The 196,162-nt window shown below is 68.9% G+C and carries 197 protein-coding genes, 1 tRNA gene, 1 other RNA gene and 10 pseudogenes (1 of these 209 only partly in view); 93 read left to right on the top strand and 116 right to left on the bottom strand.

Annotated elements, in window-relative coordinates; translation table 11 throughout:
• From V9G19_RS04510 to V9G19_RS04450, 13 genes are all read right to left on the bottom strand, one after another.
• Window positions 1-1,752 (bottom strand): recombinase family protein (locus tag V9G19_RS04510; protein WP_462284279.1); only part of this gene is annotated, 1,752 nt, incomplete at its 3' end.
• On the bottom strand, window positions 1,749-2,183 hold the full coding sequence (locus V9G19_RS04505; RefSeq protein ID WP_462284278.1) for an ImmA/IrrE family metallo-endopeptidase: 435 nt from the start codon (window positions 2,181-2,183) through the stop codon (window positions 1,749-1,751). The genes V9G19_RS04510 and V9G19_RS04505, both read right to left, overlap by 4 nt.
• Window positions 2,184-2,464: 281 nt before the next feature.
• On the bottom strand, window positions 2,465-2,845 hold the full coding sequence (locus tag V9G19_RS04500; protein ID WP_462284277.1) for a helix-turn-helix domain-containing protein: 381 nt from the start codon (window positions 2,843-2,845) through the stop codon (window positions 2,465-2,467).
• Between the two features lie 103 nt (window positions 2,846-2,948).
• Complete coding sequence (locus tag V9G19_RS04495; protein ID WP_462284276.1) at window positions 2,949-3,629, bottom strand: antirestriction protein ArdA; 681 nt, start codon at window positions 3,627-3,629, stop codon at window positions 2,949-2,951.
• Window positions 3,626-4,033, bottom strand: coding sequence for a hypothetical protein (locus V9G19_RS04490; protein WP_462284275.1), 408 nt, complete (start codon window positions 4,031-4,033; stop codon window positions 3,626-3,628). The genes V9G19_RS04495 and V9G19_RS04490 overlap by 4 nt, the downstream gene beginning before the upstream one ends.
• A 92-nt stretch (window positions 4,034-4,125) precedes the next feature.
• Window positions 4,126-5,217, bottom strand: coding sequence for a DNA-methyltransferase (locus V9G19_RS04485; protein WP_462284274.1), 1,092 nt, complete (start codon window positions 5,215-5,217; stop codon window positions 4,126-4,128).
• On the bottom strand, window positions 5,214-5,933 hold the full coding sequence (locus V9G19_RS04480; protein ID WP_462284273.1) for a replication-relaxation family protein: 720 nt from the start codon (window positions 5,931-5,933) through the stop codon (window positions 5,214-5,216). The genes V9G19_RS04485 and V9G19_RS04480 overlap by 4 nt, the downstream gene beginning before the upstream one ends.
• Before the next feature lie 245 nt (window positions 5,934-6,178).
• Window positions 6,179-8,383, bottom strand: a complete 2,205-nt coding sequence (locus V9G19_RS04475) for a type IV secretory system conjugative DNA transfer family protein (RefSeq protein WP_462284272.1) — start codon at window positions 8,381-8,383, stop codon at window positions 6,179-6,181.
• Window positions 8,383-8,637 (bottom strand): hypothetical protein, encoded by a 255-nt coding sequence (locus V9G19_RS04470; RefSeq protein WP_462284271.1) that lies wholly within the window; start codon window positions 8,635-8,637, stop codon window positions 8,383-8,385. The genes V9G19_RS04475 and V9G19_RS04470 overlap by 1 nt, the downstream gene beginning before the upstream one ends.
• Window positions 8,638-8,867: 230 nt before the next feature.
• The gene (locus V9G19_RS04465) at window positions 8,868-9,065 is read right to left on the bottom strand and encodes a hypothetical protein (protein ID WP_462284270.1); all 198 of its coding nucleotides are present in this window, start codon (window positions 9,063-9,065) and stop codon (window positions 8,868-8,870) included.
• Window positions 9,052-9,603, bottom strand: a complete 552-nt coding sequence (locus tag V9G19_RS04460; RefSeq protein WP_462284269.1) for an MT-A70 family methyltransferase — start codon at window positions 9,601-9,603, stop codon at window positions 9,052-9,054. Before V9G19_RS04460 ends, V9G19_RS04465 begins: the two co-directional genes overlap by 14 nt.
• The gene (locus V9G19_RS04455; RefSeq protein ID WP_462284268.1) at window positions 9,600-9,803 is read right to left on the bottom strand and encodes a hypothetical protein; all 204 of its coding nucleotides are present in this window, start codon (window positions 9,801-9,803) and stop codon (window positions 9,600-9,602) included. The genes V9G19_RS04460 and V9G19_RS04455 overlap by 4 nt, the downstream gene beginning before the upstream one ends.
• Window positions 9,800-10,114, bottom strand: a complete 315-nt coding sequence (locus V9G19_RS04450) for a hypothetical protein (protein WP_462284267.1) — start codon at window positions 10,112-10,114, stop codon at window positions 9,800-9,802. Before V9G19_RS04450 ends, V9G19_RS04455 begins: the two co-directional genes overlap by 4 nt.
• Window positions 10,115-10,331: 217 nt before the next feature.
• On the opposite strand from V9G19_RS04450, the gene V9G19_RS04445 reads away from it, so the two are divergent.
• Window positions 10,332-11,309 (top strand): hypothetical protein, encoded by a 978-nt coding sequence (locus V9G19_RS04445; RefSeq protein ID WP_462284266.1) that lies wholly within the window; start codon window positions 10,332-10,334, stop codon window positions 11,307-11,309.
• A 683-nt stretch (window positions 11,310-11,992) separates the two neighbouring features.
• Here V9G19_RS04445 and V9G19_RS04440 read toward each other — a convergent pair.
• Entirely contained in the window at window positions 11,993-13,633 is a 1,641-nt protein-coding gene (locus tag V9G19_RS04440; RefSeq protein WP_462284265.1) for an SIR2 family protein, read from the bottom strand.
• Window positions 13,634-13,778: 145 nt separating this feature from the next.
• On the opposite strand from V9G19_RS04440, the gene V9G19_RS04435 reads away from it, so the two are divergent.
• Both V9G19_RS04435 and V9G19_RS04430 read left to right on the top strand, forming a co-directional pair.
• Window positions 13,779-14,720: a NaeI family type II restriction endonuclease gene (locus tag V9G19_RS04435; protein ID WP_462284264.1), complete on the top strand. Its 942-nt coding sequence runs from the start codon at window positions 13,779-13,781 to the stop codon at window positions 14,718-14,720.
• A gap of 25 nt (window positions 14,721-14,745) precedes the next feature.
• A complete protein-coding gene (locus V9G19_RS04430; protein WP_462284263.1) occupies window positions 14,746-15,570 on the top strand; it encodes an HNH endonuclease in 825 nt (274 codons plus the stop codon).
• 7 nt (window positions 15,571-15,577) lie between these two features.
• On the opposite strand, the gene V9G19_RS04425 is transcribed toward V9G19_RS04430, so the two are convergent.
• Complete coding sequence (locus V9G19_RS04425; RefSeq protein ID WP_462284297.1) at window positions 15,578-16,549, bottom strand: DNA cytosine methyltransferase; 972 nt, start codon at window positions 16,547-16,549, stop codon at window positions 15,578-15,580.
• Window positions 16,550-16,695: 146 nt separating this feature from the next.
• A complete protein-coding gene (locus V9G19_RS04420; RefSeq protein WP_462284262.1) occupies window positions 16,696-17,199 on the bottom strand; it encodes a very short patch repair endonuclease in 504 nt (167 codons plus the stop codon).
• Between the two features lie 238 nt (window positions 17,200-17,437).
• On the opposite strand from V9G19_RS04420, the gene V9G19_RS04415 reads away from it, so the two are divergent.
• Window positions 17,438-17,620 carry a hypothetical protein gene (locus V9G19_RS04415; RefSeq protein ID WP_462284261.1) on the top strand — a complete coding sequence of 61 codons (183 nt, stop codon included), beginning with the start codon at window positions 17,438-17,440 and terminating at the stop codon, window positions 17,618-17,620.
• A gap of 1,128 nt (window positions 17,621-18,748) precedes the next feature.
• Here V9G19_RS04415 and V9G19_RS04410 read toward each other — a convergent pair.
• The 10 genes from V9G19_RS04410 to V9G19_RS04365 all read right to left on the bottom strand — a co-directional run bounded on the left by V9G19_RS04410 (window position 18,749) and on the right by V9G19_RS04365 (window position 27,000).
• Window positions 18,749-19,231, bottom strand: coding sequence for a hypothetical protein (locus V9G19_RS04410; protein WP_462284260.1), 483 nt, complete (start codon window positions 19,229-19,231; stop codon window positions 18,749-18,751).
• An 80-nt stretch (window positions 19,232-19,311) separates the two neighbouring features.
• Entirely contained in the window at window positions 19,312-19,584 is a 273-nt protein-coding gene (locus V9G19_RS04405) for a helix-turn-helix domain-containing protein (protein ID WP_462284259.1), read from the bottom strand.
• A gap of 166 nt (window positions 19,585-19,750) precedes the next feature.
• The gene (locus V9G19_RS04400) at window positions 19,751-20,227 is read right to left on the bottom strand and encodes a hypothetical protein (protein WP_462284258.1); all 477 of its coding nucleotides are present in this window, start codon (window positions 20,225-20,227) and stop codon (window positions 19,751-19,753) included.
• 124 nt (window positions 20,228-20,351) lie between these two features.
• A complete protein-coding gene (locus V9G19_RS04395) occupies window positions 20,352-20,885 on the bottom strand; it encodes a hypothetical protein (protein WP_462284257.1) in 534 nt (177 codons plus the stop codon).
• Between the two features lie 426 nt (window positions 20,886-21,311).
• Window positions 21,312-22,232 carry a serine hydrolase gene (locus tag V9G19_RS04390; RefSeq protein WP_462284256.1) on the bottom strand — a complete coding sequence of 307 codons (921 nt, stop codon included), beginning with the start codon at window positions 22,230-22,232 and terminating at the stop codon, window positions 21,312-21,314.
• A 2-nt stretch (window positions 22,233-22,234) separates the two neighbouring features.
• The gene (locus tag V9G19_RS04385; RefSeq protein ID WP_462284255.1) at window positions 22,235-22,645 is read right to left on the bottom strand and encodes a DUF2500 domain-containing protein; all 411 of its coding nucleotides are present in this window, start codon (window positions 22,643-22,645) and stop codon (window positions 22,235-22,237) included.
• 37 nt (window positions 22,646-22,682) lie between these two features.
• Window positions 22,683-22,892 carry a hypothetical protein gene (locus V9G19_RS04380; RefSeq protein ID WP_462284254.1) on the bottom strand — a complete coding sequence of 70 codons (210 nt, stop codon included), beginning with the start codon at window positions 22,890-22,892 and terminating at the stop codon, window positions 22,683-22,685.
• A complete protein-coding gene (locus V9G19_RS04375; RefSeq protein ID WP_462284253.1) occupies window positions 22,889-23,479 on the bottom strand; it encodes a hypothetical protein in 591 nt (196 codons plus the stop codon). Before V9G19_RS04375 ends, V9G19_RS04380 begins: the two co-directional genes overlap by 4 nt.
• A 61-nt stretch (window positions 23,480-23,540) precedes the next feature.
• Window positions 23,541-26,354 (bottom strand): glycosyltransferase, encoded by a 2,814-nt coding sequence (locus V9G19_RS04370; RefSeq protein ID WP_462284252.1) that lies wholly within the window; start codon window positions 26,352-26,354, stop codon window positions 23,541-23,543.
• 7 nt (window positions 26,355-26,361) lie between these two features.
• On the bottom strand, window positions 26,362-27,000 hold the full coding sequence (locus V9G19_RS04365; RefSeq protein WP_462284251.1) for a hypothetical protein: 639 nt from the start codon (window positions 26,998-27,000) through the stop codon (window positions 26,362-26,364).
• A gap of 96 nt (window positions 27,001-27,096) precedes the next feature.
• On the opposite strand from V9G19_RS04365, the gene V9G19_RS04360 reads away from it, so the two are divergent.
• The 4 genes from V9G19_RS04360 (at window position 27,097) to V9G19_RS04345 (ending at window position 31,924) form a co-directional block, all read left to right on the top strand.
• On the top strand, window positions 27,097-29,124 hold the full coding sequence (locus V9G19_RS04360; RefSeq protein ID WP_462284250.1) for a glycosyltransferase family 2 protein: 2,028 nt from the start codon (window positions 27,097-27,099) through the stop codon (window positions 29,122-29,124).
• On the top strand, window positions 29,121-31,163 hold the full coding sequence (locus tag V9G19_RS04355) for a glycosyltransferase family 4 protein (protein WP_462284249.1): 2,043 nt from the start codon (window positions 29,121-29,123) through the stop codon (window positions 31,161-31,163). The genes V9G19_RS04360 and V9G19_RS04355 overlap by 4 nt, the downstream gene beginning before the upstream one ends.
• A 177-nt stretch (window positions 31,164-31,340) precedes the next feature.
• Window positions 31,341-31,619, top strand: a complete 279-nt coding sequence (locus V9G19_RS04350) for a type II toxin-antitoxin system RelE/ParE family toxin (protein WP_462284248.1) — start codon at window positions 31,341-31,343, stop codon at window positions 31,617-31,619.
• A 23-nt stretch (window positions 31,620-31,642) separates the two neighbouring features.
• Window positions 31,643-31,924 (top strand): HigA family addiction module antitoxin, encoded by a 282-nt coding sequence (locus tag V9G19_RS04345; protein ID WP_462284247.1) that lies wholly within the window; start codon window positions 31,643-31,645, stop codon window positions 31,922-31,924.
• A 205-nt stretch (window positions 31,925-32,129) separates the two neighbouring features.
• On the opposite strand, the gene V9G19_RS04340 is transcribed toward V9G19_RS04345, so the two are convergent.
• Complete coding sequence (locus tag V9G19_RS04340; protein WP_462284246.1) at window positions 32,130-33,329, bottom strand: hypothetical protein; 1,200 nt, start codon at window positions 33,327-33,329, stop codon at window positions 32,130-32,132.
• Between the two features lie 158 nt (window positions 33,330-33,487).
• Between V9G19_RS04340 and V9G19_RS04335 the strand changes: the two genes are divergently transcribed.
• Together V9G19_RS04335 and V9G19_RS04330 are read left to right on the top strand one after the other, a co-directional pair.
• Complete coding sequence (locus tag V9G19_RS04335; protein WP_462284245.1) at window positions 33,488-34,108, top strand: TetR/AcrR family transcriptional regulator; 621 nt, start codon at window positions 33,488-33,490, stop codon at window positions 34,106-34,108.
• Between the two features lie 65 nt (window positions 34,109-34,173).
• The gene (locus V9G19_RS04330; RefSeq protein WP_462284244.1) at window positions 34,174-36,375 is read left to right on the top strand and encodes an NHL repeat-containing protein; all 2,202 of its coding nucleotides are present in this window, start codon (window positions 34,174-34,176) and stop codon (window positions 36,373-36,375) included.
• Between the two features lie 30 nt (window positions 36,376-36,405).
• On the opposite strand, the gene V9G19_RS04325 is transcribed toward V9G19_RS04330, so the two are convergent.
• The 6 genes from V9G19_RS04325 to V9G19_RS04300 form a co-directional block, all read right to left on the bottom strand.
• Window positions 36,406-36,831: a TA system VapC family ribonuclease toxin gene (locus V9G19_RS04325; protein WP_462284243.1), complete on the bottom strand. Its 426-nt coding sequence runs from the start codon at window positions 36,829-36,831 to the stop codon at window positions 36,406-36,408.
• A 28-nt stretch (window positions 36,832-36,859) separates the two neighbouring features.
• Complete coding sequence (locus tag V9G19_RS04320; protein WP_462284242.1) at window positions 36,860-37,078, bottom strand: hypothetical protein; 219 nt, start codon at window positions 37,076-37,078, stop codon at window positions 36,860-36,862.
• Between the two features lie 23 nt (window positions 37,079-37,101).
• Window positions 37,102-37,839, bottom strand: coding sequence for a hypothetical protein (locus V9G19_RS04315; RefSeq protein ID WP_462284241.1), 738 nt, complete (start codon window positions 37,837-37,839; stop codon window positions 37,102-37,104).
• Window positions 37,840-38,078: 239 nt separating this feature from the next.
• The gene (locus V9G19_RS04310; protein WP_462284240.1) at window positions 38,079-39,332 is read right to left on the bottom strand and encodes an IS256 family transposase; all 1,254 of its coding nucleotides are present in this window, start codon (window positions 39,330-39,332) and stop codon (window positions 38,079-38,081) included.
• 108 nt (window positions 39,333-39,440) lie between these two features.
• A complete protein-coding gene (locus tag V9G19_RS04305; RefSeq protein WP_462284296.1) occupies window positions 39,441-39,809 on the bottom strand; it encodes a GNAT family N-acetyltransferase in 369 nt (122 codons plus the stop codon).
• Window positions 39,810-39,918: 109 nt separating this feature from the next.
• A complete protein-coding gene (locus V9G19_RS04300; RefSeq protein ID WP_462284239.1) occupies window positions 39,919-41,391 on the bottom strand; it encodes an IS1380 family transposase in 1,473 nt (490 codons plus the stop codon).
• A 298-nt stretch (window positions 41,392-41,689) separates the two neighbouring features.
• On the opposite strand from V9G19_RS04300, the gene V9G19_RS04295 reads away from it, so the two are divergent.
• From V9G19_RS04295 to istB, 10 genes are all read left to right on the top strand, one after another.
• Window positions 41,690-41,920 carry a hypothetical protein gene (locus V9G19_RS04295; protein WP_462284238.1) on the top strand — a complete coding sequence of 77 codons (231 nt, stop codon included), beginning with the start codon at window positions 41,690-41,692 and terminating at the stop codon, window positions 41,918-41,920.
• A 4-nt stretch (window positions 41,921-41,924) separates the two neighbouring features.
• On the top strand, window positions 41,925-42,152 hold the full coding sequence (locus tag V9G19_RS04290) for a hypothetical protein (protein ID WP_462284237.1): 228 nt from the start codon (window positions 41,925-41,927) through the stop codon (window positions 42,150-42,152).
• A 64-nt stretch (window positions 42,153-42,216) separates the two neighbouring features.
• Window positions 42,217-42,702, top strand: coding sequence for an MT-A70 family methyltransferase (locus tag V9G19_RS04285; RefSeq protein ID WP_462284295.1), 486 nt, complete (start codon window positions 42,217-42,219; stop codon window positions 42,700-42,702).
• Window positions 42,689-42,886 carry a hypothetical protein gene (locus V9G19_RS04280; RefSeq protein ID WP_462284236.1) on the top strand — a complete coding sequence of 66 codons (198 nt, stop codon included), beginning with the start codon at window positions 42,689-42,691 and terminating at the stop codon, window positions 42,884-42,886. Before V9G19_RS04285 ends, V9G19_RS04280 begins: the two co-directional genes overlap by 14 nt.
• 33 nt (window positions 42,887-42,919) lie before the next feature.
• Window positions 42,920-43,369: a hypothetical protein gene (locus V9G19_RS04275; protein WP_462284235.1), complete on the top strand. Its 450-nt coding sequence runs from the start codon at window positions 42,920-42,922 to the stop codon at window positions 43,367-43,369.
• Window positions 43,366-45,513 (top strand): type IV secretory system conjugative DNA transfer family protein, encoded by a 2,148-nt coding sequence (locus V9G19_RS04270; RefSeq protein WP_462284234.1) that lies wholly within the window; start codon window positions 43,366-43,368, stop codon window positions 45,511-45,513. Before V9G19_RS04275 ends, V9G19_RS04270 begins: the two co-directional genes overlap by 4 nt.
• Before the next feature lie 31 nt (window positions 45,514-45,544).
• A complete protein-coding gene (locus tag V9G19_RS04265) occupies window positions 45,545-46,123 on the top strand; it encodes an ISAs1 family transposase (RefSeq protein WP_462284233.1) in 579 nt (192 codons plus the stop codon).
• Window positions 46,105-46,473 (top strand): hypothetical protein, encoded by a 369-nt coding sequence (locus V9G19_RS04260; protein WP_462284232.1) that lies wholly within the window; start codon window positions 46,105-46,107, stop codon window positions 46,471-46,473. The genes V9G19_RS04265 and V9G19_RS04260 overlap by 19 nt, the downstream gene beginning before the upstream one ends.
• A 74-nt stretch (window positions 46,474-46,547) precedes the next feature.
• Window positions 46,548-48,122, top strand: coding sequence for an IS21 family transposase (istA, locus tag V9G19_RS04255; protein ID WP_462284231.1), 1,575 nt, complete (start codon window positions 46,548-46,550; stop codon window positions 48,120-48,122).
• Window positions 48,123-48,141: 19 nt separating this feature from the next.
• Window positions 48,142-48,939, top strand: a complete 798-nt coding sequence (istB, locus tag V9G19_RS04250) for an IS21-like element helper ATPase IstB (protein WP_462283542.1) — start codon at window positions 48,142-48,144, stop codon at window positions 48,937-48,939.
• Window positions 48,940-49,003: 64 nt separating this feature from the next.
• On the opposite strand, the gene V9G19_RS04245 is transcribed toward istB, so the two are convergent.
• Window positions 49,004-49,402 (bottom strand): transposase family protein, encoded by a 399-nt coding sequence (locus V9G19_RS04245; protein ID WP_462284230.1) that lies wholly within the window; start codon window positions 49,400-49,402, stop codon window positions 49,004-49,006.
• Between the two features lie 76 nt (window positions 49,403-49,478).
• On the opposite strand from V9G19_RS04245, the gene V9G19_RS04240 reads away from it, so the two are divergent.
• Window positions 49,479-49,742: an integrase core domain-containing protein gene (locus tag V9G19_RS04240; RefSeq protein WP_462284229.1), complete on the top strand. Its 264-nt coding sequence runs from the start codon at window positions 49,479-49,481 to the stop codon at window positions 49,740-49,742.
• 9 nt (window positions 49,743-49,751) lie between these two features.
• Here the strand turns inward: V9G19_RS04240 and V9G19_RS04235 are convergent, their stop codons facing one another.
• Complete coding sequence (locus V9G19_RS04235; protein ID WP_462284228.1) at window positions 49,752-50,015, bottom strand: hypothetical protein; 264 nt, start codon at window positions 50,013-50,015, stop codon at window positions 49,752-49,754.
• 827 nt (window positions 50,016-50,842) lie between these two features.
• Here V9G19_RS04235 and V9G19_RS04230 point away from each other — a divergent pair.
• Together V9G19_RS04230 and V9G19_RS04225 are read left to right on the top strand one after the other, a co-directional pair.
• Window positions 50,843-51,001: pseudogene (locus tag V9G19_RS04230) on the top strand (type II toxin-antitoxin system Phd/YefM family antitoxin); the annotation flags it as partial.
• Window position 51,002: 1 nt separating this feature from the next.
• A pseudogene (locus V9G19_RS04225) lies at window positions 51,003-51,315 on the top strand (Txe/YoeB family addiction module toxin).
• Between the two features lie 20 nt (window positions 51,316-51,335).
• Here V9G19_RS04225 and V9G19_RS04220 read toward each other — a convergent pair.
• Window positions 51,336-51,845, bottom strand: coding sequence for a LytR C-terminal domain-containing protein (locus tag V9G19_RS04220; RefSeq protein ID WP_462284227.1), 510 nt, complete (start codon window positions 51,843-51,845; stop codon window positions 51,336-51,338).
• 126 nt (window positions 51,846-51,971) lie between these two features.
• Between V9G19_RS04220 and V9G19_RS04215 the strand changes: the two genes are divergently transcribed.
• From V9G19_RS04215 to V9G19_RS04205, 3 genes are all read left to right on the top strand, one after another.
• Window positions 51,972-53,663, top strand: a complete 1,692-nt coding sequence (locus tag V9G19_RS04215) for a helicase HerA-like domain-containing protein (protein ID WP_462284226.1) — start codon at window positions 51,972-51,974, stop codon at window positions 53,661-53,663.
• A gap of 100 nt (window positions 53,664-53,763) precedes the next feature.
• Complete coding sequence (locus V9G19_RS04210; RefSeq protein WP_462284225.1) at window positions 53,764-54,132, top strand: YciI family protein; 369 nt, start codon at window positions 53,764-53,766, stop codon at window positions 54,130-54,132.
• Between the two features lie 13 nt (window positions 54,133-54,145).
• Entirely contained in the window at window positions 54,146-55,384 is a 1,239-nt protein-coding gene (locus V9G19_RS04205; RefSeq protein WP_462284224.1) for an RNA polymerase sigma factor, read from the top strand.
• Between the two features lie 11 nt (window positions 55,385-55,395).
• Here V9G19_RS04205 and V9G19_RS04200 read toward each other — a convergent pair whose 3' ends face one another.
• Complete coding sequence (locus tag V9G19_RS04200; protein ID WP_462284223.1) at window positions 55,396-56,316, bottom strand: AEC family transporter; 921 nt, start codon at window positions 56,314-56,316, stop codon at window positions 55,396-55,398.
• 45 nt (window positions 56,317-56,361) lie between these two features.
• On the opposite strand from V9G19_RS04200, the gene V9G19_RS04195 reads away from it, so the two are divergent.
• The gene (locus V9G19_RS04195; RefSeq protein ID WP_462284222.1) at window positions 56,362-58,488 is read left to right on the top strand and encodes an SMP-30/gluconolactonase/LRE family protein; all 2,127 of its coding nucleotides are present in this window, start codon (window positions 56,362-56,364) and stop codon (window positions 58,486-58,488) included.
• 45 nt (window positions 58,489-58,533) lie between these two features.
• On the opposite strand, the gene V9G19_RS04190 is transcribed toward V9G19_RS04195, so the two are convergent.
• From V9G19_RS04190 to V9G19_RS04150, 9 genes and pseudogenes are all read right to left on the bottom strand, one after another.
• Window positions 58,534-58,698, bottom strand: a complete 165-nt coding sequence (locus tag V9G19_RS04190; protein ID WP_462284221.1) for a hypothetical protein — start codon at window positions 58,696-58,698, stop codon at window positions 58,534-58,536.
• 155 nt (window positions 58,699-58,853) lie between these two features.
• Complete coding sequence (locus V9G19_RS04185; RefSeq protein WP_462284220.1) at window positions 58,854-59,267, bottom strand: hypothetical protein; 414 nt, start codon at window positions 59,265-59,267, stop codon at window positions 58,854-58,856.
• A 98-nt stretch (window positions 59,268-59,365) separates the two neighbouring features.
• A complete protein-coding gene (locus V9G19_RS04180; RefSeq protein WP_462284219.1) occupies window positions 59,366-61,276 on the bottom strand; it encodes a propionyl-CoA synthetase in 1,911 nt (636 codons plus the stop codon).
• A 33-nt stretch (window positions 61,277-61,309) separates the two neighbouring features.
• On the bottom strand, window positions 61,310-62,014 hold the full coding sequence (locus V9G19_RS04175; RefSeq protein ID WP_462284218.1) for a response regulator transcription factor: 705 nt from the start codon (window positions 62,012-62,014) through the stop codon (window positions 61,310-61,312).
• On the bottom strand, window positions 61,941-63,152 hold the full coding sequence (locus V9G19_RS04170) for a sensor histidine kinase (RefSeq protein WP_462284217.1): 1,212 nt from the start codon (window positions 63,150-63,152) through the stop codon (window positions 61,941-61,943). The genes V9G19_RS04175 and V9G19_RS04170 overlap by 74 nt, the downstream gene beginning before the upstream one ends.
• Before the next feature lie 6 nt (window positions 63,153-63,158).
• On the bottom strand, window positions 63,159-63,536 hold the full coding sequence (locus V9G19_RS04165; RefSeq protein ID WP_462284216.1) for a hypothetical protein: 378 nt from the start codon (window positions 63,534-63,536) through the stop codon (window positions 63,159-63,161).
• A 317-nt stretch (window positions 63,537-63,853) separates the two neighbouring features.
• Window positions 63,854-64,201: a transposase gene (locus tag V9G19_RS04160; RefSeq protein WP_462284294.1), complete on the bottom strand. Its 348-nt coding sequence runs from the start codon at window positions 64,199-64,201 to the stop codon at window positions 63,854-63,856.
• 22 nt (window positions 64,202-64,223) lie between these two features.
• Window positions 64,224-64,532 (bottom strand): hypothetical protein, encoded by a 309-nt coding sequence (locus tag V9G19_RS04155; RefSeq protein ID WP_462284300.1) that lies wholly within the window; start codon window positions 64,530-64,532, stop codon window positions 64,224-64,226.
• 31 nt (window positions 64,533-64,563) lie between these two features.
• Window positions 64,564-65,277, bottom strand: a pseudogene (locus V9G19_RS04150) (transposase); the annotation flags it as partial.
• Here V9G19_RS04150 and V9G19_RS04145 point away from each other — a divergent pair.
• The 5 genes from V9G19_RS04145 (at window position 65,255) to V9G19_RS04125 (ending at window position 69,528) form a co-directional block, all read left to right on the top strand.
• Window positions 65,255-65,404 (top strand): hypothetical protein, encoded by a 150-nt coding sequence (locus V9G19_RS04145; RefSeq protein ID WP_462284299.1) that lies wholly within the window; start codon window positions 65,255-65,257, stop codon window positions 65,402-65,404. The pseudogene V9G19_RS04150 and the gene V9G19_RS04145 overlap by 23 nt on opposite strands.
• Before the next feature lie 156 nt (window positions 65,405-65,560).
• A complete protein-coding gene (locus tag V9G19_RS04140; protein ID WP_462284215.1) occupies window positions 65,561-65,695 on the top strand; it encodes a hypothetical protein in 135 nt (44 codons plus the stop codon).
• Window positions 65,696-65,787: 92 nt separating this feature from the next.
• The gene (locus tag V9G19_RS04135; protein WP_462284214.1) at window positions 65,788-66,975 is read left to right on the top strand and encodes a hypothetical protein; all 1,188 of its coding nucleotides are present in this window, start codon (window positions 65,788-65,790) and stop codon (window positions 66,973-66,975) included.
• Window positions 66,972-68,879 (top strand): tetratricopeptide repeat protein, encoded by a 1,908-nt coding sequence (locus tag V9G19_RS04130; protein WP_462284213.1) that lies wholly within the window; start codon window positions 66,972-66,974, stop codon window positions 68,877-68,879. The genes V9G19_RS04135 and V9G19_RS04130 overlap by 4 nt, the downstream gene beginning before the upstream one ends.
• Window positions 68,880-69,204: 325 nt before the next feature.
• Window positions 69,205-69,528, top strand: a complete 324-nt coding sequence (locus V9G19_RS04125) for a flavin reductase family protein (RefSeq protein ID WP_462284212.1) — start codon at window positions 69,205-69,207, stop codon at window positions 69,526-69,528.
• Between the two features lie 107 nt (window positions 69,529-69,635).
• Here the strand turns inward: V9G19_RS04125 and V9G19_RS04120 are convergent.
• Window positions 69,636-69,725, bottom strand: a tRNA-Ser gene (locus V9G19_RS04120).
• 81 nt (window positions 69,726-69,806) lie between these two features.
• Here V9G19_RS04120 and ffs point away from each other — a divergent pair.
• Window positions 69,807-69,903: signal recognition particle sRNA small type (gene ffs, locus V9G19_RS04115), an RNA gene on the top strand.
• 89 nt (window positions 69,904-69,992) lie between these two features.
• Here the strand turns inward: ffs and V9G19_RS04110 are convergent.
• Window positions 69,993-70,769 carry a DsbA family oxidoreductase gene (locus V9G19_RS04110; protein ID WP_462284211.1) on the bottom strand — a complete coding sequence of 259 codons (777 nt, stop codon included), beginning with the start codon at window positions 70,767-70,769 and terminating at the stop codon, window positions 69,993-69,995.
• A gap of 64 nt (window positions 70,770-70,833) precedes the next feature.
• On the opposite strand from V9G19_RS04110, the gene V9G19_RS04105 reads away from it, so the two are divergent.
• Complete coding sequence (locus V9G19_RS04105) at window positions 70,834-73,833, top strand: DNA polymerase III subunit gamma and tau (protein ID WP_462284210.1); 3,000 nt, start codon at window positions 70,834-70,836, stop codon at window positions 73,831-73,833.
• Between the two features lie 196 nt (window positions 73,834-74,029).
• Here the strand turns inward: V9G19_RS04105 and V9G19_RS04100 are convergent, their stop codons facing one another.
• The 4 genes and pseudogenes from V9G19_RS04100 to V9G19_RS04085 all read right to left on the bottom strand — a co-directional run bounded on the left by V9G19_RS04100 (window position 74,030) and on the right by V9G19_RS04085 (window position 75,738).
• Entirely contained in the window at window positions 74,030-74,317 is a 288-nt protein-coding gene (locus V9G19_RS04100) for a CoA-binding protein (protein WP_462284209.1), read from the bottom strand.
• 68 nt (window positions 74,318-74,385) lie between these two features.
• Window positions 74,386-74,505 (bottom strand): annotated as a pseudogene (locus tag V9G19_RS04095) (CoA-binding protein); the annotation flags it as partial.
• Entirely contained in the window at window positions 74,502-75,029 is a 528-nt protein-coding gene (locus V9G19_RS04090; RefSeq protein WP_462284208.1) for a hypothetical protein, read from the bottom strand. The pseudogene V9G19_RS04095 and the gene V9G19_RS04090, both read right to left, overlap by 4 nt.
• Window positions 75,030-75,069: 40 nt before the next feature.
• Window positions 75,070-75,738, bottom strand: a complete 669-nt coding sequence (locus tag V9G19_RS04085) for a hypothetical protein (RefSeq protein WP_462284207.1) — start codon at window positions 75,736-75,738, stop codon at window positions 75,070-75,072.
• On the opposite strand from V9G19_RS04085, the gene V9G19_RS04080 reads away from it, so the two are divergent.
• From V9G19_RS04080 to V9G19_RS04050, 7 genes and pseudogenes are all read left to right on the top strand, one after another.
• Window positions 75,688-76,161 (top strand): TetR/AcrR family transcriptional regulator, encoded by a 474-nt coding sequence (locus V9G19_RS04080; RefSeq protein WP_462284206.1) that lies wholly within the window; start codon window positions 75,688-75,690, stop codon window positions 76,159-76,161. The two genes, V9G19_RS04085 and V9G19_RS04080, sit on opposite strands and share 51 nt — an antisense overlap.
• 71 nt (window positions 76,162-76,232) lie before the next feature.
• Complete coding sequence (locus V9G19_RS04075) at window positions 76,233-77,057, top strand: hypothetical protein (RefSeq protein WP_462284205.1); 825 nt, start codon at window positions 76,233-76,235, stop codon at window positions 77,055-77,057.
• Between the two features lie 589 nt (window positions 77,058-77,646).
• Window positions 77,647-78,233: pseudogene (recR, locus tag V9G19_RS04070) on the top strand (recombination mediator RecR).
• Between the two features lie 134 nt (window positions 78,234-78,367).
• Window positions 78,368-78,709, top strand: a complete 342-nt coding sequence (locus tag V9G19_RS04065) for a hypothetical protein (RefSeq protein ID WP_462284204.1) — start codon at window positions 78,368-78,370, stop codon at window positions 78,707-78,709.
• 32 nt (window positions 78,710-78,741) lie between these two features.
• Window positions 78,742-79,356 (top strand): ABC transporter ATP-binding protein, encoded by a 615-nt coding sequence (locus V9G19_RS04060; protein ID WP_462284203.1) that lies wholly within the window; start codon window positions 78,742-78,744, stop codon window positions 79,354-79,356.
• A gap of 515 nt (window positions 79,357-79,871) precedes the next feature.
• Window positions 79,872-81,467 (top strand): hypothetical protein, encoded by a 1,596-nt coding sequence (locus V9G19_RS04055; protein ID WP_462284202.1) that lies wholly within the window; start codon window positions 79,872-79,874, stop codon window positions 81,465-81,467.
• A 186-nt stretch (window positions 81,468-81,653) separates the two neighbouring features.
• Window positions 81,654-82,924 (top strand): annotated as a pseudogene (locus tag V9G19_RS04050) (aspartate kinase).
• Window positions 82,925-82,936: 12 nt separating this feature from the next.
• On the opposite strand, the gene V9G19_RS04045 reads toward V9G19_RS04050, so the two are convergent.
• On the bottom strand, window positions 82,937-83,221 hold the full coding sequence (locus V9G19_RS04045; RefSeq protein ID WP_462284201.1) for an Rrf2 family transcriptional regulator: 285 nt from the start codon (window positions 83,219-83,221) through the stop codon (window positions 82,937-82,939).
• A gap of 640 nt (window positions 83,222-83,861) precedes the next feature.
• Between V9G19_RS04045 and V9G19_RS04040 the strand changes: the two genes are divergently transcribed.
• The 6 genes from V9G19_RS04040 (at window position 83,862) to V9G19_RS04015 (ending at window position 88,493) form a co-directional block, all read left to right on the top strand.
• On the top strand, window positions 83,862-84,056 hold the full coding sequence (locus tag V9G19_RS04040; RefSeq protein WP_462284200.1) for a hypothetical protein: 195 nt from the start codon (window positions 83,862-83,864) through the stop codon (window positions 84,054-84,056).
• A 63-nt stretch (window positions 84,057-84,119) separates the two neighbouring features.
• A complete protein-coding gene (gene recR, locus V9G19_RS04035) occupies window positions 84,120-84,719 on the top strand; it encodes a recombination mediator RecR (RefSeq protein WP_462284199.1) in 600 nt (199 codons plus the stop codon).
• Window positions 84,712-85,296: a DUF5063 domain-containing protein gene (locus V9G19_RS04030; protein WP_462284198.1), complete on the top strand. Its 585-nt coding sequence runs from the start codon at window positions 84,712-84,714 to the stop codon at window positions 85,294-85,296. The genes recR (V9G19_RS04035) and V9G19_RS04030 overlap by 8 nt, the downstream gene beginning before the upstream one ends.
• Window positions 85,297-85,313: 17 nt before the next feature.
• Window positions 85,314-86,129: a 1-acyl-sn-glycerol-3-phosphate acyltransferase gene (locus V9G19_RS04025; protein WP_462284197.1), complete on the top strand. Its 816-nt coding sequence runs from the start codon at window positions 85,314-85,316 to the stop codon at window positions 86,127-86,129.
• Between the two features lie 87 nt (window positions 86,130-86,216).
• Window positions 86,217-87,488, top strand: a complete 1,272-nt coding sequence (locus V9G19_RS04020; protein ID WP_462284196.1) for an aspartate kinase — start codon at window positions 86,217-86,219, stop codon at window positions 87,486-87,488.
• 132 nt (window positions 87,489-87,620) lie between these two features.
• Entirely contained in the window at window positions 87,621-88,493 is an 873-nt protein-coding gene (locus tag V9G19_RS04015; protein ID WP_462284195.1) for a LytR C-terminal domain-containing protein, read from the top strand.
• A 53-nt stretch (window positions 88,494-88,546) separates the two neighbouring features.
• Here the strand turns inward: V9G19_RS04015 and V9G19_RS04010 are convergent, their stop codons facing one another.
• From V9G19_RS04010 to V9G19_RS04000, 3 genes are read right to left on the bottom strand one after another with little or no spacing between them, the layout of a single operon-like run.
• Entirely contained in the window at window positions 88,547-89,641 is a 1,095-nt protein-coding gene (locus V9G19_RS04010; protein WP_462284194.1) for an ABC transporter permease, read from the bottom strand.
• Window positions 89,638-89,802 (bottom strand): hypothetical protein, encoded by a 165-nt coding sequence (locus V9G19_RS04005; protein WP_462284193.1) that lies wholly within the window; start codon window positions 89,800-89,802, stop codon window positions 89,638-89,640. Before V9G19_RS04005 ends, V9G19_RS04010 begins: the two co-directional genes overlap by 4 nt.
• A 32-nt stretch (window positions 89,803-89,834) precedes the next feature.
• Complete coding sequence (locus tag V9G19_RS04000; protein ID WP_462284192.1) at window positions 89,835-90,551, bottom strand: ABC transporter ATP-binding protein; 717 nt, start codon at window positions 90,549-90,551, stop codon at window positions 89,835-89,837.
• 79 nt (window positions 90,552-90,630) lie between these two features.
• Between V9G19_RS04000 and V9G19_RS03995 the strand changes: the two genes are divergently transcribed.
• The 6 genes from V9G19_RS03995 (at window position 90,631) to V9G19_RS03970 (ending at window position 98,844) form a co-directional block, all read left to right on the top strand.
• Complete coding sequence (locus V9G19_RS03995) at window positions 90,631-91,830, top strand: pyrophosphate--fructose-6-phosphate 1-phosphotransferase (protein WP_462284191.1); 1,200 nt, start codon at window positions 90,631-90,633, stop codon at window positions 91,828-91,830.
• Window positions 91,831-91,909: 79 nt separating this feature from the next.
• Window positions 91,910-92,290: a RidA family protein gene (locus V9G19_RS03990; RefSeq protein ID WP_462284190.1), complete on the top strand. Its 381-nt coding sequence runs from the start codon at window positions 91,910-91,912 to the stop codon at window positions 92,288-92,290.
• Window positions 92,291-92,418: 128 nt separating this feature from the next.
• Window positions 92,419-93,453 carry a glucose-6-phosphate dehydrogenase (coenzyme-F420) gene (gene fgd / locus V9G19_RS03985; protein ID WP_462284189.1) on the top strand — a complete coding sequence of 345 codons (1,035 nt, stop codon included), beginning with the start codon at window positions 92,419-92,421 and terminating at the stop codon, window positions 93,451-93,453.
• 42 nt (window positions 93,454-93,495) lie between these two features.
• Window positions 93,496-94,989, top strand: a complete 1,494-nt coding sequence (locus V9G19_RS03980) for a wax ester/triacylglycerol synthase domain-containing protein (RefSeq protein WP_462284188.1) — start codon at window positions 93,496-93,498, stop codon at window positions 94,987-94,989.
• Window positions 94,986-96,467, top strand: a complete 1,482-nt coding sequence (locus tag V9G19_RS03975; RefSeq protein WP_462284187.1) for an HAD-IB family hydrolase — start codon at window positions 94,986-94,988, stop codon at window positions 96,465-96,467. The genes V9G19_RS03980 and V9G19_RS03975 overlap by 4 nt, the downstream gene beginning before the upstream one ends.
• A complete protein-coding gene (locus tag V9G19_RS03970; protein WP_462284186.1) occupies window positions 96,460-98,844 on the top strand; it encodes a glycerol-3-phosphate 1-O-acyltransferase in 2,385 nt (794 codons plus the stop codon). The genes V9G19_RS03975 and V9G19_RS03970 overlap by 8 nt, the downstream gene beginning before the upstream one ends.
• 119 nt (window positions 98,845-98,963) lie before the next feature.
• Here the strand turns inward: V9G19_RS03970 and V9G19_RS03965 are convergent, their stop codons facing one another.
• The 3 genes from V9G19_RS03965 to V9G19_RS03955 form a co-directional block, all read right to left on the bottom strand.
• Window positions 98,964-99,620, bottom strand: a complete 657-nt coding sequence (locus V9G19_RS03965) for a DUF1345 domain-containing protein (protein WP_462284185.1) — start codon at window positions 99,618-99,620, stop codon at window positions 98,964-98,966.
• Window positions 99,617-100,810 (bottom strand): pyridoxal phosphate-dependent aminotransferase, encoded by a 1,194-nt coding sequence (locus V9G19_RS03960; protein ID WP_462284184.1) that lies wholly within the window; start codon window positions 100,808-100,810, stop codon window positions 99,617-99,619. Before V9G19_RS03960 ends, V9G19_RS03965 begins: the two co-directional genes overlap by 4 nt.
• Before the next feature lie 72 nt (window positions 100,811-100,882).
• The gene (locus tag V9G19_RS03955) at window positions 100,883-101,395 is read right to left on the bottom strand and encodes a DUF917 domain-containing protein (RefSeq protein ID WP_462284183.1); all 513 of its coding nucleotides are present in this window, start codon (window positions 101,393-101,395) and stop codon (window positions 100,883-100,885) included.
• A 7-nt stretch (window positions 101,396-101,402) separates the two neighbouring features.
• Between V9G19_RS03955 and V9G19_RS03950 the strand changes: the two genes are divergently transcribed.
• Window positions 101,403-101,732 carry a DUF1684 domain-containing protein gene (locus V9G19_RS03950; RefSeq protein WP_462284182.1) on the top strand — a complete coding sequence of 110 codons (330 nt, stop codon included), beginning with the start codon at window positions 101,403-101,405 and terminating at the stop codon, window positions 101,730-101,732.
• On the opposite strand, the gene V9G19_RS03945 is transcribed toward V9G19_RS03950, so the two are convergent.
• The 3 genes from V9G19_RS03945 to V9G19_RS03935 all read right to left on the bottom strand — a co-directional run bounded on the left by V9G19_RS03945 (window position 101,662) and on the right by V9G19_RS03935 (window position 104,435).
• The gene (locus V9G19_RS03945; protein ID WP_462284181.1) at window positions 101,662-103,464 is read right to left on the bottom strand and encodes an aminotransferase class V-fold PLP-dependent enzyme; all 1,803 of its coding nucleotides are present in this window, start codon (window positions 103,462-103,464) and stop codon (window positions 101,662-101,664) included. The genes V9G19_RS03950 and V9G19_RS03945 overlap by 71 nt on opposite strands.
• A gap of 135 nt (window positions 103,465-103,599) precedes the next feature.
• Window positions 103,600-103,818 (bottom strand): helix-turn-helix domain-containing protein, encoded by a 219-nt coding sequence (locus V9G19_RS03940; RefSeq protein WP_462284180.1) that lies wholly within the window; start codon window positions 103,816-103,818, stop codon window positions 103,600-103,602.
• Window positions 103,818-104,435 (bottom strand): DUF2975 domain-containing protein, encoded by a 618-nt coding sequence (locus V9G19_RS03935; protein ID WP_462284179.1) that lies wholly within the window; start codon window positions 104,433-104,435, stop codon window positions 103,818-103,820. Before V9G19_RS03935 ends, V9G19_RS03940 begins: the two co-directional genes overlap by 1 nt.
• Window positions 104,436-104,642: 207 nt before the next feature.
• On the opposite strand from V9G19_RS03935, the gene V9G19_RS03930 reads away from it, so the two are divergent.
• Complete coding sequence (locus V9G19_RS03930) at window positions 104,643-105,224, top strand: N-acetyltransferase family protein (protein ID WP_462284178.1); 582 nt, start codon at window positions 104,643-104,645, stop codon at window positions 105,222-105,224.
• A 76-nt stretch (window positions 105,225-105,300) separates the two neighbouring features.
• Here the strand turns inward: V9G19_RS03930 and V9G19_RS03925 are convergent, their stop codons facing one another.
• From V9G19_RS03925 to V9G19_RS03905, 5 genes are all read right to left on the bottom strand, one after another.
• Window positions 105,301-105,867 (bottom strand): NUDIX hydrolase, encoded by a 567-nt coding sequence (locus V9G19_RS03925; protein WP_462284177.1) that lies wholly within the window; start codon window positions 105,865-105,867, stop codon window positions 105,301-105,303.
• A gap of 55 nt (window positions 105,868-105,922) precedes the next feature.
• Window positions 105,923-106,882 carry a hypothetical protein gene (locus V9G19_RS03920; RefSeq protein WP_462284176.1) on the bottom strand — a complete coding sequence of 320 codons (960 nt, stop codon included), beginning with the start codon at window positions 106,880-106,882 and terminating at the stop codon, window positions 105,923-105,925.
• Window positions 106,883-107,007: 125 nt separating this feature from the next.
• The gene (locus V9G19_RS03915; RefSeq protein ID WP_462284175.1) at window positions 107,008-108,273 is read right to left on the bottom strand and encodes an APC family permease; all 1,266 of its coding nucleotides are present in this window, start codon (window positions 108,271-108,273) and stop codon (window positions 107,008-107,010) included.
• A 22-nt stretch (window positions 108,274-108,295) separates the two neighbouring features.
• Window positions 108,296-108,739, bottom strand: coding sequence for a hypothetical protein (locus V9G19_RS03910; protein WP_462284174.1), 444 nt, complete (start codon window positions 108,737-108,739; stop codon window positions 108,296-108,298).
• 65 nt (window positions 108,740-108,804) lie between these two features.
• Entirely contained in the window at window positions 108,805-109,707 is a 903-nt protein-coding gene (locus tag V9G19_RS03905; protein ID WP_462284173.1) for a helix-turn-helix domain-containing protein, read from the bottom strand.
• A 40-nt stretch (window positions 109,708-109,747) separates the two neighbouring features.
• Between V9G19_RS03905 and V9G19_RS03900 the strand changes: the two genes are divergently transcribed.
• Together V9G19_RS03900 and V9G19_RS03895 are read left to right on the top strand one after the other, a co-directional pair.
• Window positions 109,748-110,581, top strand: coding sequence for a hydroxypyruvate isomerase family protein (locus V9G19_RS03900; RefSeq protein WP_462284172.1), 834 nt, complete (start codon window positions 109,748-109,750; stop codon window positions 110,579-110,581).
• The gene (locus tag V9G19_RS03895; protein ID WP_462284293.1) at window positions 110,565-111,491 is read left to right on the top strand and encodes a 2-hydroxy-3-oxopropionate reductase; all 927 of its coding nucleotides are present in this window, start codon (window positions 110,565-110,567) and stop codon (window positions 111,489-111,491) included. The genes V9G19_RS03900 and V9G19_RS03895 overlap by 17 nt, the downstream gene beginning before the upstream one ends.
• Before the next feature lie 77 nt (window positions 111,492-111,568).
• Here the strand turns inward: V9G19_RS03895 and V9G19_RS03890 are convergent, their stop codons facing one another.
• Window positions 111,569-112,387 carry an acyl-CoA thioesterase gene (locus tag V9G19_RS03890; RefSeq protein WP_462284171.1) on the bottom strand — a complete coding sequence of 273 codons (819 nt, stop codon included), beginning with the start codon at window positions 112,385-112,387 and terminating at the stop codon, window positions 111,569-111,571.
• Between the two features lie 72 nt (window positions 112,388-112,459).
• Between V9G19_RS03890 and V9G19_RS03885 the strand changes: the two genes are divergently transcribed.
• Window positions 112,460-113,602: a TIGR04053 family radical SAM/SPASM domain-containing protein gene (locus tag V9G19_RS03885; RefSeq protein ID WP_462284170.1), complete on the top strand. Its 1,143-nt coding sequence runs from the start codon at window positions 112,460-112,462 to the stop codon at window positions 113,600-113,602.
• 77 nt (window positions 113,603-113,679) lie between these two features.
• Here the strand turns inward: V9G19_RS03885 and V9G19_RS03880 are convergent, their stop codons facing one another.
• The 4 genes from V9G19_RS03880 to V9G19_RS03865 form a co-directional block, all read right to left on the bottom strand.
• Window positions 113,680-113,925 (bottom strand): hypothetical protein, encoded by a 246-nt coding sequence (locus tag V9G19_RS03880; RefSeq protein ID WP_462284169.1) that lies wholly within the window; start codon window positions 113,923-113,925, stop codon window positions 113,680-113,682.
• Between the two features lie 5 nt (window positions 113,926-113,930).
• Window positions 113,931-114,434, bottom strand: coding sequence for an HNH endonuclease (locus tag V9G19_RS03875; protein ID WP_462284168.1), 504 nt, complete (start codon window positions 114,432-114,434; stop codon window positions 113,931-113,933).
• 157 nt (window positions 114,435-114,591) lie between these two features.
• Entirely contained in the window at window positions 114,592-115,773 is a 1,182-nt protein-coding gene (locus V9G19_RS03870) for a cytochrome P450 (RefSeq protein WP_462284167.1), read from the bottom strand.
• Between the two features lie 94 nt (window positions 115,774-115,867).
• Complete coding sequence (locus tag V9G19_RS03865; protein WP_462284166.1) at window positions 115,868-117,052, bottom strand: NAD(P)/FAD-dependent oxidoreductase; 1,185 nt, start codon at window positions 117,050-117,052, stop codon at window positions 115,868-115,870.
• Window positions 117,053-117,196: 144 nt separating this feature from the next.
• Here V9G19_RS03865 and V9G19_RS03860 point away from each other — a divergent pair, with 144 nt between their 5' ends.
• The 8 genes and pseudogenes from V9G19_RS03860 (at window position 117,197) to V9G19_RS03825 (ending at window position 124,585) form a co-directional block, all read left to right on the top strand.
• Window positions 117,197-117,379: a hypothetical protein gene (locus tag V9G19_RS03860; protein WP_462284165.1), complete on the top strand. Its 183-nt coding sequence runs from the start codon at window positions 117,197-117,199 to the stop codon at window positions 117,377-117,379.
• A 16-nt stretch (window positions 117,380-117,395) separates the two neighbouring features.
• The gene (locus tag V9G19_RS03855; protein ID WP_462284292.1) at window positions 117,396-118,055 is read left to right on the top strand and encodes a GlxA family transcriptional regulator; all 660 of its coding nucleotides are present in this window, start codon (window positions 117,396-117,398) and stop codon (window positions 118,053-118,055) included.
• Window positions 118,056-118,313: 258 nt separating this feature from the next.
• Window positions 118,314-120,107 (top strand): IS1634 family transposase, encoded by a 1,794-nt coding sequence (locus V9G19_RS03850; RefSeq protein ID WP_462284164.1) that lies wholly within the window; start codon window positions 118,314-118,316, stop codon window positions 120,105-120,107.
• A 635-nt stretch (window positions 120,108-120,742) separates the two neighbouring features.
• Window positions 120,743-121,963: an ATP-binding protein gene (locus V9G19_RS03845; protein WP_462284163.1), complete on the top strand. Its 1,221-nt coding sequence runs from the start codon at window positions 120,743-120,745 to the stop codon at window positions 121,961-121,963.
• A 34-nt stretch (window positions 121,964-121,997) separates the two neighbouring features.
• Window positions 121,998-122,489: a type I restriction-modification system subunit M N-terminal domain-containing protein gene (locus tag V9G19_RS03840; protein WP_462284162.1), complete on the top strand. Its 492-nt coding sequence runs from the start codon at window positions 121,998-122,000 to the stop codon at window positions 122,487-122,489.
• Window positions 122,425-122,973: pseudogene (locus V9G19_RS03835) on the top strand (HsdM family class I SAM-dependent methyltransferase). Before V9G19_RS03840 ends, V9G19_RS03835 begins: the two are co-directional and overlap by 65 nt.
• Window positions 122,970-123,902 carry an HsdM family class I SAM-dependent methyltransferase gene (locus V9G19_RS03830; protein WP_462284161.1) on the top strand — a complete coding sequence of 311 codons (933 nt, stop codon included), beginning with the start codon at window positions 122,970-122,972 and terminating at the stop codon, window positions 123,900-123,902. The pseudogene V9G19_RS03835 and the gene V9G19_RS03830 overlap by 4 nt, the downstream one beginning before the upstream one ends.
• A gap of 5 nt (window positions 123,903-123,907) precedes the next feature.
• Window positions 123,908-124,585 carry a restriction endonuclease subunit S gene (locus V9G19_RS03825; protein ID WP_462284160.1) on the top strand — a complete coding sequence of 226 codons (678 nt, stop codon included), beginning with the start codon at window positions 123,908-123,910 and terminating at the stop codon, window positions 124,583-124,585.
• Between the two features lie 337 nt (window positions 124,586-124,922).
• On the opposite strand, the gene V9G19_RS03820 is transcribed toward V9G19_RS03825, so the two are convergent.
• Entirely contained in the window at window positions 124,923-125,072 is a 150-nt protein-coding gene (locus tag V9G19_RS03820; RefSeq protein WP_462284159.1) for a hypothetical protein, read from the bottom strand.
• Between the two features lie 155 nt (window positions 125,073-125,227).
• Here V9G19_RS03820 and V9G19_RS03815 point away from each other — a divergent pair, with 155 nt between their 5' ends.
• From V9G19_RS03815 to V9G19_RS03795, 5 genes are all read left to right on the top strand, one after another.
• Entirely contained in the window at window positions 125,228-126,319 is a 1,092-nt protein-coding gene (locus V9G19_RS03815) for a transposase (RefSeq protein ID WP_462284158.1), read from the top strand.
• A gap of 366 nt (window positions 126,320-126,685) precedes the next feature.
• A complete protein-coding gene (locus V9G19_RS03810; protein ID WP_462284157.1) occupies window positions 126,686-126,982 on the top strand; it encodes a restriction endonuclease subunit S in 297 nt (98 codons plus the stop codon).
• Window positions 126,983-127,131: 149 nt separating this feature from the next.
• Window positions 127,132-127,779 (top strand): nucleotidyltransferase domain-containing protein, encoded by a 648-nt coding sequence (locus V9G19_RS03805; protein WP_462284156.1) that lies wholly within the window; start codon window positions 127,132-127,134, stop codon window positions 127,777-127,779.
• Window positions 127,776-128,201, top strand: coding sequence for a hypothetical protein (locus V9G19_RS03800; protein ID WP_462284155.1), 426 nt, complete (start codon window positions 127,776-127,778; stop codon window positions 128,199-128,201). The genes V9G19_RS03805 and V9G19_RS03800 overlap by 4 nt, the downstream gene beginning before the upstream one ends.
• Window positions 128,201-128,953, top strand: coding sequence for a type I restriction endonuclease (locus tag V9G19_RS03795; RefSeq protein WP_462284154.1), 753 nt, complete (start codon window positions 128,201-128,203; stop codon window positions 128,951-128,953). The genes V9G19_RS03800 and V9G19_RS03795 overlap by 1 nt, the downstream gene beginning before the upstream one ends.
• On the opposite strand, the gene V9G19_RS03790 is transcribed toward V9G19_RS03795, so the two are convergent.
• Complete coding sequence (locus V9G19_RS03790) at window positions 128,887-130,197, bottom strand: ISL3 family transposase (protein WP_462283955.1); 1,311 nt, start codon at window positions 130,195-130,197, stop codon at window positions 128,887-128,889. The two genes, V9G19_RS03795 and V9G19_RS03790, sit on opposite strands and share 67 nt — an antisense overlap.
• Window positions 130,198-130,400: 203 nt before the next feature.
• On the opposite strand from V9G19_RS03790, the gene V9G19_RS03785 reads away from it, so the two are divergent.
• Window positions 130,401-130,682, top strand: coding sequence for a hypothetical protein (locus tag V9G19_RS03785; protein WP_462284153.1), 282 nt, complete (start codon window positions 130,401-130,403; stop codon window positions 130,680-130,682).
• A gap of 20 nt (window positions 130,683-130,702) precedes the next feature.
• On the opposite strand, the gene V9G19_RS03780 is transcribed toward V9G19_RS03785, so the two are convergent.
• From V9G19_RS03780 to dnaB, 3 genes are all read right to left on the bottom strand, one after another.
• Window positions 130,703-131,818, bottom strand: coding sequence for an XRE family transcriptional regulator (locus V9G19_RS03780; protein ID WP_462284152.1), 1,116 nt, complete (start codon window positions 131,816-131,818; stop codon window positions 130,703-130,705).
• Window positions 131,811-132,506, bottom strand: coding sequence for a hypothetical protein (locus V9G19_RS03775; RefSeq protein ID WP_462284151.1), 696 nt, complete (start codon window positions 132,504-132,506; stop codon window positions 131,811-131,813). The genes V9G19_RS03780 and V9G19_RS03775 overlap by 8 nt, the downstream gene beginning before the upstream one ends.
• Before the next feature lie 249 nt (window positions 132,507-132,755).
• On the bottom strand, window positions 132,756-134,114 hold the full coding sequence (dnaB, locus tag V9G19_RS03770) for a replicative DNA helicase (RefSeq protein WP_462284150.1): 1,359 nt from the start codon (window positions 134,112-134,114) through the stop codon (window positions 132,756-132,758).
• A gap of 377 nt (window positions 134,115-134,491) precedes the next feature.
• Between dnaB and V9G19_RS03765 the strand changes: the two genes are divergently transcribed.
• Window positions 134,492-135,721 (top strand): acetyl-CoA hydrolase/transferase family protein, encoded by a 1,230-nt coding sequence (locus V9G19_RS03765; protein WP_462284149.1) that lies wholly within the window; start codon window positions 134,492-134,494, stop codon window positions 135,719-135,721.
• A 41-nt stretch (window positions 135,722-135,762) separates the two neighbouring features.
• The gene (locus tag V9G19_RS03760) at window positions 135,763-137,130 is read left to right on the top strand and encodes an Ig-like domain-containing protein (protein ID WP_462284148.1); all 1,368 of its coding nucleotides are present in this window, start codon (window positions 135,763-135,765) and stop codon (window positions 137,128-137,130) included.
• Window positions 137,131-137,166: 36 nt separating this feature from the next.
• Here the strand turns inward: V9G19_RS03760 and V9G19_RS03755 are convergent, their stop codons facing one another.
• Entirely contained in the window at window positions 137,167-137,442 is a 276-nt protein-coding gene (locus tag V9G19_RS03755; protein WP_462284147.1) for a DUF2277 domain-containing protein, read from the bottom strand.
• A 49-nt stretch (window positions 137,443-137,491) separates the two neighbouring features.
• Here V9G19_RS03755 and V9G19_RS03750 point away from each other — a divergent pair, with 49 nt between their 5' ends.
• Window positions 137,492-138,190 (top strand): DNA alkylation repair protein, encoded by a 699-nt coding sequence (locus tag V9G19_RS03750; protein ID WP_462284146.1) that lies wholly within the window; start codon window positions 137,492-137,494, stop codon window positions 138,188-138,190.
• Here the strand turns inward: V9G19_RS03750 and V9G19_RS03745 are convergent.
• Window positions 138,174-138,566 carry a thioesterase family protein gene (locus V9G19_RS03745; protein WP_462284145.1) on the bottom strand — a complete coding sequence of 131 codons (393 nt, stop codon included), beginning with the start codon at window positions 138,564-138,566 and terminating at the stop codon, window positions 138,174-138,176. The two genes, V9G19_RS03750 and V9G19_RS03745, sit on opposite strands and share 17 nt — an antisense overlap.
• Window positions 138,567-138,758: 192 nt before the next feature.
• Between V9G19_RS03745 and V9G19_RS03740 the strand changes: the two genes are divergently transcribed.
• From V9G19_RS03740 to V9G19_RS03730, 3 genes and pseudogenes are all read left to right on the top strand, one after another.
• A complete protein-coding gene (locus V9G19_RS03740) occupies window positions 138,759-140,084 on the top strand; it encodes an MATE family efflux transporter (RefSeq protein WP_462284144.1) in 1,326 nt (441 codons plus the stop codon).
• Window positions 140,085-140,194: 110 nt separating this feature from the next.
• Window positions 140,195-140,266, top strand: a pseudogene (locus V9G19_RS03735) (zinc-ribbon domain-containing protein); the annotation flags it as partial.
• A gap of 69 nt (window positions 140,267-140,335) precedes the next feature.
• A complete protein-coding gene (locus V9G19_RS03730; RefSeq protein WP_462284298.1) occupies window positions 140,336-140,989 on the top strand; it encodes a hypothetical protein in 654 nt (217 codons plus the stop codon).
• A 289-nt stretch (window positions 140,990-141,278) separates the two neighbouring features.
• Here the strand turns inward: V9G19_RS03730 and V9G19_RS03725 are convergent, their stop codons facing one another.
• Together V9G19_RS03725 and thpR are read right to left on the bottom strand one after the other, a co-directional pair.
• A complete protein-coding gene (locus tag V9G19_RS03725; RefSeq protein WP_462284143.1) occupies window positions 141,279-142,805 on the bottom strand; it encodes a gamma-glutamyltransferase in 1,527 nt (508 codons plus the stop codon).
• 59 nt (window positions 142,806-142,864) lie between these two features.
• Window positions 142,865-143,428: an RNA 2',3'-cyclic phosphodiesterase gene (gene thpR / locus V9G19_RS03720; protein ID WP_462284142.1), complete on the bottom strand. Its 564-nt coding sequence runs from the start codon at window positions 143,426-143,428 to the stop codon at window positions 142,865-142,867.
• Window positions 143,429-143,498: 70 nt separating this feature from the next.
• On the opposite strand from thpR, the gene V9G19_RS03715 reads away from it, so the two are divergent.
• Window positions 143,499-144,437, top strand: a complete 939-nt coding sequence (locus tag V9G19_RS03715) for a hypothetical protein (protein WP_462284141.1) — start codon at window positions 143,499-143,501, stop codon at window positions 144,435-144,437.
• Window positions 144,438-144,491: 54 nt separating this feature from the next.
• Here V9G19_RS03715 and V9G19_RS03710 read toward each other — a convergent pair whose 3' ends face one another.
• The 12 genes from V9G19_RS03710 to rpsF form a co-directional block, all read right to left on the bottom strand.
• The gene (locus V9G19_RS03710) at window positions 144,492-145,373 is read right to left on the bottom strand and encodes a hypothetical protein (RefSeq protein WP_462284140.1); all 882 of its coding nucleotides are present in this window, start codon (window positions 145,371-145,373) and stop codon (window positions 144,492-144,494) included.
• Window positions 145,374-145,783: 410 nt separating this feature from the next.
• Window positions 145,784-148,081, bottom strand: coding sequence for a transglutaminaseTgpA domain-containing protein (locus V9G19_RS03705; RefSeq protein WP_462284139.1), 2,298 nt, complete (start codon window positions 148,079-148,081; stop codon window positions 145,784-145,786).
• The gene (locus V9G19_RS03700; RefSeq protein ID WP_462284138.1) at window positions 148,078-149,232 is read right to left on the bottom strand and encodes a DUF58 domain-containing protein; all 1,155 of its coding nucleotides are present in this window, start codon (window positions 149,230-149,232) and stop codon (window positions 148,078-148,080) included. Before V9G19_RS03700 ends, V9G19_RS03705 begins: the two co-directional genes overlap by 4 nt.
• A complete protein-coding gene (locus tag V9G19_RS03695; RefSeq protein ID WP_462284137.1) occupies window positions 149,229-150,200 on the bottom strand; it encodes an AAA family ATPase in 972 nt (323 codons plus the stop codon). The genes V9G19_RS03700 and V9G19_RS03695 overlap by 4 nt, the downstream gene beginning before the upstream one ends.
• Window positions 150,201-150,230: 30 nt before the next feature.
• On the bottom strand, window positions 150,231-156,272 hold the full coding sequence (locus V9G19_RS03690; RefSeq protein WP_462284136.1) for an Ig-like domain-containing protein: 6,042 nt from the start codon (window positions 156,270-156,272) through the stop codon (window positions 150,231-150,233).
• Between the two features lie 57 nt (window positions 156,273-156,329).
• Window positions 156,330-157,073 carry a hypothetical protein gene (locus V9G19_RS03685; protein WP_462284135.1) on the bottom strand — a complete coding sequence of 248 codons (744 nt, stop codon included), beginning with the start codon at window positions 157,071-157,073 and terminating at the stop codon, window positions 156,330-156,332.
• A gap of 4 nt (window positions 157,074-157,077) precedes the next feature.
• The gene (locus V9G19_RS03680; RefSeq protein WP_462284134.1) at window positions 157,078-158,667 is read right to left on the bottom strand and encodes a serine/threonine-protein kinase; all 1,590 of its coding nucleotides are present in this window, start codon (window positions 158,665-158,667) and stop codon (window positions 157,078-157,080) included.
• A complete protein-coding gene (locus V9G19_RS03675) occupies window positions 158,664-160,175 on the bottom strand; it encodes an FHA domain-containing protein (RefSeq protein ID WP_462284133.1) in 1,512 nt (503 codons plus the stop codon). The genes V9G19_RS03680 and V9G19_RS03675 overlap by 4 nt, the downstream gene beginning before the upstream one ends.
• A 136-nt stretch (window positions 160,176-160,311) precedes the next feature.
• On the bottom strand, window positions 160,312-160,758 hold the full coding sequence (gene rplI, locus V9G19_RS03670) for a 50S ribosomal protein L9 (RefSeq protein WP_462284132.1): 447 nt from the start codon (window positions 160,756-160,758) through the stop codon (window positions 160,312-160,314).
• Between the two features lie 21 nt (window positions 160,759-160,779).
• Complete coding sequence (gene rpsR, locus V9G19_RS03665; protein ID WP_462284131.1) at window positions 160,780-161,016, bottom strand: 30S ribosomal protein S18; 237 nt, start codon at window positions 161,014-161,016, stop codon at window positions 160,780-160,782.
• Window positions 161,017-161,478: 462 nt separating this feature from the next.
• Window positions 161,479-162,132, bottom strand: coding sequence for a single-stranded DNA-binding protein (locus V9G19_RS03660; RefSeq protein ID WP_462284130.1), 654 nt, complete (start codon window positions 162,130-162,132; stop codon window positions 161,479-161,481).
• 18 nt (window positions 162,133-162,150) lie between these two features.
• Window positions 162,151-162,438: a 30S ribosomal protein S6 gene (gene rpsF / locus V9G19_RS03655; protein ID WP_462284291.1), complete on the bottom strand. Its 288-nt coding sequence runs from the start codon at window positions 162,436-162,438 to the stop codon at window positions 162,151-162,153.
• Between the two features lie 374 nt (window positions 162,439-162,812).
• Here rpsF and V9G19_RS03650 point away from each other — a divergent pair, with 374 nt between their 5' ends.
• Window positions 162,813-163,121, top strand: coding sequence for a phosphotransferase (locus tag V9G19_RS03650; protein ID WP_462284129.1), 309 nt, complete (start codon window positions 162,813-162,815; stop codon window positions 163,119-163,121).
• 217 nt (window positions 163,122-163,338) lie between these two features.
• Here V9G19_RS03650 and V9G19_RS03645 read toward each other — a convergent pair whose 3' ends face one another.
• The 9 genes from V9G19_RS03645 to V9G19_RS03605 form a co-directional block, all read right to left on the bottom strand.
• Entirely contained in the window at window positions 163,339-163,614 is a 276-nt protein-coding gene (locus V9G19_RS03645) for a DUF167 domain-containing protein (protein ID WP_462284128.1), read from the bottom strand.
• Window positions 163,615-163,712: 98 nt separating this feature from the next.
• Window positions 163,713-165,074, bottom strand: coding sequence for a glycosyltransferase 87 family protein (locus V9G19_RS03640; RefSeq protein ID WP_462284127.1), 1,362 nt, complete (start codon window positions 165,072-165,074; stop codon window positions 163,713-163,715).
• Window positions 165,075-165,086: 12 nt separating this feature from the next.
• The gene (locus V9G19_RS03635; RefSeq protein WP_462284126.1) at window positions 165,087-167,402 is read right to left on the bottom strand and encodes a transglycosylase domain-containing protein; all 2,316 of its coding nucleotides are present in this window, start codon (window positions 167,400-167,402) and stop codon (window positions 165,087-165,089) included.
• Window positions 167,403-167,507: 105 nt separating this feature from the next.
• Complete coding sequence (locus V9G19_RS03630) at window positions 167,508-169,313, bottom strand: hypothetical protein (protein ID WP_462284125.1); 1,806 nt, start codon at window positions 169,311-169,313, stop codon at window positions 167,508-167,510.
• Window positions 169,310-169,834, bottom strand: coding sequence for a SigE family RNA polymerase sigma factor (locus tag V9G19_RS03625; protein ID WP_462284124.1), 525 nt, complete (start codon window positions 169,832-169,834; stop codon window positions 169,310-169,312). The genes V9G19_RS03630 and V9G19_RS03625 overlap by 4 nt, the downstream gene beginning before the upstream one ends.
• Window positions 169,835-169,946: 112 nt before the next feature.
• Window positions 169,947-170,183 carry a FitA-like ribbon-helix-helix domain-containing protein gene (locus V9G19_RS03620; RefSeq protein WP_462284290.1) on the bottom strand — a complete coding sequence of 79 codons (237 nt, stop codon included), beginning with the start codon at window positions 170,181-170,183 and terminating at the stop codon, window positions 169,947-169,949.
• 538 nt (window positions 170,184-170,721) lie between these two features.
• Window positions 170,722-171,732: a Gfo/Idh/MocA family protein gene (locus V9G19_RS03615; protein WP_462284123.1), complete on the bottom strand. Its 1,011-nt coding sequence runs from the start codon at window positions 171,730-171,732 to the stop codon at window positions 170,722-170,724.
• Window positions 171,733-171,828: 96 nt separating this feature from the next.
• On the bottom strand, window positions 171,829-172,029 hold the full coding sequence (locus tag V9G19_RS03610) for a hypothetical protein (protein WP_462284122.1): 201 nt from the start codon (window positions 172,027-172,029) through the stop codon (window positions 171,829-171,831).
• Window positions 172,029-172,487: a TetR family transcriptional regulator gene (locus V9G19_RS03605; protein ID WP_462284121.1), complete on the bottom strand. Its 459-nt coding sequence runs from the start codon at window positions 172,485-172,487 to the stop codon at window positions 172,029-172,031. Before V9G19_RS03605 ends, V9G19_RS03610 begins: the two co-directional genes overlap by 1 nt.
• A 51-nt stretch (window positions 172,488-172,538) precedes the next feature.
• Here V9G19_RS03605 and V9G19_RS03600 point away from each other — a divergent pair, with 51 nt between their 5' ends.
• The 3 genes from V9G19_RS03600 (at window position 172,539) to V9G19_RS03590 (ending at window position 174,061) form a co-directional block, all read left to right on the top strand.
• Window positions 172,539-173,018, top strand: a complete 480-nt coding sequence (locus V9G19_RS03600) for a hypothetical protein (protein WP_462284120.1) — start codon at window positions 172,539-172,541, stop codon at window positions 173,016-173,018.
• 71 nt (window positions 173,019-173,089) lie between these two features.
• Window positions 173,090-173,344: a hypothetical protein gene (locus V9G19_RS03595; RefSeq protein WP_462284119.1), complete on the top strand. Its 255-nt coding sequence runs from the start codon at window positions 173,090-173,092 to the stop codon at window positions 173,342-173,344.
• 48 nt (window positions 173,345-173,392) lie between these two features.
• Complete coding sequence (locus V9G19_RS03590) at window positions 173,393-174,061, top strand: hypothetical protein (RefSeq protein ID WP_462284118.1); 669 nt, start codon at window positions 173,393-173,395, stop codon at window positions 174,059-174,061.
• Window positions 174,062-174,147: 86 nt separating this feature from the next.
• On the opposite strand, the gene V9G19_RS03585 is transcribed toward V9G19_RS03590, so the two are convergent.
• The 4 genes from V9G19_RS03585 to V9G19_RS03570 all read right to left on the bottom strand — a co-directional run bounded on the left by V9G19_RS03585 (window position 174,148) and on the right by V9G19_RS03570 (window position 179,395).
• Window positions 174,148-174,765 (bottom strand): response regulator, encoded by a 618-nt coding sequence (locus tag V9G19_RS03585; protein WP_462284117.1) that lies wholly within the window; start codon window positions 174,763-174,765, stop codon window positions 174,148-174,150.
• Window positions 174,762-176,102 carry a sensor histidine kinase gene (locus tag V9G19_RS03580; RefSeq protein WP_462284116.1) on the bottom strand — a complete coding sequence of 447 codons (1,341 nt, stop codon included), beginning with the start codon at window positions 176,100-176,102 and terminating at the stop codon, window positions 174,762-174,764. Before V9G19_RS03580 ends, V9G19_RS03585 begins: the two co-directional genes overlap by 4 nt.
• On the bottom strand, window positions 176,099-178,243 hold the full coding sequence (locus tag V9G19_RS03575; RefSeq protein ID WP_462284115.1) for an MMPL family transporter: 2,145 nt from the start codon (window positions 178,241-178,243) through the stop codon (window positions 176,099-176,101). Before V9G19_RS03575 ends, V9G19_RS03580 begins: the two co-directional genes overlap by 4 nt.
• 99 nt (window positions 178,244-178,342) lie before the next feature.
• The gene (locus V9G19_RS03570) at window positions 178,343-179,395 is read right to left on the bottom strand and encodes a LacI family DNA-binding transcriptional regulator (protein WP_462284114.1); all 1,053 of its coding nucleotides are present in this window, start codon (window positions 179,393-179,395) and stop codon (window positions 178,343-178,345) included.
• Between the two features lie 136 nt (window positions 179,396-179,531).
• Between V9G19_RS03570 and V9G19_RS03565 the strand changes: the two genes are divergently transcribed.
• Entirely contained in the window at window positions 179,532-180,731 is a 1,200-nt protein-coding gene (locus V9G19_RS03565) for a phytanoyl-CoA dioxygenase family protein (RefSeq protein ID WP_462284113.1), read from the top strand.
• Between the two features lie 157 nt (window positions 180,732-180,888).
• Here V9G19_RS03565 and V9G19_RS03560 read toward each other — a convergent pair whose 3' ends face one another.
• Window positions 180,889-181,167, bottom strand: a complete 279-nt coding sequence (locus V9G19_RS03560) for an ROK family protein (protein WP_462284289.1) — start codon at window positions 181,165-181,167, stop codon at window positions 180,889-180,891.
• Between the two features lie 35 nt (window positions 181,168-181,202).
• Entirely contained in the window at window positions 181,203-181,802 is a 600-nt protein-coding gene (locus V9G19_RS03555) for an ROK family protein (RefSeq protein ID WP_462284112.1), read from the bottom strand.
• A gap of 231 nt (window positions 181,803-182,033) precedes the next feature.
• On the opposite strand from V9G19_RS03555, the gene V9G19_RS03550 reads away from it, so the two are divergent.
• The 5 genes from V9G19_RS03550 to V9G19_RS03530 all read left to right on the top strand — a co-directional run bounded on the left by V9G19_RS03550 (window position 182,034) and on the right by V9G19_RS03530 (window position 186,178).
• Window positions 182,034-182,999: a TolB family protein gene (locus V9G19_RS03550; protein ID WP_462284111.1), complete on the top strand. Its 966-nt coding sequence runs from the start codon at window positions 182,034-182,036 to the stop codon at window positions 182,997-182,999.
• Window positions 183,000-184,045: 1,046 nt separating this feature from the next.
• Window positions 184,046-184,297, top strand: a complete 252-nt coding sequence (locus V9G19_RS03545) for a phytanoyl-CoA dioxygenase family protein (RefSeq protein ID WP_462284110.1) — start codon at window positions 184,046-184,048, stop codon at window positions 184,295-184,297.
• The gene (locus V9G19_RS03540) at window positions 184,258-184,566 is read left to right on the top strand and encodes a phytanoyl-CoA dioxygenase family protein (RefSeq protein WP_462284288.1); all 309 of its coding nucleotides are present in this window, start codon (window positions 184,258-184,260) and stop codon (window positions 184,564-184,566) included. Before V9G19_RS03545 ends, V9G19_RS03540 begins: the two co-directional genes overlap by 40 nt.
• A 478-nt stretch (window positions 184,567-185,044) precedes the next feature.
• Window positions 185,045-185,404: a TolB-like translocation protein gene (locus V9G19_RS03535; protein ID WP_462284109.1), complete on the top strand. Its 360-nt coding sequence runs from the start codon at window positions 185,045-185,047 to the stop codon at window positions 185,402-185,404.
• Between the two features lie 81 nt (window positions 185,405-185,485).
• Entirely contained in the window at window positions 185,486-186,178 is a 693-nt protein-coding gene (locus V9G19_RS03530) for an aldose epimerase family protein (RefSeq protein ID WP_462284108.1), read from the top strand.
• Between the two features lie 79 nt (window positions 186,179-186,257).
• Here the strand turns inward: V9G19_RS03530 and V9G19_RS03525 are convergent.
• From V9G19_RS03525 to V9G19_RS03505, 5 genes and pseudogenes are all read right to left on the bottom strand, one after another.
• Window positions 186,258-187,036, bottom strand: a pseudogene (locus tag V9G19_RS03525) (SDR family oxidoreductase).
• 89 nt (window positions 187,037-187,125) lie between these two features.
• Window positions 187,126-188,112 carry an ABC transporter substrate-binding protein gene (locus V9G19_RS03520; protein ID WP_462284107.1) on the bottom strand — a complete coding sequence of 329 codons (987 nt, stop codon included), beginning with the start codon at window positions 188,110-188,112 and terminating at the stop codon, window positions 187,126-187,128.
• 91 nt (window positions 188,113-188,203) lie between these two features.
• The gene (locus V9G19_RS03515; protein WP_462284106.1) at window positions 188,204-189,334 is read right to left on the bottom strand and encodes an ABC transporter permease; all 1,131 of its coding nucleotides are present in this window, start codon (window positions 189,332-189,334) and stop codon (window positions 188,204-188,206) included.
• Window positions 189,331-190,095, bottom strand: coding sequence for an ATP-binding cassette domain-containing protein (locus tag V9G19_RS03510; protein ID WP_462284105.1), 765 nt, complete (start codon window positions 190,093-190,095; stop codon window positions 189,331-189,333). Before V9G19_RS03510 ends, V9G19_RS03515 begins: the two co-directional genes overlap by 4 nt.
• Before the next feature lie 46 nt (window positions 190,096-190,141).
• Complete coding sequence (locus V9G19_RS03505) at window positions 190,142-191,221, bottom strand: LacI family DNA-binding transcriptional regulator (protein WP_462284104.1); 1,080 nt, start codon at window positions 191,219-191,221, stop codon at window positions 190,142-190,144.
• Window positions 191,222-191,242: 21 nt separating this feature from the next.
• Between V9G19_RS03505 and V9G19_RS03500 the strand changes: the two genes are divergently transcribed.
• The 3 genes from V9G19_RS03500 to V9G19_RS03490 are packed head-to-tail and all read left to right on the top strand — an operon-like array spanning window position 191,243 to window position 194,386.
• Window positions 191,243-192,121: an SDR family oxidoreductase gene (locus V9G19_RS03500; protein ID WP_462284103.1), complete on the top strand. Its 879-nt coding sequence runs from the start codon at window positions 191,243-191,245 to the stop codon at window positions 192,119-192,121.
• Complete coding sequence (locus V9G19_RS03495) at window positions 192,118-193,485, top strand: FGGY family carbohydrate kinase (protein WP_462284102.1); 1,368 nt, start codon at window positions 192,118-192,120, stop codon at window positions 193,483-193,485. Before V9G19_RS03500 ends, V9G19_RS03495 begins: the two co-directional genes overlap by 4 nt.
• A gap of 10 nt (window positions 193,486-193,495) precedes the next feature.
• Window positions 193,496-194,386, top strand: coding sequence for a hypothetical protein (locus tag V9G19_RS03490; RefSeq protein WP_462284101.1), 891 nt, complete (start codon window positions 193,496-193,498; stop codon window positions 194,384-194,386).
• 155 nt (window positions 194,387-194,541) lie between these two features.
• Here the strand turns inward: V9G19_RS03490 and V9G19_RS03485 are convergent, their stop codons facing one another.
• Entirely contained in the window at window positions 194,542-194,838 is a 297-nt protein-coding gene (locus tag V9G19_RS03485) for a YbiU family protein (protein ID WP_462284287.1), read from the bottom strand.
• Window position 194,839: 1 nt separating this feature from the next.
• Window positions 194,840-195,475: pseudogene (locus V9G19_RS03480) on the bottom strand (YbiU family protein); the annotation flags it as partial.
• Between V9G19_RS03480 and V9G19_RS03475 the strand changes: the two are divergent.
• Window positions 195,468-195,599, top strand: coding sequence for a hypothetical protein (locus V9G19_RS03475; RefSeq protein WP_462284100.1), 132 nt, complete (start codon window positions 195,468-195,470; stop codon window positions 195,597-195,599). The pseudogene V9G19_RS03480 and the gene V9G19_RS03475 overlap by 8 nt on opposite strands.
• Window positions 195,600-195,666: 67 nt before the next feature.
• Here V9G19_RS03475 and V9G19_RS03470 read toward each other — a convergent pair whose 3' ends face one another.
• A protein-coding gene (locus V9G19_RS03470) for a zinc-binding dehydrogenase (protein WP_462284099.1) crosses the window boundary here: on the bottom strand, window positions 195,667-196,162 show its 3' portion. The gene runs 500 nt beyond the window's last position; only the last 496 of its 996 coding nucleotides appear in the window; its start codon lies beyond the right edge, outside the window — the gene reads right to left on this strand; it ends in the stop codon at window positions 195,667-195,669.

The raw sequence follows: 196,162 nt of genomic DNA, 5'->3' as shown, positions 1-196,162 counted from the left end.
CGCCAGTTGCGTCTCTTTCACACCCCCGGCACGCCGGGCGGCGATGAGGAAGGGATGCATTTGGCCCAATGATGCATCGGGCGTTCCGTTCTGGGACGCCCGTTTGCGCGTTCTGGGACGTGTCTGGACGTCACGGTACGTCCGGGATGACCCGGGTACCGTTCGGGCGTAGAACCGGCTGGCCGTCCGGATTTCCGGTGCCCTGAGGGCCGCGTAGAGGGGCTGGGGCTGCCCGGCGGCGTCGTCATCGCCGATGGCGACATGTTCCCAGTAGGCCTGGTTGAGTTGGCGCTTGGTGCGTTCGTCTGCCGCCTCGTAGGTCTCGTGCAGGTTGGTGAGGAAGCTGAGGGCCCGGTCCAGGTTGACGCTGAGGGTGCTGAGCTGGTTCTCGTTTCTGGTGAGTCGTCGCTCAATGGCCGAGAGCTGGTTGCTGATCCGGGTCTGTTCCTTCTTGAGTAGGTCCAAGGGGATGGCATCGGCGTAGTGCGACTGGAGCAGCTTGAGCTGCTCGTGTTCGAGGCGCTGCTTGTCCCTCGCCAGTTGGTCGGTCTCGGCCTGTCGGGTGGAGAGGATCAGGGCGAACTCGTCGTGCAGGTAACGTCGGAGGTCCTCGGCCTCTTGGGACGTGATCGGCTGCTCGGCGTACTGTTCCTCAACCTGTACCTCCACCTTCTCGATGCGGATGGCCTTCTGGGTGCAGGTGGTTCGCTTCTGGTGGCGTCCCAGGCAAACGAAGTACGGGTAGCTCTGCCCGTACCGATTTGTATTGATACTCACAATGAGCCGGCTGCCGCAGCCCAGGCAGACGACCGTGGATTTCAGGTAGTGGTTGTGGCGGCGCTGTTTCTCTCCCTCGCGGTTACGGCTGTCCATGATGTCTTGGACGCGCTGCCAGACGGCCTCCGGGACAAGGGCTTCATGCTGTCCGTCGTAGAGAACGCCGCCGTAGAGAACTTTGCCCGTGTAGTAGGGATGACGTAGGAAGCGGTGGAGCTGGCTGACGCTCAGAGACTTGGAGGGTGTCTTTGGCCCCGGCACGGTGGTAAGGCCGCGCTCGGTCAGTTCACGGTTGAGCGAGATGAGTGTCCACTCGCCGCTGGCATACGCGCTGAACGCCCAGCGCATCAGCTCTGCCCGGTCTGGGTCGAACTGAACCGTACGCTTCTCGACGCCGTTCTCGTAGGTCCGGATGTTCAGGTAGCCAATTGGGGCCTTGCCAATGGTGCCGCCGCCCCTCGCCTTCTGGTGCAGCCCTTTCATGACTTCGTGAGCGAGATTGGCCGAGTAGAACTCGGCAATGTCGCTCATGATGCCGTGAAGCAACCGGCCGCTCGGTGTCTGGTCGATATTCTCCGTCACCGAAACCAAGGTCGCGCCAGACCGTTGGATCGCCATGTTGATCGCCACGTCATCAGCCCGGTTGCGAGCCAGGCGGTCGATCTTGTGCACGATGACGAACTGGGCCGGGTTGTCTTCCAGGTACCGGAGCATGGCCTGCAGCTGCGGCCGACGCGATGAGCGCGCCGATTCGCCAGCATCAGTGAACTCACCGACCACGATGACGCCCAGGCTTTGGGCCTTGCGCAGGCAAGCTTCGCGCTGAGCAGGGATGGAGAAGCCTTCGGCCTCACCGCCTCGCTCGGCTTGTTCGCGGGTGGAGACGCGCAGATAGAGCACGGCCGTGCCCATCTGTGGGGTCGATTGCGAGGTCAGGCTGAGCAGCTTGCTCGGCTTGCCGGTACTTGGGCTCATGTGGCGCTCCACTCCGGTCGAGGCACAGATGCCGTTCGGAAGTAGCGCCGAGGCGTGCCACGTCCCCAGGTGCGGCTCGGGGCTGGTTGGCAGCGCGGCGCAGGGTCTGTCAGCCCAAGCTGCGCCACCCGCACCTCAGCCGCACGAGGTGAGACCTCAAAGATGTCCGCGAGCGATTCGGGCGTCTGCTTTCCGCTCACCCAGGCCCGCTTGACGAGCACCCGGGGCATGAGGACACAGCCAGCGAAGTAGTCGGCCGCTTGCTCGGCTTGCTTGTCCGCGCTGGTCTTCTGGGTTCCGGTGTAAAGCCGGTCAGTCCGGCCGTGGTCGACGATGTGCTTGTACTCGTGGAGCAGCGTGAAGCGTTGGCGGGCTTCGGGTTCCCGGGAGTTCAGGGCGATGATCCACTCTTGTCCGTCCCAGTAGCTCATGCCAGAGGTGGGGATAGGGCGCCGAACGATCCGGATGCGCGGCAAGCCAGCGACTGCATCCTCGGCAAAGGCGTCGTCTGTGGCGCCCGTGAGTTCCCGCAGTCTGGTGGTCTGCAGGTCGGCGATACGGAGCGCTTCGGCAAAGGTGAGCGCTCGTTGTGGCACGAGAGAGCGAAGCCCCGCGAGCACCGAACCGGTATTTGTTCTGGTTGTTTTCGGTTTGGTTGTCATGTATGCCCCCCCTTTCTTTAGGTGTCGCTAGGTAGGTAGTTAGTTCATCTTTATGTTTCGTCTTCGCCGTCTTCGGGACCGGAGTGTCCACCGTGTTTGGCTTGCAGCCTGGCGATGAAGGATTCGACTTCATCGACGGCGTCGGGTGGCAAGTCCTTGTATTTAGCCCGCATGTAGGGGCGGAGTCCGGGAAGGCCCTTGGCCACCGGGTATCCAGCCAGGGTCATTAGGTCGACTGTCGGAACACCAAGAGCCTGAGCTGCTCGTTCGATGGCCTCAGGGTGTGGTGCGGTGATCTGGCCCTGCTCCCAGCGGACGATCTGGGACATGTTCATCCCTACATCTGCGGCGAGGCCTCGGGTCGTAAGTCCCACAGCCTGACGATGCTTACGTACGTAACGTCCAAACTCTTGTGCTTGCTGCTCGTCCATTGATTACAACATCCCTTCTATTTTCTATCTCTATTGTACAGAATTCGATGTGTCAATGCATCACGATTGCAAGATTCCACAACATAGGACAGCCTTTCCTTTGTCACGGATTCGTCCGGAAAACCCAGACCCCGCCGCTGTCTTTGTGCAGAATGGAGATATCTCCGGACAGGTAGGCGTCCTGGACCCAAGCCCCGGTGTCGATCCGGACGTAGGGAGCCAAGTCGCCGACCTTCTCTTCGAGCAGCTGGTCAAGCTCCTCCCGGCTGCCGGTCTCCTCCAACCAGGACTTCGCCCAGGCTTCAGGAGAGTCGTACTCCCCGAGGTAGCAGTCCTTGAAGCTCATGAGCATGTCGGGATCTGCATCGTGCAGATCTGCCCAGGCGGCGAAGGCCGGGCCGTGCTCCGAGATGCCCCGGGCAACGGCCGCGACGATGGTCAGATCCTCGTACTCCCCAGGTCTCCAGTCCCCGAAGTCTTCGTAGTCGAAGATGCCCCACTCCTCGGCGATGTCTCCCGTTTCCTGAGCAGTTGGTGAGCGGCCTAGGATGGCCCGGACGTCCGATTGCACGTCTTCATCGTTCCGGGCGGCATCCATCCAGTCGCCGTGGAGAATCCCGTTGTTGTAGTCGAGCAGTGAGCCGATCCAGATGGCCGGATGGAGCCGCTCCAGGTCCTGCTCGGTAGATGAGCCGGTCCGGGCCTCTGCTTGTGTTCCAGCTTCGTTCCCGGAAGCGGCCAACGCCTCCGGGTTCGTCTCCCCGCCCGGGAAGTTTTCGCTCACAAGCGCCTCCGAGTGGTGGACTTGGCTGGCTCAGGGCTCGCTGGTGTCGCTACGCCGTCAGTCGCGGCGACGCTGCCGAGGAAGCCCGCGATAGCCACCCTTCGGGCCTCAGCCTCGCGTTCGATCTCCCGGTTGACCTCAGCGGCTCTGGCAATAAGGTCGGGGTCGTTCTGGGCTGTTTGCACTCGCTCCTCGATAGACCTGCGGATCTCATCGGCGATGGTGTTGCCGCCGAGCTGAGCAACGAAGGTCAGCTGGGCGTGCAGGCTCTCCTCGATACGGATGCCGAGCGTCTTGACGCGCTGCTGTTCCTGGCTTCGTTCCAGGGCGGCAGCGGTCGCTGTGCCCTCCGCCAGTTGGTCCTGGTGTTCTTGTTGGTGCGGTGGTTGTTGTTCTCTTTCCATAGTTGTTCCTCCTCTCATTGACTTCGTTGTTGGTGACGTCCGAGGCTTCACCTCGGGCCGCGTGGGTCCGCGCAAAGCTTGGCTGGTCAAGTTCACGGCCCGGCCCTGGCTGAGTGCGTGCGCTGCCGGTCCCGCACCGGGACGTACGCCGCGATGCGCGCCCGGGCTTCCTCGGCGAAGTGCTTGGACAGCTCAATCCCCGCCCAGTCCCGTCCGTTCTCTATAGCCCCGAGCGCCGTCGTGCCGGCGCCCATGAAGGGGTCGAGCACGAGGCCTGGTTCACTTGCGCTTCCACATTCACAGGTCGGGTGCAGCGGCCCACGATGCGCTGTCAGATGCCCGCCCATTTCCTCCCGGACGACGTCCCGGACGTATGGCCGCCGGCAGCCGCTGCAGCGGGCTTCCGGACAGCCGGCCCGGGTAGCCATCTCCGCGAGAGCAACGGGAAACGTGGCGTGGTGGCTGCCGCGGTAGTTGCTGGCCGGGATGGTCCAGACGTCGCCCGGATTCTTACCGAGCGGATGACCAACCCGACCCTGCGCGTGCAGCCGGGCAAGGCCGCTTGCGTCGTCGGTGTTCGGGCCGCGCCACTGCTCGCGCTTGGTGCGAATAGCCTGGGCGCTTCCAGCGGGCCTTGTCTTTGACGGCGGTGTCCGGTGCGGCAGGCGCAGGGCTTCGAGATCGAAGAAGTAGCGATCGCTGGCCGCAAAGATGTAGAGCGCCTCCCAGGTTGCTGTCAGACGGTCGCGCACGGAGTGCGGCATCGGGTTGGCTTTCTGCCAGACGATCTTGTTGCGCAGCCGCCAGCCGTCCTCCACGAGGGCGAGGGCCAGCCGCTCCGGTCCAAGTAGCAAGCTCTTGCGGTTTGCTCCTTGGGCAACGTGCGTGCTGTAGGTGTCGGCCACGTTCAGCCAGAACGTGCCGGTCGGCACGAGCACCCGGCGAACCTCAGCGGCTACTTCCTGGAGTTGGTCCACCCAGGCGTTGACGTGAACTTCGAGGCCCAGCTGCCCGGGCGTGTCGTAGTCGCGCAGCCGGAAGTACGGCGGGCTGGTCAGGACCATGTCGACTGAACCACTCGGCAGCGTGCGCAGCTGCGTCAGGGCGTCACCGACGATGATCTTGCCGCGCGGCACGATGCGGAGCGGTGTCTGAGTGGCGGTGGTTGTGGTCGGCGCGGTCATGCGCCACCTCCCGCCATGATCCCCGCCAGGCCGTCCAGGGTGGTGACACGGAAAAGCTCGCGATTGTGACTCAGGTCGCTGTCAATGGCCGCGCGCAGCCGGGCGGCGGCGCCGTCACCCTTCATCACCCAGACGACGAACGGAAAGCCGCCGGATTGCTGTTCAAAGCCGGTGGCCGCGTAGTCCAGGTAACGGCGGCACTTGTTGAGCAGGCGTTTCGTGTTCTCGGTGCCGCAGTCGATCTCAAGGAACCACCGCAGTTCGTACTCCGTGTCACTCGTGTCCACGCTGACGGTGTAGAGGTCGGGTTTCAGTACCTCCCGGCTACCGCCGATACCCGAGTAGTGCCGCCAGCAGTTCGGCTCGGTCTCGATGCGGTCGAGTGTCAGCAGCTTGCGGCGGTCAGCCAGCACGAGCGCGAGATGTGCCTCGGCAACCGCGAGGCCATGACTGAGAAACAAGGCGGAGGGTTCGAAGGAGCGTTTCCGGTTGCCGCTGCTCAGCAGTCGGTGACCGACCGGGCCGAGCTGCCAGACGAACGAAGCCGAGCCGGCCCGGACGCCGCCGATGCGGCGTTCCAGTGGTTCTATGACCCGTTGTTCTTTCAGGCGTTTCAGGACACGGCGGCACACACGAGCAGCAGTCAGCTCACTGGTATGGCCGACGAAGCAGAAGCCCTCAACCTGCCGGGTGGTCAGGTAGCGGTGAGCGGACACCAGCCGGACAACCTGCCAGTCCCGGTCAGTGAGTCCCTCCCGGATCCGCTCAAGTCTTACCGATCCTGTCCGCTTTCCCGTCCGGCCCGTGCGCTCGGGAGAAACCATGCGGGAAACCGCAGGAGTCGTCTCCCTTGGGTGGCCGTATCCGGCCTCTGACGTCGGGGTTCTTCCGGCCCTCGACCACGCGACCGGCAGCCCGGCCGGTACACCCGCCGCTGGGGTGGCTGATGGAGTCTCGGCACTCATGAGGCGCTCCGATCGGTTCCGCTGGTGCCGTCAGCAACCGAGGTGCTTGTGCGCTTGGCCCGTCCCGGACGGGTGCCCGATGCACTGGCGACGTTCGGCTTTCCAATGCTCGCCAGCGCAGCGAACTCGGCCTCGATGTCACTGAGAGATTGGCCGTAGCGGGCCCGGGAAGAGGCCCGAACCTCGCTCGGCCGGGAGATGGCCTTCGGGCTGGGGAGCGTGCGGGCAGAAGCGAAGGGTGTGGTCTTATCCCGCGCAAAGACTGAGGCGTAGACCTGGAACGCGCCGAGACTGGCGAAGTCCACCAGTTCCAGCTCGGGAGCACTCCGGGCGATGATCGTCGCGTCATCAGTGGAGAGCTGGAAGCAGATCCGGGAGCGGGTGTTGGCGAGTACGGCGGTGCGCATGCACGGCGTGAGCTGCCCCAGGAACTGGTGCGCGAGGGTGTAGCTGACGCCCATGCCCCGGGAACGCGCCAAGGCGTCAGCCAGGTCGGTGGGCAGGTGCATGAAAGCGGCGAACTCGTCGAGGTAGACCATGACGGGTGACCGCCGGGACTTCGGTAGGTTGGCTCTCGCCGTGGTGGCCTGCCAGAGTTCGGCAACCACCAGCGCACCGAGCAGGCTGGCGCCTTCCGGGCCAAGCTGGCCTTGAGCGAGCGAGACGAGCAAGATCTTGTTCTGCTCGAAGACGTTCTGCATGGTGACGCGTGGGGCGCGCTGCCCGAGGACGTTCCGAAGACTTGGCCGGAGCAGCCACGGGCGGAGCTTGTTGTGCAGCGGTGCGGTGGCGGCCTGGCGCTCTCCCTCGCTGATCGACTCGAACCACTGCCAGAACGGACCCAGGGCGATCGGGTCATTGACGCTTGCCGTAAGCGACCTCCGGAAGCCCTGGTTGGTGAGGAGCAGCGGCAGCATGACGAGCGAAGCGTCCGGGTGCCGAGTCAGTGTCAGCAGGGAGGCATGCAGGATGTCCTGGCTCCGGGGTCCGAGACCGTCACCGTAGAGGCCTTTGAATATGGCGAGCAGGCCGTCGGCGACCACTTCCGGGTCACGGCCTGCGCCGTGCAGCGGGTTTAAGCCCACCGGACGGTTCCGGTCGGCCGGGTCGAGAACGACCACGTCCGAGACCCTCTCAGCCGGGATGTGCGTCAAGGTCGAGGCGACAAGGTCACCCTGCGGGTCGACCACGACGACGGCGCGGCCGTCCGCGATGTCCTGGGCGATGAGGTGTTCGAGCAAGGTCGACTTGCCCGTGCCGGTCGGCCCGAGCACGTGGGTGTGCCGGAGCGCAGATGAGACGGGCTGCGCCAGATGGACACCGCTGAAGCCCGGTGCACTCGCCTCCCCGATAACCCGCACCGTCCCGGTGGTGCCGGGTGCCGGCGGCAAGAGCCGTGGGTGGCGGGCCGGTTGCCCAGGCAGCGGCTCGTCGCCAATAGGCCAGGCCGAGAGTCTAAGCACCTCGCCGGCGTTCAAACGGAGCGGCCAGAAGAGCGGCCGGCCGCCCCCGTTGAACCGCGCGGCACTGTCCCGGCGTAGCCGCATGACGACACCGGGCGCCTGCGCGGTGCGCAGAGCCCCGAAGAGGCCGCGCAGGAGATCCCGTCGCCTGTTGGGCGACTCGGCGGTGACACCGAGCCGTACGGTGCAGGCGAAACCGTGATCGGCAACCTTGTTTCTGAGCGCGGTTCGTTTCTCGCCGTCGATGACGCCGCCGTTGCCGTACCAGGCGACTTGCCAGAGAGGGGCGACCGTGCTGCTCGGCGACTGGTTCGGCACTGACAGCGGGATGCGCCTCGGGCCGAGGACGACTTGCAGGACAAGCGTTTCAGCGTCGCGAACGCGAGACAGCGCTCCGAGAATCCCACGCGCAGTTGCTTCCGGATCGTCAGTCCTGAGCGGCCGGTGGCGGGTGGAGAGACGGAGCGAGGCGGCCGCCGTGACCAACGTGCGTTTGGTCTCCGGTTCGGTGATCTGGACGCCGAGAGCGTGAACCCGGAGCTGCCGGGCCAGGTCAAGCACGGCGGGCAGTGACCCGCCGATGAGGTAGCTGACACCAGTGCGGGTGGCCCGAGCTTCCAGGATTACGCGAGGCGAGGTCGGATCAACGGCGAGCGAGCGGAGCACGGCAAGTGCTGCGTCGGGGCTGAGGGGCGGTGGCCAGTGGACCTGACGCCAGTGAGTGGGAGCGGACGGCATCAGGCGGCTTCCTCCGGGGAGGGTCCGCTGCCCGGGACGTTGGTCTGTTCCGGGGGCTTTTGCGTAATGGTCGCTTGGTTGGTGGCATCCTTCTCGGCGTCTTTCTCGGCTTGAGCTGACGAGACTTCGGCCAGTTCCAAGAGGGCCCGGCTGAGCTTGCGGTAGTCAATTGGGCGGCGCTTGACACCGCGGGCAGTGATCCGACGAGGTTCCTTCGAGCTCTTCCCCCGGGAGTCTTTGAATGTTCTGGACATAGTTTCCCTCCTTTCGGTTTAGTTGCTTAATAGCGGCATGATGATGCGCCTACGCATCACTCAAGTGTTCTTTGAGTATGTGATGCATGGATGCATCGGTCAATGGTTTTCGTGCATTCCACAACAGCGATCGGAACAGTTGCGTCAGAGGCCAATTAGCGAGGGTTTAAGTTTCCTCGAAACGGCACTGATGTGGTCACTTCGACAACGCCAAAGCCTTTCCGGTTGCCCTACCAGCCGCCCTGACGGGACCGCAGCCACATGGTGAGACTGGCGGTGACGAGCACGGCAATGGCGATACCGACCAGCCAGGGCCAGTCCTCCTCGATGAGGCCGACTGCCCAGTGCAATACCAGAGCGGCGAGGAGCAACGTCACGCAGGCAGCGAGGACCTTGTCCAGCAGTGAGCGCGGGTCATAGCTGGACATCGGAGTTCACCTCGTTGCCCCAGGAAGACCAGCCGGGGCGAGGGCGCCGGGCGAACAACTCCAGGTAGGGCCCGGGTGAACAGCGTTCGATAATGGCGTACTGCTCTTCCGGCTTGTGACTGTGCTCTTGAATAGGGGCGTAGAACCAGGAGCCCTGGCTGCGGAAGCGCATGGGAGCCTTTCCCCGAGTGCCGAGCAAGAGGTGCTCGGTCTGGTTCCGGAGGTACCAGCCGAGGCCAAACCGGGGCTTGATCCAGGTCAGTGTCGAGCGGTAGGTGAAGCCCCAGGCCTCCATGACCGAGCGGCCAGCGAAGAGGCTGGCGTTAGTCACCCACAGCCACAAATGGCAGGCCGGGAGAGCCAGCCGGGAGACCGGCAGGTTCCGGATGGCCTCCAGGTCCATGAGGGGATAGTGCTCACTCGCGCCCCAGCTGCCGACCTGCTGCATGTCCCACGGGGGATCGGCCAGGATCGTGCTGAACCGGGACGACTGTGACGGAGAGCCGGATGAGGGCTGGGGGATGAGTTCGGCGCTCACGGCCTCCGCCCTTCCCGGAGCAGACGCAGCATCGCCTCACTGGTGATGCGCTGCAGCTGCACCTCCGCCAGGCGGCGCTCCAGGTCCACCCGGAGACGGGCGCGGACCGTGGCCACCAGCGGCAAGGCGAAGACAACCGTTCCAGCAACAACACAGGTCGTGATGATGAGAGTGAGGATTAGCACCATGACGGTGGTCACCGGCCAATCCGACGGGCGGCGTCGGCGACAACACCGGCGATGGAGAGAGCGGCGAGATCGGCAACCGTGGCCAGCCGGCCTGAAGCATGCGGAACTGCTTGAGCCAGCGACTGCTCAATTTGACTGAGGAGCGCGACATCCTGCATGGCCTTGGCGGCCACGGAGGAGACGCCGTCAACCCGGGCCGCTTCGACCTCAGCCTTGGCCTGGATGACGGCTGTGCTGATGGTGGTGTCGGTGGAGAGACGAGTCAGGGTGCGGGTGACGCGGGTGGTCGGGAGGATGTTGGTGTAGGGCTGGAGCTGGGACATTGGTGGTTCCTTTCCGAAAGACATGCCCTCGGTGTTCCGGGGACATCTGCGACGGTAGGAACCACGCCAGCGAGCGGCACAGCGAGCGGTAGAGAGTTGGAGGCAATGACGTGCAAAGTTGGAGATCCGACTGCCCGGGGAGGGTCACGAAAGCGTGAAGCAAGCACCGCACCGGGCGCCGGTTGCACCTCGCTCCCCGGGCCATGACCCCGAGGACGTGCGGCGGGAGCTGCTGTATCTGCGCAAGGGCGCGGGATACGCCGACAAGCGCTTGAGCGGATGCGTGGCGCTGGTGGGCGTGCTCGGTGGCGAGACGGAGCCGACGGAGGTGCTGCGGGAGCGTCTGGAGTCGGCGATCGATTCGCTGCACGACGCCGATGGCGAGCTACTGCGCATTGTGTTCGGACTGGACGATGACGTCCGGGGCGTAGCTACGCTCTCGGCTCGCCGGGACCACGCTGGGGCGAGGCTGGGGCTGGGGCGAGAGGCAGTGGCTGACCGGGACGCGCGGGCGGTCGAGCGGCTGCTGCATCAGCTTGTGACCGGGTGGTACCCGAAGTCGCCGGTGGCGATCCGGATTCCGGAGTCACACAACGGGATTGTGAACCACGTGGTGCACATCGGGACGGTCGTGGACAACATGAGGCATGAGCTGACACACCACCAGTACCGGTTCATGGTGACCTTCGACGGTGCGGAGTTCGTGGCGGTGGCGGCAACGCACGGCGGCGCGGTCGCGGTGACCCGCGGGGAGTGGGCGCTGCGGACGCTGACGACGCCAGGCGGTGTCGTGCACCAGTTTTGGCACGTCTCGCCGCTGAGACGCGGCGTGACGTACGAACTAGGGTTCATTGTGCGGAACCCCGACATGGCCAGCGATCCCTACTGGCTGAGCGAGGAGTCACTAGCATTCCACGAGCCGACACGGCACGTGGTGTTTGAGGTGCAGTTCAAAGGAACTGTGCCAGAGCAGATCTGGACGTTCAGCGGGCTGACGGCGGCGGAGAGACCGGGGAGACCGAGCCAGGGCGTGCCGCTCACGCCCGAGTCAGGAACAGTGAGAGCGCAGTTCAGGGATCTGTACGGGGGGCTGTATGCGGGGGTAGCGTGGGACGGTCAACTCCGCGCAAGCCCAGCTACGATGCCCACTTACGAGGCGGGATTGTGCGGCATCACCCCAGTCGGTCGAGCGTGACTTGACCGCCTCAAGGAGGCCACTATGTTGCCTGAAGTTTGCATACGACACGCGGCCCACGCATGCTGGCCAATGCGCCCGTGCTCAACTAGCCACGGCTACTCTTCCGTCATGGGTTCGATATGGCCACGGGATCGGCTGGAGGGGGCAATCCACTTGAATTTCCTTGAGGCGGCCCCCATTGACTTGTCGGCTAACACCGTCTATAATCCCCCCCATGCTGTCGGACTAGTAGCCGACTCTCAGCCAGAGGGGAAGGTGACTGAGCAAACCGGAAACACCTCACGGGGGGAAGATGCAAGAGCAGTCTCATGCGGAAGCGCATACGCCGATTGTGGGCTTGATCGGCGAAGAAACCTCAAAGTGCCGCGTGCCCGAAATTGCCGCGAAGATCGGCCTGGAAACCACCAGGTGCGTCGTGTCTCTAGGACAGGCACCCTCTTTTCAGTCGGCGCCTGGACTGGAAACAGAAACGAACGAGAATACATTGGCTCGCAACGCCCCGCCGACGAGTGTGAATTTGGGGGCTCCTGTGAGTGAGACTGTACTTGAACCGAAGAGCCGCCGTTCTCGCCCAAAGCTGCTTAGTGAGTCCGCACCTCGGACAAAGACTGCGATGCGCAACTATCATATTCAGGCAAGAAGACAAAGAATAATTCAAGACCTACTTGCTGTTAAGCATGTTAAGCCCTCCAAGAGCTAGGCTCCGTAAGAAAATTCCCGACTTGCTGGAGGAAGCGCGTGCAATCAGCAAGCGATGCGCGGTTCCCCCTCTCATCTAGAGCGCTTGTCTCAGACGGGGACTGGGAGGCCAGTATTATGACAGATGTAACGAACTCCGTTTGATGTGATTCAGACCAAACAGGCACAGCTAGCACCGTTGGCCACCGGCCTCCGTAGGAAGCATCAGATCTAAGCTGAGGTCTACCTTCGCGAAAGGTATCAACGATAATACTTTCCGTCCCAAGGGAGATCTCCTCGCTCCGCATTGCGTTTTGATCAACCCACACACCAACGGTTGAGCCGAAGAGTCGGAACACTCGCTCGCTTGATGGATTCCAACGAATCCAAACCTCCACTTTGAGTCGCTCGTCCCTTGCTTCAAGGATCGTCCGACACTCAGGAAGCACGAATTCGGATAAGAAGTCGTGAACCTCGAACTGCATTTCCTCAGTCCGCACCCTTGAGGAATCCAGGCGCAGTTTTTTCCACCAGGAGCCTAGTCGAGCGTAATAGTGCAGTTGCGCCCTCGGGGAGTTGTACTTGCTTCGAGGTGCGGTTATCTTACTGGCTGCTATAAGCTCTCGGAAGAACTGAGCCTGTTGAACATGGAAGTCAACAAATATGGGCGCAACACGGAGCGCGCTCAGTCGAGACTTAACCATCCGCCGTTGATCCGCCCCGGTCGGGTCGCCCTTCGTCCCCCGCTCCATACCAATGAGGGCCCAACGCTTATGGGAGCTTTCTCTCGTAGCTTCAAGAGCACGAAGGAGAGGAGGGTCTGTCAAACTAGCGCCAACCATGATCGCGTTCGAAGTGGTCATGAGCGCCGTGAGGGTCTTTTCGGAGTACTCAGCTGTCCTGTAGTAGTCATGCTCACTAACGACGGGGAACCGATGCTCCGAGCCTCGGCGATGAGAACTGGGTAAATAGCCGTGAAGGTGGATGCATGAGACCTCTGACGCCAGGGGGAGGTCCTGGCTCAGCCAATCTGCGAACTCGGGCCTCTGCTCAACTAGAGGATCAGTTTGGGTAGGGAATCGCACTTTGGGCATGACCGTTTTTCCAGGAATCTGTGAACCAGCCTGACTCCGGGCAATTTCGTGGGCACTTAAGAGGGCGGCAAAAAGGTAGTCGTCGTAATTTGTAGTAACGAGAGCCGCGTTGTGAATGGTACCACTCGCTCCCGCGCTTTCAGAATTGTGCCAAATATATATGAAGTCCGCAATTGCATTTGCAAGCTCACCGCCTCGCCAGAGGCTCGGTCCATAAAGCAGCGGCCGTAGTGCGTCCACCATTCTCTGGCGAGCGTCTATTCCGCGCTTATCTACCGGCTCGGGACTTGTGTCTATGTAGAACTGGTGCGCCGCCGATGCCGCAAAGAGTGGACCAGAACGCTCGACGAAATCGCGGCGAGCTTTAGCCTTGGGGACATGGGGTGCGAGCAGGTTCTCAACCAGTTTACCCCAGGAGAGTCCGGACCGGTCGATTGAGACGCCCGCCCCAGCATAGACAACCAAATTGTGGCTGCGTCTGATTTCCTCTATGGCTTCGACTACCTCGGAACGTCGAAAGAACGCTGTACCAGTATCCAGTTCGCGCAAGTCAGCTTCCTTCGTGGCTAGTTGCTCCCGTGGCGTTACGTCGGCCGCTCATTCTACTAGCTCACGTGCTCACGAGCCCGAGCCCACGCCCAACGTCGTACATCTGCATGCGCATGGCTAGCGGGCGTCAGTAAGCTTGCGTAGCGTGGCTCATCCTTGCCGACCGGATCATGATCTGAAAGGGATCGTCCAGAGGTGGGGCGGTTCAGACGGCAACAGAAATCGTGGTGGATCTGTAATTCGTACTACCTTCGACCAGCTCTACGACGGCCAGCACACCGGCCGCTACCGGTGGGACCAGCTGTTCAAGACCGAGAAGACGCACTTCGGTACTCTGCTGGAGATCAATCTGCGCCGCGAGTTCGACGACATCATCGAGGACGGTGAGGTCCTGGACTACCGCATCGCCGGCCACGAGGTTGACTGCAAGTACTCCCAGACCGACGGTGGGTGGATGATCCCGCCTGAAGCCTTCGGGCAGATCCTGCTTGTGGTGACTGCGTCGGATGCGCTTGGCACATGGAGCCTCGGCTTCGTCCGAGCATCACCCGAGCATCTGCGGTCGAGCCGCAACCGCGACGGCAAAACGCAGTTGAACCCAGCCGGACGGGCTGCCGTTGCCTGGGTGGCGCGCGATGCTGCGCTTCCTCCGAACGTGCTCCTGAGCCTGAGCGAGGATCAGCTGCAGCGGATCTTCGCGCCGACGAGCGGTCAGAAGCGGGTGAACGAGCTATTGCGCACAGCCACCAACCGCCGCATCGGCCGGAACACGATTGCAACCGTCGCTCAGCAGGACGACTTCATGAAGAGGGTGCGCTCCAACGGCGGGGCACGTTCCCATCTTGCTGCGGAAGGCATCATCATCCCCGGCGGGGACTACGCCAGCCACCGTCAGATCGCGAGCAAGCTGGGTGCTGCCGTCCCGCAACCTGGCGAGGTCGTTAGTGTGCGGGTGGTTCCCGCTCAAGCAGGCGCCACCCAGAGCGTGCTGCTCGATGGCAACAACTGGCGCCTCGCCCGTGACGATGAGCCCGCAACGCAACCGGCACCTCGGCTACCGGAAACACGGCGAAAGTCACAGCCGTGAGTTCAACTGCGCTACGGTCCTGACCGTGAGCGATCGTCCGCTGCCCGAGCCTGACAGCGAAGAGCTGGCCACGCTGGTGGGGTCATCCATGCAGCGGATGCTGTACGGGTTGTTATACAGGCGGCGGAACACGAACCCGCCGACAATGGTCGAGCTTAGAGCCTTCGCCGCTGACGCGCTCGGCGAAGACCAATCGCAGACAGACCGCCGGGTCCGGGAATTGCGCCGCTACTTTGAGATTCTGGTCCAGCGTCCAGACGGTCAACCTCGCTACGTCTTGACCGGGTGGGCGGTGACGCCCGCTGCACTCGACGCCCTCGACATCAGCCTGAGGAGACGCGCTGAGGTGCTCGCGGCCGGCCGGTGCGCGATGTGTGGCCGCACTCCCAATGATCACCACGTTGTCCTCGTGGTTGACCACCGGGTCCCCGTGTCTTGGGGAGGTACGAGCGACCCCGAGAACCTCCAGGCGCTGTGTGAAGACTGCAACTCCGGAAAGCGCGACTACTTCCAGACTTTCGAGAAGTACTCCGAAGAGATCCGCCTGGCGGCCAATCACGCCGAACCGCAGCGCCGGATCGGCGAACTCCTCAAGGCCTTCGAAGGTAAGTGGGTGCGGGGGGACCTGATCGGCGTGGTGGCGAGCGCCAAGGAGTACCAGGAAGACTGGCAGCGCCGCTTGCGGGACCTGCGTTTCCTCGGCTGGGAGATTGAGCACCAGAACCGCTACGACGAGGGAGCACGCGTGCGCGCCTACTACCGAGCAGTGACGTGGAAAGAGCTTCCCGAAAACATTCCGCAGGCGATACGCGAAGAAACCATGCGGAGGAAGAAGGAGAAATCGGGCTAGCCTGCGGCTAGCCGACACTCCGTAGACGCTCGCCGGAAGACGCAGACCGCGCTGCCCGAATCGCAGTCGCAATTGACGAACCAACGGCCTCGGCCACAGGCGGCGGGAAAGCGTTGCCAACCTGCCGGTACGACGCGGTCTTACGCCCTGAAAACTTCCACGTTGCCGGGAAGCCTTGGATGACAGCGGCCATGCGGACAGTGAGCTTCGGGATGTGGTTGACGGATTCGTCTGCCCCGGGCGCAGCATCCGCCAGACCTCGCCCGTCGACGCCGAGTTGCAGCCAGCCGGCCCGGGCCCTCGTGGGACCGAGATCGGGGCCACCATGCTTCCGTGACCCCCCGACCAGCGTCGGTCCAATGCCGTTTGCCCGCTTGGCCCATGCGCTCGCTCCGGGCCACCCATGCTCGGCCATGAGGTCACGCAGCTTCTCGCCGACAGTCGGCGGCGCGTGGTGTGGGCGGGGCCACTCGAAGTACACGAAGGCGTCGGGTTTCATTGCCACCAGGATGAAACGGGGGCGTAGCTGCGGGACGCCGTACTCACTAGCGTTCAGCACCTGCCAATCTGATTCGTATCCAAGTTCAGTGAGCCGCTCCTGGACCGCCTCACGGTAGGAAGCAAACTTGGCGGTCGACAGGCCGCGCACGTTTTCGAGCATGACGGCCTCGGGCTGGGCTTCCTCGACCAAGCGCAGGGCCTCGGGGAACAGGTCCCGCTCGTCATCCGCTCCCAGCTGCTTCCCCGCGATGGAGAACGGCGGGCACGGGACCCCACCCGCCAGGAGAGTGACCCCGGCGTAGTCCGAACCATCGATGTCACGAACGTCGTTCTCCAGCACTGTCCAGTGCGGTCGGTTCAGCCGGAGGGTCTCACACGCATCGGGATCGATCTCCACGGCCGCCAGGTGCTCGAACCCGGCCTGTTCTAGGCCGTACGACTGTCCCCCAGCCCCCGCACATATCTCCAGGCAGGTCATCTGATCCACGTTCACTTCTCCGTTCGGTCCACACGAACATGCGTTCGATCGATGTCCCATCCTTCCCCACCGTCGGAGGCCAGGCAAGCCCCAGAATAGAGCCTGTGGATAAGCCTTCAAGGGAGGCGCGCCTGTGGACGTAAGGTCTACGTCACCCGCCCATCGGACGAGACACCCCGAACCGCCACCTCGACCGCAGAGACGACAGCGTCGACGTCGTCGTGCTCCCAGAACCGCAGAACTGTCCATCCCGCGCTCGTCAGCAGCCCGTCCACTTCCTGGTCGCGCTCCTTGGTCCGCAGGATCTTGGGATTCCAGTAGGTCTCGTTGCGGCTGAACGACGTTCGGCCGTGTTCAGGGCAGCCGTGCCAGAAGCATCCGTCGATGAAGACGACCACCCGCTGACGTGTGAAGACGATGTCCGCTCGTCTCGGCAGAGTTGGCTCGGGACGCACCGCTACGCGGTAGCGCAGCCCACGGGCGTGGAGCCGCTGGCGTACCCGAAGCTCCGGTTTCGTGTCCCGGGAGCGGTTGGCCTGCATGTTGCGGCGACGTTCTGGGGATACTGCCCACGACTCGAAGGCAGGTTCGCTGCCCTCTGCAACTAGTGGATCAAAGTTGCCCCGATTGTCGTCACCTGGCGGGGTCATACACAGCAACTTCCACGGATGTAATTCTGAACGTAGAATGCCCCCATGAGCACCAGAACCTCGGCAATCCCGCCGAGTGGCTGGGGGTCGCCGAGGTCCGGTTCTACGTGGTGGTAGGCCGTCAACCTATGGGTGTTCCTTGCATCGCCGCAAGTTATGCGCCGGGTTGTGACCAAGTCGATGTCTAGCCGCAGCAGTGCTCCTATCCGTCTTCGGACGGAGAACGGAGGACGCCCCGATGGCATCCCCCCAGAAGCCGGGTTCCCCGGCCGACCAGTCCGGTCAGTACCAAGCAGTCGGCCCGCGCGGTGGCCACGTCTCCGACCTGGAGATCACCGCCGTGCAGGGCCGACCGCTGCCTCCCACCGGACAGCCCGGCTGGCAGTGGCAGTTGGTCGACCAGACCAAGCACAAGAACTGAGTTCTGGTACGGACCTGGCCCGCGCTCTTCTCGATGCGGGCCAGGTCCCTCTGGAGGGCCGGTACTTGACCCGAGGAGGAGACGATACATACCTATACCTTGCACCGTGAAGTAGAAGCGCAGTGCCATTGCTGCCAAGTCTTGTCTACGTTTATCTTCAAGGCGGCGAGCGATCAGGTCATTTGCAAGTCTTGCCTCAGGCACGTCGGCGACAGCAAAGACAAACTTGCGCTGAAGAACCAGGACCACCTTGGCCTGTGGAAGTCTGAGATTGAGCTCGTCCGGCACAAGGCGGCAGCGGTTATAGCTGCCCACAAAGAGAAAGTAAGGAGGGCTGAAGCAGAAGTAGCACGGGTGAACTTGGAGAATCAGGGGCTGCGCAAGACACTGGAACAAGGTTTCTCCGCGGCAGCCCCTGCTGATGTCCAAAGGATTCTGAGATCAGCTGAGGTCAAGGCCGCCGAGGAACGCACCGAGAGCGCCTACCGGTCTCGTGACCACGCGTACCGGGGACTTTGGGCTGTCAACGAACTACACCACCCACTTGAGAGCCAACCTGACAAGTGCTCTTGCGGACTGCTCGCGACGCGCTGCCAGGTCACGATGGCCCTTGAGGGGATTCGCGCCTCGCTCTATCGCTGGGAACGAAGCCAAGCGGAGCGCTCGTTGGCGGGCCGGCCGCACGGGCTACCGAGGGACCACCCGGCTAGCCGCGGCAGCTGGTAACAACGAGTCCTCTTCCGAATAGCCGTCTTCGGGGGTTCCCCGTGTCGTGGCCGCGACGGTAGGCCGTCCAGTCCGAGTTGGCGTTGTCCTAGCCGCTCATCAGCGAAGTGTTCGACGATCATCCGCCCTTGCGAAGGAAGACGCGACCAGGATACTTGAGTCACGGAAGGTCCGGACCTGGAGGCGATCATGGCACGCAGGCGCTTGGTTTCGTTCGCTGCGGCGTTGGCTCTTTTGGGAGGCGGCGTGCTTGCTTCCGCACCCTCTGCTGGAGCTGGCGTAGTTCCGAATTTCTACTACTGCTCGCGCTGGACGAATAAGTGCGTGCAGACCAACCCACCTCACAACTACAGCGTCCCCAACTCCTGTCACTGGGTGTGGACGTGGTATGGCAGCGGCATGTCAACAAGCGGCTGCAACACCTGGTGGTGAGTTGGGGCTGTTCTGGACCACGCGGATTCTGGCGACTGCACTTAGGATTAGAAAGACCAGAATCCCTCCGAAGACCCACTCGTTGCCGTACATTTGCCAGAGCGATGTTTCTGTCGGTGCGGGCATGAGCTGCGGAAATATTCGGTTGCCTAACGAGGACTCCCAAGACAGGCAGAGAATATAGGCGAGTTCGGCGAGAACACCGATTATCGCTCCTTGAAATAGCCGTCTCACGCCGACTCGTCGTCGTGCCCAGATAATCATGACTCCAGTCAAAATACCGAATGGCAAGATCGCGCCCACCACGAGAAGATGCTGCGGCCCAGCCAATGGAGTACCGTATTTCAAGGACGTAACCCCATTGCAAATGGGGACCGCCGAAAGCGTCACGATGACTATTGTTGCGGCGGCTTCCATGATGGTTCGTGCTAACTGAGGAATCTTCTTGAGCATTTACACACATTTTATGCGTATGCTTAAGCGAAATCAAGCTCAAACTATGAGCCAACGCGCACGACACTGAATGCGAGCTCTCATTGCCCCTGCGCACTCACGCGCAGGAGGGTTTCCACCTCCACCTTCAGCACCTCACTCAGCATGATCAGGGTCGTCAGCCGTGGGTTGAGCGGGGTGCCCGGTCGGGACTCGCCCTTCTCGAACTTCTGGTAGGTGTAGGCGGAGATGCCGACGCGGTAGGCAACGTCCTCCTGACTGAGGCCGAGTTCGTGACGTGCCTGCTGCAGCCGGACCCCGATCTCCCGTGCCCGAACGTCCCAGTTCTCGGGGACTGTCCGCGGCCGTGCCATGGAGCCACTGTCAGGTGGTCCTTGCTTGCCGACCACCATACATGTATGGGAATCTCTGGATGGGCATACCCACCGTGGGGTGACCTGATTCCCTGGAAGGAGTGCACGATGAGTGGTGGCGGCGGGTACGAGGCCATGGACGTCCGTCCGGGATCGACGGCGACGATCAGGCTGCGCGCGTGGCTGCGGAAGATGCTGGGCCGCTCTCACTGAGGAGCGTCCAGACCACGGTGAATCCCGCACGCGGGAGGAGCCAACCGGGCAGGTCGACGTCTATAGCTTTGGCGCCGGCCTGCTCGGGCAATCTCGAGACTTGACTTCGTTGGCTGCTGCTGACTAGGTCCATGACCGACACGCGCTCGACGTCGGCTGCGGTGTAGTCCAGCCTGAGCGACAGGTTGTGGCACGGCTGAGGCACCTCGATGAAGAAGAAGTGACCCGCCTGGCTGACGATCGTTCGGTACGCGTGGCGAATGCGAACCGGCTCGGCATCCTCACCTACCTCAACACCTAAATGCACGGTGTATGTCTGTCCGCTCCGCCGAGCTGATCGTCGGATGGGTTTCTCGTGCCCGTCGACGCTGAAGCTGAGGAGTTCGAACGAGTCCCGCAACGACGGGTCGATGCCCGGGCGCGGCGTCATGAACCAAGTGCTGGTGGAGGGAATGTCTGTAGCAAGGTCATCGAACTCTACGCGGTCGCTGACGCAGGCGAACCGCCTGGACGCGTGGGCGGGGGTTGTCGTGTACTCCCATTCGACAAGTAGGTCAAAGACAGGGGTACCAGAGGTACCCCTGTCTACTGCAGTAGACAGGGGTACCAGAGGTACCCCTGTCTACTGCAGTAGACAGCCGGATCGTCACCTGGACGTCGTGCCACCGCTCAGCGGCCCGGATGGCCTGATCGCGAACGTCGGCGTAGATCTCACGGGCGAACTCGGCGTTACCAAGTCTGAGTGCCATCGCGTTGGTGGCGATGGTGTCGAGCAGCTCGGGCGTGGCGACACGCTTCAAGTCCTCTGGTTGGATGGCGAAGCCCTCAATGACTGCATCGCGCATGACTGGCGCCTCCGACTTCAGCGTCTCGCGCAGGCGCCGAACAGCGTTCTCCTCATCGTCCTTGCGGGTGTAGTAGTCGTAGGCCGTTCCGACGACGCCGATGCCGAAGAGTGTCGCACCCAGCTCGGAGAACGGGACAACATGCAGCCAGGACCACGAGCCTAGGCTCAACGTGTCGAGCCACCGCATGAGCGCCATGAGCAGTGTGCCGAGCGCCGAGAAGGTGACCCCGAGGAGGGTCATCTTGGTTCGACGTAGGTCGGAAGACTTGGATGTCATTAATGTTTCAATTATACTAGATGCCGACGGGGTGTGAAAGTTGTCCCATGAGGCCCGCTCCCCTTCGCTTCGCGGAGGGCGTAGGTCCCGCCACGCCCTCAACACCTGTCGTATCTCTGACAACATGCGTCACCTGGTTGCCCAGGCTATGTGTCTGCAACGACCGCGCAGCCCATTGCGACAACTGAGGGCCGACAACGGAACCGAGCTGTCACCTGAGGCGTGGAATCCATGTTTCGTCTTAAGCCTAATCCAGTGGGAGGCGCGTGATTCGATCGGTGTGAACCGCGTACAGGAAGGGGCCGGGGGAGTTCTCGTCTTGAGGCACTCCGAACAGGCCCAATACCGCAAATGCCACCCAATCCAGGACGCGCCCGGCCATGCGGTGCATCACTGCGCCGCGAGGCGGCGCTTGAGCATCCCGGCAAGCTTGTTCATCTGCTCAACGTGGGCGTAGTCCCCGTCGGTTTGCAGGACGGCGGGGCCGACGGCATACGTGATGATGGCGACCGCATAGTCGTCGACGATGCCCATCTGGCGGGTGTCGGTGTCGGGACGCAGCCAGCCGCCCTTGAACGCGGTCGCACCGATCTGGCCCAGGCCCCAGCTATGCGCGGGGATCGGATGCATCGAGCCCAGCACATAGCGGCTGGTGCGGGCGTTGACCACGCGGCCGGCCGAGAGCGCCGCCATGAACCGCACCTGCTCGCGTGGGCTCCACAGCATTCCGCCGAAGGTGCTCGACGGCACCGCGGTCTCGCGGTCGCCGATGGCGCGCAGCAACGCGGTGATCGGGGCTTGCGCCCCGCCGGGGATCGCGGCTTGCAGCTGCAGCAGCGCATCCATGTCGGAGGCGGTCAGCGCGCGGCGGATCCGGTCCCGCTGGCCGGTCGTCAGCACCGCCGGATCGCCGCCGGCGACGGTCGCCACGAACGCGCAGACGACGAGCACCTTGCTGGTCGAATAGGCCTTCTCCAGCGGGACGCTGCCCTCGACGGTGACTCGCCCCGGCCGGGACAGCGGCGCGAATGCCCAAGCGTTGCGCCTGTTGCCGACCAGCGACGGTGGGGCCGGGGCTTCGCGCTGAGTGCTCCGGGCGGCGGGAGAGGAACTGCCGGGCGACGAGGCCCGGGCCGAGGACGACGGCGGGGCCGGCTGTTGCCGGGCGGCGGTCGGCGTGGTGATCTCGGCATCCGTGCGTGGCGCCTCGGATGGTTGCCCGCTGGCGGCGCTGCACCCGCTCAGTCCCGCTGCCGCCGCGCCGATCATCGTCGCGCCCAGCTCCCGTCTCGTATGCCGCCCGCGGCCCACGGTTAGGTCCTCGGGAAGGGCTGTGGGCCCGGGGCCGCGGTGTCCTGGATGAGGCCGCCGCGCTGGAAGCCGTGGAAGCGCGTGCCCTGGGTGGTGACCGTGCCCTGGTCACCCTCGGCGAGCAGGCCGTAGTCCTCACCGCGCAGCCCAAACTCCTCGCGCGAGCGGTCGGGGAACTCGAAGGTTGCGAAATAGTGGCTCGACGCCGAGGAGTTGCCGCCCCCGCTGATGCCGGTCCGCTTGGCGACGACGGTCGCCGGACGGTTGAGCAGGGGTGCTCGCCGGTTGGCCGCCGAGCGCCGGACACCGCGGATGACGGCGAGCATGATCGCGACCATCAGCGCGCCAAAGAGGACGACGATCGCGAGGAAGGCGATCACGAACCAAGTCGGTGCTCCCGAATCGTGCGGCATCGACCACGAACCTTTCCACGCCCTCGAATCCAGACTCCTACGGTACCTGCCTGGGGAGGCCGACGCGGGTGCCACATTCGGGGCAGTACTGTTCCGCGCGCGCATGCGCGCAGACCGTGCGGTTCAGGTGCGCGCGCACGGTATCGACGATGAAACTCAGGTGGGCCACGGGGCCGTTGCCCAGGCTCGAGTCCACGCCCTCGGCAATGACGTCGCCGGACGTCAATTCGACGGGTTCGGTGATCATTTCCCCGTCGCCGGCCGTGCCGGCGAAGCGGGAGGCGATGTGGCCGTTGGGCACCAGATCGAGCTCGATGCGCACTGCCCGTGCCGCTCGCGAAAGAAGAAGGAGCGGCCGTCGATCGTGCCCTCCCAGACCTCGGGGCAGGCGGGACAGGTCTGCTCCGCGGTGACACGCGGGTGGGCGCCGAGCCACCGCTGCACATCGCGCCGGTCACGGTCGGCCGCAGCCCGCTCCGCTGTGGACTCCGGGCTGGACAGCCACGCATCCCATCGCGCCATGCGTTGCACACGCTCGTGCTCGCGCCGCTCGGCGTCCCAGGTGCAGGGGCAGTCGAAACCGGCGTCATGGCTCCCGTCGCCGTCCTCGGGAAGGGAGGGGTGACATCCGCGCTGGCACAACTCGCCACGCTCGTCGGTGTGGTCAAAAAGCACCGCCATGACCAGATCGGCCGTCATGTCGTCGAGGCCGGCCCGCTGCCGCAGCCGCTCGGCATACCGCGCCCGGATGCGAGCACGGCTGGCCGCACGCTCCGCCGGACGGCGGGCGCGCTCGTCATCGTCCCCGAAGGTGACGAGGAACAGGTCGGCCACCTCGTAACCGTAAGGCGGCCTGTCCAGCGATTTCCTTGGCGCAGGCCCACGTCCGCGCTGCTTAGGCGGTGTAGCGCACGACCTGCCCGCCGACCCGCTGGGCGACGTCGGTGACCCCGGCGCGCCAGGCGGCCGCGACGGTGGGCGCGTCGAGCGGCATACCGGCTGGGGCGGTGGCCACGAGCGCACGCAAGGTCGCCAGCGCCGCCTCCCGCGCCCCCGCTTCTCCCGTATGCCGCGCGGCCAGTTCGTCGCCGCTCTCGCCGTCGGCGAGGCGCCGGGTCGTGAACGTCACCCACCCGGGTGCGCCGCTCGCCTCCCCTGCCGCGGACGGCGGGGTTGCGGCGGCGATCTCCTCCCGGGCGATCTCGGCCCGGACCTGCCGCACCCGCTCGGCAAAACTCGCCGTGGAGAAGTGCTGCTCGATCCAGGAGTGGGCGCGAACCACCTGGGCGCGATAGGCCTGGGGGTCGCCGACCAGGCGGTCGAGAAGGGCGGGGACGTCGGCGGGCTCGGCATACAGGCACGCCTCGCCGAAGGTCGCCGCGTGCTTGGGTGCGGCGATGCACACGGCGCCCGAGGTGGCCGACTCCAGCAAGGCTCGGCCAAAAGCCTCATACGCGTTGGGATTATCCATATAGACGACGAAGTCGAGCCCGGCGAGGAAGGCGCGGACGTCGATCTCCTTGTGCTCGAAGAGCGTCCAGTTGGCGGGTTGCTGGACTCCGGCCTGGCCGAGCAGTTTTGGGACGGTGACCGCGCCGCCGAGGATGCGCACGTCATAGCGCTCGGGCAGGCCATAGGCCGCGAGCAGGTCGGCCGGGTCGTCGGGGAACTTGATCCGGTCGTCGCGGGAGAACCGCCCGACGACGGGCCGCTCGTGCACCGGCCGGTCGGGGCGGACATACCAGGCGTCGATGTCGATCAGGCCGGGGTTGTCCCAGGTCGTGATCGACTGGGGCGCAACCAGTCCATCGAGCAGGGCGCGGATCGTCGGGCCCTGCGGGATCCACATCGGCTCGACGCCGAAGAGGGCGCGCGCGTTCGCGGTGATGTCGGCGGGCACATACCGCGGATCGGAGCCGTCCGGTTCGAACGGCGCCTGGTTGGCCATGACAAAAAGCCGCTTGGGGGAGAACGCCTTCGGGAGGGCCGGCGGGAACTGCAGGATCGGCGGATAGCGGATCTGCAGGATGTCGACGTCGATGTCGTCGTCGGGGAAGACCCGCTCGACCGTGCCCGCCCCGATCAGCTCCTGCAGCGGCGCACACAACGGCTGATCGACGCTGGTATAGAACCGCAGCGCCTCCAGGTGGAGCACGCCGACCCGCATCCCCGCGGCAGTGCACGCGGCAATCTCCTGCATCATCGAGATCTGCGGCCCGCCATAACGGCGCCAGTCGCCGCCGAGCACGATGTCGAACTGTTCCGGCGCTGCGAGCTGCGCATCGACGGGCCGGGTCCAGCGCCGGGGCGCGGGGAACGGTCGCTCGCCGTCGGGGTCAAAAAACGGCTCGGCGCCGGCGTGATTGATCGCCTCGTGCCAGCGGGTGTAGGCCTGCTTGTAGGCCGGGCGCGCCTCGTGCCGCCACCCGGCAGCGAAGTCGTCGGCCGACAGCGATTCGGGGCTGCTGCGCAGGATCGTCAGGATGTCGCGCGGGATGTCATAAACCTCGTGCCCGTACGCCGCTGCGATCCGCCGCGCGTATTCGGTGTCGGCCGCCTTGCGCACGGTGTCGAAGAAGCCGATTCGCCCGGGCACGTGCGGCATCCGGAAGAGCAGCGAGGACGCCGCGACGAACGGCCCGAGATAGCCGGGCCGGGTCACGCGCAGCTGCTCGTCGGCGCGGATGCCGAGCGAGCGGGTCGCCATCAGCCCGGGCTGCGCGAGCAGCGGGGCCAGGCCGAGTTCGAGCCGCTGGGGGTGGGCCCAATCGTCGGAGTCGAGGCAGGTGACGAAGTCGCCCCGGGCCTGTCGCAGCGCGGTGTTGCGGCAGCGATAGGTGCCGCCGTTGACCGCCTTGTGGATCACCCGGATGCGCGGATCGAGCGCCTCGACCTGCTCGAGGACGTCTTCGTGGCCGGGGGGTGAGGCGTCGTCGACGATCAGCAATTCCCAGTCCTGCCAAGACTGTTCGATCATCGAGCGGGCGGCGGTGAGCAGGGGCTGGCTGGGTTTGAAGGCGCTGGTGATGACGGTGACCAGCGGGCCGTGCAGCGCCGCCAACGGGGTGGCGGCGGTGAGCCGATCGAGCCGGGTCAGTCCCTCGGCGCCCGGGTGCAGCCTCACGCCGGCCGTCTCGGGGGAGGGCGCGAGCGCCGCGGAAAGGGCGGCGAGCCAGGCATCTTCGTTGCCATCGGTCACCTCGCCGCCGGTCACGTCGGGGTGGGCGAGGTCGGCGCCCAGGAAGTCGGCAACTGGGGCAGTCAGTTTGGTGGCGAGCGCCGAGCGCGCGTCGTCGAACTGGCCTGAGGCATACAGCAATTGGGGATAGAGGTCGAGGTGACGGCGCTTGCAGCCGGCCAGTTTGCCGGCGCGGTCGAGCAGCCGATAGAGGCCGAGCCCGACCTGGCGTCCGCGCTCGTCGCCGAGCTGCAGCGCCGAGACTTGGGCGTATGCCGCGACCAGCTCCGGCTCGAAGCCCGCGATCGCGCCCGCCTCGACGGGCCCACGCGGCTCGGCGGCGCGCATCCCGATCTCGTCCAACCCGGCGGCTAGGTGCCGCCCGTGGGTGGCTCTGTGGGCGAGCACGTCCCGCCCGCTGGGGATGCGCGCCCGCAGCAATGTCGGGGCAAAACCCTTGTCCTGCGGGGGGATTCCGGCAGCAAGGCTCTCGATCACGGCCAACCGGGCCGCGGGGACATCGGCGTCCATCGGGCGGTCAGGTGCCCGCGTCCGGGAGCACCACGCTCACCGCGCCGGCGGGGGCCTCGCCTGCCCCAACGACCCGCACCGCCCCGGCCAGCCCGGCGAGTTCCAGACGCTCGCGGTCGGCGCTGTCGGGGTCGACGACGACCACTCCCAGCCCGCGCGCGGTCGCGCGCCGGGCCCGCTCGATCGAGGCCTCGGTGACCGCGTGCAGGGTCAGCACCGCCCCGGCCGGCAGAGCGTCGATCGGGTCGGCGGGCGGCGGGGTGGGAGCCGCGGCCCCGGTCGCCCGGTCGAGCCGCGCCGCGGCCCGGTCCAGGGTCGTCTGGGCGCGGTCGAGCCGCCCGACATACTGGGCTTGGAGCAGCCGCAACGCGCCGGTCAGATCGTCCTGGCTGGCCGGCGCGCTCACCGGCCCGGTGATCAGGCTGGCGCCCGCGGCGCCGCCGCCGAGGCGCTGGGTGCGATCCCACGCCAACCGGTGGCTGCGCACGAGCGTGTTGGTGTTGAGCGCAATCACCCCGAGGACGCCGAGCATCCCGGCGACGGCGAGCACAACCAGCCACCACCACGACAGCAGCGCGCCGAGGAAGCCCAACAACCCGAGGATCCCGATCGCGCCCAGCCCGGCCAGCACCCGCTTGGACGTCATCTGCGCGTGATCCTCCGCTCGCTCGACTCGCGGCCGGGTGGTTCCGGCCCTGCATTACGCTCGGCGATTATTCCACGCAACCAGGAAGCGACCCCGATGCCGACCCGCGTGCCCGTGCTCGATGTCGCTGTTGCTCGCCTGGCCGCCCGGGAGTTGGCGCTCGGCGAGATCCACGGCCTGGCCCGGGCGGCACTGCGGACCGGAGCGCCCAAACTGCTCGACGTCCTCGCGCTGCGCGCCAGCGACGGGTATGCCGCGGCCGCCGACCTGGCCGCCCACCTGGACACCCACGACCGCTGGCCGGACCGCTGCCTGACCCAGCCACAGGAAGCCCTCGCGCTGGCGACCGTATGGGCGGTCGGCGACGAGGCGTGGCGCGCGCCGCGGCGGGCGCGAGCGGCATACGCGGACATCCTGGAGCGGCTGGGTCCGCAGCCGTTCACGGACGCGGAGTCGGCGGTCGTCCTCTTTGCCCAGCTGACGTGTTTTGCCGGCGAGCGCGCCGAGCTGGAGCGACTGCTCGGCATCCTGCCGCTCAGCCCGGCCGAGCAGGCCGACCTGCGGCTCGACCTCGCCAATCCGTATGCCGCGCCGCCCGGCGCCCCTTCGGCCGACCGGGCGAGGTGGCTGGAGTTGTTCAACGCTCGCTTCCGCGAGGCCGGGCTGGCGCCGGTCGCAGTGGACGAGGCGGCCGAGCATCCGTTCGACGGCCTGCACGCGGCCACCGGGGCCAGCGTCGACGGGCCGCTGGTCACCGTTATCGTCCCGTGCTTCCGGCCGGATGCCGCCGGCCTGCTCAACTCGGTGCGCTCGATGCTCGCCCAGAGCTATGCCAACCAGGAGATCCTCCTCGTCGATGACGCGTCCGGCCCGGGCTTCGGCGAGGTTTTCGACGAGGCAGCGGCGCTCGACCCGCGCGTCGATATCCTCCGGATGCCGCTCAACGGCGGCAGCTATCTCGGACGCAACGCGGCGATCAACCGCGCCCGCGGCCACTTTGTCACGACCCAAGACGCCGACGACTGGTCGCACCCGCAGCGGATCGCCGACCAAGTGAAACTGTTGCGCGACAATCCGTTTGCGCCGGCCAGCCGCAGCGACGCGATCCGCGCACTCGATGACCTGACGGTCTCGTGGCTGGGCTATCCCTCCCGCCGGCGCAACGCGTCGTCGTTCATGGTGCGCCGCTCAACGATCGAAACCGTCGGGGTCTTCGACACCGTCCGCAAGGGCGCCGACTCCGAATATCACGAGCGCGTCGAGCGCCGGCTCGGGCCGACGCTCGACACCTCCACTCCGGGGGCGATCACCCGGTTGCGCGGAGGGTCGTTGTCCCGCAGTGATTTCCGGATGCTGTGGATGACCCCCGACCGGGCGCTCTATCGGGCATCCTTCCGGGCGTGGCACGACACGCTCACTCCCGAGTCGCCGCCGCTGTGGGGCGCGGATCAGTTGCGGCGCCGGGCCTTCCCCGCGTCGTGGTCCTTCCGGCGCAATCTGCCGGGAGGCGCGCCGCCGCGGATCGCCTTCGACGTCGTCTATCTCGCGGACCTGGCGTCGGCGAGCGCGCTGACCCAGGAGTCGACGAGGGCGCTGATCATCAGCAAGGAGCGCCGCAGCGCCCTTGTCTTCCAAGAAGATCCGACGAGTGGGCGGCCGCGGCGGCCCAACCCGCTGCCCCGAGCGATGAGCCCGGTCCTCAGCGGTCGCATCGACCTGATCAGCGCCGCCGACGCGGCCACGACCGGGCTGCTTGTCGTCCTGACTCCCGGCCTGCTGGAGATGCCAAGCCTCGACCGTCCGCACGTGCGCCCCGGGCAGATCGTCGCGCTGCTGCCGCAGCCCAGTGACGGCGTCGCGCCGGACCTGTTGGCGATGCGGGAGGGGGCGCGCGCGATCTGGGGTGTCGAGGTCGGCTGGGTTGCCCCGAGCCCGCAGGATGCGGCTGCCTGGAGTGTTGACCTGGGCGAACCAGTCCCCGATCTGGCGCAGCTCCTCGCCAGCCTCGGCACTGCGTCGGCGGTGGATGGCGTTGTGGCGCAGGAGCCTCCGGCCTCCGGGGCCGTGGACATTGAGTCCGGACTGGTCGAGGTCGCGGGGGAAGCTGAGGAGGGGGCGCCGTGACCGGCCAGGTGTTGATCCTCGCCGAGGATTCCGGCCGCGCCGGGCATGTCGTCCACCAGTGGGCGCTGGCCCATGCGGGCCAGGACGTCCGCGCGACGGTGGTGCACACCGGCCGCCGGGCTTTGCGCGGCTTGCCGCCGACCGTCAAGCAGATCCACCTCGGTGCCGGGGCGGCCGGCGCCGACCTCCAACCCACGCGGCGCCTGGTCGGCTCCCTGCGCGCGAACCCGTTGGTGGCCAAGGCAGTTGCCGCGGCCGACACGCTGGTCGTCCCCGATGGCAAGGCGGGAGCGGGGCGCAAGGTGACCAAGGGCCGCGAGGTTGCGGTGGTCGAGTGGCGCGGCTTCCTCGAGCAACTCGCTGACGCCCGCCAGCGGCAGCTGCTCGAGCGGCATACGGGAGGAGCGCAGGCGAGGACGGGCCTAGCGGTGTTGATCGCGGAGGCGATCGGAGCGGCATACCGCTCGCCGGAGTTGATGGAGGCGATCGGACGGGCGAGCGCCGACCTGCTCGCCGCCTCCGGCTATCGCGAACTGATCGCCATGTGTGACGTTTTTGCGACCCTGCCGGCGACCGACGGGGACGCCAACGCGATCGCGGCCATCCTGCGGATCGCCGAACTCACCCTCGGCTCCGGGCCCCAGCCAGGCGATGCGGCCACGGCGAGAGCGGCATTCGATGCGGCGATGGACCGCGTTGAGCGGGACGAGTTGGCTGCGGCCGTGCGGCTGGTGACGCTCGGATTGCGACTGGTCTTCCACAGCGAGTTGCACGCCGACGGGCAGCGGTCGCTGATCGTCGACGACCCGCCCGGCGTGTTGGCGCCGTGGCGGGAGTCGCGCTTTGGGCGCTATGTGGCGGCCCTGGAGGAGGGTGGCAGCGGCCAGGGTGTCCAGAGCGCGGCGGTGGGCGAGTCGCCGCGGATCGTGGTGCTCGCCGGGGCATACGGCTCCTTCTATCAGCCGGTCCTGGACGTGCTGACGCGCGCCGGGCACACGCCGGAGTTGGTGGCCGCAGACGACCTGGGGCCGATGCTCAAGCGACGGGACCCGACCGAGCAGATCGTCGGAGAGTGGCTGCGGCTGACCGACCCGCAGCGGTGGGACGCGCTGCCCGAGGACCGCGGTGCCGCTCGCCAGCTCGGTGTGCTCGCCGAACGGCTTGCCGGCGCCGACGTCGTCTTCGCCGACTGGTGCGACCCGGGGGCGGTGTTCGCGTCCTATCTGGCTCCCCCCGGGGCGCGGATCGTGGTGCGCATGCACCGGGTCGATGCCACCAAGGCGTGGGCGCAGCTTGTCGATTGGCGGCGGGTGGACGACGTGCTGCTCGTCAGCGAGCATGTCCAGGCGTTCGTCGCGCCGCAGCTCGCTCCGCCGGGGCAGCCGCTGCCGACCCGTCTCACCGTGGTCAACAACATCATCGATGTCGAGCGCTACCGGCGCCCCAAACTCCCTGGCGCCCATCGGGCGATCGCCATGGTCGGGTGGGGGCGCCGGGTCAAGGATCCGATCTTTGCCGTCGAGATCCTGCGGCTGCTGCTGCGCGACGACCCCTCCTGGCGGCTGCATTTCATCGGGCGCGATTTCGCCGACTCAGCGCTCACGCCGGTCGCCGACTACCTCGCCCGGTTCCGCGAGCTGACCGCCGACCCGCAGCTGCGTGACGCGATCGTCTGGGTGGGCTTCACCCGTCGGCTGGAGGAGGCGCTGGACGCGTGCGGTTTCGCGTTGTCCACGAGCGTTGTCGAGGGCTGGCCGGTCGGGGTCGTTGAGGCCGCCGCCTCCGGCTGCGTCCCGGTGATCCGTGACTGGCCCCAGGTCGCTGCGCACGGCGGGGCCCGGCAGATCTATGCCGACACGCCCGACTGGGTGGTCACCACCCCTGAGGAGGGCGCCGCCCGGATCAGCGCGCTCGCCGACCGGCGCGCCTGGGTGGCCGAGTCGGCCCGCAGCCGGGAGGCCGCCGACCGGCTGAGCGCCGCCGGCGCGACCACGCAAGACTACCTGCGCGCCATCCTCGGCCCCGGGGACCTGCCCTGACGTAGCAGCCGATTCCACTCCCCGCAGACGAACGACCCGCAGACGGACGAGAGGACTCAATCGGCACGAAACTGTCGCAAAACCGTGCCGATTGAGTCCTCTCGACCAAGGCAATGCCTCTCGCCCTGGCCTTGCTAGCCTCTTGTGTCGCGTTGCGATACGCGATACGGTACTTCGGTGATCATCGGCTTCCGGCACAAGGGCCTGGAGCGGTTGTATCGAGACGGATCGAAGAAGGGCGTGCAGGCGGCCCACGTCCCAAAGCTGCTACGCATCCTGTCCGTGCTGGACGTGGCGCAGTCACCTCAGGACGTGCGGATCCCCTCCTTTCGAACGCACCCGCTCAAGGGCGACCTGGTCGGGCACTGGTCGATCTGGGTGAACGAGAACTGGCGGGTGACATTCAGATTCGTCGACAACGACGTTGAGCTTGTGGATTACCAGGACTACCACTGAAGAGGAAGGTGATGACGTTGGCGATGAAGAACCCCGTGCATCCCGGTGAGATCCTGCGCGAGGACGTGCTCTCGGACCTCGGTCTGGGCGTCACCGAAGCAGCGCACCGGCTGGGCGTCTCGCGGGTGGCGCTGAGCCGGGTGTTGCACGGCCATGCTCGGATCAGCCCGAACCTGGCTGTGCGCCTCGAAGAGGCCGGTGCCGGAACCGCCCGCGCGTGGCTCGCCATGCAGTGCGCCCACGACCTGGCCAGGGAACGCGCGTCCGGCACCCCCAAGGTGCGCCGCCTCTCCGACGTCGCCTGACGTCCCGACGGTTCCTCCGGTACGCCCGGCCATGTCGAGAGGGCGTTACGCCACGCGCCCGGCGGCCATTCCGGGAACAGCGTCCCGGCACGCGCCCCGCGGCCATGTCGAGAGGACCGTTCCGGTACGCCTGGCGGCGAAAACCGTGCAGAGAGGTTCCTCTCGATCACGGGATTAGTCTCCGGTCGCCGGCGAGGGCTTCCGTTCAGTTGGCCAGGCGGCTGAGCAGTGCCCGGGCCGCGCTGACGTGCTCGGCCGGCAGGTGGTGGGCTACCGGGCGGCGGGTGAGCGGCGAATCCTGCGCGGCCAACAGGATGATCTCGCCTCCCCGCGCCTCGGCGTCCCCCAGGTCGGGCAGCGGCGCCGGAGACCAGGGCAGACCCTCGGGGGTCGGCGCATCCACGACCAGCGTCAAGCCGCGCAAGCGTTGGGCCGTGCCCCCGGGCGCGGGTGAGGTCGCACGCCGACCCGTTCCCGGCCCGACGACGGCCACCTCGTCCTCCAGGCCGTGTCGGCGCAGCACGGTGGCGACCGGGGCCACGTCGTCGGTGACCAGGGTGAGCCGGATCCGGTCGCGCTCGGCACGCTCCAATAGCGTCACGGCCCGCAGCACGGGGTCGAGCACCGGCAGTCGGGCGGCGTCCACCGATCCAGTGATGTGCACGCGGTCATCCGGCACGCGGTCATCCCCTGCGGGTCCGCCGTCGGCCGATATCCCGGCGTGGCCGGGGTCGGCATCCCGGAGCGGGGGCCGAGCCCAGACCTCCACCCGCGAACGGACGCCACGGACGGCGGCCCAGCCCGGGGTCGCCGCCAGGGCGTCGGCCAGCTCGGGGCTGCCGACGACGATCCGGTCGGCTCCTCCGGCGACCAACGCGAGGACCCAGTCGGCCACCTGGTCGCTCGCCGGCTCGGGCACCTCCCAGCCGCGCAGCAGCCGGGCGCAGGTGTGCAGCAACGCATCCTGGACGACCGGCGCGTCCCGCCGGGCCCCAGTCGGCTTGTGTGTGGGCAGGTCGATCAGGTGCGCGGTCCACGTCGGGACGGTGCCATTGCCGCGCGCCAGCGCCAACACGAGATGGTCGACGAGGCCGCTCGTCCCGGAATAGCCGGCCTCCCAGCGCGCCCCGCCCCGAGCCCAGGCGCGGATCGCGCGGACGGCCGACTCGGCATACGCGGAGAGTTGTTGCCAAGTCTCGGGCGCCGGCGCAGGCAATGAGACCGTATGGCGCAGCCGCCGGTCCATCAAGGCCCGCGGGCTTTCCCGGGTGGCAAGCCCGTCGAGGTCGGCGCGGACGACGTCGCTCGGGCCGGCGCCGACCGCGTCGAGCCAGGCCGCTGCGGAACGGGCGGCTTCGAGGCGCCACGGAGCGCACGCCCAGCAGGACGCCAGGGTCGCGGTCATGGGCCCATCTTGGCCCACGAGGAGGTCAGAGGTCGCCGGGGATGCGTTCGGTGGAGGTCATGCCGCCAAATCTAACCGTGGCCCGGCACTATCGCAACTTTTCGTTGCGTTATCCGGGTTGACACCCAACCAGGTGGGTCCCGTGCCAAGGTGTCGGAGTGAGCGAGACGGGACGGGCGGTGCGGCCCGGCGGACGCAGCGCCACCAAGCGGGCGGCGGTCACCGGCGCCACGCTCGGGTTGCTCGCCGAGCGGGGGATCGGCGGCTTCGGCATCGAGGACGTCGCCGCCGCCGCCGGGGTGCACAAGACGACGATCTATCGGCGCTGGGGGAGCCTCGATGAGCTGCTCGTCGAGGCCGTGGGTGCGCTGGTGGACCAGGCCGTGCCCGTGCCCGACACCGGGGACACCCGGGCCGACCTGGGCGCCTTTGCCGGCGCGGTGATCGCGCTGCTCAACGATCCCGCCCGTGGGCCGTTGATTCGTTCGCTGCTGTCGAGCGGCAAGGCCTCGCCGCAGGTGCGGGAGGTGATCCACGAGTTCTGGCGAGCGCGCCAGCGGGCCATCGCCCCGATCGCGTTGCGCGGCATCGAGCGCGGCGACTTCCCGGCCGGCACCGACCCGGCGCGGGTGATGGCCCAGCTGGGCGCGCCGATCTATTACCGGATCCTCGTCCTCGGCGAGGATGTCGACGCCACCGACGGGACCCGCGCCGCCGCGGCTGCCTATGCCGCTGCCCGCGCCGGGGTTTTCGTCGCCGGCAAGCCACCGCAGGGCTGAACGCGGCGGGCTGAGCTGCGGCACGCGGCATACGGCGTGCCGGTCGGTCATGTCACTATGGGGGCATGCCTTCCTCGCCGAATGGGGGGTTGTTGCGCACGCGAGGCACGCGACACTCCCGCACGCTCCTGCCCCTGGCCACCGTTATCGCCGTCGCGGCAACTCCCCTGCTGAGCGCGGCGCCAAGCGCTGCCACGGCATCCGTCACGACCGATGATGCGGCGTGGACCACGCCGGCCTTCGTGCGCACCGTCGGTGCCCGCGGCTCCGCCGGGCTGTATGCCTGGGGGGTCGCCTTCAACCCGGCGACCACGCACGTCCTGGTCGGGGACTACCTGAACTATCAGGTGCGCGAGTTCACCACCGAGGGGACCCTGCTGAAGTCGTTCTATCGCTCGGCTTCGGAGCGGCGCGGCCAGCCCGAGGGCATCGCGGTCGACCCGCGCACTGGCGACATCTTCGTCTCCGACCACGCCCGCGGGTCGGCCGGATACGTCGCGCGGTTCAGCGTCGGCGGCTCGTTCAAGCAGGAGTATCGCCTGCCGGGCGTCCGCTACAACGCGTGGATCACCGTCGATCACGCCGGCTATCTCTATGTCAGCGACAGCCACTCGTGGAACAACGCGGCCGACCCGCCCAAGATCCGCAAGTTCGACGTCTCCGGCTCGAGCGCCCGCGAGGTGCTGTCGTTCGGCAGCTACCCGAACCTCGGGCAGATCACCGGGGTCGCCGTCGACCCCGAGGACGGCAAGATCTATCTCGCCGACCTCAAGAACAAGCGGGTCAACGTCTGGAACAGCAATGGCACCCCCCACGCGATCATCGGCGACGGCAAATTCTCCGGCGACATGCGCGGCGTCGCGGTTAACGAGGGCAACCGCCAGCTCTATGTCGTCGACGCCGGCGCCGGCCAGGTCGAGCGGTTCAACCTCGACACCAAGGCCCACCTGGGGACCTTCGGGTCGCTGGGCAGCGGCCCGGGGCAGTTCGGCGACGGTGGGCGAGGGATCACCGTCGACGATCACGACGACGTGTGGGTGGCCGACTACGGCAACACCCGCGTGCTGAAGTTCAGCGCGTCCGGCAGCTTCCTGGCCGCCTATCCCAATCCGCCCCAGAAGCCGCCGGCCGGCTCGCTTGCTCAGCCCCGCGACGTCGCCATCGGTGCGGCCAACGCGGTCTGGACCGTCGAGCAGAACAACCACCGCCTGCAGCGCTTCACCCCGGCCGGGGCCCCCAACGGCATGTGGGGCAAGCGCGGCTCCACCCCGCCGCTCGGCTTCAACTATCCCCGCGGCATCGCGGTGCAGCCGGGAAGCGGCCGGATCTGGGTGGCCAACACCACCGAGGCAAGTGTGCGGGTCCTTACCCCGACGATGAAGCTGGCCTTCGAGATCAAGAAGCCGGGCTATTTGACGGAGGTGATCGACATCGAGTTCGGCAATGGCAAGGCCTATATCGGGGACGCCAACGGTGGCCGGGTGATCATCGTCAACCCGTCCAACGGGGCCATCCTGGGGGCCATCAGCAAGCGGTGCGCGGGCGTGGCGGTCAACCCGGCCGGCGGCGACGTCTATTGCTCGAGCTGGTATGACGACCGCATCTATCGCTACTCCAAGTCCGGTTCGCTGCTCGACACCTTCGGCACCCCGGGCTCGGGGACCGGTCAACTGACCAACCCATGGGACATCGACATCGCCGGCGGCACGCTGTGGGTCACCGACGCCGACCGCGCCAAGGTCCTCGCCTATTCCCTGGGCGGCACTTTCCTGGGCGAGTTCGGCTCCGCTGGTGACCGGCCGGGCCAGTTCAACAACCCGTCCGGCATCACCCACGACGGCAGTGGCAAGCTCTATGTCGCCGACGCCGGCAACGACCGCATCCAGGTCTTCGACCCCAAGGCCAGCCTGCCGAGCGACTCCAGCGCCCCCGCCGTGCGGATCACCAAGCCCTCCGGGAGCACGCCGCTGCCGGTCCCGACGACCCTCACCGGCACGGTCAGCGACAACACCCGGGTCGGCACGGTTGAGCTGGCCATCCAGAACCAGACCACAAATATGTGGTGGGACGGCCGCACCTCGACGTGGGCCTCGACCAAGGCGTGGACCAACGCCGGCGTCAAGGGGAGCGGCACCACCTCGGGCCAGTGGTGGTTCCCGCTCATCGGCGCCCAGCGCGGGCAGGGATATCGCCTGGAGGTCCGGGCCTTCGACGCGCGGCTGAACACCAGCGCGATCGTGGTGACGACCTTCCGCACCTCGGGCTGAGCCGACCGTCCCCAGAAGTCGCCCGGTCCGCTAGGGCTTCCACACCTCGACATGACGCCGATCCGCTGGCGCCAGCCAGGTCGGGAGCGCGGCGTCGAAGGTCGCGAGGAGGCAGGCATGGCGCGCCGCCAGATCGACCAGATGCAGATCGGTCACCTGGCGCCGCCCCGCGAGAACCCGGACGTCGACGCGTGCATCCACAAAGGACGCCTCGTCGGGGACCCACCTCCAGCCGTCTTCGTTGCGCAGTGCGCTCACGGCAGCCAATGCCTGGGAGATCGAGACCGTCCGTCCCACGACGGCAGGGGTGAGCAACAGCCGGAGGAAGCCAGACTCCGTCAGGGGTGTCGTCGCGAAGGTTTCCAGCTGGCGGTAGGCAGCGCGAGCGGCTCGGTGATGGACGTGCTGGTCCCACATGAGCGCGAGGAGGACGTTGACATCCAGCAGTCGTGTCACCGAGGCCGATGCCTCATCCCCCGCGCGATCAGTCATCGTCTCGATAGGCCGCCACCAGGTCATCGGTGACCACGTGGCCGGGGGCGCCGTGCAGCACGAGAAGTCCGTCGGTCGGTGCCGGCTCCGAGAGCGCGAGTCCCGCGAGAGCGATGTCCGAGACGGCCCGGCCCAGCGAGATCCCCTCGGCCCGCGCTTTAGCGCGCGCGGCGCTGAGGACGACGTCGTCGAGCTCCAGCGTGGTTCGCATCACGACATCATAGCATCAGTGACCTAGTCCCCAGCTGTCGTGGCGAAGGCTTCGAGCACGGTCTCGTGGCGCTGATCCTCCAGTGGCCTGCCGCCGGCCAGCAGTTGCGAGACGGTGGCCCGGAACACGGCCAATCGGTGGCGATCGGGGTCCCATGTCCGATAGGCAGCCGCTACTGCAGAACCGATGGCGCCAAGCGACAGGTCCGCGGGTGGCGGGTCGTGCTCCTGGAGAAGTCCGTTGATCCGCCGCACCTCGGCCCGGACCAGCGGGGCGAACGCCCGATCGCTGCGGAGCACGTGGTGGCGTGCATTGGGGTGCTCCGCTACGACGTGGCGAACAAGAGCTGTCCGCTGCGGCTTCGTCAGCTCGGCATCGGGGTTGATGACGAGGTGGTCAGGTGCCACGTCAACCGCCCGGGCAGCAGCCAGCACCTCAGTCCGTGCCGCCGCGGCCAGGGCCGATGGCGCAATCGCATCCTTGAGTTCACGGTTGACGGCGGCAGCCTGGTCCGGTGTGACGCCGCCCAATAGGTAAACAAGATGGCTGCGCCCGGACAGGATTTGCGCGAGAGCGTCCTCGCCGTAGGCGATCTCGGCACCGGGCCGGGCAACATACCAGATCTCGTGGCCCTGTAACCGGTGCGCCGCTCGGCGCAGGGAGTGTTTGAGCGCAGCGCGGTGTCCCCTCGTGTCGCGCCAGGTGCGTCGCGCGGACCAATAGGCCCTGCCTACGCCGGCTCGGCGGGCGAGGTGACCCAACGTCGTGCCTTCAGCCCGGGTCGCCTCTGCGCGAGGCCGTTCCTCAGAAGGTTCTGGCTGATGCGTCTCCTGCGTCGGGGGCGCGGGGCGCGCAGGCCCGTGCGCTGCCGAATTCGTTCTTTCGGCGGGTGGTTGCGAGAGGTCGGTGCGCTCGACCCGGAGTCGGTAGCTGGTGTCGAAGTAGGTCAAGTCCTGATGCGTGGTGTTTGAAGGTTTTTCATCCTTCGGGCGTGTCGGGGTTACGCGGTGATCGCGGTGAGTGGGTTCTGGGCGGGGGTTTCCTCCTTGGGGGTGAGGGCTTTGCGGCATTGGGCGAGGAGTTCGAGGCCGAGGTAGCGGCGTTGTTCGGTCCACTCGTCGTGTTGTTCGGCTAGGACCGCGCCGACCAGCCGGATCAGGGCGTCGCGGTTGGGGAAGATCCCGACCACATCGGTCCTCCTGCGGATTTCCCGGTTAAGCCGCTCCTGGGGGTTGTTCGACCAGATCTGCTTCCAGGCGCCTTTGGGGAAGACGGTGAAGGCCAGGATGTCGGCGCGGGCGTCGTCGAGGTGCGCGGCGACCGCGGGCAGTTTCTCGGTCAGGGTCTCGACGATCCGGTCGAACTGGGCGTGCACGCTTGCAGCGTCGGGCTGGTCATACACGCTGTGCAGCAACGCTTTCACCCACGGCCAACTGTTCTTCGGAGTCACCGCCATCAAGTTCGCCGCGTAGTGAGTACGACAACGCTGCCACGCCGTCCCGGGCAGCGTCGCGCCGATGGCCTCGACCAGCCCGGCGTGGGCATCGGAGGTGACCAGACCGACCGGGCCAGCGCTGGTCAGGCCGCGGGCGACCAGATCCCGGAAGAACGCGAGCCAGCCGGCGCCGGTCTCGGCCGTGGACGCCTGGACACCAAGGATCTCCCGGTAGCCCTCGGCGTTGACGCCGGTGGCGAGCATGGTCGCGATCTTGACCACGCGCCCGCCCTCGCGGACCTTGATCGTCAACGCGTCCGCGGCGACAAAGGTGTACGGGCCAGCGTCCAGTGGGCGGGTCCGGAACGCCTCGACCTGACCGTCGAGATCCTTGGCCATCTCACTGACCGTGGACTTCGATAGGCCGGTGATCCCGAGCGCTTGGACCAGCCGGTCCATCCGCCGGGTCGAGACCCCCAGCAGGTAGCAGGTCGCGACCACGCTGGTCAGCGCCTTCTCCGCCCGCGAATGCCGGGTCAACAACCAGTCCGGGAAGAAGGTGCCTTCCCGCAACTTCGGGATCGCCACATCGATGGTGCCGACCCGGGTGTCGAGATCACGGTGGCGGTAGCCGTTACGACGATTCGACCGTTCCGGGACCCGGGAGCGGTACTCCGCCCCGCACACCGCATCGGCCTGCGCGGACAGGATCGTGTGGATGAACGTGGACAACATCTCCCGCATCAAGTCCGGGCTCGCCTGCGCGAGCTGTTCGTCCAAGAAACGGGCAGGGTCGATACTGGGCAATGCGACGGTCATCGGGACCATCCTTTCGAGAGTGCTGTGATGGGTTCACTCGAAGGATGCCCGGTGGCCGTCGTGTCTCCCGGGAAGGACACGAACAACCACCGGCCTCGTACACCAACGTTACGGACTCAACTGTCGAAAGTGCCGAGTCCATTCGAACTTCCACGGGTAGCGTCCGGCGCCGAGGTCGAACTCGTCGACGTCATCATTGGTGAGGATGTGGTCGAGGATGTCGTATTGGAGCACCTTCCCAAGGCGGTAGTCCCGGAAGTCGGGATCGTAACAACTGGTCCACGACAACAGGTTTCGTCGATGGCGGAAGGCAGATCGGGCCGCGATGAGCGTCCCACGTGATTCGTAACAGTAGGTAGCGACCAGGTCGGGCGCGTTGAAGAGGCTTTCGTAGTGGCCCATGCGCAGCGGGTCCTCTGACCCGGATCCGCGAGTAGCTGGCGTGTGGGTTGGGCGGCCAGTGAACGGCGGATAGATTTTGTGTTGTGGCAGTGTGTTTTTGGGTGCGGGCAGCGCGGATGGCCCGGTGGCGCTCGGGTGGGCGGGTCTTCGGGGTCCTGGGTCGTCGGGACGGGGGATTCGCGGGCTAGGCCGCGGTGGGTAAGGCCCGGATCCGGGCCAGGACGGTGGGCAGGAGTTGCTGTCCGGGTGGCAGCCGCAGGATCAGCTGGCGGCCGTGGCGGACTATGCGGGCTGGGACGCAGAGCAGTTCGTGGCGTAGGCGGGCGCCGTGGGCGCGGTGACGCTGGTCGATCCCGGTCAGGGCTTGCAGCAGAACGGAGATGTTCCCGGCGAGCAGGGCGGCCCACATCCACACCGTGTTGATGGCGTGGTCGCCCGACGGCAGATGCCGCAGCGCGGCCCCGAGTTTGGCTTCCCGGATCCGGTCCTCAATGTCGGTGCGGCGCCGGAACCAGGACTCGACCTGCGTGATCGAGGCAACCGGCGGCGCGCCAGCCTCGGCCGGCTCGGTGGGCTCGGTGGGGTGGTCGTTGGCGGGGATATTGGTGACGATGAAGGAGACCGCGTGGGCGTGACTGGCCGCGCCCTCCAAGGCGAGGGTGAGTTGGTTCGTCTCGATGGTGCGCCGGCGCCGTGAGCGGGGGTCGTCGGAGATGTCCTCGGCCTCGATGCGGACCCGGCGCACGATGGTGTACGTGTGCGGCGGCCACCCCTGCGGGGCGTAGTCGACCGCGGCGACCTGCGCGCCGGGCATCCCCTCCGCCGCACCCCAGGCGTCCTCGGGGATGGCGGCGTAGGCGCGCCACATCGCGGTGTTCCGTTTCGCGGCGATGGCGAAGTCACACCCGGCCGCCACCGCGGCGTGGGCCAGGTCGGCGGTGAAGTAGCCGGCATCCGCGCGCACCCGCAACCGATCCCAGTCGGCCGCGGCCGAGCGGATGTCCTCGGGGATCCCGGCCAGGAGCCGGCGCAGCAGGTCAGCGGCCCGGGGCCTCACATCCTCATTCCCCGCGAGCAACTCCGCGGCCAGGGTCAACCCGGCCTCGGCCCAGGTCCCCAGATGCGGACGGCCCGCGCGCTGACCGTGATAGTTGTAGGCCACGCCCTGCTTCGTCGGCCCGTACACCTCCACATCGGTGGAATCCAAGTCCACCGTCACCGCCGCCGCCAACACCGCCCGGCGGGACGCCGGCAACAACCCGACCGCATGACCGGTCAGGTCCGCGACCGCACCCTCCAGGCCGGCCAGCTGCGCCGGCCCGAACCGGCGGGCCAACCCCGCCGCCGTGGTCGAGGCCAACACCGGCACCGCCGACAACGCGGACCCGGCCACATCCTGGCGCTGCCGGTCCAACGCGGCCAGCACATCCCCGCCGAGCAACTGGCACTGCGCCAGCGACACCAGCACCTGCCCGCCCGTCGCGCCCCGCTCCCGCTCCTTGATCGCACCGATCCCCCGGTCCAGGCGCCCGACCAGATCCAGTTTCTCGATGAACTCCGCGAGCGCTGCCACCCCCGAGGTCCCGGTCAACGACGGATCCGGCGCGCCGATCCGCACCCGCTTCCGCACCCGGCCACGACCACGTACTCTCTTCATCGACAAGGTGCTTCTCCTCGCTGGACGATCGAAGGCTTCGTAACCCCGATTCTCCCAGTAGGACAAGCACCTTCGTCACATCACACGCCGCACCCCACCACTACTCGCGGATCCGGGTCTGACCTGCGTCTTTAGCGTCGTATTCATCGCCTTCGCTGTTCTCACCGCACCCTGCGCGGAGTGAACCGACCTTGTCTCAGGAGTCTCGATGTCCACCTCGCTTACCCCCCACACCCCATCCCTCCTCCCCGCCGCTCGCACCACCCGAACGCTCGCGCGTCTGTCGCATGAGACGGGCGTGTCCGTCGCGGTCGCTCAGTCCAAGGCCGAGGTCGAGGCCGCCAAGATCGATGGTGTCGCCACGGTCGCGGCCAAGGCAATGCAGGATGTCGCGCTGCTGAGCCAGATGGAGCAGTCGCTGGCTCAGGCGGTGCCGCACGCCTCCGGGCGGTTGGCCACCATCGCCGACCTTGCCGCCATCTCCATGGCCGGAATCGTTGCCGATTCGGCTCGCCGGATCGGCCGGTGAGGTCATGGCCGAGTTCCTGACCGTGCTGGCCATCATCCTGTCCCTGCTGCTCATCGTGGCGGCCTGTGTCATCTGGCCGGTTGTCGAAGCAGTGCGTGAGCGTCAAAGAGTGGAGCAGGAAGTCCGCTTCGCCGAGTGGCGGATGCGCCACGTCGCTCAGGCCGCGATGCAGCACCTGCTCGATGAGTCCCGAGGCGGTCGTGGCGGGTTCCCGTCGGGCGGATCGTCATGACCGAGCTGGCCTCCTCTGGAGGCTTGTCGGCTGAGGCCGCTCGCTTCGGCACCATTCTGGCCGCATTCTGGCCGACCCGCCGTGGGACATCGCACAGTTGGGTAGCCGTGGTGCCGAACAACACTATCCCCTCATGCCAGTCGAGAAGATTTCTGCTCTGCCCGTGGCTCGTCTGGCGGCCGCATCCTGCCACCTGTGGCTTTGGGTGACGAACGCCAGCTTGTTCGCGGGGCGCTCGGTAATGGAAGCGTGGGGCTTCACGTACCGCTCGACCTTGACGTGGATCAAGCCCCGGCTGGGCTTGGGTGGGTATTTGCGGAATCAGACCGAGCATCTGCTGCTCGGCACCAAGGGGACGGCTCCCATTCGGTTCCGGGGACAAGGTTCATGGTTCTACGCCCCGCAACAGGAGCACAGCCACAAGCCAGAGGAGCAGTTCGCCATCATCGAACGATGCTCACCCGGACCGTACCTTGAGCTGTTCGCTCGGAGGCGTCGGCCGAACTGGGCTGTGTGGGGTAATGAGGTTGAGCCTGATGTCACGCTATGAGCCAACCTCGTTGCTGGACAAGCTGCTTGGCGCAGCCATCACCCTGCTGCTGGCCGCACTGGCCCTGAACTGGGCAGTGGGCCTTCTGCTGGAGGTATGGAAGCCGCTCGTGGCCATCGTCAGTGTCATCCTCGCTGGGACCGTTGCCTTCATGGTGTGGCGGGTCCGGCGGGGCGGGTGGTAGCCCCGCTTCGTTGTCGGATCGACCACGACAGGCGTGTTCATGCACATGCCGAAATCGCGCGAATCCGCTTGGGGTAGGGCTGTTCCGGTCGTTGTTGTGGAATGGACAAACCACATTGACGCCACATTGACCGATGCGTTTATGCATCGCATACTCACTGGCATCATCACGATGCGTTTCTGCATCACTAACCATCCGCACAGGAGAAAGGAGGGCATTGCTATGTCCAGAACACGACGAACCAAAAGAATCGGGAGGGGTGATGCCCAGCGAATCACGGTCCGGGGTGTCCGCCGCGACCCGCTTGACTACCGGAAGCTATCGCGAGCCATTCTCATGCTCGCCCAAGCTCAAGCCGAGGCGGATGCCAAGGCCGAAGCTGAAGTGGTCGCGCAAGCCAACGGTGTCACGCGTGACGGCAAGCATCCCCGCGGCGCGGAGGCCAGCTCAAGCAATACGCAGCCGGAAGGCGGCTCGGTATGACTGCCCTGTTTGCGTCCCCGGTGCTGGTGTGGCGCCAGATCCACTTGCAGCGTCCAGTGGACCCGGAAGCCTGCCTTGGGCTGTTGCGCCGTTTGGCCAGTGACGAACGCTCCCCGCTCGTCGTGTTCGAAGCCCGCGCGAACGCTGGTGTCATCACATATCTCGTCGGGACGCCGGCTACCAGCTTGGCTGAGGTCATTGCCGCGCTGAAGGGACTGGTGCCCGGCACGACGCTCACGCCCCTGATCGAGCAACGGGCGCCGTCGCTGACTGCTCGGCAGGTGAAAGCCTCCACGCGTCACCGTCCGCTCCGCATGGATGACCTGACGTTGTCCACCCGGGCGCTGCTGGGCGCCTTGTCAGCCGCTGGTCGTGATGAACACCTCGTCTTGCAGGTCGTGCTCGGGCCACGGCGCATCCCGCTGGCGGTGCCGACTCAGAGCCCATCCTCGGCGGTGGCTCCGTGGTACGAGGTGGCCTGGCACGGCAACGGCCAAACGATCGACAGTGAGAAGCGCACGGCCCTACGCGCCAAGGTAGCTGACCACGGCTTCGCCTGCGCGGTCCGGGTCGGCGTTGTCGCTGGTAGCCCCGACCGCCGCAAGACGCTGCTTCTCGGGTTGCTGGCTGCTCTGCGCACGACTGAAGCCGCCGGGGTGCAGCTGCGGCACACGCCCATGAACCCGGGTCATGTCCAAACCGCTCGGCGGCCGCTGCTGCGCTGGCCGCTGCGTTTGAACGCCGGCGAAGTCCTCGCACTGCTGGCGTGGCCACTCGGGGACAGCGACCTGCCCGGACAGCCAGCCCTGCACCCGCAGCGTCTGCCGCCGGCTCCGGGTACGACGGAACGCGGTCGGGTCGTCGCGCTGAGCACTTCTCCCGGCTGCGACGCCGCGCTCAGTGTCAGTGCTTCCAATGCACTGCATCACACGCACGTCATCGGCCCAACTGGTGTCGGCAAGTCCGTCCTGTTGGGACGGCTCATTGAACAGGACATCGCGGATGGGCGGGGTGTCGTCGTCATCGAACCGAAAGGCGACCTCGTCGACGACGTGCTGGCACACATTCCCCAATCCCGCCGTGGCGACATCGTCGTGCTCGACCCGAGCGACCCGGCACCCGTCGGGTTGAACCCGCTCGCCCTGTCGGGGCGGCGACCGGAACTGGTGGCCGACGCGGTGCTGTCCGTGTTCAAAGCCCTGTATGCCGATTCATGGGGACCACGCACCCAAGACATCCTGCACGCCTGTCTGCTGACCCTCGCGAAGCGGAAGGACGCCTCGCTCGTCATGCTTCCTCTCCTGCTGACAAACGCCGGGTTCCGCCGGTCACTCACCCAGACGGTGACCGACCCGATCGCGCTGCAGCCGTTCTGGGAGTGGTACGAGTCCCTGAGCGAGGGAGAACGCAACGCCGCGATCGCTCCCGTCATGAACAAGCTGCGTCCGTGGCTGCTCAACTCCAGCCTCCGAGCCGTGCTCGGGCAACGGGAACCGGCATTCACAGTGCGAGATGTCTTCACGCAGCGTCGGGTGCTGCTGGTGCCTTTGCGAAGTGGGGTCATCGGCAAAGAAGCCGCCATGCTGCTCGGCTCGCTCGTCGTTGCCACGCTCTGGCAAACCGTGCAGTCACGCACCGCCGTTGACCCTGCGAAGCGGCATCCGGTCATGGTGTACATCGACGAGGTGCAGGACTACCTGCACCTACCCACGGACCTCGGTGATGCTTTGGCGCAGGCCCGGGGACTGGGTGTCGGGTTCACCCTCGCGCATCAGTTCCTCGGCCAACTCACCCCCGCCATGCGCGCAGCGGTGCTCAGCAATGCCCGCTCCCGGGTCTGCTTTCAGCTGTCCCACGAAGACGCCGTCGTCATGAGCAAAGGACACCCGGAACTGGGATCCGATGACTTCACCGCTCTCGGGCAATACGAGATCTACGCCAGCCTCAGACCTCCTCAAGTAGGTGAGTGTCCGGTCCGTGAGCAGGGCGTTTTCCGTGTCTCGTCTTATCGGAAATCAGATAAGATGTGCGGTAGGGTGTGGGGGTGGATCAAGGGGCGTTGGCGGGGATGCCGCAGCCGGGTGGGTTGTGCGTGCAGGAGTGCGACGGCGTTGTTACCTGCTGACCGGCTTCGATCCCTGTGACCTGCGCGGATGCGTGATCACCGTGGATGCGATGCACACCCAAGACGACACCGCCGCGACCATCCTCGACGCGGGCGCGGACTACGTGTTCACTGTCAAAGCCAACCGCCCCACGCTCCTGAGCGCGTTGAAGAAGCTGCCCTGGAACAAGGTCCCCGTCGGCTCGCGGACGACCCAACTCGGTCACGGCCGTCGTGCGACCCGGACCATCAAGGTCATCGACCTACCGATGCTGCCGGACTGGCCCGAGTTCGTCGGTGTCGCCCAGGTCGCGCAACTACGCAGGACCGTCACCAAGAACGGGAAGAAGTCCGTGGAGGTGGTCTACCTCATCACCTCCGCCAGCCATCACGACGCACAACCGGCCACCCTGGCCGCGTGGGTGCAGGGCCATTGGGGAATCGAGAACCGCGTCCATTGGGTGCGTGATGCCACCTTCGACGAGGACCGCTCCCAGGTCCGCACCGGCGTCTTGCCCCGCATCATGGCCAGCCTTCGGAACACCGCGATCAGCATCCTGAGGCTGACCGGCCGCTCCAACATCGCAGCCGCGACCAGGCATCACTCACGCAACCCAGAACGAGCCATCACATGCGCGCTGACCTGGTGAGATACGACCTTTCCGGGACCCTGAAGGGTGCGGTCGCGGACCTGACCGGTCATGCGGTGGCCTTGTTGCCGGCGTCCCGCCGGGCGGTGCTGGCCGCCGCGGTGACGGTGGACTTGGATTCCACCGATGTGGAGGTGTACGGGCCGACGAAGCAGGGTGTGGCCTACAACTATCACGGTCAGCGGGCGGGCCGTCCGCATCTGGGGACCTGGGCCGAGGCCGGGTTGACCCTGGCCGCGGAGTTGTTAGCCGGGAATGAGGATGTCCGACCTGAGTTTGGCAGCCTGATTTGGCCCCACTGTGACGGCTTGAACTGGCCCCACCTGTGTGTCTGTGTGGGGGTGTCGTGACGGTCTGATTTGGCCCCAACCCGGGTTGGCTCGATGTGACAGGTGTCGTCGAGTCGAAAGCGGGGCGCGGGGTCGTGTGGAGGTCGAGGGTGGAGTTGTTCGAGCAGATCCGCCGGGATAGGCGGCTGGATGAGTCGATCTCGATCCGGGGGCTCGCGGATCGGTATGGGGTCCATCGCCGTACGGTCCGGGCGGCGTTGGCGGATCCTGTTCCGCCGCAACGGAAATTGGCGGAGCGTCGGGCTCCGGTGCTGGATGGGGCGCGGGAGTTGATCGACGCGATGTTGACCGCGGACCTGACCGCGCCGCGGAAGCAGCGGCACACCGCGGTCCGGGTCCGGGACCGGCTGGTGACCGAGCACGGGCTGGTGATCTCGTATTCCACGGTCCGTGATTATGTCCGCGTGGCGCGGCCGCGGATCGCCGCGGAGGCCGGCCGCAGTCTGGATGAGGTGTTCGTGCCGCAGTGGCACGAACCGGGCGCGGAGGCCGAGGTCGACTTCGCTGATTTGTGGGTTGACTGCCAGGGGCAGCGGGTCAAGTGGTATTTGTTCACGTTCCGGATGTCGTACTCGGGCAAAGCGGTTCACCGGGTGTACCAGTCCGCGTCGCAGGAGTCTTTCCTGGCTGGGCATGTTGCCGCGTTCACCGAGCTCGGTGGGGTCCCGGTGGGCGCGATCCGGTATGACAATCTCTCGGCCGCGGTGAAGAAGATCTGCCAGGGCCGCTCGAGGGTCGAAACCGACCGGTGGACGATCTTCCGCTCCTACTACGGCTTCGACGCCTTCTACTGCCGTCCTGGCCGCGACGGCGCCCACGAGAAGGGCGGTGTCGAGGGTGAGGGCGGCCGGTTCCGCCGTACCCATCTGGTCCCGGTCCCGGCGGTGACCAGTGTCGGGGAGCTGAACGCGTTGTTGGCCGGGTACGACACCGCCGACGATGCCCGGCGGGTCGGATCGCGCACCAGCACAGTGGGGTTCGACTTCGCCCACGAGAAGCCGCTGCTGCGGCCGCTGCCGGCTGAACCGTATGAGGTCGCGACCACGTTGACCCCGCGGGTTGATCGACACGCCCGGGTCAGCGTGCGGCAGGTCTCCTACTCCGTCCCGGCCCGGCTGGTCGGGCGGCGCGTGCGGGTGGTCCTCGACGACGAGCACGTGAGTGTCTATGACGGGCAAGCCCTGGTCGCGGTCCATGCCCGCTCCACCAATCGCGGCTCCCAGGTGCTGGTGCTCGATCACTACCTCGATGTGCTGGCCCGTAAACCCGGGGCGCTGCCCGGCGCGTTGGCGCTGGCCCAGGCCCGCACCTCCGGGGTGTTCACTTCCACCCATGACGCCTGGTGGGACGCGGCCCGCCGCGCCCACCCCGACGACGACGCGGCCGCGACCCGCTCCATGATCGAGGTGCTCCTGCTGCACCGGAACCTCCCGGCTGCGGCCGTGCTGGCCGGGATCCAGGCCGCCCTGGCCATCGGGGCCACCAATCCCGATGTCGTGGCCGTCCAAGCCCGCCACGCCGCCACCGCCCCGGACAGCGGGATCGTCATCCCCCTCCCCGCCCGGATCGAGCCCGACCCGCGCCCGGTACCCGACCTGACCGCCTACGACACCCTGCTCAACCCCGCCACCACCACCGAAACACACTGAGACAGAAAGAAGAATCCTCATACCAGCACGAACTGCCACCCACGCCCGCGGCACCAGCAGCATCGGCGGCGGCGACGCCGCCGCGATCGCCGCCGTCGCCATCGCCGCCCGCACCCTGGGCCTGCCCACCGTGCGCGACGACCTCGACGAACACCTCGCCACCGCCGAACGGGAACACCTCTCCTACGCCGGATTCCTCGCCGACCTCCTCAGCGCCGAATGCGACGACCGCGCCACCCGACGGCAAGCCCGCCGCGTCCGCGAAGCCGGGTTCCCGAGACCGAAACGGTTGGAACAGTTCAACTTCGACGCCAACCCCGCGATCAACCCCGCGACCATCAACACCCTCGCCGCCGGCGAATGGATCACCACCGGATCCCCGCTATGCCTGATCGGGGACTCCGGCACCGGGAAAACCCACCTGCTCATCGGGCTCGGCACCGCCGCCGCCGAACAAGGCCACCGGGTCCGCTACGTGCTGGCCTCGAAACTGGTCAACGAACTCGCCGAAGCCGCCAGCGAGCACCAACTCGCGAAAACCATCGCCCGCTACGGCCGGCTCGACCTGCTCTGTATTGACGAACTCGGCTACCTCAGCCTCGACCGCCACGGCGCCGAACTCCTCTTCCAAGTACTCACCGAACGCGAGGAAAAGGCCTCCATCGCCATCGCCGCGAACGAGCCATTCTCCTCCTGGACAACAACATTCACCGACCCGCGCCTCTGTGCCGCGATCGTCGATCGCCTCACCTTCAACGGCCACATCATCCAAACCGGCACCACCAGCTACCGACTCGCCCACACCCGCAAGAACTAAGACAGAACCACCAGCCTGGGGCCAGTTCAAGCCGCCACAGTGGGGCCAGCCCAGGTTGACATACTCACCTCTCAGCGGTGCGGGCGCCGCGGAGGGTCTTGCCGTCGATCGCGATCACTCTCCTGCCGCCGATCTGACGCACTTGGCACCAGGCGTAGACCGCCAACGCGACGTCGAGTGCGGCGGCGTCGAGACGGGCGAAGAGCTTGCGTAGCGTGGACTCCACCGGTGCCTTGCCGAGCCCGAGCCGACCGAGTTGCACGGTGTCGAGGTCGGCGGCGAACTCACCGATCGCGGCGAACGACTTCGCGCCCGCCAGGACCGCGGACACCGCGACCGCGAGCATTCCGACGAGTGGGAAGCGAACACCTCGCGGGTCGCGAGGATCAGGGACGCGGGCAAGGACAGTGAGCAGATCGGCGCGTACATCGGCGTTCGCGTCGACCATTGGGGACGATGGCATCGACGGGTGGGGCTCTCGGGCTGGAGTGGCTGTGTAGTAACTCCAATCCAAGCCCCACGAGCCCCATCCGTCACACGTGCCACGCCGTCACCCGGCCACGGTTTTCCCAGGTCACAGGCCCATCGACCGACCTTTCCGGAGCCCTGCCGAGTCCACCAATGGGGCGATCAAGGTCGAGTTAGTCAACCGGGAGAAGTGGCCGACCCGGAAATCAGCGTCCGCGGCTATTGCGGCGTACATCGAAATCTACTATAATCATCAAAGGATCCACTCCGGACTGGGATACCAGACCCCGCGGGAAATGTTGGACGGGTACCAAAACCACCGGCCAGCAGCCTGAGAACCAAAGTCACCGACTCCGAAAACAGTCCGGCACCCCAGTGGCGGCGACCTGGACGTTGACACCGGTGGTGTGGTGTTTGCCGGAGTAGAGGTCGGGGATGTCGGCCCAGGACCAGCACGGGAGCAGAGTTCCGTCGATGATCAGCACGACCTCGGGGTCGAGGTCGTCCGCGACCGGGATCCAGTCGGCGGTGGCGTCGGCCAGCACCGGGGTCATCGCGGCGATCGTCCGCGAGATCGTGGGCTGGGAGGTGGAATACCGGTCGGCCAAGTCGTCTTGGGTGCTGTTTCGCCCGCAAATAGGTCAGGGTGATGAGGATCGACTTCCGCAGTCCCAGCGACGGCGGATAGGCCAGCGAATATCCCGCGTTCTGCAGGTCGCGGATCAGGACGACCAGACGGTCGATCTGGGTCGTGGTGAAACCGGTGGTAGAATACATTCGCGACAGTCCGATCTGGAGGTTTGAGTGTGGAAACCCAACCTTCTCTTGGAGCGGGCTGTCGCTTTGTCAGGCGCTCCGATCAGAATGTCGCGATTGTATTACATTCCCCCACCGTGAATAAGCCTCAAGGTTCGCGTCCCGAACTCTTTTGGTGATCAACTCATGCGTCTCGACAAGTTGGACGGCATAGGCCCAGCCCGGTACGTAGAACCTCACCAACTCACAGAACTCAACGGATTCAGTCAGTCGAGGGCTGTGGCCATGACCTCCTACCCTGCGCGCGTCAACTTCAGGCTTCGCTCACAGGGCTGGAAACTCTCGGGGCCGCCGGCCGGTGCGAAGTACGCCGCAACAGCCGTGGCTGTCATGGGCTTGCGTCGCTGGACAGCGAGTCCGCATCAGCGCGTGATGTCCCGCGGAGGCATGGCTCCGCTGCCGAGGGGATCTCCGTTTCGGTTTCGGCTGTTGGTGTTGCCGCAAAGTCGGGTCCCGACCTGATACGAGCACGAGACGTCAGGTTCACTCAGGACAGCGCGAGGGCGACTTTCAAGGACGGCCGGTCAGTCTTCGACCTGGCAGATGAGATGTCAGCCGCCGGGGGCGCGCCGAGGAGCATGCCGCCGATCCGGAGAGGTCGTCATTCACGCGGGCTGGACACGAGCCGGTCGTCATCCTCTCCCTTGCCGACTACGAGTCCCTGCGGGAAACGGCATACTTGATGCGCTCGCCCGCCCACGCGCGGCGGCTGCTCGATGCGATGGAGCGGCTCGAGGCCGGCCAGGGGCAACTCCACGATCGCGTCGAAACCGACTGACGTGCTTCTCGTCTGGGGACGAGAACGCATGGGAGGACGACCTCTGGTGGCAGGCCCAGGATCGCCGAGTACTCAAGCGCATCAACGTCCTGCTCGCGGATATCGTCCGAAGCGGGACTGACGGGACCGGCAAGCCCGAGGCGCTCAAGCATGACGTTGCGGGGTACTGGTCACGTCGCATCACCCACGAGCACCACCTCGTCCGCAAGCTCGCGGACGGCCAGATCCGGATCGCCGCCTGTCGCTACCACTACGGACAGCCGCGCGGGAGTTCCGCTGCCTCACGGATGAGGATGGCGACCACGCTGCGCTGACCGGATCCCACACCACGCGATCACTCGTCTTTGCTCGGCGCGCAGGTGGGGGCCGGTTTGAGTTCGACGAAGGCATTGCCGATGACCAGGTCGACGGTGGCGGACTTGCGCTTGTCGAGCTTGCGCTTCGAGCCCGAGACCAGGTGGGCAATCGTCAGCGACTCCTTGTTGCCGTTCTTGCCAAAACGCACCTCGGCGGCGCCGGTGATCGTGCGCTTCAGCGGGTCGTTGGTGACCTTGCCGAGGACGAAACCGCGCCGCTTGAGTTCCGCGGCGACGTCGGCGGCCAGGCCGGCGCGCGCTGTCGCGTTGTAGACGTTGACCGTGACATCGGCCGGCGCGGCCTCCTTGCTGTTGGCGGCGACCGTGCACGGGGTCGGCGCGGCCGATGCCTTGCCGTCCTCGTTGCGGATGTAGTGGACCGCCTGGTAGAACGCGATGGCCAAGAACGCCAAGATCACCACAAAGGTCAGGCCCGCGCGGATCCGGCGCCAGCGCGTGCTCGCGCCGGCGGTGATGGGGCTGGCCATCGTGTGGTCGGTCTCCTTTGCTCCGCGCCCGCTGGTCGTGACGAATAGTCAAGCATGCGCTCACCCGCCAGGGCGCGGACGACAGGCTCGACTCACCGCGCACGCACGCGAGATACATTGACGTGCGTGACCGAGACACCCTCCCAGACACCGCCCGCGGGCGCGACCGATGCCGGGGCGGGTGCCCCTGCCTCGATAGACGCTGCTGCGGCCGATTCGGTTGCCGCCGCCGCGGATGCTCCCGCGGAGAACTCGGCCGCCGACAACCCGCTGACCGCCACGATTCGCGACGGCTATGCGTTCACCGGGCCGGCCATCCAGTTCGGCGCCGCGGTCGTCGACAATGTCGTCTACCCTGATGCGCCGGTGCGCATCCCGCTCGCCGTCATGAACCGGCACGGCCTGGTCGCCGGCGCCACCGGCACCGGCAAGACCAAGACGCTGCAGCTGATGGCCGAGCAGCTCTCCGGCAACGGGGTGCCGGTCTTCCTCGCCGACATCAAGGGCGACCTGTCCGGCCTGGCCACCGCCGGCGCGAGCAACCCCAAGATCGCCGAGCGCTCGGCGTCGATCGGGCAGGAGTGGGTCGGCACGGCATACCCAAGCGAGTTTTTATCTCTCGGCGGCCAGGGCGACGGCATCCCGATCCGCGCGACGATCACCGCCTTCGGCCCGACGCTGCTGTCAAAAGTCCTCGGGCTCAACGAGACCCAGGAGTCCAGCCTCGGCCTCGTTTTCCACTATGCCGACAAGAACGGCCTGGCCCTGCTCGACCTGAAGGACCTGCGCGCGGTCATCTCCTTCCTCAACTCCGACGAGGGCAAACCCGAGCTGAAGGATCTCGGCGGCCTGTCCAAGGCGACGGCCGGGGTGATCCTGCGCGAGCTGATCGCCTTCGAGGACCAAGGCGCCGACATCTTCTTCGGCGAGCCCGAGTTCGACACTCGCGACCTCATCCGCACCGCCGCCGATGGCAAGGGGCTGATCACCTGCCTCGAGCTGCCCGCCGTGCAGGACCGGCCGGCGCTGTTCTCGACCTTTTTGATGTGGCTGCTCGCCGACCTCTTCCACGATCTGCCCGAGGTGGGCGACCTCGACAAACCCAAACTCGTGTTCTTCTTCGACGAGGCCCACCTGCTCTTCGCCGACGCCTCCACGGCCTTCCAGGAAGCCATCGAGCAGACCGTGCGGCTGATCCGCTCCAAGGGCGTCGGCGTCTTCTTCGTCACCCAGTCACCGAAGGACGTCCCCCGCGACGTGCTCGCCCAGCTCGGCAACCGGGTCCAGCACGCGCTGCGCGCCTTCACCCCCGAGGACGCCAAGGCGCTCAAGGCGGCCGTCTCGACCTACCCGCACACCAAATACGACCTGCAAAAGCTGCTCACTGAACTCGGCACCGGCCAGGCCGTCATCACCGTGCTGTCGGAGAAGGGCGCCCCGACCCCGGTCGCCTGGACGATGATGCGCGCCCCGCAGTCGCTGATGGCGCCCTCCGACCCGGCGCTCGTCAAACAGACCATCGCCGCCTCCCCGATGGCGAGCAAGTATGCCGCGGTCGCCGACCGCGAATCGGCATACGAGATCCTGCAGAAGCGACTGCAGCAGGCGCCGGCCCCCCAGGACGCGCCCGCCCCGCAGGACGCTCCGGCGCCCACGCCCAAGCCGGCGCCGCGCGCGGCCGCCGACAAGGACGACCCGGGCCTGGTCGAGAGCGTCGTCAAGTCGAGCGCGTTCAAGTCGATGCTGCGCTCGGCCGGGACCGTCATCGGCCGCGAGATCACCCGCTCGATTTTTGGCACCGCCCGCCGCAAGCGCTGAGCCGCGACGATTCCTCGGCCGCCGCTGTCGAATCCTCCCGCGCGCCATTCGACTACGGGTGAGCGGCCCCGCCGGGGACGCCAGAGAAGGAGCCACCACCATGCCGAAATACCTCTTCCTCATCAGCGAGGCCGAGGCCCCGTATGCCGCGCCCGACCCCGACGCCACCCTCTTTGCCGAGGTTATGGCCATGCATGACGAGTTCTCGGCCGCGGTCACGGAGGCCGGCGCCGAGATCCTCGGCGGCGAGGCGCTGCAGCCGTCCGCGACCGCGACCTATCTGCGCGGCACCCGCACCGACGCGGTCACCGCGATCGACAACCCCACCCCCGACCTGAAGGAGGTTTTCGGCGGCTACTACGTCATCGAGGCCGCCGACGACGCCCAGGCCCTCGAGCTGGCCAAGCTGTGCCCGGCGCCGCACGGCTACATCGAGATCCGCCCGGTCTGGGAATTCGACCAGGGCTGACGGACCGGGACCAATGCCCGACGAGGCCGCGGCTGCGGCGGAGCAGGCCCACCGCCGCAGCTGGGGCCGGTTGCTCGCCGGGACCCTGCGCGCCACCGGCGATCTCGCGCTCGCCGAGGAGGCTTGCGCCGACGCCTTCGAACTCGCGCTGCAGCAGTGGCCGCGCGATGGCGTGCCGCGCTCGGTGGAAGCCTGGCTGCTCACCGTCGCCCGCCGCCGCGCCGTCGACCTGGTCCGGCGGGCGGCGACCGGCCGGGCCAAGCTCGCCCTGCTCGCCGCCGAGGTGCCCGCGGCCGGGTACCTGCCCGAGAGCGATCTCTTCGCCGACGACGACGTCCGGCTGCTCGCCTTGTGCTGCCACCCCGGCCTGGCGCCGGAGGCCCAGCTGGCCCTCACCCTGCGGCTGGCCTGCGGCGTGCCGACCGCCGCCATCGCCGCCGCCTTCCTGGTCAGCCCGGCCACGATGGCCGCCCGGCTGACCCGCGCCAAGGCCCGGCTGCGGCCCGGCGACCTCGCCCTGCCCGACGACGTCGTCCTGGAGGAGCGGATGCCGGCCATCCGCGCGGCGGTGCGGCTGGCCTATGGCCTCGGGCACACCGCCGGACACGGCGTTGCGCTGCGCGGCAATGCCCTCGCCGGGTATGCCGTGCGCCTGGCCCACACCCTCTATCTGCACCGCCTCGGCGACCAGGAGTGCGCCGGGCTGTTCGCGCTGCTGCTGCTGACCGAGGCCCGCGCCCCCACCCGGGTCGACGCCGCCGACCGCCAGACCCTGCTGCCCGACGCCGACCGCACCGCCTGGGACCGGGCGCTGCTCGCCGAAGCCGCGACCGTGCTCGCCGGGCTCGACCCGCCCTCGCCGAGTTCCGGGCCGCTCGCGCTGGAGGCGCGGATCGGCGCCGAGCACAGCTTCGCCAGCTCGTATGCCGCCACGAACTGGCTCGCCGTCATCGCCCTGTATGACCTGTGGCTGGCTCGCGAGCCGAGCCCCGTGGTTGCGCTCGGCCGCTGCCTCGCCGTCGCCGAGATCGCCGGCCCGCACGCGGGCCTCGCCGACCTGGAGGAGGTGCTGGCGATCGCCGGCCCCGCCCTGGAGCGCTACCCCTATGCGCACGCCGGGCGGGCGCGGCTGCTCGGGCTGTTGGAGCGGCATACGGACGCGGCGGCGGCCTGGGAGCGGGCCGCCGCCTGCGCGCGGACCGACGCCGAGCGCGACTATTTCGTCGGGCGGGCCGCGGGCGAGCGGGGGTGAAGGGCAGAGGCTCAGCCGAGCGCCGCCGCGATCAGCACGGTGATCGGCAGGCAGGCGATGGTGGTGACCAGGATCGTGTCCCGGGCCAGGGCCTCGGCCCGCTGATAACGGGTCGCGTGGGTGAAGATGTTCTGCGCAGTCGGCAGCGCCGAGGTGACGGTGACGGCGAGCGGAGCGGCACCGGACATGCCGAGCGCGAAGCGCGCCACGGCATACGCGATCAGGGGTTGGACCAGCGACTTGAGCGCGGCGGTGTAGGCAAGCTCGGCCAGGGACGCGCCGCCGAAGCGCGGGCCAAGGCGCAGCGAGATGCCGAAGGCGAGCAGCATCGCCGGGATCGCGAGCCCGCCGATCAACGCGATCGGCGCGGCGATCGGCCGCGGCAGCGTCGTGTCGGTGAGCGAGAGGATGAGCCCGGCCAGCGTGCCCAGGGTCAGCGGGTTGGTGACCGGGCGCCGCAGGACCTGCCGCCAGGCCAGGCCGCCGCCGGAGCGGTCGACGTCGAGCAGGGTCAGCCCGAGCGGCTGCAGGATCAGCAACTGCAGCAAGAGTGTGGGCGCGACCAGGGCCGCATCGCCGAGGACATAGGTCGCGATCGGGATACCGAGATTACCCGCGTTGACGTAGGACGCGGCAAAGGTGCCGATCACCGTCTCGCCGAGCCCGCGCCGCCAGATCAGGTGAGCGGCAACGGCATACGCGAGGGCCGGGACGGCCACGCCTGCCACGGTGGCCACAAGATTGAGCGATAGCATGCCGTGGATGTCGGTGCGGGACATGACGGTGACCATCAACGCGGGGCCACCGACGTGAAAGGCGACATGAGCGAGAACTCGTTGAACGCTCATGTCGAGTACGCGCCAGTGCGCGAGCGCAGCACCGACGGCGATGACCAGGGCGATGGTGGCGAATCCGTCCAGCACCCCGGTCACGCCGGCCAGCCTGGCAGGTCGCCACGCCGAGAGAGAGGACGTCTCATGTCACCCCGCCGCAAGCTGCCGGCACTCGCTCTGACTGGCGCACTGGCGCTGGCCGCCGGGAGCGCCGCGACGGCTGGTCCGGGTCTGGCCGCGGCGGATCCGAGCCCGAGCAGCTATCTGCCCACGCGGATCATCGCCGGCCCGTCCTTTCCGGCGATCTCGGCGTGGGGGATCGCGCACAATCCGGTCAGCGACGAGATCCTCGTCGGCGACTACCTCACCAGCCAGGTGCGGCGCTATACCCGTGATGGGCGCTACCTCGGCGACCTGGTCAACCCCGGCGACTCGATCGCCGGTGTCGCCTCGGCGCTGGCCGTCGACCCGCGCGACGGGGCGATCTATCTCGCGCTCACCGGGTCGGGCCGCGTCTATGACGTGGCCAAGTACGACAAGTCCGGGGTGTTCATGTATGGACTGGACATCCCGTTCGAGACGACCTGGCTGACCGTGGACAAGAACGGCTTCTTGTGGGTGCCGTCGGCCTTCCGCGGCGGGCGGGTGACCCGCTATCGCATCGACGACGCGGCGCGCTCGGCGACCGCGGTGCTGACGATCGCCAAGAAGGGCGACGGTCCGGGCCGTTTTGGGATGCTCACGGGGATCGCCACCGACGCCGCCAACAACGCCTATATCGTCGACACCGGGCACGACGTCGTGCACGTCTATTCGCCCAAGGGCGTGTGGAAGTTCGACTTCGGCGACGGGGTACTGAGCAGCGATATCCGAGGCATCGCGATCGAGCCCGGCACCGGGAATGTCTTTGTCGCGCAGTCCGGTTTGGGCACGATCGAAGGCTTCGACAAGACCGGCAAGCACCTGCGCACCTTCGCCGGGCCGGGCACCGGTCCGGGCAAGTTCGGCGACGGCGCCCGGCAGATCACGATCACCCCCGACGGCCAGCTGTATGCCGCGGACTACGGCCTCCAGCGCATCCAGCAGTTCACGACGGCCGGGGCGTTCGTGCGGCTCTTCCCCGACCCGCCGATGCCGATGGGCAAGGGCGGGCTGGCCCAGGCCCGGGGGCTGGCCATCGACCCGACCAACGCCAGCCTGGTCACCGTGGACGCCTGGGGTCAGCAGCTGCAGCGCTTCGGCGCCGACGGGACCCTGCTCGATGTCCAAGGCCGGCGCGGCTCGACCGCGCCGGAGGGGATGAACTACCCCAAGGGGGTGACCGTCGACACCAGGGGCACGACGTGGGTGGCCAACTACGAGGGCGCGCCCTACCTCGTCGGCTATTCGGCCGACTTCGACTCGGTCGTGCGGGTGATCAAGACCCCGCGGTTCATCAACGACGTCGAATACAACGCCGACGGATATCTGTATGCCGTCGAGCGCCACCCCGGCGCGCTGCGCGTCTATGACCCGGCGACCGGCAAGCAGGTGCGGTCGTGGACCTCGACGGTCGGCTGGCTGCGGGGCGTCGCCGTCGACGCCGAGTCGCACAATGTCTGGCTGACCAGCGACACCAAGAACGAGATGTATGTGCTGTCGCCGTCGGGCACGATCATCAAGACGATCCCGCTGACCGGGCTCGGCTGGGGCATCGCCATCCGCCGCGACAGCGTCTATGTCGCCAACACGACCGCCAACACCGTGCAGGTGTTCGACAAGAAGACCTATGCCGCACGCGGGACGATCGCCACCAAGGGCGCCCGCTTCGGCCAGGTCAATACGCCATCGGGGGTGGCCCTGGACTCCAGCGACAACCTCTATGTGATGGACATGATGAACGGGCGGGTGGACGTCTTTGCCCCGACCGCGCCGCCCGCGGCCGAAAGCGTCCCGCCCTCGATGTCGGTGTTCTCCGGCTCGGGTGTCGTCGATGGCCAGGTGCGCGTCGGCGGCTATGTGTCCGACGCCAGCGGCATCGCGACGATCGGGGTCCAGGTCCAGGACACGGTGACCGGGAAATACTTCAACGGCCTGCTCGGCACCTGGGTCGCCGCGCCCTATGTCAACGCCGGCATCTATTGGGGCAGCGACTCCGCGTCGGCCTGGCGTTATACGCTCCCGGCCACCCTCCCCGGCCGCGAGTATGCCGTCGCGGCGGTCGCCACCGACCGTCGCGGCAACACCTCCGCCACGGTGGCCAAGACCGTCGTGGTGCCGCTGACCAGCTAGGGGCGCCCGAGAGGTCGCGCAAAACGGCCCGACCTCTGCCGACGCCTACCTTCGGTGACATCGTGCGGAGCTCACCCGGGTGGGCAGCCGGGAGGCCATCAGCCCCGGCACCGGGCGCGCGGCCGCGACGACCCGGCGCGGGAAGCGGGCAGCGATGGCGGCATACAGGGCATCGGGATCGGTGAGGTGCTGCCTGCGCCGTCGCTTCAAGAACGCCCCGCCTTCGCGACGGAGGGTCTTCCCGGTCCTTTTCGCGCATCACGGCCACGAGCGGATCCGCTGGGTCGGCGGGACGGTACTTCTCCTCACCGTCATATTCCTCGCCGAGGATCACCCGGCCCGTGGGCGAGAACAACCGCCCGGGTTCACGCGGACCCCAGTCCCGGACCGCCAGCTCCCACCCGAGGTCGAGGTAGAACAGTCGCCCGCCAACGGGAACCGGGAACTGACAGATCGGCGGGGGTAAGCCGCGCGAGACCGGCACCCACCCGCACGCCGCTCTCGCCCGGCGACTCACCCAGCCAGCACCCGTGCAGCAACCCCGCGGAGGGGCCCCAGATCGCCGTGTCGGGAGCCAGCCGCCCGCGCATCGAGACGATGGCGCCGAGCGCGCGTTGGTTGTCCTGCTCCCAGCGCGGCCCGGTCGGGGCAACGATGTAGCCGCCCCAGCCGACCCGAACCAGGCCGAGATCCGCAACGAGGGCGCGGAACTGCGCGGTCGTGTAGTCACGCGAGCAGTACACCCGCGGGAGCGGTGGTGGCCCGGGAAAGCGCGGCATACCAACCAGGATGCCTGCGCCGACCCGGGCCGGCCCCGGGCCGCCGACCAGCCTGTGGACAACTGCCGCGGCTGGCTCCGGCGCCCCTGTGGATAGCCTCAGTGCACGGTATGCCGCAGGGTCGGCGCCAGCGCGTCCAGCACGCTCGCGTCCTCGATCGTGCCGGGGATCGTCGGGGTCTTGCCGTCGGCCAGCTCCCGCATGGTCTTGCGCAAGATCTTGCCGGAGCGGGTCTTGGGCAGCGCGGCGACGATGTCGACCTGCTTGAGCGAGGCGACGGCACCGACCTCGTCGCGCACCCGCTGCACGAGTTCGGCGCAGATCTTCTCGCCCTCGAGGGCGGCGTCGATGCCGCCCTTGAGCACGACCAGCCCGCGCGGGATCTGCCCCTTGAAGTCGTCCCGGACACCGATCACGGCGCATTCGGCGACGGCCGAGTGGCCGGCCAGCGCCGCCTCGATCGAGCCGGTGGAGAGCCGGTGCCCGGCGACGTTGAGGACGTCATCGGTGCGGCCCATAACATAGACATAGCCGTCCTCGTCGATCGTGCCGCCGTCGCCGGTCAGGTAGTAGCCCTCGTAGACCGACAGGTAGCCGGAGACGTAGCGGTCGTCGTCCTGCCAGAGCGTCGGCAGCGTCCCGGGCGGCATCGGCAGTTTGATCGCGATCGCGCCGTCGTTGCCGCGGTCACATTGAGCGCCGACCTCGTCGAGGACCTGCACGTCATACCCGGGGACGGGCACCGACGGCGAGCCGGGTTTGATCGGCATCGGGTCCAGCCCGCGCAGGTTGGCGCAGATCGGCCAGCCGGTCTCGGTCTGCCACCAGTTGTCGACGACCTCGCAGTGCAGCACGTCGTTGGCCCAGTGATAGGTGTCGGGGTCGAGCCGCTCGCCGGCGAGGAAGACATTGCGCAGGTGGGAGATGTCGTGGTCGCCCAGCAGCGCCGCCTTGGGGTCCTCCCGCTTGATCGCCCGGTATGCCGTGGGCGCCGTAAACATCGCCACCGCACCGTATTCGGCGATGATCCGCCAGAACGACCCGGCGTCGGGGGTGCCGACCGGCTTGCCTTCGTACAGGATCGTCGTGGCGCCGAGCAGCAGCGGCGCATAGACGATGTAGGAGTGCCCGACCACCCAGCCGACGTCGGAGGCGGTGAACCACACCTCGCCCGGGTGGACGTCATAGACGTTCTCCAACGACCAGTGCAGCGCGACCGCGTGGCCGCCGTTGTCGCGGACGATCCCCTTGGGGCGCCCGGTCGTGCCGGAGGTATAGAGGATGTACAGCGGGTCGGTCGCGCCGACCTCGACGCAGTCCGCGGGCTCGGCGTCGGCGACGAGTTCCTCCCAGTCCATCTCCTCCCACTCGGTGTCGCGTTCGCCGATGGGCGCCGGGGACTGCTCGCGCTGCAGGATGATCACCGACTCCGGCTTGTGCTCGCTGCGGTCGAGGCCGCCGTCGAGCATCGGCTTGTAGGGGATCACCCGGTTCGGCTCGATCCCGCAGGAGGCCGAGAGGATCACCTTGGGCTTGGCGTCCTCGATCCGAGCCGCCAGCTCGGCCGGCGCGAACCCGCCGAACACCACCGAATGGATCGCCCCGAGCCGGGCGCAGGCGAGCATCGCGACCACGGCATCGGGGACCATTGGCATATAGATCAGGACACGATCGCCCTTCTCCACGCCCAAGCTCGCCAGGGCACCCGCGAGCTTGGCGACGCGCTCGAGCAGAGCGGCATACGTGATCGAGGTCTTGGTCCCGGTGACCGGGGAGTCGTAGTGGAGCGCCACCTGCTCCCCGCGGCCGTCGCGCACGTGCCGGTCCAGAGCGTTGAAGCAGGTGTTGAGCGTCGCGCCGGTGTACCACCGGTAGAACGGCGGGTTGCTCGAGTCGAGGATCGTCGTCGGCGGGGTCATCCACTCGATCCGCGTGGCCGCCTCCCCCCAGAAGGCATCCGGGTCGGTCAGGCTCTGCTCGTATGCCGCTGCGTAGGCTCCATCGCTCATGTCGCCATCCTGCCGGGCCGCTCCCGCGGGGCGCTAGGCGGTCTCCGCTGACAATCCGCCGGGCGGGTCCTTCCTGCGACGAGCGGCCGTGCCCGCCCGGGCAAAGCCGGTGCGATAGGCCAGGGCGACCAGAGCAGCGCGGTCGCGGGCGCCGGTTTTCATGAGAAGGCGCGAGACGTGGGTCTTGACCGTCGCCTCGCTGAGCACGAACCGGTCGCAAATGTCGGTGTTGGACAGGCCCTCGGCAACCAGGCCGAGGACCTCGCGCTCTCGTGGGGTGAGGCCCTCGACCGCGTCCGGCTGCGGCGGGGGAGGGGCGTCGCGGGCGGCGTCCAGGACGGCGGCGGTGACCTGCGGGTCGAGCCAGGCCGCACCGGCGGCCACCTGCCGGATCGCCGCGACCAGGTCGGTGGCGGTGGTGTGCTTGAGCAGGTAGCCGCGCGCGCCGGCGCTGACCGCGGCCCCCACGGCGGTCTCGTCGCCGAAGGTGGTCAGCATGATCACCGCCGGTGCCGCCGGCCAGGTGAGCAGTTCCCGGGTCGCGCCCACGCCGTCGAGCCCGGGCATGCGGATGTCCATCAGGACGACATCCGGCGCAAGCGTGCGGCATGCGGCGACGGCGCTCTCGCCGTCGACCGCCTCACCGACCACTGCGATGCCCTCCTCAGCCCGAAGCAGCAGCCGCAGGCCGGTACGGACAAGTTCCTGGTCGTCGACGAGCAGCACGCGAATGGTCACCGCTCTCCTCCTCACCTGCGAGCACCGGGACCGTTGCCACGGTGCGGAATCCGTCGGTCGTCTCGTCCGCCGAGAATCGGCCCCCGGCGGACCGGACGCGCTCGGCGAGGCCCGCTAAGCCGCTGCCCCCGGCCGGCAGGAGGGGACGGTCCTCGCCGTTGCACGTCGTCACGGTGATCGTCAGCCAGCCGAGTTGCCAGTCGAGGGTCAAGGTGGCGTGCCCGCCCGGGCCGGCGTGCTTGACGGCGTTGGTCATCGATTCCTGCACCACCCGGTATGCCGTGTGCTCGACCTCCGGGTCCAGCTGCCCGCTCTCCCCGCTCACCTCGAGGTCGACCGTGATGCCGCAGCCCTCGGCGCGGTCGAGCAGCGGAATCACATCGGCCAGCCGGTGCCGCACGCCCCCGGAGTCGCCGGAACGCAGCCCGCCGAGCAGCCGCTGGAGATCACCGAGCGCGGACACGCCGGCATTCTCGATGGCGCGCAGCGAGGTGGCGACCTCGTCGGAGGCCGACCCGTTCGGCAGGTGGGCGGCATACGCCCCGCGGGCCTGGACGGTCATCGCGCTCACCGAGTGGGCGACGATGTCGTGGACGTCGCGAGAGATCGCGACCCGCTCGGCCGCCCGAGCCTCCCGGCCCGCGTCGACGACCGCCACGCCGAGGGAGTGCTCCCGTGAATCGGCGCGCCGGGCCGCTCGCCCGGACGCGAACACCACGCCGGTCACCCCACACCAGATCGCCGCGGCGAGGCCCGTCGCGGCGAGCCCATCGTCACCGGCGACGTTGAAAGCGTTCACCGCGACCGGGGCCGCGCACGCCGTCAACGCCGCCCAGGCGAGCCGATCGCGGTGGCGGGCAACGGCATACAGCGCGATGAAGTGGCCGACGACCGGCTCCCACGCCGGGACGACCAGGCCAGTCAGCGAGGCGGCCCACATCAGGGCGAAGACGGCGGCCGGCCGGGCCGTGCGCCACCACAGCGCCGGATAGGTCAGGGCGAGCAGGGCGACGGCGAGTGTTGCCGGCGCCATCGCGCCCCAGCGCGTGGGCGCGGTGCCGCCCCACGCGAGCAGGTCGGCGCCGACGGCGAGCGGGACGACGAGTGCACTCCAGGCAGGGTTTTGGACAGGACGCATGGCGTGTCAGTCACACCACTCGAAGTCGTAGATCTTGCACAGCCAGCCGGCCGGCGCGGCGCCGTCGACGGTTGGGTATTTCAGCGACAGCAGGTGCGCGGGCAGCTCGACGTCCGCGGGCACCCCGAGTTGGTGGGCCGGGAAACCGGCGACGAGGATCGGTATGCCGTCCCCCGGCGTGCGCGCGGCCCGAAGCCGTTCGGCGGTGATCAGGTCCCCGTCGGGCGTGGCGGCCTGGACATCGGCCGGCTGCAGGGCGACGGTGTCGACGTCGAGGCCGGTGGTTTCCAGGACGACGGTGGCCTCGTCCGCGGCCCACGCGGCGTCGGTGACGACCCCGGTGGTGGTGGTCAGGACGACGCGGACTTGCCTGGTTTCGGACATGGTGTTCCCCCGATTCGATGGTTTGCGCCCGACCCCCCGGCCGGGCTCATCCGGAGTCTGACGGACGCCGGCGCCGAGTGTCGTGGTGGAAATTACTCAACCTTCCCGGCGTCATACCAGCGCTGTATCTGCTCTTCCATCCCCGGTCTGACCCGGATCCGCGAGTAGCTTGCGTGTGGGTTGGGCGGCCAGTGAACGGCGGATAGATTTTGTGTTGTGGCAGTGTGTTTTTGGGTGCGGGCAGCGCGGATGGCCCGGTGGCGCTCGGGTGGGCGGGTCTTCGGGGTCCTGGGTCGTCGGGACGGGGGATTCGCGGGTTAGGCCGCGGTGGGTAAGGCCCGGATCCGGGCCAGGACGGTGGGCAGGAGCTGGCGGTCGGGCGGCAGCCGCAGGATCAGCTGGCGGCCGTGGCGGACTATGCGGGCTGGGACGCAGAGCAGTTCGTGGCGTAGGCGGGCGCCGTGGGCGCGGTGACGCTGGTCGATCCCGGTCAGGGCTTGCAGCAGAACGGAGATGTTCCCGGCGAGCAGGGCAGCCCACATCCACACCGTGTTGATGGCGTGGTCGCCCGACGGCAGATGCCGCAGCGCGGCCCCGAGTTTGGCTTCCCGGATCCGGTCCTCAATGTCGGTGCGGCGGCGGAACCAGGACTCGACCTGCGTGATCGAGGCAACCGGTGCGGCCGCCTCACCCGGCTCCGCCGGCTCCGCCGGCTGCGGCCGGCTCGGCCGGCTCGGTGGGGTTGGCCGGGTGGTCGTTGGCGGGGATATTGGTGACGATGAAGGAGACCGCGTGGGCGTGGGTGGCCGCGCCCTCCAAGGCGAGGGTGAGTTGGTTCTTCTCGATGGTGCGTCGACGCCGTGAGCGGGGGTCGTCGGAGATGTCCTCGGCCTCGATGCGGACCCGGCGCACGATGGTGTACGTGTGCGGCGGCCACCCCTGCGGGGCGTAGTCGACCGCGGCGACCTGCGCGCCGGGCATCCCGCTCCGCCGCACCCCAGGCGTCCTCGGGGATGGCGGCGTAGGCGCGCCACATCGCGGTGTTCCGTTTCGCGGCGATGGCGAAGTCACACCCGGCCTCCACCGCGGCGTGGGCCAGGTCGGCGGTGAAGTAGCCGGCATCCGCGCGCACCCGCAACCGATCCCAGTCGGCCGCGGCCGAGCGGATGTCCTCGGGGATCCCGGCCAGGACCCGGCGCAACAGGTCAGCGGCCCGGGGCCTCACATCCTCATTCCCCGCGAGCAACTCCGCGGCCAGGGTCAACCCGGCCTCGGCCCAGGTCCCCAGATGCGGACGGCCCGCGCGCTGACCGTGATAGTTGTAGGCCACGCCCTGCTTCGTCGGCCCGTACACCTCCACATCGGTGGAATCCAAGTCCACCGTCACCGCCGCGGCCAGCACCGCCCGGCGGGACGCCGGCAACAACCCGACCGCATGACCGGTCAGGTCCGCGACCGCACTCTCCAGGCCGGCCAGCTGCGCCGGCCCGAACCGGCGGGCCAACCCCGCCGCCGTGCTCGAGGCCAACACCGGCACCGCCGACAACGCGGACCCGGCCACATCCTGGCGCTGCCGGTCCAACGCGGCCAGCACATCCCCGCCGAGCAGCTGGCACTGCGCCAGCGACACCAGCACCTGCCCGGCCGTCGCGCCCCGCTCCCGCTCCTTGATCGCACCGATCCCCCGGTCCAGGCGCCCGACCAGGTCCAGTTTCTCGATGAACTCCGCGAGCGCTGCCACCCCCGAGGTCCCGGTCAACGACGGATCCGGCGCGCCGATCCGCACCCGCTTCCGAACCCGGCCACGACCACGTACTCTCTTCACCGACAAGGTGCTTCTCCTCGCTGGCCAATCGAAGGCTTCGTAACCCCGATTCTCCCAGCAGGACAAGCACCTTCGTCACATCACACGCCGATCACCCCACCACTACTCGCGGATCCGGGTCTGATGCGCCGAAACCTGGTCTTCCCCCACGATTCTCCGTGGTCGGAGCACTCGGCTCCGGTCATCGAGAAGGGAAACCATGATGCGCAAGATCACCGTTCACAAGCCCGGCGCCGTCCGGCTGACCAGCTTCGCCATGCCGCTCTACGGGGCGACCTGCGGGGGCCCGGGCTGCGGTCAGCCTGGCGACTTGGTGACTTGTCAGGAGTTCTGACGCGACGTGGCGGACCCGGTGGGCTCCCGCAGGGGGCGGGCCCACCGGGTGCCGGCACGGCGTCCGACCGAGCTTTAGAAAGGAACAAAGCGATGACCACCACCAGGCCGGTGCGACTGCATCCGCTGGTCTTCCTCGACGAGGGCGAGGACGTCACGATCGGGCGACGGGACATCGACAGCTATGTCGTCTTCCCGGCCGACGGGGCACGCGCCGTCGAGCGCCTTGCCGCGGGCTCGAGCCCCGATGAGGTCGGTGCCTGGTATGCCGCCGCCTATGGCGTCGAGCTGGACGTCGCCGACCTGATGGCGACTCTGGCGGAACTCGACTTCGTAGTGGCCGGCTGCGAACCGGTGGCGTTGCCGGCGCTGGTGCGCTGGCAGCGGCTCGGACGCGCCGTCTTCTCCCCGCTGGGGTGGGCAGTCATGGCCGGTCTCGTCGCCCTGGCCGGGCTTGTCATGGCGAGCGACCGGCACTATCGGCCGCACGTGCGGCACCTCTTCTTCACCGACAGCCTGCTGGCGATGGACCTCGCGCTGTTTGCCGCGACGATCCCGCTGATCATCGTCCACGAGAGCTTCCACGTCCTCGCCGGCCGGCGGCTCGGGCTGAACAGTTCGCTTTCGCTTGGCTGGCGCGCCTGGTTCCTCGTCGTGGAGACCCACCTCGACGGCTTGGTCTCCGTCCCAAGGCGATCGCGCTATCTGCCGATGCTCGCCGGGATGGTCGCCGACACGGTCATGATTGCCGCGCTCACTCTCGGTGCGTATGCCGCCGATCGCGCCGGTGCGCCACAGCTGGTCGGCGCGGTAGGCCTGGCCGCTGCTTTTGGGGGCGTGCTGCGCCTGGTCTGGCAGCTGCTGGTGTTCATGCGCACCGATGTCTACTACCTGATCGCGACCGTCTTCCAGACCGTCGACGTCCACGCCGTCGCGCGGGCCCGGCTCGCCGACGATGTGCGCCGGCTGCTGCGCCTCGACCCGCGGCACGATCCCACGCGCTGGCATCCTCGCGATCTCGCCGTATCCGCTTGGTATCGCTGGGTTTTGCTCGGCGGGTTCGCGCTCATGGCGAGCATGACCGCATGGGCGTTGATCCCGGCGCTCGTCCGGGTCACGCGGATGGCCGCGGCCCGGTTTGCCGACCCCAGCGCGAGCTGGTGGCTCGCTGCCGACGCCGCGCTGTTCATCGTGCTCAACCTCGCCCAATTCGTCATTCCCACCGTCCTCGGGGCACGCCGCTGGTGGCGCGTCCGCCACAGTCAAGGAGCCCGGTCATGACCGCTCTTGTCCAGCCCACCCACGTCCTGGCCACGGGTTGGGGCGAGCGGGCCGAGCCCGCCTCGCCCCCGGCGGAGGAACTCATCCTTTCGGCCCATCGCAACCATCGCGGTCCCTACACGCTCGCCGCTGCGGTCCTGGACGCCTATGCCGCGGAACTACTCGCCCACCCAGAGCTGCTACAGAAGCACGACGTCGAGGTCCTGACCGTCGCCCCCGTCCTGGCGGCGCACGTCGAGGCCCGCCACGAGACGCTGACCTCGCTGGCCGTCCCGGCCGAGCGGACGAGGTTCTATAGCCGGCTGCGGACCGCTCGGATCAGCCACGGCATCGTCGACCTGTTGCGGGCAGCGTTGCCGCCCAACGGATCCCGCTGGATCCTGGTGACCGACCTCGCCGAGGCCGATCCCACTGACGCCGAGTTCCTGCAGATCGCGCGACGACGTCTCGACCCGCGCGTGATCACGTTCGTGCCGACCGACCTGCGGCCGACCGTGCGGGCGGTTCCCGCGGATCTCGAGGCGTCGCGGCGGCGCTATCTGGAGAGCAACGGGACCGATCCCGACCCGGTGGCGCGAGCGGCATACGAGCACTGGGATCCGCAGGAGCGGCGCCTGGCGCACGACGCCCGCGCCGACGAGCTGTGCGCGCAGGGCCGGAAATCCTTGTGGCGTGGGGCGATTCCGTGGCATCGGGAGCGGGGGAGTGATCCGGCGCTGGCGTTGAAGGCGCTTGGCATCGGGCTGAACAGCGCAATCGATCTCGGCTTCTATGACGCGACAGTGGATTTCGCCGAGCGGGGTCTGGCGCTGCTTGGTGAGCCGGAGCATAACCAGGAGGCCTGGTGGATGTTTGCCACCAAGCAGACGACGGCCCTCGCTGCCCTCGGCCGAGTCGAGGAGGTCGAGCCGATCTACTTCCGAATCCTAGAGTCGACGAGCGCCGTGCTGCCACATCTGCAGGCAAGCTATGCCCGGGCGATGCTTGCCACGCGGCACCGCGGCCTGGAGGAGCGCGACCACGGCTTGGCGCGCCGGTTGTTGCAGCAGGCGATCGCGTTTGCCGGCGCGTTGCCGGACCCGTCGCTGGCTGCATTCTGGAGTGTGTTCTGCGCCAATGGGCTAGCGCTCGTGGAAATGCACGAAGGACGACTGGGCGCGTCGCTACAGTTGGTGGAGAACGGCATTGCGCGGCTCGATCGGGAGTTGGCGCCCGATGAGCATGCGCTCCATCGTTCGGTGTTGCGGCACAACCGGTCCCAGCTGCTCTCGGCATTAGACCGGCCCGCCGAGGCGGAGCAGGACCTGCTCTTGGTGATCGCGCTGGACCCGCACTATCCGGAGTACCACTTCGACCTGGCAGCGCTGCTTCGCCGACAGGGGAGGGCGGCGGAGGCGCTCGCGGCATACGACATGTGTATTTGCTGCGGGCCGCCGTTCGCCGAGGCGTTCTATAACCGGGCGGACACGCTGCTGGAGCTGGGTCGGGTCGCCGAGGCGGTCGCCGATCTCGACTACGTCCTCGACCTCGACCCCGGCTTCCTGCCAGCGCGCCTGGCCCGGGCGACGGTGGCGCTGGATGCGGTGGACCTAGCGTTGGTGGAGGAGCTGACGGCCAGGGGGATGGAATCGGTTGGGGCGCAGGGGGACAGTGGCGCCGAGCTGCTTGTCCTGCGTGCCCAGGGCCGCGCCGCCGACGGCCGGTTCTCGGCTGCGCTGGCCGACCTGGAGGCCGTTGTCGATTCTGGGGCGGACGATGTCACGGCCGATGTATGGGGGAATGTCGGGTGGCTCCGCGAGCAAACCGGCGACATCGCGGGCGCGCGTGCCGCCCTTCGGAGGTGCCTCGACCTCGATCCCGAGGATGCCGGTGCACGGGCGGCATTGAGCCGGCTCGGCGGGTGACGAGTGTGACCACGGTGCTGCCCGTCACTGCGGCGCCGCCAGTGACTGCAACGAGCACGGGCCTGGTCGCGCGGGGGGAGGGTCCGGTCGACCCCACGCGACCCGTTCCGGCGGGCGTGGCCCTGCGCGATGTCGGCAGCGCGATCGCCCGGCCGGTGGCCGTGGTGAGCGTCGCAGTCGGCGATCGCGTGCACGCGGGGACCGTCACCTCGTTGGTTCTGGGCGGGGCGAGCGCGGCGGTGGAGGGGTCCGCCGCGCTCGCCTCGGTCCAATTGGTCTCCGGCAGCCGGTTGCACCGGCTGGTTGTGGCCGCGGAGGCTTCGCCGTGTCCGTCCTCGGCGGCGGGGATGCCGAAGTCGCCCGGCGGTTCGGTGTCCCGGGCCGGATGCTCGGCTGGGATCAGTTCGCTGGGTTCGCGTATGCGGTGGCGCCGACTTCGGGGGCGCCGGTGCTTCCTGAGGTGCTGGGGTGGCTGGATTGCATCCTCGTCGCGGATGCGGATCTGGCTCTCGGGCAATGCGTGGTCTCGGGGCAGGTCGTCGCGGCAGAGGGCTTCGGTCCCGGGTGCGCCCTGGTCCGCCGCGCCGGTGGCTACTCGGCGGTCCCCAGCCCTGGCAAGGGGGGCTTTCCTGCAGGGGGTGCGGTATAGCTCACCTCTTGCAGGTCACCCCCGGTCCCGGCAAGGGCTGTCCTGCAGAGGGTGCGGTATAGCTCACCCCTTGCAGGTCACCCCCGGGCGAAACGTCAACAGCCCGGTGGCGGAGGATGCGGGATTTGAACCCGCGAGGGGTTTCATCCCCAACACGATTTCCAATCGTGCGCACTAGGCCACTATGCGAATCCTCCGCGCAGGAGGGTACCCGAGGGCGGGCCGCGGACCGAAATCGCGGCGGTCCGATCCCGCGCCGAGGACCGGTAAGCTGGGCGCCAGGCACCTCGCGTGGTGGTACCTCACCGAACTCCCCCAGGGCGGGAACGCAGCAAGGGTAAGTGAGCTCTTCCAGGTGCGCGAGGTGCCGTTGTCTGCCTCTGCGGACCGTCGCAGGGACGGCAGGGCGCGGTTCATCAGGTCGGATGCTGCTGGTCGTATGCCGATTCGCTCACCGCAGCACCTCACTCTCGCGCGCCAGCCGCCTCGCCCGCGCCGGCCGCCTCGCCCTCGTCCGCCACCGCGCCGCAGGCGCTCGACCCGCAGGCAGCCGACCCGCAGGCGTTCGAGCCGCATCCGTCGGCCGGCGGCGGAGCCGGCCGGTTGCCCTGATCGGCCCAGGCATGCTCGATTGCCCGCAGCAGCGCCTCGACCGGTTGGGCCCCGGCGACCGCGAACTTCTGGTCGAGGATGAAGGTCGGCACGGCGGTGATGCCGATCTGATTCGCCAGGGCCTCGTCGGTGCGCACGTCGATGCCGAAGTCATCGCCCGCCAAGACCGCGGCGGTGGCCTCCCGGTCGAGCCCGGCCTCGACCGCGAGATCCAGCAACACGGTGGGGTCGCCGATCGCAGCGCCCTGCGAATACCACGCTCGCATCACCCGGTCGGTCACCTCGCGTTCGCGGCCAACCGACCGCGCGTAGTGGATAAGGCGATGGGCGGCATACGAATTGCTGGGGACAATCTGCTCCCACGCGAAGTCGAGCCCGACCGCGGCGGCGGCGGCCGCCATCTGCTCATGCTGGGCGCGCATCTGCGCGACCGGGATGCCATATTTCGCAGCAACCCGCTCGACGTTGGAGCCGCTCCCCACAGCAGGGGCGCCGCGATCGAGTTCGAAGCTGTGCCACACGACCCCGACCTGGTCGGCGTGCTCGAAGCGGTCCAGCGCCAGCTCCAGGTGCCGCCGCCCGAGATGGCAGAACGGGCAGACGATGTCGGACCAGACGTCGATGCGCATGGTCCGACCCTATGCGCGATTAACGCCGGTGCCGCTGTCACCCGGGCGGGCTAGGGTTCCCAGGGTGAGCACCGCCCTCTATCGCCGCTACCGGCCGGACACGTTCGCCGACGTGATCGGGCAGGAGCACGTGACCGAGCCGCTGGCCCGCGCACTCGACAGCGGGCGGATCAACCACGCCTATCTCTTCTCCGGGCCGCGCGGCTGCGGCAAGACGACCAGCGCCCGCATCCTGGCTCGCTGTCTCAACTGTGAGCAGGGGCCGACGAGCACCCCGTGTGGCAGCTGCGATTCGTGCGTGGCGCTGGCCCGCGGGGGAGCCGGGTCGATCGACGTCATCGAGATCGACGCCGCCAGCCACGGCGGCGTCGATGACGCGCGGGAGCTGCGGGAGCGGGCGGCATTCGCTCCGGCGGAGAGCCGGTTCAAGGTCTACATCATTGACGAGGCGCACATGGTGACGACGCAGGGCTTCAATGCCCTGCTCAAGATCGTCGAGGAGCCGCCGCCGCACGTGAAGTTCGTGTTCGCGACCACCGAGCCCGAGAAGGTCATCGGGACCATCCGCTCGCGCACCCACCACTACCCCTTCCGGCTCGTCCCCCCGGCGCGGCTGCACGACTATCTCGGGCAGCTGGCTGCTGCCGAGGGCGTCGACGTCGAGCCGGGCGTGCTCAGCTTTGTCGTCCGGGCCGGGGGCGGCTCGGTGCGCGACTCACTGTCGGTGCTCGACCAGTTGATCGCCGGCTCTGACGAGCGCGGTCTGACCTATGAGGGTGCAGCCGCGTTGCTCGGCTTCACCGACGCCGAGCTGCTCGACGCGGTGGTCAACGCATTCGCCTCCGGCGATGCCGCCGAGGTGTTCCGCCGCGTCGAGCAGGTTGTCGAGACCGGGCTCGACCCACGCCGGTTCGTCGAGGACCTCTTGGAACGCTTCCGCGACCTGATCGTGCTGGCCGCCGTCCCCGAGGCGGGGGCCTCGGTCCTGCGTGGCCTGCCGAGCGATCAGATCGACCGGATGCGGGTGCAGGCGGGCGCCTTTGGCCCAGGGGCGCTGTCGCACTCCGCCGAAATCGTCAACGCCGGTCTCACCGAGATGACGGGCGCCACCACGCCGCGGCTGCAGTTGGAGCTGATCGCCGCGCGCGTGCTGCTCCCCGGTGCCGTCGGAGAGCGTGGGTATGCCGCGCGCCTCGATCGTCTCGAGCGTCGCCTCGACGTCGGGGGAGTTCCGTCGGGTGTGGCACCCGGAGCCGGCGGTGCTCCGCCGCCGGCCGCGGCCGCACCCGCGGCGGCGACCCGGGTGGCCGGCCCGCCCGAGCCGGGTCGAGCGGCTGCGCTTGGCTCGCCCGGTGGCGCCGACGGCGATCGCGACAACGCGGGCCGACGCGACCGGGCCCGTGGCCAGGGCGGCTTCGCTGGCCGTGGCCCGGCTGGCCGTGGCTTGGCTGACGCTGGCTCGGGCGGCGAGGGCGAGGGCGGCGAGCTGGGGGCTGCAGCCGGGGAGGTCCGCGACGATGCGCCAACGGGTGGTGGGGCTGAGGCCGATGGCGGCGCGGCTGTCGATGAGGGCGCTGGGGCGGTGGATGGCGTGGCCGCAGCCGGCGGGGGGGCAGGCTCGGGTCCGGGCGCCCGCCCACCGTCGCCCGCTCGGGGCCGCGGGCCTGCTGGGCCTGGTGGGCCGGGTGAGTCGGCGGGCGCGGCGGGAAGGCGCGGCCCGGTCGCTCGCGGGTCCGCGCCGCTGTTCGTTCCAGCGGCCGGCCCCGGGGCGGGCGCGCCACAGGGCCAGGATGTGCGCGCCACCACGAACGCAACGGACGCAGTCGAAGCCGGGGCCGTGCTGTCCGGACCCGCCCCCGGCGGCCTCGACGTGGCAGCACTGCGCCGCAGCTGGCCTGACGTCCTGGCCAAGATCTTCACCTTGAAGCGCACGACCTGGACGTTCCTGTCCGAGCACGCCCAAGTGGTCGGCTACGACGGGCGCACGCTCGTGCTTGGCATCGCGACGACCGGCCTGGCCAACACCTTCCGCGCCGGCGTGCACGCCGACATCGTGCGCCAGGCGCTGATCGACGTCCTCGGTCTGGACGTCCGGGTGGATGCGGTCGTCGGCTCCGGTGGTCAGGGTGCCGGCGGGACCGGCCAGGGTGGCGGTGGGACGGGCCACGGACATAGTTCCGGCGGTGCCGCCGCCACGCCGGGCGCACGAGCGGGAGGGCCGGCGAGCGCGCAGGAAACCTCGGGCGCGCCGTCATCTAAGCCGGTCTCCTCGCCTCGCGGTCGGCGGGACAACCCGACAGGGCCGGATGGCCCCGAGCTCGGCGCCCCCTGGCCCGATGACGCCGGGCCCGAAGCACCCTGGCCCGATGATGCTTGGCCCAATACCACGGGGCCCAATGAAGCCGGGCCACCCGCCCGGGAGCAGTTCGCCGACGCGCACGGCGACATCGCACCGGACCTGCCGTCGCATCAGCCCGGCGGCCCCGGCACGGGTGGGGTCACCACAACGGGGGTCAACACAAAGACGGCCGGGAGGCCGGCGCAGGCCGACCAGGCCGCGATGGCTGCCGTCGCGGCCCGTGACTGGTCCGGCGGCGGCACGGGCTGGGGGAGCGCGCCGTCGTCGACACCTCCGTCCTGGGCGACCGAGCACGCGGGCCGACCCGCCGCCGAGCCCGGCCCGAGCGATCGCCCGACCACTGGTCCGCCCCCCACGACCACGCGGCGCCCGCCGCCCGATCAGCAGGCGTCGATCAGCCAGCAGCCGACCACCGGTCACGTGCCGACAACCAGTGCCGGCTCTTCGCGACCCCCAGGCTCGGCGACGTCAGCCGCAGCCGACCAGGCCGTCGCGAGGCCCCCCGGCGCACGGCCCGAGCACCATCCGCCGAGCAGGCCCGCAGCGGCGGCCGGCCCGGCGCGCAGCCGCCTGGCCGGCGAGGCCGACGAAGACCTGGTCAGCGACGACGACGAGGACCTCGTCGATCTCGGCGAGGTCGGGCAACCGGTCGTCGAGCGCCTGCTCGGAGGCACGGTCATCTGGTCCGAGAGCGACCAGCCCTGACGGCGCCCATGAGCATGCCCCCAGAGGTCGAGGATCTCCCGGTGGACCTCGCCCGATCCTTCGGGAGGCCCGATCCTCTCCCGATCCTGCGGGAAGACCCGGTCGCGGGTATTCGTGACCACTGGCCGGTGTCGAGCGACGTGCCGCCGGCCCCGGCAGGGACACGCCCGCCAACACGCCCCCCAACACCCGCGGATCAGACCGCTCGGGGCGCCTTGCCCGTCAACGTCATCATCCAGCACATGACCTTGTGGCCGGTGTCAGGGGTGGGACCGAACATCAGCGGGCAGCCGCCGGCGATGACGGTGACTCCATGCTCGCGTCCGTATGCCGCAGCGTCCACCGAGACGCTGCCCGCCCCGAACGATCGGTGCATCCAGACCTGCTTGATGCCCAGACCGGCAGCCTCCTCCATCGTGCCCAGGGCGTGCTCCGGCCTGGTCGCGATGACGACCGCCGTGCCGCCGCCGGGGATCGCCGACAACGTCGGGAAGGGCTATCTCCTTCGGCCAATTCGGCGTTGGGGTTGACCGCGAACACCTCGCATCCGCGTTCCTTCAGCCGCTTGTAGACCGCATTGCCGCCGTGGCCCTGGGGCGCGTGTGACACTCCGGTCACCGCGATCCGCCGGGACTCGAGGAACTTCGTGGCGGCGGCCTTGATCTGTGTCATCGTGTGCCCTTCTGGTCGATGTCAATGTCGGAGTCGATGCCGGTGCTGGGTTCGCCGCCGCTCGGAGGGCCGGTGGCGCCCAGTCGGAAGAGGTGTTTGCTCAACAGCGCCAGCCAGGCGGCGGTCGGCAGGAGAGACACCATCGACAGCACCAGGCCGGCCTGACCGGTATTGGGCGGCACGAGCATGGCGGCGCCCGTGGCGACCCCGACCAGGCCCGGAAGGGCGCCGAAGACCCGGTGGCGAAACATGGTCGCCGAGAAGACGATTGTGCTGATGGCGCCGAGAAGGTAGCTGGTGGCGAAGGTTCCTCCGTTATAGAGCGCCAGCAGGGTGACGCCGGCGGCGGGTATGGCCGCTTTGTCGCCCGCGGTGGGCGCCGCGGCATAGTCATTGCTCAGTATCCACATCGAGAAGGTCGCCTCGCGCGAGACGACGAACAGGATCAAGGAGAACAGGCCGAGCACGAGCGTCACCGTGGCCCACTGCCCGGCGGGGCGTTCGCGACCGGGTGCCGTTCTCATGAGGAGGCCCGCCGTCCCAGAGCCCATAACCGAACGCTGGTCAGCGACTGCCAGCCCGGGGCGAGGATTCGGCCGGCAGGGCGAGCAACAGCAAGGGCCCGGTCGTGCCGCCCGCTGCGGTCGCGGCCGCAGTAAACAGCATGAGGCCCCCGGCTCCGCGCATGCCCGTCCACGCGGTCAGCCGGCCGAAGACGTGACCGTGTAGCATCGTCCACGCCACAATGAGCGTGCCTGTCTCGCTGACCAGGAAACCGGGCAGGGCGCCCAGGGAGCCATGGGCGCCGCGAGCCAGGAGGGCCTCGGCGGCGGCGGTGCAGTCACGTGGGCAGCGGGTCGCGAGATCCAGCATGGGCAGGGCGACATTCGAGGCGAGGAACAGGGCCGCTCCGACGGCGACGAGGAGGACACCCAGCCCGGTCAACGCCGGATCCACCAGCCGGTGGGCGCCGTAGATCGCGGCATACCTGGGCAGGCGCACCACGGCCAGGCTCGCGTTGAGCAGGTCGAGGTTGCGCAGTCCCAGCGGGGGTCTCGATCGCAGCTGAGCGAGCCACTCGGCCGCGGTCGTGGGAACGGTGCCCGCCCCCGCGAGGGCGATGTCGGCGATCAGCGCAACGGTGCACAGGGCGCCGACGAGGACGGGCTGGAGGCGCTCACGATGCGTCGGCTGGCGGCTGACCTCGGCGTCGAGGCCGCGTCCATCTATCACCACGTGAGCGGCAAAGCCGAGCTGCTGGATGGTGTCTTGGCCCTGATGCGCCGGGAGATGACGTTCGACGGCCCGCTTCCCGAAGCATGGCCCGACCTCATCGAGGTCGTCTTCCTGCGCTACCTCGAGGTGCTGATGGCGCATCCGCACCTGCTTCCGCTCGCCGGCCGCCACCTCGACAGCGACCCGGCGGAGGGCCTGCCCTATCTGGTCCAGCACGGCCTGACCGTCGGCGAGGCCGCCGAGCTCTGGCAGGGGTTGCTGGCGCTGACCGTCGGCTTTGCCATCTTTGCCACGCGGGCGTTCGAGCGCCAATCCGACTATCTCGGCGGCGAACTTGCCGACGCCATGACCATCTGGCCGACCGAGTCGGCCCGGCAGGCACTTCGCAGCATCGTCGCGGCATATGTCGACAGGCGGTAGGTCTCGACGAGATGGTCCGCCGGCAGGGCCACGGGGGAGCACTCAGGCGGCAGGTCGGTCATGCTGGCGCCATGCCGTATGACGCGCAGCGCCAACTCATTCGCACCCTCGCCCGGGCCAGCCGGGAGTTCGATCGGGCCCGCGACGCGCTGATGCGCGAGCCGGATCCCCGCGACACGCGCGCCGGGCGGGCGGCGTCGCCGCAGCCCGCCGCCCGCGGTGGGCTCGCGGGCGCGGTCTCCGCGGCGGCCCGGACCGCCGGGGGAGCCGCCCGGGCAGCGGGGCGCGCGGTCGCGGGAGTGCACCCGCGGCATACCGACTGGCACACCGCGATCCTCACCGACCGGATCGGCTGGTGGGTCAAGCGATTCGGGACCGCGGCGGCGGCCCTGACGGCGGTCCCGGGACTGTTGGGCAAGCTGGGCCGGCTCACCGGCATCGGGGACGTCATCGGCGCCGCCGCGCAAGTGCTCATCGTCAACGCGGTCGCGCGCGAGATGGGCATCGCGGACGTTCCCCGCCGGGTCGCTGCGGTCGCCGACATCGTGCTCGGGCGCCAGTTGACCCCGGACGAGATCGCCGCCGCGCTCGCGGCCCGCGACGATGCCGACGATGCCGATGATGCGGATGAGACCGAGGACGAGGCCCGGGCAGCCGAGGAACGGGCCGAGGACAAGAGCCTCCGCAAGCGGCTCGGCCGCAGCGCCGGCTTGATCTGGCGGGTGGCGCGCGACCTGTGGCGGCTCAACAGCGACATGGACAAGCGCGCCGGGGCCGGGCCCGTCGTCGGTTTCATGCGGAATCTACCGGCCGTGGGCGCGGTCAGCGCATTCGCCTACGAGCGCAAGGGAATCGCTCGCGCTGCGGAGCAGGCGCGCACTCGATTCGGGGGTTGAAGCCGGGGCCAGTGCGGCTCTATCCAGGAGGTGGGCAGGAGACACGCGGTGCAGGATTGGAACGCTGGCGGGGCGCCGGTCGCGGCCCTGGCGACACCGCCGGCCCGGCCGCATGCGCACCTGAGTGTCGCCGTGTTGCCGCGGCATAATCCTACTCAGCATAATGTCGAGTAAGCGTCGCCTCGCCTTATCTTCCGCATCCGCGGGCACGATTCTTGGCAATCCGGGGAATTGCGCGCGGGCTACGCAGAGGGCATTCGGACCGACTCCTTCCGTTCGACCGACCCCATGGAGCCCATGCCTCCACGGGATAGCGCGCTTGGTGATGCGATTACTATAGATTTCCTGTGCGATATCCTAGAAGCGGCTGCCTCGCAACGGAATCCGCGAGGGGTCGAGCAACGTCTATTTCGCCGCCCGTGTGGTCACCTCACGCGACGGGTCGGTGCGCATGCTCTCGTCGAGAACCCGTCCACACAGGGCACCTACCGGTGGGCGATGGGGGTTGCCGTCGCGGCCCCGGGCGGGACCTTCGGCCCGGTCAAGGCAGTCGGCGGCTTCAACAGTTGGGGTGGCATACGCTGGCCGGGTGTATGAGGGCGTGGTCCAGGACCAGATCGACGAGCTCGGCCAACTGCCGGGTATCGGGCCCAAGAGCGCCCAACGCATCGCGTTCCACTTGCTCGCGGCCGAGGCGGCTGACGTCCAGCGGTTGATCGGCGCCCTGTCCGAGGTCAAGGACAAGGTGCGCTTCTGCTCGGCCTCGGCAACGTCGCCGAGGCCGAGCGGTGCCGCATCTGTGCCGATCCGCGCCGTGACGGGCACGCGCTCTGCGTCGTGGAGGAGCCCAAGGACGTCGTCGCGATTGAGCGCACCCGCGAGTTCACCGGCCGCTATCACGTGCTCGGCGGGGCGATCAGCCCGATCGACGGCATCGGCCCCGAGCAGTTGCGGGTTGCCGAGCTGATGGCCCGCCTGGCCGGGGAGGAGATCACCGAGGTGATCATCGCCACCGACCCCAACATTGAGGGGGAGGCGACGGCCGCCTACCTGTCCGACTGGGGCGAGCGGGCCGCCATGGGTCTGCGCGTCCTGCACGGCCTGATCAGCCACGTGCGCCTCGATGCCGACGAGGATCTGGTCGCCGAGGCCGAGTTCGACGCCCTCCACCCCTGAGTTGCGGTCCGGATCCGCGCCACGACCGCTTCAGCTCAGCGCGCACTGTTGGGCCAAACGTGATTGACTTCGCTCGGCTCCTTCCGCCGCAGGCTGCGCCCGTAGCCGGGGGGGGCGAACAGGGGATGGTCGGCATGAAGCGATCAGTGGTGGTCGCCCTTCTGGTGGGAACGGGTTGCGCTATTCCTGCCGCCGCAGAGTCGGGCCTCAAATCGATGCAGGGCTCCGACTACACGCAGGACTTCAACAGCATCCGCCAGGTGAAAGCCTGCGACATGGAGGCTGACTCCCACGGCGTTCGGGGTGACTACACACCCATCGGCTCCTCGTCGACCAATACGATCTACGACGGCAACGGGGCAAACAACGCCTGTGAGGCGTCCGGCGTTTACGCGCAGAAAATCTACCGGCACAGGGCGGTTGAAGTAATTCCCGCGGACTTTGACGCCATCGGGCCGTGGCGATACCCGAGTTGAGATCGAACAATCTTGTCGTGGACGGGGTCTCGGTGAGCGTTCACGGAGACCCCATCCTCGAGCCTGTCTCATTCGTCGTCGAGCCGGGCTTCAGCGTGGCCATCGTGGGGCCATCGGGGTCGGGCAAGACCACGCTCCTCGACTGCCTGGTCGCGATCCGCGCTCCGTCGGTCGGACAGATCCGGTTGGGAGAGATGCCAATCTCCGAGCTGCGAGAGCCAGATGCGTCGGCCTTCCGACGCACTTCGGTGGGCATGGTCTCCCAAGACGCCGGTCTCCTAGACGAACTCACCGTCATCGACAACGTCGCCCTCGTAGCTCGGTTCAATGGCGTCGCTCCGGCCGTTGCGCAGACCGCGGCCCGGTCTCAGTTGGTTAGCGTCGGTCTGACCGGCCGCGGGGGCGAGGGCATCGGCCATCTGTCCGGAGGCGAGGCTCACCGGGTAGCGATCGCCAGGGCAACGTGCTCGCCGGTGCTGATGCTGGTGGCCGACGAGCCGACCGCTTCATTGGACCGCACCAATGCCACGATGATCACCGAACTCCTTATCACACGGTCCCGGGACCTTGCCATTCCCCTCGTGGTTGCCACTCACGACCTCGCGGTCGCGGCCGCGTGCGACTTCGTCGTGGATCTCGGCGGATGAGAGGCGTCGGCTTCGCGGCAGGCCTCGCCTGGCGCTTGGCCCGCACTCGCGACCCACAACACCGGTGGCGGCAGGTGCTGGTTGCTGTCGGAGCCTTCGTGGCTACGCTTGTGCTTCTCACCGGGCTCAGCGCGGTCGCCGCAGCTCACCGCGCCGACGCCCGTCAGGCTGAGCGGCGTCCACTTGCAGTCGCCGACACATCAGTCGGGCTCAAGACGGCTTTACGCGGGCCGGTCTGGCACGGGCGGCAGATCCCCGTTCTGTGGATCGAGCCGAGCCATGGCGAGTCACCGATCCCGCCCGGGTTATCCAGGCTGCCCCGTCCGGGGATGGTCGCAATATCCCAGGGCCTTCGGGATGACGGATTCCCGTCCGACCCGATCGGTTTCACAATCGACCGCGCTGGCACGGGCCCTGATGGAACGATCGGCCGAGACGGTTCGTCAACCTCCACCGAATACCTGATCTATGCGCGGCCTCCCGCCGGCCGCTCCCTTGGGCAAGGCGGGGTGCTCATGAGCATTGTGGGATTCGGCGACAAGGCCCCCCACGGCCGGACGTTCGCGCTGAGCTTCGAGACCGTCCAACCTCACCCGCCGGCGCTGCGCGAGCTAGTCACGTCTGGCTTCCTGTTCGTCCTGCCCGCCTTCGCGCTCGCCATCACCACCGCCCGGGCGATGTCGCCGACGATCGCCCGGCGCTCGCGCGGTCTGCGCCGCCTCGGGGTGCGCCTCGCCGTCGTGCGACTGATCGTCGCTCTGGAGACGGCGATTATAGCGCTGCCTGGCGCGGCGCTGGCCCTGCTCGTTCATGCCGCGGTCAGTCGTCGGACCGACGGTATCCCTGGAGCGGGGGTCCGCTATTGGTCTGGCGACCTCGCGCTTCCCATTGTCCTGGCGGTGTTGGCGGCGTTGTGTGTTTCTCTTGTGCAACTGAGTGCCTCGTTGCCCGCCATGGCCCCGAACCCCTCGCCACGCAATCATGGCCGCGGCGAACCCTGGATCGGGTCCGTCCTGGCCCTCCCCTCGGGAGCCCTCGCTCTGGGCGTTCTTCTAGTGATCGTCAGTCGAGCACAATCCTCCGTGAGGCTCTTGGTCGTGGGCCTTCTGGCGGCTGTCCTCGGTCTCGGGTCGAGTGTGCGACAGCTCACGTCGGCCGTCGCTCGAGCGCTCGGCGGCAGCCAGAAAGCAGCCACTTGGCTGGCCGCTGCGCGACTGCGTTATGGTCCGCTCGGATTGTCGCGTCCAGCGACCCTTGTCGCGATCCTCGTTCTCGTCACCCTCGCGTGGACGGGTGTGCAAGCTCGCGCCCTCCACGCGACGCTTGAGCAGGGCCCCACCACGACCGGGTTCACTTTGTCCTGGCGGGGACCTGCCGTCGATGATCTCGCGCGCCTTCGCTCCAACGTCCCCGGTGAGCGGATCTGGCCGATGGACCTGGAGAACCGAGTGCTCGTCCCGGACTGCGCTGCTGCGCGTGAACTCGCCGGCGTTTCCTGCGCCTCGAATCGGTTGAGCACCAAGGACGCCGAGGCGCTCCGGAGCCGGCTCGGTTACGAGGTGCGGATCGAGCCGTCGGCGCAGCAGCTCGTGATCTCGGAAGGCTCCACGCGCGTTTTCGTTGTCGGCCGATCGAGTTCTCCTGGCGAGTTGGAGGCGGTCGCCAACGGATTCTTGCCGGGCGTGAGTCTGGAATCGGCCCTGACTCTCGGGCCGCCCCAGCAGTTGCGCTGGGTCGTTCCTGGTGGAGTCGCGGCCACGACGCTCGCGCTGCTGTCATTCCTGTTGGCCTTCGGGAATCGTCTGCTCTCCCTCATCGGCACCGATCGCGGCCTGCTGCGCGCCGGGCTCTCGCAGACGGATGTGCGCGACGTCCAACGTATCGAGGCGTTCCTTCCGATGCTGGTCGCAGTGATTCTCGGGGGAGTCGTGGGAGGCGCATTCCTCTGGGCGGGTACGGGGTTGGAGCTGACCCGGGGTGTCTGGATGGTCGGCCTACTCGAGATGGCCTGTGTCCTCCTTCTCGCACTCGCTGTCAGCACGGGGGTGCGACGCCTCCAGCGCCGTTGGCTCCTGCCCGAGAACCGGCGTCGCGACGGACAGTTTCGCTGACCCGGTTGGACCGATCACCCTAGAACTCGCAGGGCTTCGCCCCCTCCAGCATGTCGCCCGCGAGGCCGTCGGGTCCGGCCCAGGCACGCCGGATAGCGGCCGGGCGACGGACAGCGACGATGGCGCCGCAGCCGGACCCGTTACGATGCCTCCCGCCCCTGCCCGCGCGAGCCCGTTGGAGTCCTGGTGAGCCTGGTCGTGCAGAAGTACGGCGGATCCTCCGTATGCCGGCGCCGACAGCATCAAACGCGTCGCGCGCCGGATCGTCGAGACCAAGAAATCCGGCAATGACGTCGTCGTCGCCGTCTCGGCGATGGGCGACACGACCGATGAACTGCTCGACCTGGCCCGTGAGGTCAGCCCGCTGCCGCCGCCGCGCGAGATGGACATGCTGCTCACGGCGGGGGAGCGATCTCGATGGCGCTGCTCGCGATGGCGATCGCCGATCTCGGGCACAGCGTCCGGTCGTTCACCGGCAGTCAGGCCGGCGTGATCACCGACGCCGTGCACGGCCGGGCCAAGATCATCGACGTGACCCCCGGGCGGATCACCGAGGCGATCGGCCATGGCCACATCGTCATCGTCGCCGGCTTCCAGGGGGTCAGCCGGGAGACCAAGGAGATCACCACGCTCGGCCGCGGTGGCAGCGACACGACGGCGGTGGCCCTGGCCGCCGCCTTGGGCGCCGATGTCTGCGAGATCTACACCGACGTCGACGGGGTCTTCACCGCCGACCCGCGGATCGTCCCCGCCGCCCACAAGCTGTCGCGGATCACCGCCGAGGAAATGCTCGAGCTCGCGGCCTGCGGCTCGAAGGTGCTGCACCTGCGCAGCGTCGAGTACGCGCGCCGGTTCGGCATACCCATCCATGTCCGATCCTCCTTCACCCACAAGGAGGGCACGCTCGTCACCGACCAGCCGCAGGCCGAAGGAGAGGCAGCGGAGGAACCGATCATCACCGGAGTCGCCCATGACCGCAGCGAGGCCAAGGTGACGATCGTCGGGGTCCCCGACCGTACCGGTATGGCGGCCGGCATCTTCGTGGCGATCGCCGCCGCCGAGATCAACATCGACATGATCGTCCAGAATGTGTCCGCCACCGAGACCGGCCTGACCGATATCTCCTTTACCTTGCCCACAAGCGAAGGACATAACGCGATGCAGGCACTGCAGCGGATCCAGTCTGAGATCGGCTTCGCCGCCTTGTTGTATGACGATCAGCCGGCAAGCTCTCGCTCGTCGGGGCCGGGATGAAGTCCCATCCGGGGGTCTCGGCGACATTCTTCCAGGCGCTCGCGAACGCCGACATCAACGTCGAGATGATCTCGACGTCGGAGATCCGCATCTCGGTGATCATGCGCGATGACCGGCTCGACGACGCGGTCCGCGCCGTGCATACCGCCTTCGGCCTCGATACGGAGGACGAAGCCGTCGTCTACGCCGGCACCGGACGTTGACTGCGCCCGACGCTACCGCACCGGACCTTGACCACACCGCATGGTGTTCGTCCGCACCGAGCCGAGCCGGATGATCTCCGCGGGAGCCGCGAGTTGATAACCCCCCGCGCTGCCCCGCCGCGAACTGACCAGCCCCCTGCGGCGCAGGTCAAGCAGGATCGCCTCGAGAAACTTCTTTGGCAGCCCTGGGCCTCCGCGAGCGCGTCGGCCGACACCCCGCCCGGATCCGTTCGCTTGGGCGGCGGCCAAGGTGAGCAGGGCGCGGATCGCGTAGTCCGTCCGCGCCGAGATGTTCACCGCGCCATATTGGCACAGCGGTGGGGGGCCAGGGTGTCGCGGTCACAATGGACGGACGGATCTCCTATCGCGACCCGGCGGGGCCGTGGTCGCAGACGGGCCCACTCGGCGCCGGCCCGCAACAACCCACCGTGACACCGGCGGTGGCCATGACCGACGGTGGAGCATGCCGTCGTCGTCTGGCAAGAGCAGCAGGGCGCCAGCTACCTCCTCAGGGCCGCGTTCCGGTCGCCGAACGGCCGCCTGGGTGCCGCGGCCACGGTTGTCTCCACGACGACGCCGATTAACCAACCGAGAGTCGTTCTGAGTCCTTCGGGACGGGCAACCATCGCGGCCCGTCTCGCCACCACCACCGCCCAGCCCTACCTCCAGGGCAGATCTGGTCACCGACGGAACTGCGGGCGACGGCTTCGGCCCGGGCCAGACCATCTCGACTCGCGGCACCGATGTGAGCGACGTCCTGCTGTCGGGAGCATCGGACGGTGAGGCGATCCTGGCGTGGAGCGAGTCCACCGGCCCGGATGGGGGTCGGGGTTGACGTGACCGGGCGGGCCGTGTTGGTCGTGGAGCGCGATCCGGGAACCGGGGGTGCCCTTCTCCGCGGGCACGTCGAGCTGTACCGCATGTCGGCCGCCGGCGTGTGGGGTGCCGCACAGAAGCTGCCCCGCTTCGCCACCGGCAGCTGCGGCGGGCATTCGGCCCGGCGAAGGCCCTCGGCGGCTTCAACTCGTGGGGCGGCATCGACATCGCCGCCGGGAACGGGCACGCGGCCGCGCTCGTCGCCAGTGATGCTGGACCGAGCGGGATGACCTGGCAGGCATACGTTCGCGAGTGAGGCACGCGCGCCGGCCACCTGCTTGCCCCGGCAGGTGTCGGCGCAAGGGCATACGCTGGCCGCGTGTATGAGGGCGTGGTCCAGGATCTGATCGACGAGCTCGGCACTCTGCCGGGCATCGGGCCCAAGAGCGCCCAGCGGATCGCCTTCCATCTGCTCGCTGCCGACGCCGCCGACGTCCAGCGGCTGATCGGCGCGCTGACCGAGGTCAAGGCCAAGGTGCGCTTCTGTGCCGTGTGCGGCAATGTGGCCGAGTCCGAGCGCTGCCGCATCTGCGCCGACCCCCGCCGCGACGCGCACGCCGTGTGTGTCGTCGAGGAGCCCAAGGATGTCGTCGCGATCGAGCGGACCCGTGAGTTCACCGGCCGCTACCACGTCCTCGGTGGGGCGATCAGTCCGATCGACGGGATCGGCCCCGAGCAGCTGCGGGTCACCGAGCTGATGGCCCGCCTAGCCGGCGAGGAGATCACCGAGATCATCATCGCCACCGACCCCAATATCGAGGGCGAAGCCACCGCCGCCTATCTCGCCCGCCAACTCAAACCCTTCGGCCTACGCGTGACCCGCCTCGCGTCCGGGCTGCCGGTCGGCGGTGACCTGGAGTATGCCGACGAGGTCACCCTCGGCCGGGCCTTCGAAGGACGGAGACTGATCGATGCCTGAGCAGCCCCAGCCCACCCCGCCCATCGCGGCGGATGTCGCGGCCCTGGCCGACCTGAGCGCCCAGGAGGCACGGGTCTTCCTCGAGACCATGTCCGAGGTCGCGGCGGGGCAGACGCCCGAGGCCTCGCTTGCGCTCGCCCTGTTGGCGCTCTCCCAAATCCTCGTCACCGGAGCGCGCCTCGGCGCCATCGAGGATGTCATCCCGAGCGAACGCTACGAACCCGACGGCGGACCCGACGCCGACCTGACCGGTCTGCGCGCCGGGATCGCCAACACCTTCGAGGGTCTGGACGAGTATGCCGATCTCGTCGACCCGGTCACGTCCGCCGACGTGACGAGCGGTTCCCTCTCGAACGACATCGCGATCGTCGCGGCCGCTCTCGATCACGGGCTGCGCCACTATGACGCAGGCCGGGTGCTGGAAGGCCTGTGGTGGTGGCAGTTCAGCTACCTCTCCGACTGGGGCGAGCGCGCGGCCATGGCCCTGCGCGTGCTGCACGGCCTGATTAGCCATGTCCGCCTCGATGCCGACGAGGACTTGGTCGCCGAGGCCGAGTTCGACGCCCTGCACCCCTGACCGGCCGGGACACGCAGATGACGACCCCCTGGGACGACCTGGAGCAGCAGCGGCACGAGATCCTGCGGGCGGCCGGTGAAGCCGTCGGAGCCGTCGCGCGCGAGGTGGTGCGCAATTACCATCGGCTGGAGGTGCAGGGTCAGGTCCCGGACACTCCCGGGCCGGTGCTCTTCGTCGGCCACCACGGTTATGGCGGTCTGTATGACCTCAATACCTTCGCGTCGTGGGCGATCTTGCTCGACCTCCAGCCACGCGATCGGCCGTTGTCCGCGCTGGCCCACGGCCTGATCTGGAGCTTCCGGATGGGCTCCTTCGCCCAAGGGCTGGGCTGTGTGCCGGCCAACGCCGACAGCGCGGCCGCCGAGCTTGCCGCGGGCCACGACCTGATGGTCTTCCCCGGCGGCGACCTCGAGGCCGCGAAGACCTTCCGGGAGCGCGACCAGATCCGTTTCCATGGCCGCAGCGGGTTCGCGCGCCTGGCGATCGAGCACGGCATACCGATCGTGCCGCTTGTCGTGGCGGGCGCGGGTGAGACGGCCATGGTCTTGGCCAGCGGCGAGACCCTCGCCAAAGTGACCCGCATCGACAAGCTGTTGCGGATGAAGGCGCTGCCGGTGGCCCTGTCGCTGCCCTTCGGGTTGACGGTCGGGACCAACGGGTTGCCGATCCCGCTGCCCTACCTCCCGCTGCCCGCCAAGCTGGTCGCGCGGGTGCTTGCGCCGATGCCGGCGACCGAGCAGGAGTCACCTCGCGCATATGCCGCCCGCGTCGAGGCGGCCATGCAGGTCGCCCTGACCGAGCTGACCAGGGAGCGCCGTTTCCTGCGCGGCTAAGCGCGCGCGGACAGCCGACGAGGGCCCAGCCGCGACCCGTTACGATGCCTCCCGCCCCTTGCCCGCGCGAGCCCGTTGGAGTCCCTGGTGAGCCTGGTCGTGCAGAAGTACGGCGGTTCCTCCGTCGCCGACGCCGACAGCATCAAACGCGTCGCGCGTCGAATCGTCGAGACCAGGAAGGCGGGCAACGACGTCGTCGCCGCCGTCTCGGCGATGGGTGACACGACCGACGAGTTGCTCGACCTCGCCCGTGAGGTCAGCCCGCTGCCGCCGCCGCGCGAGATGGACATGCTGCTCACGGCGGGGGAGCGGATCTCGATGGCGCTGCTCGCGATGGCGATCGCCGATCTCGGGCACAGCGTCCGGTCGTTCACCGGCAGTCAGGCCGGCGTGATCACCGACGCCGTGCACGGCCGGGCCAAGATCATCGACGTGACCCCCGGGCGGATCACCGAGGCGATCGGCCATGGCCACATCGTCATCGTCGCCGGCTTCCAGGGGGTCAGCCGGGAGACCAAGGAGATCACCACGCTCGGCCGCGGTGGCAGCGACACGACGGCGGTGGCCCTGGCCGCCGCCTTGGGCGCCGATGTCTGCGAGATCTACACCGACGTCGACGGGGTCTTCACCGCCGACCCGCGGATCGTCCCCGCCGCCCGCAAGCTCGCCAGCATCACTGCCGAGGAGATGCTCGAGCTCGCGGCCAGCGGCTCGAAGGTGCTGCACCTGCGCAGCGTCGAGTACGCGCGCCGATTCGGCATACCCATCCATGTCCGATCCTCCTTCACCCACAAGGAGGGCACGCTCGTCACCGACCAGCCGCAGGCCGAAGGAGAGGCAGTGGAAGAGCCGATCATCACCGGAGTCGCCCATGACCGCAGCGAGGCCAAGGTGACGATTGTCGGTGTGCCCGACCGCACCGGCATGGCCGCAGGCATCTTCGTGGCGATCGCCGCCGCCGAGATCAACATCGACATGATCGTCCAAAATGTGTCGGCGACCGAGACCGGGCTGACCGACATCTCCTTCACCCTTCCCACCACCGAGGGGCCGAGCGCGATGCAGGCGCTGCAACGCATCCAGCCCGAGATCGGCTTCGCCGCGCTGCTGTATGACGATCAGATCGGCAAGCTGTCGCTCGTCGGCGCGGGGATGAAGTCCCATCCGGGGGTCTCGGCCACCTTCTTCCAGGCGCTGGCCAGCGCCGACATCAACGTCGAGATGATCTCGACGTCCGAGATCCGGATCTCGGTGATCATGCGCGATGACCGGCTCGATGACGCCGTCCGTGCCGTCCATAGCGCCTTCGGTCTCGACGCCGAAGAGGAGGCGGTCATCTACGCCGGCACCGGGCGCTGACCCACCTGCCGCACGCCCCTCCGCGGCGGCGGGGGTCGTTATCAGGAGTTCACCTTTTCGGGGCCCGCGCCACCTGCGGCCGCTGTGACGGATGGGGCATGATTGTCCTTGGCCGAGTCAGGAGGGTGGGGGATGGGCGTCAACGCTCCTCGTGACGCAGCGACGACGGCTTCGCGCACCTATCGCGTCCGTCAACTGCGCCGACTGGCCGTGCTCGTCACCCTGCCGGGGCTGCTCGTCGGCGGCGCGAGCATCGCGGCAGCCTACGGCGTCGGCCTTTTTCATCGGGGCCATGGCGGCTGCGAGCCGGTCACTGTTCCCGCCCCCGTGCGCGATTCCTTTGATGTGACCGTGCTCAACGCGGCCGAGACCGCCGGCGAAGCCAAGGCGGTCGCCAAGGAGTTCACCCGCCGCGGCTTCCGCGTCGATGCCTACTCCAATGCCCCCGAGGGGGTCTACATCAAGCGCTCGGCGATGGTCTATCACGGCCCGGAGGGACTCGATCAGGCCCTGCTCGTCGCCAAACAGATCCCCGACGCGCTTGCCTATGACGATGGCCGGGCGGGCGAGAGCGTGCAGGTGGTTCTCGGCTACGGCTTCCGCAGCCTGATCGCCGCGCCGCCACCGCCGCCCCCCGAGCCGGACGAGATCAAGATCAACGTCTACAACACCACCTGGCGTGCCGGACTAGCCGGCGAAGCGGCCAGGGAGTTGCGCGCCCGGGCCTTCCACACCGGGACCATCGGCAACGACCCCAACCGCGCCTTCCTGCCCGATGACGTCGCGGTTATTCGTTTCGGGCCCGACGGCGTCGAGCAGGCCACGGTGCTGCGCACCCACCTGCCCGGTGCGCGGATGCAGCAGGACGAGCGGACCGGCACCGAGATCGACATCGTGCTCGGCAATGGCTTTGATCACCTGCTGCCCCTCAGCGAGGTCGTGATCCCGCCCAAGCCGCCGCCGACCCCCCCGGAGACCGTGGCTCGCCCCTGCGCCACCGAGTGACCCACGAGGATCCAGCGGCAGCCGGGTGATCCGCAGGGCAGCCCGGGGGCCGGTCAGGCGATTCGGGTGCCGCTCGGCAGGGAGCGCACGGGCGTGCGCACGCGCGCCCGGCTGATCGTCGTGGCCCCGACCCCGGCGAGCACGAGGAACCCGAGACCGTAGGGCCACACCGGCCCGCTCTTGGGCGTTGTCGTGTCGCCGGTGCCCAAGACCTGTTGGCTGCAGTAGTCGTAGACCTCCGGCGGGCCGGCCTTGGCCGTGCGCACCCCGTCGCTGATCCACTTCATCGGCGTGAACGCACCACCGTCGTCGGCCCGGGCTGCCGCCCGGGGTGCGGCGTCGGCGACCACGACGAAGGGGTTGAGCGGCAGCAGCCACCAGATCCGCTCGGTGTGCCCGACCGTGCGCTGCTCGCTCGTCACGACGCAGTCGGCTGCCGTCGGCTCCGGCGGGTGCCAGTTCTGCAGTTCCTCCTCGGTCTCGGGTTTGGGCTGCTGGCGCTCGAAGTCCATCCAGAAGTCGTCGCGCACCTGGCGCACCTGCACGGTCTCCTCCTGGGCGACGAGGAAGTAGGCCAGCCCGAAGCCGATGACCGTCCCCACGGTCAAGGCGGCGACCGTCAAATAGGTCAAGACAGCCGAGGCGACCGGCCGGGCGGTCAGCGCGGAAAACATCAACCCGATCGCGCAGATCACCGCGAGCACCGTGGCGAGAACCACCAGTGACAAGGCGACGGCGCCGATCCCCAACCCCCCCGCGAGCCACGCCAACGTCAAGAAGGGCACCGCGGTCGCGAGGAAGATCATCGCCACCGTCCACGCCGCGACCAGCTTCCCGACGACGATGTCGCCCGCGCTCAGCAGCGTCGTCTGCAAGGTGGCCAGCACCCCGTGCTCGCGGTCACCGTTGATCGAGGTGGCGGTCAGCGACGGGACGACGAGCATCCCCAGGCCGAGCACGCAGAAGGTCACCACGTCATACAGCGCCGGGCCCTGATCGAACTGCCGGTCGTTGACTGACGCCCACGTCAGCCCGGTGATCGCCGCGATCGTGACCACCCAGAGGCCGAGCACGATCGGCCAGCGTGCCGCCCGCACCCGCTGCTTCAGCTCGAGGCGGGCCACCGTGCGGATGCCGTGTCCGCTCATTGCCGGTCCTCCGTCGCCGCGAGATAGGCGCTCTCCAGCGCTCCCTGGGTCGGGGTGAAGGCGCTGACCGGCACACCGCTGGCGACCAGGTCACGCAACAGCTCCGCAGCCGCCCGCTCACCGGCGATCTCGACCTCGACGCCGCCACCGGCGGCGGCCACCGCATCCCGCCCGCGGTCGCGAAGCCAGGCAGTCAGCCGACCCGGGTCGAGGCTGGTGACCCGCCAGGTGCCGACGATCTCCGGGCCCCCTCGGCGCCGAGCACCTGCTCGGCAACGGTCCGGCCGCGAGCGATGATCACCGCACGGTCGGCGACCTCCTGCAACTCGGTCAGGATGTGGCTCGAAATCAGCACGGTGCGCCCCTGCGCCGCCAGCCCGCGCACCAGGTCGCGCAGCTCGATCCGGCTGCGCGGGTCGAGTCCGGATGCCGGCTCGTCGAGAAGGAGGACGCTCGGGTCGTTGATCAGTGCCCGGGCCAGGCCGAGGCGCTGCTTTTTTCCCCGAGAGAGCACCCGCGCCGGCCGATCCGCCAGGTCATCGAGGTGGACAAGCGCGAGCAAGTCGCGGATCCGGGTCTCGGCCTGCGCCCGCGGGATGTCGTATGCCGCGGCGATGATCTGCAGAACCTCGGTCACCGTCAGCACATCCCAAGTCCCGAAACCGTCGGGCATCCAGCCGATGCGGGCCCGGACCGCGCGCGGGTCGGTGACCGGATCGCTCCCGTCCACGAGGATCGAGCCCTGGTCGGGCACCAGCAGCGAGGCGAGCATCAGCAGCAAGGTTGTCTTGCCCGAGCCGTTGGGTCCGATCAAGGCGGTGACCTCGCCCGGCCGGGCCTGCAGGCTGATCGAGTCCACCGCCACCACCGACCCGAACGTCCGCCGGACCTCGCGCACCTCGATCCCCATGGGCAGAACTGTGCCACGACCGGAGGGGATGCAAGGATGGGTTCGAGAGGTCTCCCCGCCCAGGAAGGATCCGCACCCCATGCCCGTCCGTAAAGTCGCCATGCTCACCGCCGGGGGGATTGCCCCTTGTTTGTCCAGCGCCGTCGGCGGTCTGATCGAGCGTTATACGCAGGTCGCTCCCGACGTCGAGATCATCGGCTATCTCGACGGGTATGCCGGTTTGCTCACCGGCACCTCGGTCGCCGTCACCGACGAGGTGCGTCAGGGCGCGCATCTGCTGCACGGCTTCGGCGGCAGCCCGCTCGGGAACTCCCGGGTGAAGCTGACCAATGTCAAGGACTGCGTCAAGCGGGGGCTGGTCCGCGAGGGCCAGGACCCGCTGCATGTGGCCGCCGAGCAGCTGACCAAGGACGGCGTCGACGTGCTGCACACCATCGGCGGCGACGACACCAACACCACGGCCGCGGACCTGGCCGCCTATTTGCACGAGAACGGCTACGAACTTCAGGTCGTCGGGCTGCCCAAGACCATCGACAATGACGTCGTCCCGATCCGCCAGACGCTCGGCGCGTGGACCGCTGCCGAGCAGGGCTCGCTCTATGCCCAAAACATCATCGGCGAACACACCTCCAACCCGCGGATGCTCATCGTCCACGAAGTCATGGGCCGCCACTGCGGCTGGCTGACCGCCGAGACCGCCCGCCGCTACCACGAGTGGGTCGGGGCCCGCGAGTTCGTCCCCGGCATCGGCAACACCAAGGAAGGCTGGGACGTCCACGCCGTCTATGTCCCCGAGCTGCACATCGACATCCACGCCGAGGGCGAGCGCCTCAAGAAGGTCATGGACGAGCACGGCTGCGTCAACATCTTCCTCTCCGAGGGCGCCGGTGCCGAGGACGTGGTCGCCGAACTCGAAGCGGCCGGCGAGAAGGTGCCGCGCGACGCCTTTGGGCACGTCCAGCTCGACAAGGTCAACCCGGGCTCCTGGTTCGCCAAGCAGTTCGCCCAGCTCATCGGCGCCGAAAAGACGATGGTCCAAAAGAGCGGCTACTTCTCCCGCTCAGCCGCCGCCAACGACGAGGACCTTGCTCTGATCAAGCAGTGCACCGACTTCGCCGTCGACGCGGCGCTGCGCGGCGAGAGCGGCGTCGTCGGCCAGGACGAGGAGCGCGGCGACGAACTGCGCGCGATCGAATTCCCCCGGATCCAAGGCGGCAAGGCCTTCGGGGCCGACGTCGACTGGTTCCAAGCGCTGCTGCGCGACATCGGCCAGGCCTAGAGTCACCTCACCCAGTCCCCGCTCCTGCCCACGCGGAGCGTGCACCCACACCACCTAGCAAAAGGGAGCCGTGCTCGTTATGGAGCGCCGCCATGCCGCCTCCGGATCGCCCTACGAAGCCCGCGTCGGGTTCAGCCGCGCTGTCCGCCTGGGCAACCACATCGCCGTCAGCGGAACCGCCCCGATCTGGCCCGACGGGGGCGTGGTGCTCGACCCGCACGTGCAGGCCCGGCGGTGCTTCGAGATCGCGTTGGAGGCGCTCGCGGAGCTCGGCGGCACCCCGCAGGATGTCGTCCGGACCCGGATGTTCATCACCAGCACCGACGTTGTCGACGCGGTCTCGCAGGCCCACGGCGAGGTCTTCGGCGACATCCGGCCGGCGGCGACCATGGTCGTCGTCGCCGGCTTGGTCGACGAGCGGTGGAAGGTCGAGGTCGAGCTCGACGCGATCAGTGTTTAATTCGCGCAGGTCTGGTTTTCTTGCTGAGGTCTGACTACCGGTAGTACGACTTCGGCGAGAAATGACGACCTCGGCGCACTGCTGGCACACTGCTGGCGCGCTACTGGCGCACTACTAGGCTGGCCGGCATGGCGGGCATCAAGATCGGCTACAAGGCGTCGGCGGAGCAGTTTGATCCGGCGCGGTTGGCGGCATACGCGATCCTTGCCGAGGAACTCGGGCTGGACAGCGCGACGATCTCCGACCATTACCAGCCGTGGCGGCTGACCGGCGGGCACGCGCCAAATGCGCTCACCTGGCTCGCGTATGTGGCCGCGCGCACCGAGCGGATCGTGCTGGGCACCTCGGTGTTGACGCCGACCTTCCGCTACAACCCGGCGGTCATCGCCCAGGAGTTCGCCACGCTCGCCTGCCTGGCCCCGGGCCGCGTCCTCCTCGGACTCGGCACTGGCGAGGCGCTCAACGAGATCGCCGTCGGCTCGGTCCAGGAGTGGCCGGCGTTCAAGGAGCGCTTCGCCCGGCTGCGCGAAGCGGTCCAGCTGATGCGCCGGCTCTGGAGCGAGGACGCGGTCACCTTCGACGGCGAGTACTACCGCACCGTCGACGCGCGCATCTTCGACCGCCCCGACGAGCCGGTCCCGGTCTTCATCGCCGCCGGGGGCCCGATGGTGGCCCGGTATGCCGGGCGCCACGGTGACGGTTTCATCTGCACCTCCGGCAAGGGCCGGGACCTGTATGCCGACGACCTCATCCCCGCGGTCGCCGAGGGCCGGGCCAAGGCGGGCCGCGCCGACGAGCCGATCGAGAAGATGATCGAGATCAAGTTGTCCTGGGATCCCGACCCCGAGCTGGCGCTGGACAACACCCGCTTCTGGGCGCCGCTGTCGCTCAGCGCCGAGCAGAAGCACTCGATCCACAGCCCCGCCGAGATGGAGGCCGCCGCCGACGCGCTGCCGATCGAGCAGGTTGCGCGGCGCTGGATCGTCGCCTCCGACCCCGCCGAGGCGGTCGCTGCCGTGAAGTTCTACACCGACCTCGGCTTCGACCACCTCGTCTTCCACGGGCCAGGGGATGATCAGGAGCGGTTTTTGCGGACCTTCGCCGAGCACGTCCTTCCCGGCCTGCGTGAGCTGGGGAGCCAGGAACGCGGGCCCGCCCTATAGTGGCTGCCGTCGCGGCTTTGCGCAGAAAGGCGGGCGGCCACCATGGGTGCATACCAGGGCGGTGAATCGCTCACCCCCGAGGATCAGGTCCTTTTCCGGGGCGAGAAGGAGTCCCGCACGCGTGCGGGCATGGTCACCGTCTTCCTCCTCGACCGTGCCCCGGACTGGGAGAAGGTCGTCGCGGCCTTCGACCGCGCCAGCCGGGAGGTGCCCCGGCTGCGGCAGAAAGTCGTTGAGCCGACGCTGCCGACGACGCTTGCTCGGTGGGTGGTCGACCCGGACTTCGACCTGCGCTATCACCTGCGCCGCCGCGTCAGCGCGGGTGACGGCAGCCACCGGGAGCTGCTCGACCTGGCCGAGCAGATCGCGATGACCCCCCTCGACCTGCACCGTCCCCTGTGGGTCGTCACCTTCGTGACCGGCCTCGAGGGCGGGCGGGCCGCCGCCATCTCCAATATGAGTCACGCCGTGGCCGACGGCGCCGGGTTGGTCACGATGTTCAGGCAGGTCTGCGACACCGAGCGCGACGCCCCGGTCCGGCCGCTTCCGCTGGAGCCGGTCCCGCACGATCTCGAACCGCGCGACCTGGCGATCGCGGGAGTCAAGGATGTGCCGGGCCTGACCCTGGGCCTGACCAAGACCGTCGTCGGCGCCGGGCTGAAGTCCATCGCCGATCCCGTCGGGAGTGTCGGAGCCGTCGCTTCGTATGCCGCCTCCCTCGGCCGGGTGGTCGGCTCGTTCGCTTCCCCGGGCACGCCATCGCCCTTGCTCGCCGGGCGCGGGGCGGCCCGGCGCAGCGTCACCCTCGACCTGGACTTGCCCGACCTGCGCTCGGCCGCGCACGCTCTCGGCGGGACGGTCAACGACGCTTACATCGCGGGTGTGTGCGCGGTCCTGCGCCGCTATCACGAGGCCAAGGGCGTGCCCGTCGACCAGGTTCCCATGGCGATCCCGGTCAGCGTCCGGCGCGTCGATCAAGACCATGCCGGCGGCAACCATTGGACGGGGTTGGCCTTGTCCGCGCCGGTCGGCGAGTTCGATCCCGCCGCCCGAGTCGCCCGCATCCACGAAACGATCCAAGCCGGTCGCGAAGAGCCCGCCCTGGACGTCCTCGGCACCGTTTCCACGGTGTTGTCCTTGCTCCCCGGAATCGTCTTTGCCCCGGCCCTGGAGGCGCTCACCCCGGTCGATGTCCAGGCCTCCAACGTCATGTCCGCCCCGGAGGACATCTTCCTCGCCGGGGCCCAGGTGATCGGGCACTACGGGCTCGGGCCCGTCCCTGGCATCGCTGTCATGTTCGTCCTGGTCAGCCAGAGCGGCCGGGCCTTCGTCACGGCGCGCTATGACACCGCGAGCATTCAGGACGACGAAACCTTCGAGCGGAGCCTGCAGGAGGGCTTCGAGGAAGTCCTGATCGCCGGGCGGCCCGTGCCCAAACCGATCGCGACCCCGAAGCAGCCGACCCGCGCCGCGCGCGTCGGTGCACCCGCAGCCCGGAAGAAGGCTGCCAAGAAGACCACGCGGGGGGCATCGTGACCGAGCGCCGCACCAAGGGACCCCAGCCTCAGCTGCCCGGGTCGGTGGCCGAGGTCCTCGCCAGCCCCGAAGGCCCCGAGACTGCGGCCTTTTTCGACCTGGACGGAACTCTCGTCGCGGGCTTCACGGTGACCGTCCATACCAAGGAGCAGGTGCGCAACCGCGAACTGGGCGTCGTCGACCTGCTGCGGATCCTCAACCACGCCGTGGCCTTCCAGGCCGGCCAGGCCGACTTCGAAGAGATGGCCGAAGGTGGCCTGGCCACCCTCGCCGGGCGGGCGCTGTCGGAGCTGGACGAGGCCGGTGAGGAAGTCTTCAAGAAGAAGATCGCCGACCTGCTCTATCCCGAGACCCGGGCGCTTGTGCGCGCACACCAGCAGCGCGGCCACCGGGTCGTGTTGTGCAGCTCAGCGACCAGCTTCCAGGTCGAGCCGGTCGCCCGCTATCTCGGCATCGACGAAGTCGTCTGCAACCGCTTCGTACTCGATGACTCCGGGGCGCTGACCGGCAAGATCGAGCGTCCGGTGATCTGGGGTGAGGGCAAGGCCACCGCCGCCCAGCGGTATGCCGCCACGCACGGAATCGACCTGCGCCGGTGCTATTTCTACGCCGACGGCGACGAGGACGTTGCACTGATGCATCTCGTCGGCTACCCGCGTCCCACCAACCCGGGACCGCAGCTGACCAAGGTCGCCAAGAAGCGCGGCTGGCCGATCACGCGCTATACCAGCCGCGGCGCGTCGGGGACGGTCAGCATGGCCAAGACCGTGGCCGGGTTCTCGACCCTCGGCCCGTTGTCGGCCGTCGGTGTGGCGGTCGGGGTCCTTGGGCGGAGCAAACGCAAGGGCCTGAACCTGATGTCGAGCACCTGGCCTCGGCTGCTGTTGCAGACCTATGGCGTGCAGTTGAACATCATCGGCGAGCACAACGCGCGCTCGACCCGGCCGGCGGTCTTCTTGTGGAACCATCGCAACAACCTGGATGCGTTCATCGCCGCCGCGGTGGTCCGCGACAACTACACGTTCGTCGCCAAGGATGCCCTGCGCTCCCATCCCCTGCTCGGGACCGTCGGGCGGCTGATGGACGGGGTGTTCATCGACCGCAGTGACAGCGCCAGCGCGGTTCGGTCCCTGAAAGAGGCCGAGGCGATGCTCAAGGCCAAGAAGCTCTCCCTGCTGATCGCGCCCGAGGGGACCCGCCTGGACACCCACGAGGTGGGCCCGTTCAAGAAGGGCCCGTTCCACATGGCGATGACGACCGGGCTGCCCCTCGTGCCGATCGTCATCCGCAACGCCGACGACATCTGCGGCCGCAACTCGGCGACGATCAACCCGGGCACCGTGGACATCGCGGTGCTCCCGCCGATTCCCACGGCTGACTGGACGATCCGCGACCTGGTGCGCGAGGTCAAGGTGATCCGCCAGCTGTATCTGGACACGCTCGACGACTGGCCGAGCGAGGCGGATCTGCGTGCCTGAGCCGTCGGCTCCTGCACGCGCGGTGTTGGTCCTGGCCCGCTACCGCGGCCCGGTCGAGGAACGCCTCATCCGAGAGTGGATCGCCGCCAACCTCGACGAGCCCGGCCGGCGGACGGCGCACATGCTGCCCCTCCCGCGCCCGGGCGAGACGTCCGCGGCAGCGGCGCAGCTGGCCGAGCGGCTGGCCGGCGCATCGCCGCAGACCGAGGTGTTGGCGGCGCGGGTCACCTGGCTGTCGCCGCATCAGGCCGACGAGGACCGGCCCCCCCGAGTGCGCGACCTGCTGATGCCGGCCAGCCTTGGGGATCGGCGTTCGGTGCGTCGCCAGGCCGCGATCGCCGCCCACGAGCCCGAGCGGGCCCGGGTCGTGGCCGGCAACCCGGCGACGGTGGCCACCCTGCGGGAGCGGTATGCCGAGACGCATGCCGGCCGGAGCGGCTCCGCGGACGCCTTTGCCCGCTTCGTCGCCCGCCGCGGGCATCTGTCCCTGGAACGCGCCGAGCGGCGCGTCCTCGGCCCGCAGTTCAAGGCGCCCCGGCTGCTCACCGAGGAGATCCTCGCCCAGCCGAAGTTCCACGCCGGGCTCGCGGCCCTCGCCGAGGACGTGGGTAGCCACCGCGCCGACCTGGCCGAGGCCGAGGACATGCTCGATGAGTTGGCCACCGGGTGGGGCCGCACGTCGGTGGAGTTGTTGCCTCGGATCTGGCGGCTGATCCTCGAGCGGGGCTTTGACCCGGTGATCGACGTCGTGCCTGACGAGATCGCCCGGTTGCGGCAGACGACGGCGACCAAGCCGGTCATCTTCTTGTGGTCCCACCGTTCCAACCTGGACAGCGGCGTCTTCTTGACCACCTTGCACGAGAACGGTTTCCCGCTGCCGCACCTGTTTGCCGGCATCAACATGTCGTTCGGGCCGATGGGGGTCTTCCTGCGCCGGGCGGGCTTCATCTTCATCCGGCGCAGCTTCGCGGACAACCCCCTGTACAAGTACGTGCTGCGCGAATTCATCGGCTATCTCGCCGAGAAGCGCTTCAACCTCAGCTGGTCGATCGAGGGGACCCGCTCGCGGACCGGCAAGATGCTCCCACCCAAGCTCGGGCTGCTTTCCTATTCGGTCGATGCCTACCTAACCGGGCGGACCGACGATGTCGCCTTGCAGCCGGTCTCGATCGCCTTCGACCAATTGCACGAGATCGGGGAGTATGCCGACTACGCCCGGGGCGCCAAGAAGGCTCCCGAGGGGATGTCCTGGCTCTACAACTTCGTCAAGGCTCAAGGCGCGCGGCACTACGGCAAGGTCTATGTCCGTTTCCCCGAGCCGGTCTCCATGCGGGAGCTGCTCGGCCCACCCAACGGCCCGACGGCCACCGACCCGGCCGCGCGCCGGCTGGCGACGCACAAGATGGCCTTCGAGGTGGCCTGGCGGATCAACCAAGCCACCCCGGTCACGCCGACCGCGCTGGTGACCACGCTGCTGCTCGGGTCGCGCGGAATGGCGTTGACCAGCGTCCAGATCCATAACGCCCTCGACGCGGTCGTCGCCTATCTGCGCCGGGCGGATGTGCCGCGGGCCGCCAGCGTCGAGAGCCTGCAGACGGTGGTCGGGGTCGAAGCCACGCTGCGCGCGCTCGCCACCGGCGGCGGCCCGGTCACCCGCGTCGACGGCGCTCGCGATGTCGTCTGGCTGATCGACCAGAAGGATCAGCTGGCCGCGACCTTCTATCGCAACTCGCTGGTCCATGTCTTCCTCATCGGTGCCATCTGTGAGATCGCGATCGTCCTCGCCGGCCGGGACGAACCCGCGGGACCGGCCCGCACCCAGTCGTTCTGGGACCATGCCGAGCGGCTGCGCGATCTGCTCAAGTTCGAGTTCTACTTCCAGGACAAGACACGCTTCCGGCAAGCCGTCGCCGCCGACATGGCGGCGGTCGGGGAGGACTGGGAAGCGATCTTGGCGTCGGAGCGGTTCAGCGCCGGCTCGATGCTGCGTGACCGGCCGCTGATCGTCAGCCCGTTCGGCCTGCGCTCGTTCGTCGAGGCCTACGAGATCGTCGCCGACGTCTTGGTCCATCACGACCAGCCGGGCCCGATCGAGCGGCCGGCGATCGTCAAGGAGGCCATCGCGCTCGGCGATCAGTTTCTCGCCCAAAAGCGCATCTCCTCGGCGGAGCCGGTCTCGGCGCTGCTCTTCGAGACCGCCTTGCAGGTCGCCGAGAGCCGGGGGGTTCTCGATGACCGAGCCGATCGTCGCCCGCGGGCGCTGGCCCTGCGCCGAGAGTTGGAAGCGATCCTCGCCGCGATCGACTACGCGCAGCGGATCGCCGAGCTGGCCTTCCTGGAGGCGTTGCGCCCCGAGCGGTGCCGCCCCCAGGCATAGTCCCCTGAAGGGTTCTCGCAACCGTGTAAGCGAGGGACGAGCGGAGAACTTCGTGGGGCTTGTCGGGTCCTCGCGAAGTATGGGAGCGAGGGACGAGCGGAGAACTTCGTGGGGGAAAGCTAGCCGGCGAGGGTGACGACCAGGTTGATCGCCGCGGCGACGACGATGGTGCCGTAGGCGTAGCTCAGCCAGGCGTGCCGAACGGCGATCCGGCGGATGGCGGTTGTCGTCGTGTTGGTGTCGGAGACGGCATACGACATGCCGATCGCGAACGCGAAGTAGACGAAGTCGCTGTAGCACGGCGCGGTTTTTGTGTTGAAGTCGATGCAGCCGGGGTCGGCGCCGACATAATGCCGGGCGTAGCGCATGGCGAAGAGCGTGTTGACGACCAGCCAGCCGGCAGCAACCGTGCCGAGCGCGATCACGCCGCCGGCCACGCGGGCATTGCCGCGGGCCTGAGTGGCGGTGAGCATCAGCCCGAGAGCGCCGATGCTGGCCATCGAGACCGTCAACACCGACACATCGACGAACGAGCGGCCCGGGTCGATGCCACGGACGAAGTCGAGCGTCTGCTCGTGGTCGGCGTGCAGCATCGTGACCAGCAGTGGCAGGGCGAAGCCGAGGGCCGCGACGATGTAGCCGACCAGGACCCGGCCCGCCACCGGGAGGTGCTCGGGCAGCGGCGCCAGGTAGGCGATAACGGCGCCGACACAGGCGGCCATGACGAGCCGGAGCAGCTTGTGCCGGTTGTGGTGCCGGGTCGGGCCGCGGCTCACAGCGCCGCCTGGAAGGCGAGGATGCGGCGCACGGCCTCGGCGACGGCGCCGGGTCCGGGGGCGAGCGAGAGTCGCACGTGCTCGTGGCCGCGGCCGGAGTCGAAGTCGACGCCCGGGGTGATCGCGACGTCCTGGGCGTCCAGGAGCGCGCGGCACCAGGCGACCGAATCGGCATACGGGCCAAGGAGATCGGCGACCCCGGCATAGACGTAGAAGGCGCCGTCGGCGGGAGCGACGTCGGTCCACCCCAGCGCGGGCAGGGCGTCCAGGACGAGCGCGCGCGCCCGGGCGAAGCCGGCGACGGCGGCCTCGCATTCGGCATACGCGGGCTCGGTGAAGGCGGCAATCGCCGCATGTTGGGCGGGCACCGGGGCGCACAGCGCGAAGTTGCCGGCGAGCGCGTCGATCGCGGCCGCGAGATCTGCCGGCAGCAGCAGCCAGCCGAGCCGCCAGCCGGTCATCCCCCAGTACTTGCTGAACGAGCTGACCACGACCGCGGAGTCGTCGTGCTGCCAGGCGCACGTGCCGCGCGACCCGGTGAACGTGACGCCGTGATAGATCTCGTCGCTGATCACCCGCACGCCGTGGCGGGCGCACCAGGCCAGCATCGCGGCCAGCTCGTCGTCGCGGATCATCGTGCCGGTCGGATTGGCCGGGCTGGCGAGCACCACGCCCGCCAGTGGCTCCTGCGCGTGCGCCGCGGCGAGCAGGTCGACGGTCGGCTGGAAGCGCACCTCGGCGCCGGTGTCGAGTTCGACGACGCGAGCACCCAAGGCCCGCAGGATGTTGACGTATGCCGGATAGCCCGGCCGTGCGAGCGCCACCCGGTCCCCGTGGTCGAAGGCGGCGAGAAAGGCCAGCTGGAAACCGCCCGAGCTGCCGGTGGTCACGCAGATCCGGTCGGGGTCGAGGTCGAGGCCATACCAGCGGCGGTAGTGGCCGGCGATCTGCTCGCGCAGCGCCCGGAGGCCGAGCGTCTCGCAGTAGCCGAGCGGGATGCCGTCGGTGAACACGCGCGCGGCTGCGTCGCGCACCGGGGTGGGCGCCCCCTGTCCGGGTTCGCCGGCGCACAGGCTGATGACCTCGCGGCCGGCGGCGCGGGCGCCGGCGACGGCGGCCAGCACGGTCATGACCGTGAACGGGGGCACCTGGGCGCGGGCGGAGGCTCCCAGGCGGGGGGCAGGCGGCATACCGGACAGGTTTGCACACTCGCGGGAGGAAATGAGCGGCGGGGAAGGGAAGGGACGCGCCCGGCCTCGGGGTTAGCCGGGCACGCCCCGCTCAGGGGGTCCGGCGACGACCCGGAGGGCCGCCGACAGTGGACGATAGTCGACAGAATACCCAAAGTAGCCAGGCCCAACCAGGGCGAGAGCCTGGTCAGTTCGCCAGCGCTCGTGACACGGCAGGCCGACGACCGCGACGCGGAAGCCGTAGCGCATCGCCTCGGCGGTCACCGGCTCCCCGGTCTCGATGTCGAGCACGCAGATCAGGTCCGGAACGGTCGCAACCAGCGTGTCATCGACGCGGGCGATGAGGTGTTCGTTCTGGAATTCCAGGACGGCGACGCTGCCGGAGTCGTCCTCGACTCCCGCCAGGTGAGCCTGGCCCCGGGCGAAGCCGGCCACCGTCCGCCGCACGACATCGGTGATCCGGCCGCGGAAGAGCACCCGGCCGCAGCCGAAGTCGGCCACGGCGGTGGCCGGGTCGGTGTGCTCGGCACGTGCCCGGCGCACCTGCGCGCCGAGGTCCTGGGCGAAGCTCAACGTTCCCGGCACGAGCCCGGTGCGGGCCGACTCCGGTCATGCCAAGAGCGTGCCCGGGCGGCTGTGCGTGGACGTCGGGGGAGCGGCATACGACATGACGATCTTTGCCGACGGCGACAGCCTGGTCCTCGTCTTTGCCGACGCCACCACCGGCGCCGAGAGCTATGCCCCCGGGCGGTTCCTGCGGATGGACCCGCCGGGCCGGGACGGGGTTCTCACCGTCGACTTCAACCTGGCGTTCGTGCCGCCGTGCGGCTTCTCTGACTTCTATTCCTGCCCTATCCCGGCGCCGCAGAACCGGCTGCCGCTGCCGATTCGCGCGGGCGAGCAGCGGGTGCGCTGGGCGTGAGACCACTCGGCGTGAGACCGCCCATCGTGAGCACGCCGGGAAGCATGCTCTCGCGGGGCAACTCGAACCAGCGCAACGCGTCGAAGTCGGTGGAGAGGGAGGCGGCGGCCAGGCAATCCGGTGGCGTGGCCGCATCGAGGATGGCGCGGGCGTCCTCCAGGTAGCCGCGCAGCGCGGAGACCGGAGCCGAACGGGCGTGCCGCGGATAGTGCATCCTGCCCGAGCGGTAGCTCACGTCGCGCAGCCGCAGGGGTGGCTCGACCGGCCCGTCCTTGTGTCGCCAGAGCCCGGTAGTCGCATCGAAGTGATAGTCCCCCAACAGTTTCCAGCCATCTCGCGCGACCAGTCGGATGGCCTCGATGAGGTAGTCGAGAACCTCGTCCTCGATGAAGTAGTTGAAGTTGACCCGCACCCAGCCGGGTTTGATGCCCTCGCAGCCGGTGGCGATCTGTTGCTCGAACAGGTGGCTGCGTTCGAGGTCGATGTCGAGCAGCCGGTGGCCATACGGTCCGGCGCAGGAGCAGCCACCGCGGGTCTGGATGCCGAAGAGGTCGTTGAGCACGGCGACGACGTAGTTGTGATGCAGATAGTTGCCGCTCGGGCCCCGCACCACGAAGGAGACGATCGAGAGCCGCCGCGCGGTCAGATTGCCGAGGATCTCGATCGCCGGCTCGGCCTGCCAGGCCGTCACGGCCCGGTGGCGCAGCCGCTCCTCCTGCTCCCTGATCACGGCAGTGCCGACGGCCTCCTTGAGTTGGAAGACCAGCCCGGCGCGGATCGACTCGATGATCGCCGGTGTGCCGCCCTCCTCGCGGTGGGCCGGGTCGGCGATGTAGCGGTGGTCGGTCGGGTTGACGTACATGACCGTGCCGCCGCCGGGGACGGCGGGCACGCGGTTGGTCAGCAGTTGGCGGCGCACGACGAGCACCCCCGGGGTCCCCGGGCCGCCGATGAACTTGTGCGGGGAGAGGAAGATCGCGTCCTTGTATGCCGCGGGCGCGCCCTCGGCCGGCGCCGTCATGTCGATCTCGACGTAGGGTCCGCACGCGGCGAAGTCCCAGAAGGACAGCGCGCCGTGCTCGTGGAGCAACGCGGCGATGCCGTAGGTGTCGCTGACGATGCCGGTGACATTGCTCGCCGCCGAGAACGAGCCGATCTTGAGCGGGCGGTCGGCGTAGCGCTGGAGTTCCGCGCGCAGCTGTGCCTGGTCGATGTGCCCGTCGGCGTCCTCGCGGATCGTGACGACGTCGGCGATCGACTCTCGCCAGGGCAGTTCGTTGGAGTGGTGTTCGAAGGGCCCGATGAACACGACCGGCCGCTCGTGGGCTGGGATCTGCGCGCTGAGCTGGTAGCGGTCCTCGAGGGTGCACGGGATGCGCAGCCCGAGGATCCCGATCAGCTTGTCGATGGCCGCGGTGCTGCCGGCGCCGGTGAAGATGACCACGGTGTCGTCGTCCCCGTGGACCGCCCGGCGGATGACCTCCCGGGCGTCCTCGCGCAGCCGGGTGGTCTGCAGCCCGGTGCCGCTCGCCTCGGTGTGGGTGTTGGCGTAGCGCGGGAGGACCTCCTCCCGGATGAAGTCCTCCAGGAAGGTCAGGCTGCGCCCGGAGGCCGTGTAGTCGGCATAGGTGACCCGGCGCGGGCCGTAGGGGCCGTCCATGACCTGGTCGTCGCCGATGACGGAGTCCCGGATGTGCGCCAGGAGGGCGTGCGCGTCGGTGGTGTGCGGCATACTGGAGAGGGTATGTTGCCGATCCCTTCCGCGGGCCGGATCCGAGGCAGTGCGAACCGCCCCGTCGAGGCGGTCGTGACGGGGCGGTTCGCTCAGCGTGCTCGCTCATCGTGCCGGCTCAGCGTGCCGGCGGGTCTATTCGATCGTGAAGAGCTCGCCCACCTGGCAGCCGAGCACATCGCACACCGCGGTGAGCGTGCTGAACCGGATCGCCTTGGCGCGGTTGTTCTTCAGCACCGAGAGATTGACGACGGTGACTCCGACCGCGTCGGCCAGGGCCGCGAGCGTCATGTCGCGCGCTGCCAGCAGGTCATCGAGGTGACACGCGACGCGGTGCGGCTCGTCGACCGGCATCAGACCAATCCCTCGACGTCGGCGCGCAGGCTCGCTCCGGTCTTGAACGCCTCGGCGATCAGGGCGACGCACAAGCCGACCAGCAGGGGCAGCCAGGGGACCCCGAACTCGATCTCCGGGCCCGGCCGCTGGATGCTGAGGCCGTCGAGGAGGACCGCTGTGCAGCCGAGCTGGACGAGGACGATGACCGGGACGCCGATGAGCAGCAGGCCGGCGATCTGGCGCAGCCGACGCACCTGTCCCGGGGCAAACGGATCGCCGTCACCGATGACCCGCAGGAACCGAAGGACGAGCGCGATCACGGCGCCGGTGACGGCCAGGGTCACGGCCCCGGGCACCAGGTCGAGCAGGCGTTGGCCGGGCGTGGGATGGTCGATGAGGAGGTCATAGGTGGCGGCGCCGTGCGCGATCCCGGCCGCGTCCAACTGCGCGACCTGAACCTCGCTGGTGAAGGGGACGGCGAGGCTCTCGTCCTGGAACCACCGCAGCACGGGAATGCCGACGAGGGCCGTCGCGGTGGCGAGGGCGATGAACCAGAGCGTGACCCGCAGACCGAGGCGGTCCCACTTGTCGAAGGCCAGGCGGTCCTTCGCGGCGGCTGTGGGTGAATGTGACATGACCAGTTCCCCTCGATCGGTGGCGTCCGGGTGAGAACGCCGGGTGGATATCGAATCTCGATACATCGACTATCGTTATACATATCGATAGTCGATGTCAAGTGCGGCGGCCTGTGTGTGATCGGGGAGACAGCGCTCGACAGGCAGCGCGATCGCGAGGGGCGACGAGTCCTTCGGGCCGGGGGGGGAGCGGCATACGGTGTCCACATGGCTTTTGAGGTGAAGCCGGCGACCGGCGCCCGGTTTGCGGACGTATGCACGATCCTTGGGCCCAAGAAGCCCGGGGCCCAAGGCTGCTGGTGCCTCGGCTACCGGCTCGGCCACGCCGAGGAGCAGAAACTGGTCGGGCCCGCGCGGGCCGAGTTCGTCGGCGGCCTGTGCCGGCGCCGGGCCCATGCTCCCGGCGTGTTGGCGTATGCCGATGGCGACGTCGTCGGCTGGGCCGCCGTGTCGCCGCTCTCGGAGTTGCACGAGTCCTCCACGTCCAAGCGCTATCCCCACATCGACGACCAGGATGTGTGGATCGTGTTCTGCTTCCGCACGAGAGCCGGACAGGGCAAGCAGGGCGTCGCGCACGCCCTGCTTGCCGGCGCGGTGGAGTATGCCGCGAGCAAGGGCGCGCCGGCCATCGAGGGTTATCCGGTCGACAATGACGGCGCCAAGATCGACCGGACCTTCGCCTATCCGGGCACGCGTGCGATGTTCGAGCGGGCGGGCTTCCGCAAGGTCGGCGATGTCGCGGGCAAGCACGGGGGGTTCACCCGGGTCGTGATGCGCAAGGTCCTGTAGCGCGCCGAGGGAACCGGCCGGCTGGGGCCGGGGCAGCGTGGCGCTGGACGCGGCGGGACCACCCACAGGCTGGGGCTCAGTGGCTGCGGCGGCGCTCGATCGTCTCGGTGTGCACCGTGAACGCGCCGGCGGCGCGATCGGCGACGTAGTGCTCCAAGGTGCGCCGCACGGTCGGGAAGGCGATCTCGTCCCACGGGATCCGGTCGAACTCGACGACCCAGTTCTCGATGGTCTCCAACCCCGGCTCCAGGTCGAGGTCGAGCAGCCGGGCGCGATAGAACAGGTGCACCTGCCCGACGTGGACGACGTCGATCACCGAGAACAACTCGCCGAGCTCGATCCGCGCCCCGGCCTCTTCCCGGGTCTCGCGGATCGCGCCGTCGGGCAGGCTCTCGCCGAACTCCAAGAACCCCGCCGGGACGGTCCAGTAGCCCTTGCGGGGCTCGATCGCCCGGCGGCACAGGAGCACCTGCTCGCCCGCCTGGCCCCACACCGGAATCGTGCCGACCACATTGATCGGGTTGACGTAGTCGACGTAACCGCAATCGGGGCACACCGCGCGCTCGCGGTCCTCGCCCGGCGGAATCGAGGCGGCGGTGGCCGTGCCGCACAGGCGGCAGAAGCGGATCTCCGGGCGCGGCATGGCCACGACTGTAGCCATGGCCGCCGATCACGTCCGCCCGGGGGCCGGCCACTCCTCACCGCGAACTCACAGCCCCGTGGGCGCGCAAGGCCGCGACATTGCGAACCACCAGGGCGCCGCTCCACTCCCACCGTGCCTGCGCCCAGATGTCCGGGTGCCAGCCGCCCCAGTCCCAAAACGGAGTCCAGGATCCGTCGGGCTGTTGGGAGGTGATCGTGTGGTCGATCGCCTGCGCCACCTGCCTGCCGATCACCGCGGCGAGCGGGTGCTCGGGAGTGGGGGCGATCCACAACGGATGGATGCCATAGCCGGCGAAGTCCGCCGGCGTGGACATCACCCGATCGGGCAACACCCGCCCCAGGTATGCCGTCACGCGATCCCTCGCTTGTGCCGGCACGGCCCTCTCCCCGGCGACGTGCGCCAGGGCGTCGTGGGCGTTGACTTCCTCGGCGCTCACCCCGGCCGTGGCCACGTCGACGGCCTGCCAGGTCACCGCATTGAGGAGGTGTCGCGGTATGCTGCCTGGTGCCGCGCCTTCATGTCGCCACAGGTGGGCGGCGATCGCCAAGCCCGGGTTGGCGAGATAGCCCGCGAAGGTGGCCGCCAGCTGCCCCGGCTCGGCCTGGTCCCACCACGGTGCGTGCGGGCTGGCCTGGGCGCTCGGCGGCAGGAACGGCCAGACCAGCCGCCCTTCGGCATCGCTTTCGACGTGCCCGACGAGCCACGCGCACACCTGCGCCACGAGCGGGTCGCCGCCTGGGACGCCGTGCATCCGCAGAATGTCAAGGGCGGTCAGCGCGCCCAGCACGCTCGCCTCGGGGGCCCGGCAGTCGGACTCCAGCGCCTTGCCGATGCCGCCGTCTGGGGTGGCGAAGTCGCCCAGCGCCGTGGCCACGTCCCCAGGCTCGGCCTCGCCGAGCACGTGGGCGAGCCGGACTCGCTCCAATGGTCGCGCGTGCTCCTCGACGAATGCACGCGCCCGGTCGAGCGCAGCCTTGCTCATCCTCGTTGCCATGGACGGGACGCTAGGACCGACCACCGACAGCCTCCCGGGACAGGCTGATCCAAAGCGGACGCAATAATCCTCAACGATCGCAAAAGCTTTTGCGTCCGTTGATGATTATTGCGTCCGCCAGGGGTTTATTGCGTCCGCCAGGGGCGCAGCAGGCGCCGTCCCAGCAACCCCACGGCGAGCACGGTGAGACCGGCCAGCACGGACGCGAGCGGCAGCGTCGCCACCAGCCCCAGACAGCCGACCAGCCCGAGCAGCTGCACGGCCCTCGGCGAGCGCCGCTGATCGGCCGGTTGGCGCAGCGCGGACAGATTCGCGACGGCGTAGTAGACGAGCACCCCGAAGGAGGAGAACCCGATCGCGCCGCGCAGGTCGAGGACGAGCACGATGGCCACCAGCACGGCGCCCAAGGCGAGCTGGGCGTGGTCGGGAACCTGGTGGCGCGGGTCGACCGAGGCCAGCCATGGCGGCAGATCGCGCTCGCGGGCCATCGCCAGCGCGGTGCGCGTGACCCCGGCGAGCAGGGCCAGCAGGGCGCCCAGGCTCGCGGCGACCGCGCCCACCCGCACCACCGGGGCTGCCCACTCGGAACCGGCTGCCGTCACCGCGTCCGCGAGCGGCGTTGGCGACCCCGGCAGCCGCGCCCCGAGCGCCCGCACGAGAGCCAGGCCCACGAGCAGATAGAGCGTCACCGTGATCCCGAGAGCAACCAGGATCGCCCGCCCGAGCATCTCCGGCTGGCGCACCTCCTCGGCGAGGGTGGCGATGCGGGCATACCCCGCAAAGGCGAAGAACAACAGCCCCGCCGCCTGCAGCACTCCCAGCAGCCCGCGATCGGGCGCAGCCAGGGCGGTCACCGCGCCGGCCGAGCCGCCAAACGTCACGCCGAGAAAGACAAGCATCACCAGCCCGGTCAGCCCGAGCAGCAGCCGCGCCACCAACGCCGTGCGCGTCACCCCGCGCAGGTTGAGGGCCGTGAGCACGACGACGGCGAGCACCGCGGCCGCGCGCTCCCAGGCGCGGCCGGCCGGAACGGCGTAGGCGGCGACGGTCATCGCCATCGCGGCGCACGAGGCGGTCTTGCCCACGACGAACCCCCAGCCCGCCGTGAACCCCCACCACGGCCCGAGCACTTCTCGGCCGAAGAGGTAGGTGCCGCCCGAGCTGGGGTAGGACTGCGCCAGCTGAGCCGAGGCGACGGCATTGCAGAACGCGACCCCCGCAGCAATCGCCAGCGCCCCGACCAGCCACGATCCGGCCGCACCCGCAGCGGGCGGGAACGCGGCAAAGACGCCCGCGCCGATCATTGCGGACAGCCCGACGACCACCGCATCCCCGGTCCCCAGCCGCCGGGCCAACGGTCCGGTCCGTATGCGGTTCTGCGAGTTCGTCATTGCCCTCACCTTAGGCTCCGGGCTACCCGCCGCTGAGGCGCACCGCGATCTGCGCTGCGGCGCGGGTCGCGGCGTCCTCGGTGGTGGCGTCGTCGTCCAGCGCGGCCAGATAGCTGACGCCGACGCGGTCGCCTCGCCCGGGCCACCACGGCGCCAGCCAGACGTGGAAGTGGGGGTAGCCGGCCATCGTTGCCAGCTGATAGACGCGCGCGCACCCGGTCGCCGCCGTGATCGCCCGGATGAGCCGGGCGGTGACCGGGCCGATCCCGGCCAGCTCGGCCGCATCGAAGTCCGCCTGGTCGCGCACGTGCCGGCGGGTTTGCAGAATCACCGTTCCGGCGGGGCCGAAGCTTGCCGGCGCGTGCCCGGCCCGCCAGGTCGTGTCCTGCAGGATCCAGCCGCCAGGTGGCGGGCCGTCCCCAGCGCGGTCGTCGGAGCAAAACCAGCACGGCTGCGGCGTGTTCATGTCGTCAGCGTTCCAGCCGTCGCCCGGTGCCGCTTGATCGAGGTTGCCGTTTCGCCGTATCCCGGTCAGGTCCAGGAGAACCACTCTTTCGGGTCGCCGTAGCCGAGGTCGGTGATCCCGAACTCGTGCAACTTCGCCGCGGCCAGCAGCCGGTGGTGGGCGGCGAAGGTCAACACATGGGCGACCATCGCGCCATACGTCAAGACGGTCGGGCGTGGTCCGAAGGCGTTGACGAAGGTCTCGTCGAAGCGCTGCTCCTCGGCATACCACCGGACGTTGGCGACGAACAGCGGACCCTCCCGCTCCAGCCGCGCGCGCATGGAGGTCACGCTCTCGCCGTCCTCGACCGTGAAGTCGTATGCCGCATCGGCCATCGCCGCGTTCCACATCGCAAGTTGCCCGATCAGCCGGGACAGCGCCCAGCGCAGGGTGTCGCCGTCGATATCCGCGATCGACTCGGTGACCGGGTCGTCGAGCTGGTCATCGGTCAGCCGCGCGGCGCGTTCGACGAATTGGCCGACCAGCCACACATGGTGCTCGACCATCTCGACGATGAGGTCCACGCTGCCCATTGTGTGCCGAGCGGGCAGCCGCAGGCCCCCCGGCGGGTGGAAATGCACCTCGCTCGGCGCCTCGATCCGGAAGCTGCCCGGGCGCCTGCGCCACGCCGACGGCGCCCGCCCGAACTCCCGCCGGAACGCACGCGTGAACGCCGCGTGCGAACCGAATCCGGCGTCACCGGCGATATCGAGCAGGGTCGCCTCACTGGTGATCATCCGGTATGCCGCGCGCTCCAGCAGCAGCCGCGCGCGCAGCCGCGTCGGGGTCTCGCCGGCGACCGCCGCGATCACCCGGTCGAAGTGAAACCGGGACAGGTGGGCCTGCGCGGCAATCCCTTCGCCGTCGCCCGCAGTTGCATCGAGGTCGGCGGCCAACCGATCGACGAAGGCGGCGAAGTGGTCGGTCATCGACGCCCAGGGTAGGCGCCGGGCGGCATACCGTAGGGCCATGGCCGAGACCGATGCGCATCGCCTGCGGTATCTCGTCAACTGCTCGATCATGTTCACCGAATTGCCGCTGCTGGAGCGCCCGGCCGCGGCTCGGGACGCCGGTTTCGACGCCGTCGAGTTCTGGTGGCCCTGGCCCGAGCATCCGGTTCCGCCCGAGGCCGAGGTGGACGCCTTCGCCCGGTCGATCGAGGACGCCGGAGTGCAACTGATCGGGCTCAACTTCTTTGCCGGCGACCTCGCCGGCCCCGACTGCGGCGTGCTCTCGATCCCCGCGCGCTCGGCCCAGTTCCGCGACAACATCCCGGTCGCGATCGCGCTCGGGGAGCGCCTCGGGGTCCGTGCGTTCAACGCGCTCTATGGCAACCGCATCGAGGGCACCGATCCGCCCGAGCAGAACGCGGTCGGCACGGACAATCTGGTGCTCGCCGCGCGCGAGGCCGAGCGGATCGGCGCCACCGTCTTGGTGGAGGCGGTCAGTGGGCCGAAGCCCTATCCGCTGCGGACCGCGGACGACGCTGTCGCCGTCGTGCGCCGCGTGCGCGCCGCGGGCGCCACGAATGTCGGCTTCCTGTGCGACCTTTTCCACTTGGCGAGCAATGGCGACGATCTGGGTGCGGCAATCGAGCGGCACATCAGCGATATTGCGCACGTCCAGATCGCTGATGCGCCCGGGCGCGGTGAACCCGGTTCGGGCGCACTCGATCTCGACCGGCACCTGACCGATCTCGCTGCGCGCGGGTATGCCGGTTGGGTCGGCCTCGAATACAAACCCACCACCGCCGCGACGGTTGACTCGCTCGGCTGGCTGCCGCGCGATCGTCGCGGCGCCTGAACCAACCGAGCAGAGGAGCCAGTCAGTGAGCACCATCGCCTTCATCGGACTCGGGATCATGGGCAGCCCGATGGCCTTCAACCTGCAGCGCGCCGGGCACGACGTCATCGGCTACAACCGGTCACCGGAAAAGACCCAGCCGCTGCTCGACGCCGGCGGACGCGCCGCGGACTCGATCGCTGACGCGGTAGCCGAGGCGGAGGTGGTCGCGGTGATGGTTCCGGACAGTCCCGATGTTCAGGCCGTGTTGGAGGGAGAGGACGGCGTCTTTGCCAACGCCCGCGCGGGAACATTGATCGTCGACTTCTCCAGCATCCGCCCGGACGTGAGCACTCGGCTGGCCGAGAGCGCGGCAGCGGCCGGGATGCGGCTGCTCGACGCGCCGGTCTCGGGTGGTGAGGCCGGCGCGAAGGATGCTTCGCTGTCGATCATGGTCGGCGGGGACGCGGCCGACTTTGCGGAGGCCAAGCCGGTCTTCGACGCGGTCGGGACAACGATCGTCCACGTTGGCGGCCACGGCGCGGGACAGACCGTCAAGGCCGCCAACCAGCTGATCGTCGCGGCCAACATCGAGGCGCTCGCCGAGGCGGTGACCTTCCTGCGTGCGTATGGTGTCGATCTCGACGCCGCGCTCACCGTCCTCGGTGGTGGGCTCGCTGGGTCCAAGGTGCTGGACCAGAAGCGCGCCAAGATGCTGTCCGATGAATTCGCGCCCGGCTTCCGGATCGAGTTGCACCACAAGGACCTTGGCATCGTCAGCACCGCAGCGCGGGAGGCCGGGGTCGTGCTGCCGATCGGCTCACTCGTCGCGAGCCTAATGGCGTCGGCGCTGGCCAATGGCGACGGCGGCCTTGATCATTCGGCGCTGCTGCGTGGGGTGCAGCGCTTGTCGGGGCAGGCGCCGGCCTAACTCGGTGGCCTCAGACGCTTGGGCGCGCGGCCTCAGCGCGCGCGGCTTCAGCGCGCGCGGCTTCAGCGCGCGCGGCTTCAGCGCGGGCGACCGAAGAGCGTCTCCTGGGCCAAGGTGGCGACCAGGTGACCGTCCGCCGAGAAGACATGCCCGGCGTAAAGCCCGCGGCCCGACCCGGTGCGCTGCGGAATCAAGTCGTGCAGCAGCCAGGCGCCCGCGCGCACGGGCTCGTGGAACCACAGGGCGTGGTCCAGGCTGGATCCGCCGGATCCCTCGTCGTCGGCGTGCCGGACCAGGCCGGAGGAAATATCGGACACATAGGTGAGTGCGGCCGCATGCAGCAGGGGGTCGTCACCGAGTTCGGCGGTGCAGCGGGCCCAGAATCGTTCCGGCGGGTAGGCGCTGGGAGAGGCGCCCTCGGCGTGGGCAATTTCGAAGGAAAACAGCCGTGGCAGGTGATGCAGCGGCGCTCGCGGACCAGAGATGTCCGGCATCGACACATCCTGATGGACCGGGCCAGAACCCGTGGTGCTGAACGAGCAGGACATGTTCAAGATGACCTCGCCACGTTGGATCGCGATCACCCGGCGGGCCGAATAGGACCGGCCGTCGCGGTCGCGGAAGACCTGGAAGACCGTGGGCCGCAAGGCATCTCCGGGTCGAAGGAAGTAGCCGTGCAAGGAGTGCACCCGCCGGCTGGGGTCGACGGTCCGACCTGCCGCCACCAGGGACTGGGCAAGCACCTGCCCGCCATAGAGCGCGAACGGCTCGTCGAAGACGTAGGCAGCGCGGAAGAGATCCGCCTCGATCGGCTCCAGGTCGAGCATCCCCGCGAGGGCCTGGGGCCCTGCGGCCGCGATCTGCTCGAGCAAGGCGGCGCGCATCTCCTCGGTCATGCACCCATCCTGCCGCAGTGAGCAGCTGGCGTAACGTGGACGCCGGCACACAGCTACCAGGAAGACCCCCGCATGTCCCCGCACGCCTCCACCGACCGCAGCCCGATCGACTTCGGTGATCGCCCGATGCTCGTCTTCTGGGAGGTGACCCGGGCCTGCCAGCTCGCCTGCAAGCACTGTCGGGCGAGCGCACAACCCGGTGCGTTGCCGGGAGAGCTGACCCACGACGAGGGACTCGGGCTGATCGAGCAGGTCGCCGGATTCGGCCGCCCCTATCCGATTCTCGTCCTCACCGGCGGGGACTGCCTGCTGCGCCAAGACATTTGGGAGCTGGTCGAGGCATCCGTCGCGCGCGGCATACCCACTGCGTTATCCCCCTCGGTGACGCCGCAATTGACGCCGCCCACGATCCAGCGCATTGTCGACAGCGGGGTCAAGGCGGTGTCGATCAGCCTCGACGGCTGCCGGCCCGAGACGCACGACGGGGTGCGCGGCATACCGGGTCATTTTGCCGACACGATCCCGGCGATCCGCGCGCTGGCCGGCGCCGGCCTGACCGTGCAGATCAACACCACGGTCATGTCGGCCAACCGGGACGAGCTTGCCGACGTGGCGCGGCTCATCCGCGACGCGGGTGCCCACATCTGGGAGGTGTTCTTCCTGGTGCACGTCGGGCGCGGCGTCGCCGAGGGGGCGATCACGCCGGAGGAACACGAGGACGTCTGCCACTTCCTTTACGACGCAAGCCAATACGGGTTCATCGTGCGGACCGTCGAGGCACCGTTCTTCCGCCGGGTCGTTGCGTGGAGGCGCGAGGGTCGACCGGCTCCCGACGCGCCCGGCTATCGGCGGTTGAGTGCTCGCCTGGTCGAACTCCTCGGCGAGCCGACCGAGACGCTGCGTGCCCAGACGGCCCGCACGCGTGACGGCAAGGGCATCGTCTTTGTCGCGTATGACGGCACGGTCACCCCGGCCGGCTTCCTCCCGCTGCCGCTCGGGTCGATCCGGGAGCGTCCGCTCGCCGACATCTATCGGGGCGATCCGCTGCTGCGTCGGATCCGGGCGGCGGAGTTCACCGGCCGCTGCGGGGTGTGTGAGTATGCCGATCTGTGCGGCGGCTCTCGCGCCCGGGCGTATGCCGCTTCCGGCGACCCCCTGGCCGAAGACCCGGCGTGCGCCTACCAGCCGGCAATCACCCCGGCGCGGACGCAGTAGCCCCTGCGCCGAGGTCCAGCCGCCTGACCACGCACCTCACCGACTCTGCGGCCGCGGGCGTGGGCTGCGGTTCCGGTTCAGGCGGCGACGGGCTGGCCGAGCGAGCGCTCCAGCAGCCCGGCCAGCCAGGCGGCGTCGGGGTGGTGCACGGTGGCGCCGGCCTCGATCAGCCAGCTGACCCGCCGACCGGCGAGGTAGAGCCGGCCGACGTGCTCATACAGCCGTCCGGTGACCGTGTGCACGGTCCCCGACGGACCGGTCCACATGGCCGTGGCCGGCTGCTGGTGCAGGTAGTCGATCTCGGTGTTTTGCATGCGCGGCATCTTTCTCACCCCCAAGTCAGGTCATAAACCGTGGGGATGAACGGTTGCCAGAGCAATTTCATTCCCGCTTCCTCGGGCGTTTGGTCGCCCTTGCGCCAGTTGTCGTATTCGCAGGCGGCAACGGCGTTGTCCCAGGCAGTCGCGCCACCGCGGGAGCGGGGCAGGACGTGGTCCATCGTGGTCGCGTTCGGCTGCCCGCAGTAGGCGCACTGCCCGTGGTCGCGCTTGAGCACGCCCTCTCGGGTGTAGGTCGCGATCGGGTCGGCGATGACCGTGGTGACCTTGACGCCGTCGGCATAGCGCGCCTTGCCGGTCTTGCGACGGGCGTACTTCCACGCGGTCTTGACGTAGCGCGTCAGGATCAGCACCTTGGGCGCCAGGATCGGGCCGAACCGCTCGGGCCCTTCCTCGACGACCGCCGCCACGCCTCGCCACAGCATCGTCATGGCGTGCTTGACGCTCACCGAGTGCAGCGGTTCGTAGGTCGTGTTAAGCACGATGACGGTCATGGCGGGTCACCCCCTTGGTCGCCGGGCAGGCCGGATGTGCGGGCATTGTCGTCGGGTGGGATGGCGCGAGCCGTTGCCGCGCCGGCGGGCGGCATTGATTGTAGGTGCCGGACCCGCAGATCAACAGGGGGTTTATCGACCTGCCGGACCCCTCGCCCTACGCCACCGCGGTGATGGTGACCGGAAGCGAGTCCAGGCTGCGGGTCATATTGCTGATCTGGCGGGTGCCCTCGCCGACCTCGAAGGCCTCGACGCGGGTGATCAGGGCGGTCAACACGGCGTGCGCCTCGAGGCGGGCCAGGCCCTGCCCGGCGCACCCGTGGATGCCATATCCGAAACCGAGGTGGTCAACCGGGTTGCGGCGGACGTCGAAAGCATCCGGGTCGGCGTAGTGGCGCGGGTCGCGGTTACCCGCGGCATACAGGATCGCCACCTGCTCGCCGGCCGGAACGAGCGTGCCGTCGATCTCGGTGTCCTTCGTGACCAACCGGCCGAAGGCGTGCACCGGGGACTCGTAGCGCAACACCTCGTTGAACGTCGACGGCACGAGGCTGGGATCGGCGCGCAGGATCGCGAACTGCTCGGGGTTGCGGCCGAGGTGGTTGAGCGCGTTGCCGATCGAGGCGATCGTCGTGTCCATGCCGGCCGCGACATACTGGTGGATGATGTGGCCGCAGGCCTCCTGCGGGATGACCCCGCGCTCGGCGGCGGCAAAGATCGCCCGGCCCATGCTTCCCTCGGTCAGGTCGCCGGCGGTGACGGTGGTCGCCCACCCGAACAGTTCCCCGGCGATCGGGAAGTTCTCGATCGTGCGCGGGTTCATCGGGCCGAGGACGTTGAACGCCGCGTCGCCCCAGCGCAGGACGTTGTCGCGGGCGGTGCCCTGGATGCCGATCATGTCCGCGACCACCTCGAGGGGGAAGGCCCGGGCCAGCTCGGCGATGCCGTCGAACGAGCCCTTCTCGACGAGCGCGGCCACCACCGCGTCGGCCTTGGCGTCGATCTGCGCCTTCATCGTGCGCAGCGCACGGGGCGAGAGGTTCTCGGTCAGCGCCGCGCGCAGGGCGGCGTGGTCCGGCGGGTCGGTGGCCAGGCTGGTGCCGCGCAAGGCGTTGTTCATGTCGTCGTTCCAGGCGACCTTGGTCGACGAGAACACCTCCGGGGCGCCGAGCGCGTCGCGGATGACGTCATACCGGGTCAGCGCCCAGGCCTTGTTGACGGGCAGGTGGACGACGGATGCGATGTCTCGCAGCTGCGCGAAATAGGGATCGCGGTCGGAGAGGACCTCGTCGGAGAATAGGTCCAGCTCGGCCGTCGCCGGGGACGTTGTCGTTGTCATGGAACACACCTCATCGTGAAGATCATTGTCGGATAAGTGACTTCGTATGCCGCTCGGCCGGCTCGGGTGGAGCCGCCCGGGCGCGTGCTGCTCGTCAGGCCGGGGCCGGCTGGGCCTGGGCGAGCCGGCGCAGGCGCGGGATCGGGTAGCGGAAGTTGAGCGCGGCCGCAGTGCCGGCGTCGGGCCGCGCCCAGCGCAACAGGGCCGAACGGGTCTGCGGATCGCCGTCGACGACTTCGGGTCTGCCGTCTGGCGGGAGTTCGCCCGCGGCGCGCAGGTGGAGGCCGAACTGTTCGGTCCAGAAGTACGGCCGGAAATCCAGGGCGGGTGCCTCGTCGCCCCGCACGAGGGCGGGCCCGGCGACCTTGGCCTGGTCGATCGCGCTGGTCCACAACGGAACCCGCCGGGGCCCGATCGCCGTCGGGAAGGTCGCGATGTCGCCGGCAGCGACGATGTCGGGGCGGGCGCGGTCGTCGGCGATGACCCGGCCGCGCGAGTCCACGATGAGCTGACCCCCGGTGAGCAGGTGACTGCCTTCGAGCCACTCCAGGTTGGGCAGATCGCCGATCGCGCTGACCAGGACGTCGGCCGCGACGATCGTCCCGTCGTGCAGGACGACCTCCGGGCCGGTGCTGCCGCGCCGCGCGCCGGCGCACCCCTCGGTGCGGACGACGACACCGTGCTCTCGGGCGGCGCCGACGAGCAGATCGGCGAGGTAGGTGCCGAGGTGGCGGTGCAGCGGTGTTCCATTGGCGACGAGCGTGACGGGGCAGCCGGCTGCGATGGCACCGGAGGCGATCTCCATACCCAACGGTCCACCGCCGACGACGACCACGGACGGGCGGTCGTGGAGGCGCCGGCGCACGCGGATCATGTCGTCCAGGCTGCGCAGCGTGAGTTCCCCGGATTCCTCGGCGGCGGACTCGCGCTCGGCCGGGGCCGGGAGCAGGTGTCGAGCGCGCGAACCGCTGGCGATGACCAGGCCGTCGTAGGGCACGTCGTCGCCGTCGCCGTCGCCGAGCCGGAGCACCCGGCGGCCGGTGTCGACGTGCTCGACGCGAATGCCGAGCATCTCGGTGGCGCCGTGGGTTGACTCGGGAAGACGCAGCACGGCCGGGTCGTCGTCGAGCAGGGCCGCCTTGGACAGTGCCGGTCGCGTGTAGGGGGCGTGGGCCTCGTCGCCGATGATCGTCAGCTCGCCGTCGAAACCGGCGTCGCGCACGCTCTCGGCCGCGGTGAGCCCCGCGATCCCGTTGCCTACGACCACGATCCGCTTCATGACGGTGGCCTGCTCAGGCCAGTCGAAGCGCGGCGACCGGGCAGACCCGGACCGCGGCGCGGGCGGCGTCGAGGTGGTCGTCGACCGTCTCGATGTCGAGGATCAGGGGAGGCGCGCTCGACGGCGGGCGAGCCGCTGTATGAGGTGCTCACCGCGACGCTCACGCCCGGCCCGGTGATCGCCCAGGCCGACTTCACCCTCGAGGTCGGCCACGGCCCGGAGGTGCTGGCCACGGCGGTCACGGTCATCGTCCCCGCCTCCGAGGACGACTACCGGCCCGAGACCCAGGGTCGGCTCAGCGACGCCCTGTCGGCCGCGCTCGCCTGATCCGCCGGGCACCCGCATCGCCTCTATCTGCACCGGCGCCTTCGTCCTCGCCGCCGCCGGGCTGCTCGACGGTCGCCCCGCGACGACCCACCGGAAGAACTCCCCCGACTTCGCCCGACTCTTCCCCGAGGTGCACCTCGACCCGCACGTCCTCTTCACCGAGTCCGACGGCATCCTCACCTCGGCGGGGGTCGCCTCCGGTCTCGACCTGTGCATCCACATGATCCGCGCCGACCACGGGGCGGCCGTCGCCAACGACGTGGCCCGCGGCACGGTCATCCCGCCGAACCGCGAGGGCGGCCAGGCCCAGTACATCCAGCGTCCGGTCCCGGACAATTCGATGTCGGTCGTGAGCCGCGCCCGAATCTGGGCCCTGGCCAACCTCGACCGCCCGATCACCCTCGACGCGCTGGCCCGAGCCTGTGCGGTGAGCCGACGCACCTTCACTCGACGCTTCCGCGAGGAGACCGGCATCTCCCCGATGCAGTGGCTCCTCGAGCAGCGCGTCCAGCGGGCCTGCGAACTGCTCGAGACCACCGACCGGTCCGTCGATCGGATCGCAGGCGACGCAGGCTTCGGCACCGGGGCGGCGATGCGGATGCACTTCCGTCAGAGTGTCGGCGTGACACCTCAGGCCTACCGGATGACCTTCCGCGGCCAGGCGCAGCCGGCCTGACGAGCGCGCCGGCGTCCCCCACCCGACGGCGGGACGGTATGCCGTGTGGTCACCACGCGGCATACCCTCCCGTCGCGCCTGTGGTCACGCATCGCCCTCCCCGGCAACGAGATCCGCCGCGCACAGGTCTAGCCCGAAGTTGCGAGTGGTTTGAGGGCTGATCCCCGTTTTGACCTGCAGTGATGCGGCTTCTAACCCCTCGGTGTGTCGTCACTAAAGTGGATCGATCGATCCGGCACGGTGTGATATTTTGGCGGTATGGCGAAACGTGGTGGAGCGGTTCATGTGACCACGCACCGTCGTCACTATGTTGGTAAGGACGGGGTGGCCCGGGACTACGAGACCCACCTGTTGCGGCGTTCCTGGCGGGAGAACGGCAAGGTACGCAACGAGACGGTCGCGAACCTCTCCCACCTGCCGGCCGAGCTGATCGAGGTGATCCGGGCCCGCCTGGCCGGGCAGGCGTTCATCCCGGCCGACCAGGCCGCCACCATCACCCGCTCCCTGCCGCACGGGCATGTGGCCGCGGTGTGGGCCCAAGCCCGGGCCCTGGGCCTACCCGGGCTACTCGGGCCGCCCGGGCGGGCCCGGGACCTGGCGATGGGGCTGATCATCGCCCGAGTGCTGGCACCCGGCTCGAAGCTGGCGACCATCTCCTGGTGGGCCGACACCACCCTGGGCGTCGACCTCGACCTGGCCGGTGCCTCCACCGACGAGGTCTACGCGGCGATGGACTGGCTACTCGGGCGCCAGGACGCGATCGAGAAGCAGCTGGCCCGGCGCCACCTGGCCGCCGACGCCAACCCCGCCCGGATGGCGCTGTTCGACCTATCGTCCTCGTGGATGGAAGGCAGCCACTGCCCACTGGCCCGGCGCGGCTACTCCCGCGACGGGAAGAAGAACCGCACCCAGATCGAGTACGGGCTGCTGACCGACCCGGCCGGTCGCCCGGTCGCGATCCGGGTCTTCCCCGGCAACACCGCCGACCCCACCGCGTTCATCGAGGCCGTCACCCTGGTGCGGGACACCTTCAAACTCACCGAGATGGTCATGGTCGGCGACCGCGGCATGATCACCACCGCCCGGATCACCGCGATCCGCCACACCAACACCGACCCGGCCACCCGAGCCGACCTCGGCTGGATCACCGCGCTCCGCGCCCCCGCGATCAAAACCCTTGCCGCCGAGGGCGGCCCGCTTCAACCAACCCTGTTCGATGAACACAACCTGGCCGAAATCAGCCACCCCGACTACCCCGGGGAACGGCTGATCGCCTGCCGCAACCCGTTCCTGGCCACCGAACGCGCCCGCAAACGCGAGGACCTGCTCACCGCCACCGAAACCGCCCTGGCCCCCACCCAGCGAGCAGTGGCCGAGGGCCGGCTAGCCGGCGCCGACACGATCGGCCTGCGGGTCGGCAAACTCCTCAACAAATACCGGATGGCCAAACACTTCGACCTGACCATCACCGACACCACCGTGGTGATCACCCGCAAAACCAGCCAGATCGCCGCCGAAGCCGCCCTCGACGGCATCTACGTGCTACGCACCCCAACGCCCGCCGAGACCCTCACCCCCGCCAGCATCGTCCAGGCCTACAAAAACCTCGCCCACGTCGAACGCGACTTCCGCAGCATCAAAGCCACCGACCTCGACCTGCGCCCGATCTACCACCGCCTCGAAGACCGCGTCCGCGCCCACGTCCTGATTGTGATGCTCGCCGCCTACCTGACCTGGCACCTACGCGCCACCCTAGCCCCCCTGACCTACACCGACGAACACCCGCCAACACCCGCCGACCCGGTCGCCCCCGCCCACCGCTCCCCGGCCGCGGACCGCAAAGCCTCCCGACACACCGACGACCACGACCAGCCCGTGCGGTCCTTCCCGGCCCTGCTCAAACACCTCGCCACCCTGACCCGCAACGACCTGCGCTACGGCACCGACCACACCACACCCCTCGTGCCCACCCTGGCCGAACCCACCCCCACCCAACGCCACACCTTCGCCCTCCTAAACGCCCCCATCCCCCTAACCATCAACGGCAAGTAGACAGAACCACCAACACCCAAACCAGCGAACCCCCTGCCCAGCAGGGGGTTCGCCACGTCAACCAGCCGTAACTTCGGTCTAGCCGTCCGGTGAGGTTGGAGACGCACGACCCACCGACCGACACCGACCCGTCGTCACTGATCGTGACCGCAATGCGCCCCTCGCGCCCGACCCGGCTGCCCTGTGCCACGAGACAACTCGTGCCGGGTGCGACCTGGCCGAGGTCGCGACGGTAGACCGCGACGCTGCCGGTTTCCGCTGCCGCACACCGGATCCTCGGGGACCCCACTGGACGGCGCGAAGGTTCGCACTCGATCGCCGGGTCGCCGCAGGCATGCCGTCCGTAGACGATGACGCCGGTCACCCCCAGCCGGCGCTCGAGGAGGACAGGTGTCCGGGGGCACATCGCAGGTCTCGGCCGCGGCCTCACGCAGGTCGACGATCCGGCGGAGGGACCGTCGCCGAGGGTGAGGTCGTGGATGTCCTCGAGCCCCGGCAGGTCAAGAACCTCCCCAAGAGTGAGGTCCTGCGACGTGCTCGGTGGCCTCGGCCAGGCTGGTGACTGTGGGTCTTATCGACGTTAGATCATTTTTGCCATCCCAGATAAGCCATCATAAAGCCACTAAGATGCGGGTGTGGACCCGGTCACCAACCCCTACACGCCGAACGCGGGCGCTGAGCCTCAAGCGCTCATCGGCCGCGATGACCAGCTGGCGAGCTTCGAGCTTCTCCTGCGGCGCATCGACCGGGGGATGACCGAGCAGTCGATGATCGTGAGCGGCCTGCGCGGCGTCGGCAAGACGGTCTTGCTCGGCCGATTTCGAACCAAGGCTCTTGAGTCGGGCTGGGCCGTCATCGAGCTCGAGGTCTCCAAGCACGACGATGACCAGTTCCGACGTGACATCTCGGCCCGACTGCGGACGGCCCTCTTCCAGCTGTCGCCCAAGGCGAAGTGGAACGAACGGATGCGCCACGCCGCTGCCGTCCTCAAGGCATTTGCCATCCACCTTGATCCTGTGGGTGGCGTCAGCGCGGGCATCGACGTCGAGGCGGCCGAGGGCCTGGCCGACCACGGGGACCTGGGCCTTGACCTCACCGACGTGCTCGTGGCGATCGGCGAAGCAGCTAAGGCTGACTGCCGCGGGGTGGTGCTTCTGTTCGACGAGATCCAGTTCCTCTCCTCGCGTCAGCTGGAGTCGGTGATCCAGGCGCTCCACAAGCTGGTCCAACGAAAACTGCCAGTCACCCTCGTCGGGGCCGGCCTTCCCCAGATTGCCGAGCTCGCCGGGGATGCCAAGTCGTATGCCGAACGGCTGTTCAAGTTCCCGAGCATCGGCGACCTGGACGACCACGATGCACGGGCAGCGCTCGCGGAGCCCGCGAAGGCGGAGGGAGCGGCTTACTCCGATGAGGCGCTCGATCGCGCCGTCGCGATCACCGGTGGCTACCCATACTTTATTCAGGAGCTCGGGTATGCCGCGTGGGGTCTGGCGGCCGGACCCACCATCACGCGCGAGGACATTGAGGACACCATTCCCGTCTACGAGTCGAAGCTCGACTCGTCGTTCTTCCGGGTCCGGCTCGATCGAGCGACCGAACTCCAGCGCGCGTACCTGCGCGCGATGGCCGAGCTCGGCCCGGGCCCGCAGAAGGCCGCGGATGTGGCGGCTCTCCTTGGCCGCACGTCACCGCAAGTCGCCCCTGTGCGCGCAGAACTGATCAACATGGGGTTGCTCTACACGCCAGAGCACGGTTATGCCGCGTTCACGGTGCCACACTTCGACCTCTTCATGAAGCGAGCCATGCCCAGACTGGATGTTCCCGAACCGCGCAGCCGGAAGAAGGATGCGTCATGACTCCCGTCGGGTTCCAGGACAAGGTCGCCTTCGTGTGAAGGTCGCGGACAAGTTGCGCGGCACCTTCAAACAGCACGAGTACGGCTCGGTCATGCTGCCGCTACTCGTCCTGCGCCGGATGGACGCCGTGCTCGCCCCGACGAAACAGGCGGTCCTCGAGGCGGCGGCCGGGATGAAGGACATCGGCGAGGGTCAGGCCGCGCTGCTGAAGAAGAAGGCCGGCCACCGGTTCTACAACACCTCGCCGCTGACGTTCGCCAGCCTGCTGGGGGACGACAAGAACCTCGCGGACAACCTGCGCACCTACATCCGAAAGCTCTCCCCTGAGGCGTATGCCGTGATGGAGGCCTACGACTTCGACCCCAAAGCTCGAGCGCCTCGACCGGGCCGGGATCCTGTATGCCGTCGTCGCGGACTTCGCCGACCTCGACCTGCGCCCGACTGTGGTCAGCAACGAGGCGATGGGCTACATCTTCGAGGAGCTGCTGCGGAAGTTCTCCGAGATGAGCAACGAGACCGCCGGTGAGCACTACACGCCACGCGAGGTCATCAGCCTCATGGTCAACCTGCTCGTCTCCGGCGAGACCGCCAAGGAGCTGACCGAGAACCCCAAGCCGGTGCGCACGGTCTACGATCCGGCAGCCGGCACTGGCGGGATGCTGATGACAGCGCTGCACCACATCAAGGACCTCAACCCGGCCGCGATCGTCAACGTCTTCGGCTAGGAACTCAACGACGAGACGTGGGCCATCGCTCAGTCCGACCTGATGATGCAGGACACCGCCCCGGAGCGGATGCGCAACGGCAACAGCCTCACCGCCGACGCCTTCCCGACCGAGAAGTTCGACTACATCCTCGCGAACCCGCCCTACGGCGTGGACTGGAAGGCGTATGCCGCGCCCATCAAGGACGAGCACGCCAAGCAGGGCTTCCACGCCGCTTCGGCGCCGGCCTGCCGCGGGTATCGGACGGCTCGTTCCTCTTCCTGCAGCACATGCTGTCGCACATGAAGCCGACCGGGTCCCGGGTCGGGATCGTCCTGTCCGGGTCGCCGCTGTTCTCCGGGCAGGCAGGGTCCGGGGAGTCGGAGATCCGCGGCTGGATCCTCGAGAACGACTGGCTCGAAGGGATCGTCGCCCTGCCGGACCAGATGTTCTACAACACCGGCATCTCCACGTACGTCTGGATCCTCACCAACGACAAGGCGACCGAGGACCGCGGCACCGTCAAACTCATCGATGCCCGCGAGCACGGCACGAAGATGCGGAAGTCGTTGGGCGACAAGCGCAAAGAACTCACCCCTGCCGCGATCGACGAGATCGCACAGCTATACGGCGGAGCGCGCGATGAGTACGCCGCGGACGCCCGCGTCAAGGTGCTCACCAATGAGACCTTCGGCTTCCAGCGGATCACGGTCGAGCGGCCGATGCGCCGCCGATGGGAAGTCACCGCCGAGGTCGTCGCTGATGAGCCGTATGCCGCGTATGCCGCCTTGGTCGGTCAGCGGTTCGAGACCGAGAAGGCGCTGCTGTCCGAGGTGCCCGAGCTGTCCACGGCGCAGAAGAGGACGTTCGCGAAGGCGTGCGCCGTCGCCGACTCCGAAGCGCCGATCGTCAAAGGACGCGGTGGGAAGGTCGAGCCCGACCCCGACCTGCGCGACCAGGAGAACGTGCCCCTGCCCGCCGGCTGGCTCGCGCTGGATGAGACCGCGCGTGAACGGGCACTCATCGAGACGGCAGAAGCGCACTTGGATAACGAGATTCGGCCCTACGTGCCGGATGCGTGGATCGACCACACGAAGACCAAGGTTGGCTTCGAGATCCCCTTCACCCGCCAGTTCTACGTCTACACGCCACCGCGGCCCGTCGAGGAGATCGCCCAAGAGATCAAGGACCTCGAGGCCCAGATCCAGCAGTGGATTAACGGACTCGGCCTATGAGGACAATGCCCCTGCGGCACGTCGCCGAGGTGCGGACCAGCAGCGTCGACAAGCACACGCACGCCGGCGAACTACCTGTGCAGCTGTGCAACTACACCGATGTCTATAAGAACGACAGGGTCGGACCCGGCCCGGACCTCATGCGCGCTACCGCAACATCCGACGAAGTCTCACGGTTCCGACTAGAAGTCGGCGATTCCATCCTGACGAAAGATTCGGAGGACCCGACAGACATCGGGATTTGCGCCTTTGTCGATAGGTCCGCCGACGACTTCGTGTGCGGCTACCACCTGGCGATAGCCCGCCCGTTACCTTTAACTCATCCTCGATATCTCACGTGGGCTCTGCGGAGTCGACCAGTCCTCGACCACTTCAGCAACCACGCGTCCGGGATCTCGAGATACGGGCTGACCACGGCGGGACTCAGGTCCGCACCTGTGCCGATGGCTGGCCGAGAGTCACAGCGGCGGATCGCGGACTTCCTCGACGACCGCGTCGCCCGAATCGACCAGATCATCACCGCCCGCCGCCAACAGGCCGTGCTGATGGCTGATGTCACCCGCCGGCAAATCATGGATCGTTTGCTGCAACCAAACCTCGAACAGATCAGTGCTGACCCTTGGTTTCTGACGGATGGCACACGTCAGCTGGTACGACTGGCGTCACGCTGGACGGGTCATTGACTGCAAGCACCGAACGCCTAGTTACCAAGAATCGGGCTACCCCGTCATTAGCCCGGGCGACATCTCGCCGGGCCGACTGGAACTTGGACGCGCCACACGATTTGTCGGCTACGAGGACTTCTTGGATCTGGCCGATGATCTCCGCCGATGCCGGCAGGGGGACCTTGTATACAGCCGCAACGCGTCGGCGGGCACCGCGTCCTACGTCGACAACTCTGAGCCGTTCACCATGGGCCAGGATGTCTGTCGGATTACTTCAGACCCGGATCCGCGAGTAGTGGTGGGGTGATCGGCGTGTGATGTGACGAAGGTGCTTGTCCTACTGGGAGAATCGGGGTTACGAAGCCTTCGATTGGCCAGCGAGGAGAAGCACCTTGTCGATGAAGAGAGTACGTGGTCGTGGCCGGGTGCGGAAGCGGGTGCGGATCGGCGCGCCGGATCCGTCGTTGACCGGGACCTCGGGGGTGGCAGCGCTCGCGGAGTTCATCGAGAAACTGGATCTGGTCGGGCGCCTGGACCGGGGGATCGGTGCGATCAAGGAGCGGGAGCGGGGCGCGACGGGCGGGCAGGTGCTGGTGTCGCTGGCGCAGTGCCAGTTGCTCGGCGGGGATGTGCTGGCCGCGTTGGACCGGCAGCGCCAGGATGTGGCCGGGTGCTGCGTTGTCGGCGGTGCCGGTGTTGGCCTCGACCACGGCGGCGGGGTTGGCCCGCCGGTTCGGGCCGGCGCAGCTGGCCGGTCTGGAGGGTGCGGTCGCGGACCTGACCGGTCATGCGGTCGGGTTGTTGCCGGCGTCCCGCCGGGCGGTGTTGGCGGCGGCGGTGACGGTGGACTTGGATTCCACCGATGTGGAGGTGTACGGGCCGACGAAGCAGGGCGTGGCCTACAACTATCACGGTCAGCGCGCGGGCCGTCCGCATCTGGGGACCTGGGCCGAGGCCGGGTTGACCCTGGCCGCGGAGTTGCTCGCGGGGAATGAGGATGTGAGGCCCCGGGCCGCTGACCTGTTGCGCCGGGTCCTGGCCGGGATCCCCGAGGACATCCGCTCGGCCGCGGCCGACTGGGATCGGTTGCGGGTGCGCGCGGATGCCGGCTACTTCACCGCCGACCTGGCCCACGCCGCGGTGGCGGCCGGGTGTGACTTCGCCATCGCCGCGAAACGGAACACCGCGATGTGGCGCGCCTACGCCGCCATCCCCGAGGACGCCTGGGGTGCGGCGGAGGGGATGCCCGGCGCGCAGGTCGCCGCGGTCGACTACGCCCCGCAGGGGTGGCCGCCGCACACGTACACCATCGTGCGCCGGGTCCGCATCGAGGCCGAGGACATCTCCGACGACCCCCGCTCACGGCGCCGGCGCACCATCGAGAAGAACCAACTCACCCTCGCGCGTTGGAGGGCGCGGCCACCCACGCCCACGCGGTCTCCTTCATCGTCACCAATATCCCCGCCAACGACCACCCGGCCAACCCCACCGAGCCGGCCGAGCCGGCCGAGCCGGCGGAGCCGGCCGAGCCGGCGGAGCCGGCGGAGCCGGGTGAGGCGGCCGCACCGGTTGCCTCGATCACGCAGGTCGAGTCCTGGTTCCGCCGCCGCACCGACATTGAGGACCGGATCCGGGAAGCCAAGCTCGGGGCCGCGCTGCGGCATCTGCCCTCGGGCGACCACGCCATCAACACGGTGTGGATGTGGGCTGCCCTGCTCGCCGGGAACATCTCCGTTCTGCTGCAAGCCCTGACCGGGATCGACCAGCCGTCACCGCGCCCACGGCGCCCGCCTACGCCACGAACTGCTCTGCGTCCCAGCCCGCATAGTCCGCCACGGCCGCCAGCTGATCCTGCGGCTGCCGCCCGGACCGCCAGCTCCTGCCCACCGTCCTGGCCCGGATCCGGGCCTTACCCACCGCGGCCTAACCCGCCGAATCCCCTGTCCCGACGACCCAGGACCCCGAAGACCCGCCCACCCGAGCGCCACCGGGCCATCCGCGCTGCCCGCACCCAAAAACACACTGCCACAACACAAAATCTATCCGCCGTTCACTGGCCGCCCAACCCACACGCAAGCTACTCGCGGATCCGGGTCAGACGAGGACGACCAGCTTTACTTGGCGTACTGCCTCAACTACCTCACCACGCCGCAGTTGGATTCCGCTCGGGTGGGCTCGACGTTCACACGTATCAACGTCGCGCGAATCAAGGCGCTGGTGATCCCGTACCTTTCGCCCGAAGACCAGGCTGCCGTCGCAGCAGAATGTGACGCGTTGGCGTCAGACGGCCTCTCCCGTCATCAGGCGATCACGACCTCGATGTCTCTGTTGCGGGAATACAAGCAGTCGTTGATCACGGCTGCGGTGACGGGTGAGCTCGACGTGACGACCGCAGGCAGCGGCATACCTGGCTGAAACCCGGCCCCCGGCAGCTCCACGTGTGAAGAATCGCGCCGATTCCCAACATGTCCCCTCGACACGTCAAGTCGGTTGACACATCGACGGTGTCACGTCCATGGATCAATTATGTTCCATTTGGATCACTTGTGATCCATACTTGGGGGGTGAACCTGTCCTCGCCCTTGGCCTCTCTGCTGCCCGAGGCTGACGCTGGTGCGTTGACCGTCCTTGCCCACACCGAGACGCCACTCACCGGGCGCCGGGTGGCTGAACTGGCGGGCGAAGACACGCACCCGTCGACGCTGCGCGCGCTGAACCGCCTTGTCGCTCAGGGGTTGGTCACCGTAGAGCCGGCGGGGCGGGCCAAGCTGTTCCGGCTCAATCGGGAGCACCTGCTGGCCAGGTCTGTCCTGACCATGGTGGGCGCCGGGGATGAGCTTCGAAATCGTCTGAGCGAGGCCATCAGTTCGTGGGGCATCCGTCCGCTGCATGCCGCACTCTATGGTTCCGTCGCGCGAGGCGAGGCGGGCACGACGTCGGACATCGATGTCCTCGTGGTCCGCCCGGACCTGTCGAGCCCGCAGCGGCAACAGTCCTGGGATGCTCAGCTCGCTGATCTCGAGGAGCGCGTCCACGCCTGGACGGGCAACGACCTGTCCTGGCTCGACACGACCGTGGATGATCTCCGCAGGGCGCAGGCGGCGCGCGAGCCGCTCTTCGAATCCTGGCGTGATGACGCGATCCGGCTGGCCGGCCCGTCGTTGACGACGCTCCTGCGCGAACCCGCACCGAAGGCCCGGAGACGCCGATGAGCCCAGAGCGACTGCGCCGCGGCACCCCGGCCGACGCACGCAACCGGCGGATCATTGCTGCTCGTTATCTCGAGGTGGCGGACCTGGCCGCCACCGAGGAGGGCCCCGGCGCCAACAACGTCGTCGTGGGTGTCGCCGTGCTCGCCGGCATCGCCGCTTCCGACGCGATCTGCGTGGCCGCGACCGGCAGCAGGTATGCCGGTGAGGACCACGCCGAAGCCGCCCGCGTGCTCGCCCGAACGGACAAGAAGCTCGGGGCTGAACTGAGCAAGTTGATCCGTCTCAAGCCCGGCGCGCACTACGGCTCGACCTTCATCAGCGACAGCGATCGGATCCGCGCCCTGCGGGCCGCCGCAACGCTGGTCGATGCCGCCACCTCACGCACATTGACACCCGGCACCGGACCGCGAGGGAGCACGTAATGAGCATCACCCACGAGTCGGCGTTCGAGGCAAACATCGAGGCCCACCTGCTCGGGCACGGTTGGCACACACTGGCGCCCGCGGCATACGACCGGAAGGCCGGGGTTTTCGGCGACGAGGTCATCGACTTCGTCAAGGAGTCGCAGCCGAAGGCGTGGGAGCAGTTGGTCACGCGTCATGGGGGCGAGGCGACGGCGCGGGAGAAGTTCCTCAAGGTCGTTGTCGACGCGCTCGATCATCGCGGCACGATCAGCGTGCTGCGGTCCCCGGTGAAGGATTCCGGCGTGAGCGTGCGCCTGTGCTTCTTCAAGCCGGCGAGTGGACTCAATGAGGAGCAGACGAGGCGATATGCCGCGAACCGGCTCTGTGTCGTGCGGCAGCTGCACCACTCGGAGTTGAACCCGGCGGACTCGCTCGACATGACGCTCGTGGTCAACGGAATCCCGGTGGCGACGGCGGAGCTGAAGAATCCGCTGACCCATCAGACCGTCGAACACGCGATGGCGCAGTACCGGACGGATCGGAATCCCAACGATCTGATCTTCCGGGCTCGATCGTTGGTGCACTTCGCGGTCGATCCGCACCGGGTGGCGATGACGACGCGGCTGGCTCGGGAGGCGACGGTCTTCCTGCCGTTCGACCAGGGCAGTGGTGGCGCGGGGAACACAGGCACGGCCGGCAAGGCTCATCCCAAACGAGAGTGTAGTTGGGGTCTGAATCCGCCGGCTTCGAGCAGACTGCGGGCAATGTAGTTGGTCAGGTTCCGGAACCCGAGGGCGGAGCCGCGCAGGTGTTCGAGCCGGCCGTTCAAGGCCTCGGTGGGGCCGTTTGAGGTGCCGGGCCGGTCGAAGTAGGCCAGGATGTCCGCGGCGCGCTTCTTCAGGGTCCGGCCCAAGGTGATGATCTCGGTGAGCGCGGCCGGGACGCCGGCGCTGATGGAGTCGATGACAGCCTGCATCCGGGCCTTGGCGGCGGCACGGTCGGGATCGCGGTAGGCGCCGATCATTCGCTGGTAGATGCCCCAGGTCGCTTCGACCTCGACATGGTCCTCAACGGCAAACAACGCCTCGATGCGGGCGCGTTGGCGGTCGGTGAGCAGATCGGCGCCGGTGTGCAGGGTCCGCCGCGCGGCATACAGCGGATCGCCTTTGCGGCCGCGGTGGCCGGTCGTGGCCTGCTGGACCCGGCGGCGTGTCTGATCGAGAGCGTCGCCGCCCAAGCGGACCACGTGAAACGGATCCATCACCGCGGTGGCGGACGGGAGTTCTTGGGCGGCCGCGGATTTGTACCCGGTGAAGCCATCCATCGCGACGACCTCGATCCTCTCCCGCCAGGCCGGGTCCCGCTCCGCGAGCCAGGTCGCGAACACCGCTGAGGAGCGGCCCTCGACCATATCCAGCAGCCGGGCCGGGCCCGTCTTGTCCCGCACCGGCGTCAGATCGATGATCACGGTGACGTACTTCTCGCCCTTGCGGGTGTGCCGCCAACAGTGCTCGTCCACGCCCACAACGGCCACACCATTGAACCGGTCCGGGTCATCGATCAACACCCGGCGTCCTTCAGCCAGAACCGCGTCGTTCGCGGTGTCCCAGGCCACCGCCAACGCCTCGGCGACCCGGGCGACCGTCAGGTGGTAGAGGACCAACGCCTCCAACGCCCAGGCCAGCGCGGCCCGGGACAGCTTCGCGCGCGGCTCGGCTGCTCGGCTGGTGTCCTGGCGCCACACCTTCCCACACGCCCCGCAGCGGTAGCGGCGGACCGTGATCTCCAAAACTGTTGGCCGCCACCCGAACGGGACATGCGCCAGCCGGCGCACCACCGTGTCCCGCACCCGGCCTTCGCTCCCGCAGCGCCGACACCACGGATCGGGCTCGAGGACCCGGCAGGCCAGCACCGCACGACCGGTCTCAAGCCGCTGCCCCGTGATGACCAGACCGAGATCATCAACACCGGTGAAGGTGTCCAGGTCGGGGCAGGTGAAGGTAACGTCAGCCATGTCGAGGTCTTCCAGATGGGAAGTGTCAGAGCTTCCATCATCGGAAGACCTCGACCCTCAACCCGGCAGCGACGCGCCACCCCCCACACTCTCGTTTGGGAAGAGCCCCATATGTCCCGCGTGCGCGGTTCGTAGGGCGGAACGGGCGAACTGCTCCTGCCGACCTCGCTGTGCCAGCGACCGGTCGCGATTGCGTGATTGCGGTGGCAGCGAAGGGCTTCGACTCGACAGGCTCGAAGTTGTCCGACGCGGTGCGGGAGATCGAGGAGATGGCGGACGCCAGGACCGGGGGCCAAGTGGCTCTGGCTGTGGTCGACGGCATCGGTTGGAAGGGGCGAATGGCTGATCTGAAGCGCATCTGGGACCTCTGGGACACGGGCGAAATAGATGGCCTCTACACGCTCGCGACGCTGGCTCAGTTCAGAACTTACCTCGACCACTTCGCTGCGCTTCGAGGCGTCGTTCGCTTGGGTGCCTCGACCTGACCTGGTTAAGAACGCAACAGCTAGTCGTCACCCACGATGCGAAGGAGAGGGCGCTCATCGGGTTGACCCAGCAGATCTCGAACCTGCGCCGGGCTCAACTTCAAGGCCTCAGCGAGCACGTGCACCCCCGCTCCTTGGCCTTCAGCCAGCTGGGCCGCCTTCCTCAGCAGTGTCGGCAGCTCGCCAGGATATGCGCTGGTTGGATCCGCCGAACTGTCGTAGGCGGTCGCCAAGCGTTGATAAGCCCGGCGCGCCGACGACTCAGTCGTGCGGCCGCGCTCGACCATTCGACGGACCAAGGAAGTCGGCGCCACACCCCACAGCCTGGCGAGTCGGTCGAGTGCGGCGAGGTCGAGACGTTGCGGGAGCACCGCGTCCATCGCCGAAGCAGGCGTGAGGAACGCGGCGGCGAACTCGTCGGCTTCCTTCTCAATCGCTGCGGTCGGCTCGCCGGCATCGCCATGGAGGAGCAGATGCCCGATCTCGTGCGCCAAGGAGAACCGGTGTTTGAAGACATTCTCGGTCCGGCGAGGCGTCGTGACGACAATTGGACGCTCGAGGATGACGACTGAGAAGGCATCGACGTCTTCGATCTCTCGCAACGGACGGATCGCGAGCACAATGCCATGGGACTCGGCAGTAGCAGCAAGGTGCTTTACAGGGCCGTCAGGTAGACCCCAGTGACTTCGCAACTCTGCAGCCGCAAGGACCGGTGTAGTCCCGACGGGCAGCGCCGGCAGATCAGCTGCGGGGAGTCTGATGAATCGCTCCAGAACGAAGGTCAGCTCCCATACCAAGGTGGCAGTTGCCAGTGCCTTGTTGCGGTCGGCTACCCGTGCCGCTCGCAGGCTGCGGAAATGAGCGTTGACTGTGTCAAGGCGTGCGAGCGGTCGCCCGACGTTGAAGAAGTCCGTTCGCGCATCGAGGGCCTTGGCGATCCGCCCCAGGACTTCCTCTCTTGGCGCGTTGATACCGGCTTCGTACTGCCCAATCGCTGCGGGCGAAACGTCGACCATACTTGCGAGGTCGGTCTTACTCATTCCGACGCGGACACGGGCCTGCGTTAGCCGGGCAGGCTCGAAGCGACCCGTTCCGGCGCTAGCGACCTCGAACAAGCTGGGGAGGTCCTCACGCATCGGGCCCCGATCCCTCCTCCTCGCGCGGCTCGATTCGGGGTCCGGGCGGAATCCCGCTGTCGAAAGCGTCGACCTCTGCATTGGTGCCGTCACCAATCGTCTCCGCTACCCAGATCGACTCTCTCCCAAGCAACGCAACTTTGCCTGCAGCGTCCATCACCGCGATGGCCCAATCGATCGAGTGCAGTTGCCGAGGCGACGACTCGACAAGGACGAGCACCAACGGCATCGCGCCGCCGATCGAGGTCCGTAGGACTCGCTCAAACTCCGTCTCAGCGTCAACCTCGTCGTCCGACCCCAGGCCATGAGTGAGTTCCGGCTCAAAGAGCATGGGGTCAGGCGGCAGTGCGGAGAAGCCGCTCTGCCGCGTGGGGCTAGATGCGAAGGAGGAAATCGCGCCAGGGCTGTTCGGGACGCGCCAGACGTAGATCAGGGAGTCGTTGACGACAGGCAAGGCGTAGCCGCCAGGAACGAGTTTGTGGGATTGGAAGCCGCGCTCCGTGAGCGCATCGCGCGTGTCATCGAGGAGGTCCCGCCACTGGGTACCGAATCCGCTTGCGTATCGCGACTCGGACACCTGGTGCGCGTCAGCGGCTCGGTCGTGTCGATCACGCACCACCCTTGCCAGCAGCTCGCGAACAGGGCCAGCGTGGGGGCCGAGCGCGTCGGTTGGCGAGAGCGGACCCATGTGTACCTCCTGAGCTTGAATCCAGCGAACCTTGAGGGGGGTTCGACTTCAGTATGGTACACGATCCGCGCATCCACACTTCAACACGCCGCGCGATACGCGCAGGCTGTCAGCCGGCTGTCAGCCAAGCCGGACAACTCGAACCACCCATAAGTGCGCCAAGCAAAACGCCCGGGACGCATAACGTCCCGTTAATACTGCATGGAACGGCAGCTACTCCAGTTTTGGCTGCATCTCGACAACAATTCCTTAGAAGTTGGCGGCCATATTGGCGAAGCGGGCGTAGTGGCCCTGGAAGCCCAGGACGATGTCCTTGGTGGGGCCGTTGCGGTGCTTGACGACGAGCACGTCGGCCTCGCCTTCGCGCTCGCGATCCTTGTGGAGCAGAATCACGACGTCGGCATCCTGCTCGATCGAACCGCTTTCACGAAGATCGGACATCTGGGGGCGCTTATCGGTGCGCTGCTCGGGGCCGCGGTTGAGCTGGGAGATCGCGATCACCGGAACCTCCAACTCCTTGGCGAGCAGCTTCAGCGCCCGGGAGAACTCGGAGACCTCTTGCTGGCGCGACTCGACCTTCTTGCCCGAACTCATCAGCTGCAGGTAGTCGATGACCACGAGCTGGAGGTTGTGCTGCTGCTTGATCCGGCGGCACTTGGCGCGGATCTCCATCAGCGACATATTCGGCGAATCGTCAATGTAGAGCGGCGAGTCGGAGATCCGGCCGACCACCTTGGCGATCTTGGTCCACCCCGCGTCACCGAGCGTGCCCTTGCGCAACTCCTGCAACGGGATCGAGCCCTCGGCCGCGATCACCCGCATCGAGATCTCGGTGCGACTCATTTCCAAGCTGAAGATCGCCGTGGGCATCTTGTGCTTGATCGCGGCGCACCGGGCCACGTCCATGCCGAAGGTCGACTTCCCGACAGCCGGTCTGGCGGCGACGACGATCATCTGCCCCTTATGCAGGCCGTGCAACAGCTCGTCGAGCTCGGCAAAGCCGGTGGGGACGCCGGTGAACTCGTCGCTGCGGCCCGAGGCCACCTCGATCTCGGTGAGCGTCTCTTCGAGGGTCAGCGCGAGCGGGATGTAGTCCTCGCTGCCGCGCTTCTCGCCGACCTGGTAGATCTCGGCCTGGGCCCGATTGACGATGTCGTCGACATCGCCCTCGCCCTGGCCATAGCCCAGCTGCACGATCCGGGTGCCGGCCTCGACCAGCTGGCGCAGCACCGCCCGCTCGGCGACGATCTGGGCGTAATAGCCGACATTGGCCGCGGTCGGCACCTGCTGGACCAGATCGTGCAGATAGGCCGGGCCGCCGACCCGCTGCAACGAGCCTCGCTTGGTCATCTCGTCGGCGACGGTGATCGCATCGACCGGCTCGCCGCGGGCGAACAGGTCGATCATCGCGCCAAAGATCAGCTCGTGCGCCGGCCGATAGAAATCGCTCGCCTTCAGCCGCTCGGCCGCCTCGGCAATCGCATCCTTGGACAACAGCATCCCGCCGAGAACCGACTGCTCGGCATAAACATCCTGCGGCGGCAGCCGGTCGATGTCGGGGCCGTCCGGGGAGCCATAGGCACCGACGTTGAGCTGGGCGATGGACACCTGCCGCTTGCCTCCTAGATTGCTGGTCACTCGCTGGTGCGAGGATCGCAGGCCCCACCGACAGCCCGGCTTGGCGGCAGGGATTCGGGGGAGCTGGCACACGCTAATTCACCCCGCGGCGACACTCCAAGGACCCCGTGTGTATGCCGTGTGGACACCTTGTGGAACACGCCGACAGACGTTGTGCACACCTGGGGGAAATCGCTGTGGAAACTCCGATGTAACCGCTTGCATAGGGCGTTGACCTGCGCAAACGCTCATACACAGCTGTGGACAAAAGTTCTCTCGGGCGTGTCCGTCCACAGCCGACCCGCCCGCTGACCGCCAGGTGACCAGGCCCGTGCAGGCGGCGGCAGGTTGTTGGCAGACTAGGGGCCATGCGGACGCTGTCGACCGACGGACTCAAGAACGCCCTGACTTCCCTACCGGACAACCCGCGCATCGTGGTCAGCGGCAACGCCGCGATCCCGACCGACGCGATCCCGATCATCGACCAGGCCCTGGAGAGCTACATCATCCACGCGCTCAACGCCGGCCCCGCCGCGGCGCCGGTGCGCGAGGGCGTGACCACCGAGACCTGCTTCGTCGGCAGCGGGATGCGCAAACATCCCGGGCTGGCCTATATCCCCGCCCGGCTCTCGCTCGTCCCTTCCCTGTTCAAGGGGCCGCTGCCACCCGACGCGGTCGTCGTGCACGCCGCCCCGCCCCGCGACGGGCAGATCAGCCTCGGCATCGAATGCAACATCCTGCCCGCGGCCATCGAGGCCTGCCGCGCCCGCTCCGGGCGAATCATCGCCGTCATCAACGACCAGATGCCCTACACCTTCGGCGACGCGCAGCTGCCCGTCGACTATGTCGACCTCGCCATCGAGGTCTCCACCCCGTTGCCCGAGCACGCCCCCGCCGTCCCCGACGCCGACAGCCAGCGCATCGGCGAACAAGTCGCCGCCCGCGTCCCCCAGGGCGCCACCCTGCAGGCCGGGATCGGCGCCATCCCCGACGCCACCCTCGGTCAGCTGTTCGGCCACCAGGGCCTGCGCCTGTGGACCGAGACCTTCTCCGACGGTGTCCTCGCCCTCGAGCGCGGCGGCGCCATGGACCCCGACCACCCGTTCACCAGCAGCTTCATGATGGGCACCCGCGAGCTCTACGACTGGGTCGACGGCAACCCGCGGGTGCGGATGATGCGCACCGAGCGCACCAACGACCCGGCACTGATCTCGCTGCAGCGCCATATGACCTCGATCAACACCGCCCTCGAGATCGACCTCTTCGGCCAGGCCAACGCCTCCCGGATCAATGCCCGCATCTATTCCGGCTTCGGCGGGCAAACCGACTTCATCGTCGGCGCCCTGCACTCCCCGGGCGGACAGGCATTCATGGCGTTGCGCTCGTGGCATCCCAAGGCAAACGTCTCCTCGATCGTCCCGCTCGTCGATGAGCCGGTCACCTCCTTCCAACAGTCCGCCGTCGTCACCGAGCAGGGCGTCGCCGAACTGTGGGGATACACCCAGCAGGCCCAGGCGCGCCACCTCATCCGCGACGCCGCCCACCCCCAGGTCCGCGACGAGCTGTGGGAGGAAGCCCGCGAACTCGGCCTGGCCTGATCGCCGCCCGCGCATTCGGCCCACCACAGCAGGGAGCGAGTATGCCGACCCCCACCAGCCCCCGCCGCGCGCGCGGGCGTGCCGCCCTCACGCTGCCTGCGGCCCTCGTGGTTCCCCTCGCGGCCGGGGCAGCAAGCGCCGGCGCCGGGCCCACGGCCACCGAGCCCACCGTGCACGTACGCACTCCCACGGCCGGGGCGCAGCTGCGCGACGGCACGGTCCGGGTCACCGGGAGCTATTCCTCCGACCAGCCGGTCACCCGGGTGTCGGTCGTCCTGTGCCGCACCGATGCGCAGCAGCGCTGCCGCGACTACCTGACCAGCGCGACCGCGGGGACCTTCGCCACCGGGTGGACCGCGTTGAAGGCGGCGCTCACCCCCGATTCGAGCACTGGCGGCCGCACCGGCAGCTTCGCGCTGACCGCCACCAACCTGCCGACTGCGACGATGAGGGCGGCCACCTATGCCTCCGACGCCGAGACCCCCAAAGGCCCGCGGATGTCGGTGGACTTCGGCGTCACGGCGAGCAGCAATCCGCCCGGGCCTGGCTACATCACGATAATGTGGGGCCGCGCGGGCTGGCAGGCCGCGGGCGGGGAGGGGTGCAGCAGACGACCAGCGAACGCCCGCACACTGGAGCAGAATGCCAAGGACCTGTTGGCGCGTGGGTTGTTCGGTGTCGGTGGTGTGGTCACCTCGCGTGCCAACGAGACGACGCGCCAGTGCACCCGCAACTACGTCCTGGAGTCCTCCTGGGCCGACCTGGCCCGGCTGCGCGACCGCTACGGCTGGTCGGTGATCTCGCAGAGCAAAACCTACCCCGACCTGACGACCCTCGACACCGAGGCCGAGGTGCTCGCCGAGACCCGCGACACGCTAGCGACCTTCCGGTCGCACGGGCACGCCCGCGCGTGGGGTGCGTTCGCCTACCCGGACAACAAGCGCAACGGATTCGTCCAGGCGATCGTCAACCGCTACTTCGCATTCGGGCGCATCTATGGTGACGGCATCAACTCCCGTGCCGAAGTGACCCAGCCACCCCACTGGATGACAACGCTCTCGGTCAATGGCGGCCAATGCCACAACGAGGCACTCGACTGCCACACCATGACCGGGGTCAACAACCAGCGGACGACCGTTCCGGCAGTCATCAGCCGGAGCCTGCGGCCCGGCGCCGACCAGTGGGGGGTCGTCCAGTTCTACCGGATCGTCGACGGTAAGTATGGCGTTGGCGTCGGCTCCGGCCTGCGCTGGGACTGCACGAGCAGCGACTGGCGCAACCGCTGGACCGGTCAGCCGGAACTCTACTGCCGCAACAGCTTCCTGGAAGCCCTTGCCGGGCGAAGCTCCAGCGCGCGTATCGCTGACCCGGTCACCGTCGCCAAGGCGTGGGGGCGGCGGCCCGGCTGAGCCCCCGGCACCACGAGAGGTGGCCGTGTCGGGTGACTACGCCGTGCGGCCGTAGCGCTCGGCCGCGCGGGCGCGGGCCTTGGCCGCCTCGACCTCGCGGTCCTTCTTGGGCGCGGTCGTGACGAGTTCGTCGAGCAGGTGGGCAGTCGTGTGGGCGATCTCGGCGACCGCCCGGTCGAAGGCCGCCTGGTTCGCGGCACTCGGCTTGGTCGTCCCGGCGACCTTGCAGACATATTGCAGCGCAGCGGCTTCGATCTCGGCGCTCGTCGCCGGCGGCTCGAAGTTGTTCAGGGGCCGGATGTTGCGGCACATGGGCGTCAACCTAGCAAGCAACGCGACCGGCGAGGGGCATGATGGGCCGGTGAGCACCGACATCGTCGCCGCCGTGCGGGCCGCGCTGCGCAGCGCCGGTGACCCGGAGCGCGCCATCCAGCAACAGCGCTACATGAAGTCGGCGATGCCCTATCGCGGCCTGACCAGCCGGGAACTGAAGCTCCTCTTGCGGCCGGTGCTCGCGGCATACGCACCGGCCGAGCGCACGGAGTGGGAGCACGCGGTGCGCGAGTTGTTTGACGACGCCGCCTTCCGCGAGGAGCGGTATGCCGCGGCCGCCCTCGCCCAGCACCGCTCGGCGCGCGCGTGGCAAGACCCCGCCGCGATGGGCCTCTATCGCCACCTGGTCGTCACCGGCGCGTGGTGGGATCACGTTGACGACCTCGCGACCCACAGCGTCGCCCCGATCCTGTTGCGGCACCGGGATTCCGAGACGGAGCGGATGCTTGACTGGGCGGTCGCCGACGATCTATGGCTGCGCCGGGTGGCGATCATCTGCCAGTTGCCGTTCGGCGACCGCACCGATATCGCGTTGCTGGGAGCGGTGATTGACGCGAATGTCGAGGGAACGGCATACGGGAGAGAGTTTTTTGTGCGCAAGGCGATCGGCTGGGCGCTGCGGCAGTATGCGCGCATCAACCCGGACTGGGTGCGCGCCTTCGTCGCCGAGCGCGCGGACGTGCTCTCGGGGCTGAGCACGCGCGAGGCGCTCAAGCACCTGGCGTGACACGCAACTGCGGCGGCAGCTCGACGAGGTTCTGGTTGGTGTCGAGAGCGACCAGGTCGATGACCGCATCGACGAGCAGCTCACCGGCCCGCTCGACCCGCTGCTTGAACTGCCCGCGATAGGGCGATTCGACGGTGAAGCTGGACACCACGTCGATCGTGTCCCACAGCAGCGCCGGCTTGCGGAAGGTCGCGGTGACCTTGTGCACGACGAGCAGGATGCCGCTCTGCTGGAAGGACGCCACGGCGTGGCCGGTGACCGCGGTCAGCCATTCGGAACGGCCCCGCTCGAAATACTTGAAGTAGTTGGCGTAGTAGACGACACCGAGCTGATCGGTGTCCTCGAGATAGACGCGATAGGACAGGCGGGTCTCCACCTCGGACAATCTATTGCTCCGAAGAGCAACGGGCGAGGGTGGCTGCCGCCCGGTGCCGACCGGCAGCCCCGTCTCGCGCCGGGCTTTGTGGGGTGGCTAGGCCGCGTCTGGCAAATGCCGGGGTCCCCGCAAAGTATCGGAGCGAACTTGCGAGCGCAGAACTTTGTGGGGTGGCTCGGCCATGATTGCCGCGTGGCATCGGCGACCGGCAGCGAGATCGCGCGCCTGGCCATCCCCGCCTTCCTCGCGCTGATCGCCGAGCCGCTCTTCCTGCTCGCCGATTCGGCTATCGTCGGGCACCTCGGCACCGCGCCGCTGGCTGGGCTCGGCCTGGCGAGCGCGGTGCTGCTGACCGCGGTGAACCTGTTCGTCTTCCTCGCCTATGGCACCACGGCGGTCGTCGCGCGTCAGGTTGGCGCCGGCTCGCGGCTGGGCGCGATCGAGGCGGGCATCGACGGCGGCTGGCTGGCGCTGCTGCTCGGTTGCGCCTCCGGTGGCCTGGTGGCGCTCGCGGCCCGGCCGTTGTGCCGCGGACTTGGTGGCTCCGGGGAGGCGCTGGAGCAGGCGGTGACCTATCTGCGGATCGCGGCCGGCGGCATACCGGCGATGTTGGTGGTCCTCGCGTGCACGGGCGTCTTCCGCGGGCTGCAGGACACCCGCACCCCGCTGATCGCCGCGACGGCGGGCTTTGGCGCCAACGCTGCGCTCAACCTCGCCCTGGTCTATGGCCTCCACCTGGGCATTGCCGGCTCCGCGATCGGAACTGTTTTCGCGCAATGGGGTATGGCGCTGGGCCTGATCCTCGTGCTGCGCTCGTATGCCGCGGCCGTGGATGCCTCGTGGCGCCCCCACCTGGGGCGGGTGCTCGCGGCCGCGCTGGGCGGCATACCGCTGCTGGTGCGCACACTCGCCCTGCGCGGGGTGCTGTTGCTGACCACCTGGGCCGCCGCCGGGCTGGGGGAGGTGCCGCTCGCGGCGCATCAGGTGACCGCGACCATGTGGACCTTCCTCGCGTTCGCGCTGGATGCGATCGCGATCGCCGGGCAGGCGATCACCGGCAAGGCGCTCGGCGCCGGTGACGCGGCCGGCGCCCGGATGGCGACCACGGTGATGATCCGCTGGGGGCTGTGGTGCGGGGTGGCGCTGGGGGCTGGGACGCTGGCGCTGCACCGGGTCCTGCCGGTGCTGTTCACGAGCGATCCCGGGCTGCGGGCGACGATTGCTGCCGGGCTGGTCGTCGCCGGCCTCAGCCAACCGCTCGCGGCGTTTGTGTTCGTCGTCGACGGCGTCCTCATCGGCGCCGGCGATGCCCGCTGGCTGGCGGGGGCGATGACGCTTACGCTCGCGGCCTACCTGCCCGCGGTGCTGATCGTGCGCGCCTGGGCGCCGCACACCCCGCCGACCACGGCGATGCTGTGGCTGTGGGTGGGCTTCTCGTGGTTCATGCTCGCCCGTGCGGTCCCGTTGTGGTGGCGGGTGCGCGGCGATGCCTGGCTGGTGACCGGTGCCCGCCGTTGACGGTCTGCGGCGCGCGTCCGGGCGTCGGATGTCCCTGCGGAGAGGGACCTGACACCACGCTGACACGCGTTCTACGTTGACCGCGGACTTCGCACCGAGGAGGACAGGTCATGGACGTTCGCTGTGCGCACTGCGGTAGGCCGCTGAACAGCGGGGATCGCTTCTGTATCGCGTGTGGGGCGGCCGTGGGGGCCGACGACCGACACCTGCCTTCGCCGGGGCGGGTGGGGTCCACACCGGCAGGCTTCCCTATGCCCGCACAGACGGCGACCGGGAGCGCCACCATTCCCCCATCGAGCCCGATCGCGGCCTCAACTCCGATCGGCGCTGCCACCTCTGTCCGCACCGACTCTGTCCGCACCAACGCCGAACTCTATTCCGGCGCACCGGAAGTCGGGTTAATGCCTGGGGAGCGCCAGCTCTACCAGGTGAACTTCGCACCGAGGCTGCTGGCGCCGCACTTGTTGACCTTGCTGACCGTGACCGACAAACGCATCGTCGTGCGCCATCCCAACACGATCTTCGGCATCTTTCCGCTCGGCTACGTTGTTTCATCGGCGCCGCACTCCAGCGTCGAACAGATCACCAGCGGGATGCACCTGCGCAGCCGCAATATCCTCATCGGCTGCTCGGCGCTGCTCGTGATGTGCTACTTACTCAAAGAGGTCTGGACCTACCACTGGTATGGCATGACCCAGGCGACCCCGCTCCTCATCAGTTTGGGTGCCCTCGTTGTTGGCGTCGGCTTCTTGCTCACCGGCAAGAGGGTGGGGATCACCATCCATACCGGCGGCTCCGCCATGTTCGCCCTAGCCCGCGGGAACCAGCTGCGTGACGTCCAAGCCAGCGCGCACGTCGTCAACCGGCTGTTGCTTGAGGTCGAACAATCCCGCGGGCTCGGCTGACGCGAATTGACGAACTGATGACGCGTCTGGGGATGGTCGGCGGTGGAGCGGTCCATGCACCAGCTGGGACCGCCACGCCTCGTCGCTGACCAGGCCCGCCCATCGAGAGGACCCGGTCGGCACGGTTCTCGCCACAAACGTACCGACACGCTCCTCTCGACCCGGCCGGGGCCGATCTTCCCCGCTCCGGGGACAACGTCACGACGCCTACTGGCGGGTAGGTCCTCGTCCCACCCCCCGCGCTTGCGACTCGCCGTCCGGCGGGCCGTCAGAGGTTGACGAGTTGGTCTCAGGCGACGCCGGTGGCGGCCTCTCGGCGGGGGTCGCCGGCGGCATACAGGACCCCGGTGGCGCTGCGAGAGGCGCCGCCGACGCCGCCGAAGAACATCGCGTGCTTGGCGTGTTCGACCCCGGCCAGGCCGAGTTCGGCGACCGCGGCGGCGATGTCGGGGTCCGGCTCGTGCTCGACCCGGGCCGACTGGCCGTGGACGACGCGAACGTGGGCTCGGGGGGCGTTGATGGCCTCGCCGAGCGGCATACCGAGCAGGCAATGGCGGGCGAGGACCTGCATCAGCGCGGTCGTGATCCGGTCGGCGCCGGGGGAGCCGATGGCCAGCACATCGCCGCTGCGGTGCCGGCCGACCGACGGGGCCATGTTGGAGGCGAGCCGGGTCCCGGGGGGCAGGACGTGCAGGCCGAGCCGGTTGAGTTCGGGCTCGCCAAGACAGTTGTTGAGCACCAGTCCGGTCCCGGGGATCGTCGCCCCCGAGGAATAGCCTGCCGACGCCGTGATCGCGCAGGCCAGCCCGTCGCTGTCGACGGCCGACACGTGCGCCGTCGAGGAGGAAGTGGTCATGCCGGCGATACCAGCGGCGCGCACGTCCTCCAGCAGCCGATAGCCGTCCTCCTCCAGATCCGCCGAATAGTCGTGGACCTCGGAGCGATAGGTCAACACCCGGCGCTGAACCTCGATGACGTCCGGCCAGGACATCGAGTCGCGCCGCACCAGCTCGGACAACATCACCGACAGCATCGGGCCGCCGACGCTCGGTGGCGGGTTGGTCGCGATATCCCACGACCCCAGTTCCAGCCGCAGCGGGGTGCGCACGATCGGCTCGTATGCCGCCAGGTCGGCCGTCGTGATCAGCCCACCATTCGCGTGCGACGCCGCCGCGAGAGCCCGCCCGATCTCGCCGGTGTAGGCCTCGCCGGCGCCGTGCTGGGCGATCCGCGCCCACGAATCGGCGAGCGCGGTATCGATGAGCAGATCACCGGCCTCCAGGTGGCCTCCGTCCGCGCGGGTCAGCGCCGCCCGGGTCTCGCGGTCCCAGCCGAACAGGTTGTCGGTCGTCAACGCCAGATAGCTCGCCGCCGCGGCTCCCAACCGGAACCCGTGGCGCGCGGCGTTCTCGGCGGGCGTAAGGGCCTGCGCCCACGCGCCGGCGCCGAAACGCTCGTGCGCCACCCCGAGGGCACTGAGCGCGCCGGGCAGGGCCACCGAGCCATAGCCGGCGAAGACCGTGATGCCGCCGCCGTAGTCCAGGTCCAGCTCGAGCAGCCCCTGCCCGAAGCGCTCGGTGGGCAGGCCGCGCCCGGGCATCTCGACATTGCCGTCGATCGTGACCGGCTGCTGTCCGGGCGCCCAGATTGTCACGAACGCCCCGCCCATTGGGCTGACGACACCCGGTTCGGTGGTCATCGCGACGCACATGGCCGCGATCGCGGCGTCGACGGCGTTGCCGCCCGCCCGCACCGCGGTCAGGCCGGCATCGACGGCGACAGGTCCGGTCGCGGCGACGGCGACATGTCGAGTCATAGCGGCGATTCTTGCGCACCATCCGGTGGCGATCTGCCCACGCGCGTGGCCCGCCTGGCTCAGCCGCCGGCGGACAGCGCGAAGCGCTCCACCGTGACATACCGCGGCCGGCCCCCACGTCCCTGACCCAGATGGGACTCGATCAGCTCGACCTCCTCGGCCACCCAGCCCGGCCCCGCATAGGTGTCGAGCATGCGGATCCACCGGGTCGCCGCCACCGGTCGGCGGGAGCGGGCCACGGTGACATGGGGGTGGAAACGGGCGCCGTCGACGGAGACCCCGGCGTGATTGGCCGCGCCCCGGACCCGCCGAGCGAGCGGCCCGAGCCGGCCCCCGAGGTCCTCGACATCGACGAAAAGGACGCGCGCGGCATACGGATTGGGGAAGGCGCCGGCGCCGGCAAGCCGCAGCGCAACGGGGGCGACGGTCAGCGCCGCCTCCAGCCGCTCGACCAGCCGGTCGAGCCGGGCCGCGGAGACGTCCGCGAGGAAGGCGAGCGTCACGTGCTGCTGCTCGGAATCACTCCACCGCAGGTCAGCTCCCGCCTCCCGCCGCGGCACGAGGAAGTCCGCAAGGTCGGCGAGGACCTCGGCTGGCGGAACGAGCGCGGCGAACAGGCGCATGACAACCTCCAAAGAAGCGACCCTAGCGGCCAGCCGACGCACCAGGGCACAGCAGTGGCAGACTGCGGCCGTGGATCCCGAGCTCGAGCGGTTGGCCGACGACCTTGCCGCGCTCCACCGCGGCCGGGGGTTGCGCCGCCCGACGATCGAGCCGGGCCCCGCGCTACGCGAGGCCCTCCAGCTCAGCCAAGTGGAGGACCCGGTGGCCGTCCGGCGACGGCTGGTCCGCGAGTTCAAGGCCGCCACCGCGTCGATCGCCCCCGACCTGCGGGTCGTCTTCCTGCACGCCTGCGCCATCAGCTGCCAGGACGCCACCTTGCGCGACCGGTTGGCGCGGGTCGCCGAGGTCATCGACCGCGACCAGCGCACCGTCCGACGCCGCCTCGTCCAGGCCAATCTGGGCGTCGCCGGCTACCTGCAGCACCGCGCCCGCGACCCCAGCTCGACCGAGCCGCTGCGCGTCGAGTCGATGCGCTCGATCATGGACCTGCGCGGTCCGGCGCCGGTTCAGACGACCTACCGCACGGTCCGGGCGGCGCAACCGGGCATCACCAGCTTCCGGGACCGATTCGGGATCCCCCATCCGCCGGGCCGTCCGCTCGAGCCGCAGCTGCGGGTCGTCGCCGGCGGCGAACTCGAGGTGCTGGAGCAGCAGAGCGCGAGCGTCTGGGGGCTGCAGGTGCGCCTCGATCATGTGCTGGATGCCGAGGAGTTGCACGAGATCGGCATCGAGGTCACCATCCCCGACCGCGATTTGATCCGCCCCTATACGGTTGCCGTCCCGCTCGGCCCGACCCGGGCGTTCACGGCGACGGTCCACTTCGGCGATCCGCCGGCAGCAACCCGCGCCTGGGCGGTCGACGGGCTCTTGCCGGCCGCCCTTGATGACGGGGTGCCGACCAGCCGCACCTTCGACCCCGAAACGACACCCGATGTCACCGTCGACTTCACCCGCCTCCAGCTCGGGCTGGCGTATGGGCTGGCCTGGACGTGGGCTCAGTCCCCTTAGGTTTCTCCGCTCACCGGCCCTCCCGCGGCCACCGCGACAATTGTTAGGCGCGGCTTAGGACTCCCCAACGGCGGCGAGCAGGTGCAGACATTCCCCGTATGCCGTGGCTGGCGGCGCGTGGCCGAGGAATCGCTCCGAGGCCGCAGCCAGGGCGGCCCGCGGCCCGGCTCCCGCGGATCGCCGGGTCCGGAAGTCCGCGGCGACCAGCCGGGCGATCGCCGTGTCTTCGAGGGAGACCGGATCACACGTGTCGGTGCTCTCGAGCTGGGGCCGTCGGCGGGCCATCGGCTCGACGATGCTCTCGTGCACCCAGGCCGGCCCGGCCACGTCGGCCGCGATCTGGAGCACCCGCTCGATGTCGGCGCGGATCTCGGCTCTCGCCGCCGCCGAGCCGAGGATGCGGATGCCGCCTGCCTGGATCGACTTCTCGGCGGTCCACCCATCGAGTGGCCAGGTCCCCACATGCGGTTCGAGGCGGTGCGGGTAGGCCCGGACCATCCGGAAGAGCGCGAGCAGCCAGTCGCGCTCTGCTGGCTCACTCGCCTGGGCCAGGGCGGCGTTGACGCGCGCGGGCATGCCATCGGTGCGGGCCGGTTTGGCCGGTCCACCCCGAGCGACACGCTCGTGGCGCTCCCAATCGCTCACCTCGTTGGCGACCAGCCGGTTGGCGTAGCGCTCGATGTCGTTGACCGCGGTGAGCGTCACCGTGGTGAGCTTGCCCAGGCAGCGGGCGATGAGGTCATGCACGATGTCGGCGCACCCATCCCGGAAGCACATCTCACGGAACTGCTCCTCACCGAGGCAATCGCCGGCATACGGCGCCTGCCGGGTCGGGCATCGCGAGTGCCCACAGGCCTGGTGCCGGGCATCGCGGATGCGGCTGCTGTGCTGCCAGACCAGGGCGGCCAGAACGGTGACGGACAGGCGTGAATCCACGTCCGTCCGCTCCGTGCGGCCCCGGTTTTCCCGATCGACCATGATCAGCTGCTCCCCTCCGAGAATCTCGGCCTCGTGTCTTGAGACAGAAACGGCGGGTGGACCTCCCCCTGATCCACCCGCCGATTCCCCCCGGGTTTGCTACCGCGTCAAACCCGCTCACCGATGGCGTATCCATACCATTGCATCTCGTTCTCGCCACCTTCCCCGTGTTGCGGATGACTTCATCGTGGCTCGGGATCGGAAAGCTGTCGATGGGGTGATCACCCCATCGACAGGGGTCAGCAGGCGCGATCGGCCGCTCTGAACGGGACCTTCGGCGTGTCAATGGGGTGAGCAACCCATCGACACGCGTAGATTTTCACCGCCCGAGCCGCCGTGGCGGGCGCGGGGCGCGCCCGAGGCCAGGGTCAGCGGGTGCGCAGGGAACGCAGCGACAGTCGCGCGCGCCAGCGAGAGAGCCGGCCGCGCGTGGTCCCCATCGCGCGCAGCACGGTGTCCACATCAGCCCACAGCGCCCGGACCTGGTCCTCGGTCGGCGCTTCCCCGAAGACGCGGGCATCGACGCGTTCAGCGAGGGCAAGCGCGGGGGCCCCGGGGAACTCGGCGCCGAAGACCCGCGCGGCCTCGCGGCGGGTGGCCCCGGCGGGCACGCTCACGCCGAGATCACGCGCGGAGTCGGCGACCTCGTCCCAGCCGCCACTGGCCCGATCGGCAAGCAGCGGGTAGCCGCGGCGACGGCGCCGGCGGCGCCCCTTAAGGCCGAGGATGACCAGGAAGGGCAGCGCGAGGGCCCCAATTCCACCACCAACGAGCGCCGACCAGCGGAAGACTTCGACGGGAAGCTGCGCCTCGTCCTCCGGTGGGATCCGCCGCGGCGCACCGGTGTCGCTGTCGTCGGGATGGTCCAGGTCGGCGCGCGGCGGGACGGGTGGCGCCTGCAACTGGGGTTGCTGGCCGGTCCTACTGCCCTGCTGTTGGTCAGGCCGAGTGCGGTCGCGCGGCGGCGTCGGGTCAAAGGTGACCCACCGGTCGGGCTGGAAGGCGACCTCGACCCACACGTGACCCATGTCGCCGGTGACCGCGAGCGGTTTCCCGGCCGGGGCCGGCTGGTCGGGATAGAAACCGACGACGACCCGCGCCGGCAGACCGAGGCTGAGCGCCATCAGCGCCATCGCCACGGCGTACTGCTCGTCGTCGCCCTGTTGGGTCTCGGCCTCCAAGAACTGCAGGATCCGCCGGTAGCCGTGCCCGCTCGCCGCGTCGTTGGTGAAATAGCCCGCGGCCAGGGACCTTTGCAAGGCCACCAATTGGTTGTATGCCGTGGGCTTGTCACCGGTCCACGCGGTTGCCTTTGCCGCGACGACCTCGGGCACGTCTCGCGGCGGCGGGATCATCACCTCGCTTGTCGCCGACGCGGCGAGGTCGTCGGCCAGCGCCGGCGTCGCGATGATTCCCACCGGGACGATGTCGAGGTCGTAGCGCGTGCCGGGGGCTAGTGCCCCGGTGGTCAACAGGGTGCTCGTCGTAGCGTTGTAATAGACGTCGCTGCGGCGTTCCTGCTCGCGCCCGCTGAAGCGGACTCCGCGCAAGTCCCCGCCTCCGGGCAGCCACGGCCCGCGGTAGTCGCCGATCTCGATGCTCAACCGCTGCGGTGTACCGGCGTCCGCACCGGGGTCGAGCCGAGAGCCGACCCGCAAGAACGCCGCCGAGGTGTCGCTGAGCGAATAGACCTGGCCGTCATAGCTGTCCAAGGCGGCCAGCCGGACCCGTTCCCCCGTGGCCAACCCGGTGACCGTGAACAAGACCGTGTCGCGCTGTTGGGTCTCCAGCGCGCGGAAGCGGGATAGCGGGGAGGTGAAGGCGCGCCCGTCAAGGGGCGCGATGACGTCATCGCGCAGGATGTAGCGATCGGTGCGCTGACCCAGCCCGACAGCGCCGGCCACGCCAGCGCCCAGCGCGACGACGAGGACGGCCGCGGCCGCGAGCGCGCGCCGCCAGCGGGGCAACCCGCCGGCCCCCTGCCCGAGCACGTGCCGGCCCCCGGCAAGGCGTTGCAGCCATTGCCGCTGGGCCCCCCAGGCGAGCGCGACCCCGGCGAACAGCGCCCCCTGGAGGGTGGAAACCGGGTGCGCCTTGGTGCCCCACAGGATCCCGACGACCAGGAAGGCGGCAGCCGGGATGAGCGCCAGCAGATAGCGCCGCCAGCGCAACGCGGCGCTCCCGGTGAGGAGCGCGGCCACCAGCCCGGCGAGGAAGGGCACCACCGCCGGCCCGTCGAAATCGCTCGCCGGAACGCTGACCGTGAGCAGGTCGCGCCAGGACTGGACGATGAGCACGCCGAGTCGCCGCAGGGACTCCGGCGTCGGCAGCGCACCCCCGGCCGCGGAGTGCGGCAGCGCGGCCACCGGACCGATCAGCAGGTATGCCGCCGCAGCCGCCGCCGCGCTCGCCAGCATGCCCCAGCGGACCCACCAGGCCAGCAGCGCCAGGGCCAGCCCCGCGGCGACCCCGATGGCGGCCGCACGGTAGCCGTCGCCGGCACCGAAGACGGGGCCGAAGGCGAGCACCCCCGGGAGCAGGAGCCCGACGGCGGCGAACAGGTCGATCACCTGGCGCTGGGTCAGTCGAGACCGGGCGCGATTTGAGCCGGTGCGCGGGCCGCGAGTGCGGGGCGCGCGGGCGCGGGTCCCTTCGGCGGACGTCACCGCAGGCTCCGGGCCGCGCGCGGCAGATCGGCCAGGGCCCCGACGTCGATGACGACGCACTCGCCGTGCCGGTGCCGCTCGGTCGCAGCGCCGACTCCACAGCGGAAGACGAGCAGCGCCAGGTCGGCCGGCAGCAGTTGCTCGACGGCGCGCAGTTCGTCATGGGGCAGGGCCGAGCCGGTGACCACGGCCACGATGGACGCGCCATGCTCGGTGGCCAGGGCCATGTTCACCTGTTGGCGGGCCCGGGGGGCATCCGGGTGCGGTTGGACGGCGGCGAACCGGTCGAGCAGGGCGGCCGGGGAGCCGGTCGGCAGCACGAGAGCGCCGGCCCGCACGCTGAGGACCCGCCCCTCGCGCTGGGCCTGCAGGCACAGCGAGGCGGCCACGGAGACGGCCAGCTCGACGTCGTCCGCCGCGGCGTAGTCCTCGGGGCGCAGGGAGAGCAGCACGACAAGGTGAGAACGGTGCGTCTCCTCGAACTGGCGCACCATCAATCGGCCCATCCGCGCCGTGGTACGCCAGTGGACGGCGCGCCGGTCATCGCCGGGGACGTAGTCGCGAACGGCATCGAAGGTGACATCGCTGGAGGCTCGGCGCCGCACAGGAACGCCTTCGACATCGCGCAGCAGCCCCGACGCGGTGGCGTCGATCGTCACCGTGTCCGGGTGGACGCACAGGTCGTGCTGCCCCGGCCAGATGTTGGTCCGCTCGATCAGGCCCAGCGGGTCGCGGCGCACCGATTCGGTCGGGCCGATCGTGATGACGCCACGCCTTTTGGTCGGCACCGAGAACAGCGCCTCGTGGGTGGCCCCGGTCGCCAGCGCGGGGATGTCGAAGGAGGCCAGCCCCGCACCGACCGGCAGCTCGATTCGCACCGGCACCAGCGGCCGCTTCCCGGAGTTGCTCACCTCGACTCGGCCAAGGACGCGCTCGCCGATGCGCGCGCGCGGCCGCTCGATCTCCAGGCTCGCCCGATAGCGGCTGTTGCCGATGGTCAGCAGCAGGGCGATGGCCGCCGCGGTGACGGCCGCGATGCCGATCAACCGAGCCTCGGCCCAGCCCTGCAGCATGCCGACGGCCGTGGCGGCCAGACCGCCGAGGATGGCGGTCCAGCCGAGCGGAGTGACGGCCTGGACCGGGGAGGTCATCGATCGCCGGTCCGCAGCGGTGGCGCGACCGCGACCAGCGCCCGCTCAAGCACGGCCGCCGCCGTCACGCCGGAAAAGTCGGCGTCGGAGTTGAGCACGAGCCGATGAGTCCACACGGGACCGGCGAGATCTTTGACGTCGTCGGCGAGGACATAGTTGCGGCCGTGGGCAGCGGCCCAGACGCGAGCGGCACGCACCATGGCAATGGCCCCTCGGGTGGAGATGCCAAGCAGCACATCCGGGTCGGTCCGGGTGGCTTCGATCAGCCGATAGACATAGTCCAGGACCGCGGCATCGACGCGGTTCTCCTTGACCATCTCGGCCATGTCGACGACTGCCGAGGTCGCGATCAAGGCGCGCAGGTCGCGAGCCCGGTCGGGATTGGCCGAGGACGCGAGCACCTCTAAGGTCGCCTCCTTGTCGGGGAAGCCGACCGCGGTCCGCATCAAGAAGCGGTCGAGCTGGGCCTCGGGTAGGCGGTAGGTCCCCGCCTGTTCGATCGGGTTCTGGGTCGCAATCACCATGAACGGTCGCGGAGCGTCGTGCCGAGTGCCGTCGATCGTGACGTGGTTCTCGCCCATCACCTCCAGCAGCGCCGACTGGGTCTTGGGCGAGGCTCGGTTGATCTCGTCGGCGAGCACCACGGAGGCAAAGATGGGCCCGCGATGGAAGTTCCATTCGCCGGTGCGTTGGTCGAACATCGTCACCCCGGTGATATCCGAGGGCAGCAGGTCGGGCGTGAACTGGATCCGGGTGTGGGTGCCCTTGACGGTTGCCGCGATTGCTCGCGCGAGCGCGGTCTTGCCGGTCCCGGGGGCATCCTCGATGAGCAGGTGTCCCTCGGTGAGCAGACACGTCAGGGCCAGCCGGATCACCGGCGACTTGCCGAGCAAGGCCTGGCCGACGTTGTCGGTCAGCCGGGCGAAGGTCTCGGCGAACCAGGCGGCGTTCTCGGGGGCGAGGCTCATGCGTGGGCAATCCGTCCGTGTCGTGGTGGGCTAAGTGCAGGTGACGCTGTCGGAGTTCTGGCCATAGGTCAGCCCGGAATCCGCCCAGGCGACCATCAGGACGCCACCGTCGGCCATCCCCCCCGGAGCGGAGAACCCGGACTGGTTGACGGTCCGGGTCACCGTCCACCCCATGGCGGGGACCTGGCAGGTGACCGTGACATACGGACCCCAATGTCGCAGCGCGAGCGTCACCTTGAAGCAGTCCGGCTTGGCCCCGCAGTCCGCGGGATTCTCCGGTGGGGAAGTCTGCTCGAGGGTCCATTCTCCAGTGACGGTGGGGACCGTCGCGCTCGCCGGGTCCGACCAGGCACTCTGGTTGCCCTCGCTGTCGGTGACCATGGCCTGGATTTGGACGGTCTGGCCCGGATCGCCCTCGAGGACGGCCCCGGACAAGTCGGTCTTCTTGTCCAGCCCGCCCATGGTGGTTTTGATCGTGACGCTCACGATTGGGCGGCCGTTGCCGGCACCTTCGGCATTCCAGCCGAGCAGGACGCCGTCGGTCTGGGGGGTGGCGCTGACGGACGGCACATGCGGGGGGCCGTAGGCGTTGACGAGGGCCGGATCGGACGGCGGGCCGGTCTCGCTGCCGGCCGTGCCGAGCCGCGCGACGGCATAGACGACGACCCCGACCTCGGTGCCATTGGGGAAGGCGTAGCTGGTCACCGTCCCGCCGCCGGCGGGCAGTGCCGCCTTGGCCTCGCCGACCTTCCAGAAGTAGGACATGTCGGCCGGATCGGCACCGCCGGTCGATCCCGGGGTGAACGTGATCCGCACCGTGTTGTCCTGCCCGGTGGGGGTGGCCGACACCCCGGTGGGCGCTCCCGGCGTCGTGTACACATAAAGCGGTGCCGACGGTTTGGACATCGGGCCGCTGCCGTGAACATTGTGCGCCTGGACGGTGAAACTGACCGGGTCGGGGCTGACCGCCACCCGGATCTCGGCGCTCAACGCATTGCCGGTGAACAGCGGGGTCGACGTGCCCGCGCGGAAGACCGTGTAGCTGTCGGGCGTGGCGCCATGGCCGTCGGCCGCCGACCAGCTGACGGTGACGACCGGATCGCCGCCGTCTCCGGGGGTGAGGGTGGCCCGGACGTTCCGGGGCGCGCCCGGCGGCCCGGCCGGGGTGACCGCGGCGGAATACTCCGAGTATTCCGAGGTCCCGCCCTCGGAGCGGGCCTTGACCCGGAAGCGGTAGGAGGAGCCATTGTCCAGACCGGACCAGCGCAGGCTGTTGGTCGTCGTCGACCTCTCGTCCCCACCGGGGTTCATCTGCACGGTGTATCCGGTGATATCGCCGCCGCCGGAGTCGGGAACCGGCCAGGTCAACTCCACCGCACTGTCACCGGGCTCCGCCGACGGCGCCGCCGGCGTGTCGGGGGCATCCCGGGGTGTGACCGCGTTCGAAGGCGCCGACGGCAGGGAGTCGCCGCGCGCGTTCGTGGCCACCACCGTGAAGCGGTATTCGACGCCATTGGTCAGCCCGTCGACCCGGCAACTGGTCACCGCCCCGCAGGGCGAGCTTCCGCCCGACCACCGAACCGTGAACTCGGTGATCGGCGAGCCATTATTGGCTCCCGGGGTCCAGGACACCTGCGCGCTCCCCGGCGCATCCGAGCCTGCCGTGACCCCCACGGGCGGGTCGGGCTTGCCGAGCACGGTCAACTCGATGGTGCCGGTGACCCGGCGGCTCACGTCACGCGTTTGGTCATCGACGCGATAGACCACCCGCATCGTCCCGTGGAAGTTCGGGTCGGGCGTGACCCGGATTGTCGTGGGCCCGGCTCGGGTGGCGCCCCCGGTTCCGGCGGTCACGATGGGATCGGCGGCCAGCAGCAGCGTGCCCCCTTCGTCGGCGAAGGGGTTGGTCACATAGTCGGTGATATCGACCGTGATGGGGCCGGTGACATCGGGGAAGACCGCTGGGGTGACGGTCATCAGTGGCCGGTCGACGGCGACGATCTGGATCCGGATCCAGGCGTGCACGGGCTTGTTGGTGCCGTCGCTGACCGTCATCTCGACCGCCGCGCTCCCGGCGCTCGCGTCCTGGTCGGCCCGCACGGACAACGTGGACCCGTTGACGATGCTGGCCTGCACAGCCCCGCGGCTGCCGACCATGTCGAAGCGGAGCTTGTCCTGATCGCCCGGGTCGGGGTCGGTGACCAGTGGCCGCAACGCCAGCGTGGTCGTGGCCCCCGCCTGGAGGGTCACTTCGCTCCCCTGGAAGGTGGGCGCAATGTTGCGGATGCCGCTCACCTGGACCGGGATGGACAGCAAGGCCGTCAGCGCCGTGTCGTCGGTGGCGCTCGAGGCGTCGGTCACCTCAAAGGAGATCGACCCGAGGCCGCTGAACGACCGGGAGGCGGTGTAGGTGACACTGGCCCGGTCGCCGGCGACGGCGGTGCTCCCAGCGCCGACCGCGCTCACGGTCTTGGCGCTCGTCACATGGGGCGAGCGCCCGGCCCGGACCTGCACATAGTCCTCAAGCGCGAGGTCGATGCTCTGGCCCGCGGTCACGTGCACGGGCACCTTGTCGGCCCGCAGCCGCGGCGGGGTGCGATCCTCTTCCTGGCCGGCGGAGCTGGCGCGCGGCACCCCGGGGACAACGACGATGGCGCTGGAGACCAGGCCGTCGGTGTCGGCGATCTTGTAGATGATCAACTGCCGCTGCTCGGTGATCGGGATGGTGAGCGAACCGCCGGCCACACGCACGCCCGGCTCGCGCGTCGTCACGCTCAGCCGGGAGGGCACGCCGTCGGCGTCCTCGTCGTTGGCCAACACATCGATGCTGACCTCGGTCTTGCCCTGCGCATCGGCGACCGGGACGGCGTCGTCGTGGGCCAGCGGCGCCACCGGCTTGGCGTCCTGGTCGACGTCGACGGTGATCGCACCGCGAGCGCGTGCTCCCTTGGCGTCGGCGATGACGTAGTAGTAGTCGAGCTTGCCCTCGGCGGCCGGCGTGGTGAGCTGCGCATAGCCGTCGACCTCCGCGATCGGGACATCCTGGCCCGCGCTGACCGGTCGCAGGGAGCCCGCAACGAGTTGCAGGTGGTCGCCGTCGGAGTCGAAGTCGTTGGCGAGAATGGGAATGGCGACCTCGGTGTTCGGTCGGATCGTGACGTGGTCGACCACGGCGACCGGGGTCTGGTTGACCTCCGGTGGTTTGGCGATCCCAACCTGGACGGTGCCGGTGCCCCGCAACCCGAGTTGGTCGACGACCTCGTAGCTGAACTGGTCGGTGCCCACTTGGCCAGGCGGCGACGCGGGGGCCGTGTAGACCAGATCGCCGCCCTCGATGAGCACCGTGCCCTTGGTGGGGGCCTTGGTCAGGGCCGCGAGGCTCGTCGAGTCGCCGTCGGGGTCGATGCCGTCGGTGGGCACCGGGATGGTCACCGTGGTCCCGGCGATCATCCGGGCGGTCAGCGGAGTCGGTGCGGGAGCAGAGTTGCCGCTCTTGGCGTCGCGGATCTCGATCGTGACCGTGGCCGACGCGAATTGATCACGGTCGTCGCGGATCGTGTAAGTCCCGCGAACCCGGCCGCCGACGGCTCCCGCCTTGAACCGGACCCGGTTGCCGGTGACGAAGAACTCGCCGCGCCCCCGGCCGCCGGTCACCTCCACCTCGGGATCGACGCTCACCCGTGCGCCAGGCGCGATGGTGTCGTTGGCGGTGACATCGAGGTTGACGACATCACCGGCCCGCACCGTCCCGGTATCATCGGCCGCTTCCGGCGGCTCGGTGCCGGCATCCGGGGTGGGCATGACGGTCACGGTGCCGGTGGCGTTGGCGGGGCCATTGGAGACGAGGTAGGTCACGGTGGCGGGGGTGGCCAACCCCCCCGGAGCCGATAGCCGCAGCTGGGCGTGATCGACGACTTCGACGGTCACCGTGTCGGGTGAGGTGACGCTGCGAACCACCAGAACCCCGCCCTGCGGGTCGAAGTCGTTGGCGAGGACGTCAGCGAGCACCGAGGCGCCCTGCGGCAACAACGCGATATCGGGCTCGGCCGCCGGAGTGCCGCGCGTGACCGGTTCAACGACGTCGATTCGGGCGAACGATTCGATCTCATTGGGCCCATCGGTCACGGCGAACTGCTGATAGTAGGTGCCGGGCTTGTCGGCCGAGAAGGAGAACCGGCCCGCCGCCAGGTTGGGCGTCACGGTCGTGTTGGCCCCGGCGCCGGCGACCGAGGCGAGGGCCAGCTCGTCACCGTCGGGATCGGTGTCGTTCAGCAGCGGAGCAATCTCGATCGCCTGACCGACAAGGACCCGCCGGTGGTCCGGGACGGCGGTGGGGGGATGGTCGCTGCCCTTGACGACACTCACCCGCAAGGTCGAGGTCGTTTGCTCTTGCCTGGCGTCGACGACGCTGACTTGCGTCTGTCGCTCCCCGCTCTCGCCGGTCAGGTCACGGACGGTGACCAGGCCGTCTTGACGAACGGTGACATCCAGGCCGCCGGCCGGTCGTTGGCCCGCGGGGGTCGAGATCCACATGTCGTCGCCGTCGGGGTCGACCCAGTCGGGCAGCACGTAGTAGCTGCCGCTGCCGCCGGGGGCAATGCGGATGGGCCGGGGCTCGCGCAGCTTCTCCGGCGGTTGGTTCTGTCCGGCCCCATGGACGTGCAGGCTCACCTTGGCGGTCGCCTTGCCGCCCCGGCCGTCGACGACGGCATACTGGAAGGACGCCGAACCGCGCGCGTCATCGGAGACGAGGACCTGCAGCGCCTCCCCGGCCCGGATCGGCGCCACCCGGCCGAATCCCGGATCCAGCCGCGACGTGGGCTCCACCGTCAAGATGTCCCCGTCCCCATCGGAGTCATTCGCCAGAACATCGAGCGTGATGGCCTTGCCTACCCGGACGCCGAAGTCATCCGCCTTGGCCACGGGCGGGTCGTTGACGGCGTCGGGCTTGCGGTTGTTGTCCTCCTCCTCGGTGGTGTCGCCCTCGTCCGCTCCCTGGCCGTCGCGCAGGACCCGCTCCCAATCGTCGACCACGGTGAAGAACTCGTCGTCGAGCAGCACGGAGCCGGACGCCACGTCGTTGAGGACGACCAGGCCGCGGTTGACCCGGAAGCGCAACGCGACGGCGCGCAGCAGGGCCGGCTGGGTGAGGTTGCGATCCGCTGCGCTATCCGCGCAGTCGCGGATGTAGCCGCCGGAACCGGCCCAGGCGGCATACGTGCAGGAACCGACGACGACGGGGCGGGCGGGCTTGCCCGCCGTGGTCGCCTTGGTGAGCAAACTCGATGGGGAGCCCTCGACGATCGGCACCGAAACGAGCGCGGTCGGGCTGGCCAATCGGACATCGGGCGCATCCGGGCCCGGCTCCTGCAAGACCAGACCCTTATCGAGGGCCACCGGATCCCGTCCCGGCAGCCACAGCAGGCCGGTGTCGCGGTCGTATGCCGCGGGGTTTTGTCCCACCGCGGTAAGGACCGCGTGGGCGGGGTTGGTGTAGCCGGTCAGGCGTCCCGCGGCGGCGGGTGCGTGCCCGTCGGCGGCCGCGAGCATGCGGATCTGCCCGTCGGGGGCCACGGCGAGCAGCGTCCCGTCGACCGCGATCGTGGCCCGTGTCCCGGCGGGGCCGGCGATCGTCGGGGGAGCGTCGGCGCTGAAGCTGCGCAGCTCACGTGCGGGCAGCGCCCAGATCCGCCCGGACACGCGATCAACGACGGCCGCCCCGTCACCACCGAGCAGCACCTCCGCGTCCTTGGGCGTCTTGACGACCTCACCGAGGCTGACTCGGGCCGGGTCGAGGACCCGGAAGCCGTCCGGGACATGCGCGAGCACCACATTGTCGTGTTGGCTGATGTCGAGCAGGCCCTCCCCGACGGTGGCGCCCGCATCGAGTTCGTGGGCGTAGTAATTGAGCCGGCCGATGTTCTGGCTGTGACCGGTCACCCAGATCCCACCGTCGTTCAGGTGCAGATCGGCGGTCGGGGTGCCGTCATAGGACGCGGCAAAGTAGGCCAGCACCAGTCCCACGACGGACAGCAGTGCCGCCCCACGCCCCCGCCGACTACGCCACAGCATCACCCGGTCCTCCCCGACGGCACCCTACCGCCACCGGCCGGGCGCGGCCAGCCCGGGTCAGTCGTCGTCACGCGGACCGCTGCCCTCGCTTTGGGCGACGGCGTTGGCATGCGCCTCCCGATCCAGCAACGGCAGGTCGGCGGCGGTGACCAGGAGGGTGGTGACGGCATACTCGACGAGTTGGAGGCGGCGGTTGGCGGCTTGGCTCCCCGGCCCCCCGCGCAGTCCGCGCACTCCCGCCTGGTCGAGCTTGTCACAGACATTGTCGAGCTTGCGGCCGAACCTGGTCTGGGACCAGCCCAGTCGCTTGGCGGCATCGACGGCCGACGGGACTTCGGCCGAGCCGGTGCCGGCGCGCCGCAGCAGTGGCTCGGCAAGCGCGAGGACGGCCAGCAGCTGGCTTTCGGTGAACCGGGTCGGCCCGATCGTCACCTCCCCGTCGGGCAGCAGCCGGTGACGCTGCGGCTCATAATCCTGGGTGGATTCGGTCGACAATAAGATCTCGTATGCCGTATCTCCGGCCGTGAACGTCAGCACCGTCGTCGGGAACACCAGCGGGATGCGAGCGCCCGGCGCCAGTGAGCTGCGCATCAGGCCGTCCTCGTCGGTGACGTGCGCGGCGAGGCGGGCGCCGACATTGCGCACCCAGAACAGGCCCTCGGCGTGCGTCAGCTCGATGAACTGCCGGTGCAGATAGGGGTTGTCGTCGATCGCGAGATCGCCCTCGCGCCCGATGACGAACGTCTGGCCGGGCTGGACGTAGTGGAGCTCGCCGGCGAAATCGACCGTGAGGGGGCGCACGGCCCTATTGTGCCTTCTCGCACTTTTCGACCGGGTTGGACGGCGTCCCCGACCGGCGCAGGAGGGTGACCTGCACGCAGGTCGTGCCGTCCGCAGCGATCGGGACGTCGGCGTGCGTCGTCGTGGCTTCAACTACCGTGCCGGTCGGACCGACCGGTAGCACCCGATACTCGTCTCCCGGTCGCGGATCGGGGTTGGTCCAGCTGACCCGGAGCTTGCCGCCGCGTCGTTTCAGGGTGACGTGGGTGACCGGTGGGACGATTCCCTCGACCGGATCCGAGACCGCCTCGGTGGTGGAATCCTCGCTGCGGGGGGTGGTCCCCGGACCGCCGTCGCCCAGCTTGCTGGCGGCAAAGCCGGCGAGGACGAGAACCACTGCCGCGCCGGCACCGACGAGCAGTTGCCGGCTGCGCCGGCCACCGGCTGCGTGGTCGGCGACCGCGGGGTCGCTGTCCTCGTGGCGGGTCGGCCCCGCGGGGGGGTGCCCCGGTGGGTCCGCCGGTCCTGGCGCGCCCGGCTCGGGCGGCTCCTGCGCGGCGGACGGTTGGCCGGCGCCGTCCCCGTCCAGCGACGCAGCCGAATCCACCGGCGGACGCACCCCGGTCGTTCCGGTGGGGTGGAAGCCCTCGCTGCGCTGCCCGGTGTCGGTGCCGTCCGGGTCGATGGACACGAAACCGGTGACGCTGGCCCACGGCTCCTGGTCGGGCTCGAAATGGACCAGCTCCGGACGCTCGGCGACGACGTCGAAGGTTGTCGGCGACAGATGCAACTCGGCCTGGACCGACTGCAGCGCGCGGGCGAACTCCTGGGCGCTTTGATAGCGCTGGGACGGCTGCTTGGCCATCGCGATTCCAAGAACACGCACCAGCGACGGCGAGACATCCTCACGTCGCATCGGGGGCGGGGCCTGGGTGCGCGCCCGATGGGCGATCGACACGGCGTCATTGGAGGAGTCGGTGCGCTCGAAGGGACTGTGGCCGACGAGCATCGTCCACATCGTTGCCGCCAGGGCATAGACGTCGCCCGTCGGCCCGAAGGGCGTGCTGCCGGAGATCTGCTCCGGCGGGGCCCACGGCACCGAGACCGCATCGGAGTCGCCGCTCGCGCCGGTGAGCGTGGAGGAGGCGATCCCGAAGTCGGTGAGCGCCGGCCGCTGGAACTCGGTGAACAGGATGTTGGCCGGTTTGATGTCCCGGTGCAGGATGCCGAGCCGGTGGGCCGACTCGACGGCCCCGGCGAGCTGCACGCCGACCTCGAGCACGCGCGCGACCGGGAAGGGTCGGCGCGCGTGCCGGATCTGCACCCCGAGGTGGGGCGGCGGGCAATACTCCATGACGAGGAAGGCGTCCCCGCTCGGCGTCTGGCCGGCATCGAAGATGCTCACGACATTGGGATGGCTGGAGAGCTGGGCCATGGTGTGCGCCTCGGCCTCGAAGGTTTGCTGGTTGCCGGCCCCCAGGCGACGGAGCAACACCTTGACCGCGACCGGGCGCCCGAGGCGCTCGTACTTGTAGACGTCGGCGAAGCCGCCCTTGCCGAGATACTCCAGGTAACGGAAGCCGGCAAGCGCGGGGGGGCTCGACCCTCGGCTCATGGCAGGTTCTCGAAGGTGATGCGCACGCCGTCGCCGAAGTCCAGGGTGTCGCCTTGGAAGATCGGGATGGGCACCTCGGGCAGCCGGACCGGTGGCTGGGTGCCGCGGCGCAAGAAGGTGCCGTTGGTCGAGGAGAGGTCCTGCGCCAGGATCGACCAGCCCTCGACCCGGATTTCCAGGTGGGAGCCGGAAATGTGCCCATAGGGCAGCGCCAGCAGCCGGGGGCTGCCCGCATGGCCCGCGGAGGCGCGGGGGGCACGTCCGGCGATCACCGTCCCGCTTAGGTCGAATGCCTCCCCGGTGGAGGCGACCAGCCGGCCGACATTTGGCTGCGGGATCTGGCGCGGGACACCGTCGATGGCGGCGCGGCATACGCGGCACAGACTGCGCTGGGGGGGGTTTGCGTGCCCCGCGGGACAAAAGACCCCGAGCACCGCGGCCGGCGCCTCGCGCCCGGGCACGAGGTGGACCGGGCTGGTCAGCTCGGCGCGTCTGCGGGTCACGTCGGCGGTGTCGGCGGTATCGGAGTGCGACGAGCGCGGTTCCTCCAGCCGAGAATCCCTTCGGCCCGACGGAACCTCGACGATGTCCACCCGAGCATCCATCGCCGGCGGCGGCACATAGGACCGCGGGAATGCGGGAACGACGGAGATGAAGCCGTCGGCGTCAGCCGCCGCGGCCGGTGCGGCCGCGGGTGCGTGCTCGCCGACGCTGGGATGATGCACCGCACGGGCGAGTTCGACCGCGGCCACGTGGTGCTTATCCGGAGGCGACGTGGACGAGACGGCGCTCGCGTCGGCCGGAGCACGTGCCACGGCAGGCTCGGGCACGAGCCAAAGGTGGCGGGCAAGTTCGGGCACGCGCTCCCAGTCGGGTTCGAGCGTCACCCCGCCGGTCTCGCCGACGGGGGCGTCCTGGGCGGCGGGGGTAGCGGTGGAGGCCGCCGCCGGGGTAGGCCCGGTGTCGGGGGAGTCCGGGTGTCCCGACGATGCCGATGCGGAGGCGGCGTCGGTCCCCGGATCGGCGGCAGCGGCGACCGCAGGTGCGGGCTGCCCGGCCTCGGCGCTTGCGTCACCCCAGCTCAGCGCCCCGGCGGTCAGGACTCCGCTGACGATGGGGCGACCGCCGTGGTCGGGATGGGCGGACCGGCCGGGGTGGGTCAGCGCGACGGCTGTGGCGACGGATAGGTGCCGCTCGGCCCAGATGCTCGCCCCCGAACCGTCGACGAATTCGGTGCCCCGTGAGGTCTGCGCGGTGACGGCGAAGTGGCCACGCGCGGCGACGGTCGTCGAGTCGGGGGCGACGAACGCGATCGCGAAGCCGGGCAGTGAGATCAGGCTGTGACCGCACGCGTGGGTGAGGGCATCGAGGAAGCCGGCGATGTCGGCGCCGTCGGCCAATGCCTGCCACAGCGAGTCGACGACCGCCGCGTCGAGGCCGCCATCGATCAGCGCGAGCCCGCCGGGCCAGGCGAGGCCATGATCGGTGCCGGGCAGCCATCGCGTCACGCGCATCGCACCTCCCGCCCTGGCGAGCCGAGCGGGGCCGGCGCTCGCGGCTCCCGCGTCGATAGGCAGCATACCGAGGCAGGCCGCGCAGCGCCTGGGCGAGGACAGCTCAGGCGCTGCGACGTGAGTGCGCTGGTCAGCCGGCGACGACGTCGAGGGTCACGCTGGCTTGAACCTCGGGGTGGAGGCGCACGAGGGCCCGGTGCTCGCCGACTGACTTGATCGGGGTCGGAACCTCGATCTTGCGGCGGTCGATGTCAGGCCCGCCGGCGGCCTTGACGGCCGAGGCGATGTCGGCCGTGGAGACCGCGCCGAAGAGGCGGCCGCCGCTGCCGGCGTGGGCCGCGATCCGCACGGGTGACGCTTCGAGGTTGCCCTTGATCGACTGGGCTTCCTCGAGCGACTTGACCGCGCGAGTCTCGCGGCCGCGGGCGAGCGCGTCGACCTGAGCTTGCCCGCCCTTGGTCCAGGCCACGGCCAGGCCACGCCGGAAGAGGAAGTTGCGAGCGTAGCCGTCCTTGACGTCGACGACATCACCGGCGGCGCCCAGGCTGCTGACCTCGTGGGTGAGGATGACCTTCATGGTGGTGCTCCTTGGCGGGGGTCAGCGGGCGGAGCTGCTGTAGGGCAGCAGCGCCATCTCGCGGGCGTTCTTGACGGCATTGGCGATCAACCGCTGCTCCTGGACCGAGACCCCGGTCACCCGGCGGGCGCGGATCTTGCCGCGGTCGGAGATGAACTTGCGCAGCAGCTGCGCGTCCTTGTAGTCGATGTTCTCGATCTTGGCGGACTTGAGGGGGTTGGCCTTCTTCTTGGGCCGACGCACAACGGGCTTGGCCATCGTGGTGCTCTCCTTCTGTGGGGTGAAGAGCCCGAGCAAGCAACTCGGGATGGAATTGGGTTTGGGGATGAAGGGCTATTTAGCCACGCTGGTTCGTCGGTGAGGGCGCAACGAAAGGTGCGTCCAGCGGAAGCCGACTCGCCCGATTTCTCGACGATCGGCGAGTGGGAGCGGGGCAGCGAAGCAAGCCGGTCCCAGGAGCCGATGAGGAGAGAAATCGAATGTCATGGTTCGACGATCGGCGAGTGGGAGCGGGGCAGCGAAGCAAGCCGGTCCCAGGAGCCGGTGAGGAGAGAAATCGAATGTCATGGTTCGACGATCGGCGAGTGGGAGCGGGGCAGCGAAGCAAGCCGGTCCCAGGAGCCGATGAGGAGAGAAATCGAATGTCATTTCTCGACGATCGGTGAGCCGAAGCCGCGCCAGCGGGTTCGGCGAGCCGGTGAGGAGAGAAATCAAATGTCATCAGAACGGAGGTTCGTCGTAGGACGGGGCGTTGCCACCCCAGCCGCCACCTTGGCCGCCTTGGTTTCCGCCGCCCTGGTTGGGGGTTTGGTTGGGCTGGTTGCCCCAGCCGCCGCCCTGGCCACCTTGGCCGCCGCCTTGGCCGGGCTGGTTGCCCCAGCCGCCGGACTGACCGCCCCCTTGGCCGCCGCCGGATTGGCCGCCCCAGCCGCCCTGACCGCCGCCTTGGCCGCCGGAGCCGGCCCAGGGGTCTTCCTGGGAGCCGCCGCTGCCGAAGCCGCCGCCACCGCGCTGGGTGCGGGTGACCGCGGCGGTGGCGTAGCGCAGCGAGGGGCCCACCTCGTCGACGTCCATCTCTACGACGGTGCGCTTCTCGCCCTCCTTGGTCTCATAGGAGCGGGACTTCAGGCGTCCGGTCACGATGACCCGATTGCCCTTGTGGAGGGATTCGGCGACGTTCTCGGCGACCTCGCGCCAGACCGAGCAGCGCATGAACAGGGTCTCCCCGTCCTTCCACTCGTTGGCGTTGCGGTCGAAGGTGCGCGGCGTCGATGCGACCGTGAAGTTGGCGACCGCGGCGCCGGACGGGGTGAACCTCAGCTCGGGGTCACCGGTCAGGTTGCCAACGATCGTGATCGTGGTTTCGCCAGCCATGGCTGCCTCTCGGTCGGGTCAGGCGTCGGCGCGCAGCAGCTTGGTGCGCATGACCAGCTCGGAGAGCCCGAGTTGGCGGTCGAGTTCCTTGGCCGTGGCCGGCTCGGAGGTGAAGCCGACGACGACGTAGCTGCCCTCGTCCTTCTTCTTGATCTGGTAGGCCAGGCGGCGCCGGCCCCAGACGTCGACGTTGTCGACGCTGCCACCGTCGTTCTTGACGACGGTCATGAACTTCTCCACCGTGGGGCCGACCTGGCGGTCGTCGATCTCGGGGTCGATGATGACCATCAGTTCGTATTGACGCATGCGGAAAAACCCGCCTCCTTCGGTCTTGGCGGTCACGGTCTCTCCGTGACAGGAGGGTTGTCATGCTGGCCGGCGCGAACTCCGCCGTGGGCGGTGGCCGGCAACCGAGACATGGTAGCTGGTCGGCCCGTCCGGGCCGAAATCAGGCAAATCCGCTTGCTGCCGCACGGCCCGGCTCCCTTGGATGTCCGTATGCCGCTGCCCGAGGTCGACTACCACCGCACCTCTGCTCGTCCCGCCTTCGAGGCTCTGCCGGGCAGCGTTCGCGCGGCCATCGAGGCCCTGGTCGGCCCGGTCGATCACGCGGAGACGGCGAGTGGTGGATTCTCGTTCTGGCGTTCGTCGAGGGCCGCCAGCCCGGTTCGCCGTGGACCGTGCCGCAGGCCGATGCGGTGCATGCGGCGTGTGTCGAGATCTCGGGGCTCGGGTCCGCCGACCTCGCGGGGGTCGAGGTGCCCGCGCTGAATACCGACGTCGCGACCGGGTGGGGCATCGAGACGGTCTTTGCCGTGGGCGACGCCGACCGGCCGCTGGCCCGGATCCCGCAGGCGTTGGCGGGGGAGCGGCTCTGCCATACCGGCTTGCGCCCGGACAACCTGCTGATCGCCGACAACGATGCGACGGTCATCGACTGGAACTGGGTGTGCTCCGGCCCGCCCTGGGCAGATTTCGTCTGCCTGTGACCGGAACTCGCCCACGACCGGATCGACGTCGGGCGGTTCGCGAACTCGCCGCTGCTGACCGGGGTCGCCGCGGACGATGTGCACTGCTGGCTCGCGGCGATCGCGGCATACCTGCTGCGGGGCGCGGACGACCCGGTGCCCTTTGGCTGCACGCCCGCGCTGCGGCCCCATCAGCGGCGCCAGGCTGCGCTTTTCCTCGAGTTGTTGCGCGACGCGCTCAGCCGAGCAGGTCGGCCAGGCGTGCGGCCCCGGCGGCGGCTTCGATGTCGAACTCGACGATCTTGGTCCGCGCGCTCGCCCCGGAGACCAACCGCACGCCCGAGCGAGGCACACCGAAGGCGTCGGCCAGCGCCGTGAGCACGGCGGCGGTCGCGGCGCCGTCGACGGCCCGAGCGGTGACGGCCACGACGAGGGTGTCCTGCCCATACCGCCCGCCGACCCGGGTACGCGAAGCGCCCGGTTTGGCGCGCACAGTCACGCGGTAGGTGCTCACCGGCGCCATCTTGGCAGGTATCGGCGGGGGCTCGCGCCACATACCGCGTGGGGTGACCTGCACGAGGTGAGCTATACCGCACCCTCTGCCGGACACCCCTAACGGGCAACCTCGGCCGACTCGCGGCGATCCTGCTCGAGCGCCGGCGGGAACTGGCCGGCCCGCCACACCCGTGAGACCAGCCAGGTGATCCCGGCGAGGCGGATGACCAGGAAGAGCGCGTACCACGGCCCGGGCAGGGCGCGGTCGGGGCGCGTCTGCATCCCGATGTAGAGCCAGATCGCGATGAAGTGGGTCATCTCGGTGCCCGCCCAGATCAGGTGGTCGCGCCAGCGCACGCCGGCCGCGGCGGCCAGCGGCAGCAACCAGAGCGAGGCCTGCACCGGGACGGCCTTGCCGGTCATCATCGCCATCGCGACCACGACGAAGGCGACCTGGGCCCACGTGGGCGCGCGGAAGGACTCGCGGGTGAAGATCCAGCCCATGATCACGGCCAGGACGACGCCGCAGACCGCCAGCGAGGTTACCGACCACACCGGCAGCTCGACCTTTTGCAGTTGGCTGAGCCAGCGCAGCCAGGCCGAGGAGACGTCCTTGGCGTTGCAGGCCGGGACGTCGCAGGCCAGCAGCGTCGGCAGCAGCCACGGCGAGCCATAGCTGGCCTTGGACTCCCACCAGGCGCGATAGGCGCCGGTCAGGATCTGCGGGCGCACGGCAATCGCCGCCATCGCGATCGCCAGGACGCTCGCGAGCGCGGTCATCGCCACCCGTTTGGCCGCGGCGAAGACGTCCGAGCGCGCCGCGGCGAGCAGGAGCGCGAGGGCGACCAGCGCGGCATACGAGCGGGTCATCGTGGCGACGCCGAGCACAAGCCCGCAGACCGTATGCCGCTCGCGCTTCCACGCGAGCATCGCCGCCGCGACCAGGGCGACCACCAGCGCGTCCGCGGACAGCACCGCCGCGAGCACGATCACCGGCGACAGCGCGACCTGGGCGGCGGCCTGCAGGTCGCCGGGGACCAGGTGGGCGGTGCACCAGACGGTCGCCGCGAGCAACAGCGTGATCAGCACAACCCAGGCGAGGAAGTACCAGCGGCTCTGGTCGAGCGCGCTCGCGCCGTCGGGGACGAGCCCGCCGACCGCGCTCATCACGGCGCCGGCGACGACCGGCTGGTCGAGGACCGCGCTGCCGTTCAGCCAGCCGGGCAGGCCGGTGTCCAAATGCCCGAGGGCATATTGCGCGGGCAGGTCGGAGAAGCACTCCCGCCAGAACTGATCGGCGCCATACCACCCGTTGCGCACGCAGTATTCGCGCTGCAGCACCGCGACGATCATCGGGATCCACACGAGCGCGGTTAACTGCGCCACGATCCGGCGCCAGCGCCCCACCGGGTTGGCGTGCCGCCCGAGCGGCCCACCAATGAGTTCGCTGTCGGTGGGCGGGAACAGATCGGGGCGCATCTTCCTGGCCGCCTAGGGGGCGGTGGTGCCGGTGGCGCCGGCGGGTGTCGTCTCGGTGGTGGTGCCCGGAGTCGTCGTCGGGGATTGGTTCGGTGGGGTGGAGGTGTCCGAGGTGGGCGGTGGGGTGGTCTCGCTCGTCGGCGGTGGCGTGGTGTCGCTCGTCGGCGGTGGCGTCGTCGGGATGTCGGTGATGCTGCCGGACCCGCTCGGGGTCTCGGACGTCGAGCTGGTGGAGCTGCTCGACGAGCTGGAACTCGTGCTCGTCGAACTCGGCGGCGTGCTGGTCGTCGACGTGTACGGCGGCACCGTCGAGACGATCGTGGGGGTGGCGCCGGAGACATTGCCGGGCGGCGGAAGTTGCGCGATCGGCTGGCCCTGCAAGGCGGCGCCCATGAACGCGGTCCAGATGTTCAGCGGCACGCTGCCGCCGGTGATCTCGGCGTAGCCGCCGATGCCGACCATCTGGTTCTCCGGCTTGAGCGAGGCGTCCCCCTTATACATCCCGACCGCCGCGGCCAACTGCCCTGGGGTGAAGCCGTCGAACCACGCGCTGTAGTTGTTGGTGGTCGTGCCGGTCTTGCCGGCGACCGGACGGCCGATGGAGGACGCGCCCGGCGCGGTGCCACCCGGCTGGGTCACCCGGTGCATCGCCTGGATCGCGTCCCGGGCAACCGCCTTCTTGAAGACCTGCTTGACCTTGGGCTTGGCCTTGTAGTTGATGTCGAAGCCGCCGGCGCCCTTGACGCTCGCGATCAGGTAGGGCGCGGCATACTTGCCCTCCGCGGCGATGGTCGCATATGCCGCTGCCTGGTCGAGCGGGCGAACCAGGTCGGTGCCGAAGACGTTGGCGTAGTTGGTGCCGAGGATCTTCTGCGGGCGCCAGGCGCGGATGCCGGCCTTTTGCGCCATCAGCTTGGTCTGCTCGGGAGTGACCTCGATGTTGAGTTGGGCAAAGTAGGTGTTGCACGACAGCGCGGTCGCCGTGGCCATGTCGAGGACGCCGTAGGAGCCATTGCCGAAGTTCTGCACCATGCCCGCCCGAGCGGCCGCGGACGCGCCCGGCTCGTCGCTGGCGAACTGCGGTAAGTACTGCGGACCGGCGCCGGAAAAGCGCGTGCTCAGCGGCAGGCCCTTCTCGAGCGCGGCGATCAGCGTCCATACCTTGAACGTCGAGCCCGCCTGCATACCGGCGTCGGTGGCCGTATTGAAGTAGCCCATCTCGCCGGAGCCGTACTTCGGCCCGCCGTACATCGCCCGGATCGCGCCGTCGCCGGGGACGACGGCTGCCAGGCCGACGTGCAGGTCTTCGGTGCCTTGGCCCTCGGGCATGGCCGTCTTGACCGCGTTGATCGCGGCGTCCTGGGCGCGCTTGTCGATCGTCGTGACGATCCGCAGGCCCCCGAGGGCCATCTCGGTGTCGGTGAGCTTGAGCTTGTTCTTCAGCTCCTCACGCACCGCCTCGCTGACGAAGCCGTTGGGGGTGGTCAGCCCGGTGGTCTTGGCCGCGGCATACACCTTGGGGAATTTCAGTTTGTCGCGCTCGGCCTGGGAGAGCCAGCCCTTCTCGACCATGCCGTCGACGACATATTCCCAGCGGCCCTTGGCGAGGGTGGTTTGCTCCGGGCCGAGCGAGGGGTCATAGAGCGACGGGCCGCGGATCACCGAGGCCAGCAGCGCGCCCTGGGCGACATCGAGATTGCTGACGCTGGTATGGAAGTATGCCTGCGCGGCGGTCTGGATGCCGTCGGCGCCCCGCCCGAAGTAGATCGTGTTCAGGTAGTCCTCCAGGATCTGGTCCTTGGAGACCTCCTTGTCGATCTTGATGGAGATCATGATCTCCTTGAACTTGCGGGTGAGCGTGCGCTCCTGGGTCAGGTAGTAGTTCTTGACGTATTGCTGGGTGATCGTCGAGCCGCCCTGCTGCGGCCCTCCCCGCAGCCCGACCCAGACCGAGCGGGCGATGCCTCGCGGTGAGATGCCGCTGTTCTGATAAAAGGTGCGGTCCTCGGCGGCGAGGAAGGCCTTTTGCACCTGCTCGGGCACCCGCTCCAGCTTGACGCTTTGCCGGTTAACGGTCGCGAACCGGTCGAGCACGGTCTTGCCGTCGCTGTAGTAAATGATCGAGTTCTGCTGCAACGCCCGCTCGTTGGCCTTGGGGATCGGCGTCGTCACATAGGCGACGATCAGCGCCGCCGCGGTGAGGATGCCCAGGGTGAGCAGCGTCCACAGGGTCACGCGCAGCCAGCGCCGCTTCTTCTTCGGCGGCTTGGGCGGCTTCGGCGCGGGGGCCTCGGGAGCGGCGGTGGAGCCAACGGGGTGGTCGGTCATGGGCTTTCCGGGGTCGGGCGACAAACAGGCCCGGGGTGCCGGGCCGCCATCCAGTATGACGCCTCCGGCTGAGCGCCGGTTGCCCGCCGCCTGTCCAGAGGCTGGTCACCCGGCGCGGGTGAAGGCGAGCAGCGGCGCGCCGCTGCGGCTGAGCACGAGCAGCTCGTCGCGGATCGAGATCCCGTATGCCGCGGCGTCGCCGACCGTCTCGTCGGCCCGTTCCAGCGGGCCCGGCTTGCAGAGCATGAGCGTCGAGCCGACTGTGGTGCCGATCACTCGCCCGGCGACGAGGACCGACCGGCCGCTGAGCGCGTTGCAGCCGTGGAAACGCCAGGCCAGGTCGGCCCGGTCGCCGCGGTCGATCTCCAGCAGCGGGCCGGGGGTGCCGAAATCATGCTCGGGATCCTGGCGGGACCAGGTCAGCTTCCACCGGCCGAGGACGTCGGTGGCGCTCGCGTAGCGCTCGAGCAGCGGCGCGCGGCCGGCGTTGTCCGGCAGTGGTACCGAGTCGGTCAGCGTCGCCCAGCGGCCGTCGCCGCCGTCGATCCAGATTGAGCCGAGGTCGAGGTAGACCGCACGGGCCCGCTCGACCACGTCGAGGAGCGGGCGCGGTGGCCGCTGCCCCCCGGGGCAGGTCCGCGCCGTGACGGCCCGGTTGGAGCGCACCTGCCCGGACGAGTCGAGCCGAAGGACCCGCCGGGCGATCTCGCAGCCGGCGGTTCCGGTGACTGACAGGGTGGCGCTGTCGGGCTCGTCGCTGGCTGTCGTGATCCGGACCCGCGCGCCCTCGGCTTTTCGGTCGTCGTCCCACCAGATCCACGTCCCGGCCAGGAGGTCGGGTGCGGTGACGACCGCCGGCCCGCCCCCGGCCGGGAAGGGACCGGCAAAGCCGGCGATCACGCCGCGGTCGCCGAGCAGATAGGTGCCGTCGTCGCCGCGAGCGAGCGCCGTGGTGGCCCGCAGGGCGGCGATCGCCGGCTCTTCCTGCGGATAGGTCGCGGGGCACAGGTCGGCGCCGGCGTCGCCGGCGGCTGATCGGGCCCGCCGGCCGGTGAGCCGGCCGAGGCTGTCGATGCGCGCGTCCAGCGCGGCGACCAGGCAGGCCGGGCCGCTGCCTTCGGGCCGCGCGAGGGCGAGCGTGACCCGGTCGTCGCGTCCCGAAATGCCGAACTCCAGCCATGGGGCCTCGCTCACGCCGACCGCACGGATCAGGCCGCCCAGCCCGGGATTGGGTGGGTTGGCCACCGCGCCGAGGACCGCCGAGCTGCTCGCCAGTGCGCTCCGGTCAGGGACGCTCAGCATCGGTCCCTCGACGGCGCGGGTGAGCCGGGCGGTCTCTTCGCCCTGGGCGTCCCGGGCGATGACCTCGCCCTTGCCGGGGGTCCAGGTCGTGCCCGGCTGGACGACGGTGAGGATCGCGGGCCGATAGCAGTCGGCCAGCTCTGGTGGCGGCAGCGGCTCGGCCGGCCCTGTCCAGTCACCGACCTCGATCAGCCCGGTGCTGGGGTCCCACGTCAGCCAGCCGCCAACACCGACGCACCCCGCCTCGGCTCGCCACCAGCCGTTCTCGGCGACGATGATCCGCGACAGCGGGGCGGGATCGTCCGTGACCTGTGCCGAGCCGAGCCGGGCGAGCTGCCAGGCGCCGGCGATCGGGGCGTTTCGGGCCACGACCGAGGTGGTGGAGCTGCTCGCGGGCGGCGTGACGTCATGCCCGTCGCGCACGTTGGCGCCAAGGACGATCGCGCCGACGAGGGCGGCCGCGGCGGCGAGCGCAGCGGCATACGGCCAACGACGCCGCGGCGGAGCGGGAGCCGCAGCAACCCGCGCAGCCCACTCGGCCGGGTCGAAGGTGACCTCCTCGGCGCGGTCGCGGAGAACGGTGGCCAGGCGCGTTTCGATGTCGTTCATGACGATTCGTCCTCTCGGAGGATGGCGATCGCCCGGCTGGCGGTGGACCGGACGGCGCTGACACCGATGCCGAGGACGTCGGCGATGGCCGCGTCATCGAGGTCCTCGTAGTAGCGCAGGACGAGCACCTGCCGCATCCGCGGGGGCAGGGTGGCCAGGCGGCGCCAGAGGGCGTCGTCGCTCGCGATTCGTTCGCTCGGGTCGGGCCAGCCGGGATCGGGCAGCGCGTCCGGGGCGATCGGCCGCTCCTGCGCCCCGCGCTTGCGCTGGTTGGACGTATGCCGATTGACCAGCGCCCGGCGGGCGTAGGCGTAGGGCGCCTCGGCCGCGGACAGCTTGGCGTAGGCGCGATGCAGGTCGACCAGGGTGTCCTGGAGCAGGTCCTCGGCGTCGGGGCGAGTGCCGGTCAGGACATAGGCCAAGCGCAGCAGGGTTCGTCCGTGAGCGGCGAGGAAGTCCTCAAAACCGCGCGGCGAGCGGGCATCCCGGGCGGGGTCGCGCCTGCTCGCCAGTGTGTCCACACCCTCCTAGACGCCGTATGCCGCCCCGTCCGCTGCGCCGGTCTCCTCGGCGCTGCTGCGATTGGCACCAGGCTAGGCCCGCCTGGCCCGTGTGGGTGACTTGTTGGGGCGGCTACGCTACCGAGGCTCGCCCGACGCCTCGCCGGCCCTCGCTCGCGGGCGGTCCCGCCACGGCCACGTCCTCCAATGCCTCGCTGAGCGCCTCGTGCAAGGAGAACAGGTACATCGTGTTGTTACCGTCGGTCGCAGCGTCGAGAACGTCGCGCACCTCGTCCTCCACCGTGTGCGCGTTCCGCGCGGCGCGGGCGCGCAAGCGGGCCATCGTGCGTTCGCTCACGTCTGGAATCATCAGGTTCGTCATGGTCGCTTCCCCACCAATCTGGACATATCGTCACATGAGGGTGGCCATTTCGACCACGGGGCGGCGTGCGAACGTCGTCACACCTATGTCGTTGATCACCTACGGCCACATTGCGACTCACTGCTGTCGCGTTCACACCAAGAGATCCGCCGTTACTCGCCCGAAGGCGACTTCGCGCATGTCAGGGCGCCACTTGCCACTGTTGGCGCGCCCTGGAGTCGTCGGCCGGCCGCTCCGGCCAGCGCGCGACCTGCGGACATGACGCCGATCACGTAGCAGCAATCACACTGGTCGCCCGAGTCTCCCGGGCCCTCGCCGCTTCCTGGTTGGGGCAAGGAAGCCGATCGAGATCAGGTGACACTGCTCAAACGAACAGCGTTCACGCAGGTCGAGAGGACCCGGTCGGCACGGTTATCGCCGCCACGAAACGTACCGACACGCTCCTTTCGACCCGCCGGTTTCGAATCAGGGGCCCGGCTCGGCGGCGCCGGGCCGTGGGAGGGGGAGAGGAACTCGTGGATCAAGCTCAGCTGGGATCGGGGATGCCCACCTGCCGGCGAATCGCGTCCATGACCCGCAGCAGCTGGACCGAGTCGCTCATCGGCCGGACCGGGGAGACCGTCTCGCCGGCAACGATCCGCCGGGCGACATCGACGGCCTGGAAGTGCAGGCCACCTTCGTGGGCGAGCGGCTGCTCGTCATGTCGCAGCCGCTGGCCGCTGCGGGTGCTCACGGTGAATCCCCCGGGCTGATAGAACGGGCCGTCGATGTCGATGGTGACGTCGGCGCTCGCGATCGTCGCCGTCGTCGGGGTCTGGCCGAGGATCGTGCTGTGCAGCGAGGCGATGCCGCCGTCCTCGCCGGTGAGCATCATCGCGAGCTGGCCGTTGATGCCGTTGGGGGCCGGAGAACCCACGGCGGCGACGGTTTCGGGGGCACCGATCGCCCACATCGCGATGCTCAACGGATAGGTGGCAAGGTCATAGATCGGCCCGCCGGCCAGGTCGGCCCGGTAGATGCGGTGATCCGGCGTGAAGTATTCGCCGAGGTCGGCCAGGACGGTGTCGACGACAAGGTCGTCCAGGATCTGGCGCAGCACATCGTATTTCGGCAGGAAGAGCGTCCATAGCGCCTCCATACAGAAGACGCCCGCCTCGGCGGCCCGGTCGGCGATCTCGCGTGCCTGCGCCTCGGTGACGGCGACCGGCTTCTCAATCAGCACGTGGTTGCCGGCGTCGATGGCGAGCAGCGCGTGATCGTGGTGGAGGTTGTGTGGGCTGGCGACATAGATGACGTCGACCTCGGGGTCGGCCACCAACGCCTCATACGAGCCGTATGCCGCGGCCGCCCCAACCGTCTTCGCGAACCGGTCCGCGCTCTCCTGGCTGCGGGAACCGACGGCTTGGATCCGCTGAGTCGTGTTGCACCGCAACGCGGTCGTGAACTTCTCGGCGATCCAGCCGGTGCCGAGGATGCCCCAGCGCAGCGACGGTGCGCCTTTGGGATCGGGGATCCGGGCCTGGGGCAAGGTCTGCATGGGCGTCCTCCTCGTCGGTTGGCGGAATGTTAGGACATTGGCCGCCACCGGCGCCAGCAGGGTCACCGGGCCGACGCCTCGCTCCGGGGTGCCCCCTCAGCGCGCGGACGGACCCAGGATCGCCGCGCACATCTGCTCGCCGATCCACTCGGCATACTCCTGCGGGCTCCAGCCGAGCGTCTCGGTCAGCAGGGTCCACACCTGGACGCTGTTGAGCGTCCAGAGCCGGTCGCGGGCCCGCTCCAGGCTCAGGCCCGGCGCCAGGCCCCCGAGTTCGGCGACCCGGCGGGCGACCATCAGGGTGCCGTCCAGCCGCTCGGTGTCCGTCGTCGCGGCGAGGGCGATGAGGTCCGGATCCCCGGTCGCGGCACCGCTCGCGATCTGCAGTTGGAGCGGGGCCAGGCGCTCCAGGAGGGTGCGGCCGAGGGCGGCATACGACCGGAGCAGCGCCGCCGGAGCAGCGCCGCCGGATCGATCAACTCGTGCACGGCGCGAGCCTCGGGCCGCTGGGCGAGCGGGACGTCGGCGTCGTCCCCGGCGAGCGTGACGTCATACGCGGCCTTCAGGAGAGCGGGCTTGGACCCGAAGGCGTTGCAGATCGTCTGCGCGGACACTCCGGCGGCGCGGGCGACGGCGGCGACGGACGTGGCGGCATACCCCTCGCGGGTGAAGAGTTCGGCCGCGCTCGCCAGGATGCGCCGGCGGGTCGCGGCGGCCTGCTCGTCGCGCAGCGGGCTGGACCGTTGGAGGCCCACCGAGACCACATCCCTTGCGCCGACGAGCGCGGAGCCGATCGAGCGGGCTCATTGGCGCCACTGGCAGTTGGCGGCACTCACCGCGATGAGCGGCTATGTCGCTGCCTGCGGCTGGCAGGCCCAGCTCGTGTCCTATCCGCTTTATCGCGCCGTGGGGCCGCCGGATTTCCTGCCTATCACGCGCAGTACAACCGCACGATCACCTGGGTCGTCGTCGTGCCCGGCTTCGTCACCTTCCTCGCCCAGACCGGCTTCTGGTGGACCCGGCCGGCGGGGACCCCCCGGGGACTGGCCGCCGTCGTGGCGGCGGGAGGCCTGAGCGCCATCGCCTCGACCGTGTTGTGGGCGATCCCTCGGCATGACCGGCTCGACCGGATCGGGCGGGACGCGGCGACGATCGACAGCCTGCTGCAGGCTAACCGTGCTGCGCACGGTCGCGCTGAGCGCCGCGGCGCTCGCCTGTGTTTTCGCCTTGGGCCGCAACCGAGCCTGACCGTTTCACTGCGCAAGATCCCTCGCCCGTGCGGCTGACAGGTGCGGCCCGTCCGTCAGCGATCCATGTCCGACACCGGACAGGCATCACCAACACCTCAGGGGGAATCATGAAACGCACAACTACGATCGCGCTCGCCGGCGTGGTCGCCGTCGGCGCAGCAGCGGCGGTCCAGGCAACTACCGCGGCTGCCTCGGGCACGACAACTTCAGCGGCGAGCCAAACCGCCGCGACCGCCAGCACGGGCGACCTGCTCGTCACGATCAACGCAAATCTCTATCTGTTCGCCGCCGACGGCACCAACAAGCGCCCGTTGACCAACACCGGCGGCATCGCCGACGCGTCGTTCTCACCCGACGGCTAGCGGATCGCCTTCGCCCGCGGCCAAAACCGGCGCACGGATCTGTATGTCATGCGCTCCGATGGCACCGGCGTGGTCCGGCTGACGAACACCCCGGACATCAACGAGAACAACCCGAGCTGGTCACCGGATGCGAAGCGGCTGGCGTTCACCCGAGACGTCCGCGACGCCGAGCGGGGCGACGGGATCGCCGTCATGGCCGTCCGGGCCGGCGCGCGGGCCACCGTCATCAAACAGAACGTCTACCAGGAGGAGGAGTCCGACACCTACTCCGACCCCAAATGGTCACCCAACGGGGACTGGCTGGCCGTCACCCACGTGAACATCGGCTACTCCAGTTGCTCACCCGTTTGGGTGGAGCGGATCACGCCGACCGGGACAACCCTGCCGGGGTCGTTCCGCGCATTTGACCCAGATGTCGACCCGGGCGGCACGTGGGTTGCCGGCTCGGCCGAGAACTGTGATTTCGCCCCGTGGATTCTCAAGCGCAATATGACCACCGGGAAGACGGCACACGTCACGCGGATGTGGGATGACCCGGCGGAGACCGACCCGGTGTGGTCGCCCTCGGGCAGGCAAATCGCCTTCCAGAACAGCGACTACCTGATCGGCGGCTGGACGGAGCTGGGCGTCATCAACGCCGACCGCACCGGGAAGACGATCATCGTCCCCAGGACGCCTGGCGTGAGGATCACGCCGCGGGACTGGCGGGCGGGCTAGTCCCCACGGCATACGTCGAGATCAGGCGACCCGCCGACGGAACGGGCGGACGATCGGCGAGCCACCTGATCTCGACTGCCGGGACGTCAAATCAGGTGCTGCGCGCGGGCAGCCGCGAGAGCGGCGGTGCGGCTGCTCGTGCCGAGCTTGTCGTTGGCGTGGGCGAGGTGGGTCTTGACCGTCGCCTCGCTGACGAAGAGCGCCTTGGCGATCGCCCGGTTGGACAGGCCCTCGCCGACGAGCCCAAGCACCTCGATCTCGCGCTCGCTCAGGGCTCGTGTGGGCGCGGAGCGCATGGTCGCGACCACGCGTTGGGTTTGTTCCTCGGACAGGATCGACTCTCCCGCGGCGGCAGCCTCGACCGCCCGCACGATCTCGTCCGGGTCGGCGTCCTTGAGCAGGTAGCCGACCGCGCCCGCCTCGACCGCGCGGACGATATCACTGTCGTGGTCGTAGGTCGTCAGGATGAGCACCGCCGGATCGTCGCGGCCGCGCAGGGCAGCGGCGACGCCGACACCGTCCATACCGTCCCCGAGCCGCAGATCGCACAGCACGACGTCCGGCTCGAGTTCGCGAGCGAGTTCTATTGCGCGAGAGCCGGTCTCGGCCTCGGCGACGACCTTAATGCCGGGCTGCCCGGCGAGGACCAGGCGCAGCCCGGCCCGCACCACCGGGTGGTCGTCGACGATCAGGACGCGGGTCATGGCTGGCCCGCTGTGGAGCACAGTTGCGGCCGGGCCGAAGCGATCGGAAGGTGGGCGGAGATGGCCGTGCCGTCGCCCGGCGCGGACTCGACGACGAGGTCGCCGCCGAGTTCGCGCAGCCGAGAACGCATCCCCAGCAGGCCGTATCCGCCGTGCGCCGGGGTGTGCGGCGGTTCGCCGAGTTGCGACGGGTCGAATCCGGTGCCGTCGTCGACGACATCGAGGCGAACCTCAGTGTCGGAGCCGGCCACGGTGACGACGACGGTGCGTGCGCCGGAGTGGGCGCGGACGTTGGCCAGCGCCCCCTGGGCCGTCCGCAGCAGCGCCACCTCGGCGTCGGTCGGCAGGCGCGGGTTCTCCTGGTCCAGGCGCAGCCGCGTCCCGATCCCGGCCTGCGCCAAGTCATCGAGGAGCGCCCGGAGAGCGGCGCCAAGACCACTGTCCACAAGGGATTTCGGCGCCAGCGCGGCAACGATCCGCCGGGACTCGGCAAGGTTGTCACCCGCCGTCCGCTCGATCCCGCCAAGCACATCCCGCAGGCCACCCTCGTCGGGAACGCCCGCCGAGCCGCGAGCGAGCAGGACGATCGAGGAGAAGCCCTGCGCCAGCGTGTCGTGGATGTCGCGGGAGAGCCGGGTTCGCTCGGCGAGCACTCCAGCCTCGCGCTGGACCTGGAGCAACTGAGTCTGCAGGGAAGCGGTTTCGCTCTGGGCGGCCACCAGTGAGTCCACGAGCCGGGCGCGCTCTAGGGCATCTCGGGCCAGGAGCACTTGGCCCCGGGAAAGCACCAGCGCAAAAAGCGCCCCGACGCTCGGGCCGACAACCCCGGCAATCGACCACGGCTGGCCGGACAGCGGCGGGACGAGCACAACGACGGTGAGCACCGCCACCGAAAAGACGACGGCCCAGCGCAGCGGGAGCAGGTGCCCGGCGAGCAGCCACAACGTGAAGGCGACCCAGACGAACGCCGGTGAGACCAGCACCGCCACACCCCAGAAGAGCGCCAACACCACCAACCAGGCCATCGCCTCGCGGCCCGCGCTGCTCGGCTCCGGGTCGTCGCGAGCCAGGCGCGCCGGGGGCGCGTGGCCGAGGCCCGGTGTCGCGGGGCCGACGCCAGGTGGCGGAGTCGAAAACTGCCGGTGCGCCGCGTGGGAGGCGCCAACGGCATACCAACCGGCGAGCACGAGCACGGTCAACACCAGCAGCACGCGATGTGCGCCACTGCGCCAGGCCTGGACTGCTCCGATGAGAGCGAGCGCGGCGAACAGCACATGCTGGAGCCGGGTGAGGCCACGCAGCAGCCCCGTCGGGGGCGCACCCGCGCTCGTGCTCACGAAGGAACGGTACGCCGCCGCGGCCAGTGAGCCCGCTCCCCGAGCAGGGCTATCACCCCCGGCACGAGCAGCGCACGCACGACGAAGGTGTCGATCAGCACGCCGAGCCCGACGATCAATCCGAGCTGGCCGAGGACGACCAGGGGCAAGACGCCGAGCGCGGCGAAGACCCCGGCCAGCACGATGCCCGCGCTCGTGATCACCGCACCGGTGTGGCCGAGGGCGCGCGCCGTCCCTTCGCGGATACCGTGTTCGCGCTCCTCGAGGTGGGCGCGGTGGACGAGGAAGATCGTGTAGTCCACCCCAAGGGCGACGAGGAAGAGGAAGGCGATCAGCGGGACCTGGACGTCGAGTGCGGGGAAGCCGACGAGGTGGCGCCCCACCCACGCGCCCGCGCCGATCGTCGCCAGGCTGCTCGCGACGTTGACGGCGAGCAGGACCAGCGGCCCGAGGACCGCGCGCAACAGAGCCATGAGCACTAGCCCGGTCAGCGCGAGGACAAGCGGTGCGATGACGCGCAGGTCGCGCTCGGCCGCAGCTTTTGCGTCGACGGTGACGGCGGGAGCGCCGCCGACGATCGCGCCCGCATCCGGTATGCCGTGCACCGCCTCCCGCGTCGCCCGCACCAACTCGGCCGCTCGCGGGGTCCCGGGTGCGGCGTCACCGACGACGGTCAAGACGGCCCGCCCGTCGCTGGGTTGGCCGGCGGGAGCGACGCTGACGACCCCGGGGACCGCGCGCACAGCGCCGGCGACCTGTTCGGCAGAGGAGGCATCGGTCACGACGGTCACCGGCGCGGCGGTGCCCGCCGGGAAGTGCTGCTCGATGACCGCCAGTCCGCGCTGGGAGTCTGAGGCCACGCGGAACTGGTCGGCCTGGCCCAGCCCGACACGGGTGCCGAGCAGTCCGCTCGCGAGCACGGCAAGAATCGCGAGCCCACCCGCGACCACGAGCGCCGGCCGGCGGACGACGGCCGCTCCCAGCGCGGCCCACACCCCCCGTTGGCCGTCGTCGTGCTGGCCGGGTCGTGGAATGAAGGGCCAGAAGATCCACCGGCCGGTCAGGGCCAAGGCGGCGGGAAGCACGGTGAGCGCGGCGACGAGGGCAATGAGTAGCCCGGTGGCGCCGGCCAGCCCCAGCCCGCGGGTGCCGGGCACGACCGCGAGCAGCAGGGTGAGCAGGCACAACACGACCGTGAGGTTGCTCGCGAGAATCGCGGGCGCGGTGGCCCGCCGCGCCCGGGCCAATGCGATCTGGTGGTCCTGGACCCGGCGCAACTCCTCGCGGTAGCGCGAGATGAGGACGAGCGCGTAGTTCGTTCCGGCGCCGAAGACGAGCACCGAGACGATCCCGGCGTCGAAGGTCAGCCCGCTGGCCTGCCCGACGGCCCGGCTCACGACGCCGGCTAACTGGTCGGCCAAGCCCACCACGAGGATCGGGACGAGCCACAAGATAGGCGAGCGATAGGTGAGCAGCAGGAGTACGGCGACAACGCCAACGGTCACCAGCAACAGCCGGAAGTCGGCGCCGGAGAAGGCATTTGCGATGTCTGCCCCGAACGCCGGACCGCCGGTGACGAGCACGCGCAGATCGGCCGGGGCGGCCGTCGCGACAGCTCCACGCAGGTCGGTGATCGTCGCGACATTGTCCGAGGTCTCGGTCCCGACTCGCACCGGGACCAGGGTGGATGCCGCATGTCCGTCCTGCGCGAGCGTGGGCGTGGGCGGGCCAACCGGCGGTAGGCCCGCCGGCGTGACCCGCGTGGTCAAGCCCGTGAGCGCCCGCTCGTCGGCGGGTGTCAACACGCCGCCGTCCGTGCGGGTGGCGACGAGCAGCACCGGCTGCACATCGGCTCCCGGTCGGACCGCGAGTTCCGCTGCGACCAAAGCGGATTCAGCACTCGCCGGAATCGGCTCTCCCCGCGTCGGGATCTGGGTATCCCGGAAAACCCCCATCGCCGCCCCCAGCACGGAGATAAAGAGCACCAGGGTCAGCGCCGCCGCCCGTGAGCTCAGGCCGGCGCCGCGGCGTCCGGCTCCGGATGTCTGCTCGCGCCCAACGGTCCTCGCCGAACCCCCCGGCGCAGGAGTGGGCCGGTGGGGCGTGGCGTGGTCGCAACGTGGGCGCAGGTCGAGCGGCATACGTCGACGGTAGGAATCCCGGCGGGTCCGGCTCGACCCGTGCGCATCATCCCTTCGGATGATCCCTGTCGAACCGTTTCGCCGATCAGGTCATGCCGGTCAGCGCGGAGCGGTCGGGCCGAGCCGGCGCGGCAGGTTGTATGCCGTGACGATCTCCGGCGTGGCCAGCGCCGTCGCCGGGGCGCCGGGGAGGATCCGGTGGAAGCGCAGGAACTGCTCGCACGCGCGGCGCATGTCGTCCTGCAGCTCGTGGTGCAGGACCGCGGACAGCACTCCGATGCGCAGCAGCTCGTCGTTGTCCGCGTCGAGATCGTGGCCGATGTGCACCCGGGGTGTCATGCCGGCGGCCCGCAACTCCGCGGCGATCGCCCGGTTGCCGCCGCCGATCGAATAGACAGCGATGATGTCGTTGCGCTGACAGGCTACTTGCCGGACGAGTTCCCCCATAGCTGGGTCCAATCCGCCAGCGTCGCCGATCACCACCACCTCGCGCTTGCGGTCAAGGCGAGCCAGCGTCGTCGTGAAGGCATCCAGCCGTTCCTGCTCGCCAACCATCCCGGAGTCGCTGAATGCCAACAGAATTGCGCCCGGGGCCGCTGAGACCCACTGGGAGAGAAGGTATGCCGCCGTCGCTCCCGCGGCGACATTGTCCAGGCCGACATAGGCGATCCGGCGACAGCGCCGGACGTCGGTGACCAGCGTGACGACCGGTATGCCGCGTTCGCGCAGCCGGTCGACGGCGGCCGCGATCACGGGATCGTCCGGAGCCTTGAGGATGACCCCATCGCTGACGTGCCCACGCCGGCCGATGCCGTCGAGCACGCTGGCCAGGGAGTCGAGATCACCTCCTTCCCGGAAGTGGAAGCGAGAACGGATGTTCGCCGGCCGGATTCGCGGGAGTTCGGCCTCGAGCGCGTGCCGGGCTGCAGCGCTGAACCTTTCGGGTGATTGCATGACGAGGTCGAGCACGAGGCTCAGCCCGTCGAGGCGCAGCTGGGACTCTTGGCGCCGCAGCTCGGCGATCGCCCGCTCGACTTGACGGCGAGCGCGGTCGCTGACGTGCGCCCGGCCGTGCAGGACGCGATCGACCGTCGCGACGCTCAGCCCCGCCTGGGAGGCGATGTCGGCGATCCGGTATGGGCCCGGCGGCATACCACCGACTGTAGGGGGTCGCGACCACGCGCGTGAGGGGAAATTGAGGTTCTGCAGCCGTCGCAACCGAACCTGTCGGCCGTCATCCTGGAACTACCCTTCGAGTCCCTATCCCAGCACTAGGAGCCTGACGCTTATGTCCGCGGTCGCCCACCACGTCACCCGCCGCACCCCCGCCTTCCCCGTCGGGGCGTTGCACGCCGAGGACTGCCACCTGGAGGATCTGCTGGAGATCCTGCAAGACCAGACCGATCTGGCTGACTACCCCTACGCCAGCGGCGTCGAACAAGACGTCCTGGTGTATGACGCCGCGCGCGTGCGCGAGGCGCTTGCCGCCGGTGAGAGCACCAACGTCGAGGCCGAGCTGGCGCGGGCCTGGTCGCTGGGTCCCGGGATCATCGTCTTCACCGGAGCGTTCGAGAGCGACGTCATCGACCGGGTGAATGCGGCATACGAGCGGATCATCGCCGCCGAGAAGGAGGAAGGCGGGCCCAAGGGCGACCACTTCGGTGAGCCGGGCGCCAACGACCGGGTCTGGAACGCCCTGGAGAAGCTCGCCGTCGCCGACCCGGAGGTCTTCGTTGACTACTACAGCAACGACCTCGTCGCGCTCGGCGCCCGGGCATGGCTCGGCCCGGCATACCAGATCACGGTGCAGCCCAACGTTGTTCGGCCCGGCGGGAAGGGCCAGACCGTCCACCGCGACTACCACCTCGGGTTCATGGACTCGGCACAGGCGGCGCGCTTCCCGGCGCATGTGCACGCGCTCTCCTCGGTGCTGACGCTGCAGGGCGCGGTCGCGCACGTCGACATGCCGGTCGAGTCCGGCCCGACCCTGTACCTGCCGCACAGCCAGAAGTACACCCACGGCTACCTCGGCTACTGGATCCCGCAGTTCCAGGACTACTTCGTCGCCAACCACATCCAGCTGCCGCTGCGCAAGGGCGACCTGGTGTGGTTCAACCCGGCGCTCATGCACGCCGCCGGCACCAACGTCTCGGCGGACATCCAGCGGATGGCCAACCTGCTGCAGGTCTCCTCCGCCTTCGGTCGAGCCATGGAGAGCGTCGATCGGGAACGGGTGGTCAATGCGGTCTATCCCGCGCTGCTCGGCGCCCTCGAGGCCGGTATGCCGCGCGCTCTCGTCGACCACGCCGTCGCCGCGAGCGCCGAGGGCTATGCCTTCCCCTCCAACCTCGACCGCGACCAGCCGGTGGAAGGGATGGCGCCTCCCACCCAGGCCGACCTCGTCCACACGGCGCTGGACACCCGCGAGTCCCCGGAGTCGCTGCGCGACCGGCTTGCCCACCAGGCCTGGACCAAGCTCAGCCACTGACCGCCTGCCGACGGCTTCAGGACAAGGCCCTCTCCCGCCCGGGGAGCGAGCGAGAGGACGCCCTCGCGCGCGGCATCCACGGCCGCGGCCACGGCGCCGATCGAGACCGTCGGCACCCAGCTCGGATGCGACCAGCCGCGGCGCGGGCAGGTCCAACTCACCGGACAAGCAGGGGGCGGGTGACACGCAATACCGGCTCGATACCAGCCGCGATCCTACCCGACACGATCACCAGTTCCGGGTCATAGAGACTGCCCAACACCCCGACGATCCGCGCCAGCCGCCGGCCCTGCCGCTCGACCAACTCGATCGCCGCTGGGTCTCCCGCCTCGGCGCGCTGGAGGACGAGTTCACCGGTGACCTCCGGCCCGGCCGGCTCCGTTTCGGCGCGAGGATGTGGCCGACGCCTGCTTCTTGGCCCACACGGCGAGTTGATGCCCGAGACCGTGCGCGGTCTGCACTCTTTTGAAGTTACGCACCACGACGAGTTCGCCGGCCCCCATGTGCGCCCCGCAACAGTCTGCCGTCGAGCACGACACCCGCTCCCAGGCGCTCGCCAGCCAGGATGGTCATCGTGTCGCTCAATCCCTGGGCCGCTCCGTTGGTATGTTCGGCCACGGCCGCGAGCGAGGCGTCGTTCTCGACCTGCACCAGCGGCGCCCAGGACCGGAGCAGCTCATCGAAATCCAGGTTCATTCGGATCCAGAAATCGTCTCGATGGTTGGGGGATCGTCCGGACGTGTCCACCGGCGCGGGTACTCCGACGGCCAGCGGTTCGGCCCAGACGAAGATCGAGCAGGTCCCGCAGCGCACGTACTCGTAGTCCTGACGGGCGAGTCGCCCGGGCGCGGCGGGGGTGCCGGGACGCGAATCGGCCAGCAGCTGCAGGGGCTTTTCGTCCATCACCACCACCGGCCGGCCCGGATCGTAGGGCCGGGCATACACGCCGAGCACATCTTCCATGGCGGCCACGAAGGCAGCGTTCTGTCGCGGCGGGATCGCCCAATACGCCTTCAGGTGAGGCGCAAGCGCCCCCCTTTTTAGCACCCTGCCGATCGTGGAATGATCCAACGGCCCGATGCCCTCGCTCAGGGCCGCCTCGTCAGGGCGGGGCAGGGCGCGGGGTCAAGTCCTGTTGCGTCCCCGGGCTGGCCGAAATTGGTGCCGCCCCAGCACGGAGGTCACGCACCGCCCGCACTCGCAAGCGATCGCTCACGGAAGTCGCATCCGGCTACGGCCGCCGGCGAGCGCCTTTCCTGTCCGTCAGAGCCCGTCGTACACAACCCGAAGGAGGGAACGGACATGATCCGTTTGCGAAGCACGACACTGGCCGCTACCGCGGCTGCCCTGGTCTTCTCGCTGGCTGGGGCCGCCAGCGCCACGACGGCCCCAGCACGGCTCGACCGGGGCAGCCCGGCCCCAGCGGCCAATGGAGACCTGCTCATCACCATCAACGGCAATCTCTACCTCATCGCCGCCAACGGCAGCAACAAACGCCAGCTCACCAGCGGCGGCGGGATCAGCGACGCCGCCTTTTCACCCGACGGCCGGCGGATCGTCTTCGGCCGGGGGAGCGGAACCAACGCCGACCTGTTCGTCATGAAGGCCGACGGGACCAATGTCGTCAACTGGACCCGCACCGCCGGTGTGGGCGAAACCAACCCCGCGTGGTCGCCCGACGGGCGCCGGATCGCGTTCACCCGCAACGCAACCGCGAACTCGGGGGACGGCATCGCGGTGATGAACGCCGCCCCCGGCGCCTCGGCGACGCTGATCAAGCGCAATCGCCATACGGCCAACTCGGCAAACCTTTACTCCGAGCCGGTGTGGTCGCCGAGCGGGAACCGGATCGCCTATCAGGACGTACTCGATTGGGAGGGTAGTTGCACGCCGGTTTATGTGCGCCAGATGACGCCGGCCGGCGCCAACATCTCGATGCCCGAAATGTTGGGCTACACACCGGACTACGACCCGACCGGAAATTGGCTTGCCGCGACAGAGGAGGACTGCGGAATCTACTGGCTGGTCAAACGAAATCTGTCGACCGGCCAAAAGGTGAACATCACCAGGCCGAATGACTCGCCGGCCGACTGGTATCCGGTGTGGTCACCGGACGGCGCAAAGGTCGCCTACAGTCGCTCGCGCTCGGCGGGCGGCGGGTGGGTCGAAGACCTGGCCATCGTCGGCACCGGCGGCGGGGCATACACCCGGATCCTGATGGCCGGGCCCGGACAGAACATCCGGCCACGGGACTGGCGCGCTCGCTGACCGGACGTGATTGGTCAGCTCAGGCCCCCTGCGTGCGTGCGGGTCGCCCGCCTCGGCGCAGGCGGCGAAGAAGCGGCTGAACCCGAGTTCGTTCGCCGCGACGAGTTCGCGCAGTGCGGTGCACGGCTGGTTGACCCACAGGTCCGCGTCGATCGGGGAGTCGGCCACCATGGCTCGCACGCGGTTGGGGTAGAGGCTGGAATAGGTGGCCCCGATATGGGTCCCGTGCTCTGCCCGATGTGGGTAAGGCGTGCATCGCCGACCGCGGCGCGGAGCAGGTCGAGGTCGCGGGCGGTGTTGGCCGTCGCGAGGTGGGGCAGGATCCCGCCGGACCGTTGTTCGCAGCCGCGGGTGTAGGTGTGCGAGTCGCCTGCAGCAGCGGCCGCCATGTGGTCGAGTTCGCCGCCCGGGGCTTCGACGTCACTACGTCGACATGTCCGCCGAAGCACTGGCGCACGCCCCCGGTGTCGCCGATGCCGCCGGCTCGCGGTGCGCCTCGACCGTCGCGACATGCGCGACCTCGGCGGCCTCGGCCAGTTCGACCTGGTGATCCAACTCGGCAACAGCCTCGGATATCTGCCCGAGGCCGGGTTGGGGGAGCTCCTGGCCGCCCTGGGGGGCGCGACCGAGCCGGGTGGCTGGCTGTTCTTGGACAACAACGTCGCCGCCGAGTCGGTCTTTCCGTCCTTCGCCGCGGGGGGGAACCCGCGAGGCCATGGTCGCCGGCGAAATCACCGCCGATGTCGACGTCGACTACGACATCCTCGGCGGCCGGGCCATTGGAGACGGCGAGACCGCGACCGCCCGGATCGGCAGCGGCGTGCCCTAGGCGGTCACGGCGCCGTCCGGTGAGTCGGGCGTGCCTCCGGTGAGCGACGGCATACAACCGACAGTAGGTCGCTGACCGGCGAGCCCGAAACCGCCGTGCCGGACGAAGGACCACCGGCGAGTAGGTCCTGCAAGAGGTGCTCGGCCGAAGCCCCCGGGGTTTGAGCGCATCGGGAAGTATCACCGAATCGGGGAAGAACACGTTCCTGACGACCGTGGTGACCGAGCTGATCGACCGGCTCCGCCTCGCGCCTCCGGCGCGGGTCCTGTCGGTACTGACTCTGCAGGGCGCGGTCGCGCACGTCGACATGCCGGTCGAGTCCGGCCCGACGCTCTACCTGCCGCACAGCCAGAAATCCACCCACGGCTACCTCGCCTACTGGATTCCTGAGTTCCAGGACTACTCCGTGGCCAACCACATTCGCCGCCGCTGGCCAAGGGCGACCTGGTCTGGTTCAACCCGGCCCTGATGCACGCCGCCGGCACCAACGTCTCGGCCGGCATCCAGCGGATGGCCAACCTGCTGCAGGTCTCCTCGGCCTTCGGCCGGGCGATGGAGAGCGTCGACCGTGAGCGGGTCGTCAACGCGATCTACCCGGCGCTGCTCGCCCCCTCCAGGCCGGTATGCCGCGCGCCCACGTCAGAGAGCCGCGTGGCGGACACTCGAACAATCAATGGCCGCCCGAAGCGGCTCGTTGCACGTTCAAATCACCCGCGCAGCGGGCCATTGATCGTTTGACTGTCCGGTCGGCGCGGGCTGATGCCCAGTTCAGTCCCGGTCCAACCCCCGGCCAATCGCCTGGCGGCGCGTCCGTCAGAACGGTTCGTCAGCAGAGCCGAAGGAGAGGACCGACATGACCCGTCTGCGCAGAGCAGCATTGGTCTCGGCTGCCGCCACACTAGCCCTGTCAGCCGCCGACACCGCGGCCGCGACAACGCCGACCTGTTCGTCATGAAGGCCGACGGCACCAACGTCGTCAACTGGACCCGCAGGTCCGGTGTCGGCGAAACCGAGCCGGCCTGGTCGTCGGACGGCGGCCGGATCGCGTTCACCCGCAACGCAACCGCGAAATCGGGAGACGGAATCGCCGTGATGAATGCCGCTCCCGGCGCCTCGTCGACGCTGATCAGACGCCATCGCTACACGCCGCTCCAAAGGAACCTACCCGGAGGTCCTCGATTAGGAGGGAAGTTGCACGCCGGTCTACGTGCGCCAGATGACGCCAACCGGCGCCCACGTCTCGATGCCAAACATGTTGGGTTACCCGCCGGACTACGACCCGACCGGGACGTGGCTCGCGGCCACCGAAGAGGACTGTGGCATCTACTGGCTGGTCAAGCGCAACCTGTCCACCGGCCAGAAGGTAGATAGCACCAGGCCGAATGATTCGCCCGCCGAGTGGTATCCCGTGTGGTCACCCGACGGCACGAAGGTCGCCCACAATCGTTCGCGGTCAGCGGGCGGCGGATTTGTTGAAGACCTGGCCATCGTCGGCTCAGGTGGCGGGGCATACACGAAGATCCTGACAACCGGGCCCGGGCAGAACATCCGCCCGCGGGACTGGCGCGCCCGCTGAGCGCGAGGTGCGGGACCGTCCACCTCCGCGACCTGCCTACGCGGACTTGGAAGCACGGGTCGAACTGGCGAGAATCGAGCCATGACGGTAGCCACAGGTCAGCAGGTCCGGATTCGCGCCGGCGCCTATGCGGCGGTCACCACCGAGGTCGGCGGCGGGCTGCGCGCCTTGACGCACGACGGCCGCCCCCTCGATGCCGCGACGGGCCTGACCTGGAGCGTGGCGGTGGCCAACCTCGGCGACGATAGCGCGCCAGTCGGACTCGGCGTACATCCCTATGTCGTGGCTCCCAGTGGGGGAGTGGACGATTGGACGTTGACCTTCGACGCGGCCCGGATCCAGCTCGCCACGGCGGACAGGTTGATGCCGACCGGTATCGCCGACCTGCCGGATGCCGACTCCTTCCGCCGTGGCCGCCGACTCGCCGGTGTCACTTTCGACGGCGCAGTCTCCGGACTGACGCTGTCCGAGGACGGCCTGCGCCGGGCCTCGCTCACAGACGATAACGGCGACGGCGTCGAATTCCGTTGGGGGGCAATCGGTAATTGGCTTCAGCTGTTCACCTGTGACGACCTGCCCGGCGAACTGCAGCGCGCCGCCGTGGCCATCGAGCCGCAGACCTGCCCGCCGGACGCCTTCAACAACGGCATCGACCTGGCCTGGGTTGCGCCGGGCGAGAGCCTCGAGCTGACCGTCGGCATTGGCGCGCTGACCGGCCGAGCCACTGGGGCACGCTCGGGGCGCGCCCGAGGAACTGCTGCTAGCAGCAGTTAGTCGACCTCCCACTACCTTGCAACCTATTGGGGGGCCAGGAACCTCTGCTAGCGGAAGGTCCTTAGCTCGGCAAGGAACCTCAGTCGTGGCAGCCCGGGATCATTTGGTCCCAGTCGATGATGGAGCCGGTGACCACGCCGCTGCGCTCGGAGAGCAGGAAGACGACGAAGTCGGCGATCTCGTCGACCTGGCCGAGCTTGCCCATCGGCACGGTCGCGTTGGCGTGCTCGACCCAATCGTCATCGGCACCATGGAATTGGCGCTGGATCGCGTCCTCACCCTCGGTCTGGGTCCAGCCGATGTTCAGGCCGTTGATCCGGATCCGGTCCCAGCGGTGGGAGTAGGCGGCGTTCTTCGTCAAGCCGGCCAACCCGGCCTTGGCGGCCGAATAGGGGGTGAGGAAGGGTGGCCGCCGTGCGAGGACATCGTGATGATATTGACGATCGTGCCGGGGCTCTTGCGCGCGACCTGGTCGGCCACGACGGCCTGCATCGTGAAGAACGGCCCGCGCAGGTTGACCGCGATGTGCTCATCGAACAGGTCCGGCGTGGTGTCGAGCAGGCTGCCTCGCGTGGTCAGGCCGGCGGCGTTGACGAGGCAGTCGACCCGCCCGAACCGCGCGATGGTCTGCGCGACCATGCCCGCGGCGCTGACCGCGTCACCCACATCGCCTTCGACGTATGCCGCCTTGCTCCCGAGGGCTTCGAGCTCACCGGCGATCTGCTCACCTCGGTCCGCGCGGCGCCCGGTCACGACGACGACCTCGGCGCCGGCGCGCGCCGCGGCCGTTGCGATTCCGGCGCCGAGCCCGGCGCTTCCCCCGACGACGAGAACAACCTTGCCGTCCAGCAGTCCCATGTCCAGTCCCCTCTGTTGCGCTCAACGTGGGTTGTCGCACGACATGCGATGGCGGGAGCAGTGCTCCCGCCATCGCATGTCGGCCGATTTCAGCAGCTTGACTTGTATGCCGCGTCTCCGCCCTCACCGGACAGGTTGTCCTTGGTGATGATGGTGAAGCCAGTCTGGATCTTCTTCTCAACAGCGCCGCCGGTCAACGCAGCGTTGGCCTGCTCGACGCCGTCCATGCCGATCGTGCTCGGCTGCTGGGCGACCAGGGCCTGAACGGTGTCGTTTTCGAGGGCCTTGATCTGGTTGGGGCCCGCGTCGAAACCGACAACGGTGATCCCCGACTTACCGGCCTGTCGAATACCGGTTGCCGAGCCTTCGGCGGAGTAGAGGTTGGTCGCGAAGATGCCGACGATGTCGGGATCCTTCTGCAGCGCGGCGCTCACGAGCCGGGCAGCGGTCGACGCGTCATTGTGGCTGTACTGCACGCCGAGGTAGGTGAACTTCGAGTCCGTCTTCGACGCATCCTCGAAACCCTTGACCCGGGCATCCACCGTGGAGACGCCAGGGTCGGTCGAGATGACGAGAACCTTGCCCCCGTCCGGTTTCTGTGCCTGGATCGCCTCGAATGCGGCCTTTCCGCCACCGACGTTGTCGGAGCTGATCTCGGAAACGGCGAACGACGGGTCGTTCACGGTCGTGTCGACGAGGACGACCTTGATGCCGGCCTTCGCGGCCTGCTCCAGGGGTGCCTGCATCGCCGTCACGTCGGTCGGAGCGATGAGCAATGCGGCCGGCTTGCTCGACGTCACCGAGTCGACGAGCGGCTTCTGCAGAGTCGGATCGAACTTCTGTGGTCCCTGAGTGGTGACCGTGTAGCCGAGTTCCGCGGCCTTCTCCTTGATGCCGCATTCCATTGTGATGTAGAACTCGTCGCCGGCCACCCCTTGGACGAAGGCGATCGACTTGTTCGAGTTGCCACCGGCGGCCGATCCGCTCGACCCGCTGTCGGTCTTGGCGCTGCTGCACCCCACCGTGGCGATGAGCGCCCCGGCTGCGACGGCGGTGAGCTTGGTGATGGGCTTCATGCCCTGATCCCTTCTGTTGTGCTGTTTCGTCGTGAACTGATGTTTCGGTATGCCGGCGGGGCCGGCACGGGCGGTGCGCCCGCGCGGCGGACTACTTGCCGCCTCGTAGAGCGGCGGCGCGACGTTGCTGGTCGACGTACACGGCGGCGATAAGAATCGCGCCAACGGCGACGGTCTGCCAGTAGGGCGAGACGCCGATGATGACGAACCCGCTTTGCAGCACCGCAGGGATGAAGAGGCCGACCATAGTGCCGAACATCGAGCCCTGGCCACCGAAGATGGAGGTGCCGCCAATGACGACCGCAGCGATGACGTTGAGGTTGGTCAGTGATTGTCCGGCGATCGTCGTCGTGCCGAATTGGGCGAGGGACATGATTCCGGCCAGGCCCCCGAGGAGGCCGGCCAGGCCGTAGATCATGATCAGCTTGCGGTCGACGTTGATGCCGACTCGGCGGGCGGACAGCTCGTTGGACCCGATCGCGTAGGTGTAGAGGCCGAACCTGGTTCGGTGCAACACGATGCCGCCGATGATGACGACGACGAGGGCCAGGTACATGATGACTGGCACGCCGAGAATGCGACCGTAGCCGACGGAATCCTGCAACTGGGTCGGAACCGAGCGGATATCGATCCCCCCGGTGATGATCTGCGCGAACCCCAGGGCGATCGACAAGGTACCGAGGGTGACGATGAGGGGCGGAACCTTCGCCTTGGCGATGACTACCCCGTTGAGGATGCCCCACAGGATCCCCGCGACCAGCGAGACGATGGTCCCGACGATGGCGGTCGACCAGCCATCCCCGCCCATCTTCTCCATGGTCAAAGCCGAGACTACCGAGGAGAAGACGAGGACAGAGCCGACCGACAGGTCGATGCCGGAGGTGATGATGACGAAGGTCATACCCACGGCCAGGACCGCCCAGATGGCGAGGTTCTGGCCGATGTTGATCATGTTGTCGCGGGTCATGAACTGGCTGGGAGCCATGACGCTGAAGAAGGCGGTGATGACGATCAGGACCGCGAGGATCCAGATCGATTGCATCCCCCTGAGCCGCTGCAGTAGCGGACCATGGGTCTCACCGATGTCCATGGCGGCATCCCGGTTGGCATCGCGGGCCCGGGAGATGTGATCCGAGGCGCCCAGCGATGTGGATTGCTCGGCTACGGGGTCCTGACTACGCGGTGGGGCGTTGGTCACGTCGTCGTTGCTCACTGGTCTCATGCGACGTCCTCCTTCTTGTCCAGCGCACCGGTCATGGCGCCAACGAGTTCCTCAATACTGGTGTCCTTCGCCTGGTAGGTCGCGACTCGTCGTCCGAGCCGCATCACCTGCACGCGGTCGGCGACGTCAAGGACCTCGGGCATGGAGTGCGAGATGAGCACGACGCCCAAGCCCTTGTCCCGCACGCGCCGGATCATGTCGAGGACGTTTTGGGTCTGCACGACCCCGAGTGCTGCCGTGGGCTCGTCGAGGAAGAGCACGCGATCGGCCCAGGCGACGGACCGGGCGATGGCGACGCTCTGCTTCTGCCCACCCGACATCTCGCCGACGGGGGTGACCACGGACCGGACTGCCGACCCGAGGTCACGGAAGGCGTCGGCGGCGCCACGCCGCATCCCGCGGGTGTCCATGAAGCCGAGCTTGCCGAGCAGACCGGGGCGCATCAGCTCGCGCCCGAGGTACATATTCTCGGCCGGTCCGAGGTGCGGGGCGAGCGCGAGGTCCTGGTGGACGACCTCGATGCCCAGTTCCGAGGCGTCCTGCGGGGTTGCGATCGTCACCGGCAAGCCGTCGAAGAGCACTTCGCCGGTGTCGATCTCGAGGTTCCCGGTGATCGCTTTGACCAAGGTCGACTTGCCGGCGCCGTTGTCGCCGATCAAGGCGACGACCTCGCCGGCACCGACGTCGAAGTCGGCTTTGTCGAGCGCCTGGACCTGCCCGAACTTGCGGCTGATACCGCGTGCCTCCAGGACGGCGGTCATGTTGTTACCTCCACGGTGGTCTCCTTACTGGTCATGACATTCCGGCTCACTTTGTGCCAGAGCTCTCGCGAGTGCCGGTTCGGGGTTGCGCTCGGCCCCGAACCCGTGCGGCCCTCGGTGGGGCGAGTTCTCCGGAGCCACGCGGGATCAGCCGCGTCGGCAAGACGATGTCGCTGGCCACGATGTCGTTGTCCGATACCCGCGCGAGCAGCCGGTCCATCGCGGCGTGCGCCAGGCTCGACGGGCACTGGTCGATGACCGTCGTCGGCGGTGTTGTCAGATCGGCCATGGGGAAGTCTCCGAACACGACGAGGGCGATGTCCCGGCGGCCCGACCGCATGAGTAGGCGGACGACCCCTGGCGCGATGAGCGGAGTGCTGGCGAACACCGCGGTCGGTGCTCGCCTCGCGTCCAACATCGGTGTGAGCACCGCAAGGGCGTCGTCCGCATTCGCGCAGGTCCTGGAGATAAGGGCGGGATCCGGCGACAGGCCGGCCGCGTCCAGCGCCGCCAGGTAGCCGGCGAGGCGGTTGTGCACCGTGCTGTACTTCGCGGGCTCGCCGAGGAAAGCGATGCGCTGATGTCCGTATGAGATGAGGTGCTCGATGGCGGTGCGCGATGCGCCCTCGTCGTCCACGCAGACGAGATCGACGCCCTCCACCCCGGATCGGCGGTCCATCAGCACGACCGGTCGATCGCGGGGGATCCCCTGCCACACTGGGTCATCGACGCCGAAGGGCGTGATCAGCAGGCCGGCGACGCCCCGATTGACCAAGCGGGACAGTTGCGCCCGGGCTCGGTGGGTGTCGGTCCCGGTGGCGGCGACGAGGACGTCCATCCCGACGGCGACGGCGCGCGACTCGGCGACGGAGACGATCTCGGCGAAGAACGGGTCCTGGAGTCGGTCCACCACCACTCCGATGGTGTCGGTGAGCCCGGCCTTGAGATTGCGGGCCGCAGCATTCGGCCGGTACTCGAGTGCTTCGATCGCGTTCTGCACCGATTCGGCGGTTGCCGGACGGACGTTCTTGGCACCATTGATCACGCGCGAGACGGTCTTGATCGACACGCCAGCGGCGCGGGCTACGTCGTAGATCGTCGTTCCTGCGGTCGCCGTGCCGGACACTCAGGCCTCCTCGCCCAGTCGGTGGATCCCGGTTCCGTCTCTGTCCACCGTTGTCATTCTCCGGAATGGGGCATAAGCTACGACTGGATGACAGCGCTGTCAAGAGGCTGTTCCCAGACCGTGACGCGATCGTCCATGTCGATGATCACCCCGAGTTCAAAGGAGCGTTCCATGTCTCGATTCCCCGACGGCCTCTATCTCGTCACCGGAGCGAGCGGCGGTATCGGTGCGGCCACGGTGCGGCGCCTCGTCGCTGAGGGGGTCCGGGTCGCCGCCAGTGGACGCGACCACACCAAGCTCAAGGAGCTTGCCGCCGAAACCGGTTGTGAAGCGCTGCCTTTCGACCTGCTCGACGAAGAATCGATCCGCGGGGCGGTGTCGGGGCGGGACTGGTTCGGCATCGTCAACTGCGGCGGAGATGGCGGCGAGATCGCCACCCCGATGGACACTGACATTTCCGTTTTCGACCGCGTTATCGCCGTCAACGCGCGCGGCGCACTCCTAGTCATCAAGTACGCGACCCCAGCCATGATCGAGGCAGGTCGTGGTGGCTCGATCGTCAATGTGTCGAGCCAGGCCTCCCTGGTCGCCCTCGAGGGCCACATCTCCTATGGCTCGTCGAAGGCGGCGCTGGACAACATCACCCGGGTCTCGGCCCTCGAACTGGGCAAATACGGGATCCGGGTCAACAGCGTTAACCCGACCGTCATCATGACGCCAATGTCGGAATGGTATTGGGGTCGACCGGAAATCGGTGGCGCGTACTTGGAGCAGATGCCGATGCACAAGTGGGCGACCATCGAGGATGTCGCTGGACCCATCGCCTTCCTGCTCAGCGACGACGCCGCCATGATCAGCGGCATCAGCCTGCCTATCGACGGCGGTTTCACCGCCCGGTGACCTCAACTCTCGTCGCCGGTCTCGACATCGGCAGCACCAACATCAAGGTTCAACTGATCGATCTCGATGGCCGCGAGATTCTGGTGGCCGATCGCCCGACCCGCTGGCAGGTCCGCGAAAGCGGTACGGAGTTGGACCAGGACACCGTGCGGCAAGCCATCGCGGAGGTCCTGAATGATGCTGGTGCGCAACTCGACACGTTCGGTCCCGCTGGGTCCGTGATCGGTGCGCTCGCCGTTGCCGGGATGGGAGAGAGCGGCTTCGTTCTCGATGGCTCCGGCGCCGCGCTCGCACCGGCGATCGCCTGGTTCGACGCCCGGGGCGCGGAACAGTTGGCCGCCATGCCGGCGAACCTGCGTGCGGAGTTCGCCGCGCGGACCGGACTTCCGCTCGGCGTTCAGGTTCCGGTAGTCAAGCTGCTGTGGTTGCGCGACAATGGAATTCGACTCACTGGCCACCAGTGGCAGAACCTGCCCGAGTATGCCGTCTCCGTCCTCGGCGGACGCCGGGTGCTCGAGCGCTCGCTCGCCTCCCGCCTCGGCCTCATCGATCAGGACAACGACGCACCGTGGCCGGAACTGCTCGCCCACATCGGGATCGAGGCGAGCTTCCTGCCGCCGGTGGTCGACTTCACCACCGACCTCGGGGCCGCGAGCGCCGATTGGCTGCCGCCGGCCCTTGCCGGGGCCCGGCTCGCCGTGGCCGGGCACGATCACCTCGTCGCGGCGACTGCCGGAGGAGCCACCGCGGACGGGCGCTATTACGGCTCCTTCGGCACCGCCGAAGTGCTTGTCCGGGTCCTTGAGGCACCCCTGAGCGCCGCGGCGCGCACCCGGTTGGCCGAGTACTTCATCAACCACGTCCACCACGTCGAGGCGGGCCACTTCGCCCTCGTGGCGGGAGTCAAGACGGGGCTGATCATGCGCCGGGTGCTCCAGTTGGCCGGTATCTCCGACCGGGACGATCGCGACCGGCTCGACCGCGACGTCATGGCGCTACCCGTCGCCGGATCCCTTCCGCCCGAGGCGATCACGGTTGCCGGTGCCCGCAACGACGACGGTGTGCTCGCCCTGCGCATCGCACACGACGGCGCCCGCCCCGCGGAGGTCTTCGCGGCGACGCTCCGGCACGGCAACGACGAGCTGGCCCGGCTCATCGAGACGATGGACCGCGAACTGCCACCCGCGACCGGCACCGTGCTCGCCGGCGGCTGGGTGGGTATGCAGAGCGTCGTTCGCGCCCGCGCCCTCGTCCTCCCAGATCTGCACGCCTCGACGCGGGCGCAGGACACGGCATACGGAGCCGCGCTTGTCGCCCGACGCCTCCTGACCGACCAACCCATCACCACCACCGAAAGCCGCTAAAGGAGAAGAAGTGTCCTTGCCCACCCTCCAGCGCCGGGCCTGGTCCCGGCTGACGACCCCGTCAGGCCGGCTGCTCATCGTCGCCGCCGACCAGCGCAACAGCATGAAGGCGGTGATGACCGACCCGGCCGACGGGCAGGCCCACCCCGACCGGATCGACGCCGATGCGTTGGCCGCCGCCAAGGGCGACCTCATCACCCACCTGGCAAGCCACGCCCCCGCAGTTCTGCTCGACCCCGAGGTGGCGCTGCCCCGGCTCGTCGACGACGGCACCGTGCCGCCTCATCTCGGCCTGGTTGTCGGTATGGACGCCTCCGGGTCGACCACGCGAGATGGACTGCGCTACACCAACTATGTCGATGGCGTCACGCCACGCACCGTGCGCGACTACGGCGGCGACGCCGCGAAGATGCTCTTCTATGTCCGCGCCGACCAGCAGGGTGGCGACTCGGCGGTCGCCGGCCAGATGCGCGATCTGGTGGCCGCCTGCGACGACGAAGGCGTCCTGCCCATCGTCGAGCTGCTGACCTACCGGCTCGAGGACGAGAGCCCGGAGAACTACCAAGCCCGCTTCCCGGAACTCGTCGTCGAGATGGCCCGGTTGGGCGCCGCGGCCGGCTCACCGATCCTCAAGCTGCCGTATGCCGGTTCGCCCGAGGCCTGCGCCGCCGTCACCGAGGCCGTCGCGGGCGTGCCGTGGGCGGTGCTGTCGGCCGGCGTCGACCACGAGACCTTCGCCGTCCAGATGGCGGCGGCGGTGGCGGCCGGCGCGAGCGGCGCGATGGCCGGCCGATCGCTGTGGAAGGACAGCTTGTCGACCTCGGAGCAGGAGCGCGCGACGTTGCTGACCCAGCGCGCCCTGCCCCGTCTCCGTGAGCTGGCAGCCATCCTGTCCGCCTGAGTGCGGCCGCCACGTGCCTGGCCGTCGGCGGCCTGGTCTGGCATCTGTCGGGGTCCCCGCAAAGCATCGGAGCTGGGTCCCGCCCACGAAGAGCGTGGGACCCAGCTCTGCGTGGGCACTTGTGAGCGTAGAACTTTGTGGGGTTGCCTCTAGTCCTAGTCCAGGCCGAGTTGGCTGCGCCCCCTGGGGCTGAGGTCGGCTGCGGTGGGGCGTCCAACCCAGTCGACCTCGTAGTCCTCCGGAGCGAAGTCGTCCGGTGTCCGACCGGCGAGGAAGGACTGACCGCACCGCGCGGCATACTCCGCGTTCTTCGGGCACCACGGGGATGCGGGGATGTACATGACATTGCCGCAGCCCTTCTGGTCGGTGACCGGGTCGACGGCATGGATCATGTCGCAATGCCACCAGACGGTATCCCCCCGGGGCGACGTCGGGGATGGGGCTGAGGGCAGGCAGCAGGAGAGAGTGGTATTCCTCGGTCACCGGCAAGGATTGTCCGTTGGCCGCGCCGCACAGGTCGTCGTCGGGGACGTCGTCCTGAAGCGCGCGCAGGAGCAGGTAGGCCATCGCGTGCGGGATCGGAACCACGTTCAACACCCCCTCGGTGCGCGGCATCGCCGACAAGGCGGTCCAGCCCTGGAAGGTGCGGAAGGCCGATGTCGAGACCGTGGAGGGGTATTCGTCGACCTCCGTGCGGTACGCCCCGTCCCAGGGGTCGTAGGCGTCAGGAGTAGCGCTGAAAACGTGCCGGTAGACGTCCCGGTATGCCGGCAGCAGCCACCGCTCAAGGGACCCCGAATCGGTGTGCGGGGACAGGCCATTGGTGGTTTTGCCCTCGGGGGAGCGGCGGATGCGGTCGGGGTATGCCGTGTCGCGGCTTGGGTCGAACCACGTGCGCCCTTGGGACTTGTGCTTCCAGAAGCTGTTGAGGAAGCCGCGAACGGCGACCATATTGCGATCCTCGCGGGGCCTCCATCTGCGGTGGCGACCAGTAGACCGGATAGACGGCCGGAGTGCCCGCGACCAGGCCCGCGAAGGACCCGTCGTCGAGGTAGCGGTAGCGGCCGGCGAAATCGCGAGGTTGGCCAAGCGCTCGCGCGCACCCGTCGTCGCGGCGGTCGACCGGGTCAGTCGCCGCGGTTCGCCAGTGCGCGCGGTGGCCATGTCGGTGGCCAAGCCGGTCGACCCGCGAACCCTGGACGTCATCGAGTAGCATTCGTGCCGGCTGGACCAGGCCCTCGGGATCGGGAAACGGCGACTGCGGCAATGAACCAACCCGGTCACCCCGCGTCGGAATCTCCCTCATAGGCGATCCCTTCAAGGACGATTTTGCCCTCGGTCTCGCCGGCGGCCATCGCTTCGAATCCCGTGCGCGCCTCGGACATCGGGATGTGCATGCCGATGTGTGGCCGGATCTCCTTGTCCGCCATGAAGTTCAGCAGATCGACGAACTCCGCCCGGGTCCCCATCGTTGATCCTTCGACCCGCAATTGCAGGAAAAAGAGTCGCTGCAGATCGGCGGGCGGGTTGGGTCCACTCGTCGCACCGCAGCAGATGATCGCGCCGCCGGGGCGCAGCGCGCGCATGGAGTGAGCCCACGATGCCTCGCCCACGGACTCGAAGACGGCATCGACCTTCTCGGGCAGCCGGGCACCTGGTTCGAAGACGGCGTGCGACCCGAGGCGGTGCGCGAGTTCTCGCTTGGCTTCGGTCCGGCCCGTCGTCCAGACGCGCAGGCCGGCTGCGCGGCCGAGTTGGATCAGCGCCGTGGACACG

This window comes from Nostocoides sp. (assembly GCF_037045025.1).
Lineage (GTDB): Bacteria > Actinomycetota > Actinomycetes > Actinomycetales > Dermatophilaceae > Nostocoides_A.
This window is presented reverse-complemented; position numbering and strand designations above follow the sequence as displayed.

Excerpts from the sequence above, each read along its gene's own strand:
- V9G19_RS04505 (WP_462284278.1), bottom strand. The coding sequence starts at position 2,183 with ATGAGCTACTGGGACGGACAAGAGTGGATCATCGCCCTGAACTCCCGG.
- V9G19_RS04500 (WP_462284277.1), bottom strand. The coding sequence starts at position 2,845 with ATGGACGAGCAGCAAGCACAAGAGTTTGGACGTTACGTACGTAAGCAT.
- V9G19_RS04490 (WP_462284275.1), bottom strand. The coding sequence starts at position 4,033 with ATGGAAAGAGAACAACAACCACCGCACCAACAAGAACACCAGGACCAA.
- V9G19_RS04485 (WP_462284274.1), bottom strand. The coding sequence starts at position 5,217 with ATGACCGCGCCGACCACAACCACCGCCACTCAGACACCGCTCCGCATC.
- V9G19_RS04475 (WP_462284272.1), bottom strand. The coding sequence starts at position 8,383 with ATGCCGTCCGCTCCCACTCACTGGCGTCAGGTCCACTGGCCACCGCCC.
- V9G19_RS04470 (WP_462284271.1), bottom strand. The coding sequence starts at position 8,637 with ATGTCCAGAACATTCAAAGACTCCCGGGGGAAGAGCTCGAAGGAACCT.
- V9G19_RS04465 (WP_462284270.1), bottom strand. The coding sequence starts at position 9,065 with ATGTCCAGCTATGACCCGCGCTCACTGCTGGACAAGGTCCTCGCTGCC.
- V9G19_RS04450 (WP_462284267.1), bottom strand. The coding sequence starts at position 10,114 with ATGTCCCAGCTCCAGCCCTACACCAACATCCTCCCGACCACCCGCGTC.
- V9G19_RS04425 (WP_462284297.1), bottom strand. The coding sequence starts at position 16,549 with ATGACCTGCCTGGAGATATGTGCGGGGGCTGGGGGACAGTCGTACGGC.
- V9G19_RS04420 (WP_462284262.1), bottom strand. The coding sequence starts at position 17,199 with ATGACCCCGCCAGGTGACGACAATCGGGGCAACTTTGATCCACTAGTT.
- V9G19_RS04415 (WP_462284261.1), top strand. The coding sequence starts at position 17,438 with ATGGCATCCCCCCAGAAGCCGGGTTCCCCGGCCGACCAGTCCGGTCAG.
- V9G19_RS04410 (WP_462284260.1), bottom strand. The coding sequence starts at position 19,231 with ATGCTCAAGAAGATTCCTCAGTTAGCACGAACCATCATGGAAGCCGCC.
- V9G19_RS04405 (WP_462284259.1), bottom strand. The coding sequence starts at position 19,584 with ATGGCACGGCCGCGGACAGTCCCCGAGAACTGGGACGTTCGGGCACGG.
- V9G19_RS04400 (WP_462284258.1), bottom strand. The coding sequence starts at position 20,227 with ATGACGCCGCGCCCGGGCATCGACCCGTCGTTGCGGGACTCGTTCGAA.
- V9G19_RS04395 (WP_462284257.1), bottom strand. The coding sequence starts at position 20,885 with ATGACCCTCCTCGGGGTCACCTTCTCGGCGCTCGGCACACTGCTCATG.
- V9G19_RS04385 (WP_462284255.1), bottom strand. The coding sequence starts at position 22,645 with ATGCCGCACGATTCGGGAGCACCGACTTGGTTCGTGATCGCCTTCCTC.
- V9G19_RS04380 (WP_462284254.1), bottom strand. The coding sequence starts at position 22,892 with ATGATCACCGAACCCGTCGAATTGACGTCCGGCGACGTCATTGCCGAG.
- V9G19_RS04370 (WP_462284252.1), bottom strand. The coding sequence starts at position 26,354 with ATGGACGCCGATGTCCCCGCGGCCCGGTTGGCCGTGATCGAGAGCCTT.
- V9G19_RS04365 (WP_462284251.1), bottom strand. The coding sequence starts at position 27,000 with ATGACGTCCAAGCGGGTGCTGGCCGGGCTGGGCGCGATCGGGATCCTC.
- V9G19_RS04360 (WP_462284250.1), top strand. The coding sequence starts at position 27,097 with ATGCCGACCCGCGTGCCCGTGCTCGATGTCGCTGTTGCTCGCCTGGCC.
- V9G19_RS04345 (WP_462284247.1), top strand. The coding sequence starts at position 31,643 with ATGAAGAACCCCGTGCATCCCGGTGAGATCCTGCGCGAGGACGTGCTC.
- V9G19_RS04340 (WP_462284246.1), bottom strand. The coding sequence starts at position 33,329 with ATGACCGCGACCCTGGCGTCCTGCTGGGCGTGCGCTCCGTGGCGCCTC.
- V9G19_RS04330 (WP_462284244.1), top strand. The coding sequence starts at position 34,174 with ATGCCTTCCTCGCCGAATGGGGGGTTGTTGCGCACGCGAGGCACGCGA.
- V9G19_RS04320 (WP_462284242.1), bottom strand. The coding sequence starts at position 37,078 with ATGCGAACCACGCTGGAGCTCGACGACGTCGTCCTCAGCGCCGCGCGC.
- V9G19_RS04310 (WP_462284240.1), bottom strand. The coding sequence starts at position 39,332 with ATGACCGTCGCATTGCCCAGTATCGACCCTGCCCGTTTCTTGGACGAA.
- V9G19_RS04300 (WP_462284239.1), bottom strand. The coding sequence starts at position 41,391 with ATGAAGAGAGTACGTGGTCGTGGCCGGGTGCGGAAGCGGGTGCGGATC.
- V9G19_RS04290 (WP_462284237.1), top strand. The coding sequence starts at position 41,925 with ATGGCCGAGTTCCTGACCGTGCTGGCCATCATCCTGTCCCTGCTGCTC.
- V9G19_RS04280 (WP_462284236.1), top strand. The coding sequence starts at position 42,689 with ATGTCACGCTATGAGCCAACCTCGTTGCTGGACAAGCTGCTTGGCGCA.
- V9G19_RS04270 (WP_462284234.1), top strand. The coding sequence starts at position 43,366 with ATGACTGCCCTGTTTGCGTCCCCGGTGCTGGTGTGGCGCCAGATCCAC.
- V9G19_RS04265 (WP_462284233.1), top strand. The coding sequence starts at position 45,545 with ATGCACACCCAAGACGACACCGCCGCGACCATCCTCGACGCGGGCGCG.
- V9G19_RS04260 (WP_462284232.1), top strand. The coding sequence starts at position 46,105 with ATGCGCGCTGACCTGGTGAGATACGACCTTTCCGGGACCCTGAAGGGT.
- V9G19_RS04245 (WP_462284230.1), bottom strand. The coding sequence starts at position 49,402 with ATGCCATCGTCCCCAATGGTCGACGCGAACGCCGATGTACGCGCCGAT.
- V9G19_RS04220 (WP_462284227.1), bottom strand. The coding sequence starts at position 51,845 with ATGGCCAGCCCCATCACCGCCGGCGCGAGCACGCGCTGGCGCCGGATC.
- V9G19_RS04210 (WP_462284225.1), top strand. The coding sequence starts at position 53,764 with ATGCCGAAATACCTCTTCCTCATCAGCGAGGCCGAGGCCCCGTATGCC.
- V9G19_RS04205 (WP_462284224.1), top strand. The coding sequence starts at position 54,146 with ATGCCCGACGAGGCCGCGGCTGCGGCGGAGCAGGCCCACCGCCGCAGC.
- V9G19_RS04195 (WP_462284222.1), top strand. The coding sequence starts at position 56,362 with ATGTCACCCCGCCGCAAGCTGCCGGCACTCGCTCTGACTGGCGCACTG.
- V9G19_RS04185 (WP_462284220.1), bottom strand. The coding sequence starts at position 59,267 with ATGCCGCGCTTTCCCGGGCCACCACCGCTCCCGCGGGTGTACTGCTCG.
- V9G19_RS04180 (WP_462284219.1), bottom strand. The coding sequence starts at position 61,276 with ATGAGCGATGGAGCCTACGCAGCGGCATACGAGCAGAGCCTGACCGAC.
- V9G19_RS04170 (WP_462284217.1), bottom strand. The coding sequence starts at position 63,152 with ATGCGTCCTGTCCAAAACCCTGCCTGGAGTGCACTCGTCGTCCCGCTC.
- V9G19_RS04165 (WP_462284216.1), bottom strand. The coding sequence starts at position 63,536 with ATGTCCGAAACCAGGCAAGTCCGCGTCGTCCTGACCACCACCACCGGG.
- V9G19_RS04145 (WP_462284299.1), top strand. The coding sequence starts at position 65,255 with ATGAACTCCGCGAGCGCTGCCACCCCCGAGGTCCCGGTCAACGACGGA.
- V9G19_RS04140 (WP_462284215.1), top strand. The coding sequence starts at position 65,561 with ATGATGCGCAAGATCACCGTTCACAAGCCCGGCGCCGTCCGGCTGACC.
- V9G19_RS04135 (WP_462284214.1), top strand. The coding sequence starts at position 65,788 with ATGACCACCACCAGGCCGGTGCGACTGCATCCGCTGGTCTTCCTCGAC.
- V9G19_RS04130 (WP_462284213.1), top strand. The coding sequence starts at position 66,972 with ATGACCGCTCTTGTCCAGCCCACCCACGTCCTGGCCACGGGTTGGGGC.
- V9G19_RS04110 (WP_462284211.1), bottom strand. The coding sequence starts at position 70,769 with ATGCGCATCGACGTCTGGTCCGACATCGTCTGCCCGTTCTGCCATCTC.
- V9G19_RS04090 (WP_462284208.1), bottom strand. The coding sequence starts at position 75,029 with ATGAGAACGGCACCCGGTCGCGAACGCCCCGCCGGGCAGTGGGCCACG.
- V9G19_RS04080 (WP_462284206.1), top strand. The coding sequence starts at position 75,688 with ATGCGTCGGCTGGCGGCTGACCTCGGCGTCGAGGCCGCGTCCATCTAT.
- V9G19_RS04075 (WP_462284205.1), top strand. The coding sequence starts at position 76,233 with ATGCCGTATGACGCGCAGCGCCAACTCATTCGCACCCTCGCCCGGGCC.
- V9G19_RS04065 (WP_462284204.1), top strand. The coding sequence starts at position 78,368 with ATGAAGCGATCAGTGGTGGTCGCCCTTCTGGTGGGAACGGGTTGCGCT.
- V9G19_RS04055 (WP_462284202.1), top strand. The coding sequence starts at position 79,872 with ATGAGCATTGTGGGATTCGGCGACAAGGCCCCCCACGGCCGGACGTTC.
- V9G19_RS04030 (WP_462284198.1), top strand. The coding sequence starts at position 84,712 with ATGCCTGAGCAGCCCCAGCCCACCCCGCCCATCGCGGCGGATGTCGCG.
- V9G19_RS04025 (WP_462284197.1), top strand. The coding sequence starts at position 85,314 with ATGACGACCCCCTGGGACGACCTGGAGCAGCAGCGGCACGAGATCCTG.
- V9G19_RS04015 (WP_462284195.1), top strand. The coding sequence starts at position 87,621 with ATGGGCGTCAACGCTCCTCGTGACGCAGCGACGACGGCTTCGCGCACC.
- V9G19_RS04010 (WP_462284194.1), bottom strand. The coding sequence starts at position 89,641 with ATGAGCGGACACGGCATCCGCACGGTGGCCCGCCTCGAGCTGAAGCAG.
- V9G19_RS04000 (WP_462284192.1), bottom strand. The coding sequence starts at position 90,551 with ATGGGGATCGAGGTGCGCGAGGTCCGGCGGACGTTCGGGTCGGTGGTG.
- V9G19_RS03995 (WP_462284191.1), top strand. The coding sequence starts at position 90,631 with ATGCCCGTCCGTAAAGTCGCCATGCTCACCGCCGGGGGGATTGCCCCT.
- V9G19_RS03990 (WP_462284190.1), top strand. The coding sequence starts at position 91,910 with ATGGAGCGCCGCCATGCCGCCTCCGGATCGCCCTACGAAGCCCGCGTC.
- fgd (WP_462284189.1), top strand. The coding sequence starts at position 92,419 with ATGGCGGGCATCAAGATCGGCTACAAGGCGTCGGCGGAGCAGTTTGAT.
- V9G19_RS03980 (WP_462284188.1), top strand. The coding sequence starts at position 93,496 with ATGGGTGCATACCAGGGCGGTGAATCGCTCACCCCCGAGGATCAGGTC.
- V9G19_RS03960 (WP_462284184.1), bottom strand. The coding sequence starts at position 100,810 with ATGCCGCCTGCCCCCCGCCTGGGAGCCTCCGCCCGCGCCCAGGTGCCC.
- V9G19_RS03945 (WP_462284181.1), bottom strand. The coding sequence starts at position 103,464 with ATGCCGCACACCACCGACGCGCACGCCCTCCTGGCGCACATCCGGGAC.
- V9G19_RS03940 (WP_462284180.1), bottom strand. The coding sequence starts at position 103,818 with ATGCCGGTCGACGAGCCGCACCGCGTCGCGTGTCACCTCGATGACCTG.
- V9G19_RS03935 (WP_462284179.1), bottom strand. The coding sequence starts at position 104,435 with ATGTCACATTCACCCACAGCCGCCGCGAAGGACCGCCTGGCCTTCGAC.
- V9G19_RS03930 (WP_462284178.1), top strand. The coding sequence starts at position 104,643 with ATGGCTTTTGAGGTGAAGCCGGCGACCGGCGCCCGGTTTGCGGACGTA.
- V9G19_RS03925 (WP_462284177.1), bottom strand. The coding sequence starts at position 105,867 with ATGCCGCGCCCGGAGATCCGCTTCTGCCGCCTGTGCGGCACGGCCACC.
- V9G19_RS03920 (WP_462284176.1), bottom strand. The coding sequence starts at position 106,882 with ATGGCAACGAGGATGAGCAAGGCTGCGCTCGACCGGGCGCGTGCATTC.
- V9G19_RS03915 (WP_462284175.1), bottom strand. The coding sequence starts at position 108,273 with ATGACGAACTCGCAGAACCGCATACGGACCGGACCGTTGGCCCGGCGG.
- V9G19_RS03910 (WP_462284174.1), bottom strand. The coding sequence starts at position 108,739 with ATGAACACGCCGCAGCCGTGCTGGTTTTGCTCCGACGACCGCGCTGGG.
- V9G19_RS03905 (WP_462284173.1), bottom strand. The coding sequence starts at position 109,707 with ATGACCGACCACTTCGCCGCCTTCGTCGATCGGTTGGCCGCCGACCTC.
- V9G19_RS03900 (WP_462284172.1), top strand. The coding sequence starts at position 109,748 with ATGGCCGAGACCGATGCGCATCGCCTGCGGTATCTCGTCAACTGCTCG.
- V9G19_RS03890 (WP_462284171.1), bottom strand. The coding sequence starts at position 112,387 with ATGACCGAGGAGATGCGCGCCGCCTTGCTCGAGCAGATCGCGGCCGCA.
- V9G19_RS03885 (WP_462284170.1), top strand. The coding sequence starts at position 112,460 with ATGTCCCCGCACGCCTCCACCGACCGCAGCCCGATCGACTTCGGTGAT.
- V9G19_RS03880 (WP_462284169.1), bottom strand. The coding sequence starts at position 113,925 with ATGCCGCGCATGCAAAACACCGAGATCGACTACCTGCACCAGCAGCCG.
- V9G19_RS03875 (WP_462284168.1), bottom strand. The coding sequence starts at position 114,434 with ATGACCGTCATCGTGCTTAACACGACCTACGAACCGCTGCACTCGGTG.
- V9G19_RS03870 (WP_462284167.1), bottom strand. The coding sequence starts at position 115,773 with ATGACAACGACAACGTCCCCGGCGACGGCCGAGCTGGACCTATTCTCC.
- V9G19_RS03865 (WP_462284166.1), bottom strand. The coding sequence starts at position 117,052 with ATGAAGCGGATCGTGGTCGTAGGCAACGGGATCGCGGGGCTCACCGCG.
- V9G19_RS03850 (WP_462284164.1), top strand. The coding sequence starts at position 118,314 with ATGGCGAAACGTGGTGGAGCGGTTCATGTGACCACGCACCGTCGTCAC.
- V9G19_RS03830 (WP_462284161.1), top strand. The coding sequence starts at position 122,970 with ATGAAGCCGACCGGGTCCCGGGTCGGGATCGTCCTGTCCGGGTCGCCG.
- V9G19_RS03825 (WP_462284160.1), top strand. The coding sequence starts at position 123,908 with ATGCCCCTGCGGCACGTCGCCGAGGTGCGGACCAGCAGCGTCGACAAG.
- V9G19_RS03820 (WP_462284159.1), bottom strand. The coding sequence starts at position 125,072 with ATGAACTCCGCGAGCGCTGCCACCCCCGAGGTCCCGGTCAACGACGGA.
- V9G19_RS03815 (WP_462284158.1), top strand. The coding sequence starts at position 125,228 with ATGTGGCCGGGTGCTGCGTTGTCGGCGGTGCCGGTGTTGGCCTCGACC.
- V9G19_RS03800 (WP_462284155.1), top strand. The coding sequence starts at position 127,776 with ATGAGCCCAGAGCGACTGCGCCGCGGCACCCCGGCCGACGCACGCAAC.
- V9G19_RS03795 (WP_462284154.1), top strand. The coding sequence starts at position 128,201 with ATGAGCATCACCCACGAGTCGGCGTTCGAGGCAAACATCGAGGCCCAC.
- V9G19_RS03790 (WP_462283955.1), bottom strand. The coding sequence starts at position 130,197 with ATGGCTGACGTTACCTTCACCTGCCCCGACCTGGACACCTTCACCGGT.
- V9G19_RS03780 (WP_462284152.1), bottom strand. The coding sequence starts at position 131,818 with ATGCGTGAGGACCTCCCCAGCTTGTTCGAGGTCGCTAGCGCCGGAACG.
- V9G19_RS03775 (WP_462284151.1), bottom strand. The coding sequence starts at position 132,506 with ATGGGTCCGCTCTCGCCAACCGACGCGCTCGGCCCCCACGCTGGCCCT.
- V9G19_RS03765 (WP_462284149.1), top strand. The coding sequence starts at position 134,492 with ATGCGGACGCTGTCGACCGACGGACTCAAGAACGCCCTGACTTCCCTA.
- V9G19_RS03760 (WP_462284148.1), top strand. The coding sequence starts at position 135,763 with ATGCCGACCCCCACCAGCCCCCGCCGCGCGCGCGGGCGTGCCGCCCTC.
- V9G19_RS03755 (WP_462284147.1), bottom strand. The coding sequence starts at position 137,442 with ATGTGCCGCAACATCCGGCCCCTGAACAACTTCGAGCCGCCGGCGACG.
- V9G19_RS03730 (WP_462284298.1), top strand. The coding sequence starts at position 140,336 with ATGCCCGCACAGACGGCGACCGGGAGCGCCACCATTCCCCCATCGAGC.
- V9G19_RS03725 (WP_462284143.1), bottom strand. The coding sequence starts at position 142,805 with ATGACTCGACATGTCGCCGTCGCCGCGACCGGACCTGTCGCCGTCGAT.
- thpR (WP_462284142.1), bottom strand. The coding sequence starts at position 143,428 with ATGCGCCTGTTCGCCGCGCTCGTTCCGCCAGCCGAGGTCCTCGCCGAC.
- V9G19_RS03700 (WP_462284138.1), bottom strand. The coding sequence starts at position 149,232 with ATGACCTCCCCGGTCCAGGCCGTCACTCCGCTCGGCTGGACCGCCATC.
- V9G19_RS03695 (WP_462284137.1), bottom strand. The coding sequence starts at position 150,200 with ATGAGCCTCGCCCCCGAGAACGCCGCCTGGTTCGCCGAGACCTTCGCC.
- V9G19_RS03690 (WP_462284136.1), bottom strand. The coding sequence starts at position 156,272 with ATGCTGTGGCGTAGTCGGCGGGGGCGTGGGGCGGCACTGCTGTCCGTC.
- V9G19_RS03680 (WP_462284134.1), bottom strand. The coding sequence starts at position 158,667 with ATGAGCCGAGGGTCGAGCCCCCCCGCGCTTGCCGGCTTCCGTTACCTG.
- rplI (WP_462284132.1), bottom strand. The coding sequence starts at position 160,758 with ATGAAGGTCATCCTCACCCACGAGGTCAGCAGCCTGGGCGCCGCCGGT.
- rpsR (WP_462284131.1), bottom strand. The coding sequence starts at position 161,016 with ATGGCCAAGCCCGTTGTGCGTCGGCCCAAGAAGAAGGCCAACCCCCTC.
- V9G19_RS03660 (WP_462284130.1), bottom strand. The coding sequence starts at position 162,132 with ATGGCTGGCGAAACCACGATCACGATCGTTGGCAACCTGACCGGTGAC.
- rpsF (WP_462284291.1), bottom strand. The coding sequence starts at position 162,438 with ATGCGTCAATACGAACTGATGGTCATCATCGACCCCGAGATCGACGAC.
- V9G19_RS03640 (WP_462284127.1), bottom strand. The coding sequence starts at position 165,074 with ATGCGCCCCGATCTGTTCCCGCCCACCGACAGCGAACTCATTGGTGGG.
- V9G19_RS03635 (WP_462284126.1), bottom strand. The coding sequence starts at position 167,402 with ATGACCGACCACCCCGTTGGCTCCACCGCCGCTCCCGAGGCCCCCGCG.
- V9G19_RS03630 (WP_462284125.1), bottom strand. The coding sequence starts at position 169,313 with ATGAACGACATCGAAACGCGCCTGGCCACCGTTCTCCGCGACCGCGCC.
- V9G19_RS03620 (WP_462284290.1), bottom strand. The coding sequence starts at position 170,183 with ATGATTCCAGACGTGAGCGAACGCACGATGGCCCGCTTGCGCGCCCGC.
- V9G19_RS03615 (WP_462284123.1), bottom strand. The coding sequence starts at position 171,732 with ATGCAGACCTTGCCCCAGGCCCGGATCCCCGATCCCAAAGGCGCACCG.
- V9G19_RS03610 (WP_462284122.1), bottom strand. The coding sequence starts at position 172,029 with ATGGTCGCCCGCCGGGTCGCCGAACTCGGGGGCCTGGCGCCGGGCCTG.
- V9G19_RS03595 (WP_462284119.1), top strand. The coding sequence starts at position 173,090 with ATGAAACGCACAACTACGATCGCGCTCGCCGGCGTGGTCGCCGTCGGC.
- V9G19_RS03590 (WP_462284118.1), top strand. The coding sequence starts at position 173,393 with ATGCGCTCCGATGGCACCGGCGTGGTCCGGCTGACGAACACCCCGGAC.
- V9G19_RS03585 (WP_462284117.1), bottom strand. The coding sequence starts at position 174,765 with ATGACCCGCGTCCTGATCGTCGACGACCACCCGGTGGTGCGGGCCGGG.
- V9G19_RS03575 (WP_462284115.1), bottom strand. The coding sequence starts at position 178,243 with ATGCCGCTCGACCTGCGCCCACGTTGCGACCACGCCACGCCCCACCGG.
- V9G19_RS03570 (WP_462284114.1), bottom strand. The coding sequence starts at position 179,395 with ATGCCGCCGGGCCCATACCGGATCGCCGACATCGCCTCCCAGGCGGGG.
- V9G19_RS03565 (WP_462284113.1), top strand. The coding sequence starts at position 179,532 with ATGTCCGCGGTCGCCCACCACGTCACCCGCCGCACCCCCGCCTTCCCC.
- V9G19_RS03550 (WP_462284111.1), top strand. The coding sequence starts at position 182,034 with ATGATCCGTTTGCGAAGCACGACACTGGCCGCTACCGCGGCTGCCCTG.
- V9G19_RS03535 (WP_462284109.1), top strand. The coding sequence starts at position 185,045 with ATGACGCCAACCGGCGCCCACGTCTCGATGCCAAACATGTTGGGTTAC.
- V9G19_RS03530 (WP_462284108.1), top strand. The coding sequence starts at position 185,486 with ATGACGGTAGCCACAGGTCAGCAGGTCCGGATTCGCGCCGGCGCCTAT.
- V9G19_RS03520 (WP_462284107.1), bottom strand. The coding sequence starts at position 188,112 with ATGAAGCCCATCACCAAGCTCACCGCCGTCGCAGCCGGGGCGCTCATC.
- V9G19_RS03515 (WP_462284106.1), bottom strand. The coding sequence starts at position 189,334 with ATGAGACCAGTGAGCAACGACGACGTGACCAACGCCCCACCGCGTAGT.
- V9G19_RS03510 (WP_462284105.1), bottom strand. The coding sequence starts at position 190,095 with ATGACCGCCGTCCTGGAGGCACGCGGTATCAGCCGCAAGTTCGGGCAG.